Source organism: Streptomyces cucumeris (genome assembly GCF_024295805.1).
GTDB classification, from domain to species: domain Bacteria; phylum Actinomycetota; class Actinomycetes; order Streptomycetales; family Streptomycetaceae; genus Streptomyces; species Streptomyces cucumeris.
This window is the reverse complement of sequence record NZ_JANCLX010000003.1, coordinates 171,738-402,423: the sequence shown is the minus strand read 5'-3', so window position 1 is coordinate 402,423 and position 230,686 is coordinate 171,738. Positions and strand designations below refer to the sequence as shown.

Sequence of the window (230,686 nt, the reverse complement as noted above, 5' to 3'; positions counted from 1 at the left end):
TCCCGCCGGTGCCGTCGCCCTCTCCTCCTCGGTGGTCATCCGCGTCATGCCTTGATCAGACCGGCGCCGTGCAGGGCGTCGGCCGCGGCGGCGACGGTGTCGAACGGCAGCCCGGACCGCTCGGCCACGTCCAGCAGACCGTGCTCGCCGTCGGAGAGGCTGAGCACCCAGAGCATGGCCATCTGGGCCTGCTTCGCGTCGCTGCGGCCACCAAGGGAGTCGTACAACCCGCGCCGCCCCAACTGCGGTTCGCCGTACGGGCTGAGATTGACGTACCGCCGGTTGCGGTCGAGTACCGCGAACGCCTCGCGGCAGACGGCGAGCGTGTCCGCCATCGCCTCCGGGGAGACGAAGTCCGGGTTGTCCGCCGAGGTGTGGTACTCGGGGTACCCGGCGTACGGGGTCCGGCTGAGCGACCCCACACCGAGGTCGAACCCGGGGGAGCAGTACTGCCGCTCGTCGTAGCCGTACGGGGTGAACTCGTCCACGCGGTGCGGGCGTTCGGACGCGGCGAGCACATACTGCAGCACCCGGTCGATCTCCGCGTCGCCGCGTCTGCTCCGCTTGTACGTCAGATGGCCCGTATCGCCGGCGCAGGCCAGCACCAGCCCGTGCTTGACCTGCTCGATCCGCTCGGCGTTGCGGGCCAGCCAGGTGATCGCCCCGATGGTGCCGGGCGCGTAGATGAACCGGTAGGTGTAGTACGGCGTCTCCCGCGCCAGCGCACGGGCCAGGAACGTGGCCACCGCGATACCGGCCAGGTTGTCGTTGGCCAGCGACGGGTGGCAGACATGGCAGGAGACGATCACCTCGTCGGGGACCTGACCGGGGATCACATGCTCGGCATAGGTGAGGTGGCCGTCGGCGAGCGTGGAGTCGATCCGCACCTCGTAGTCCCCGTCCGGCAGCGCGTCCAGGGTCTCCTGGGCCAGACAGAACCCCCACTGGGGTGTGTAGTAGCTGGTGCGGTACGGCACCAGCGACGGCTGGTCCGGAAGGGTGTGCAGATGGGCGCGCAGCTCGGTGAGCGGCATGGTCCGCGCCACCGGCACGCTGTAGCCGAGCACATGCAGACTGGACGCCCGGAAGTCGACGACCCGGTGGCCCGTGGAGTCGGCGATGTACGCGTCCCGGATGTTCCACTCCTGCGGGACCGTCCAGTCCAGCACCTGGGTCCCGGTCGGCACCTCGTGCATCCGCAGCGGGACATACTCGCCGACGATCTCCAGGGTGGCGCGCACCCCGTCGCCGGTGATGCTCCGGCACAGCGGGTACAGCCGCTCCACCAGTGCGTGCATCTCCTCGCCGACCGCCGTCACCGGCGCCACCGCAGGGTGTCGTCGACGGCGCCGGACCCGGACGCCGCGCGCAGCACGGCCAGCCGGGTGAAGCGTTGCTCGAAGTCCTCCCGGGTCAGACCGAACTTCCGGTAGGCGTCGGCGAGTTCGAGTGCGCCCCGTTTCACCGTCCACTCGCATTCGAACCCGGGTATCGCGGCGCGGAACCGGGAGAAGTCCACCCGGTACGAGCGCGGATCGGCACCGGTCTCCCCGGTGATCACCACCTTCGCCCCGGACACCGCCTCGGCGACCTGTTCGGCGATCTCGGCGACCGTGACGTTGTTGGTCTCGCTGCCGATGTTGAACGCCCGGTCGTGCACGGCTTCCCGCGGCGCGGTCAGCGCGGCCGTGAAGGCCCGGGCGATATCGGCGGCGTGCACCAGCGGGCGCCAGGGGGTGCCGTCGGAGAGCACCAGCACCTCGCCGGACAGCAGCGCGTGGCCCACCAGGTTGTTCAGCACGATGTCGGCGCGCAGCCTGGGGGAGTGGCCGAAGGCGGTGGCGTTGCGCATGTACACCGGGGTGAAGTCACCGTCGGCCAGGGCGTGCAGATCGTCCTCCACCCGCACCTTGGACTCCGCGTACGGCGTCACCGGGCGCAGCGGGGCGTCCTCGGCCACCAGGTCGTCCCCGCCGGCGGCGCCGTACACCGAGCAGGTCGACGCGTACAGGAAGCGCCGCACCCCGGCGTCGCGGGCGAGCCGGGCCAGCCGTACGGACGCCCGGTGGTTGATGTCGTAGGTGAGCTCCGGCGCCAGCGATCCCAGCGGGTCGTTGGAGAGCGCGGCCAGATGGATCACGGCGTCCACCCCGGCCACGTGGTCGGCCGTGACATCACGCAGGTCCACCCGGTGCCCGGAGGGGTCCGCGGGTGACGGGCCGAGGACGCAGTCGGCGAACAGTCCGGCGTCGAGACCGACGACCTCGTGTTCGGCGGCCATGAGGACCGGGGCCATCACGGTGCCCAGATAGCCCTGGTGTCCGGTGAGCAGTACGCGCAAGGTTCAATCCCCCAGGTCGAGAGCGAGGTCGAGAGTGAGTTTGGTGACGGCGAACGCCTCGGCGTAGCGCTCCTGGCATTCGATACCGCGGATCCGTGCGAGACCGAGGAAGGCTTCCCGGTCGTACCAGGGCCGGTGCCGCTGCGAGGGGTAGTGCTCCTGCAGCAGCCGCACCTTCTCCTCCGCGGTCCGAGGTGACAGCGGCTGGTAGGCCACCGGACGGCCGAGATCGCCGTCCCATTTGACGATCTCGTAGCCGAGCACCAGGTGGTCGCGGAACGCGGTGGGCAGCAGCCGCGCCAGGCCGCGGTGGTCCTGGTGGGCGTCATCGGTGCGCGGGGCGAGGATCAGATCCGGTTCGGTCCGCCCGCGCAGTTCCTCGACCGCGGCCTTGGCCTCCTCCCAGTGCGCGGGGATCCGGCCGTCCGGCAGCTTGAGGACGGTCAGCCGCAGGTCGGCACCCGGGCAGAAGGCGGTGAGCGCTGCCCGCTCCTCCTGCTCCCGGTCGGTGCCACCGCCGGAGAGCACCAGCGCGTCGACGCGGATGCCCGGCCGTGCGCGGCACATCGCGAGCAGGGTGCCGCCCGCGCCGATGGCGATGTCGTCGCAGTGCGCGCCCACCGCGACGATCCGGTCCGGGCGCCCGGCGCCGAGCCGGATCACGCCCGCGCCCCGGCGGTGTCCCGCTCCCACACGGCCCACGGGCGGTCGCCCCGGGCGTAGGCGTGGTCGAGCGCGGCCCGTTCCTTCACGGTGTCGGTCGGCTTCCAGAAGCCGCGGTGCTGATGTGCCACCAGCCGCCCCTGCTTGGCCAGTCCGCCACATCCGTCGGCGACCAGGTCCCCGTTCTCCGGTATGTGGTCGAAGACCTCCTGGCGGAGCACGAAGTAGCCGCCGTTCTCCCACAGCGGCAGTTCGCTCACCGCGGTGATGCCCCCCACCAGGCCGTCCTCGCCCAGCTCCACGCAGTGGAACGAGGACTGCGGCGGCACCACCATCATCGACGCCCCGGCGTCGCGCCAGGCGAACCGGTCGATCATCTCCGGCAGCGGGGCGTCGGTGAGCACATCGGCGTAGTTGGCGAGGAACATCTCGTCGCCGTCCAGATGGTGCCGCACCCGGCGCAGCCGCTCGCCGATCGGTGACTCGATACCGGTCTGCGCGAACGTGATCGTCCAGTCCGAGATATCGGTGGACAGCAGCTCGGTCCGGCCGCCGCGCAGCACGAAGTCGTTGGACGTCGTCTCCTCGTAGTGGAGGAAGAAGTCCTTGATGTGATGGGCCCCGTACCCCAGGCACAGGATGAACTCGGTGTGCCCGAAGTGCGCGTAGTAGCGCATGACATGCCAGATCAGCGGCCGCGGGCCGACCATGGCCATCGGCTTGGGCACATCGTCCGCGGCACCGCTGCGCATCCGCATCCCGTAACCGCCGCAGAACAGTACGACCTTCATCGCTCGACCTCGACAATGCTCAGTTCCGGGATGGGGAAGACCAGCCGGCCGCCCCACTCGTGCACGAAGGACAGCTGCTCGACCAGCTCGTCCCGCAGGTTCCACGGGAGGACGAGGACGTAGTCCGGCCGGTCGGCGGCTATCCGCTCGGGCGGCAGGATCGGGATACGGGTGCCCGGGGTGAACCTGCCGTGCTTGTAGGGGTTGCGGTCGACGGTGTACCGGAGCAGATCGGGCCGGATACCGCAGTGGTTGAGCAGGGTGTTGCCTTTGCCGGGGGCGCCGTAGCCGACGACCGTCTCGCCGCGCTCGGCCGCGGTGATGAGGAACTTCAGCAGGTTCCGGCGCACCGTGGCCACCCGGGCGGAGAACTCGGTGTACCCGGACAGCTCCTGGAGCCCGGCGGCCTTCTCCCGGCCCAGCACATCGGCCACCGCCTGCGTCGGCTCACCGGCCACCTCGGCCGGCCGGGCCCACAGCCGGATGGAACCGCCGTGCGTGGGCAACAGCTCGACGTCCACGAGCGTGAGCCCGCCGCTGGCCAGCGCCCGGATCGCGGACGCGACCGTGTAGTACTGGAAGTGCTCGTGGTAGATGGTGTCGTACTGGTTCTCCTCGATCAGGGTCAGCAGATGCTGCACCTCGATGGAGACCCAGCCGTCGTCGGCGACCAGGGCGCGCAGCCCCTGGGTGAACCCGACCACGTCGGGGATGTGCGCGTACACGTTGTTGGCCACGACCAGGTCCGCCGGGCCGTGCTCGGCGCGTACGGCCGAGCCGGTGTCGGGGCTCAGGAACTCCGTGAGCGTGGGCACACCCGCGTCCCGCGCCGCGGCGCCGACGTTCACCGACGGCTCGATGCCCAGACAGCGGATCCCCCGGTCCACCACATGCCTCAGCAGATACCCGTCGTTGCTCGCGACCTCGACCACGAAGGCGTCGTCGCCCAGGCCCACCCGCTGTACGGCGTCGGCCACGAACGTGCGCGCGTGCTCCACCCAGGAGGTCGAGTACGAGGAGAAGTACGCGTACTCCTTGAACGTCTCCTCCGGCGTGATCAGCGGCGGGATCTGCGCCAGCCAGCAGTCGGTGCAGACCCGCAGGTGCAGCGGGTACGCGGGCTCCGGCTGGTCGAGTCGGTCCGCGGCGAGAAAGCTCTCACACGGCGGCGTCGCCCCCAGATCGACGACGCTGGTCATCGCTTCCGAGCCGCAGAGTCGGCATCGTGTCATCTACGTGTCCCCATCCCCCCGCCCGCGCGGGTGTCCCCGCCGCGAGCCAGTGTGTGTCGTCCCCTACCGGCGGCGGGCTGTCCCCGCCTCGCCGGACCGCCCCGCGATCGCGGTGCGGTACCCCTCCACCAGGCGTTCCAGCCCGACGGCCGGGCTGAAGCCCTGCTCGTACCGGCTCCGGGCCGCCCGGCCCATCTCCCGGTTGCGGTCCTGATCGGCCGCGATCCGGCGTATGCAGGACGCGAGCGAGGCGGCCTCGCCCGGCCGGTGCAGCAGCCCGGTCCTCCCGTCCTCGACAAGTTCGGTGAAGGCGCCGTGACCGGCGGCGACGGCCGGGACCCCCGCCGCCATCGCCTCCACGACCACCAGGCCGAACGCCTCCAGCCACGTCGAGGGAGCCACCACGGCCACCGACCTGGCGAGGGCCTTCCGGGTCTCCGCCGTGTCGTACAGGCCGGCGTAGCGCACATCGTCCCGGCCCGCCGCCCAGGCGGTCACCTCCCGCTCCAGCGGCCCCGCCCCGGCGATCACGAGCGGCACCCCCACACCGCCGCCCGCCGCGATCTCGTCCCACGCGGCCATGAGCAGCCGCACCCCCTTGGCCTCCGCGAGCCGGCCCAGATAGAGCAGATGCTCACCGGCGCCCGTGCGGCGGTCCTCCGGGTCCGGCACGAAGTTGTGCTTCACCGCCAGCCGCTCGGCCGGCATACCGGACCGCACCAGGACGTCGCGCTGCGCCGCGGAGATGCAGAAGAACCGGTCCACACCGGACCACCACCGCCGCCGGTTGACCGACAGGCTGACCGCGAGCGGCACCGTCGCGAGGCGGGAGCTCCGGTAGCAGCCGTGCCGGACGGCGGGCAGCGGCGCCCGCCCGACGCACTCGGTGCACGGCCGGCCATCGCGCTGCAGTGTGCCGGGCGGACAGACCTGGGTGTAGTTGTGCAGGGTGGCGACGGTGGGCACACCGGCGTCGGCGCAGGCGGCCAGCACCGCGGGCGACAGCAGCGGGAAGACGTTGTGCACATGGACCACATCCGGCCGCTCGGTGCGCAGCCGGGCGGCGAGTTCCGCGCGGACCGCCGGGTTCCATGGCACCAGCAGCGGTACCGCGACCTTGCCCGGCAGGGACCGGGCGCCGATGTCGTCGCTGCGCCGCTCGAACACCTCCACCCGGTGGCCGGCTCCGCGCAGCAGCGCCACCTCCTGGTCGACGACCTTGTTCTCACCGCTCGGCTGCGCCGAGCCGTACCGGTTGTGCACCACGAGGACGTGCATGTCAGATCACCTCCGATCTGCGAGCCCACTTGGGGACGCGTGGCCGGGGAACGTCGGGCGTCGAGGAGGGAGTTGCCGCGGCGGGTGCCGCGAGCAGCGAGGCGGCCACGGCCAGATGCAGCAGATACGGCGAGGCGTCGCCCAGACCGGCCTCGGTGTACGACGCGATCGCGCAGTAGCTGATCAGGAAGATCGCGCAGGCCCTCGACAGTGACGGCGGCCGCAGCAGCGCGACCCCGCCCAGCACGATGATGATCGCCGCCACCAGGACGACACCGGTCATGCCCTGCTCGTTGTAGACGGCCAGCCAGCTGTTGTCGATCGGCAGCCCGCCGAACGACTTGTCGCCCAGGCCCATGCCGAACAGATACTCCGAGGTCGTCCGGGGGGCCGCCAGCAGGGCGTCCCAGACCTTGGCCCGGCCGGTGAGGCTGGTGAAGTTCTCCTGGCTCTGTCCGCGCAGGAACCACGCCCGCAGCGCGGAGGCGAACCCCACCGCGACCACGGCGGCGCACACCACCGCCCAGACGAAGAACCGGCGGGCGGCCGCGCTGGTCAGGACGAGCGAGCCGATCGCCAGCGTCAGCCCGATGAACAGTCCGAGCGTGGCCGTCCGGGTGTGGGTCAGCGCGAGCAGGACGAGTGACGGCACGATGACCACCACCGCGCTGGTCCGGTCGGTCCGGCGGCCCAGGACGAGCAGTACGGTGAGCCCGATGATCACCGCGGCGTACTGTCCGATCTGCGGCGGGGTGAGTGGCCACAGCGCGCCGACCAGCCGCCCGCCGTAGAGCTCCGGCATCGCGGCGCCCGGTGAGATGAGCGCGCCCGCGGCCACCGACCCGAGGACCACGAAGTACATCCGGATGTGGTGCCGGACGAACGTCAGGCTCCCGTCCCACCAGCGGCTGAGCAGCCACAGTGTGGCGATGAAGAGGGCCAGCCGGCCGCAGCGGAACAGCGCGCCGAACCCGGATGCCATGTTCGCGCTGGCGATCAGGCTCGGCACCAGCAGCAGGGTGAGCAGGAGCACATAGGCGCTGGCCCGGATGCGCAGCCGGAGATTGACCGCGAGTGCCAGCGCGAACGCGGCGGCCAGCGCGCCCATGGTGGCCATCTGGATGAGGGAGCGGGGGAGGGGGATGATGGTCTCCGCCCCGGCGGAGCCGAGCGTATTGAGGATCAACAGCCCCCAGGCCGTTCCGACGATCTTCGACGGGTGGCCGGTGGTGCCCGTGCTCATCTCAACCACCGCCCTGTGCGCGGAAGGTGCTGCCCGTGTCCTGCTGGTACGGGGTGCCCTGCCACTGTCCGGAGTCGAGGATCCGGCTCGGGTCGTGGGCCACGAAGTTCCACGGTCCGAGGTAGACGTTGTCGTGCCACTGGTTGTGCTGCTTGCGGGTGATGGCCTCGGCCACCCGCTCGCCCTGGTACGGCGACCAGTCCGGATAGGTGCCGTAGTTGGCCAGCAGCGCCATGCGGTCGCACTTCACCGTGCAGTCGACGACGGACTTGTCCAGGACGAAGCGGTTGCCGTGGATGTCCACCCGCTGGGTCTTCCACCGGCAGTCGGCGTAGAGCGGTGCGGTGGCGATCGCCCGCCCCGCGCAGCGGTCGGTGTCCTTCACCAGCAGGGTGCAGTCACCGGAGGAGGTGTTGGCCGGGCTGTTGCAGAACCGGTCGGCGTTCTCCCACAGGGTGATCCCGGACCAGTTGTTCTCCAGTACGTTCCGATAGATCTCGATCTTGTCCGTGCGGGCCCGGATCCGTGGTTCGCCACCGGATTCGGACAGATAGATGGTCCCGAACGGGAAGCTGTCGCCGCGGTCGGCCGCCTTGCGGCCCTCGACCCAGTTGTTCCGCCGGATCGTGTTCTTCCGGATGACCGCGTTGTAGCTGGTCTCGTAGATCAGCGCGGCACCGTCGTTGGCCTCGAGCACATTGCTCTCGATGCGGAAGTCGTTGTTGTTGGTGTCCGCCCACAACCCGGCTCCACGGTTGTCGTGCACCCAGTTGCCGCGTACGTCGGCGCCGTCGACGGCCCAGAACTTGATGCCCCCGGTGCAGCCGCAGCCCTTCCGCCGCCGCTCCCAGTCGCCGGTGTTGTTGCCCGTGATCTCGTTGCCCTCGACCACCAGACCGCTGATCCGGCCGGTGGCCTTGTACGCGTTCATGCCGTACTGGCCGTTGTCGCGCAGACAGTTGGCGCGGACCCGCTGGCGGGCACCGGCCATCAGCCCGGCACCGGAGTTGTTCCGGATCGTCGTGTGCTCGATCACCCATCCGTCGGCCGAGTCATGGTTGACCACGCCCTCGTCATGCGGCGCCACGAAACCCCGCACGGTGAGGTAGCGGATGGTGACGTCGCGGGCGGTGCCGCCGAATGCGTACTGGTTGGTCTTCCGGCCGTCGAGCACCGCGCCCGGCGCGCCGAGGTAGCGGTTCCCCTTCTTGGGGATGACCTGGGCATAGCGGTCGGGGTCCAGCCTGTGCCTGCCCGGCCGGAGCCAGAACGTGGTCTTCGGCGGGCTGCTCTTGGTCTTCGCGGCCAGGTCACCGGCGACCGCGGGGTCGACCGTCACCGCGCCCGCCGGGGCCTTGGCCGGTCCGGCCGCGGGCTTGGCGCACACCCGGGCCACCGACGTGGGGGGCGCGGCAGCAGGCTTCGGCCGCGCGTCCGGCGTGCTCTCACAGCCGGTCGCCGCCAGCAGGGCCAGCGCCAGCGGTGCGGCCGGCAGAGCCCAGTGCCGCCACTTGATCCCCACACGTCCTCCTAACCGTGGAACCTGAGTACGGTGGTGAATTCCCCCGACAGCGCGGTGCCGTCGGCGAAGCCGGTGCCGACCAGCGTGGTGGCGGGTTCCTTGCGCCCGAAGCCCGCGGAGTACCAGCCCAGCGGCGGGTCGGTCTCGCCGCGGTGCGCCCGCCAGGACAGTTCCCCGGGCAGGTCGAGCACCGCGGAGCGGTCCTCGCCGTCCCGGGTCCAGGTGAGCACCGCCCGGCTCCCCACCAGGTCCGCGCTGATCGCCGGGCCGAGGTGGAACGCCAGCCGCACCTCCCGGCGGTCGCCGCGCACCTCGTCGATCACGAGCAACTCCCGCTCTTCGGCGCACAGTTCCACCCGGCGGCGGTGCACGGAGCCCGGGTAGCCGTCGTGTTCCGCGCACCAGCGGGCCGTCCCCCCGTCGGAGGCGCCGGGTGTGTCCACGGCCAGGACACGGCTGCGGGCATGCCGGGTCCACAGGAACGGGCCGCCGGAGACGGACTGGTCGACACCGTCGATCTGCAGGGTGTTGTGGCCGAGGGTGGACCGGAAGTACTGCCGCCACGCGGGCTGCCCGTGGTAGCAGTACGTCCCCGGGTCGGCGAGCACATCGACCCCGTCGTGCCGGACCTCCACGGACAGCGCGTCCGCGTGGGCATGCGCGGCGATGGACAGGAACCCGTGCGGACCACCGTCGCAGCGGCACCAGATCTCGCCCGGACCCCGCAGGATGGTGAGCCCCGCGTCGGCGAAATGGGCCGGGCGGTCCGCCGGACGGGTCACGGCCGGTGCGCTTCCCGGTGCCGGGTACGGCCGGATGAGCGCGGCGAGCAGCGGGGTGCGGACATCGGTGCCGGTCACCGCCGGCCACCAGGCGAGCCGGCCGAACACGGCGTCCCCGGTGGCCAGCAGCGAGCCCCAGCGGTCCGTGCCCGCCCCGTCCACGACCAGACCGTGCCCGTCGTCGGCGTCCCCCTGGCGCGGCGGCCGCAGCCGGCTGTCCACGACGGCCGCGAGCGCGTCGGTCATCCGCAGCAGCACCTGCCGGATCGACGCGGGGACCGGTACGCCCGCGGTATCCGCCTCGGCCACCGCGGCCAGGCCCAGCTCCAGCACCAGTCCGTGGTACTCGGTGGCCAGCTCACGGTTGAGACCGGAGCCGAAGGTGTTGTTCCGTAACTGCCGCTCCAGCGACCGCAGCGCGCCGGTCCGCCAGCGCGCCGAGGCGGGGAACCAGTCGAACGCGCAGGCCGCGGCGAACTGCCCGGCGGCCTCGGCGATGATGTGGTTGTTCGCCGAGGACCCCCGGCTGGGGAAGGCGGCCAGCCAGCGCTGGTGGTGCCAGATCTGGTTCAGTGCCACCGGGTTGTCCTCGAACAGCCCGGCCGCGCCCGGCCAGCCGTCGAGCAGTCGGCGGATCCACACCCAGGACAGCAGCCGGATCCCCAGCTCGATCCCGCTGGTCCAGTGCACCCCGCGCAGTGGCGCGTTGGCCGACCACCACCGCCGCAGGTGTTCGGCCACGCGCTCGGCGTACCGCTCGTCCCCGGTGACCGCGTAGGCGGCGGCCAGCACGGTGAGGTACTGGTGCCGGGACAGCTCCCAGATCTGCTTGATGTCCCCGACCGCGTCCTCGTTCCGGTACGGCACATCGAAGGCATAGCCCCACGGAGCCCGCCGCCCGGTCTTCGGGTCGTACCACCAGTCCGGGGCGGCAAGGTCGTCGCGGACCACCCCGAAGTACTCGATGTGTCCGGCCATGAGCCGGTCCGCCTCGGCGATGAGGCGCTTCGCGGCGTCCGGTGGCACCGCGGCGGTCGTCCCGGCGGGCAGGACCGCGGTGAACCGGGCGCCGGTCACCTCCGGGCAGTCCGGCGGCGACGACCTCCACTGCCGTCTGCGCACCGCGTCGCCCACCCGGCCGCCGACCTCCCGCGGTCCCATCCGGGACAACCGCCGCAGGTACCAGCCCGCGCTCATGCTCACAGGGCCCTCGCCAACGTCACCGGCGCGCCGCCCGCCAGGCCGGTCCGTACGGCGAGGGTGGCCGACGTGGTGGCGACCAGCGACTCCAGCGGCACCGGCATCGGCCCGCCGGTCCGCACGGCCTTGACGAACGCGGCCAGTTCGGCCGACTGGCCCTTGTCCCGGGCCTTGGGCAGCCGTGAACTGACCCATCGCCTGCGGCGGCCGTCGTACACCGAGGCACGGACGAAGTCGTCGAGCTGCAGCACCTTGCCGTCCGCGAGCAGGTCCAGCGTCTCCTTGGGGAAGGCGGCCGCGCCGGTGGTGACGTAGGCGATGGTGGCGGTGGAGCCGTCCGGGTAGCGCAGCACGATCTGGAGGTCCTCGTTGCCGGCCGCGGCGACCGCGTACACCGAGACCGGGTCGGCATCGAGCAGCCAGCTCGCCGTGTCGATGAAGTGTCCGCCCTCGCCGGTGAACCGCGATCCCTCACTGCCCTGCTGGAGGTACCAGCTACCGTGGTCCAGGCGGCCCGCGTTCACCAGGTAGCGCAGATTCGCCGGACCGGTCCGGGCGCCGAACCGCTTCCTGGCCTCCTGCAGCAGCGGTGAGAACCGGCGGTTGAAGCCCACCTGCAGCCGGTCGTTGCCGGACTCCTCCACCGCCGCCAGCACATCGGCGAGTTCGTCCTCGGTGAGGGCCAGGGGCTTCTCGACGAACACCGCCTTGCCGGCGAGCAGCGCCTTGCGGGTCAGTGCGGCGTGCGAGCTGTGCCGGGTGACCACGAACACCGCGTCGATGGACGGGTCGCCGAGCACCGCGTCGAGGTCGGTGGTCGCCGCGGCGAAGCCGAAGGTGCGCTGGGCGTTGGCCGCGGACAGCGCCGTCGTGGTGACGACCGCCGAGAGCTGCACCCCGTCCCGCTGGGCCAGGTGCGGCAGCAGCATCGACGACGCGTAGTTGCCCGCGCCGACGAACGCCAGCCGCACCGGGCCCGTGGGCTTACGGACCGGGGTGGCCACCGCGCCACTCCGCCGCACCTGCGGCACGGCCACCTCGGGGGCCGGTACCTCCTCGGCGTGGCCGGAGCCGTCGGGGTAACGGAACAGCACCGCAACGGCCTTGAGGTCGCCGTCCTTCAGGCTCCGGTAGGTCTCGACGGCATCGTCGAAGTCCGCGATATGGGAGATCAGGGGCTCCACATCGACCCGGCCACGGGCCATGAGATCGAGGAAGCACGCCAGGTTGCGGCGCTCGGTCCAGCGCACATAGCCGATCGGGTAGTCGCGCCCCTGGAGTTCGTACTCCGGGTCGTAGCGCCCGGGGCCGTAACTGCGGGAGAACCGGACGTCGAGCTCCTTCTCGTAGTACGCGTTCCACGGCAGGTCCAGGCTGCACTTGCCGATGTCGACGACCCGGCCGCGGTCCCGGCTCAGCCGGGCGGCCAGCTCGACGGGCTGGTTGCTGCTGCCGCCGGCGGCCAGGTACACCTGGTCCACGCCGTGGCCGCCGGTGAGCTCGGCGACGGACGCCTCCACGGCCGCGGACTCGGGATCACCGCAGGCCACGGCGCCCAGCCGCTCGGCGAGTTCACAGCGCGCCGGGTCGGGGTCGACGCCGACGACACGGACTCCCGAGGCGGTGAGGAGCTGCACCACGAGCTGACCGATCAGCCCGAGGCCGATGACCAGGGCCACCTCGCCGAGCTGCGGCTCGCCCTGGCGGACGCCCTGCATCGCGATCGACCCGACGGTGCCGAAGGCCGCGTGGCGCTGCGCCAGACCGTCCGGCACCGGGGTGTAGAGGTTCTTCGGCACCCAGTTCAGCTCGGCGTGCAGCGCATGCTCATTGCCGGCGCAGGCCACGAGGTCGCCGGCCTTCACATCGTCGATCCCGGCGCCGACCTGCTCGACCACTCCGCACAGGGAGTAGCCCAGCGGTGTGTAGGAGTCCAGCTTGCCCATCACCTTGCGGTAGGTGGCGGGCACCCCGTTGGTGGCCACGCTCTGCATGACCTTGGCCACCTGGTCCGGCCGGGAGCGGGCCTTGCCCAGCATCGACATGCCGGCCTCGGAGACCTTCATCAGCTCGGTCCCGGTGGATATCAGCGAGAAGGCGGTCCTGACCCGCACACCGTCCGGCTTGCATCCCGGTACCGGGACGTCGAGCAGCGCCAGCTCGCCGCTCTTGTAATTCTGTACAACCTGTTTCACCCGAACTCCTGTTGTTCTACGCCGTCAACTGAGTGCTCCGGCCGGAGCCGGAGGTCGCGCCGCGGTACCAGTACTCGAGGGTCAGCACATGCCACAGATGCTTGGAGAAGTCCCGCTGCCCGGCGGCGTCCTCGGCGACCATGCGCGCCAGCGCGTCGCGGCGCAGGAAGCCGGAGTTGACGAGCACACCGTCGTGCACCACCTCGCGCACCAGCGGTGCCAGGTCCCGGCTCATCCAGGCGCGCAGCGGGGCGCTGAACAGGCCCTTGGGCCGGTACACGATCTCCCGGGGCAGGATCGAGGTGGCCGCCTCCTTGAGGACGGCCTTGCCCTGCCGTCCCACGATCTTGCGGTCGCCGGGGACGGCGAACGCCGCCCTGACCACCTCGACGTCCACGTACGGCACCCGCACCTCGGTCGACGCCGCCATGCTCGACCGGTCCGTGTATGTGAGGTTCAGGCCCGGCAGGAACATCCGGGCGTCGCCCAGGCACATACGGTTGACGAAGTCGTCCAGGTCGTTGTCCTGGTAGACATCCGCGTGCTCGGTCAGCACGTCGTCGACCGTCCCTGCCAGGTCCGGATCGACCAGGGCGAGCAGCTCGTCCTGGTCGTACATGGTGTAGCTGCGCCGGAACGCGGTCTCCTCCGGCAGATCGGCGAAGGAGAGGAACCGCTTCGCGAACCGCACCGACCGGTACCCCCGGCGGGCCGTCGCGACCGGCAGCCGGTCCACGGCCCGGGACAGACCGCGCCGCAGGGGCCGCGGGACGCGCTGGTAGCGCAGCGCGAGCAGATTGGCCAGGTGCTTGCGGTAACCGGCGAACAGCTCATCGGCACCCATCCCCGAGAGCATCACCTTGACCCCGGCCTCCCGGGCGGCCTGGCAGATCAGGAAGGTGTTGATCGCGGCGGGGTCGCCGATCGGCTCGTCCAGGTGGTACGTCATCCGCGGCAGCAGATCGAGCACATCCGGAGCGATCTCGATCTCCCGCAGATCGACGCCGAACCGCCCGGCCACCTGCCGGGCGTAGCGCAGGTCGTCCGGCATCGCCTCGAACTTGGCGTCCTCGGCGCGGAATCCGATCGTGTAGGCGGCGATCCCGGGCTGGTGGCGGGCCGCGAGCGCGGTCAGCCAGCTCGAGTCGAGACCGCCGGAGAGGAAGGTCGCCACCGGTACGTCGGAGAGCAGGTGCCGTCGGGTCGACTCCTCGACGATGGCGGCCAGATCGGGCCGCTCACCGCCACGGGCCCGCTCCCGGCCCTCGGCGGCGACGTCCTTGAGGTTCCAGTACCGGCCGCGCCGCACACTGCCGTCCGGCCGGATCCGCAGCCAGCTCCCCGGCGGCAGCTTCTCCGCCTCACGGAACGCGCAGCGCGAGTCCGGCACCCAGTAGTACAGCAGCGAGGCGACCAGCGTCGCATGGTCCACCTCCAGCGATCCGCCGGTGGCGGCGGCGAGCGCCTTGAGCTCGGAGGCGAACACCAGCCCCTCGCCGCGCCGGAGCAGGAACAGCGGCTTGATGCCGAGCTGGTCACGGGCGAGCACCAGCTCACCGGTGCGCTCGTCGAAGATCCCGAACGCGAACATACCGCGCAGCCGGGGCAGACAGTCCGTGCCCCAGCGCCGCCACGCCTCCAGCAGCACCTCGGTGTCGGAGGTACCGCGGAAGCGCACCCCGGCGGCCGTCAGCTCGGCACGCAGCTCGGGCGCGTTGTACAGCTCGCCGTTGTAGGTCAGGGCGAGGCCGCCCGAGACCATCGGCTGGGCGCCGGTCCCCGACAGGTCGATGATGGCCAGCCGACGGTGTCCGAGCTGCACTTCGCCGTCACCGGCGGGGTGGCCGTACCGGCCCGCCCCGTCCGGACCGCGGTGGGCGAGGGTATCGGTGAGCCGGTCGGCCACGGCCTTCCCGTCCGGCCACCGGTATGTCCCTGCGATGCCACACATGTCCTACCGCGCCTCCTGGTCGTTGGCCGGGACCCGTGCGGCCCATATCGGCCGCTCGGTCCGCAGCTGGCCCATCCCGTTCTGCCGGGCCAGCCGCTCGCTCTGGCCCCGCAGCGCGATATGCAGCCCGTCCCACAGCGTGCCGTCGGTCCGGTCCCGCGGATCGGGATCGATCAGCACCACACCGATCACCGGAATGCGCTGGTCGGCGAGTTGCCGCGCCACGGTGTGCAGCCATGCGGCGCTGCCGTGCCCGGCCCGCACGACCAGCACGGTCTGGCCGCCGAGGTACTGCAGATCGGTCCACGCCGTACCGGGCGCCACCGAGCCGACGCCGAGCTTGCGCGCCTGGCGCGGTACGGTCGCGGCACGCTCGCCGCCGATCACCTCCGGATCTCCCGGCTTCCGGCGGCAGTTGGCGAGCTGCGGACCCGGCAGACCGTCGACGATGACCACCGGCCCGTCCGCCGCCAGTGCCCCGGCGAGGTCCACGGCGATCAGACTCGCAGTGCGCGCACAGCCCAGTTCCAGCAGCGACACCGTCTCCGTGGAGCCGCGTACGGTCCGGGCCAGGGTCGTGATGAGCCGCTCGTGTGTCGCCCGGGTCCGCCGGCGCTGCCACGGTCTGCCCGGCCTGCGGGACACCCGGCGCAGCTCCGCGATGACCGAGGCGCCCAGGTTCGCCGCGATCTCCCGGCGCAGCACGGGGCGGTCCGCCACCACCGCGCCGACCGCGGCCACCGCGAGCCCGAGGACCAGCCCGAGGACCAGCCCGATCACGGCGTTGGTGACCGCGGCCTTGGGCAGGGAGTGCCGCACCGCGTGCGGGGCGTCCACGATCTGTGTGCCGGCGACCAGCTTGGGCGTACCGATGCGCGCCTCCTCGGCGCGCTGGTCGAAGTCGGCGATCCGCGAGTTGAGTTCCGCCCGGCGGGCGTAGAGCGACTCGATGCTCGCCGACGCTTCCGGGCCGCTCTCCGGCGACCGGTCCCCGATCGCCTTGTTGACCTTGTCGAGCTCGTTCCGCATCCGGTCACGCTGGTCGAGCAGGGCCTTGGACTCGGCCTTCGCGGTCTCCCGCATCCGCTTCACATGGTCCGCGACGAACGTGTCGGCCAGTGCCTTGGCACGGGCCACCGCTTCCGCGTCGCTGTCACCCGTCACATCGATCTGCAGCAGGTTGTTGGTCAGACCGGTGCCCCGGTAGTCCTGCATGAAGTCTTCGGGGTTCCCGGGGGAGCCGAGGGCCTGCAGGGCCTTCCCGGCGATCCGTGTGGTCCCCAGCAGCTCGACATCGGTGCGGATCAGCGTTCCGGTGTCATTCGGCTGGTCCTCCTGATGCGCGACCAGCACCTTGGTCACCGCGGTCGGCGCCGGCGGCATCAGGACCGCCATCGCCGCGCCGACGAGCAGCCCCAGCAGCGCCATGGAGCACCACAGACGGCGGCGTCTGCGCACCGCCACCACCAGTGCCTGCAGATCCAGCAGCGGAGCGGCGGCCGGCGACTCCGGAGTCGTATGCGTGGTCACCCTGAACCTCCCGTCGCGCCGTCGCCCACCGCGAGTGCCGGAGCGGCGGTTCCCCGGCGGTGTCCGGCGGACCGCTTGGGACGGGCCCGGACCGTACCGGCGAGGACGATGCCGACGACCTCGTGCTTGGCGTCCGCACACGCCTCGGCGACACCGGAGAGCTCCCCCGCGGTCCAGCTCCCCGCGCTGACCACGACCAGGGCACCGGACTCCTCGCCACGGTCCGGCACCATCGGCTGGGACACCGAGACCCCCACCATCCGCAGCACGGGGAATCCCCCGCCCGAAGCGGCCGGGGAAGTGTCGCTCCCGGCCTCGGCGACGAGCTGCCCGGCGGCCCGGCGGGCGATCTCGTCGCCGTCCGGGACGACGACCAGCAGCCTTCGGGAGGTGGGCAGTTGGTCCCGGAGGCGGGTGCACACCCGCCGGTAGCGGATCTGCCGGCCGGCCTCGTCGCCGGAGGTCCGCGGGACCGGCAGATCCCACCGGACGTCGGTGCCCAGCAGCCGGCGGATCCGGTCCCGTGCGCCACGGCCTTCCGGCCGGTACGCGCGCCGATCACCGGGTACGTCGACGGTACCCAGCAGCGTCGAGCCCAGGGCCGCGGCGATCTCCGGTTCGGTGCGCAGCCGGCGGCCGGCCCGTGCGGCGGCGAGATGGCCGATGACCGCGAACACGAAGAACAACAGCGCTCCGCCGACGATGAGTTGGATCCTGGTCGGCGGCGCTTCGCCGTCCGGCGGGGCCGCCGGACCCATGACGACCAGGCTCGCCCTGTCGGCCGCCGGGTCGGCGTCGTCCAGCTTCTTCATGGCTTCCTGGAGCGTGGTGCGCAGCTTCTCGAGCTCGGTGCGGGCCTGCACACCCTCCACGGTCCGCCCCGGATCGGCGGCGTCGGCCAGCTCGGTGATGCGGCGGCTGGTCTTCACCACCATCTGCCGCAGTGCCTCGGGCCCGGTCGCCGCGTCGGCGTCGGTGTCATCGCCCACCAGCCGCGCGGCGAAGCTGACGAACTGCTGGACCACCTGGTCGGAGAGGCGCTGTGCGCGTTCCGGGGTCTCGGCCGTGCCCGAGATCTTGATGATGTTCCCCTCGGCGGCCCGGGCGCTCACCCGGTCCCGCAGCTCGCCGCCGCCGACCCCGCTCCAGCCGAGCGAGGCCGCCGCGCGGTCGAGCACCACCGAACTGGTCGCGATCTCCGCCTGGGTCAGCAGCTCGCGCTCCTCCCACGCCCCTGGCAGCAGTACCGACGCCGACGTGGTGTAGCGCGGCGGGAACAGCAAGGAGGTGCCGTAGCCGACGAGCGCGCCCAGCAGGGCGAGGATGGTGAGCAGCCGCCACCGCCGACGGATGATCCGCCCGATCGTGACCAGGCGTATTGCGTCCTCACTCAACTGCGCTGCCTCTTCCCTGAACGGTAGGGGCCGCAGGCGGCGGCGTAGGCGGCGAGCAGCGACGCCTGCGAGTTCCGCCAGGAGAGCTGACCGCCGATCCGCTCCTGGCCGATCTTGCCCATCCGGGCCCGCTTCTCCGGATCGTCGAGCAGCCCGGCGATGAGCCCGGCGAACTCGGCCTCGTCGTCGGCGGCCGCGTAAACGGCGGCCTCACCGGCCGAGACACGCGCCTCCTTCAGGTCGAACGAGACGATCGGCCGGCCCATCGCCATGTACTCCAGGACCTTGTTCATGGTCGACACGTCGTTGAGCGGATTGCGCGGGTCGGGGGAGAGACAGACATCCGCGGTCGACAGGTAGCGCACCAGGTCGGCGTCCGGAACACGCCCGGTGAACTGCACCTGCTCCGAGAGCCCGAGCCGCCGCGACAGCGCCACCATCGCGTCGAAGGCGTCGCCGGAGCCGACGAACACCGCGTGCCAGTCGGTCCGTCCGAGCTCGTCGCGCAGCTTCGCCAGGGCCCGCAAGGCGTAGTCGACTCCGTCCTGAGGGCCCATGACGCCGAGGTAGCACAGCAGATGGGGCTTGCCGCGCTTCAACTCCTCCTCAGGCGGCACCGGTTGGAACCGTTCGATCGCGGGTGCGCTGCGCACCACGAACACATCCTCCGGGCGCTTTCCGCCACGGCGCACCGCGACGTCCCGGTAGCTCTCGTTCGTGGCCAGCACGATGTCCGCGGCCCGGTAGGTCCGCCGCTCCAGCGCGCACACGGCGCGGTAGAGCAGGTCCTTGCCGCGGTCGAACCGGGACAGGTACAGCTCCGGCACCAGGTCGTGCTGGTCGAAGACGAACCGCGCGCCGCGCTGCCTGAGCCACCGTGCCGCCAGGAACAGCAGGTCGGGCGGGTTGCAGGCATGGACCACATGGACCGGGCCGACCTTGCGGGCCAGCCGGGCCGTATGCCACAGCGCCGATCCGTACTCCCGCAGGTAGCCGGCCGGTCCTCCGGTGGCCGCGCGCAGCGGGTAGCGGTGGATCCGCACCCCCTCGATCAACGCCTCCGGCTCCGTGTCCCGCTTCTCGCCCCGGGGACAGATGACGTGGACCTCCCAGCCCGCGTCGCGCAGCGTCGTGCACTCCTGCCACACCCGCCGGTCGAAGGGCACCGACAGGTTCTCCACCAGGATCAGCGCACGCCGGCCCGACCCGTCACCGCTGACTGCGTTACCAAGCAAGGCCCATGTACCCCGGTTCGGCCCGGCGCGCCTCGGCGTCGGGAAGGCGGATGAGATCGACGATGACCGGGCTCCCACCATGGGGCAGCGCCGACAGCACGGCCTGGTCCCTGGTCCCCACCAGGCACACCTCGGCGTGTTCGAGCACCTCGTCGACGGAGTCCGCGAGCAGGTGCCCGAGGTGCGGCAGCCGGGTCTCGATGTACTCGCGGTTCGCGCCGAGCAGCCGGGAGAGGCTCACATTGGCGTCGTAGATCCGCAGGTCGTACCCCTTGCCGAAGAGTCTCTCGGCCAGCTCGACGAGCGGGCTCTCACGGAGGTCATCGGTCCCGGGTTTGAACGACAGCCCGAACAGCCCCACCCGGCGCTTCCCGGTGCGCTCGACCAGCTCCACCGCGCGCTGCAGATGGTCGGCGTTGGAGGGCAGCACATGGGCGAGGATGGGCACCGAGACATCGGCCCGCCGCGCCGCGTGGACCAGGCTGCGTAAGTCCTTGGGCAGACAGGAGCCACCGAAGGCGAAACCGGGCCGCAGATAGGCGGGGCTGATGTTCAGCTTGCGGTCGGCCAGGAACACATCCATGACCTGGTGCGAGTCCACCCCGAGCGCCTGGCACACCGCGCCCAGTTCATTCGCGAAGCCGATCTTGAGGCCATGGAACGCGTTGTCCGCGTACTTGATGGCCTCGGCCGTCGGGATCGGCACCCGGAACACCTCGCCGGGCAGCTCCTCGTACAGCGCCGCCACCACATCGCCGCTGGCCGGGTCGAGCTCGCCGATGACGGTCTTGGGCGGGTCGAAGAAGTCCAGCACGCTCGTGCCCTCGCGCAGGAACTCCGGGTTGACCGCGACCCCGACGTCCACCCCGGCCGTACCACCGATGTGCTTCTCCAGGATCGGCACCAGCAGGTCCAGACAGGTGCCCGGGAGCATGGTGCTGCGGAAGACGAGGGTGTGCCGGCCCCCTTGTCCGGCCCGCTCGGCCAGCGCGGCGCCGATCTCCTCGGTGACCCGCTCCAAGTACGTGGTGCACAAGCTGCCGTTGGGCTCCGACGGTGTGCCCACGCACACCAGCGACACCTCGCTGCCCATGATGGCCTCGCGGACGTCGACGGTGGCGCGCAACGTCCCGGCCCGTACGACCTCGGCGGTGAGCTCGCCGATCCGCTCCTCGACCACCGGGGCCTTGCCGTCGTTGACCAGGTCGACCTTCACCTGGTTGACGTCCACCCCGATGACCTCGTGACCCATACTGGCCAGGCACGCGGCCGATACACAGCCCACGTAGCCGAGCCCGAAAACGCTGATCCTCATGACGCGTTCCTCCCCCACGGCAGACCCTTGTGGCCTGCGGTCCCCGCGTCGGCCGGACGACGGCCTCCGCGCATCAGTACGCCCCCTGTCCGTGGAGCACCGCACGAAGCGTCTTCCACAAGATCACTGTGTCCAGGGCGAGCGACCAGTCCTCCACGTACCGCAGGTCGAGGCGGACCGCCTCCTCCCACGGCAGGTCGCTGCGCCCGCTGATCTGCCACAGGCCGGTGAGCCCGGGTTTGACCAGCAGCCGCCGCCGGATGTCCGGGCCGTAGGCGGCGGATTCCTCCGGCAGCGGCGGCCGCGGGCCGACGAGCGACATCGATCCGGTGAGCACGTTGAAGAGCTGCGGGAGCTCGTCGAGCGAGTACCGGCGCAGCACCGCTCCCACCCGGGTCACCCGTGGATCCCGGCGGACCTTGAACAGCAGCCCCGCGCCCTCGTTGAGGTCGGCCAGTTCGCCACGTGCGTCGTGGGCCCCGGTGACCATGGTGCGGAACTTGAGAATGGTGAACTCGCGGCCGTCCTTGCCGACCCTGCGCTGGCGGTAGAACGCCCCGCCCCGGCTGTCCATCAGTACGAGCAGCCCGACGAGCACCATCAGCGGCGCGAACAGCATCAGCAGGACCGCCGCGCCGACCCGGTCGACGACCCCTTTGACCGCCCGGCGGCCCCCGGTGAAGGTGGGCATGCTGACCCGCAGCAGCGGGATCCCGAGCACCGCGTCGATATGCAGCCGCGGGCCGGCCACTTCCATCAGCACGGGGGCCACGACCATCTCGGCCTCGCTGCCCTCGAGATTCCAGGCGAGCCGTTGCAGCCGGTCCGGTGACCAGTGCGGATCCGGGGTGACCGCGACGACCCGGTAGCCGTTGCGGCGGACATGGCCCGCGACATCCGCCAGTCGGCCGACGACCGGCACACCGTCCAGCCGGTCACCGTCGGGCCCGAGACCGTCCGTCGTGCACACCGCGTCCACGCGCCAGCCGAGGTGCGGGAACTTACGGGTCCGGGTGATCAGGTCGTGCACGGTGGCCACGCTCCCGGCGGCGAGCACCGGTCGCAGACACTGGCCTTCCTTCCGCTGTTTATGCAGCCACAGGCGCAGCAGATACCGCGCGGTCATGGTGACGAGCGCGATCGCGGGGATCGCGACGAAGATCCAGAGCTTGATGTTGCGCGAGGTCAGGGCGATACCGCCGAGTGCCAGTACGACGGTCGCCGTGAACAGTGAGCGTCCGAGCCGGCGGAACTCCTCCGCGCCCTGGCCGAGTACGGCCGGAGCCCAGGACCGGCTCACCGCAAGCGCCCCCAGCACCAGCAGTTCGGTGCCGAACGCGAGGATTCCCCACTTCTCATGCCAGTTGGCCGCGTCCCGGGCCCCGAAGAAGTTGCCGATCGCCGCCACCACGATGGCGGTGGCCACGGTGTCGCTGGTGATCACGGTACGGCGGTACCGATGCTCCCAGTCGATCGCGGGCTGGCTGATTGCCCCGTCCGCCGGACGCCCGCGCGCCGGCGGAAACGGGCTGACTAATCCCCCTCGCCGCACAGAACCCCCCAGGTCCCCAGTGGTTCGACGTGTTCGCCTAACACTGTTCCTCCCCCCGGGAGGCCCCCGCCTCCCGACCGTTCCTCCCCTCGGGAGGCCCCCGCCCCCCGCGCACTGTTCCTCTCGCCGGGAGGCCCCCGCCTCCCGCGCACGACGTACCGGCTGATGCAGTGCTGATGTGAACAACCCACCCTGGCGGCAGCGGTGCGCATGCCCTGCCAGGCTCTCGAGGTACGCGGGAACCCGTCTCTGCCCCGGGTGCTCCCCACACCCGGGGCCCCCTCTCGGGCCCCAAGAACTGATCACCCCCACGCCGGGCGCGGAGGGTGCGATTGCTGTCTTGCCGTGGTGCCGGACGTACAGATCATTACTGGTCGCCTCGTGCCCGAACAGCTGAAGCACGGTCAATCTAGACCATCAGGGCCAGTATGAAGAGAGGATGTGTGTAATTTGTGGTCAAACATTGAAACTGCATTTTTTGATCGACGACCGCATGGCTTGAGTCCGGCTCGAGCGCCCGCCGCGCCCGGCCCCTCCCGGGCGCGACCAGGTCATGCTTCCTGGCCGGTGGCGGCGAGGACGATCTCGCGGATGGTGACGTTCCGCGGCTGCCGATAGGCGTAGCCGATCGCCTCCGCCACGGCCCGCGGGTCCAGGGCGCCGCCCGCGGACTCCTTCCACGCCTCGTAATCCGTCCGGATCTGCTCGTCGCTGGTGTGCGAGAGCAGCTCGGTCTCCACGGCGCCGGGGGCGATGGTCACCACACGGACACCCCGGGAGGCGACCTCCTCGCGCAGGTTCTCCGACATGCCATGGACGGCGAACTTGGTGCCCACGTAGGCGGTGTGGTTCGGGAAGGTCTTGCGGCCGGCGATGGAGCTGACGTTGATGATCGTGCCGTTGCCACGGGCGAGCATGCCGGGCAGGACCGCGCGGACGCCGTACAGCACGCCCTTGACGTTCAGGTCGATCATCCGGTCCCACTCCTCGGCGGGCTGGTCGGCGAGCCGGCCCAGGAGCATGGCCCCGGCGTTGTTGACGATGGCGTCGGCCGGTCCGAACCGTTCCTCGGCCTCCTGTACCGCCGCTTCGAGCGCGGTCCGGTCGGTGATGTCGACCTTGCGGCACAGGGTGTCGGGCAGGCCGAGTTCCCGCAGCTTCTCCAGCCGCCGGGCGAGGAGGAGCAGCGGGTGTCCCTCGGCGGAGAGGAGACGGGCGGTGGCCGCGCCGATACCGGAGCTGGCACCGGTGATGACGATCAGGGGCTTGGACATGGTGATCCCTCATAAGACGGGTGGAAGGGTGGGCCGTCTCCAGAACACCACCCGGCGAAGGGCGCCGGGTACCGGCAGCGGAGGGAGGGCCCACCGGGGGTCCGGCAGACCCCCCTTCGCCACCCGGTGGCGGCCGCACCCCGTCCTATCCTGGAACGATGAGCACGTCAGCGGGGCGCGAGCCCAACGGTGAGCTGCGCGACTTCCTGCGGTCGCGCAGGTCCCGGATCAGCCCGGCCGAGGCCGGTCTTGGCCCGGGCGAAACCGGGCGGCGCCGGGTGCCGGGGCTGCGCCGCGAAGAGGTGGCGCGAATGGCCGGAATCAGCGTCGACTACTACATACGCCTGGAGCGCGGACGCAATCCGAACGTCTCGGCGTCGGTGCTGGACGCCGTGGCGCGTGCGCTTCGCCTGGACCGGGCCGAGCGGGCCCATCTCTTCGATCTGGCCCGCCCGAAGCCGGGTCCGGCCCGCCGCCGCCCCGTGCCGCCGCAGCGGGTGCGCCCCGGGCTTCTGCGGCTCCTCGACTCCCTGACCGACACCCCTGCGATGATCATGGGGCACCGGCTGGACGTGCTCGCCGCCAACCCCCTCGCCAAGGCGCTGTACACCGACTTCGACGCACTGCCGCACCGTGACCGCAACCTCGCCCGGTTCCTCTTCCTCGACCCCGCCGCCCACGGTCTGATCGCCGACTGGCAGACCGCAGCCCGTGGCACGGTGGCGGCCCTGCGCCTGTACGCCGGGCGCCATCCGCACGACTCCCGGCTGACCGAGCTGGTGGGCGAGTTGTCCGTGCACGACGAGGACTTCCGCCGGTGGTGGGCCGACCACGATGTGTTCGCGTACACCCACGGCACCAAGCGCTACCGCCACCCCCTCGTCGGTGAACTGGCCCTGGAATACGAATCACTCACGCTGCCGGACGACCCGGACCAGGCCCTCTACCTCTACACCGCCGAACCCGGCAGTCCCTCCGCGCAGGCGTTGCGGCTGCTGGGGAGCTGGTCGGCGACGGACCTCAGCGCCGGGCGGATGCCATGACTTGTATCGTGGTGGTGTGGACTTCATGAGCACCCCGCACCGCTGCTTCCACTGATCGGGAGGCTATGAGGGCGTTGCCGGACGGCATCGCCCTCCTTGGCGTGCCTGCCGCATGATCCATCTTCCGGCGCTGCCCGTATCGAGCGGCCGACGCCGATCCGTTCCTCCGGGGACGGCCACCTTCTGAGCGCGCGCAGGCACGGTCCCTTCCTTTCACCGTTGCCAGGAGTGTCTTGTGCCCGTTCCGCTTCCCCCTGCCCTCGCATCGTTCCTCGATCTCCTGCGCTGTCCCATGTGCGGCGCCCCTCTCCACCCCGACCGCGGCGCCCTGCGCTGCCCGGCGGGCCACACCTTCGACATCTCCCGGCACGGCTATGTCAGCCTCCTGACGGGCACCCGCGCCACCAGCGGCGACGACGCGGCCATGGCCCGGGCCCGGGACCGGTTCCTGGCCACCGGCAGCTACGCGCCGATCCGCCGGACCGTGGCGGAACTGGCGGCCGGCACCGCGCCGGAGCGGAACGCCGTAGTGGATGTGGGATGCGGTACGGGCTACTACCTGGCCGGTGTCCTCGACCGGCTGCCCGACGCCCGCGGTCTGGGCCTGGACACCTCGGTGCGCGCCCTGCGCGCCACGGCCCGCGCCCATCCGCGGGCGGCTGCCGCGGCCTGGGACGTCTTCCGCCCCCTCCCGCTGGCCGACGGGATGGCCGATGTCGTGCTGGACGTGTTCGCCCCGCGCAACCCGTCCGGGTTCCACCGGGTGCTGCGCCCGGGCGGCCGGCTGGTCGTCGTACGCCCGACCGCGCGGCACCTGCGCGAACTGCGCGGCCGGGTGCCCGGGATGGTGGCGATCGACCCGACCAAGGAAGACCGTCTGCACACGGCGCTGGCCCCCTTCTTCGAGGCCGCGGATACCGAACGGGTCGAGTACGTCGCGCCGTTGACCGAGCTCGAGGCCCTCGACCTGGTGGGGATGACGCCGAGCGCACGCCATCTGAACGGTGCGGACCTGGCCGGGCGCGGTCTCCTGCCCGACCAGGTCACCGTCTCCGTTCTGGCCACCGCCTACCGGCCCCGCTGACGGCAAGGGGATGGGCCGGTGCCGGCCCATCCCCTCCCGCTCGTCGTTACTGGCGGGTGGTCAGCAGTGACCCGGGACCCACCCACTGGGAGCCCCTGGCCGGGCGCGAACCGATGACGTCGATGGTCCGGCCCGAGACCGAGATGTCGCTCACCGTGTACGGCGTGGTGCCGTCGGCGGGCAGTTTCATCGACACCCAGCGTCCGCCGGAGTAGCGGAGCGCGGTACTGGTGTCCCTCGTCTTCCGCTCCACGACGACCGGGCCGTCCTGACTCATCGCGGCGCTGACCAGCTCCCTGACCCCTGTCGGCAGGGGGACGTTGGTCCACTTCTTGCTCGTGCCGTCGTAGCGCAGCGCCAGCGCCTGCCGTGTGCCATCGGACGTCTGGGTCGTACCCACGGCCCACATCTGCCCGCCCGGCCCGCGGACGATGTCATTCAGCCTCGCGGACGTGCCACCGAGGCCAGGAACGGCGACCTTGTTCCAGCGCACGCCGTCGTAGTGCAACACCACCGGCTTCACGGGCGCTGCGAAGCCCGTGCCGCCCACGGCCCACACATCGTCAGCGGCGACCGCGGTGACGGTCTGCAGATACCACGGTGAGCCCGCGCCTCCCGCACCGACGTTCGGCAGCTTCTGTGCCTTCCAGCGGGTGCCGTCCCAGTGCTGGAGCGTTCCGGCGTAGATGCGGCGGCCTCCGGTGTGTACCTCGGTCCATCCCGCCGCCCAGGCATCGTCGGCGGCGCGAGTGTCGACGGAGGTGAACCCGGCACCCACGGTCTTGCGGGGCACCGGAGCGACGACGGACTTCCACGCCGTGCCGTTCCAGCGCTGTGTCACGATGCCGCCGACTCGTTCGGTGAAGTCACCGACCAGCATGCCGTTGCGCGCCGACGTGGCATCGACGTCATTGAACCGGAGGTCATCGCCCCGGGGTACGGGTGCCGTCTTCACCTGCTTCCAGCCGGGGCCCTTGCGTTCGTCGCGCTCCCACAGGGTGGGCACCATTTCGGCGTCGTCATTCCCCGGGGGGACGAACCGCGCCCCCGCCACCCATGTGGTCCGCGCGTCGGGCCGCGTGGAGGCCAGGAGCGTGGCGTCGCTCGGCGTCACCCTCGACTCGCTCCACCCGGCGGGCTGCGGTGAGGCCGCGAACGCCGGCATCGTGCTCGCCGCCAGCGTCAGCGCGGCACACGCCACCATCGCCCCGCGGATACCGCGGGTACTGATCAACTCTTTCACGTTGCTGTCTCTCCTCATCGACGTCAGCGGACGGCCCGTGGGGCGCTCCCTGCGAGGGGCCCGGAGCCGACCGCTCCGCCATTCCAGCGGCTGTACGGTTGTTCGGCAGCCCCCGTCCGAAGGACCGAACAATCGTGAATGCGCCGGTAGTCGGGCCGGCCCGGGGAGCGGGACAGCACGGTGGGGGACCGGGGGAGGGGGAACGGGTGGGGCGTCGTGAGAGGCCGGTGGACCCGAGCGCGGGTCCGGTTGAGCGCTTCGCCTACGAGCTGCGCAAGCTCCGTCAGGAGGCCGGTGGGCCGACCTACCGGGCGATGGCGCAGCGGGCGCGGTACTCGGTCACGACCCTGTCGCAGGCGGCGGCGGGCGAGCAGTTGCCCTCGCTGCCGGTGGCGCTGGCGTACGCCGAGGTCTGTGGCGGGGACCGGGCGGAGTGGGAGGAGCGCTGGCGGGAGGCGGCCGCGGAGGCGGCGGAGTCGGCGGCCGTGGAGCGGGCCGGGGACGACGGCGCCGACCCGCCTTATCGCGGCCTGGCCCGCTTCGAACCGGGCGACCACGAGCGCTTCTTCGGCCGCGACCGGCTGGCCGCCGATGTCGTGGAGCTGGTGCGGAGCCATCGGTTCACCGCCGTCTTCGGCCCCTCCGGAAGCGGCAAGTCCTCACTCCTGCGCGCGGGCCTGATCCCCGCCCTCCGGGACCCCGGGGCCGGCGGCGGTGCCCGGTCGGCGGCACCGCCGCCCGCCGTCATCCGGCTGCTGACCCCGGGCGAGCACCCGGCCCGCACCCACCGCGCGGCGCTGACGGCGAAAGCGGGAGACGGTGACACCTGGCTGATCGTCGATCAGTTCGAGGAAGTGTTCACGCTCTGTCAGGAAGCGGTGGAGCGCAGAGAGTTCATCAACGCGCTGCTCGCCGCATGCGATCCGGGGAGCCGGCTGCGCGTCGTCATCGCCGTACGGGCCGACTTCTTCGGCCACTGCGCCGCACACCGCGGGCTGACGGCCGCACTGCGCGATGCCACGCTGCTCGTCGGCCCGATGGGACCGGCCGAGCTGCGCGAGGCGATCGTGAAACCGGCCGCCGCGGCGGGCCTGATCGTGGAGCGGTCGCTGACCGCCCGGATCGTGGCCGAGGTCGCCGATGAACCGGGCGGTCTGCCGCTGATGTCCCACGCCCTGCTGGAGACCTGGCGGCGGCGGCGCGGACGGACGCTGACGGAGGAGGCGTACGAGTCCGTCGGCGGTGTCCACGGTGCGATCGCCGCTACGGCGGAGCGGGTCCACGGTGAACTGTCCACACCCCAGGCGGAGCTGGCCCGTCGGATCCTGCTGCGGCTGATCACCCCGGGCGAGGGGGCACAGGACACCAGGCGCCCGGTGGACCGGGCCGAGTTGGAGGGGGACGGCACACCGGAGGATGCGCCGGACGACACCTCGGTGGTGCTGGAACGTCTGGTCCGGGCCCGCCTGGTGACCGTCGACGACGGGGTGGTGGACCTCGCACACGAGGCGCTGATCACCGCCTGGCCGCGGCTGCGGGGCTGGATCGAGGAGGACCGCGGACGGCTGCGCGTCCACCGGAAGCTGACGGAGGCGGCGCGGGCGTGGCAGGGGCTGCGCCGGGATCCCGGCGCGCTGTACCGCGGGGCACGGTTGGCGGAGGCGGAGGAGGCGTTCGGCCCGGCCCGCGAACGAGCCGCCCTCACCTCCCTGGAGGGGGCGTTCCTCACCGCGAGCAGCGACGGGCGGCGGCGCGAGCGCCGCCGGGTCCGCGCCGTGGTCGGCACGCTGTCCCTGCTGCTCGTCCTGGCGATGGTGGCGGGAGTGGCGGCCTGGCAGCAGAACCGTGAGGGCGACCGGCGCCGTGCGGAGGCCACCTCCCGCCGCATCGCGTCGATCGCGGAGACCATGCGCTCCGCCGACCCGGTGACGGCACTGCGGCTGAGCGCCGCCGCGTGGCGGATCAGCCGTACCGACGAGGCGCGGGCGGCGCTGCTGGGGGCGGTGACGCAGCAGGAGCAGGACTCCTTCACCGTTCCCGGCGCGGTAGCCGAAGGGGAGCAGTACGTCAGCGAGGACGGGCGGACGCTGGTGCGGGTCGTGGCCGGCCGGGCACAGCGCTGGGATGTGGCCGGTCACCGCCGGACCGGCGAACTCCGGCTGCCCGGCGGGGAGCAGGCGGTGGACCTGTCCCCGGACGGGCGGCGGTTGCTGGTGGCGGCGGGTGACCGGTTGACCGTCCGTGACCTCGCCACCGGGAAGCCGGTCGGCCCGCGCCCCGCTCCCTCCACCGAGGATACGAACGCCCAGTACGCCCCGAGCGGGCGCACGGTGCTCCTGTCCGACCGCCACTCGGCCGGGATGTGGGATGTACGGCGCGGACGCTGGGTGTTCCGGCACGAGGGCAAGGACGTCTACGGGCCGTTGGCAAGCCCGGACGACCGGCTTATGACGCTGTGCGCGGGGCGTTCCCTGGAGCTCTGGGACACCGTCGCGCGGCGTCGGGTGCGCCCGCCCCGCGCGGCGGCGCTGTCGAGCGCCGTCTGCGGCACCACCAAGAGCCCGGGCAGCGGCACCGCGTGGGAGTTCGATCCGCGGGGCAGGAGGCTGGCGGTCGGTCGCGAAAAGCCGGTCATCTGGGACCTGAGGTCCGGGAAGACGGTGCGGATCCCGTACGAGGGCGACAAGCCGGAAGGCGTTCGCTTCAGCCGCGACGGGCGGTTCGTCTCCACGGTGGGCGACCAGAGGATCACACTGTGGCGGATCTCCGCGGACTCCGCCGAGGCGGTCTACTCGCACCGGCTGGTCGACCCGTACATCAGGGGCCACTGGCTCGATGCCGACCGGGGCGTGATCCGGTACCAGGAGGGGGCCGGCGACAGCACCGGTGCCGTGCGGACCCTGTTCCTGGGCGATGCCGTCACCTCCCCCCGGCGCGGGGAACCAGCCCAGAAGGCCGCGTTCAGTCCCGACGGCCGGATGGTCGTCACCGCCCGCCGCCACGGGGAGCGGATGCGGTTCGAGATACGGCCCACGGGCGGCGGCCGGGCGACCCCGCTGCCGTCGGTCGACTGCGGCACGGTCGACCGGACGCGGCGGAAGAGCGAACAGTGCTGGGCGTATCTGACGTTCAGTGGCGACGGGCGGACTCTGGCCTACGGGGTCGGCGCCCCGAAGGTGCGCGCCGGCTCGGACGGCACCAGGGGGCGCCCGGAGCGGATCACGGTGTGGGATCTGCGGAACCACCGCAAGCGCGCGGAGCTGGTGCTCGCGACGGGCGGCAAGGAGAAGGAGAGCGCCGACGCCATCGCGCTGAGCCCGGACGGCTCCTCCCTCTTCGTCCTTCGGCAGGACTCCGTGCTGGAGAAGTGGGACGCACGGCGCCGCACCGAGGTGGCGGAGCATACCGAGAAGGCCCGTGGCAGACTGTCCTGGTCGGTTCCTCCGGCCGGCGCCATGGCGGTGCGCCCCGACGGACGACGCCTGGCCACCACGCACGGGGTCGGCTTCACCCTGCCCTCGGCCCGCCAGGTCTCGGGTGTGGTCGAGCAGCACGACGCCCAAGCGCTCGCCTACAGTCCCGACGGTGAACGGCTCGCCCTGGGTGGCGACTCCGGCCGGGTGAACGTGTATGACGACGACGGGATGCGCGCCCTGGGCTCCCTCTCCGGAACGTACGCGGACCGGGCCCGGACGGGGGAGCCGGTGACCGCCCTCGCCTACGCGCACGACGGCGCGACCCTGGCCGTGGCGGGTGCGAACGGCACGGTACGGCTGTGGGACACCGCCTCGGGGCGCCCGCTGGGGACCACGTTCACCGGCGGCACCGACCCCGTTCTTGCAGTCGCGTTCGGCCCCGACGACCGGACCCTGTTCGTGACCGGGGCCCGAATCCCCCTCCGGGAGTATCCCGTCGACCCCGCCCGCGCCACCGAAGCAATCTGCGAACGCGCGGGCGGCGGTCTGTCCCGCGCCGACTGGTCCACGTACATCCCGGACGTCCCGTACCGCGACACCTGCTGAACCCGGCCGCGGGGCGGTACCGACATCCCGGGGACGCGTGCTGTCACATCACATGGATCACCGCGTATGTCTCGCCGTCCTTGGGCGGCCGTGTCCAGGAGCGGGTGGTGAATGTGTGCAGCCGCCCGTTCTCGATGGCGTGACGGGGCAGACAGGCGCCGAACTCCCCGGTCAACGCCTCCAGCAGCGACCGTTCCACCGCGGTGATGTCCTCCGGATCGCCGAAGAACCGGCCCGGGTCGAGCGCCCGCGGAATCTCCCCGTGCGAGCGGACCTCTCCGTCCGCGTAGGTGAACGCGTACTGCTCGGCCCCGTCCTGCGCCACCGAGAGGTGGAAGAACGGTTCCCCGCGCCATTCCCTCAGACCGCTCCACACCACCACCGCGCGGGTGCCCCCGCTTGCCGCCGCGGCCGGGGAGACGAACCGCCGCCGGTCGAACGGGGCAGGGTCGTCGTCGAAGGCGAAGCTCCAACCGGTGCCGGCCCGGCCGACCGCCATGAGCGCCCTGTCGTCATAGGAGGAGAACTCCTGGCGGCCGTCCCGCGGCCGCCGGCGGGCCTCCCAGAGGGACATGGGCTCGTCCAGCACGGCGCCGTCCCCGTCCGCCAGACGTCCGGGCACCTCCTGCGGCTCCGCACCCTCCACCAGGACGAACCGGTAGGACGCGCGGCTGTTGCTCGGATCCGGCTCCGCGAGCCACGCCAGGCCACCCGGGTCGAGCCCCGCCGCGGGCCCCTGCGCCTCACCCGGCTGCCCGCCCCGGGGAACGGACAGCAGCTCACGGCCCCGCTCCGGGGTCAGCAGCGGACCGAGCAGAGGATCGGCCACCCACCCCAGCGGTACGAGGTGGTCCGGTCCCAGCGGCTCCCACCGGGGCAGTGCGTCGATGAGCGTCCGCCACGCCCCGTCGGTGTCCCCCCAGCGCGCCAGCTCGCGCGCCCGCTCGACCGCCTCTCCGAACGGTCCGGCCGCGGTGTACCGGTACGTGCCGTTCCGCACCTGGTCCAGTGTCGCGTGGGCCAGCGCCACCACGTCCTTGTCCGCGCCGCGCAGATCGAACATCAGCGTGGCGTCGTCGCGGTACGAGTGCTCCGCGTGTTCGGCGACCAGCGGGGGCAACAGCTCGGATGCGTACCGCCGGTCCGTCACCAGGCCCTCGAAGCGGACCGCGGCGGTCTGCCCGAGCAGGTGGCGTATCTGGTCGTCCAGTGCGGCGGCCCGCGGCCTGCCGTAGTCCTTGGGCTCCTCCAGCGTTTTCAGCGCCCCTTCCCAGCCCCCGCGCAGCGCCTCCAGCCGGGCCTCCGCCACCAGGGCGTCCAGGTCCCGTGTCGTGTCGTTGACGAATTCCGGCTCCTTCTCGCTCCCGTTCGCCCGCAGGCTGTGGAACTCCCGGTACATCTCCCGCATGAACTCCCGGAAGTCCGCATGCCGTTCGGGCGGTTCGGCCCGCCAGCTCGCCCAGGTGTACACGGCCCATTCGCCGGCCTCGTCCACGTCCTCGGGATCCATCAGGACGTGGGTGACGTCGGACTCGACGTCGAGCTGCAGTCCGCGGCGCCAGATGTCCGCCTCCACCCGCTCCTCCGGCCCGGATTCCTCGTCCAGGTACTCCTCGAAGAGGTCCGCGAGTTCCGACTCGTTGTTGTGCCAGCGCGCCCCCTCGGTCCCCGCCAGCAGCCACACGAACCCGCCCGCGTGCCGCCACCCGTCACTGACCTTGAGGAACTCCCGGTACGACGGGGGCATCCGCCGGCCGATCCGCTCCTCCATGGCCGCGATGCGCTCCTCCGACGCGGGCGGGAATCCGAGCCACCGCGCGCGTCGCGCGGCCTCGTCGTCCTCGTCCCGCGTCTCGTCCTCCGGCTGCGCATCCGCCCACTCCCCGGACCACTTGAGGAGGAAGGATCGCCAGTCGAATGCCGTGGTCTTCGTCATGCGCCCGATGCTGCCACCCGCCACCGACAACGCGGCGGGCCCGCTGGTCACTTGCCGCGCCTGACCGGCCGGTCGCAGGTTTTCAGGCCGGGCTTGTCGGGACAGGCCACGGCGACGAATCCGCCCTTGGCCGGAACCGCAACGGTGAGGGTGTCCCCGCTGTCCACCCGGCGCGTCTCCCGGATCAGTCCGTCCCTGCCGTCCCGCACCGTCTCCACCAGCCAGCGACCGCTGCCGAGGAAGCGCAGTGGCGTCCGTTCGGTGTGTGCGCCACCGGTCAGATAGGACCCCAGGAACCAGCGGTCCTGGCTGCGGCGGGCGAACGTCGCACCGCCTCCGGGCCGGCCGGACAGCAGCCGTGTGTCGTCCCAGACCGTGGGAACCTGCTCCAGGAAGCGTTCCATCTGCGGATGCCTGCCGTAGGTCTCGAGCGATCCGGCGAAGTTCTGGAAACCGGATTCGTAGACGACCGACAGCGCCAACTCGGCCGCGGTGGAGTGCGGATGACTGCCTCGCTGGAGTGCCATGGGGGTGTAGTCCATGGAGCCCACGACGTTCCGGGTGAAGGGGTACGTCGCCAGATCGCCGGCCACCCCGTTGCGGTACTCGGCACCGCGCACCGCCTCCAGCGTCATCACATGCGGCCAGGTGCGCTGCATACCGTTGGGGACCGTCGAGCCGTGGAAGTTGACGAGCAGCTTGTGGTCGGCGGTCGCCTTGAGGACGTCGTCGTACCACCGGAAGCGCTGCTGGGACTCGGAGCCGATGAAGTCCAGCTTCAGCCCGGCGACGCCCCAGTCGTTCATCCGCGAGAGCGTCGTGTTCCGTTCGGCGGCGGTGTCCAGATCGGTCCACCGCATCCACACCAGGATCCTGACCCCGCGCGAGGAGGCGTAGTCGACGAGTTCGGGCATCCACTTCTCGTCGGCCCATCCGTCGTCGACCAGCGTGTAGGGCCAGCCGTGTGCGGCGCTGTAGTCCACGAACTTCTTCTGGCTCTCCAGGCTGCGCTGCACCGGCCTGCCGCCCGCCAGCCAGGACCAGGCCACCTTGCCCGGACGGATCCATGAGGTGTCCCCGATCCGGGAGGCCGGGGCGATGTCGTCGGTGAACGTCGACTGGGTGACGCCCTGGAGGTCACCGATGACGGCGGCGCGCCAGGGGGTGGTCAGCGCGCCGTCGATGGAGACCCGGCTGTCGGCCAGGGCGAGCGAGTAGCGTCCGCTGCCGGAGGTGTGGGTCAGCCGGCTGCCGGAGTAGCCACCGCCCACACCGGACTCCGACAGCAGGACGTAGGAGCTGCCGGTGCGGAACAGGGCGGGGTACCCGTAGGAGCCGTCGGCGGCCCCGGAGGCGGTGCTCTTCGTGTGGTGCTGTTCATGGGAGGCCTCGTAGGGGGTCAGCCACGCCGAGGCGTTCCCGGGGAGCTGGAACGCCGACGCCTCGCGGCGGACGCTGCCGTCCTTGGTGTCCGGCAGCGCATAGCGGTAGGCGACGCCCTGGTCGGAGACCCTGACCACCACATCGATCCGGGTTCCGCGGGCCCCGGTGAAGGACAGCCTGGTCTCATGCATCCGGGCGACACGATCGAGGCGTTTTCCCGTGGTGGCGGTGTACTTCTCGGTGACGGTGCGATCGCTGCGGCCCTCGGGCCGCAGTCCGGTGGTCAGATCGGCCTTGTCGGTGACCAGGCCGACCGGCGCCGGTTGCAGAACGGTCGTCCCGCCGCGGCGGACCGCGAGGGTGAGTGCTCCGGAGCCGTCCAGCGCGACGGTGGCGCTGAGGGCCCGTGAGGAGGACTGCGGCTGCCTCACCTCCCAGGACACACCGCTTCCTTCGGCACCGGCCCGGGGCGCGGTCAGGGCCGCACCGCCCAGCACGGCTGCCAGCGCGGCCGCGAGTGCCGGCTTGGATCTGAACAGGGGGTATCGCTGACGCATGGTCATGGCACGCCTCATATGTAGGACGTTGGTCCTGCCATATCGCACAGGAATCAACAGAGGGGGATGTTGGTGCATATTGACTATCTCGGCCTCAACCTGGCTGTAAAGACGCGTGCACCAGATTTCGTATCCGATCCACCTGCTGAGTCTTGTCCGATTGTGTTGCTTCGACTCTAGGTTCAGGGGAGTGATGGCCCAGAAGGGACCTGGTGCGGTGCTTGCGTGACACAGCGTTATATGCCCTGCTCCAGGGGCCGTTACGGTCATTTTTCATGGAGTGGAGTTATGAGACGGCCGAAGGACTCACCGCTGCCCTGCGCACCGGTGACGTGACATCGGCGGAGCTGACCGAAGAGGCCATCGCCCGTATCGAGCGGGACGACAAGGCGATCAACGCGATCTGTGTACCGGACTACGACCGTGCCCGAGCCGCCGCGCGCGCCGCCGACCAGGCGCGCGCCCGTGGTGAGGACCGGCCGCTGCTCGGCATTCCGGTGACGGTCAAGGAGTCCTACGACATCGCCGGGCTGCCCACGACCTGGGGCATGCCGCAATACCGGGACCATATGCCCGCCGAGGACGCGGTGCAGGTGTCACGGCTCAAGGCCGCGGGAGCGGTGGTACTCGGCAAGACCAATGTGCCGTTGGGGCTGCACGACATCCAGAGCTTCAACGAGATCCACGGCACCACCAACAACCCCTGGGATCACAGCCGTACGGCCGGTGGATCCTCCGGCGGATCGGCCGCGGCCCTGGCGTCCGGATTCGGCGCGCTGTCCATCGGCTCCGACATCGGCGGTTCGCTGCGCACCCCCGCACACTTCTGCGGTGTCTACGCGCACAAACCGACACTCGGACTGGCGGCGCCCCGCGGTATGACTCCTCCGGCAACACCGGTACTGCCGATCGACCTTGACCTCGCCGTCGTGGGGCCGATGGCGCGCACGGCCCGCGATCTCACGCTTCTGCTCGACGTCATGGCCGGACCCGACCCGCTGACGCACGGTGTGGCGTATGACCTGTCGCTGCCGCCCGCGCGCCATGAGCGGCTGTGCGACTTCCGGGTCCTGGTCCTCGACGAGCATCCGCTCCTGCCGGTCGGGTCCGCTGTGCGGGCGGGTGTGAACCGGGTGGCGGAGGCGCTTGCCGACAGCGGAGCCCGCGTCGAACGGCACAGTGCGCTGCTGCCCGATCTCACCGAGGCCGCGGTGGTCTATATGCAGTTGTTCTTCTCCGGGGCCGTCGCGCGCTTTCCCGTCGAGGCATACGAGGAGCTTCGTACCCATGCCGCCGGACTGAGCGCGGACGACCGGAGTCTTGAGGCGATGCGGCTGCGCGGTATGGCGTTCAGCCACCGCGAATGGGTCGAGGCGAACGGCCGCCGCGAGCTCCACCGGCACGGCTGGCGACGGTTCTTCGCCGAGTTCGACGCCGTGGTGTGTCCCATCACGCCCACTCCGGCGTTCCCGCACGACCACATCCCCGACATCAGGGAGCGCCGGATCGCTGTCGACGGCGTCGCATACCCGTATCTCGACCAGCTCGTCTGGGCCGGTCTGGCCACCATGCCCGGTCTGCCCGCCACCGCCGTACCCGCGGGCCGGTCGCCGGAGGGGCTGCCGGTGGGAGTGCAGCTCATCGGTCCGATGTCCGAGGACCGCACCCCGCTGCGGCTGGCAGAACTGCTGGAGCGGAAGATCGGCGGCTTCCGGATGCCGCGGTAGGGCGCGGCCCGGGCGGAACCGACCCGGACCGGATGCCTCGCCGCTCCGGTCGTTCAGCCCGGGAAGCGCAGGAACGCGGCCGGGACGGTGGCGGTGAGCCAGACACCGTTGGCGCTGACCTGGAAGACATGACCGGCCCGGTGCATCGCCCCCGCGTCCACGCTCAGGACCACCGGCGTGCCGCGGCGGGCGCCCACCCGGGTGGCGGTGGCGCGGTCCGCCGAGAGATGGACGGCGTGCCGTGTCATGGGGCGCAGCCCTTCCCCTCGGATGGCGGCGAGGCTGCGGGCCACCGTTCCATGGAAGAGATACGCGGGCGGCACGGCTGGTGGCAGCGCGAGGTCCACCGGGACCGAGTGGCCCTGATTGGCACGGATCCGGTCGCCCTCGATGGTGAAGCGCTGTTTGTCATTGGCGGCCACCACGGCATCCAACTCCGCACGGGAGAAGGGGAATCCGTGGTGCGCCGCCGCGGCCATCAACTCGGCCACGGGGACCCAGCCCTGGGCGTCCAGGGTGATCCCGATGCGTTCCGGAGCGTGCCGCAGATGCCTGGAGAGGTACTTCGAGAGGCGTACGGATCGCTGGTGGTTCATGGCCCCAGAGTGCCGTACGGGTGTGAGGGGTGACACCTGAATTCCGGGCCGGGCGAGCGGTGCGGCGATACCGGAGCGGGCGCATGCGGAGGTATGAGGAGGTGCCGGACGCGGCCCTCGCATCGGTCACACGATCTTGACTCTTGGGACAGGACGCCTCCTCCCGTCCTCTTGTAGATTCGTGGGCCATGGATTGATGTGGACTGGCAACACGGGGGAGGAACTTGTGTCTTTCGAGCATGAATGGGCGGGCCTGATCAGCGAGGCGCGCTCCCAGCAGAGCACCTCCATGCAGCTCAACGGAGCGGGTGACGGCGGGTCAAAGGGCGACGGAGCGGGTGACGGGAAGGTCCTCAAGGTGTCTCCGCAGGGCCTGCGCGCCTACGCGGGCCGGGCCGACAAGGTGAGCGACGACTTCGCGAAGACGGACAACGAGACGATGCGGGAGACCGAGCAGGTGCCCGGCTCGATGAAGGGCTTCGCGAGCGATGAGGCGTTCGCGGACTTCCAGAAGACCTGGCGTGCGCAGATGAAGTACCTGGACGGCCTCTACAGCGGGGTCGCCCATGCGCTCCGCTCCGCCGCCACGAGCTTCAAGGAGACGGACGTCCGGCGCAAGGTGGACTTGGGCAAGGTGTACGGGCCGTACCTGCCCCAGGACGGCAGCTCGCAGGGCATGTACGGGCCGTACCTGCCCCAGGGCGGCACCTCTCAGAGCACCGACAAGCCTCTGTACGGCCCTTATGTGCCGACGCTCCCGTCCACCAATGACCCGAAGTCCTGGGGAGGGCACCGATGACCACCCCTGAACTCACCTACACGGCGGTGCGCGAGGTCGACCTCGAACCCCTCCGGCAGGCGGTGAAGACATGGAAGGCGTTGCCGGGCAGGATCGACACCGTCACCAAGACCTTCACCAGCACTGTTTCGTCCCAGTTGGAGACGTCCGGCTGGTACGGCGAGACGGCGCAGTCGGCGTTCACGAAGTTCCGTGGCATCCGGCACCAGATGTCGGAGGCATCCGGCCAGGCCGAGAAGATCGGCGCCGTGATGTCCGAGGCGCTCAAGGCGTTCGAGGCCGCGAAGAAGGTCCTCGTGAGCGTCGAGACCGCGGTGAGCACTCCGCCGGAGGGCGGCGACGGCAAGGTCTATCTGAAACTCAACAAGAAGGACGGCGTCGTCTATCTCGACCCGCCGCCCGACGTGGAGAACACCGCGGGACTTCAGAAGGCGTACCACGAGTCGATCGTCTACTACAACAACAAGATCAATGAGGCCATCCGCAGCGCGACCGACGCGGACCACGACCTGAAGACGGCTCTCCAGATCGACCCGCCGGGCAAGGGTTTCAACGACGACATCGCGGCACATCTCAAGGACGTCGACGCCGACACCAAGAAGGACGTCGACCGCCTGATGGAACTGGCGGGCAAGGACGACTTCAAGAAGGACCCCAAGGCCCTGGCCGAGTTCAACGGCCTCCTCGCCAAGAACGCCCGGAACGACGACTTCGCCGAGCAGTTCGCCACCCGCAAGGGGGCGAAGGGGATCATGGAGCTCTGGTACAACGCGGCCAAGCCGGAGTACGAGGACGGCCCGCTGGGCAAAGCCAAGGACCGCTCGGACTCGGTGACGAAGCAGCTCGCGGCGCTCCAGGACAACCTGGGCATCACCCTGGGCCTCGCCAGCCACTCCGACTCGCCGGAGATGACGAAGTGGAAGAAGGACGTCATCGACCTCGGCTACCAGCGCATGCCCGGTGCGCACCAGACCTACTACGCCGATCCCCCGTACGGCTTCCAGGTGATGAGCAATCTGATGCGCACCGGGAAGTGGGACAGGGAGTTCCTGAACGCATACGGCGACAAGCTCGTCGAGGTGGACAAGAAGCCCTTCGACGCGCCCGGCGGACGCGAGGACGAGCAGACGCACCGGAAGTGGCTCGCCTACGGCCAGCACCCGCCGGACTTCCTCAACTTCGGCGGGAAGAACGACAAGGGCGAGGACCCCTTCACCGGATACTTCGAGGCGCTGGGCCACAACGGGGACGCGTCCACGGACTTCTTCAAGGACAAGGAGCACTTCGACTACGTGCTCCGGGAGCGCACATGGCTGCCGGACAGCGGCGGAGCCGACCTCGGTGACAAGGTGCCCACCGGCCCCCGGGTGGCTCTCGGCCACGCGCTGGGCTCGGCGACCACCGGTCATGACTGGGACGCGCCGGCGAATGTCCCGGCGGAGCACACCAAGGACCAGGCGGACCTCATGTCCAAGCTCATCAAGGGCATGGGGACGGTCGACGAGGGCGGGAAGGCGGATATCTCGCTGGCCCTGGGCATGCAGCAGGGCCTGGGGAACGCCGCGTCCGAGTACGTACCGGACTTCTTCCGCTCCATGACGGACGGTGCGGGCGACGACAAGCTGTTCCCCGTGTCCGGGGCGCAGGCCGATCTGGAACATCGCGATGTGACGAGGTTCCTCGTGCAGATGGGGCAGGATCCCGACGCGAACGCGGCCATCACCGCCGGGCAGAAGCTCTACGCCGCCCAGGTGCTCGACCACCACCTCGGCGGGGACGTCCCGGCGGACCAGAAGTACGGCGCACCCCCGCAGGACATCGTCCACGAGGTCCTCAAGGCGTCCGGAGAGACCGCGGGCACGCTGGCCACCGGCGCCCAGGAAGGCATCATCGGTCCGGCGGTGCGCGAGGAGAAGGAGTACGACGGCGCCACCCTCAGCAACCGCCTGTGGGGCAACACCGCGTTCGGCAGCGTGGCGACGGGTGTCAGCGTGCTGAAGCCCTTCGCCGCGCATCCCATCGGGGCCGCGGTCACCGCGAGCCTGATCATCGGGGCCGAGGGCGCCGCCCTCAGCGACCACGACGCGAGCAGCTGGGAAGTCAACAAGTCCGCCCCGGCGGCGGACAAGGCCGGCGCGATCTATGACGAGATGGCCGGCCGTGACGTACAGCAGAACCAGGCGATGCTGAGGGCCATCGGGAAGGAACACGGCATCGACGTCTCGGAGAGCTGGGCGAAGCTGTACTCGGCCGAGGGCTTCAGCCAGGGATACTCCCGGGTCGGGTCCACGGCGCCCTACCTCACCTCCATCGAGCAGGTGAAGCAGATGGCCATAGACCACTGATGGAACGTGTACTGATGAACCGCCCCCTCCGCATCACCCTGCTCACCGTCCTCGCCGTGGCCCTGGCCGCGGCGGGGGCGCTGGGCGGCGTCCTCTTCGGCCGAGAGGACGGCAAGGACCCGAAGAAGTTCTCCGACGTGCTGGGGGACACCTGCCCCACGGTCCTGCGGGGGGTGCCCTCGTCGCTGCTCGACCGGGTCGTCCCCGCCTCCCGTCACGCGGGCGGCGAGCAGCGGATGACCTACCGGAAACTCGCGGTCAACTCCCATTGCCGGGTCACCGTGGACGGTAAGGAGGCGCTCCGGGTCGACGTCGCACAGCACAACTCGGTGCACGACCCCGGCCGGGTGGGCACGGGCCCGGGGCACGGCAGGACCATGAGCGTCCCCGGCTATGAGAAGAGCTGGTCCTCCCAGGACGCTGTCAGCCTCACCGTTCCCTGCACCAAGGACACGGGCAATGACAACGCCACCAACGTGTACGTCAAGGTGCAGGCGTGGCGGGGGCCGTACCGGGGCCTGCGCGAGGATCTGGTGCGCATCGCCGAACAGGCGGCCAGGACCGGTCGCGCCCTGGCCTGTTCGGCCACCCCGCCGGTGGCCGACTGACCAGTTCGGACGGCTTGCACCTGCCTGCGCGCCCTTGTTAGCGTCTGGCTGCGACATCTCACCGTAGGGTTCCGCCCTCGCCATTCAGCCTCCTCGTGTCCGGTGACACCAGGAAGGTGGGAGTCACACCAGACAGTGACAAGGGTGTGCGGCGATGGTTGCGGTTCGGCGAGCGCAGACGGCTCTGGAAGCCGTCGATCTGGTCAAGACCTATTCGGCAGGCAGGAACAACCCACCGGTCCGCGCGCTGCGGGGACTGAGCTTCTCCGCCGCCAAGGGGACCGTCTTCGGGCTGCTCGGCCCGAACGGGGCGGGCAAGTCCACCACGGTGAAGATTCTCTCCACGCTGTCGGTGGCCGACTCGGGGTCGGCGCACGTCGCCGGTGTCGACGTGACGGCGAAACCGCATCGGGTGCGCCGGGCGATCGGGTTCGTGGCCCAGAAGCCCGGTACGGACCCGATGGCGACGGCGACCGAGAATCTGCTGCTCGCGGGGCGCCTCCACGGGATGTCCCGCCATGACGCCACGGCGCGGGCCCGTGAGCTCATCGACCGGTTCGGTCTGGCCGAGGCCGCGAACCGGCTGGTGAGCACGTACTCCGGCGGTATGGCACGCAAGCTGGACGTCGCGCTGGGGCTGATGCACCGCCCGCAGGTGCTCTTCCTCGATGAGCCCACCACCGGTCTCGATCCCCAGGCGCGGAGCGAGATGTGGCACGAGATCGCCAGGATGGCCGCTGACGAGCAGATGACGGTGCTGCTCACCACCCACTACCTCGACGAGGCCGACCACTTGGCCGACCGGCTCGCGATCGTCGACCACGGCACGGTGGTCGCCACGGGCACCCCCGAGGAACTCAAGAGCGAGCTGCGCGGCGACGCGGTGCAGATCGAGCTGGCCGAAGCCGACGACAGGGCAGCCGCGGTGCTGCGACGGGTGCACGGACTGCGCGAGATCACCATGGACGGGTGCACGGTCCGTGGCCGTACCGACGACGGCGCCCGGGCGCTGCCACCCGCGCTGGCCGCACTCGACGAGGCGGGAATCGCCGTGGCCTCGGCGACGCTTGCCCGCCCCTCGCTCGACGACGTCTACCTCCGGCACACCGGCCACGCCCTTCAGGCCCCCGGTGGCGAGGACCTGAAGGCCCTGGAGGCGGCGAAGTGACCACAGCACACACGGAGTCCACCGGTGCGCGGCCGCTGACCCTGATCGCGCACACCGCGTTCCTCACCGGCCGTCTGATGCGCACCCTGTGGCGGACACCCACCTTCCTCATCGTCGGGCTGGTCCAGCCGGTGATCTGGCTGCTGTTGTTCAGCCGGCTCTTCCGGTCGGTCGTGGACCTGCCCGGCTTCACCCACGGCGACGGCGGGTTCCTGCGGTTCCTCACACCCGGTGTGGTGATGATGACCGCGCTGTTCGCCAGCGCATGGGCGGGGACGACCTATCTGCAGGACATCGACCGCGGCGTGATGGACCGGCTGCTGACCTCTCCCGCCAGCCGGGCCGCCATGATGTGCGCGACCATGGCCCACCAGGCGATCCAGACCGTCATCCAGAGCCTGGTCATCGTGGTCATCGCGCTGATCGCCGGTGCCACCTTCCCCGGTGGCCCCGCCGGTGTCGCCCTCACCGTGCTGGCCGCGGCGCTGCTGACACTGATCTTCTCGGCACTGTCCAACGCCGTTGCCCTGCTGACCCGTCAGCAGGCCACACTGATCGCGATCTCCCAGTTCACCACCTTGCCGCTGATGTTCCTGAGCTCTGCCGTGATGGACCTTCAGCTCGCCCCGGGCTGGGTGCGGAGCGTCGCCGCGTACAACCCCGTGGAGTGGGCGGTCGTGGCGGCGCGGGAGGCGATGGCCGCGCACACCGACTGGAGCGTGGTCGGGACACGTCTGGGCGTCCTCGCGGCGGCCGTCGCCGTGATGGGCTTCCTGGCCACACGGGCCTTCCGGGCCTACCGGAAGTCGACGTAGGAGAGCCGCCCCTCCGGTCACGGCCGCAGCCGCGGCCGTGACCGGATCGGTCCGCCTCCCGACCCGATGCGGCCTGTCGCCACCCCGGCCGCGCCGGACAGTCTGGGGACATGACCCGAGCACTGATCGTCATCGACGTCCAGGAATCCTTCCGCGCACGGCCGCTGTGGGAGACCATCTCCGACCCGAAGATCGCCGACAGGGTGGACCGGCTGGTCCGGCTCGCCCGGCAGGCCGGGGACCTGGTGGTGTGGGTCCTGCACACCGAGCCCGGCAGCGGCGATGTCTTCGACCCGGCCCTCGGCCATGTCCGGCTGCTGGAGGAGCTGCGGCGCCAGGACGGGGAGCCGCTGCTCCACAAGACCTCGCACAACGCCTTCACCACCACCCATCTGCAGCAACTCCTCACCGAGCGCGGTATCCGCGAGCTCACGGTCTGCGGTATCCGCACCGAGCAGTGCGTGGAGACCACCACCCGGCTGGCGAGCGACCTCGGCTACGCGGTCACCTTCGTCGTCGACGCCACCGCGACCAACCCCATCCCGCACCGTGACGCTCCCGCCGGCCAGAGCGTCGACGAGCTTGTCGCCGACCCCCGCACCCTGAGCGCCGAGGAGGTCATCAGGCGTACCGAGTACGCCCTCGCCGGACGCTTCGCCACCATCGCCACCGTCGCGGAACTGGAAGCCGCGGCCGGCTCTCGGGCATGATGACCGGATCGTGAGCCACGTCGTCTTCCTCCTGGTGCCCGGTGTCCATCTGCTGGACCTGGCGGGTCCCGCGCAGGCCTTCTCCACGGCCGCGGACCTCGGGCACCCCTACACGCTCTCCTACGTCGCCGAGCGGCCGCTGGTCGAGACTGCTCAGGGCCTGCCCCTGGTGGCCCGGCTCGACTGGCCCGCACTCGGCCCCGAGGACCTGATCGTGGTGCCCGGCTGGCGAGGGCGCACCCTGGCCGACAGTCCGGCCATCGGCCCGGGCCCCCTGCGGGCCCTCCGGGACCACCACGCCGGGGGCGGGACCGTCGCCAGCGTCTGTGCCGGAGCCGAGGCGCTCGGCCGGGCGGGCATGCTCGACGGCCGCCGCTGTACGACACACCACGATGTGCAGGACGAGCTCGCCCGCCGCTACCCCGGGGCGACGGTCATCCGCGATGTGCTGTACACCGCCGATGACCGGGTGGTCACCTCGGCCGGTATCGCCAGTGGCATCGACCTGGCCCTGCACCTCGTCGCCACCCGGCACGGCCCCGCCGTCGCCGCCCAGGTGGCCCGGGACATGGTCGTCTACGCGCGGCGCAACGGCCATGAACCGCAGGCCAGCGCCATGCTCCGGTACCGGTCCCACCTCGATGACACCGTGCACCGCGTCCAGGACCTGCTCGACGCCCGCTTCGACCGGCCCTTGCCGCTGTCCGCCCTGGCCACCGCCGTGGGCGTGAGCGAGCGTACCCTCACCCGCCTCTTCACCCGTGCCACCGGCGGCCTCACCCCGCTGCGCTATCAGCAGGCGCTCCGCCTCGAACGCGCCGAACACCTCATGAGCCACGGCGCCACGGTCGATGCCGCCGCCCGCGCGGTCGGCTTCGAGGACCCGCGTATGCTGCGCCGGCTGCGGGCCCGTGAGGTGGTCTGACCGGTGGCCGCGTTCCGGCCGCGGCCGGAACGTACACGCCACGCCGACGTCCGCACCCCCGGGGCCGGTTCATCGCGCAGCACTCTGGTCGCGATGAGCCTCCTGGGCTACCGTCGGTAACACCCTGCCGTCGCAGGGGCTCCACGCGCCTCCCCGTCCCTCCGCATGCCCCCATGTCCCGGAAGGCGAGCCCCCATGCAGAACACGTCAGTCCCGGCCGGTATGACCCGCCGCCACGCCCTGACCGTGACCGGCGGAGCCCTCGCCGCCGCGACCCTCGCCCAGGCCGCGCCCGCCTTCGCCGCCGGGTCGCAGGACGCGGACGCGATCGTCGTCGGCCACGGGCTCGCCGGGCTGGTGGCCGCGTCCGAACTGGCGGCGGCCGGACGCAAAGTGCTGCTGCTGGACCAGGAACCGGAGAGCAACCTGGGAGGGCAGGCGTTCTGGTCCTTCGGCGGTCTGTTCCTCGTGGACTCCGATGAACAGCGGCTGATGGGCATCAAGGACTCCCGTGAGCTGGCCTGGCAGGACTGGCTGGGCACGGCCGGGTTCGACCGGGGTGTCGGAGACCCCTCGGGCCAGGACCACTGGGCGTACAAATGGGCCGAGGCATATGTGGACTTCGCCTCCGGTGAGAAGCGGTCCTGGCTCGCCGGGCTCGATGTGAAGTGGTTTCCGATCGTCGGCTGGGCCGAGCGCGGCGGCGGGCTGGCGGACGGACACGGCAACTCGGTGCCGCGCTTCCACGTCACCTGGGGCACCGGCCCCGCCGTCGTCGAACCGTTCGAGAAGAAGGTGCGCGCCGCCCAGGCGGAGGGCAGGATCACCTTCAAGTTCCGGCACCGGGTCGATGACCTCGTGACCACGGACGGCCGTGTCACCGGTGTACGCGGCGCGGTCCTGGAGCCGAGCAACGCGCAGCGCGGCAAGCCCAGTTCCCGCAAGGTGGTCGGGGAGTTCGAACTCCGCGCCCCGGTCACGATCGTCACCTCCGGCGGTATCGGAGCCGACCACGACCTCGTCCGGCGCAACTGGCCTGCCCGGCTGGGCACCCCGCCGAAGTTCATGGTCACCGGGGTCCCGGCCTACGTGGACGGGCGGATGCTCGCTATCACGGAGAAGGCGGGCGGGCGGATCGTCAACCCCGACCGGATGTGGCACTACACCGAGGGCCTGCGCAACTACGACCCGATCTGGCCCGGCCACGGCATCCGCATCCTGCCCGGCCCGTCGTCCCTGTGGTTCGACGCCACCGGTAAACGCTTCGACTCGCCCGACATCCCCGGTTACGACACCCTGCACACCCTGAAGTCGATCACCGACACCGGGTACGACTACTCGTGGTTCGTCACCACCCACAAGATCCTCGCGAAGGAGTTCGCGCTCTCCGGGTCCGAGCAGAACCCCGACCTCACGGAGAAGAACATCTGGAAGCTGCTGTCCCGTATCTGGCAGACCCCGGAACCGATCGAGAAGTTCACCAAGCAGGGTGTGGACTTCATCGTGGCGACGACCCTGTCGGAGCTCGTCCGGGGGATGAACAAGCTCACCGGCGACAACCTCATCAAGCTGGATGACCTCACCCGCCGGATCGAGGCCCGGGACCGGGAGATCGCCAACCCCTACACCAAGGACGTGCAGGTCATGGGTATCCGTAATGCCCTGGCCTACCCCGGGGACGCGATCAGCCGTACGGCCTCGGCCCACCGGATCCTGGACTCCGGCGCCGGACCGCTGGTCGCCGTCCGCCTCAACATCCTCACCCGCAAGACCCTCGGCGGCCTCCAGACCGATCTCTCCGGCCGTGTCCTGAACGCCTCCGGCCAGCCGGTCCCCGGACTGTACGCGGCCGGTGAGGTCGCGGGCTTCGGCGGGGGCGGTGTCCACGGCTACCGCTCCCTGGAGGGCACCTTCCTCGGCGGCTGTCTGTTCTCCGGCCGCCAGGCGGGCCGGGCGGCGGCGGCCGCCACCGCCACCTGAGCTCCCGGTCCAACGCCGATGAGCCACAGCGGCTGACCGTCACCGTTGGCAAGGAAAACTGTACAAACGCCCAGAGTTGGACGGTTGGCGCGGGCTAGGGACGATGTTGTGCGGCCGGTGCCTTACATACTTCGGTGCGGCCCTTTCCCCAGCAGACCCGTGCAGACCTGAGCAGGTCTGCTCAGGTCTGCTCAGAAGGGCCACGCGATACGAAGAACGTGAGTGCACGCAAGGAGAATCTGTCGTGAGGATCACCGCCCTACGGAAGCGCGCCGTAACCGCCCTTTCCGCCACGGCCCTGGTGTACGCCGCGCTGTTCAGCGCCGCCGGTCCCGCCGTGGCGGTGCAGGGCGGACAGCCGGCGCGCGCGGCGGATCACCCGTGGGCCGTCGCGCTCAAGCCCGCGGTGGTCCCCTTCTCCTTCTGCGGGGGCACACTGATCGCCCCGACCAAGGTCCTCACCGCGGGGCACTGCGTGGACGCCTTCCTGAAGGTCCCGGGCCTGCTGCGGGCGGTCTCCGGCCGGAACACCATGGTCTCCCCGGGCGGCACTTCGGTGAGCGTCGCCCGTATCTGGCGCCACCCGGACTACGCCACCTTCACCCACCAGGGCGAGACCGGCTACCGCAACGACGTTGCCGTGCTCACCCTCAAGTCCCCGATCGACGCCCCGACCCTGCCCATCGCCGCCCCGGATGCGCGCGACCTCTACCAGCCGGGACGGAGCGCCCGGATCCTCGGCTGGGGCACCACCTCCTCCGGCGGCCTCGACGGCGGTGTCCTGCGCACCGCGACCGTCCCGGTGACCGCCGACTCCTCCTGCGCGAGCGCCGCTTCCTACGGCGACGCGTACGACTCCCGCCAGTACACCTGCGCGGGCGACTTCGCCCGTGGCGGTGTGGACACCTGCGACTACGACAGCGGCACCCCGCTGGTGGTCGACGGAGTCGTCGCCGGGATCACCTCCTGGGGCGTCGGCTGCGGCAAGGCGGGCCATCCCGGCCTCTACACCCGGGTCAGCACCTTCTCCTCGGAGATCACCGCTCAGCTCGGCACCACGTGATGCGCGGACGCCCGCTCGACGCGGTCCTGGCCCTTCCCCGCCGCTCGCCGGTCACCTTCGGATACGTCTGTCTGTTGCTGCTGACCCATGTGTGGATCACCCGGGGACTGACGGAGGACCGCGCCCAGTCCGTGCTGCGTGACATCAGCACCAACCTCGACAACCTGACGGACCGTCCGCTGGCCGCGCTGCTCGGCAGTGCGCTGGTCTTCGACGGCACGCTGACCGACGTCACCTCGCTGCTGTTCCCGGCCACCGTCATCACGCTGGGACTCGGCGTCTGCTGGTGTCTGGCCCGTGCCGAGCGGCGGTGGGGCCCGCTCCGGGCGTTCGCGGTGTTCCTCACCGGGCACATCGGCGCCACACTGCTCACCGCCGGCCTCATCGCCGTGGCCCTGCGGCAGGGCTGGTATCCCGACGAGGTCCGCGGCACGCTCGACTTCGGCATCAGCTACGGCGCCCAGGCCGTCATGGCCGCCACCACGGCGATGATGCCGCGCCGCGCCCGGCTTCCGTGGGCGGCCTTCGTGATCGGCTGGCCCATCGCGGGCGTGGAGTGGGTCGGGTCGCTGCCCGACTTCACGAGTGTGGGTCATGTGCTGGCGGCCGCCATCGGCTTCCTCTTCCTGCTGCCGCCCGTCGCGCACCGGCTCAGCCGGGGTACCCCGCCGTCGCCGGACCACCGGGGGAAGCGGTCGGCGACCGGCGCGTGGGAGAACGGCAGATGACCACCGTGACGGGTGCCCGGCCGGCGGACCGCCGGCCGGGCACCCGTCGTTCAGCGGGTCACCGGGTGTCGAGCCAGCCCTTCGCGAGGACGGCCTGGTAGTAGAGGCGGGCCGTCCGGTGGCACTGAGCACGCTCGGCGGCGGTGTAGTCGACCGGCCAGCCCCGGCTCTCGCAGATGTTGTCGAGGTCCTGCAGGAGGATCCGGTCGACACGGTCCTTGTCGGAGCGTCCGTCGAGGCTCTGGCGGAAGGAACCCTCGCCGAGCAGATCCTGGTAGCTGCCGTACGCGAAGTCGTGCCGGTAGCAGGCGATCCGGAAGTCGAAGCGCCCGACGGAGTCCGGGGACGCGTTGCACCCGTTGGTGGACCAGTCGAACTCATAGCGGTCGGGTGTGCCCTTCTGGTGCTCGTACAGGGCCATGATCCAGGCGGTGCGGGACCCCTCGCCCTCCTGGGTCAGGCTGTCGAGCCGGGCGAGCTTCTCCTCCGCCGAGGCGGGGGCGGCCGGTGCGTGGAGATCGGTCCACTTGTCGTCCGCTCCGGAGCCGCTGTACTTCTAGACGGAGCGGCGGTCGGAGGCGAGCCGGTAGAGGTGGTCACCGCTGGTGGTGAACGCCGCGCCGGGGCCCCCGACGCGGTTCCACCGCTCGGGCTGACCGTTGTACTTGTAGAGGTCGCCGGAGTCAGGGTTGGTGGCGTAGAGCGTGTTGCCGCCGAAGATCTCGCCCGAGCGCCCGCCGACCTTGGTCCAGCGGCTGTGATCCGGTTCGTACACCCACACGCAGCAGCGGTCGGAGGTGAGTTTGAAGATGTTGTTGTCCGTGACGGCGAACGTGGCGCCGGCGCTGCCGATCTGCTCCCACCGGCCGTCCTCGTACGTGCTGATGTCGCCGGTGGCCGGGTCCGTCGCGTAGAGCGGCGCGGAGGGGCCGGTGTAGAGGTCCTTGGCGGGCCCGCCGACCTTGGTCCACACATCGCCCTTGCCGGTGTACTCCCATACGCCGCTGCCGTCGGGGCTGATGCCGTACAGGTGCTCGCCCGAGGAGGCGAAGGTGGCGCCGGGGCCGCCGATACGGGTCCACTGGTGGGGTTCGCCGCCGTACTCGCTGATGTCCCCGGTGACGAGGTCGGTGGCGTAGAGGGTGTCGGCACTCGCGTAGAGGTCCTTCGTACGACCACCCACTTTGCGCCAGTTGACCGTGTCGGAGGACCACTCGTAGACGGCGGAGTGGTCGGCGGCCAGGGCGAAGACGCTGTCCTCGGCCGCCACGATCCGGCCTATGGAGAGGGGCTCGGGTGAGGGGGCCGGAGACGGATCGGCCTGCGCGGGGACACCGATGGCCAGTGCCGCCGCGCCGAGCAGGAAAAGGACCTTCTTGGCCGTGGACAGGCGGTGCACCGCGGAGCGCCGCGGCTGTCCGGCCGGCTCACCGGCACCGCGGCGGCGCCGGACGGGGAGAGGAAGACGTTTCATCGGAGTGCCTCCTGGCTGAGGTGTGACCGATCGGCGCCGGGCCGCGCCGGACGAGGTGGTGCCACGACCGTGGCAAGCGACCCGATTGACCAACAACGCCTTTGTGCGTTAAGCCAGTTCGTCAGTGGACAAGAGGGGATGTCCGCGGACACCGAGGGGGATCTGCATGGGCAGGGCAGGACGTCCGCACGCGGGCTTGAGAGGCGAGACCGAGCACATCAACGCCCTGGCCCGGCTGCTGGGAGAGGTGACCCGGGACCTGACCGTGCGCGAGCTCGCCGAGCGGTACGCCGGTGGCGGCAAGACCATGTGGGGTCTCTACCGCAGTGGGGAACGGCTGGTCCCGGCCCATCTGCTGGAGAAGGTGATCAATGACCGGGTGCGCGATGAGCCGACCCGGCTGCGGCTCCACGCCGAGGCCGGCCGTCTCTACGCCCTGACAGAGGCCAGGCAGCCGCGGCAACCCGCACCGACCAAGGCCGCGCAGGCGCTCGCGGACGCCGTGCGGGCGCAGCGGCAGGCGGAGGCCGACCTCGCGGAGTCCGAACGCCTCATCCAGACGCTGCTGCGGATCATCGCCGACCTCGATCACGCCGACGCGCCCGGCCGGTCGGCCGACGCGGCGGCCCACGAGCGGCTGCGGCAGGCCAGGGAACGGCTCAAGGAGGCCGAAGGCACCAAGTCGGAGGCGCTCAAGGCGCACAAGGAGGCCCTCAGCACGCTCCGGGACGCCCGCGCCGCGGCCCCCGAGGCCTCCGGTGCTCCCGGCGCTCCCTCGGTGTCCGCGTCGGCCACGCCCTTGACCAGCGCGGACATGGCGGACTCCGCGGACAACACCCGCCCGTCGCCCACCCGGACGGACTCCTTACCCGGCGACCTCCCGCCACCGCGGCGTGGGCGGCCGGAGGCGGCCGACCGGTGGAACCGCTGGCGCACCCCCGCGCAGTGGGCGGCTCTCGCGGCGCTGGTGGGTCTCATCTACCTCGCCACCCACAGTCAAGGCAGCGGACGGCAGAGGGAAACGGCCAGCCCACCGCTCGCCACGGCCATGCCAGGCGACATCCCCAGCCCTCGGACTCCGGTTACGCCTCCGCGCTCCCCGTCCACGGCAGAGCCTTCCACCACCGCACCCACCTCGGCGTCCCCTCCGCCGAGTCCCTCATCGAGCAAAGCGCCGAAACGCGCGGACTCCCCGGGACCGGCGCGCACCACGCCCTCCGCTTCCCGCGCCGTGGTCCCGCCCGCCGGGCGTACGATGATCACGAACGCCAACAGTGACCAGTGCCTCGCCGTCCCCGCCGCGAGCACCACGTCGGGCACCCAGGTCAATCAGTTCCCCTGCGGTGCCCATCCCGACCACTACTGGACATTCCAGGCCGCCTCCGCGGGCGGTACGGGGAGTGGTTACTTCCTGATCCTGAACTCCCACAGCAAGCAGTGCCTTTCCATCGCCGATGCCAGCCTCGACGCCGCGGCCGCGGCCATTCAGCGCCCTTGCGGCAGCTCTTCGGACCAGCGATGGCGGCTGGAGAAATGGCCGGACGGAGTGCGCATCGTGAACGGAAGGAGCAAGCAGTGTCTGGCCGTTCCCGCGGCGAGCAAGGAGATCGCCATGCCGGTCAACCAATTCCCCTGCGATGACTATCCGGACCACTACTGGATGTTCGACGTCCGGACATAGCGGGAACGGACGGCCCCGGAGTGGCTCCCGCCGGGGCGGGAGCCACTGGGGGCGTCAGAGGTTTCTCCGGCGCCGGTGTGCGGCTTCATGGTCGCGGACGGCCGGGTGCATCAGGGCGAGGACCGAGTCGAGGTCATCGCCGTGGTGCGGGTCGTCCGCCATGCGGTTGCGGCCATAGGTGCCGCAGCCGGTGCACTGGTGGACGATCATGTACCCCTTGGCGGAGTGGTGCTCGACGGCGACCGGGCGCATCAGCGCGCGGCAATCGTTGGCACGGTCTCCGGCGGAGATGTCCACGTGCAGCGAGTGCAGACAGTACGGACAGTGGTTGCGGTAGCCGCCGTTGGCCAGTGCCACCACCGCCCTGCCGCAGTACGCGCAGGTGAAGCCGGTGTTCTCGGTTGTTCTTCTGCTGATGGTGCTGCTCCTCGGCGAGTCGAAGGGGGTCTTCAACTCGGAGGCGCAGGGTTCCGTTCGCTCTCCCCCCGCCGGGGCGGGGTGCGCAGGCTCGACCGGGGAGTGACGCGGTTCACCGCCCCTGTGTGCGGGCGATTACTCCCGGCTCCAGCTTCACCGGAGTGGGCGGGCCACTCCGGATCCGGACCACGACCGGGTTTGTGGGTTTGTCCCGGTCACTGTCACGCGGGTGTGCCACGTGCCGCCGGTAGGTGTCCGTCCGGTCTCACTGCCGTCGGCGTCGTCCCCCGTCAGACAGCATCAGCAGCGGCATGGGTCATCGTGATCACGCCACCTCCCTCTCCTCGGTCCGGTGTCCCTCCGCGTCGGCGGCGATCGCGGAGACGCTTCCAGTCTAGGCGGGGGAGGAGGGGCGGCCGGGAGTGCGGGGACGGGAAATAGTGTGCCAAGCGACCGTCGTCCGTCCCTGGATCTACTCGCGCGTAACCCTCTCTCAACCTCCTGTACGCGATCAGGCGTCTGTATCTGGCAGGGGCTATCGCACGCGTCCACGGGCCGTCCCGGCCCGCGCGCGTGCGGAGAAGGAGGGGGACGTGGGAATAGATGCGGATCTGCTGGCGGTGGTTCCACTGGACACCGAACGCGCGAAGGACTCCGCCGTCACCGGTGCCAAGGCCGCTCATCTGGCCCGCGCCGCCGTGGAGGGGCTGCCGGTGCTCCCCGGCTTCGCCCTCGTACCGGCCGGGCGGGCGAAGGGCGCCCCCACCGGGGTGGAGGCGCTGCGCCGGGCCTGGTCCGAGCTGACCGGTGAGGGCGGGCGGCCGTTGGTCGTGCGGTCCTCCTCGGCGCACGAGGACACCGAGGACTCCTCGATGGCGGGCCGCTTCGCGTCCGTGCTCGACGTGGGGGGCTGGGAGGAGTTCACCGACGCGGTGCGGACGGTCCTGGAATCGGCCCGCCGTGTGCAGGTGCTCCACCCTCCGGAGGGGCGGAACACGGACCCGCTGGACGGTATGGCGGTCCTGGTGCAGCCGATGCTGCGGGCGGTCACCGGCGGGGTGATGTTCGGCGCGGACCCGGTGGAGGGCCGGGAGGACCGCATCCTGGTCAGCGCCGTCAGCGGCGGCCCCGACCGGCTGGTGGACGGCAGCACCCAGGGGGTGCGCTACCAACTGTCCCGCTCGGGCAGACGGTTAGGGTCCGAACCGGCGGAACCCCGCTCCGCGCGGCTGCTCGGCCGGCGCGAGACCACCTCGCTGGCCCGGCTGGCCAGGAGGACCCAGCGGGTGTTCGGCCGCCCCCAGGACATGGAGTTCGGCTTCGACGCGGAGGGCCGTCTGTGGCTGTTCCAGGCCCGGCCGATCACCGCGATGGCCGTCCGGCCGCCGCGCGGCGCACGGCTGCTGGGGCCCGGCCCGGTCGCCGAGACCTTCCCCGGGGTGCTCCAGCCGCTGGAGGAGGACCTGTGGGTGGCCCCCATGTCCCACGGGCTCACCCTCGCCCTCGACATCGCGGGGGCCGCGCCGCGGCGCAAGCTGCGCACCCTGCCGGTGGTCAGCACCGTCGGCGGGCGGGCCGCCGCCGATCTGCGCCTTCTCGGTGCGGTGCGATCCGCCCATCCTCTGCGGGACTTCATCAATCCGGCCCCCGGCGCCCGCCGTGTCATGGCCGCCTGGCGGGTGGGACGGCTGCGCTCCGCGCTGCCGCTGCTCGCACTGGACCTCATGGCGGACGTCGACCGCCACCTCGCCGACTTCCCCGCCCCGCGGCAGATGCTCGGCGGTCAGCTCCTGGACGCGGTCGCCTGGGGGCGCACCGTACTGTCCTCCCTGCATGCGCAGGAGTCCCTGGCCGGGGCGCTGCTCCCGTCGGGTGCCGGGGCCACCGGTGCCGGTGAGGCGCTGGCCGTGCTGGCCGAGGGCCGGGCGCAGGGCCTGGGTGACGGTCAACTGCTGGTGCGCCACCCGGTTCTGCTGTCCCTGCTGCCTCCCACGCTCGGTGACCGCGGTGCCCTGCCGGAGACCACGGTGGCGGCGGGGGTTCCGCATGGTGTGGGAGCGCTCCCGGTCCGTGAGGGCCTGCGGCTGCGTATCCGCTGGGTGCAGGAGATGCAGGTGGGGATGGTGCGTGAACTCGGTGCCAGGCTGCGGGTCGATGACGGTGCGGTGGGCATGTCCCGTCTCCTGCTGCTGCGGTGGAGCGAGCTGACCGGGGCCGCGGACGGCGGCGGGCTGCCGCCCGATCTGGCCGAGCGGCTGCCGCGGCCGGACGCCCCGGCCCTACCCGCCGCCTTCCAACTGGCCGACGGCCACCCGGTGGCGCGGATCGTGGACGGGCGTGGCCGTACCGGTGCGGGTCAGGGCGCCGGGGGAGGCATCGGTACTGGGGTCGCCTGGGACGGACACGGTGACCGGCCCGAGCGCGCGGTGCTGGTCGTCTCCGCGCTCGACCCGGCGCTGGCCCCGTTGCTCCCCGGGCTCGCGGGCCTGGTCGCCGAGACCGGCAGCGTCCTGTCCCATCTCGCCGTCCTGGCCCGTGAGTACCGGGTGCCGACCGCCGTCGGCGTACCCGATGCCCCGGACCGTTTTCCGCCCGGCACCGATCTGTGGGTGGACGGCGGCACCGGAGCGGTGGAGAAGTCCGGTGAACACTCCGAGCCGGAGACTCCGGCGAGCCGGAAGGGAGCGGCGGCATGAAGTACGTGGGCTTTCTCTTCGGCGGTCTTTCGGCCACCTACGCGGGCTACTACCTGGTGCTGTACCTGTACCGGTGGGAGTGGCAGCGCGCGCTGATCTCCGGGGTCCTGCTGCTGGTGATCGAGGGGTTCCTGGCCTGTCTGGTCCTGCTGTCCCGGCTGTCGCGGCTGGAGCGGCGTCTGGTGGAGTACGACGCCCGGGTCGAGGAGGTGCGGCGGCGGCTGGAGCAGTCCCGGGAGGCAGCGCCGGACCGCCGGTTCCGCTGGATCGGCTCGGAGGAGCTGGACGGCACCCAGCGGACGTTCGTCTTCGTACCCGTCCTCATGGTGGCCGGAGCCGCTCTGTCCGGTGTCGCGTTCCTCATCCAGAAGGTCGCCGGGGTGACCACCCGCCACGGTGCCGAACGCCGGCTGGCCGGACGGCTGGCGGGCCTTACCGCCCCTCCCGGCGCGGGCGCGCGCTCACCGCGGCTGGAGGACCGGCCCGCCGTACCGCCGTCCCGCGCCGGGCGGAAGGCGGCGGCCCTGGTCGCCGCCGTGGCCGCGGTGGCGCTCCTGGTGGTGATGCGGGGCAGTCTGGCGGACGCCACCCAGACCCGGCCGGAAGCCGCCCCGGACGCGGCGGCCACCACCGTGGTGTTCCAGGTCGACATGCGGGGTGAGGTGGCGGCGGAGGCCCGGCAACTCGCCGCGCACGACCTGTGGCAGACCTGCCGCCGCTCCACCGCCGCCCTGAACGACCGGACTTCGCTGCACCGTCTGGAGGAGAAGGTGTACGCCGGGGTGATCCGGCCCGCCCTTCCCCCGCACGATGTGATGCGGCTGCGGGGCTGTATTGAGGACGCCTCGACCAACCGTGCCACGGCGCGTGTCCTCGGCGAGGGTCAGGCCGCGTCCCGGCACTGAGGGGGCCGGCGCGGCGGAGCCGTTGCCCCGGTCATACGAGGGGCGCGGTTTCCGGCGGTGCGGGGCGGTCCAGGCGCCAGATCACCTCGACACCGCTGCCCGAGGGTGCCGCGGGTGGCACGGGTGGCGCCGCCTGGTCACGCCGGACTTCGGTGAATCCCAGTCGGCGCGGGATGCCACTGCTGGAGATGTTGGCCAGGTCGTGTGTGATCTCCAGGTAGGCCACGTCCGGCCGGGCGAACATCTCGGCCGTCATGGCGGCCGTCGCGCGGGTGGCGATGCCCTGGCCGACGGCGGAGGGATGCAGCCAGTAGCCCAGCCGCCATCCCCGGGGTTCGGTCCCGGGGTAGACCTGGCACATGCCGATGAGCGTGCCGTCCCTGGCGATGGCGTAGTTGTAGGACTCGCCGCTGTCCCACTTGGCCACGTACTTCGACAGCAGCTCCCGGGTGTGCTGTTCGCTGTGCTCGGCGACCCAGGGCATCCACGGGCGCAGGTGGTCCAGGGATTCCTCGATCAGTGTGCACGCGGGAGCGACATCGCGCTCTCCCCGCCAGCGTCGCAGGACGACGTCCCCGCACTCGATGCTCTCACTCGGCCGCTCCATGACAGTCATGATCGATCCGTTGGACGGGGCGCCGCAACGGGTGGGGGGTTCACCGGGCGGGTGTGTGGTCCGGGCCGAGGCGCGCGAAGGCGACCGGCAGCCGTTCCGGGCCGCGCAGGATGGCGTTCTCCCGGTACGGCGGCGGGTCGTCGACCAGGCGCGGTTCCTGGAGCCTGCGGGCGATGGCGGTGAGGGCGATCTGCGCTTCGGCGCGGGCGAGGGTGGCGCCGACGCAGTAGTGGATACCGCCGCCGAAGCCGAGGTGGGCGTTGTCGCGGCGGTCGGGGACGAACCGGCCGGGGTCGTCGAAGCGGATGGCGTCCCGGTTGCCCGCGGCGAGCATGAGGCGGATACGGGAGCCCTGGGGGATGGTGGTGCTCGCGATGTCGATATCGGCCAGGGCGCTGCGGCCGGACATCTGCACGGGCGGGTCGTGCCGCAGCACCTCTTCCACCAGCGGTGTGGCCAGGTCAGGGTCGGTGCGCAGCCGGGCCAGGACGTCGGGGTGGCGGAGCAGGGCGAGGGTGCCGTTGGCGATGAGGTTGACGGTGGTCTCGTGTCCGGCGATCAGCAGCAGGCCGAGTGTGACGCGCAGTTGGACCGGGTCCAGCACATCGTCGGGGTCCTGGTGGAACATCAGCCCGGACAGCAGGTCGTCGCCGGGGTCGCTGCGGCGCCGGGCGATGAGTCCTTCGAGGTATTGGACCAACTCGCCGCGCGCACGGTCGAGTTCACGGAGTTCTTCCTCGGTCTGGGTGTCGACGGGGTCCAGGCCCCGGGTGAGCCGTCGGGCGAGGCTGCCGAAGAGGGGTTCGTCCTCGGCCGGCACACCGAGCAGTTCGCAGATCACCGTGACGGGCAGGGGGTAGGCCAGATCGGCGACGATGTCGAGCTCGCCGGGTCCGGCGCTGATGTGGGCGTCGAGCAGCCGGGCCACCAGTTCGCCGAGATGGTCGCGCATGCCCATGATCCGGGGGATGAACTCCTGGGTGACCACGCGGCGGAGCTGGTCGTGGAAGGGCGGGTCCTGGAGCAGCAGACTCCTGGCGGCCTTGGGCGTGGTGTTCTGCGGGTCGAGCCGGTCGGCGCTGCTGCGCGGGTCGTGCAGCAGTTGCCTGATCTCCTGGTAGCCGCTGACCAGCCAGGAGCCGTCGTCCAGGCGGCTGACGGGGTGGTCGAGCATCCGGGTGTAGTGGGGGTACGGGTCGGCGCGGTGCTCGTGGCGCAGGACACGGGCGAACAGCTCGGTGGCCGAGGGCGCGGTGGATGTGGTCATGGGAGCTCTCCGTTCACCGGTTCGGGGCGGGCGCGATGGCTGAGGGGGTGTGGCCGGGGTGGTCCCGGGTGCCGCCGGTGTCGCGGCCGGGGAATGCGGCGTCGATGATGTCGGGGTGGGCCGGGCCGTCGGTGGCGCCCAGTGCGGGTGGGAACGGCGCACGGGCTTCGATGAGCGCGGCGTAGCCGTCCAGCACACGGGGTGAGTCGACCGCCACGGCGCCGATCAGCCGGCCCTCGAGGCCGTAGGCGGCGACGAACCGCCGCTGGTGGAGTGAGCCTTGGGTGATGGCGACCTGGTCGGCGAGGGCCGGTACGCCGATGGATTTGAGGTAGTGGCCGAACTGCTGGGACCAGAAGGCGGGCAGCGGTTGGCGGAGGTGCTGGGCTCCGGGGCCGTGGACGATGTGGTGGGCGGCGGTGCGGGCCTGGGCGACGGCACCGTCCCAGTGGTTCAGCCGCAGCAGTCGGCCGGGGTGGAGGGGGTGCGGCCGGCGGGCGATGTCACCGGTGGCGAAGATGTCCTCGGCGGGGTTTCCGTCGGTGGTCATGGCCCGGCAGCGGTCGTCGGTCACCACTCCGCGGTGGTCGGCGGCGAGCCCGGATCCGGACAGCCACTCGGTGTTGGCCAGGGCTCCGGTGGCGACCACGGCCACCTCGGTGTCCAGTACCGTGCCGTCGGAGAGCACGGCCCGGCGCAGCCGGCCGGACGGATCGCCTTCCAGGGCCCGGACCGTGGTGTTCAGCCGCAGGTCCACCCCGGCCGCGTGGTACCAGTCCGCGGCGGCCCGGCCGACCGTCCCGCCCAGCGCACCGGCCAGTGGTGCGGCGCCGCGCTGGGTCACCGTCACCGCGAGCCCGGACTCGGCGCAGGAGGAGGCGACTTCGCCGCCGGTGAACCCCGCGCCGATGACCAGCACCCGGGAGGGGCCGTTCAGCAGCGCGCCGCGCAGCCGTTCGGCGTCCTCACGGGTGCGCAGCACATGAACGCCGTCCAGGCCGCCTCCGGCCCGGGCGGGCCAGGTGCGCGCCCGGGTGCCGGTGGCGATCAGCAACCGGTCGTAGGCCATCGACCGGCCGTCGGCCAGTGCCACCCGGTGGCCCGGGACGTCCAGTCCGGTGGCGGGGGTGCCCAGCAGCCAGCGGGCGTCGATGTCGCGGACCCGGGGCAGCTCGATGTGATCGCAGTCGAGCCGTCCGGAGAGCACCGCCTTGGACAGGGGCGGCCGGTCATACGGTGCGTGGGGCTCGTCCCCGATCATGGTGAGTTCTCCGGTGAACCCTTCGTCGCGCAGGGCTTCGGCCGCGCGCAGTCCGGCCAGTGAGGCGCCGACCACGACGATCCGGCCGGTGCGCGGCCCTGCCGCGCCCGGCGCGGTCACCGGTGGTCTCCGTGCGCACCGGGCGCGGGTTCGGTGGCGCCGCCGAGGGTGATCGCCTGGACCGGGCAGGCGGCGGCGGCCCGCTCGACCTCGCGGCGGACCCCGCCCTCGGGTGCGTAGTCGTACTCCAGCGATTCCTCTGCGTGGAACCGGAAGACGGTCGGGGCGGCGTAGACGCACTGTCCGTAGCTCTGGCAGCGGTTCAGGTCCACCACGAGCCGCAGGGGGTGCGATGGGGGCTGTGGTCCCGGTTTCGTGATCATCTCTCTTCCCTTCCTCCGGATCGCGGCTGGTCAGCGGCGGTCTCGGTGATAGCGGTGGGCATTCAGATAGTCATCACTATTCTAACTGTACACGCTATCCGAGCATTGACATAGCGCTCCCTATGCGAATAGCATCGTCAATGTGAACACTGAGAGTGATGAACCTGTCCGGCGGCGGCTGAGCCGGGCGGAGGCCAAGGCCCGCACCCGGGAGCTCCTGCTGGAGGCGGCGGCGCGGGTCTTCGCGCGCAAGGGCTTCACCGGCGCCTCCGTGGAGGAGATCGCCGAGGCGGCGGGGTTCTCCATCGGCGCGCTGTACTCCAACTTCGGCAGCAAGGAGGCGCTCTTCCTCGAACTGCTCTCCCACCGCCAGACCGACCGCATCGCCGAAGCGGCCCAGGCGCTGGAGCGTCATCCAGCGGGTACCGGCGAAGCCGCCGCCGACGTCGGACGGCTCCTGATCGACGTCGCCGACAAGGACATCGACTTCGCCCCGCTGCAGGCCGAGTTCTGGCTCTACGCAGTCCGCAACCCCCATGTCCTGGACACCATGGCGGCCAATCTGCGCGGCCCCCGGCAGGCGCTGGAACAGGTGATCAGCACTTCCCTGGCCCAGCACGGCGCCCCGGCCACCGTCCCCGCCGAAGCCGTGGCCACCGTGGTGGCGGCCCTGTTCGACGGCCTTGTGCGCCAGCGGCGCATCGACCCCGGCAGCGTGCCCGAAGACCTCTTCAGCGACGCCCTGAAGTGGCTGTTCGCGGGCATCACCGGCGGTACGGCGCCCGGCGCCACCGAGGCCGGCTGAGCCCGGCGCGCCATCCGCGGGGCACCGTCACACCGACCCGGTGCCCCGCACCGTCCGGTGAACGCCCACCTGCTGCCCCCGGAGGAAACACTTTTCATGAACGCTCACCGCGAGACCGGCCACCCCCGTGACACAGCGGCCCCCGGCGCCCGCAGACTGCGTGTGCGCTACGCGGGCATCGGCATCTTCATGGCGTTCACCTGGGTCGGCGAGGGCAACGCACCGGCATGGGAGCATGCGCTGCGTACCCTCGCCATCCTGCTGATCCTCCCGCCCGTGTTCCTGCGGGCCGACCGCCACCTCACCCACAAGCTCTACGAGGCGACCCGCCCCGCACCGGTCATCGCCCAGCTGATCACCGCCAGGGTCGTCATCATCACGGCCGCCTTCGGCGCCAGCAATCTCCTCGGCCACCTGCTGGACCCGGACACCAGCCGGTCACCGGTCATGCCCGCCGCCGGTCTGCTGCTGCTCCTCCTCAGCATCCCCGCACAGATCCGCCGGGCCCACCGCACCCGGGCCCGCGCCGTCCATCCCTCGGCCCGCCCCGCCCTCTCCGCACCGCGCCTGATGCTCGCCAAGCTGACCCTGGTCATCGGTGCGCTCCTGGTCCAACTGCTCCTGGGCGCCTCCATGGACAACGCCACCTACGTCGCCGCGGCCGCCATCGCGGTCACCACAGCCCTCCTCGGCCCTGTGGTCCACCGCCGGCTGATGGTGGCCCGGACCACCGGCGCGGTGAGGGAACCGGTCAGGGGCGCGGCCTGAGCGTTTCCGACGGCGGTGCGCGGGCGCGGACATGGCGCGGGGCCGGGACACCCGGTCGGGCGTCCCGGCCCCGGCCGTCGGTTGCCGTCAGGAGGCGGACAGCTCACCGCGGACCGTGCGGGCCGCGGTGACCAGGTTCTCCAGGGAGTCGCGCGTCTCCGGCCAGCCGCGGGTCTTCAGACCGCAGTCGGGGTTGACCCACAGCCGCTCGGCCGGGATGGCCCGCAGACCGGTCCGCAGGAGTCCGGCCGCTTCCTCCGCGCTCGGTACGCGCGGAGAGTGGATGTCGTACACACCGGGGCCGGCCTCACGCGGATAGCCGTGGGCGGCCAGTTCGCGGGCGACCTGCATATGGGAGCGGGCCGCCTCCAGGCTGATGACATCGGCGTCGAGGTCGTCGATCGCCTGGACGATGTCGCCGAACTCGGCGTAGCACATATGGGTGTGGATCTGGGTGTCCGGACGCGCCCCGGAGGTGGTGAGCCGGAACGCCTCGGTGGCCCAGGCCAGATAGCCCGGGCGGTGGGCGGCGCGCAGCGGCAGCGTCTCGCGCAGCGCGGGTTCATCGACCTGGATGACGGAGGATCCGGCGGCCTCCAGATCGTTCACCTCGTCCCGCAGGGCGAGTGCCACCTGGCGGGCGGTCTCCGCGACCGGTTGGTCGTCGCGGACGAAGGACCACGCCAGCATGGTCACCGGTCCGGTGAGCATGCCCTTGACCGGGCGGTCGGTGAGGGACTGGGCGTAGGCCGTCCAGCGCACCGTCATCGGTTCGGGGCGGGAGATGTCCCCGGTCAGCAGCGGTGGGCGGACGTAGCGGGTCCCGTAGGACTGGACCCAGCCGTGCTGGGTGGCGAGGTAGCCGGTGAGCCGCTCGGCGAAGTACTGCACCATGTCGTTGCGCTCGGCCTCGCCGTGCACCAGGACGTCCAGTCCGGCCTTCTCCTGGAAGGAGATCACCGCCTGGATCTCGGCCGCGATCCGCTCCTCGTACCCGGCGGTGTCGATCCGGCCCGCGCGGAGGTCGGCCCGCGCGGTGCGCAGCTCATCGGTCTGCGGGAACGAGCCGATGGTCGTGGTGGGCAGCAGCGGCAGGCCCAGACGGTCGCGCTGGGCGGCGGACCGCTCGGCGTACGGCTGGGACCGGCGGGCGTCGGCCCCGGTGGTGGCGGCAGCGCGCGCCCGGACGGCGGGGTCATGGGTGATCGGCGAACCGGCTCGGGAGGCCAGATCGGCGCGGTTCGCGGAGAGTTCGGCGGCGATCGTGTCGGTTCCCCGGGCGAGGCCCTTGGCGAGGGTGACGATCTCCTGTGTCTTCTGCCGTGCGAAGGCGAGCCAGCGCAGGATCTGCGGCGCGATATCGCGCTCCATGGCGGCGTCCAGCGGGACGTGCAGCAGCGAGCAGGACGCGGACACATCGACCTGGCCCGCCAGCCCCAGCAGGGTGCCCAGCGTCGAGAGTGAGGCCGAGAGGTCGTTCACCCAGATGTTGCGGCCGTTGACCACCCCGGCGACCAGGCGCTTGCCGGGCAGACCGCCGACAGCCGCGAGATCCTCGAGGTTGGCGGCGGCGGCCTCGGTGAAGTCCAGGGCCAGACCCTCCACCGGGGCCTTGGCCAGGACGGGCAGGGCCTCGCCAAGACGGTCGAAGTAGGAGGCGATGAGCAGCTTGGGCCGGTCGGGAAGGGCGCCGAGGTCGCGGTAGGCGCGGGCCGCGGCGTTGAGTTCGGCCGGGGTGCGGTCCTGGACGAGCGCGGGTTCGTCGAGCTGCGCCCACTGCGCCCCCGCGGCCCGCAGATCGGCCAGGACCTCGGCGTACACCGGCAGCAGCCGGTCCAGGAGGGTGAGCGGGTCGAAGTCCGCGGCCACCCCGGGCGCGGGCTTGGCCAGCAGCAGATAGGTGACGGGGCCGACCAGGACCGGACGGGCCGTCAGCCCCTGGGCCAGCGCCTCCGTCAGCTCGGCGACCTGCTTGGCGGAGTCGGCCGTGAAGACCGTGTCCGGCCCCAGCTCGGGGACCAGATAGTGGTAGTTGGTGTCGAACCACTTGGTCATCTCCAGCGGGGCCACGTCCTGGGTGCCGCGCGCCATCGCGAAGTAGCCGTCGAGCGGATCGGCCGCGACGGCGTCCCGGTGGCGGTCGGGGATCGCGCCCACCATGACGGTGGTGTCCAGGACATGGTCGTAGTACGAGAAGTCACCGGTGGGCACCTCGTGGACACCCGCTCCGGCGAGCTGCCGCCAGTTCGTCCGGCGCAGTTGAGCGGCGGTGTCACGGAGGGCGTCGGCGGTGATCCGGCCCTTCCAGTAGCCCTCGATCGCCTTCTTCAGTTCCCGGCTCCGGCCCTGACGGGGGTAGCCGTACACGGTGGCCCGTGCTGCCGCGGCTGCGGACTCGGTGGTCACGGAGATCTCCTTCGCGAGATGGATCCCTGAGATCCCGGGGACGGGACGAGAGCGCGAAGGGGTGACGTACCGGGCCGGCCGACCTCGCGTGGTACGGCGCGATCGTCCACCTGGTATGTACGCCGACCCGCCCTCGAGGTCACCGGGATGTCCGGGTACGCGTCGTACGCACCCGGGCAGTTGGCAGGTCTTCGGACTCACGGGCACGTCCTCAAGGGGAGGACACCTACTGGCCGTCGCTTCCCAGGCCCTTCTCGGGCCCAGTGCGTATGACGGCGGTCGTTCCCGCTCACCGCTGCGGGGCAGTCCCGGATTCCCACCGGGTTCCCTCTTGCGACGCCTCCCGTCTGGCGGACGGGGCGAACCAGCTGCACCGGCCACCCTAAGGGGCCGCCCGCCGATGTGGTGGGATCCGTCCAGCATGCGGAGGGTGAAGTGGGACACCCCATCGGTACGCGGGGGCCCGGCGGGCCGGGCCCCCGCACCCGGCGGCCGGGCCCCTCAACCCGGTCCGCCGGGTCGCTCACCCCTGGCCGTACCCATGGAACCCGCGGCCGGTCTTGCGGCCCAGCAGCCGCGCCTCCACCATCCGCTGGAGCAGCGGGGGCGGCGCGTAGAGGGGTTCCTTGAACTCGTCGTAGAGCGAGCCGGCGATCGAGGCGAGCGTGTCGAGCCCGATCAGGTCCGCCAGCTTGAGCGGGCCCATGGGGTGGGCGCAGCCCAGCTCCATGCCCGCGTCGATGTCGGCGGCGGTGGCGAAGCCGGACTCCGCCATCCGGACGGCCGAGAGCAGATAGGGAATCAGCAGGGCGTTGACGACGAAGCCGGCGCGGTCCCGGGAGTGGATGACCGTCTTGCCGAGGGTGCGGGCCGCGAACTCCTCGACGGCGGTGACCGTCGCCGGGGCGGTGTGCAGCGAGGTCACCACCTCCACCAGGGGCAGCACCGGGACCGGGTTGAAGAAGTGCAGTCCGACGACCCGGTCGGCGCGGCTGGTGGCCATGCCCAGGCGCATCACGGGGATCGAGGAGGTGTTGGTGGCCAGCACGGCCGCCGGATCCTCGACGATCTTGTCGAGCGCGGTGAACACCTCGGCTTTGGCACCGGCGTTCTCGATCACCGCCTCGATGACGAGCTGCCGGTCGGAGAGGTCCTCCAGACTGCCGGTGAAGACCAGGCGGGACAGGGCGTCCCGGGCCGCGGTCCGCTCCAGCCTGCCCCGCTCCACGGCCCGGTCCAGCGAGGCGGTGACGCGCTCCCGGGCGGCGTGGGCAGCGGTGGCGTCGGCCTCGCAGACCACCGTGTCCAGCCCGGCCCGTGCGCACACCTCGGCGATACCCGCGCCCATCTGACCGCCGCCGACCACTCCCACGCGCCGGATGTCCCCGCTCATGCCCGTGCCTCCGCACGGCGCACGAGGTGGGCGGCGTAGGCGTCCGGGGTGAAGAACAGCGGCAACTCACCGCACAGCGCAGTGCGTTCGAAGAGAGCCCGCACCTCATCGCACGGTGCCCATGGATACGCGGCGCCGAGCGCGGCCACTTCGTCGTCCAGCAGGCGCAGCACCGTCGCCCGGTCGATCACCCGGTGCCGCAGCCACTGCCAGATCTGCACCCGGGCGATCTCGGCGGTGGCCGCGTCCTCCATCAGGCCGTCGAGGGCGACGGCGCCCTGGCCACGCAGCCAGGCGGCGTAGTAGCGCACCGCCACCGAGACGTTGGTGCGCACGCCCTCCGGTGTGGGCGGTCCGCTGATCCGGCGCACCGACAGCAGGTCCACCGCCGTCACCTCCACATCGTCGCGCGTCCGGTCGAGCTGATGGGGCCGGTCGCCCAGCACCCCGTCGAACACCTCGCGGCACACCGGCACCAGTCCGGGATGGGCGACCCAGGAGCCGTCGAATCCGTCCTCGGCCTCGCGCTCCTTGTCCAGCCGCACCGTGGCGAGCGCCGCCTCGTGCGCGGCCGGGTCCTTGCCCGGCACCTGCGCGGCCATCCCGCCGATGGCGTGGGCGCCCCGCTTGTGGCAGGTGTGCACCAGCAGTTCGGTGTAGGCGCGCAGGAAGGGTGCCGCCATCGTCACCTTCGCGCGGTCCGGCAGCAGGAAGTCGGTGCGGTGGCCGAAGGTCTTGATCAGGCTGAACAGATAGTCCCAGCGGCCCGCGTTGAGACCGGAGCTGTGCTCGCGCAGCTCGTAGAGGATCTCCTCCATCTCGAACGCGGCGGTGATCGTCTCGATGAGGACGGTGGCGCGGACGGTGCCCCGGGGGATGCCCAGCAGATCCTGCGCGGCACGGAAGATGTCGTTCCAGAGCCGAGCCTCGTAGCGGTTCTCCAGCTTCGGCAGATAGAAGTACGGTCCGTGCCCGGCGTCGATCTGCCGCTGGGCGCAGTGGAAGAAGTACAGGCCGAAGTCGACGAGCGCGGCGGGCACCGGACGGCCGTCGATCTCCAGATGTGCCTCGTCGAGGTGCCAGCCGCGCGGCCGGACGACGATCGTGGCGAGCCGGTCGCGGTCGGCGAGCCGGTACTCCTTGCCGTCCGCGCTGGTGAAGTCGATACGCCGCTCGATGGCATCGAGCAGGGTCAGCTGGCCGCGGATGGCATTGTCCCAGGTGGGCGCGGTGGCGTCCTCGAAGTCGGCCATCCACACCCGGGCACCGGAGTTGAGGGCGTTGACCGCCATCCGCCGGTCCGGCGGGCCGGTGATCTCCACGCGGCGGTCGGTCAGTCCGGGGGCTGGCGGTGCCACGCGCCAGGACGGATCCTCGCGGACGGCGGAGGTGACCAGGGGGAAGTCCAGCGGGGAGCCGCTGGCCAGGCGCAGCACCTGGCGGCGGCGTTCTCTCAGGAGCTCCTGGCGGCGCGCGCCGAACAGCGCGGCCAGCCGGCCGACGAAGTCGAGTGCGGCGGGGGTGAGGATCTCGTCGTGGCGGTCGCCCGGAGCCGCGAGGACGTGGACACGACGGGTCGGTGCGCTGAGGGACATCGGGTTCTCCTGGAGGAGGGAGGGAGCGGGGGTCGGACGGGGAAAGCCGTACGACCCCCGCTCGGCCAGGCGGATCGGCCAGGCGGATCGGACGGGCGGATCGGACGGGCGCCCGGAGACGGACCTAGTGGAACTGCTCTTCCTCGGTGGAGCCGGTGAGCGCGGTGGTGGAGGAGGCGGGGTTGACCGCGGTGGAGACCAGGTCGAAGTAGCCCGTGCCGACCTCCCGCTGGTGCTTCACCGCCGTGAACCCGTGCTCCTGCGCGGCGAACTCGCGCTCCTGGAGGTCGACGTACGCGGTCATGCCGTGCTCGGCATAGCCCCGGGCCAGGTCGAACATGCCGTGGTTGAGGGAGTGGAAACCGGCGAGGGTGATGAACTGGAAGCGGTAGCCCATCGCCCCCAGCTCCCGCTGGAACTTGGCGATCTGGTCGTCGTCCAGGGCCGCCTTCCAGTTGAACGACGGCGAGCAGTTGTACGCCAGCATCCGGTCCGGGTACCGCGCGTGGATGGCCTCGGCGAACTCGCGTGCCTGGGCCAGGTCCGGGGTGCCGGTCTCGACCCAGATGAGGTCGGCGTACGGGGCGTAGGCCAGACCACGGGCGATGACCGGGGCCATACCGCCTCGCACCCGGTAGAAGCCCTCCGCGGTGCGCTCCCCGGTGACGAACTCGGCGTCCCGCTCATCGACGTCGCTGGTGAGCAGGCTGGCCGCGAGCGCGTCGGTGCGGGCGACGATGACGGTGGGGACATCGGCGATGTCCGCGGCCAGCCGGGCCGCGTTCAGGGTGCGGATGTGCTGCGAGGTCGGCACGAGCACCTTGCCGCCGAGGTGGCCGCACTTCTTCTCCGAGGCGAGCTGGTCCTCGTAGTGGATACCGGCCGCACCGGCCGCGATCATCGCCTTGGTCAGCTCGAACGCGTTGAGCGGACCGCCGAACCCGGCCTCGGCGTCGGCCACGATCGGGGCCAGCCAGTCGGTGGTGTCACCGGCCCCCTCGGCGGTGGCGATCTGGTCGGCGCGCAGCAGCGCGTTGTTGATCCGGCGCACCACCTGCGGCACCGAGTTGGCCGGGTACAGGCTCTGGTCGGGGTAGGTGTGCCCGGCCTGGTTGGCGTCGGCCGCCACCTGCCACCCGGACAGATAGATCGCCTGGAGGCCGGCCTTCACCTGCTGCACGGCCTGTCCGCCGGTGAGCGCGCCCAGCGCGTGCACATAGTCCCGCTCGTGCAGTTGGCGCCACAGGCGTTCGGCGCCGCGCCGGGCCAGGGTGTGCTCCTCGCGGACACTGCCGGACAGCCGGACCACGTCCTCGGCGGTGTGGGTGCGCTCCACGCCCTGCCACCGGGGGTCGGTGGCCCAGCGCCGCGCCAGTTCCTCGGCCGCCCGCGTCCTCGCCTCTGCCATGACTGTCACCGTCTCCTCGGTCTGTGCTGACTGCCAACTCCTCGCCTCACAGGAGAAGAGGGCTGGCACTGTGTGTCGTGTGGCTGCTCCACGGCCCGCCGTCACACCGGGAGGAGCTGAGCAATGGTGCCGGTATCGCCGGGATCCGGCGGGCCGTGCTGAAGACTCTGACACTGGCACTGAGTGCCATCAATGAGGGACGTCTGCCAACTTCTGCAAATCTTCCACTCGCCGTTTGCCAACATTGCGAAGGTCGCTGGACCGGCTGGATGGCCTAGGCTGGGCGGACCCGGACCCGGAGGATCACACGGTGAGCAAGACGTACGCGGGGGCGCGCCTGCGACGGCTGCGTGAGGAGCGCCGGATGAGCCAGGCGGAGATGGCCCGTGTCCTGGCCATCTCACCCAGCTATCTGAACCAGATGGAGCATGACTCCCGCCCGCTCACCGTGCCGGTCCTGCTGCGTCTGACCGAAGCCTTCGGTATCGACCCGGGTTTCTTCTCCGAACGTGACACGACCCGGCTGGTGGCGGACCTCCGCGAGGCGCTGGCCGGTGAGCTGGCCGACTCCCGGGTGTCCGCCACGGACCTCACCGACCTCGCCACCCGGATGCCCGGGGTCGCCCAAGTACTGCTGGGCCTCGGCCGCCGCAACCAGCGCCTGGCCGAACGGCTCGCCGGGGCCACCGAAGGCCGCGGTGCGGACCAGGAGGAACCCCGCTCACCCCATGAGGAGATCCGGGACTTCTTCTACCGCCGCCGGAACTACCTCCATGACACCGACCTCGCGGCCGAGCGGCTCTCCCAGGAGACCGGGATCCGGCCGGGCGAGGTGCTCCCCGCCCTGACGGCCCGCCTCGCCGACCGCCACGGAGTCCGGCTGGCCACCGAGACCGGGGACCGTCTGCACCACTACGACGAACCGGCCCGCACCCTGCGGCTGTCCACCCGGATGCGCCCCGGACAGCGCGCCTTCCGGATGGCGACCCAGCTCGCCCTGCTCGAATACGGCGATGAGATCGACCGGCAGGCGGTCGAGGACTTCCCGTCCGGTTCCCCCGCGCACGCCCTGGCCCGTATCGGCATCGCCAACTACTTCGCGGCCGCGCTGATCCTGCCCTACCGCGCCTTCCACACCGCGGCCGAGGAGGTGCGCTACGACATCGAACGGCTCAGCGACCGCTACGGCCTCGGCTACGAGACCGTCTGCCACCGGCTGAGCACCCTCCAGCGCCCCCGGTTGCGCGGAGTGCCCTTCTCCTTCGTCCGCGTCGACCGGGCGGGCAACATGTCCAAGCGGCAGTCCGCCACCGGCTTCCACTTCTCCCGGGCGGGCGGCACCTGCCCGCTGTGGAACGTCTACGAGGCGTTCGCCGCCCCCGGCCGCATCCATGTCCAGATCGCCGAAATGCCCGACGGCCAGCGCTACTTGTGGACGGCCCGCGCGGTCACCCGGCACCGGGGCGGCTGGGGCGAACCCGGCAAGACCTTCGCCATCGGGCTGGGCTGCGAGATCCGGCACGCCCACCGCGTCGTCTACTCCGACGGCCTCGACCTCGACAACGCCTCCGCCGCCACGCCCATCGGCATGGGCTGCCGCGTCTGCGAACGCCTCGACTGCCCCCAGCGCGCCGCTCCGCCCCTCGGCCACTCGCTCCGGATCGACCAGCACAGCAGCACCTTCGTGCCGTATCCGGTGGCGCGGCCCGTGAAGTGAGGATCCGCACCCCCTACCGTCGCCCGTCGCCCGGAAGGCCACAGCACCCATGACCACGGACCCACGCCACCTCCTCGTCATCGGCATCGGAGCCGGTGACCCGGACCATCTGACCCTCGCGGCGGTGAAGGCCATCCGCCGCGCCGATGTCTTCTTCCTCCTCGGCAAGGGACAGGACAAGTCCGCCCTCACCGATCTGCGGCGCGGCATGCTCGACGAGCACGCCCGGGAGTCCTACCGCCTCGTGGAGGCGGAGGACCCGTGGCGCGACCGGACGAGGGAGGGGAGCGGTGAGTACACCGCCGCGGTCCACGACTGGCGGGCTCGGCGCGCCGATGTCTATGAACGGTTCATCCGGGACGAGCTGGCACCGGGGGAGACCGGCGCGTTCCTCGTATGGGGTGACCCGGCCCTGTACGACAGCACCCTGGGGATCCTGTCCGAGATCGAGGCGCGGGGCACGGTCGCCTTCGACACCGAGGTGTTCCCCGGTATCAGCAGTGTCTCCGCGCTGGCCGCGCGGCACGGCATCACCCTGAACCAGGTCGGACGCCCCCTGCACATCACCCCCGCGCGCCGGCTCCCTGAGGTGTGCGCCAACGACGACGGCGACATCGTGGTGATGCTCGACGCCCATGAGTCGTTCACCCGGTTCGAGGGCGATGATGTGTGGATCTACTGGGGCGCCTATATCGGCACACCCGATGAACTCCTCGTCTCCGGACGGCTGTCGGAGGTCGCGGAGCGCATCAGCCGGATCCGTGCCGAAGCACGTGCCCGGCACGGCTGGATCATGGACACCTACCTCCTGCGCGTCGTCCACGAGAGGGAGGACGACGGCGGCACACCGACGGCCTGCTGAAAGGGCCCGGCCCTTTCAGCAGGCGTGCGGTCGGCGGGTGTGCGATCAGACGCGGTCGGCCGCGATCAGCATGTACTGGAACGAGCCGTCCTTGTAGGAGTTGATGAACGCCTCCTCGATACCGGTGACCAGCGAGGACGTGGCGCGCAACTCCCAGTAGGGCAGGGTCGCGGGGGTGAGGTCGATGATGGTCTGCGGTACGAGGCGGTTGTCGGCCATGGCGCGCAGATACTCCCGGCGGGAGTGGATGTTGCACTCGAAGTGCGCGTTGATCTGCGAGACGTACTTCGAGGGCTGCCCGTAACGCGGGTTCCAGCAGCCGGTGATGGTCACATAGCGGCCGCCGACCTCGAGGATGCGGGAGTGTTCGGCGAAGAGGTCGTCCAGGTCGACGTACATGCTCGACTCGTTGTTCCACGAGGCCGCGGCCTGCCCGGTCTTGAAGGGCGTACCGAGCATGTTGCAGACGCGGGCGCGGACGCGGTCGTCGATACCGAGTTCGCGGGCGCGCTGGTTGGCGAAGTCGGCCTGCTTGGTCGAGAGCGTGACGCCCTCGACCCCGCACCCGAACCGCTGGTGGGCCATGACCATCGAGCCGCCGCGGCCGCAGCCCGCGTCCACGAGCGTGTCATCGCGCCCGATGGGACCGAGGTGGTCCAGGAGGAGTTCGGCCTGTGCCGACTCCAGGCGGTGCAACTCGGCGATCAGCTTCTTCTCGTAGGTGCTGTCCTCGGGGTCGCCGAGGGCGGTGTGGTCGACGTCGCCGATGCCGTAGTGGTGGTGGTAGAGGCCGTCGACATCGCCGAGGCGGAGGTTCACGGGCCTGGCCTCGCGGTCCCAATAGCGGGCGATGTCGCCCTGGTAGGGCGTCGCCGGGGACGGGATGAACACGGAGCTGCCGTTGGCGGCGGCGACGTCGGTGGTGAGCTCGGTGCTGGTCACAGATGAGTCCATTCTTCTTACCAGAAATCGGGCAGGCTGTAGCGGAAGGTGTTGGTCTGGTGCCAGTAGTGGTTGCCGTCGACCCACACGGCCACGCCCCGCAGGAAGCGCTGCACGCTCGGGACGGGACAGGCGGCGGCCACGGCCGCGGCCTCGGCCTCGAAGGTGTGCATGAGGTCGTTGTGGACCTCGACCGCCTTCAGATAGGCGTCGCGTTCACCGAGGCCCTCACGTTCGGCGATCACCACGGGCAGGTTCAGATGGCGGCCGGGGCTTGCGAGTTCCTTGGTGTACGAGTACAGGTCGTTCACGATGGTGGTGGCGTTTCCCGCGAGCGCGATGACCCGCTGCATGGCGGGCTGGGCGTGCAGATCGGCCGGGAGTTCATAGCCGCCGACGGCGTCGGTGATGGTGGGGCACGGGCGGAAGTTGTTGAACTGGCGCATCGCCAGGTACTCCCACACCTCGGGGACGTGGTCCGCCTGCGCCCAGGCGGCCTCGGCGAGGTACCCCAGGTGCAGACGGGCCATGTCGTGCCGGAACCGGTCGGCCTGGGAGGGGGTGGCCAGATGGGAGAAGTACTCCATGGCGGAGCGGTAGGCGCGGCGGGGCGCGTCCGAGTGGAGCGACTCCGCCCACGGCGGCTGGTACTCCTCGGTGGTGTGCAGGGGATCGAGCGCGGTGTGCGCCAGCAGCAGGCGTTCACCGAGTCCGACCGGTGAGCCTCCGTGGTCCTCGCAGTAGCAGTCGTCCACCGCGTTCTCGGCCACCATCAGACGTGTGGCGAGCATCAGGTGGTCGACGGTGGGGGCGTCCGGATGACAGGCGACCATGTAACGCCCGACGGAGAAGCCGTCGAACTGGTCCTCCCAGTCATCGGGGTAGAGTTCGACCTCGTCCAGCGCCCAGGACTTGATCCGCCGGCTGACCTCCTCCACCCGCACGGGGTCGGGCTCCGGTACCGGGTGGTGGTACAGGCCCGGGATCGGGTGGCCTTCCGCCGGAGTGGCGGGAACCGCCAGCGGTGTCGTCGGTGCGATCGGTGGCGTCGGCGGCTCGGCGGGCCGGGCCAGATGCAGACCCGCGGTGCCCAGGCCACTGGGCCCGCGCAGCAGCCGTCGCAGATCGGCGTCGGGCTTCCGCACCTCCGCGGCGGGGGAAACCGCCGGAGGGCGCGCGCCGGTGGTGGCCTTGATGTCGCGGGCACGGGCCGCGGCCCTGGTGAGGATGTGCGCCCCGGAGGGCGGAGGGGAAGGCTCAGGGGAGGGCATCCATGGCTCCTCGATGAGGTGGGTGGCTGTCCCGGGAATCGGGCGTGCTCGGCGGGACCGGAGCGGGCCCGGAGCGGGGTCGCGGAGGTCGGCTAGTCCTGGCTGCGGGCGATCTGCACGTTCTCCAGCACCCCGAGTGCGTCCGGCACCAGGATCGCGGCGGAGTAGTAGGTGGAGACGAGGTAGGAGATGATCGACCTCTCGTCGATGCCCATGAAGCGCACCGAAAGGCCCGGTTCGTACTCCTCCGGCAGACCGGTCCGGTGCAGACCGATGACGCCCTGGTTGTCCTCGCCGGTGCGCATGACGAGGATGGAGCTGGTGTTCTCCTTGCTGACCGGGATCTTGTTGCACGGCAGGATCGGGACCCCGCGCCAGGCCGGGACCTGCTGTCCGCCGAGATCGACGTGGTTCGGGTACAGACCGCGGGAGTTGAACTCACGTCCGATCGCCGCGATCGTCCTCGGATGGGCGAGGAAGAACTTGGAGCCGCGGCGGCGGCAGAGCAGTTCGTCGAGGTCGTCCGGGGTGGGCGGACCGGAGTGGGTCTGGATGCGCTGCTTGAAGTCGGCGTTGTGGAGCAGACCGAACTCCCGGTTGTTGACCAGCTCGTGCTCCTGGCGCTCGCGCAGCGCCTCGATGATGAGCCTGAGCTGCTCCTCGGTCTGGTTCATCGGTTCGTTGTAGAGGTCGGCGACCCTGGTGTGGATCCGCAGAACGGTCTGCGCGACGGAGAGTTCGTACTCCCGCGGCTTCAGCTCGTAGTCCACGAACGTGCCGGGCAGCGCGGGTTCGCCGGTGTGTCCGGCGGACAGGGCGATCTCGGCCTCGCCCCGGTGGTTCTGTCGCTGACCGCGCGATGAGGTGAACCGCTCGACATGGGCCCGCAGGCCAGGTGCCCCGGACAGTACGGATGCGAAGTCGGCGCGGGACAGGGTGAGCAGGGTGCCGGAGGTCTCGGCGGTGGCGGTGCAGTCCCACCGGGCGTCATCGTCCAGCAGGACGTTCTCCCCGAACCGGTCGCCGTCCGCCAGTACGGCCACGGACGTCGTGTCCCCGTACTTGCCGACGGAGGTCTGACTCACGCGGCCGTGGGCGATCAGGTGGAAGTGCTCGGCGGGCGCGCCGCGTTCGACCAGCGTCTCACCGGCGCGGAAGTCGCGCTGGACGCACCGGTCGGCGATCGCGGTCAGCACCGCCACGTCCTCGAAGCCGCGCAGCAGGGCCAGTTCACCGAGTTCGCGGGGGATCACCCGGACGCTCGCGCCGTCCTGGACGAACTCGATCCGGCCGTCGCCGACGGTGTAGCTCAGCCGACGGTTCACCCGGTAGGTGCCGCCCTTGACCTCCACCCAGGGGAGTGTCCGCAGCAGCCAGCGCGAGGTGATCCCCTGCATCTGCGGGGCGGACTTGGTCGTGGTGGCGAGGTTGCGGGCAGCCGCGGTGCTCAGGCTGGACTGCCGGTGCGGCTCCGGCGCTGCTTCCGGGCTGGTATCAACGGTCATCGGGCGAGCTCTCCTTCGTAAGGGCGGTGGCAGGTGGGCATGCCGGTCACCGGGCAAGAGAAGAGGAGGGGGCAAACATCCAGGAATCCATCCAGATCCTCCGGAACCCTAGCGGCCGGTGCACCCGGTCGGCCCTGAGAAGCCAGGGGTATTAACTCGATAAGATGATCTTGCGCGGCGCGATGTTTGTCCGAGGAGCCGCGGTGCGGGGAGCCACCGGCGATCACGTCGCGTAGCGTTCCACCATGTTGAGCGGCGCGACGACCCTTCGCTATCTCGAGCGTCTGCGGGTACCTCGCCCCGGGCGCCCGACCACCACGGCGTTGTTCGCCCTGCACCGGGCGCACGTGGAGAGAGTCCCGTACGAGACGCTGGAAATCCAGCTGGGCCGGCCGACGTCCATCGATCCGGGGGAGTCGGTCGAGCGCATACTCGGCGGCAGGGGTGGCTACTGCTACCACCTCAACGGGGCGTTCGCCGCACTGCTGTCCAGCCTGGGGTACCGGGTCACCTGGCATCTGGCCGGTGTCCAGGCCGGTGCGGACTCACCAGCGGGCGCGAATGGCAACCACCTCGCGCTGACCGTCGCATGTGAGGGCCGCACATGGTTCGCGGACGTCGGCCTCGCCGACGCGCTGTACACCCCCATGCCACTCCGCGAAGGAACGTACTCCCAGGCAGGCATGACGTTCGGCCTCCGTGCCTCGGAGGCCGCACCCGGAGGATGGCGCTTCGACCACGACCCCCAAGGGTCGTTTCCCGGTATGGACTTCCGGGCCGGGCCAGCATCGCCGGCCGACTTCATGGCGCAGCATGAGTACCTGTCCACTTCTGCGGAATCCCCCTTCGCCACCACGGCCTGTGTTTTCCGGCGCGATGCCCACGGAGTCGACGTACTGCGCGGCTGCGTACTGACGCGGATCGACGGCGAGGGCCGGCGCAAGCATGAGCTGACCACCGACGAGGCATGGTTCGCGGTGCTTCGCGCCCGTTTCGGTCTGGCCCTCGACGACCTGAGCGAGAGGGAACGCCACGGTCTGTGGAACCGGGTCCGTGAGGTTCACCTGGCCCGGGAAGCCATGAGCCAGGTGTCCTAGACCCGGAACCTCCGGCCCGCGGGCGGCGGCTACTCTGCGTGTTCCCACGGTATCCCGTGCCCGTCGGCGGAGTGCCTCCACGGCGTGAGGTGATTCACGATCCAGGATGAGCGGTGGCGGGCTGGGTACGCGCGAGATGATCAACCCATCAGAGGGCGATGTGATCGTGCGGATCCGGCGAACACATCCCTGGAAAGGAGACGACATGTCGTCGAAGCGACGTCGCAAGAAGAAGGCCAGGCGCAAGAACGGCGCCAACCACGGAAGCCGCCCCCAGTCCTGATCTGAGGGTGACCGCGAGGAGAGGGCCCGATCCCCGGTGTCCGGGGAGGGCCCTCTCTCCGGTTGTCGGTTCGCTAGGCTCCGCGGAATGATCAACTCATATGCGGGCCTTGACGATTCCGAGGTTGCGATAGCCGCGGCACGTACCGGGGCGGATGTGGTGCGCGGGATGTACGGCCGGCCGCTCTCCCGTATCGACAAGGGCGCGGGGGACTTCGCCACCGCCGCCGATGTGGCGGCCGAGAAGGCCATCCTCGATGTCATCCGCGCGGCCCGGCCCGATGACGCGGTGCTCGGCGAGGAGGGCGGGCGGCAGGGTGCCGCCGCTGCCGGGCGCGAGTGGCTGGTGGATCCTCTGTGCGGCACCCTGAACTACGCCGTCGGCAACATGCTGGTGGCCGTGAACGTGGCGCTGCGCGACGGGGCGGCGGCGGTGGCCGACCCGTTCAGCGGAGAGATCTTCTGCACGGACGGTGAGACCGCCTGGATGCGGCACGAGGGGGCCGATGTACCGCTGGCACCCACGTCCGCCACCCGGCTGGTGGATGTCAACCTGGATCCCCCGTTTCCCGGAGCGCCCGGATTCCGGGCCGTGGAGATGCTGGCGGACCAGCGGTTCATCGAGGGGTTCCGGCCGCGGGTGGTGTCCACGACGCTGGCATTGGCCTGGGTCGCGGCCGGCCGGCGCGCCGCGTACGTCACCGATGGCGGTGACCTCTCCGGAAGTGTGCACTTCGCCGCCGGTATCGCCGTGTGCCGGGCGGCCGGCTGTGTCGTCACGGGGATCGACGGCGGCCCGGTCGGTCAGGAGGGCCGTGGGCTCGTGGTGGCCGCCGACGCCGGGACCCACGATCTGCTGATGTCGATGATCCGGCCCTGAGCGTCCGTCCGGCATACGCGAACGGGGCGGCGCACATCGACGGGGTGTCGGTGTACGCCGCCCTCGGGCGGACGCGTTGCGGGAGATGGCCCGCGCCGTCATGACGGTTACTTCGGGTCGTCGTTGAACTTCGCGGTCGACCAGAGGTAGCCGAGCACCGCGAGGCCCAGGCACCAGCCCACGGCGAGCCATCCGTTGTGGCCGATCCCGGTGCCGAGCAGCAGCCCGCGCAGGGTCTCGATGGCGGGTGTGAACGGCTGGTACTCGGCGACCGGCTGGAACCAGCCCGGCATCGCGTCGATGGGCACGAAGGCGCTGGACAGGAGCGGCAGCAGGATCAGGGGCATCGCGTTGTTGCTGGCGGCCTCGGCGTTCGGGCTGATCAGCCCCATGCCGACCGCGATCCAGGTGAGCGCGGTGGCGAAGAGCACCAGCAGTCCGAACGCCGCGAGCCACTCCAGGACGGTGGCATCGGTGGAGCGGAAGCCTATGGCCACGGCGACGCCGCCGACGAGCACCACGCTGATGACCGACTGCAGCACACTGCCGATGACATGTCCCAGGATCACCGAACCGCGGTGGATCGCCATCGTGCGGAAGCGGGCGATGATGCCTTCGGTCATGTCGTTGGAGACGGAGACCGCGGTGCCGACCACGGTGCTCCCGATCGTCATCAGCAACAGGCCCGGAACGATGTAGGCGATGTACTCCGAGCGGTCCGGACCGTCGCCGCCGATGCCCGCGCTCATGGTGTCGCCGAAGACGTAGACGAAGAGCAGCAACAGCATGATCGGGGTGAGCAGCAGGTTCAGGGTGAGCGACGGATAGCGCCGGGCGTGCAGGAGGTTGCGGCGCAGCATGGTGGCGGAGTCGCGTACGGCGAGGGTGAGCGGGCTCATCGGACAGCCTCCTCGGGCTGGTGGGGGATGCCGGTGCCGCCGGTCAGGGCGAAGAAGACATCGTCGAGGTCGGGGGTGTGCACGGTCAGTTCGTCGGCCTCGACACCGGCCGAGTCCAGCCAGTCGAGGATGGAGCGCAGTTCGCGCTGGCTGCCGTCGCTGGGGATCTGCAGCGCGAGTGATTCGTCGTCGCGGGACGCCTCGCCCAGGGCGGAGGCGGCGTTCTGGTACGCGGCCGGATCGGTGAAGCGGAGCCGGACGTGTCCGCCCGGGACGAGCCGCTTCAGCTCCTCGGCGGTGCCCTGGGCCGCGATCCTGCCGTCGTGGAGCACTGCGATACGGTCGGCGAGTTCGTCGGCCTCCTCCAGGTACTGCGTGGTGAGGAAGACGGTGACCCCGTCGGAGACCAGTTCGCGGATGATCCGCCACATGTTGTGCCGGGAGCGCGGGTCGAGGCCGGTGGTCGGCTCGTCGAGGAAGATGATCCGAGGGTCGCCGACCAGGGTCATGGCGATGTCGAGGCGGCGCTTCATACCGCCGGAGTAGGTGGCGGCGGGCTTCCTCGCCGCCTCGGTGAGGTCGAAGCGCTCCAGCAACTCGGCGGTGACACAAAGCCGTTCGCGCTTGGAGAGATGGTGCAGATCCGCCATGAGGAGCATGTTCTCCTCGCCGGTGATCAGCCCGTCGACGGCGGAGAACTGTCCGGTGACACCGATCGCGGCACGTACGGACTGTGGATCGGTGGCGAGGTCGTGGCCGCCGACCTGGATGGGGCCACTGGCGGGGTCGGGGGAGACGAGGGTGGAGAGGATCTTGACGGCGGTGGTCTTGCCCGCGCCGTTCGGGCCGAGCAGGGAGAAGATCGTGCCTTCCGGTACGACCAGGTCGACACCGTCGAGGACGGTCTTGTCACCGTAGGACTTGCGCAGCCCGTTCGCCGCGATGGCCGGGTTGGTCATGAGAGGGACTCCTTCTTCCTTACAGGCTGCGGGCGGTGATGTCGCCGTAGGCGGTGGTCGCGTGGATGTTCAGGCCGGCGGCGCCGTCGGCGTTCCTGAGGGCGTTGTCGATCCGGCCGTAGGAGGTGCCCGCGTCCAGGGAGGCGGAGACTCCGGGGGCGGCACCGATCGAGACGTCTCCGTATCCGGTGCGCAGGGTCACCGTGCCGCGCACGGCCTCGGTGATGCGCAGATCGCCCTTCTGGGTGCTGATGTCGCCGGGGCCGCCCAGGCGGCCGACCGAGATGTCGCCCGCGTGGAGGGCGAGGCGGGTGCTTCCGGTCTCGTCGAGCTTGACCGAGCCCTGGGCGCCTTCGAAGGTGACGTCGCCGAGCCGTCCGACGCCGCGGAGTTCCGCGGCGGCCGTCTTCGCCTCGATATGCGAGCCGGTGGGCACCTGGACGGTCACCTCGATCGATCCGGTGGCGCCGAGGATCCGGTTCTTCGCCGCGGGGGCCTCGATCCGCAGCACACCGTCGGCGTAGACGACCTCGGTCTGCTCCGCCGCCTTCACATCGCGGCTCTTGGCGGAGTCCTCGGGGAGGATCTCGACGGTGGTGTCGGCACGGTCGGCGGCGATGAACCGGATATGTCCCGCGGGGATGTCGAGGAGGGCCGAGACCGGGGCGGGGGTGTCGAACTTCTGCATCGTCTTCTCCTGCTTCCGCCGCTTCCGCGTGGCGTCGTCCGTTGTTTCTGACATGGGAAAAGCTACGTTGCATTCGCTCGATCGGCAACGAAAGAGTTGCACTCAAGTGGCATTCGTGCAGCTCAGAGGCAAGTTTTCGTTGCAATGGTTTTGAATCTAACGCAACGAACGCCCTCTGTGTCGTTGCAATGAGTTGACGGTGAACGCTATGCTGGAGGCATCACCGACCATGAAGGGGGCCCGGATGCCCGGCGGCAGGCTCACCCAGCAGGAGCGTCAGCGGATCGCGCTGGGGCTGGCCGACGGCCTCGCCTACGCGGAGATCGCCAGAAGTCTCGACCGGCCGACCTCGACCATCACGCGTGAGGTGATGCGCAACGGCGGCCCCACCGGCTACCGCGCCGACCTCGCGCACCGGGCCACCGAACAGCGCGCCCACCGCCGCAGGCAGGCCGCGCCCCGGGACCGGAAGACATCCCAACGGGCCCACGGACGCGATACCGAGGCGGTGCGCGCGTACGAGGAGATGTTCACCACCGTCCTCATGCAATCGGGCCTGTCCAAGATGATGTCCCGGGTGCTGGTCTGCCTCTACACCACCGACGCGGGCAGCCTCACCGCGTCCGAACTCGTCCAGCACCTCGAGGTCAGCCCGGCGACCATCTCCAAGTCGATCGCGTTCCTGGAGAGTCAGGGCCTGGTCCGCCGTGAGCGCGCCGAAGGCCGCCGTGAGCGCTATTTCGTCGACGACGACATGTGGTACCAGTCGATGATCGCCAGTGCCCGGTCCATCATCGAACTCGGCGATGTCGCACGGCAGGGCGTCGGCATCCTCGGCCACGGCTCCCCGGCCGCCAACCGCCTCGAGAACATCGCCCGCTTCGTCGACTTCGTCTCCGAGAGCATCACCCGCGCCGCGGAGCAGGCCCGCGAGGTCCTCTACACCAAAGCCGAAACGCCTCAGGACGGCGCTGCGGAGCCGCCCTCGGACCGCTGACGGACCGCCGCCCGCCGCCGCGCACGTGTTGGCGGCGACGAGCGGCGTCACACCGCGTGGCCCGATCCGGGTGCCGGTCCGTTACGGGGTGGCGAACCGCCACTCGAGGTCGGGGCTCCCGTCCTGGGCGCGCTGGGTGACGTAGGAGCCCGACGCCACCGAGCCACCGCCGTCCAGGGCCAGGCCACTTGCCCGGTTCACGACGGCGTAGTGGCCGTCTCCGCGGTCCTCCAGCCGCCACTGCTGCTGGGGACTCTCCGACCACGGGTTCTGCACCACGTCCGAACCGGGGCCCGCCCCGGCGCCGTCCAGGACCATGTGGTGGGTGCGGTTCACCAGACGGTGGTGGCCGTTGCCGAGGTCGACCGCCTGCCAGTGCAGATTCGGACTGCTGCCCGAGGTCCATACCTTGGCCCGGGATCCGGCGGGGACCCCGCCGCCGCCGTCCAGGACCAGCCGGTTGGTGCGGTTGGTCACCGTGAGGAACGCCGTGGGATCGAAGCGGACGCGCAGTGACAGCACGGGGTGCGGGAGCTGTGCGACGGGCTTGGTGAGGAGGTGTGCCTCACCGGTGAAGCGGTCCCCGGGGTAGGTGGTCACCCGGTGTCCGGGGGCCATGGTGACCGAGACGATGTGGCTGCTCCCGGCGGCCCGTAACTGGGCGTGGGTGTAGTCGCCCACCGCCAGCCGGGCGGCGGGGCCGGTGTAATCGGGCTCGTCGAAGACCGAGGCGGCCACCGGCTCCCGCAGGGCCGGGATCCTGCCCGAGAAACTGAGCTTGACCGCATAGGCGATGGCGGGGAAAGGCGGCCGTTCGGGGACCGCGACACACAGGGCGGTGCCGTCCTGCACCGGATGCGGACGCAGCCTCGTCGAGGAGCCGTTCGCCGGGCCGAGCAGCCGGATGCCCGCCAGCCGCTTGAGGTTGATCCGGCCCGGGGCCAGGGTGGTGATCCGCAGGACACCGTCCTCCGGCCACCCCATCACGGTGGCGTAGAGGACCGTGTCGGCCTTGTTCCGGGTGAAGCGGATGTCCTTGTTGGTTCCGGCCTTGGGCTGGGTGAAGGAGCCGCCGCCCATCTTGGTGGGCCCCTCGCCGTAGCAGGACCAGGCGCGGGTGCGGTAGACGGACTCGCCCGCCTGCTTCAGATAGGCGCCGATGCTGAGCAGCACATCGCGTTGGGCCTGGGGGATCGTACCGTCGGGCCGTGGGGCGATGTTGAGGAGCATATTGCCGTTCTTGCTGACCCGGTCGATCAGTGCGTGGATCATCTGCTGGGCGGAGTAGTAGCCGAGGGTCTGGGTGTAGCACCAGCTTGAGCTGCTGACGCTGTCGTCGGTCAGCCAGTAGGGGCTGCGGAGGTCGCCGGGGCCGCCGCGTTCGTAGTCGTAGACCTCGCCCTTGCCGTGGTAGCCGTCCTTGTAGGTGGTGACGACCGCCTTTCCGTGGGCCTCGGCCCAGTTGTAGTACGTGGCCAGGAAGTTCAGCCGGTGGTGCTCGTCGATCCGGTCGAGGGAGAAGTCCTGGTAGATGATGTCCGGGCCGTAGCCCTCGATGACCTCCTGGAGTTTGTCGGACCAGAGCCGGGTGGCCTCCGCGCGGGGCAGTTGGCCGTACAGCTTCCGCAGGCCGGGGTCGCTCTGGGCGGGGACGTATTCGTAGTAGCCGTTGATGTTGTAGGCGTGGTGGAGGGCGGCGAGCACCTTCAGACCGCGGCGGCGGAAGGCGGTGGTGAAGATGCGCAGCAGGTCCAGCTTGGGTCCCTGCCGGACCGAGTTCCATTCGTTGGCCTTGCTGTCCCACATGGAGTAGCCGTCGTGGTGTTCGGCGACCGGCCCGGCGAACTCCGCGCCCGCGTCGATGAAGAGCTGGGCCCATTCATCGGGGTCGAAACGGCCGCCCTCGGAGACGAGCCGGGGAGCGAACTGGACGAAGTTGCCGCGTCTGTCCTTGGCTCCGGTGATGAAGTGGTGGTACGGCCAGATACGGGGGTCGCCGTAGGTCTCCACATGGTGGGTGTGGGCGCCTGACCCTTGCCGGTACATGTTGCGGGGGTACCACTCGCTGCCGTACGCGGGGGTGGCGAACGCCCCCCAGTGGAAGTAGATGCCGAACTTGGCGTCCTGGAACCACTCGGGCGCCGCCAGGTGCCGGTCGACCGACTCCCAGGTGGGTTCGTAGGTCCGGGCGCGGGCCGGGGAGTCCCCGGCCGGGCGGCCACCGGCGGGGGCCGCCGTGGCGGACGGGCCGAGGACGGACGCACCGGCGGTCGCGAGACCCGCGGCCGTGGTGGACCTCAGCATGACTCTGCGCGATACGGTCGGTCTTCCACTGTCCTGATCAGCGTGCTGACCGGTCATGGTCACTGCCTTTCGATCGACGAGGAAGGCATGTGCGGGAAGTGCCGGGATGGACGGGTACGGGTACGGCAGTTGTGTAACCACTGCTCGATATCGCTGACGTGCACCAGCGCCGCCGCCTCGGCCAGAGGTGCGTCGCGGGCGGCGAGGGCGCTGTAGATGGCCTGGTGTTCGGCCAGGGTGCGGTCGGCGGCGCCGTCGTCGACCAGACCGCGCCAGACGCGGGCGCCGAGGGTGCGGCCGGAGATGCCCTCGAGCAGGACGGTGAGGGTCTGGTTGCCGGTGGCGGCGGTGACGGCCCGGTGGAACGCCACGTCATGGCGGCTGAGCTCCTCGGCGTGGTCGCGGGCTTCGCGCATGGCGTCCAGATGCCGTCCGACCTCATCGAGCTGTGCCTCGGAGATCCGGGTGGCGGCGAGAGCCGTGACGGAGGGCTCCAACAGACGGCGCACCTCGCAGAGTTCGAGCAGGGTGTCATCGCGCAGCAGGTCGTTGGCGACCCCCAGACCGGCCAGCAGCAGCCGCGGTTCACGGCGGGACACATAGGTGCCGCCCGGCCGGACCTCCAGGACCCGGGTGACCGCGAGGGCCTCGACCGCCTCCCGCGTGGCATCGGACGCCAGGCCCCATTCGGTGGCGAGCCGCTGTTCGGGTGGCAGTCTGGCCCCGGGCGGGAGCTCCCCGGACCGGATGAGCTCCCGGATGTGTGCGATGGCTGTGTCAGCCAACGACATTGCGCACCCCTTCGGACGCGGGCCACCGTTGAGGCGGCGGCAGATGCGGACGTGTCCGTCACGCCGACGTGTCCCCGTGCGCCGGAGTGGCGGGCGGCCACCATCGTGCGGTCTCCAGAGGTTAGGCCAGGTGGCCGCCGATGGATGCGCCGGAATGCCGACCGTGACGGGAAGCCGACAGCGCGGCCGGGGGCCGCCGGGCGCTCCGCCGGGTCCCGCGGACATCAGGGGTGCCGTTCCCGTTCCTCCCGGCCGAGCGCGTGCGCGGCCGAGGTGGCGGCCCGCAGCGCGGGCCGGCGGCCGGGGCCTGCCAACCCCAGGTGGTACAGATGGAGTTCATCGGCGCCCGCCGCGCCGAGAGCACGTACATACGATCCGATGTCAGGGGCCACCCGGGCCCCGACCACACTGACGTAGCCACCGATCGCGAGGTGTCCGGGCAGTGCGGCACGGGCGGCCGCGACGGTGGCGGCGCCGGATTCGGGCACCCAGCCGGAGAGCACGACGGCGTCGGCGTCCGCCGCGGCGCCCGGGGTGAGGCCGGGCAGGGCGCCCGTGGCCCAGGGGTCGAGGTCCCCGTGCAGTACGATCCGGGTTCCCGGGGTGACGGCGGACAGCACCTCGGCGCGCAGCGCGTCGGTGGCATCCTGCCGGGTGGCCAGGAGCGCCGCGCGCAGTGCCGACGGCAACCGGTCCTCGGTGAGGCCGAGTTCACCGGTGGCGACCATCCGGCGTACCTCGGTGCGGAGCCGGTCACGGACCTCCTCGGGTACCAGGCCGGCGCCGGCCCAGCCCGAAGCGCAGGCGGAACAGCAGCAGACGGAGAGCAGACGCACCACCGAAGGCGCCCAGACCGCCTCGGTCTTCTCGTGCTGGTGCTGGTGCACGGCCCCGAGCGGACCACATGCCTCCAGGATCACCGAGGAGAGGTCCAGTCCGTCCACCGCCTCGGCGGTCAGGGTGGCGGCGTACTCCCGCACCGCGGGCCGTGCGGGGCACAGCGCCCATGGGTAAGTCTCACCGAAGCAGTTCCGTACGGCGTATTCCGGGTGTGCCAGCCCCAGCGCGGAGTTGTGGGTGAGGACGATCCAGGCCGCGGCCGGGATCCCCGCCGCGCCGAGCGCCCGGACGGCGTCGCCCGCACTGTCCTCCCGCGCCACCCAGTCCGGTGGGGAGGGGCGCAGTGTCCGGCCCCGCCAGACGCCCTCGCGCACCGGCCGGTACAGCGCCGCGTGGCGGGCGAGTACCGCCGAGTGCCGCGCCGACCACGGAGTGGCCGCGCGGGTGCTGTGGTAAGCCACCGCCACCGCGACCTCGTCGAGCCCCGACTCGCCTGCGCTGTCGATGAGTTCATTGCCGTCGAGCAGATCCCATGGATAGGCGTAGCCGGTCGTCCTCACCGGGTCACCACCGCGCCGTATGGGGGGTGAAGTCCTCGACGTACTGCCGCATGTACGTCGTGTCGTCCCGCTTCGTCAGGCCGCAGCGCCGGTAGTTCTCGTGCAGCCGTGCCAGCGCGTCCTCGTCGATCTCCACGCCCAGTCCGGGCCCGTCCGGTACGGCGACGGCCCCCTCGCGGAATTCCAGCGCGCCCGGCACGATGACATCCTCGGTCTTCCACGGCCAGTGGGTGTCACAGGCGTAGGTCAGATGCGGGGTGGCCGCGGCCACGTGCACCATGGCGGCCAGGCTGATGCCGAGATGGCTGTTGGAGTGCATGGACAGTCCGACGCCGAAACTCTCACAGGTGACCGACAGCGCCTGGGTGGCGCGCAGTCCGCCCCAGAAGTGGTGGTCCGAGAGCAGTACGCCGATCGCACGGGCCCGGAAGGCCGGTTCGACGTTCCCGAGGTCGACCACGCACATGTTCGTCGCCAGCGGGACCGGTGTCCGTGCGGCGACCTGGGCCATGCCCCCGATACCGGGTGTCGGGTCCTCCAGGTACTCCAGCACCTCCTGGAGCTCGCCCGCGACGCGGACGGCGGTCTCCGGGGTCCACGCGGCGTTGGGGTCGATACGCAGGGGATGCCCGGGGAACGCCCCGGCCAGGGCGTGGATCGCCTCGATCTCCTGGTCGGGCTCGAACACCCCGCCTTTCAGCTTCAGCGAGCGGAAGCCGTACTCGCCGACCATCTGCCGCGCCGAGTCGACCAGTGCCTCCGGGGTGAGGATCGCCCCCCAGGAGTCCTCCGGGGCGCCCCGGTGGGCCCCGTACTTGTAGAACAGGTACGCGGAGAACTCCACGGCGTCCCGTGCCCTGCCGCCGAGCAGATCGGACACGGGGCGGCCGACGGCATGGCCCTGCGCGTCCAGACAGGCCACCTCGAACAGCGCGTAGACACTCGCCACCGTCTTGCGCATCGAGTACCCGCCGATCAGCCCGTGTTCATCGGTGAGCACGGATCCGCCCAGCTCCTCCACGACCAGCCGCCGGAGCCCGGGCAGGTCGAACACATCGTGGCCCACCAGCCGGGGCAGGACCCTGCGCACCTGGTCGAGGAAGGCCCGGTCACCGTAGGACTCGCCGAGGCCGACCACACCGTCCTCGCACCGCATCCGGAGGATCCCGCGCAGTGCGAACGGTTCATGCACACCCATGACGTTGAGCAGCGGCGGATCGGCGAACGCGACGGGCGTGAGCGTGATGTCCGTGATCCTCATCGGTCCAGTGCCCCCAGTACGGTGTAGCCCCCGGCCACGATCTCCTCGAGCCGTCCGATCTGCTCGGGGGTGGGTTCGGCCAGTGGCGGCCGGACCGGCCCGACCTTGTCGCCGCGCAGCCGGGCGGCGGCTTTCACCAGGGAGACGGCGAAGCCGGGTGTCTCGTCGCGCAGCGCGACCAGCGGCAGGTAGAACCCGCCCAGCAGCGCGTCCATCACCCCGGTGTCGCCCTCCGTGAGCGCGCGGTGGAAGCGGTGCGCGATCTCGGGGGCGAAACAGTGCACCGCCGAGGAGTAGCGCGGTACACCGATCGCGGCATAGGCCCGCGCCGAGACCTCCGCGGTCGGCAGCCCGTTGAAGAAGAGGAAGTCCTCGGCCCGGCGGGTGGCCGCCGACCGGATGCCGGTCACGATCCGGGACATCAGCTCGATGTCCCCGCAGCCGTCCTTGAGTCCGGCCACGGAGGGGATCCCGAGGAGCGAGGCGGCGGCGGCCGGAGTGAACACACCGGTGGCGCGGTGGTAGACGACCACCGGCACCCGGGTGTCGCCGACGGCGTGGCGGACGAAGTCGACCAGGCCCCGGGGCGGCCCCGACACCAGATAGGGCGGCATCAGGAGCACACCGTCGGCGCCGCCCTCCTCGGCCAGGGCCACACCGGCCCGTGCCGTGGCGGCGCCGCCACCGGCCCCCACCCAGACGGGGACCCGGCCAGCAGTCACATCACGGGCCCTGGCGAGCACCGCCGCATGCTCATGAGGTGAGAGCGAGCCGAACTCGCCCGTGCCGCAGGCGACGAACAGCGCTCCGGCGCCCGCTTCGAGGTGTCGTTCCACGGTGTCCGCCAGCACGTCGAGGTCCAGGTCGAGGTGCTCGGTGAACGGGGTCAGAGGGAAGGCGAGGAGACCGTCGAGGGTGCTCTTCGTCGGGTGTTCCATGGAGCCTTCTTTCCTGTGCGGGCTTTCCGGTGCCGGGTGGGGCGGGGCGCTGGCTGTGGTGGGGGAGGCGTGGGCGGTCATACCCGCGCCGTGGTTCCCCTGACGTCCTGAGAGGGCGTCCTCTCCTCCTTGTCGTCCGCTTCGCCGATGGCCGTGAGCAGGTCGTCGACGGCGTCCGTCCGTTCGGAGGCGAGGAGCCCCAGGCCCGTGTAGAGCGTGAGGGAGACCAGGACCGGGGTGGCGATCAGCCATGTCTGGCTGACGTCCCACACGTAGTAGACGAGCGCGTACGCGATCAGCCCGCCCGCCCAGGAGGTCAGTGCCGCGCGGGCCCCGCAGCGGCGGAACCAGGGCAGCATGCCGAGCAGCAGCGGGATGGAGATCGGGCCCATCAGTGCCCCGACCCAGTTGACGACGATCTTCAGAACACCACCGAGGTTCTCGGCCTGTGTCGCCACCGCCATGGTGAGCAGCACGAAGAGCACGGTGGTGACGCGTGCCGCCGTGAGGCCCTGGGCATCGGTCCACGCCCGCGCCTTGCGGCTCATCACCGGAATCATGTCGCGGGTGATGACGGCGGAGATGGCGTTGGCGTCGGAGGACACCATGGCCATGGTGTGCGAGAAGATCCCGGCGAGGACGAGACCGATCAGACCGGGCGGCAGGAACTCGGTCGTCATCACGGCGTAGACGTTCTCGGGCTTGTCGAGGTCGGGCAGCAGCAGCGGAGCGGCGAACATCGGGAACATCAGGACCATCGGCCAGAACAGGTAGAGCAGCGAGGAGAGCACGGCGCCACGTCTCGCCTCGTGGGTGCTGGGGGCGGCCATGTAGCGCTGCGCCAGGTTCCACATGCCGCCGTTGTACTCCAGTGTCTTGACCAGGACGTACACCAGCAGGAAGACCGTGGTGTAGGTGGGTGTCGTCGGATGGCGGTGGCCGGCGGGCAGATCGCCCCACATGGTCCACAGCCCTTCGACACCACCGAGTTTGCCGAGGACCACGACGATCATCACGATCGCGGCGACGGCCTGGATGATGAACTGGCCGAGTTCGGTGAGGGCATCGGCCCATAGCCCGCCGACCGTGCAGTAGAAGAGGGTCACCAGTCCGGTGACGAGGATGCCGACGTTGTAGTCGACCCCGGCGAACACATGCAGCAGGGTGGCCACGGCGAACCACTTCGCGGCGATGTCGAAGACCTTCAGCGTACTGCCGCTCCAGGCCAGGGCCTGCTGTGTGGACACGCCGTAGCGCTTGGCCAGGTACTCCAGCGGGGAGGCGACACCGATCCGGGACCGCAGCCGGTTCCAGCGGGGCGCGAACACCAGACTGCCGACCCCCACCCCGATGCCGATGGTGGCGAACGCCCAGAAGTAGACGGTGATTCCGGCCGTGTACGCGACGGAGGCGTACGCCACGAAGAGCACCGCGCTGTAGCCGGACATGTGGTGGGAGATCCCCGTCAGCCACCAGGGCATCCGGCCCCCCGCGGTGAAGAAGTCCTTCACATCCCCGACGCGCCGGTGCGACCACCAGCCGATCAGGACCATCACCCCGAAGTACGCGCCCATCACTGCCCAGTCCAGTCCGTGCACCACTGACCCCTTTGTCTTGCCGAAGCCGTCTGCCACCGGTGGTTCTTTGATATGCGTGTTCACATATGGAGAAGCGATCTGTAAGGTGAATTCATTCGCCCATGGAAACCGCGTTCACGGACGCTAGCCTTACCCGTCAGGGACGTCAATGTCCGGGAACGAACCGAGAGCTGAAGGGTTGATATGCCGAGGAAGGCAGAGGGGGCCGTGGGGTCGTCCGTGGCACGGACGGCTGACCAGGGGGAGACGCGCGCCGAGGGCGCCACGGTGGCGGCAGCGGGGGGAGGTTCGGGCGGGGTCAAATCGGCCCGGCGGACGGTGGAGCTCATCGAGGCGTTCGCCCGCACCCATGGCTGGCTGTCGCCGTCCGATCTGCATGGGCACATGGGCTTTCCACGGTCCAGCCTGCACGCGCTGCTGCACACGCTGCTCGAGGCGGGCTGGCTCGAACTGGACGCGGCCTCGGGCCGGTACCGGCTCGGGGTCCGGGCGCTGATCTGCGGTACGGCGTATCTGGACCGCGACCCGGTGGTCCCGTACGCCACCGAGGAGTTGGAGAAGATCCGCGGTGAGACCGGCTGGACCACCCACTTCGCGCGCCGCAACGGCGGGGAGGTGGTCTATCTGGAGACCCGCGAGGCCAAGCGCTCCACCCATCTGATCTCGCGCGTCGGCCGCACTCTCCCGGCACACGCCACCGCCCTGGGCAAGGCACTGCTCGCGGAGCTGACCCAGGAGGAGATCGCGGGGCTGCTGCCGCCCGAGCTGCCCGCGCTCACCGCGCACACCATCACCGACCCCGAGGAGCTGTACGCGGCCTGCGCGCTCACCCGGGAACGGGGCTACGCCTCCGAGGTGGAAGAAGGCACCGAGGGGGTCCGGTGCGTCGCCGCCGTGATCCCGTACCGGATCCCCGCCACCGATGCGATCAGCTGCTCCATGCCCACCGGGCAGGCCACCGACACCGACGCCGCCGAGGTCGGCGCACTCCTCGCCGAAACCGCCGACGCCCTCGGCCGGAAGCTGCGCAGAGCCGGTATCCGCTGAACCTCGGACCACCCGCGGCCCGTTCGGACCGCCTCATCCTCTTGGGGATCACCATGACGTGTGAACGTGTGCTCATCACCGGTTCGGCGGGGGGCGTCGGCACCCTGATGCGCCCCCGGCTGCGACGCCCCGGACGGGTGCTGCGCCTGCTCGACATCGGTGCGCAGCAGCCACCCGCGGCGGACGAGGACGTCGAGCTGGTGACGGCCTCCATCACGGACCGCGCGGCGATGGAACGGGCCTGCGCCGGGGTCGACGCCCTCATCCACCTGGGCGGGCACAGCCGGGAGACCTCCTGGGAGGCCACCGTCGAGGTGAACATCAACGGCACCCACACGGTGCTCGAAGCGGCCCGCGCGGCCGGAGTCGGCCGGGTGGTCCTGGCCTCCAGCAACCACGCCGTCGGCTTCCGCCGGACCGACGAGGGAGGGGAAACCGGTCTGCCCGCCGACTCCAGCCCCCGTCCGGACACGTACTACGGGGTGAGCAAGGCGGCCATCGAGGCACTGGGCAGCCTGTACCACTCGCGGTTCGGGATGGACGTCATCGTGATCCGGATCGGCTCCTGCTTCCCGACACCGGAACCGCTGGGGCCACGCGGTCTGGCCACCTGGCTGTCGCCCGACGACTGCGCCCGGCTGCTCGAGGCCGGTCTGAGCGCACCGTCCCCCGGCTACCGGCTGATCTGGGGCGTCTCCGACAACACACGGCGGACCTGCTCCCTCACCGAGGCCGAGGCGCTCGGCTACCGGTCCGCCGACAACGCCGAGACCTATGCCGACCGGATGGCAGCCGCACCGGCCCCGGCCGGCCCGGCGGCCGAGTTCGTCGGCGGCCCCTTCTGCACCGCTCCGCTCGGGGTCCCCAACCCGCTCTGACCTGGTCGGAGAGGCCCGCCGTCCCGTCCCCGCCGAGGGGATGTGTTCCAGCTTCTTGCGCACGAGGGGTTACGGGACGGGACGGAGCCCGCTAATTTCCTTTTATTGAACCGGCCGAGCCGCTCGTGGCCGGTTCCCGGCGATACGGCTGCGCCGCGCCGGTGAACACCTTTGCGCACCCGTGCTCCTGTCGTGCCACGGCGGCCCGTGATGGGTACCGCCCTCGTGAACGACGGGCCCGACCGGTGACCACCCTGCCCCGCGCTCGTGGATCCGCCGCGTCAGGCCCCCCGATCACCCTCGAACCCCGCGCGCTCGCCGTTGCCCGCCCACCGCGCTCCGGCGTTCCATCAGCTCCTCACCACCCATCGTCTCCGCAGAAGTGAGTCCCGAGATGCCACACCCCCCTTCCCGCCGTCGTGTCCTGGGCACCATGGCGGGCGGCTCGCTGATCCCCTTCACCGGCGTTGCCACGGCCGACGCCCGTCCGGCACCCCCGTCCGCCGTCGGCGCCACCTACACGGCACCGCGGCCCCGTACCCGTATCGATCTGAACACCGGCTGGCGATTCACCAAGAGCGACCCCAGAGGCGCTCAAGCACCTGGGTTCGACGACTCCGGCTGGGCGCCGGTCAGCACACCGCACACCTGGAACGCCGCGGACGGCGCGGACGGCGGCGGCAACTACCACCGCGGCACCGGCTGGTACCGGCGGCATGACAGGCTCCCGGCCGGGACGGCGGGGAAGATGCTGTTCCTGCAGTTCGCCGGCGCCAACCAGGTCGCCGAGGTCTGGGTCAACGGCACCTACCTGGGCCGCCACCAGGGCGGCTACTCCCGCTTCCGGTTCGACGCCACCCGGGCCCTACGCCCCGGTGAGGACAATGTCATCGCGGTGCGGGTGAGCAACGCCCATGACCCCGATATCGCGCCGCTGAGCGGGGACTTCAGCTTCTCCGGCGGTATCTACCGCAACGTCAGCCTCTGGACCGTCGACAGGCTCCAGGTGCGGATGCTCGATCACGCGGGGCCCGGTGTCTATCTGCGCCCGTACGAGGTGACCGAGGCGTCGGCGAAGGTCGCGGTGACGACCAAGCTGTGGAACAACAACAGCACCGCCAGATCGGTGGTCGTACGCACCGTCATCACCGACGCGGACGGGACCGTCGTCGTCGACGAGCGCAGCGACGCGCGCACCGTCGCGGCGCGCACCGGATCCGAGGTCACCCGGCACATCACCATCGACGAGCCGCGGCTGTGGAACGGCAGGCCGGACCCCCACCTCTACCGTGCGAACGTCGAGATCCATGACACCACCGGGGCCGACGACGTGGTCACGGACGTGGTGACCGAGCGGTTCGGTCTGCGCGGTGTCAGCGTCGACGCCGACACCGGGTTCTTCCTCAACGGGAAACACCTCGGCCTGCACGGCGTCAACCTGCACCAGGACCGGTCCCGTAAGGGCTGGGCGGTCGACGACGCCGATCACGTCAAGGACTTCGACCTCATCGAAGAGGTCGGTGCCAACGCCGTGCGCATGGCGCATTACCAGCACGACCAGAAGGACTACGACCTCGCCGATGAGCGCGGTCTGGTCGTCTGGGCGGAGATTCCGCTCGTGGACTCCATCACCGAATCGGCCGCCTTCACCGCCACCACGCGGAACCAGCTCATGGAGCTGATCCGGCAGAACTACAATCACCCCTCGATCGCCTTCTGGGGCATCGGCAACGAGCAGCGCAGGGACAACGGCACCACCAACGCACTGCTCGACACCCTCGCCAGGATCGTCGAGACCGAGGACCCGGAGCGGATCTCCACCTACGCGGTGGCGGGCGGGCGCGATCGCGAGCTGGGGAAGCACACGCGGACGACCGGGTACAACGTGTACTTCGGCTGGTACGGCGGCTCCAAGGACGGGGAGATGGGCCGCTGGGCCGACGATCTGCACACCAGCGCACCCGACCGCAGGATCGCCGTCTCCGAGTACGGCGCCGGCGCCAACACCGCCCAGCACGCCCTGAACCCGGCCAGGCCCGAATCCGGTGGCCCCTTCCACCCGGAGGAGTACCAGGCCCTGTACCACGAAGCGGCGTGGAAGCAGCTCGTCTCGCGGCCCTACATCTGGGGGACGTTCGTATGGAACATGTTCGACTTCGCCTCGGACCGGCGCAATGAGGGCGGTCAGCCGGGGATCAACGACAAGGGGCTGGTGACGCGGGACCGCAGGATCCGCAAGGACGCCTTCTACTGGTACAAGGCGAACTGGGCGGCCTCCCCGACCCTCCACATCACCAGCCGTCGCTGGACCCGACGCCATGACGCGTCAACGGAGTTGAAGGTCTACTCCAACTCCCGCCAGGTGGCCGCCACGCTGAACGGCCGGTCGCTCGGCACCAGGAGCAGCGCCGATCACATCTTCACCTGGTCCGGTGTGACACTCGCGCCGGGTGAGAACGAGGTGGCGGTCACCGCCACCATCGGCGGCAAGGTGCACACCGACACCGTCATCTGGACCCTCGTCGAGGACACCCCGGGCGGGGCGTCACAGCGGTAGGCCGGGCACGCTCGTGGCCCGGGCCTCCTGGGCCACGAGCGTGCGTCCGTCCCCTCAGGAACTGAGCTTCCAGATCGCGTTGGCCATGGCGTCGGCGTTCAGGTCCAGGGCCTTCTTGTTGATGTTCGAGGTCTTGTCGCAGGCTTGGTGGTAACACGGGTCGAACGACTCGCCCGCCTTACCGCCCCATGCCTTCGCCTGCTCCGGGCTCATCTCGTTGCTGGCGCCGGTGAACAGACCGCCGACCCGTACGCCCGCGTCCTTGAACGGCGCGTGGTCCGAGCGGCCGTCGCCCTCGGTCTCCGGTGCGGTCTTGATCTTCTTGGTCCGGAACCAGTCGGTGAAGACCTTCTCCAGCTTCGTGTCGTCGTCGTAGACGAAGTACCCCGGGTTGGGGGAGCCGATCATGTCGAAGTTCAGATATGAGTCGATCTTCGACGTACCCGACCCCAGCTTCTGGACGTAGTGCTTGGAGCCGACGATGCCGAGCTCCTCGGCACCCCACCAGGCGAACCGCAGGTTCTTGGCGGGCTTGAGGTCGGCCTTGGCCACGGAGAGCGCGACCTCCAGGAGCGCGGCGGAACCCGATCCGTTGTCGTTGATGCCCGGGCCGTCCTCGACCGAGTCCAGGTGCGAGCCCGCCATCACCACCTTGTCCCCGCCGCCCTTGCGCCAGTCGGCGATGAGGTTGTAGCCCGTGGAGCCGTTGTGGTCGAACCTCTGGAGGGAGGTCTTGAAACCGGCGTCGTCCAGCTTCTTCTTGACGTAGTCCACGGACGCCTTGTAACCGGGCTGGCCGTGGGCACGGTTGCCGCCGTTGCTGTCGGCTATCCCCTGGAACTTGCCGAGGTGGCCCATGACGGCGCTGACGTTCACGTTCGGGGGGTTGGCGGACGAGGTGGAGACGCTCGCCTGGGCGCCTCCGGCAACACCGCTCAGCAGTGCGGCGCCGAGGGCCACGGTGGCACACGTGGCGATGATTCCATGACGGGCAGTCAGTGACCGCTTCATGATGGGTCCTTGCTGAAGTGAGGGGGAGTGGTGGTGGCATCCGGCCGGGGGCGGATCGCTCCGGGTGCGGGCGGCCCCGCCCCCGGCCGGATGGTGCGTCCTGAGGTCAGCGACGGTTGTCAGCCGCGAGCTGCCGGTTCACGGCTTCCAGGCCCTGGGCCCACTGCTGGTCGACCTCCCGGGCCTCTTCCGAGCTGGGCTTCGCGTTCTTGCACGAGGCGGGGGCGGAGCCACCGGACATCAGGTCCGAGCACTGGCCCGTGCGGTTGTCCGGCAGACCGAGGATGTGGCCGGTCTCGTGCGCGGCGACCCGGGTGGAGTCGAACTCCCTGTTCTGCTTGAAGTCCAGGAAGACGAGGCCCTTGCCGTTGCCTTCGGGCCGCGCCCACGAGCCCCGGTCGTCATTGCCCTCGCGGTAGGTGAAGTCGGGGTTCCCGCCCTCCCTCAGCTTCACGTTGTCCACGGCGGCGTTCCATATGGAGGCGCTGCGCTTGATCTGGGCGCGGAAGTGGGGGGCGTTCTTGGCGCTGTAGGTGACGGTGACCGCGCCCGCGCTCTTCGTGTCCTTGGCGTTCTCCTTCTTCTCCAGGGCCGACTTCAGCACGGTCTTGATGAACGCGTCGGTGTCGAACCGGTCGTCCTTGCCCGCGGTGTAGAGGTCGCTGGCGGCCGACCGGTCGGCTCGATCGCTCGACGTGTCGGGCGACGCCGACGCGATGGACAGGCCCGTCGCGGCGAGACCGAGACCCAGGATCGTGGTGAGCGCCGTCTTGGTGTATTTCATCTGAGGGGGGCTCCTTGCTGGCCGCGCGCAGCAAGAAGGCAGAGGCCGGCGGAGTGCCCGGGGCCCGCCCTCCCGCCTGCGCGTGCTCGGCGGGTTGTTGTACAAGGGGGGACAGGGCGAACGGAGGGGGAGCCCGGGGCTTTACCGACGCTTTACCATCGGTGCCCGCTCGTCGAACTCGCCCACGGCGGGGCGGAGATGGTCGATCACGGTGCGTGCGGGCACGGTTGATGGCGCCGGGGACGGCGCCGCCCCCTCATGTCCGCGCGTCAGCGGGTGGCTTCACGGACCAGGGCGGTACATGCCACACCGCACGGTGGCGAGTGCCACTTCGTGCGGTGTGATGAGGGGTGCGGCGGCGCGGTCAGTCGTTCGCGGTCATCTCATGACCGGCCTGCGACGTGGTGTGCGCGCGGGCGGCCGCCGCGGCGGCCTCGGCGTCACGTGCGCGCAGCGCCTCGACGATGGCGTCGTGCTCGGCCACCACCGAGCGCCAGTTCTTGTCGTCGCGGGGCGCGGTGATGCGGTAGCGGCGGATGGTCATCAGGAGCTGTTCGGTGAGCTCGGCGAGGATCCGGTAGCCGCTGGCCGAGGACAGGATGTGGTGGAACTCGGAATTCAGCTCGGGCAGCCGGTCCGTCGCCCCCCGGTCCAGTTCGGTGCGCATCGCGGTCTGCACCCGCTCCAGTTCGGCCAGCAGCGCGTCGTCCACGCGCTCGGTGGCCAGTTGGGCGGCCAGGGCTTCGATCGCCTCACGCGCCAGGAAGACCCCGCGCATCTCCGTCTTGTCCACTTCGGAGACGATCACCCCCGCGTGTAGCTGGGAGGTGACCAGCCCTTCGGATTCCAGCCGCTTGACGGCTTCCCGCACCGGGATCTTGCTGACGCCCAGATTGCGCGAGAGCTCGTCCATGTTGATGCGCTGACCGGGTCGCAGATCGCCGTCCGCGATGGCCTGGCGCAGAGTGTCATGGACCAGCTCCGCCTTGCTCTTCACCTTGGGGAGCCGTGTGGCCCAGCTGTTGTCCGCCATGCGTTCATCGTATGCGATATCTCGCCATCGGATACGGGTGGGCGGTGGTCCGGGGGCGGCGGACTCATGCGCCACCGAGCGGGGGCAGGCCCATACGCCGCCGGTGGCCGTCCCGGAGCAGACTCGCGGGGCTGACGGCGGACGCGCCCGCATCCAGCACCAGTTCCTCGCCGTTGAGCAGCACCGCTTCGGGTGAGGCGGCGAACGCGACCGCCGCGGCGACCTGGTCGGGGGCGATCAGCAGCCTCGAGGGGTTGCTCTCGCGCAGCCGGCCGAGGTCCGCATCGCCGTCGAGGCGGGATTCGGTGGCCGGGGTGCGCACCCAGCCGGGTGAGACGGTGACGAAGGAGATGCCGTAGCGGCCGTAGTCGACGGCCAGTTGGCGGCCGAGTGCCGCGAGCGCCCCCTTGGCCGCGGCGTAGGCGGGCAGTCCGGGGGCGGCCGTGCGGTGCAGTACGGAACCGATGGTCACGACCGCGCCCGTACCAGCGGTGATCATCCCGGGCAGCACTTCGCGCACACACAGGAACGCCGAGGTGAGATTGGCCCGCAGCACCGCGTCCCAGTCCTCTTCGGTCGTGCGGTGCAACGGGCCGCCGGTGGTCACTCCCGCGCAGGCCACCAGGACGTCGATCGACCCGTGTGCGGCGACGGCGTCCCGGACGGCGCGGGCCACCTCGTCGGCGTGTGTCACATCGGCGCGGTGGTAGGTGGCGTCCGGCAGTTCCGGGTCGGTCAGGTCCACGCCCGCCACCCGTAGTCCGTCGGCGAGGAAGCGGGTGGCCACGGCCCGGCCGATACCGCCCGCGGCTCCGGTGACCAGGGCGGTTCGAGTCATGGCGGCACTTCCTCGGTGGCGGGCGGGGGCCGGAGTCGGCCCCGCGGGGGCGGGTGTGGCGGAAAGGGACTCTCCGGCGCCGTTTACAGAAGGTATACGATCTACTAAATTTCGGCAATCCTCGGAGGCTCCCATGACCCCCGACGACTTCGTCGTCGCCCTGCGCGCCCAGCGTCTGCTCGCCATCGTCCGGGGCGGCGATCCCTGCGCGGCCCTGGACACGGTGCTCACCCTCTTCCGGCACGGCGTCGGTGCCGTCGAGGTGTCGCTCTCCGGGGCCGACGCCCTGGGTGTCATCGCCCGCGCCCGGACCGAACTCGGCCCCCGGTCCCTGCTCGGCGCGGGCACGGTGCTCACGGAGAACGATGCCGACCAGGCCCTCGACGCGGGTGCGGCCTTCGCCGTGACACCCGGTGTGACCAGCGCGGTTGCCGCCTGCCGGGAGCGCGGACTGCCCGTGCTGGCGGGCGCGCTCACCCCGACCGAGGTCGCGGCGGCCGTGCGCGAGGGGGCGGCCGCGGTCAAGCTGTTCCCGGCGAGCCTGGGTGGCGCCGACTATCTCAGGGCGCTGCGCGCTCCCTTTCCCGATGTCCCGTTCGTGCCGGTCGGTGGTGTCGACGCGGCCGCCGCGCGGTCGTACCTGGCCGCCGGGGCGGCGGCCGTGGGCGTGGGGAGCCCGCTGATCGGCGTCGCCGCCGACGGCCCGGGGCACCTCGGTGCCCTCGCCGGCCGTGTGGACCGGTTCCGCAACGAGATCCTCGGGGCGGTGTGATGACCCCCGATGTGCTGGCCTTCGGGGAGACGATGGCGGCACTGCGCGCCGACGACCCGCTCTTCCTCGGCGGACCCCTGAAGCTGTCCGTGGCGGGCGCCGAGTCCAACGTCGCCATCGGCCTGGCCCGGCTCGGACACCGGGTCTGCTGGGCCGGGTTGACCGGGGCGGATGAGTTCGGCCGTCTGGTGCGGCGCACCCTCCGGGCCGAGGGGGTGGACATCTCCTACTCCGGGGTGACCGACAGGGGGCCGACCGGTCTGGTGGTGTTCGAGCCGAGAGTGGCCGACCTGGTACGGGTGAGCTACTACCGTACGGGCTCGGCGGGTTCGCTGCTGACCATCCGTGACCTGGAGGTCGCGCTCGCCACGGGTGCCCGGATCGTCCACCTCACCGGTGTGACCGCCGCGCTCGGCGAGGGCCCCCGGCATGCCGTGGAGTCCGCCGCCCGCCGGGCGTCGGAGGCGGGTGCGCTGGTGTGCCTCGACGTCAACCACCGGTCACGGCTGTGGTCCCGTGGGGCCGCGGCCGAGGTGCTGCGCCCGCTCATGCCCCATGTCGACATCCTCGTGGCGTCCGATGACGAACTCCCTCTCGCGGCCCCGGCATCGGCGGCCACCGAGGGCGAACGCGTCACGGCGCTGCTGGACCAGGGGGTGCGGGAGGTCGTGGTCAAACGTGGCGCCGCGGGCGCCGCCGCGTTCGCCCCCGGACGGGCGGTGTCGCTGCCCGCGGTGGCGGTACCGGTCCGGGACACGGTCGGGGCGGGCGACGGTTTCGTCGCCGGATATCTGTCCGCCGTCCTGGACGGTGAACCACTGGAGGCCCGGCTGGACCGGGCGGTGTACACCGGGGCGTTCGCGGTGGCCTCGCGCGGCGACTGGGAAGGGCTGCCCGCGCGGCATGAGATCGATCTGCTGCGCGCCGATCCGGGAAGCACACTGCGGTGACCGGAGAGGAGGGCATCCACGGGCACCCGCACGGCCCCGCACATGGCCACCGGAGACCGGCCAACGGGGCTCCCGCGGGCTGGCGTCCGGCGGCCCGGGGGCGCCACCATCTCGCCGAGGGCGCGCGCTGGTACGAGGGCCGGCTGCTGTTCGTCGATCTGCTCGCGGGCGATCTGTACCGGTGCGGGGCCGTGGAAACCGAGCTGCCGCCACGGCTGCTCGGCCTCGGGATGCCGCTCGGTGCGGTGGCACCGGTGGCGGCCGCACCGCACGCTCCACCCGTGTGGATCGCTGCTGCCGGTACGGGAGTCGCCCTGGTGGCCCCCGGCCGGCGGCCGAGATGGCTGGCCCGCCCGGAGGCGGGCGCCACGGTGCCGATGCGGATGAACGACGGGGTTTGCGACCCCTCGGGGCGGTTCTGGGCGGGCAGCATGGCGGCCGACGGCGCGCCCGGTGCGGGCTCGCTGTACCGGGTGGACACCGACGGTTCCGTACACCGTGTGCTGAGCGGCCTCGCGGTACCGAACGGCCCGGCGTTCACTCCCTGCGGAACGGCCATGTACCTGGCCGACAGCGCCCACGGGACCGTGGTGCGCCATCCCGTGGATCCCGTCACCGGCGAACTGGGCGCGCCGGAGACGCTGACGGTGTTCCCGCCGGGTACCGGGCGGCCCGACGGTATGGCCGTGGACGACGACGGCCTGCTGTGGGTGGCCGTCTGGGGTGCGGGGCAGGTGCGTTCGTTCGCCCCCGACGGCCGGCCGGTCCAGGTGGTCGACGTGCCGACCCCACAGGTGACGAGTGTGGCCTTCGGTGGCGGGCGGATGTTCGTGACCACGGCCCGCCACCGGCTGGAACGGCCCGACCCGCTGGCCGGAGCGGTCCTGTCCCGGCCCTGCCGTACGACGGCTCGGCCCGCGTATCCCTTCCGGCTCCACGGAGGCGTCACCCGGACCCAGTTGTCGTGACACAGTGCGATATGACCGGCACGTAGAGGGAGTTGGCGACGACTTGGTGCAGAACTCTGGCGGGTTGGATCGTATATCGCATACGTTAACGCCCACCTTTCATCCCCCCGAGCGATCTGGTGAGGTACTTCCATGACCGGTGTGTCCGTGGCCGACGGCGGCGCCGTCGCCACACAACCCGTCCGGACCGACCGGCGGACCATGGTGGCCAGCACCATGGGCACCGCGCTGGAGTGGTACGACTTCAACCTCTACGGCCTGGCGTCCGCGCTGATCTTCGGTCCGCTGTTCTTCGGCTCGTCCTCGGTCGGCGGCACCCTGGCGTCGTTCGCCACTTTCGGTGTCGGTTTCGCCGCCCGGCCCATCGGCGGCGTGATCTTCGGTCATCTGGGCGACCGGATCGGGCGCAAGCAGGTCCTGCTGATCACCATGCTGGGCATGGGCCTGACGACCACGCTGATCGGTGTCCTGCCCACGCACGCCACCGCCGGTGTGTGGGCACCCATTCTGCTGGTCACGCTGAGGATCTTCCAGGGCATCGCGGTGGGAGGTGAGTTCGCCGGCGCCACCCTGCTGACCGTGGAGAACGCGCCACCGGGCCGCCGAGGGCTCTTCGGCGCCGTGCCCGCGATGGGCACCGGCGCCGGGTTCCTGCTGGCCACCGGGGTGTTCGCACTGGTCAGCATGATGCCCGAGAGCGCGTTCAACTCCTGGGGCTGGCGACTGCCGTTCCTGGCCAGCGCCCTGCTGGTGCTGTTCGGTGTGCTGGTCCGGCGCGGCATCAAGGAGACCCCGGTCTTCGCCGAGATGGAGGACCGCGGTGAGACCGTGCGCTTCCCGCTGCTGGTCACGCTGAAGGAGCAGCCCGGCGCGGTGCTGCGCACCATGGGCATCACCGTGTCCGGCTTCATCTGGGGCTATCTCATCCAGGCGTTCGGCATCTCCTACGCCACCGGCACCCTGGACATACCCAAGTCGACGATGCTGTGGGCGGTCACGCTGGCCTCGGCCCTGGAGATCGCCGCGATCCCGTTCTGGGGCTGGCTGTCGGACCGGATCGGCCGGCGCACCATGGTCACCATCGGGCTGGTCTGCACCGTCGCCTATGCCTTCCCCTTCTTCTGGCTGCTGGACAGCGGGAGCACACCGCTGGTCTTCCTCGCCATGGTGCTGGCCATCCCGGTCTGCAAGGACATGGTGTTCGGCCCCCAGGCGGCCCTGGTGGCCGAGCAGTTCGACGCGCGGGTCCGGTTCAGCGGGGTGAGCACGGGCCGTGAATTCGGCGGCGCCCTCTTCGGTGGCACCGCGCCCTTCATCGGCACCGCCCTGGTGGCCGCCAGCGGTTCGTTCGTACCGGTCGCCCTCTACGCCATCGCCGGCTGTCTGGTGACGCTGATCGCCGTCTACGCCGGACGTGAGACCGCCGGTCAGACAACGGATGAGCTCGGAGCCATCCGCACCTGACCGGCCCCATCGCCCGGACCACCCGCCACCCGGTGGGCCGGGCACGCCGTCCGGTCCGCCCGCCACCCGGTGGACCGGACGGCCACCAACCGAGTGGAGAGAACCGTTGAGCACAACGCCCCTGCGCATCACCAAGGTCGAGGCCCTGGCGCTCGCCGCCCGTTTCGAGGACCTCTACGACTCGCCCGACGACGTACCGGACTGGCTGAAGTACCCCGCCTCCAGCCACCTGGTGCTGCCCCGGCGCGGTCAGTACGCGACCCTGGTCAAGGTTCACGCGGAGGACGGCCGGGTCGGTGTCGGGGAGGCGTACGGACTGCCGTCGCCCGAGGTCACCGCGACCGTGGTGGCCGAGGTGCTGGCCCCCCTGCTGGTCGGCCAGGACGGTATGGCCACCACCGCCGTCTGGGAACGTCTCTACCGGGGCCAGGCCGCGGGCGGACACAACCGCGGGTTCTACCTCGAGGCCCTCGCCGGGATCGACCTCGCCCTGTGGGACCTGCGCGGGAAGGTGGCCGGGCAGCCCGTCCACCGCCTGCTCGGCGGACCCGTCCGCGAACGGGTGTCCTGCTACGCGAGCCCCGTCGCCCTGCACGCCGACCCCGCCGACTCCGCCCGGCAGGCGATGGGCTTCGTGGAGTCCGGATTCACCGCCCTCAAGGTCAAGATCGGACGCGGTGTGCGGACCGACCGCGCCCATCTGACCGCGGTCCGGGAAGCGGTCGGCGACGGCATCACCCTGCTCACCGACGCCAACTGCGCCTATGACCTGGATGAGGCGACCCGGGTCGGCGCGGTCCTGCGCGACCTGGACATCTCCTGGTACGAGGAACCGCTCCAGGTCGACGACCTCGCCAACCTGGCCGAGCTGCGACGCCGCACCGGGCTGACCCTCGTCAATGGCGAAACCCACTTCACCCGCTTCGACCTGCGCGACTCCCTCACCCACCGGGCCATCGACGTCTTCATGCCCAACGTCGCCCGCAGTGGCGGGATCACCGAGGCAACCCGTCTGTCGGCACTCGCCTCCGCGTTCCACGTGGACATCGCTCCGCACGGCGTCGGCTCGGGCGTCAGTCTGTGTGCCGCGCTCCAACTGTGCGCGGCCACCCCCAACCTGCGCACCTATGAGTACAACCGGCTGCCCAACCCCATCCGGGAAGCCATCCTGCGCAACCCCCCGGAGTTCCGGGACGGCGCGCTCACCGTGCCCCAGGGCCCCGGGCTCGGCTTCGAACTCGACGAGGCCGCCGTGGACCGCTACACCGTCGCCCGCTTCTGACGCACGTGGACGACACCACATCGGTCACCCCCCGACGGGGGTGACCGGTCAGGCCCAGGGGACGGTCTTCCAGGGGCTCTTCGGATCGGTCATGAGGATGCGGTGCGCCTCGTACATATCGGTGTACCAGTGGCCGAACTCCTCCTCGTCGAAGTGGAGGCAGCGGCCGAGGATGAAGGCGGCGGCGAAGTCCTCCCACGAGCGGTAGGCGATCCGGCTGACCCTGCCGGCGCGGACGAGGGCCCGCTCGGCCTCCTGCTGGTCGCAGTAGCGTGCCGCGACGCCCCAGCGGGCCATGGCCGCGGCCCGGCCGTGGTCCCATGCCTCCACGGAGGTGATGGCCTTCTCGCTCTCCAGCACTCCGTCCGCACGGAACCGTTCCTCGTAGCGGACGATGCGGCCGATGATCCGCCGCACTTCCGCCACCCGGGCCGAGGCCTCGGCATCGTCCTCGGCGTCCTGCCGCACCACGCGCTCGGCCGCCTGCCGCCAGTGGGTCACCTCGACCCGGCCGCCGAAGTCCCGGGCCAGGGTGCGGCGGACACCGAGGACGAAGTCCCCCGCGGTGCCACTGACCATGTCGGCGGTGAGCAGCCGCTCCTCCGACCGCCGCCATTCCGCGCGGCTGGTGATGCCCCACCACTCCTCGAGGCGGTTCTTCTGATCGGAGTAGCCGTCGCCGTGGTACGCCACGGTGTTCCACAGCTCGCCGTTGTTGACCATCATCAGGGCCGCCAGTGCCAGACCGTGGGCCACCGGCCCCGATGTCACTCCGCCCACCTCGAGTGCCCTGAGTCGCAAGCGGTGGTGGGAAGGGCCGCGGTCCTTGTTCACCCGCTCGACGTGCTCGCGCCACAGGGCGCGATGGTGCCGGGTGACGGGGAAGAACACCTCGCAGGGGCTGCCCGGATTGATGACCACCCAGGACGAGTCGCCGCGGTTCTGCCATGTGTCGGCCAGCCAGCCGAGGCTCGCGCGCTCGAAGACGGTGTCCTGGCCGGGAGGGGGCAGCATGCCCTCGGTGAGGAGGGGGACGCAGTTCGCCCGGACCGTGGAGTACCAGTAGGGGGTGCACTGGATGGTCCCGGGGGCGGACCGGAGCCGGTCCGCGGAGTCGGCGACGAAGAGGTCGGCACCGGCCAGTACGTCGAAGAACGCGGACCAGTCGCCCTGTGTACTGGCCTCGTGGAGCTCGCGTTCCACCACGCTCGGAGCGCGCCACGGTGCCGATGACTCCGTCCGGCTCCCGGCCGGACCGTTCGCGATGCTCTCCCCGCTGGCCATGAGCAACGATCCTATCGAGCACGTCGGTTCGTCTCCCGCGGGGCCGGATCCCTCGTGGGCCGCGGGCGTTATGAAGTGCGCACGACGTCGACGGCGAGCAGGACGAGAAAACACAGCACACCCAGCGTGGGCACGAGTCCGAGGAGTGCCATCGGACGGCGCAGCAGGGGCTTGCCGGGGGACAACCTGGTTCCGGACAGGTCGTCCCCGGGCTTGGACAGGCTGTTGAGAGTGGCGCGGACCCGCAGGTTCAGCAGGAGCGTGAGGGGGTTGAAGAGGAGCGCGGACAGCGGGTTCCACCAGCCCTGCCACAGGGTCCTGGTCATTCCCTGGCGGAACACCGCGGTGCCGCAGACCCGGCAGAAGCGGCCTGCCCGTTTCCGGAACAGCACGAAGACGATGAGCCCCTGGTGGTGCCGGACCGCCATCCTGGCGGCGGGCGCTCCCGCGCACACCTGGCAGACGGGTTGCTCGGGCGCCGCATACGGGAAGGCCCCGCCGGGCTTGTCCGTCGACACGGGGGAGGGACGCGGCCGGAGGGGGTAGCCGGGCAACGGCTGGACGGACGCGGGATGCGCCGATCCGCTCCCCGTACCGGGTATCGCGCCATAAGGGTTGCCGGTCGACATCTGCCACGACATGGCCTCACCCTATGCCGCTCCGTCCGGTGGGAAGAACGTGGCCGCCGGGGGCGGCGGAAAGACTCTGAGGATGCCGGGACGGGTGGACGGTGCGGGAGGGCCGGGAGCCGGGCCGACGGCGGTGTCCCCGGGAAGCGGTGTGGCACTCAGGGCCCGGGCCTCTCTCAGATACGCGGCCGTGCCGAGGATCCGGATGGCCGGTGCGGGGACGCGGGGGTCGTCGCTCGCGTCGACGGCATCCGGAACGCGGGACTGAGCGGGTTCCTCGTCCATCGGCCGATGAACAACGGGTCTCTGCTGGGACATCGGTGACCTCCGGTCGTATCCACCCCCTGGCCGTATAGGGCATGCCGACACGGCAGAGTCCCGTTACGCGGGCAGGGATGAATCAGCGCTCCGGCTCGCGTCGGCCGGTTCGGATGAGGATGAGCGGAAAGGCGGGCGTGGTGCTGTCGCGTGCCTTTGTGACGACGCCGCGTATCGCGTAACGGCACACCGGGATCGTGAGATGTGCCGGGGTCCGGGAAATCGCCTTCCGAAGGGAACCGTCAGGGAAGGTCGAGGGGCATGTGGCTTCCTCTTCGCAGGTGGGGGCGGTGTGGATACGGTGCGTCGGGCCGTGCTCAGTGGTCCTGATGGTCAGACCGTTCCCCGGGCACCCATGTCCCGGCACTTTGCCCATGCTTTACCTGCTGCCGGTCGCGTGCCCTTGTTTGAGCCCTGTGGAGCAATTCCAGGAACGCCCCCGAAGGAGAGGTCCCCCCGCGCTACTCTGCGGCAGCGGAGCCCGAGTCGGGCTTCCTCAGTACGCGAAATCAGGTACCGCCATGTCAGTTGTGCACCACCGCCCCTTCCAGCACGTGCCGGATGACGAACTGGCCACCTGCCTGCGCCGCGGCGATATGGCCGATGAGGAACTCGCGGAGCTGTACGCGCGTCACCGCCCGGCCATACGGGCCTACGCCGCCACCTGCTGCCGGGATCCGCACACCGCGGAGGACATCACCTCCGAGGCGTTCGCCCGCACCATCGACGCCACGAGGCGCGGTGGTGGTCCCAGCGGAGTGTGGCGTCCCTACCTGCTGACCGCCGCCCGGCGCATCGCCATCGACTGGGCGGCCCGGGACCGCCGTATCGAGCCGAGTGACGAGATCGAGGACCAGGTCGACCAGACGCTCAACGGAGAGGAGCTGACCCTCAGCAAGGAGGAGGACGATCTCGTCGTGCGCAGTTTCCAGCGCCTCCCCGAGCGCTGGCAGCAAGTGCTGTGGCACACCGTGGTGCAGGGCGAACCGGCGGCGGCGGTGGGAGCCAGGCTCGGGCTGAGCGCGAGCGGTGTGGCCTCCCTGGCCGAGCGCGCCCGCGAGGGGCTGCGTGAGGCGTACCTCAGCGTGCATGCCGACCGGGGCGGTGACGACGAGGAGTGCGGTCGGTACGGCGCACTGCTGGCGGCCGCCGTACGGCGCAAGGGCCGCCGCCCGGGCAGGCCCCTCCAGCGGCATCTGAGCGAATGCGCCGCCTGCCGTCGGGTCATGGCGGACCTCACCGACCTCAACTCCCGGCTGCGTACCGTACTGCCCGGAGCGATCCTGCTGGGGGGAGCCGGATATCTGGCCGCACAGGCGGGCACCACCAAGACGGCGCTGGCCGGGGCGACCGCCTCCACCTCCCTCGCCGCCGGGTTGCACCTCCCCGCGGCGGCGTCGGTGACACTGGCGGCGGGATGCTGTTTCGCGCTGCTCCCCGGCGACTCCCCGACGTCCCCGCAGACGGTTCCGCCGCCCGCCTCGTCGGCACCGGCAGCGCCGGGGAGCGACCCGTCGTCGCCGTCGCGGCCGGGTGGCCCGGCCGCGGACCGCCGGTTGCCGGAGGCGGGCCGGACCGTGCTGCGCACGGCGGCCGGAGGCCGGTGTCTGGAAGGAGGGCGGGGGAGCCGGCTGCGGGCCGCGGTCTGTGACGGCTCCGCCGGGCAGTCCTGGGTCCGGCTGCAGTTCCGGGGGCGCACCGTCCTCCTGCGCAATATGGTGTCGGGCCTGTGTCTGCGCGACTCCGGCTCCTCGGCCACGTCCGGGGAGCAGCGCGCGTGCGACAGCGGGGACGGCGGGCAGTTGTGGCGGTTCGCGTACCGGGTGGAGCAGCGGTCGCTCGTGTTCATCGGCAGCGAGGGCGGGACGTACCGGGCCTGAGGGCCCGGCCACGCCATCGTGCCACCGCCCGGGATGAGCCACCGGACGGCCGCGCGGTCCACGCTGCCCGGTGCACGCCGCGCGGTCTATGGATGGGCCGGGGGCAGCAGCCGGACCGGCGCGGTACCGGCGTCGTTGTGGCGCCGGGCCCAGTTCTCCAGCGCCACGCAACTGGCGAGGTCCGCATGGCGCACCCCGGACAGATCGAGCTCCACGGGCCGGTCGGTGGGCAGCCCTTCCAGCTGCTCCAGTGTGCCGGGCAGCCGGAGGAAGGTGGCATTGCCGGTGAGGGCCACCACCACCCGGCCGTCGTCGTACTCCCGCGTCTCGACCTGGAGTCGTGAGGAATCCCAGGCGGCCTTGCACACCGAGAGGAGCAGCCCGAGCAGAACGCCTTCGAGGAGATCGGTCATCACGACGGCGACGGCGGTCGCGCCCAGGATCACGGCCTCCCCGCGGTGCTGCCGCCACATCGGGATGAACTCCTTCACCGGCACCAGTTTGCAGCCCGCGTGGACCAGGACACCCGCCAGCGCGGGAAGCGGGATGACACCGATGGCCGCGGGCAGCAGCGCGGCGAACAGCAGCAGCCACAGTCCGTGGAGGATCCGGGACAGCGAGGTCCGCGCCCCGGCCTGCACATTGGCGGCGCTGCGCACGATGACGGCCGTCATCGGCAGGGCGCCCAGGGCTCCGCAGAGGGTGTTGCCCACTCCCTGCGCCATGAGCTCCTTGTCGTAGTCGGTGCGCGGACCGTTGTGCATACGGTCCACCGCGGCCGCGCTGAACAGGCTCTCGGCCGAAGCGATCAGGGTGAAGGCCACGATGGTGCCCAGGGCCTGCGCGCTGAGGAGGTCGTCGAGGGCGCCGCCACCGGGGGGCTGGACCGCGTCCAGCAGACCCCGCACCTCGACGGTGGCGACGGGCAGGTCGAGCAGTGAGGTGGCCGCGATGGCGAGCGTCACCGCGACCAGGGGGCCCGGAACGATCCGGGCCCGGCCGGACACCTTCGGCCACAGGACGAGGACGGCCAGGGTCCCCAGACCCACCAGGAAGGCGGTACGCGCCGTGCTGTCGAGGGCGATCGTGCCCAGGAGTTCGGCCGTCCCGGCCAGTTTGCCGGGGCCACCGGAGGGCTGGTCGGCCCCGGCCATCACATAGATCTGGCCCAGGACGAGGATCAGACCGATACCGGTGAGCATGCCGTGGACGACGGCCACCGAGATCGCACGGAACCAGCGCCCGAACCGCAGGGCGCCCAGGAGTACTTGGAGCAGTCCGGCGATCAGTACGAGCGCGCCGAGCGTGCCGAGGCCGAACCGTTCCACGGCGTTGTACACCAGCACGGTCAGACCGGCGGCGGGACCACTGACCTGGAGGGTGCTGCCGGGCAGGGCGCCCACGACCAGGCCGCCGACGATCCCGGTGACCAGTCCGAGTTCACCGGGAACACCGGAGGCGACGGCCACTCCCACGCACAGGGGGAGCGCGACCAGAAAGACGACCAGTGACGCCAGTGCGTCACGCCAGAGGACGGCGGAGCGCTGATCCAGGTTTTTCCGGGCGGATAACGCGGATAACGCGGAGAACATGGAGGGACTCCTCGGTGTGCTGTCGAAAAGGGTGTGCTGGGGAAACAGAGGTGGGAGACGCGGCGCCTACAGCGGTGTGAACTCCCCGCCTGCCCTGGGGTCATGAGCACTGACCACACCGGTGTCCACCTCGTAGTACCAGGCGTGCAGGGACAGCAGGTCCCGCGCGAGCCGGTCCCGCACGGCGGGGTGATCGACGAGGGCGTCCCGCTGCCGCACCACATGATGGCGTACCGCGTGGGCGACGCCGTGGGCCACCGGCAGTTCCCGCGCCGTCGGCCGCAGCCAGGTGCGGACCGCGGGCAGGGGGGTGAGATCGTCACCGTGGACCAGGGCTCCGACGGCACCGCAGTGGGAGTGGCCGCACACGATGATGTGACGCACCCCCAGGACACACAGGGCGTACTCGATCGTGGCCGCCTCCCCGCCCGGCCGCTCGGGGTCGTAGGGCGGAACGATGTTGCCCGCGGTGCGCAGTTCGAAGAGTTCTCCGGGACGGGCACCGGTGATGAGGGACGGGATCACCCGTGCGTCCGAACAGGTGATGAACAGCGCCATCGGCGTCTGTCCGGCCGCGAGGTCCCGGAACATCTCGGGGCGCCGGGCGACCCAGTCGGGGAAGGAACGGGCGTTGTCGACGAGGAGTTGCACAGTGGCCTGCCTTCTGCGCCGGCCGTCGGGCGGGCGCGGGATAGCCTCTGAACGGTATGAGGGTGTCGGGGCGCGCTCGGCACGATGAGTCGGTCAGGCGCGCGGACGTTCTCCTGAAGGGCAGCGCAAGAATGCAACCGTGAGCATGGGGATACCAGTCCCAACCATGCCGGGATGTGTGAAGTTTTGTTAAAGTGATGTTGCTTTTTGAGTAGTTGAGTAGTTCATGCTCCAAGCGCCGGGTGGTGCGGCGCAGGCGGAGCGGGTGGCGCGGGTAGCGCTCAGATCACATATCGTCCCCCTGCCGCGCCCACGACCATCAGCGATCCCTCCGTCTCGCTGAACTCCGTCCGCCACACCTGGCCCTCGTCCGTTCCCTCACAGGGCCGCTGCTCGTCCGCCCCCTCGGCGCCGCCCCTGTCGCGTAGACACCGGCCGGAGGTGGCACTGCGGAGCAGTACGTCCCGCCCCCGGAAGATGACGTGCTGCCACTCCTGGTCGGCTCCGCCGTCACACGCCGCGGGCGCGGTGGCGGACCCGGTGGTCGCCGCCCGCAGACACTGCCCGGAGCCGATGACCTCCAGTGACGTCCGGCGGCCGGTGGGGAGTTCACGCACCGGTTCCGCGGGGGGCCGGGTGACGGGCGCGCCACCGGACGGACGGCCCGGTGACGGCCGTTCAGGGGCGGTCGGTTCCCGCTCGCCGCCCGGGGGTTGCGACGGGGCCGCCGTCCCGGGTGGCGGTGTGGTGGACGGCCCGCCCTCCGGACCCGTGGCGTGGCGCTGGAGGAGGTGTGCGCCGAAGGAGACCATCGACAGCACCGCCGCGAGAACCAGCCCTTTCCGTACCGCGCCCGCCATGAGTGAGGCGGCTCCGGACCAGGGGCGGGCGCGGGGTGCGGGCGTCCGGTCGGCCTCGGGCCCCGCCATGTCCGGTGGACCGGCGGGCCGGCCGTCAGGCGCCGTCGGCCCGGTCGGGGGGAGCGCGGTGGCGGGGAGCAGGGAGCGCAGCCGGGAGTCGAGGTCGGTGAGGCTGTGGAACGCCTTCCGGCAGCGTGCGCAGCCGTCCAGATGCCATGAGAGGAGTCTGCCGGGTGGCTTGCCGGGTTGTCTGACGGCCGCCGCGAGGAGGCCGCTGTGGTTGCGGCACTTCCGGTTGCTCCGGTCACTGCGGGCGAAGAAGGAGAGATACGCCTCGCGGAGGCCCCTGCGGGCGTGCCGGCGCAGCGCCGTCGCACCGCTCTGAGTCAGCCCGAGCCGCTTCCCCGTCTGCGCGGCCGACTCCCCGTCCACCACCGCGTGCCACAAGACCGACCGCGAGCGCTCCGGAAGCAGTCGGAAACCCCGGAGCAGGAGCTCGCGCTCCTCGGCGGACGGATCGGGGTCCGGATGGCCGCGCTCGCCCTCATCGCCCGGACTCAGGTCGGTGCGGACGGTGGCGCCGAGTGCGGGCTCGTCGCCGCCACCGTGCGTCATGCCCCCGTCGGCCGCGAGCTCCTCCACGGTCGCCAGCAGATGGGGCCGCCATGAACCGGTGGGCCCGCCGCCGCGCCGTACGCTCTCGACGGTCCGGATGAACGCCTCGAACGTCAGGTGTTCGGCGGTGTGGGTATCCGGACAGCAGGCGTCGGCATGGGCGCGGACCACCGGCCGGTGCCTCCGGTACAGCTCCGCGATCTCCTCTTCGGCCCCTCCCTCGCCGCGTACGACGGCGGTCAGCCGGGTGTCGGGAAGGGCTGCGAGGAAACGATACTTCTGGCCGAACGACATAAGGAGTCAGCCCCCGGGGCGGTCGTCGCTCAGGCGGCTGCCGTTGTCATTGCCGTTGCTGTTCCCGTTGTCCTGACCGTCGCCGTTCCCGTTGCCATTGCCGTTTCCGTTGCCGTTCCTGCTGAACGAACCGTCCCCTCTCCCCGGGACGCCGTTCCCGTTCCCATTGCCGTTCCCGTTGTCCTGGCCGTCCCCGTTGCCGTTCTCGTTGCCGTTCTCGTTCCCGTTGTTGTCGTCGCCGCCCGCGGGGCTGTCACCATCCACGGGATCGTCACCGCCCACGGGGTCGTCGGTGGCTTCGGCGGCGGCGCTGTCGGGGTCCGTCGTGCCGCCGGTGCCCGAGGGGCGGCTCTCCGCTCCTCCCGCCGCCCGCAGGGTGCACCGCACCCGTGACGCCAGCTCCGCGGGCTGCCCGGACCCGGACTCGGAGTCCAGCGATGGCAGATGGCGACGGATGAGAGCCAGCCGCTCATCCCGCAACGGGGTCAGCAGCCGGTCCTGGGCCCAGGACGCGTCCTGACGGATGCGTTCCGTGTTGTCGTCCGCCAGCGTCCGGTATTTCGCGACGACGCGGGAGTCCGCCTCGATCAATGCCGGTGGGGGCGATGTCCGCTCCTGATCCGGGGATCCGAGGATGACACGGCCGACGTCGGGGCATTCGAGGGCGGACACCGATCCGCTGCTGACTCCGGCGCCGGGGTCGGCGGGGCGGGACACTCCACCTCTGTCCGCCGCCCCTCCGGATGTCTGGAGGGCGAATGCCGCCAGGCCGCTCCCACCGAGAACCACGGCGGCCACCGTCATGGCGGTCCGGCTCAGCCGGGCCGACTGTCGTTTCGCTCTGTGTTCCATGGGGGCTCCAATCCGGAAATGTGCCGCGCAGGTGGATACGGGTTGGGCGGCCGCGGTGTTCAGTCCTGCCGGGACGCTTTCCGTACGCGTCAGCGCGCCTGGGAGGCGGTCCATCCGGGCGGCCGACGAGGTCGTCGGCGCCGCGACGGCGGAACCGCGATGGGGAACATCAATCCTCGTTGACCGTAAAGCAATAGTAAAGAGCCGGGATGTCCGAGGTGGCGGCGCGGTCTTGAGGGTGAAGGGGGAAAACGGCGGGGCCGAAGTGCAGAGGTCGGCCCGGTGGCCGTGGAGTCCGTGTGGGCAACCCCCACGCGCACCACGCCGAAGAGAATGCTCGTGGAGGAGATCCTTTTGAGTGCGGCACACCCGGCTGACGGAGCCGAACGCGGTGGACGACATACCGACCACGACCCCGGAGGGCGTGGTCCTCCGGGCGGGCGGTGACGCCGAATTCAGCCGGTTCCCCGGAATGCCGCACTGCCGGACGCGTGATGGCTCCACGTTTCTCGCGAGTGGGCGAAGGGGTTGCTCCGCCATGCCATGAATGCGGCGCGGCCGGTTCTTTCGGCCCGGGAAGTGGCGAACAGCCGAACTTCCCGCCAGACATTGCCACTCGATCCGCCGCACGATAGAAAATGACCCATTCCTCCGCCCCGGATGCGGCGGACGGGTTTATGTGATTCCCCTGGTCATTGCCCTGATCGGGCACGCGTGCCGGGAATCCCAACTGGTTTTTCTGTGAACCTCCTTGGTCTGTCGTCCCCTCCGGCAGAGCCGAGGACGGGTGAATCCATGACCTCTCTCTGATTCACCTGGTCCGTCATCGATTTCACCCCTCACGGAGGAAGTGTGAAACGCATAGGGATACTTGTCGGTCTGTCGGCGGTGGCCGCGGGCATCAGTGTGGCGCCCGGTATGGGCGCCACCCAGCAGCCCGCGCAGCGCCCCGGTGACTACATCGTCGTCCTCAAGGACTCCGCCGCCAAGGGCTCGGCAGTCGACCCCACGTCGGTGGTCGAGGGGATGAACGGTGTGACCGTGGAGTCGGTCTATCGCTCGACCGTGCGGGGGTTCTCGGCGAAGCTCACACCTGAAGCCGTGCACACGCTGCGCACCGACCCCGAGGTCGCGTATGTCGAACGTGACGGCACGGTCCGGACGCCCGTCGAGGAAGCTGGTCACCGCGGGTCGGAGGGTGTTGCGGGTCAGCAGTTGCCCAATGGTGTGAAGCGTGTCGGGGCGACGCAGAACAAGGCGTTGAAGGTCGGTGATGGTGTCGATCAGCGGGTGGACGTGGACGTGGCGGTCCTGGACACCGGGGTCGACAAGAGCCACCCGGACCTCAACGTCGTGCGTTCGGTGAACTGCAGTGGCGTCCAGAAGTGTGTGGACAACTCCGGTGCGGACGGTGACGGCCATGGCAGCAATGTCGCCGGTGTGATCGGTGGGCTGGACAACAAGACCGGCTACATCGGTGTCGCACCGGGTGCCCGGCTGTGGTCCCTGAAGATCCTCAACGATGAGGGCTCCGGCAACTCCTCGGAGCTCGTCGCAGGGCTGGACTGGGTGACGGCCCACGCCGACAAGATCGAAGTGGCCAACATCAGCGCGGGCTACGACGACAGCTCCAACGCGGTCAAGGACGCCGTCGACCGGGCCGTCGCCAAGGGTGTCGTGGTGGTGGTGTCCGCCGGAAACGAGCGCAAGGACGTCAAGGACGCCAAGTACCACACCCCGGCCGATGTCCCGGACGCCATCACGGTCTCCGCGCTCAGCGACGGTGACGGAAAGCCGGGCGGCAAGGGCTCGTTCGGCTGGTGCAACAAGAAGAACCGCAACAAGGACGACTCGCTGTGGATCGACCACGTCAACGGTGGCGGCAGCGACTTCGGCCCCGGCGTGGACATCGCCGCTCCCGGTGACTGCATCCAGTCCACCTTCAAGAACGGCGAGTACTCCAACTACAGCGGTACCTCCCAGGCCGCCCCGCATGTGGCGGGCGCCGCGGCCTGGCTGGCCAGCGGTGACCACAAGCCGAAGAACCGCCAGGACGTGATGGCCATCCGCGCCGCCATCCTCAAGGCGGGCAACTCCGGCTGGACCGACAACTCCGGCGACGGAGTCAAGGAACCCCTCCTCGACCTCCACGACCCCAAGGTCTTCAAGGGCACCTTCGCCCGGTAGCCCTCCTTCCCGCGCCCGCGGACTCGAGCGGCGCTCTCCCCGCGATGCCCATCGCCTTCCTTCCCCCGGCGCGATCGGCTTCGCACACCCCTGACTCGGGGCGGCGGGCCCCATCCCGCCGCCCCGTCCCCCTGGCCGTGATCCGCACGGCCTCCGATGAGGAGTTCATGTGACAGGCACTCACTCCGCCTCCACCGACACCCGCAAGCGTGTCCGGCGTATCGCGATCCTGGCGGCCTCCGCCGCCATGGTCGTGGCCGGAGTCGAAGGATTCGCCAACGCAAGCCCCGACCACACGTCCAAGGGCGCGTCACCCGCGCCGTCCGCGTCCCCGGCGCAGCAGCGCGTCATGGAACTGAAGGCCGCACAGAAGGACGCCTCCGGCGACGCCAGGGCTCTCGGCCTCGGCGCCAAGGAGAAGCTGATCGTCCGCGATGTCATCAAGGCCGCGGACGGCACCGTCCACACCCGCTACGAGCGCACCTACGGCGGACTGCCGGTGCTCGGCGGCGACCTCGTGACCCACGAGCAGAAGGGTGAGGCCACCGACGTCACCAAGGCCGTCTCGGCGCGCATATCCGTGCCGTCGCTCACGGCCGAGAGATCCGCCTCCAGTGCGGAGAAGACCGCGTTGGCCGCCTCCCGGGAGAAGAAGAACGACGGCACCCGCGCCGAGTCGCACCGCAAGGTCGTCTGGGCCGCCGAGGGCAAGCCGGCGCTCGCCTGGGAGACCACGGTCACCGGCACCCAGCCGGACGGTACGCCCAGCATGCTGCGCGTGGTCACCGACGCGACCACCGGTAAGCAGTTGTCCACCGAGGAGACCATCGAGACCGGCAGCGGGACCGGCCACTACAGCGGCAAGGTCGATCTGGGCACCACCAAGAAGGGCAGCTCCTACGAGCTCGTCGACCGCGCCCACGGCGGACACCGGACCACCGACGCGCAGAACGTCGACTGGCGGGACCTCTCGCCCGGCAAGCTGTTCACCGACAAGGACGACAAGTGGGGCGGCGGTCGCCAGACCGCGGCGGTCGACGTGGCCTATGGACACGCCAAGACCTGGGACTTCTACAAGAACACCCTGAAGCGCAACGGCATCAGGAACGACGGCAAGGCCGCGTTCAGCCGGGTCCACGTCGACAACAACTTCGCCAACGCCTACTGGCACGACGACTGCTTCTGCATGTCCTACGGTGACGGGGAGAGGGGCAAACCGATCACCGAGCTCGACGTGGTCGGCCATGAGCTCAGCCACGGTGTCACCTCCGCCACCGCCAACCTGCGCTACGAGAACGAGTCCGGCGGTCTCAACGAAGCCACCTCCGACATCTTCGGCACCGCGGTGGAGTTCTCCGCCAAGAACTCCAAGGACCGCGCCGACTACCTCATCGGCGAGCTGGTCGACCTGCGCGGCGACGGTAAGCCGCTGCGCTACATGGACCAGCCGAGCAAGGACGGCCATTCCCAGGACTACTGGGACGAGCAGACCGGCGGACTGAACCCGCACCTCTCCTCCGGGGTCGGCAACCACTTCTTCTTCCTGCTCAGCGAGGGCAGCGGCGCCAAGACCATCAACGGCGTCAAGTACAACAGCCCCACCAAGAACGGCTCCAAGGTCACCGGTATCGGCCGGGACAAGGCCGTGCGGATCTGGTACAAGGCGCTGACCGAGCAGTTCACCACGACCACCACCTACGCCGAAGCCCGCAAGGGCACCATCAAGGCGGCCGGCGAGCTGTACGGCTCCGGCAGCAAGGAGGCCAAGGCGGTCGCGGCCGCGTGGACCGCCGTCAATGTCCGCTGACATCGACGGCATGGGGGCCATGAGGGCCTGACCACGTCCTCACCCCCTATGACGGGGCCGTACCGGCTGCCACCGGTGCGGCCCCGCTCTGCCGCGCCCGGTCACCTCCGTGCCCCCCTCCGCCCCCGCTCCGGAGCGATGCCGCCCCTTCACCGGAGCCGGGGCCGGAGCCGGGGCCTGGTGGCCGAGCCGTAGCCCGGCCAGACCGGAGCGGTGCATACGGTGCCATGGGAGCCGGACGCCGCTGAGCGCCGTGACCACCGAATGCAGAACGACCAGATACAGCAACTGCCGATAGAACACGGACTGGAGCGGAACCACCCACAGACCTCCCAGCCGTTCCCCGTCCAGCCGCAGCGCGTATCCGGTGACCGCAAGCTGGAGGGCGAGGAACCCCAGCAGGGCGGCGATCACCTCAGGTGTGTCATAGCGGAACAGCCCGTAGACCGCGAAGATGTCGACCAGCGGGGCGAGCAGCGGCAACATCACCTGGAAGAGCGCGATGTAGGTCAGCGCGCGGCGGGCGAAGCGCCCGGTCGAGCCGACTTCGGTGACAGCTCGGCGATGCTTCCACATGGCCTGGAGGGTGCCGTAGCACCAGCGGTAGCGCTGCCGCCAGAGCTGGCCGACGGACCGCGGCACCTCGGTCCAGGCGACGGCGCGCTCCTCGTAGACTACCTTCCACCCCGCCCGCCACAGCGCCATGGTCAGATCGGTGTCCTCGGCGAGGGTGTCCTCACTGATGCCACCCACGCCCATCAGCGCTTCCCGCCGGAAGGCACCGATGGCGCCGGGCACGGTCGGCATGCACTCCAGCACCTCGAACATCCGCACATCGAGATTGCAGCCGGCCACGTATTCCAGGTGTTGCCATCTGCCCAGCAGACCACTGCGGTTGGCCACTTTGATGTTGCCGCTGACCGCGCCGATCGCGGGATGGGCCAGCGGCTGGACCAGCCACCGGATGGCGTCCGGTTCGAAGACGGTGTCCCCGTCGACCATCACCACGATGTCATGACGGGCGTGCGCCAGCCCGGTGTTCAGGGCGGCGGCCTTGCCCGCGTTGGCCTGGCGGACGAGCGTGACCCGGGGGTCGGGGATCGACGCCACGATCTCCGCGGTGCGGTCCCCCGACCCGTCGTCGATCACGATGATCTGCAAGGCGGTATGGGTGGAGGCGAGCAGTGAGCGCACCGTGGTGGCGATACCCGCTTCCTCGTTGTATGCGGGGACGAGGACGGTGACCGGTTCCGCGACATGGCGCAGCCAGGGCGCCCCGGGACGCGGCCGCCTGAGTCTGCGGAGGTGTGTCCGGGAGAAGAGGAGGAGCAGCGCCGCGCGCAGCAGCCCGAGCACACCCGCGACCCCGAGCACCCAGGCCAGCGCGGTGGCGAGGGCATGCCCCGAGGCGGCGAACCACAGCAGCCGGGTGCCGCGCCAGCGTTCGGTGACCGACGCCGGTTCATTGGCGGGGAGTCGGCCGAGCCCGGCCGTGACGGTGGTGAACTCGTCGGCCTCCGGGTTCCTGAGCAGCCTCTCGGTCCGCCGGTATCCCGGCGCGTCCTGCTCCAGTTGCCGGACCACGCCGAGGGCCGGACCGCGCCGCGGCCGGTCGGCGGCGACCAGCACATAGCCGTCGCCGGCGGCCCGGCGCGCGGCCCGCCACTCGGCGCCGCAGAGGGTGTCCACCGAGGTGGTGCGCGGCATGCGCAGCAGATGGGTGGAGACGCCCGTGGCGCCCTCCAGGGCGGCCCGGGTGAACGCCAGCTCGAGGTCGGCGCGCAGGGGCGAGACGGAGCCCAGGATGGCCCCGGTGTAGCCGGACGAGCCGATCTCATGCCCCTCGGCGAGGATGCGCCGCACCAGTGCCGGATGCCGGGTGACCTGGGCCCCGTTGAGGAAGAAGGTGGCGTGTGCGTGGTGTTCGCGCAGCAGGTCCAGCAGGCGTGGGGTCCATACCGGATGCGGGCCGCCGTCGTAGGTGAGCGCCACCGTATGAGGGGGCATGGAGGCGGACTTCACCGTGTCGCCCTCGATGCGCACGACCGGCCCGCCGCCGGTGACGGAGGGCGGGGCGGGCTGGGCACAGGGGCGGCGCGCGTCGGGAGCGGCGAACACCTGATGGGTGCTCCAGCCCTCGAAGAACAGGGTGGTGGAGACCAGCGAGAGGACCACGGCCAGCAGGAACCAGTGCGCGCGCGGCTGCCGCGCCTGCGCGTGGTGCCCGGCCATCAGACAGCACTTCCACGGCGCCGGGCCGAAAGGTGGGTCATGCCCTTCTGACGTGTGGGAGCGGCGATCTGTTCACGGTTTCACCGCATTGGCCAGATTTGTCACTTACATGAGGAGTTTGCTCCATTGGTCAGGGTGGTGTGCGGGACATGACGGGGAGTGCGACCTCCAGGACCGCGTTGCTCGGGCGCCTCCTCCGGCTCCCTCACTGGTTGCGGTTGTCACAGGGGAAGACCGTCGACCCCACGGGGCATCCTGCCTCTTTGCCCGTCCTTTACCCGGCGGTGTGCGATGTGCTCCGGACCGCCGACTGCGGTAGCGTTCGCGCAGCGACCTCCAGGATTCCCGTGCAGTGGATCCTCCTCAGGCCGGTTCTCTCCCCGTTCTGGAGAACACGTGCCAAAAAACCGACACAAGATGCCCCGCAAGGTGGCCATCCCTGTCGCGCTCGCCGGTGTTGCCGCGCTGGGCTGGACCTCGATCGGTCTGCCGGGCTGGGCCGACGAAGGAGCCAAGCAGCCTTCCGCGGGCACTCAGGTGTCCTCCACCACCGCACCGCCGGTGGCCTGTGACCAGAAGGACAGCGGCGGCAAGGGCTGGTACCAGCCCGTCTATGTCCACGCCGCCGGTCGTGACAACTCCGCGAAGGCCATCCCGAAGATCCAGCACATCATGTGGAGTTCGGACCAGGTCTTCGAAGCGAGCGCCCAGCGCTTCGGCAACGGTGACAGCCGACGCCTCCGCTTCGTCCAGGACGAGGCATGCCGCATCAAGGTGATGTCCGTCGCCGTGGACGGCCTCTCCGGCAGGCCGTCCTTCAGGGACACCCGCAAGAAGGCCCAGTCGGCTCTCGCGGCCGCGATCGCGAAGTCGGACCGGGCCACCCGGGAGCGCTTCAAGCGCACCCGGCCGGTCTACTTCTACGACAACGGAGCACGGGGCTGTGGCGTGGGCGCCGGTCCCGGCCCCAGGGCACGGGCCAATCTGCACAAGGGCTGGGCCGCCGTCTCATGGGGCTGCGGCACCGTGGCCGCGGTGACCCATGAGCTGATCCACAACTTCGGCGTCAGCCACTGCAACAACAACCACAGCCAGGGCGGTGACCCCATCTGCCGCGGCTACGACAGGACACCGCGCTGCAACGACCTCATGGCCAATGTGGTCCTGGACTGCGCCAAGGACGAGTTCCACTACTTCGACCCGCGTCCGGCCAAGGGCAGCTACCTGGCCACGCACCCGAAGGAGAACGTCGCCAACAGCCCCTATCTCATCAAGGACCAGCCCGCCGAGCCGGTGGAGATCCGGCTCGTCGCGCAGAACACCGGGAAGTGCCTCGACTCCGGTGCTCAGTCCAGTGTCGGCCAGGACTCCTGTGAGGGTGGCGAAGCCCAGACCTGGCGCCGCGCCATCGGTGCCGACGGCTATCTGACATTCACGTTCAACGGCAAGTGCCTCACCGCCCCCTCGGGCACCGGGGCGCCGACGCTGGCCGCGTGCAAGAAGGGCGACCTCCGCCAGGAGTGGTGGACGCCCTCCGGCCGTAAGTTCTCCGCCGACCGGTACCGGCTGGTGAACCGCGCCAGTAAGAAGGACCTGCGCGTCAAGGGCCTCAACCAGAACGGCCCCGGCAAGGGCAAGACATCCACGCCCACCGCCTCGGAGTTCCGGATGGAACTGCCCAAGTCTTCTGGGTGATGTGCGCTGCCCTGGGGTCCGTGCCGGTGCACGGGCCCCAGGGCCTCACCTCACGGCCCGGCCGGCCGTGTCACCCGCCCGCTAGTGAAGGACTCCTGATGAACAACACCGGCACCCTCGCCGTCCACGCACTGCCCGACGGCGGCGCCGAACTCCAGCTGGTTCTCCATCTGAGCTGGGATGATGTCGCCGCACTGGGCCGAGAGGCCGGACGGCTCGCCGCTCAGCTCAATCGAACCGTGGGCCTCGACGAGGCCGCCAGCCACCGGCTCTCCACCCGTTCCACCCGGGTGTCCCCGACCGACACCTCCGCCGCGGAGTCACGTGCCACCTCGCTCGCCCCTCCGGGGCCCGGCATGCTGCAGGCCCGGTCGGCCACCGACCAGAGCCGTCACGTCCTGGAGAACACCACGGGCGCCTCCGCGACGAACCACATGGCCGGCGGTGGCGGTGTCCACGCCGCGGGCCCGATGCCCGCCACCACCCAGGGCAGGGGCGACGCGTCCGGGGGCCCGCGCGCATAGCCGGGCCCGCACCCCGGAACCCACCGGATGCCATGCCCCGGGTGTACCGGTGTACCGGAGCCCCCGGACCGACCCCGTGCGGGGCCGGTCCGGGGGCTCCGGCGGAGTGGGGTGGCCGCCCCCCTCCAGCGGCCTCCCCACCCGGTCAGCGGTGGAGGAACGCCGGTGGGCTCATCGGAAGGGGAGTGGCGCGGGCCTCCCGGTAGAGGGGGTCGTGCCACCAGCCCAGCAGGGCCGCGGGCAACTGCGCGCACAACTGGTAGCCGACGTCGGACAGGTCCAACTCGACCTCCCCGCACCGCACACAGCGGATGGCGTGAGCGCGGGTCCACTCCGCGGACACGATCGCCGGGCGGCGGCTGTAGGACTGGACGAAGGCCGTACAGGACGGCCGGCGCACGACCGCCCTGCGGTAGACGTCCAGGTAGAACTCGCGGAGCGCCTGGCGCGCCCGTCCCGTCACCGCCGTGTACTGACCGCGGGGCAGCCCCAGCACATCGGTGGTCAGCGCGGGGCCGTCCTGTTCCACGGCCGTGTGCCACAGCACCGTCTGCCAGCGCAACGGCAGGCTCCGATAGGCCTCGAACAACGCCGAGCGGGCCATCAGGGGCCACACCCCGCCACGCGCGGCCCAGTGGCGGAACCCGTCCGCCACATCCACGCTGTAGGGGTCCCGGGCCCAGACGGACACCGCCAGCCCCCGGGCGGTGGCCAGGAGTTGGACCCGCCAGTGGGTGTACGGCTCGGTGCCGCGCAGCGCGACCGCGTAAGCCCTGCGGAACGTCTCCTCCGTCAGTGAATCCACCTCGCCGCGATCGGTGAGACAGGTGCGCAGATAGGCGTGAACGGCCGCGCCGTGCCGGTCCACCAGCAGGAGGAAGGCGTCCCGGCGCCCCTCACGCACCCGCTGCGCCGCCACCGCGTCGCCCATCACCGTCCGCCCGATCGTTCTCCTCCGTATCCGCCGGACGAGGTACGCCGCTCTGGCGGCCGTGGCCCAGAAGTGCACCGCGAATGAAGGCTGTTGACGCCTCAGAGGCTTCGTCGGCCTGCCGGGGTTCAGCCGCCTCAGCCGTGTGACCACCGCGCGGAGTGCCGGAAACGGCAAGGAGCGCTGTGCGTGCGGGCGACGCTCTCGCGCAAGGTGGAACGGACGCAGTGGCGTGGGGGTCATCGAGGAACTGTCCTTCAGCGCGCGGAATGATGGCTCTCACACGGAAGACCCCTGGCCACGAAGATCATCCCCATACTTTGCGTACCCTTTGCCCATGCGGTGTCACCTCCCGTCCGTGGTCCGGTCGTGACGGAAGCGCAGCGCCGGCGATCCGGAAGCACGGTGCGATGTGCCGATGACGGCGCCGTACGCCGGCCCCTGGGTGGCCTGCTCATGGTTGTTGAGACCCAGCGCCATCAGACCGCTGCTGTCGACGAAGGCGACCGTGTCCTTTCCCGCCGTGTCCTTCCCCGCGGTGTTCTGCTCACGGGTGTGCACGACCCGCCAGAGCTGGCGCCCGTCGCGCGCGTCGCAGATCTGCTGCTGCACCGGGGCCCGGTCCTCCCGCGTCCCGGAGTTGCGCAGACACTTGCGCGTCGAGGCGTTGCGCAACAGTACGAACCGCCCCGTGGGCGCCGGGACCACGACCCAGCTCTGCTTCGCGCTGCCGTCGCAGTCGGTTGCTATCGGCTCGACTCCGGTCACGCTCGTATCGCCCGGGATCTCCATGCAGTCTCCGTTCGCCACCACGCGCAGTCGTGTAGGACCGGTGAGGACGGGGACCGGTGACGTCGTGGCGGAGTCTCTGCGGGAAGCGGCGGACCGAGCCGGGTGCGGCGTCGAGGGGGCGCGGGGGACGAACGTCGGACGAGCCCCGGAGCCCCGGTTCCGCTTTCCGGGGCCCTCGGTGGCGGTCGGTGGGGGGAGGGCACGGGTGGTGTCCTGCTGTGTGGGCAGCGCGGCCGTGGGGCGGGTGGCCCGGGGCGGCTCCGCCTGCTCTCCGGGCGGTGTGAGGAGATACGCGCCGATGGCCACCACCACCGCCGCGGTGGTGGCGGCGCCCAGGCACAGGGAGACCTTGCCCCCACCCGCGTGCGGTGCGCCGACACCCGCGCTCGAGCCGTCCTGGGGGGTCGGCACGGACAGCGCGGGGGACGCCGCGTCGGCGGTCGCCGACTGGCCCGCGGACAGGTACCCCGGTCCAGCCCACAGGAGTATGGCCCCCGGCAGCACCGCCCGGAGCCGGCTGTTGAGGTCGGTGAGGGCGCCCAGCGCCCTGCGGCAGTGCTCACACCCGGCCACATGGCGCTCGATGTGCTTGTTCTGCAGTCGGCCGGTACGCCGTACCGCCGCCGCCAGCAGCTTGCTGTAGCTGCGGCACTCGTCCGTCGTCCGGTCGCTGTGCGCGTGCTCCGCGAGATACGCCTCGCGGAGCGCCTCCCGCGCGCGTTCGGCCAGGGACCCCACACCACTGGCGCTGATGCCGAGCCTCGCCCCCACACGGGTGGCGGGCTCACGCTCCACCACCGTGTGCCACAACACCATCTGCCAGCGCGTCGACAGCGAGCGGAAGCTCTCGATCACCAAGTCGTCGTCCTCGCGGCGCAGCGCGACCTGTTCGCCACTGTCGGCGGGGGCGAGGTGGTCGGCCCACTCCTCGATGTCGTGGGTGAGATCCGCGCGCCGGGCGGACTTCGCCCAGTCGATGGCGGTGCGGCGCACCACCGACAGCAGATACGGGCGCCATGTGGCGTCTGGACCTCTGCCCCGGCGCACCGCGTCGATGGTCCGGGCGAAGGCCTCCGAGGTCAGATCGTCGGCGGTGTGCGCGTCGCGGCAGCAGGTGCGGGCGAAGGCGCGCACCGCGGGGCGGTGCCGGTGGTACAGCTCGGTGAGGGCGGCCTCATCGCCCTCACCCGTGCGCACGGACTCCGTGAGTTCCGTGTCCGGCAGGTCGTGGAGCGGGATCCGGTCGGGTTTGGCAGACATGCGTCGTCCTGGTCTCGGGTGTCGATGTCCCCCGGATCCACCGCTGCACGGACGGGGATGCCGGGGAGGGACCCGCCCTGGGGTGGGGGCCGGTCCGGTCGGGCCGGAAGGGCGGCCTGCCCGGCGAGTGGGGAACGCCGGGCAGGCCGGTTCAGGGGCGCGGGAGGTGTGGTGTGCGCCCCGAGGGTGCCATGCGCGCCACATGGCGTTGGCCGGTGGTGTGAGTGGCCGGACGATGGGTGTCCGCCGGTGTGAGACGCGGACGGGGCGTCACACTGACGTCTGTGGCGACCGCCGCGGGGGCGGCGGGGGAACATGGACGTTTCACACTTCCTCCATGTGGGGGCTGAAGGTTGTGCAGAGATTAAGCGCTGATCGCGTGAAGAGACCCGCCGGATTACCGCCCTTGCGGGAAGCCGACAGACGCAGAAGGGTGGACCCCATGCTGGGTGCGCTGGGTGTGACCGCGGCCGAAGAGGCGTTGTACAGAGTGGTGTTGGCGACCCGCCCCGAACCGACGGTCGGTGATCTGGCCGGGGCGACCGGTCGGCCGCCCGCGCAGGTGCGGCGCTGTCTGGCCGCGCTGCGGGAGAAGGGGCTGATCACGCGGACGGACGGCCGTCCGGCCCGATTCCGTGCCGCGCCGCCCGAGCTGGCCATCGAAGTGCTCGTACTGCACGGCCGCCAGCGGATCGAGGAGGCGCGTCTCGCCGCCACGGAGCTGACCGGGCTGTGGGCCCTGGCCCATCAGGAGAACGAGGTACCCGTCGAGATCATCAAGGGGGCCCAGGCGAATGTGCAGCATTTCCTGCTGGCCCAACTGACCTGCAAGGAAGAGGTGTTGACGCTCGACAAGCCTCCCTATGTGACGGTGGGCGTCCCGCGCCAGACCGAGGTCCAGCTCGAGCAGATGGCGCGCGGGGTGAGCTACCGCACCATCTACGACCGGGAGTCCCTGGCCGGGGCCGATCAGCTCGCCCTGGCCCGCGAACTGACCCGCCGCGGCGAGCAGGCGCGGGTGCTCGACGGGGTCCCGCTCAAGCTCCTGATCACCGACCGCGCCAACGCGCTGGTGCCGTTCGTGCTCTGCGAGGAACGGCAGACCATCGCGCTGCGACCGTCGCCTCTCGTCGACGGACTGCTCGCGCTGTTCGAGTTCCTCTGGGAGCGCGGTACCCCCCTGTGGTCGACCGAACCGGCCCCCGGGGTGGACCTCGGCGAGGAGGACATCAGGCTGCTGGGCTTCGCCGCGGCCGGATTCACCGATGAGGTGATCGCGCGCAAGGTCGGGGTGAACAAGCGGACCATCGAGCGGCGAATGCGCCGGATCATGGACACGCTGGGAGCACGGACCCGCTTTCAGGCGGGGTTGCAGGCCAGCCGCAAAGGACTGCTGCGTTAGCCACCGCGCGGCCCGTGCACAGGAGCCGGGTACGGCGCGTGGTCCCCGCGCCGTACCCGGCCCTCGTCTCCTTCCCCGCTCCGTTCCTACTCCGTGTCCGTGCCCATCGCCCTCAGCATCGGGACCGCCATCGCCTGCCGTCCCGGCCACAGCGAGGCGAGGACGCCGATCGCGGCCGTCGCGGCGAAGCACAGGGCCGCCCGGTCCCAGGGGATGACCAGCGGGACGCTGGGCTGGGTGAGGACGGCGGCCGCTCCGATCGCACCGCCCGCCATGAGCCCGAGCGCTGACCCGAGCAGGGAGATGGTCACCGACTCGATGCGCAGGATGGAGGCGAGCCGCTTGCGGTCGAGTCCGAGGGCGCGCAACATGCCGATCTCCCGGACGCGTTCGGAGACGGCCATGCCCATGGTGTTGACCACGCCCAGGGCACCGATCAGGACCGTGACGCTGAGCATGGCGTACATGATGTTCAGGAACTCGGCCGTGTCATTGCTCGCCGCCTTCCGCACTTCCGCACGGTCCTGCACCAGCAGCGCGGGATTGTCGAGCGTGTGCCGGATGTCGCTCTGGAGGGCCGCCGTACGGCCGGGGTCGGCGTCGGCGATGACCTCGGCGATACGTGCCTGGTCGCCGTGGGCGGTGCGCGGCAGCCTCGTACCCGAGACGAGCGTGGTGGCGAAGTCCTCCCCCTCGTAGATGGCGACGACCGGGAGGGAGGATTTCCGGTCGGTACCGGCGAGGGTGCCCGTGACACGGCTGCCGAGCGTCAAGTGGCGTGCCGCCGCGGTCTGTTCCTCGACCGCGATACCGCGGTCGAGCCGCTTCAGTGAACCCTTGCGGAGGGTGATGGGGGCCAGGCGCTCCACCGTGCCGGGGGAGACGGCCGTCACGGGGAGTATGTCCTCCTCGGAGATACGCAGATCGGTGTTGACGACGGCGGTGACGGCCGCGGCGTCCGGGAGGTGTGCGACACGGTCGGCGACATCGGCCCCGACCTGCCCGAAGGCGACGGCCGTGATCCGCAGATCCGAGGCCATGGCCGCGTCGGCCTCCTCCTCGTCCATCCGGCTGATCGACGCCACGGCGACCGTGACCGCGGTGACCATCGCGAGACCGACCATGAGGGTCGCTGCGGTGGCCGCCGTACGCCGCGGATTGCGGCGGGCGTTCTCCACCGCCAGCTTGCCGCGGATCCCCGCCAGCCGCCGCAGCGGTGTGCGGAGCAGACCGGTGACACCGAGGGCGATGAGCGGGGTGAGGACGATCAGGCCGACGAGGAGCACCGGTGCGGCGGTGTAGAGCAGATTCTCGTCCCCGCCGGCCGCCCAGAGCAGAGCCACACCGAGTGCGGTGACGGTCGCGCCGATGATGCCGCGGCGGCGCAGTGACGCGGGTGTGGGCGGGCGGCTCGTGCGCAGCGCCGCCACGGGGGCGACGGCGGCCGCGCGACGGGCCGGCACATAGGCCGCGAGCAGGGTGATGGCGATGCCGACGCCGAACGCCGCCAGTACGGGGGTGAGTTGGACGATCCGCAAAGGGGCGGTGATGCCGCTCGCCGCCCCGAACAGGGTGTTGAGCAGTGCCGCGACACCGATGCCCAGGGCGTAGCCCACGACCGAGGCGACCGCCCCGACGATCGCCGCCTCGGTCAGCACCTGGCGCATCACATACCGGCGGGTGGCACCGACGGCACGGAGCAGGGCGTGTTCACGGGCGCGCGCGGCGCTCAGCATGGTGAAGGTGTTGGCGACGAGGAAGGTGGAGACGAACAGGGCGATACCGGCGAAGCTCAGCAGCACATTGGTGAGCTTGTCGTCGGATCCGGCCGTGGCCTCCTCGCGTAGCTGCGCGGCCGTGACGGCCTCGAGTCCGTCCGGCAGCATCTTCTGTGTCTGCTGGGCGAGTTGGGCTTCGGAGGTGCCCTCGGCGGCGGTCAGTGTGATCGATGTGTAGCCGCCCTGGTCCGGGGCGAACTGCCGCAGCGCGGTGGCGCCGTCGAACGCGGTGAGCGTACCGCCGGAGGCGAGACGGCTGTCCTCGGCGGTGAGGACACCGACGACCCGGGCGTTGCGGGCCGTACCGTCGACGACGATCCGGACCCTGTCGCCGACCCCTTTTCCGGCACGCTCGGCCGCCGCCTCGTCGATGGCGATCTCCCCGGTGGCGCGCGGACCGCGTCCGGCGGTGAGGGGGTAGCGCGGATCCTCGCCCCCCGGGCCGGGGACGTAGTTGACACCCGCGGACTCGTACAGATCGCCGATGAGTTCGCCGTCCGACCCCGCCAGGAACGACCGGCCCTCGGCCGTGCCGCGTGCCGAGACGGCTCCCGGCACACCACGGAGCCGTTTCAGCAGCGTCGCGTCGAGACGGGGTGGTGCGGCGGAGGGATCCTGCGTGGACTGCAGGGCGGCGTCCGTGGGCCGCACCGCGACGGACACATCCGGCTGGGAGTTGGCCCGGGCCGTGGCGATGGCGGAGGAGACGGAGTCGCCGTAGATCAGGGATCCGGTGACGAAGGCGACGCCGAGCACCACGGCGAGCGCCGGCAGCGCGAACCGGAGGCGGTGCGAGCGCAGGGTGCGCAGGGCGGTACGGAGCATGGCGAACCTCCGGGGCGTGGGATGGGTGCGGCCGCCGCTCATCGGGCTGCCTGCTGCCCGGCGTCGAACGCCTTCATCTGCTCCAGCACCCCGGCCGCGCTGGGGTGTGCCATCTCGTGCACGAGCTGTCCGTCGGCCAGGAAGAGCGCCCGGCCGGCGTAGGCGGCCGCGACCGGGTCATGGGTGACCATCACGACCGTCTGGCCGAACACCGTCGCGGACATCTGCAGGAACGACAGGACCTGCGCGCCCGCCCGGGAGTCGAGATTGCCGGTGGGCTCGTCGGCGAAGACGACCGCGGGGCGCGACGCGAGCGCCCGGGCGCAGGCCACCCGCTGCTGCTGGCCCCCGGAGAGCTGGTCCGGACGGTGTCCGAGCCGGTCGGCCAGGCCCAGGGTACCGACGAGCTCCCGCAGCCACGCCGGGTCGGGAGTGATCCCGGCCAGATCGCAGGGGAGGGTGATGTTCTCCAGCGCCGTGAGCGTGGGCATCAGGTTGAACGACTGGAAGACGAAGCCGATCCGCTCACGCCGCAGCTTGGTGAGCCGGGACTCGTTCAGCGAGCCGAGATCGGTGTCGCCGATCCGCGCACTGCCGGACGTGGGGGTGTCGAGTCCGGCGAGGCAGTGCATGAACGTGGACTTGCCCGAGCCCGAAGGGCCCATGATCGCGGTGAACTCGCCGGAGACGAACCGGGCCGACACACCGGCGAGCGCCGTCACCGCGGTGTCGCCCTCGCCGTAGACCTTGGTCAGGTGGCGGCCCTCGGCGACCACCGTGCCGATCGTGGGGGAGGACGCGGGGGCGTCCCATCGCTGGCTCATCGCACATCGCTCCTGCGTGACATCGGTTTCTCGGGATGGTTCTCGGGACGGTTCGCGGGAGGTTTCGCGGCCGTCCCACCGGACCGGTTCCGATGCTGCCGGGCCCCGGCCCTCCCCCGGATCCACCGGAAAGCCGAAGGCCGAGCCGCCCGCCTCGGCCGAACGGCCGAGGTGCGACAGGAGCCGACTGCCGTAGCGTGACCTGCATGATTGCCGCGTTCCGGGCACGCTCCCTCATTCAGCGAGCCCTTATCTGCCTGGTCGGTGCGGGACTGTTCGCCCTCGTGGTGATGGAGGGCCGCAACGCGCCGTACCCCGCCGTGGTGGTGGCGACGGTCGTCACCGGGGTCCTGTCACTGCTGGCGCTCTTCGCGCCCAAACGCTGGTTCCGGCAGTACGCCCTGGCCGCCGCCGTGGCGTCCTGCGCCCTGTCGATCACCCAGACCCAGCTCGCGCAACGCCCCGAGAACACACCCGGGATGGTGGAGCTGGGTGTGCTGCTGCTGGTGATCACTCGTGCGGTGCGCCGCAGCCGTCCCCTGGAGGCGATCGGGCTGTCGATGGCGGCGTCCTGCGCGGCGGTGATCCTTCCCCTGCGGATCGAGGCCTGGGACGACCACCTCTACCTGTTCATCTCCCTCATCGCCGTCTGCGTCGTGCCGTTCATGGTGGTTCTCGGACTGGCGCTGCGTCTGCGCGACACCGTGCGGGCGCGTGAGATCGACACGGTCCGCCAGGCCCAACGCCTGGAGTACGCACGGGAACTGCACGACTTCGTCGCCCACCACGTCACGGCGATCGTCGCCCAGACCAAGGCCGCGCGCTTCACGGCGGACGCCGGCCACACCCAGAGCCCGGAGGACCTGGACCGGATGCTGGCCCAGATCGAGCAGGCCGGGGCCCAGGCGCTGGGATCGATGCGCGCGATGGTCTCCGTCCTGCGGGATCCCGTGGCTCCCACGGCCCCCGCGGCGACCCGCCCGGCGGGACACCTGGGCGGTCTGCGCACACTCACGGAGAAGTTCTCCGTGGCGGGGCCGCCCGCGACGCTGACCGTCGACCCCTCCCTGACCGACCGGCCCGTACCACCCGAGGTCGCCGCCACGGTCTACAGCGTCGTACAGGAGTCGTTGACCAACGCGCGCAAGCACGCGGAGGGGATGTCATGCGTCGAGGTGCGGGTCGTACCGCACCCCGAGCGGCCGGACCGTCTGGAGGTGTCCGTGACGGATGACGGCCGCCCCGGGGGCCAGGGCACGCCCCCGGGGCAGTCGGCGGCGCGTGCCGAGGGTGCGGTCGGTGGCGGATACGGTCTCGTCGGTCTCGCCGAGCGGGTCGAGGGGATCGGCGGGCGGATCAGCGCGGGGGAGCGGCCGGGGGGTGGCTGGTGCGTCCAGGCGGTCCTTCCGCTGGATGCCCTGCCCTCGTACTGACCGCGGACTCGTCCGGACGGTGACCCCGTACGGACGGCGACCCCGTACGGGTCGCGCCCCCTGTACTGACCGCGGGGCGTCCCCTTGGGATCATGTCCTCCATGACGATTCGTGTCCTCATCGCCGACGACCAGCCCATGCTCCGCGCCGCCTTCCGCATGATCCTGGGCTCCCAGCCGGATATCGAGGTCGTGGCGGAGACCGCGGACGGGGCGGCGGCCGTCGAGGAGGCGCGGCGTCTGCGACCCGATGTCTGCCTGGTCGACATCAGGATGCCGAAGCTGGACGGCCTCGAGGTCACCCGTCAGCTCGCGGGCCCCGGAGTGCCGGATCCGATGAACGTGCTGATCGCCACCACCTTCGACCTCGACGAGTACGTCTACACCGCGCTGCGCAACGGCGCCTGCGGATTCCTCCTCAAGGACGGGGCACCCGGGCTGCTGACGGAGGCCGTACGGGCCGCGGCCACCGGCAACTCCTTGATCTCACCGTCGATCACCGTCCGGCTGCTCTCGCATATGGCCCCGTCCCGTGAGCGGCCCGCCGAACCCCCGGCGCGCGGTGCGGCCGGTGCGAGTGCCGGCGCCGGCGGCGGTCCGGTCCGGCCCGCGGAGCCGCTGACCCAGCGCGAACGGGATGTCGTCCGTCTCGTCGCCCGCGGCCGTACCAATGAGGAGGCGGCCGCGGAGCTCTATGTGACGCTGTCCACGGTCAAGACCCACCTCGCCAACGTCCAGCGGAAGCTGGCGGCGCGCAACCGCGTCGAGATCGCCGCCTGGGCGTGGGAGACGGGGCTCTGCGGAGGCGGGGGACCGGCCTAGGACACGGCGGTGGGGGGCTCGGGGAGCAGGCGGAAGCGTCCGTCGTGGGCGTGGACGCGTCCCGCGGTGGGGTGCGGGAAGTGGGTGCCGAGCAGCAGGCCGTCCGTACCGGCGAGGCCGTTCAGCAGATCGTGGCGGGTGCGTACCGCCTGGCGGGGATCGATGTCCACGCAACTGGTCACCTGGGGGTGGGCAAGCTGAACGGGGTGGTGGACGCTGTCACCGGTGATCACGGCTGAGCGGTCGGTACCGCGCAGTTCCACGGTGATCTGCCCGGGGGTGTGGCCGGGAGCGGGACGCAGCCGGATGCCATCGGCCACCTCGTGCCCCCGGCCGGTGACGTCGACCAGGTCGTACTGCCCGTTGTCGCGGACGGGGTGGACGGAGTCGCGGAACATCTGGGCGCGCGCCTCGTCCATCTCGACGGAGGCCCAGTAATCCCATTCGGTACGGCTGACGAGGTAGCGGGCGCGCGGGAAGGCGGGCTCCCAACTGCCGTCGCTCAGCCGGGTGTTCCAGCCGACGTGGTCGGTGTGCAGATGGGTGGTGATCACCAGGTCGACGGAGTCCGGCGCGAACCCGATGGCGGAGAGGCGCTCCAGGAAGTCGGTGTCCAGGCCGTTCCAGGCGGGGTTGGCGCGGACCTTGTCGTTGCCGATCCCGGTGTCGACGATGATGCGTGTCCCACCGGCCTCGACGGCGAAGGCGTGGCTGGCCAGCCGTGGTACGTCGGCGTCGGCGAACGCGGGCCGCAGCCAGGGCACCTCGTCCATGAGCTCTCCGGTGGCCTCGGGAAGCAGCCACGGACCGGTCTGCCGCGGCAGCTCGATCTCGTCGACGCGGTGCACCTCGATGCCACCGAGGCTCCACGACGGGGCGGTGGCGGTATGGGTGGCGGCGGTCGCGTTCATGGACGGGGCCTTTCTCGTTCGGTGAGCGGTCGGGTGAGGAATGGGGGATGGGATGGGGCCCGGTGGGTGTCAGCGGGCGGCGGGGCTCCGGGTGCCGGCGGTGAGGAGGGTGGCGACGGCGGTCAGGGCCAGAAGGACAGCCGTGCCGGTGTAGAGGGATACGGCCGTTCGCAGGCCGTAGTGGTTGGTCAGCAGCCCGGCGATGACCGCGGGCACGCTCATGGCCAGGTAGCTGAGGACGTAGTACGCGGTGAGGGTTCCGGCCCGCTCGCCGGGGGCGGCCGGTGGCAGCAGCAGCCGCAGGGCGCCCTGGGCGACGGCACCGAACGCGGCGCCCGCCAGCACGGTGCCGGTGAACAGCGCGGACAGACTGTGCAGATACGGGGCGCTCAGCGTCAGCAGGGCCGCGGGGACCAGGGCCGCCGCGCCCGCGACGCTCACCGCCCGGGCGGGCAGCGCCCGTACGGCGACGATGGCGACGGCGGCGCCCGCGGTCAGGGCGAAGAAGACCAGACCGGCGGTGGAACGCGAGAGCTGCGGGGAGACCAGGCGCGCCAGGGAGGGGCCGAGCGAGGAGTAGAAACCACCGAGCGCCCAGGCGGCGATGACACCGGGTGCGGTGACCAGAAAGGCTCGGCGGGAGGCAGCCGCGACGACGACGCGGGGGCGCAGTGAGCGCCATGCGCCCGGGCGCGGCCCGGCGGTCTCGGCGGTGCGGGCGACGGCGGCGGCCTGCACGACGAACAGCAGGAGCAGCAGGACATAGACGGTGTGTGTGGGAGCGGGGAACCACCGCACGAGCGCGGTCGCGGCCAGCACCCCGGCCGCCATACCGGAGACGGGGGTGAGGCTGTTGGCGAGCGCGGCCCGGCCGGGGTGGCCGGGGTCCTCGAAGTCGAGCAGGGCGGCGCCCGCGGCGCCGGTGGCCACTCCGGTGGCCAGCCCCTGGAGGACACGGGCGGCTATGAGCGCCGCCGATCCCTGTGCGGTGGCGAGCGCGGCCATGGAGGCGGCCTCGGTGAGCAGCGCCCCGGCGAGCACCGGGCGACGGCCGAGGTGGTCCGAGAGCCGCCCGGCCGTCAGCAGCGCCATGAGCAGGGCGAGCGCGTAGGCGCTGAAGACGACGGTGACGGTGAGGGCGGACAGTTGCCATTCGGCCTGGTAGAGGGCGTACAGCGGGGTCGGTGCGCTGGAGGCGGCCAGCAGGCCGACGAGAACGGACGCGTGGAGGGCGAAGGCGGCACCCCGGCCGAGGGGCCGGCGGGCGCGGGGGTGCGGGCGGGAGTGGGGGTGGGGACAGGACGGCCGGGCTGCGGCGAGAGACATGGCACTTCCGAGGGCTTAAGGCTAAGTGTTTGCCATAAGCACCATAGCCGGGTCGCGACCACTAAAGCAAACGATTCGCTTTTAGGGTGCGGGAGTGAGTCAGGGCCGGTCGAGCGCCGCCCGCACCAGACGGTCGGTGTAGGCGGTCGACAGGTCCGAGGGGCGGAACAGGATGCGGTACATCAGCGGCGCCACCACGACGTCCAGCAGCGTCTCCACCTCGGGAACCGCCTCGCCCCGTCCGGCCGCGCGGACGCCGATGGCTTTGAGCTGCTCCGCCGCGTAGTCCGAACAGCGGGCGGCGTTGCCCTGCTCCGGGTCGCCCAACAGCGCGTCGCGGATGTAGACGCGCCCCACCGGCGAGGACATCTCCTCCGCGAACTGCTCGGTCCACGCCTCGAGATCCGCCCGCAGACTGCCGTGATCGGCCGGTGGCGCGTCGGGGCGCAGTCGTTCCACGGCCACGTCGGACAGCAGCTCCCGCAGATCGCCCCAGCGCCGGTAGATCGTGGACGGGGTGACTCCCGCGCGGGCGGCGATCAGCGGCACGGTGAGCGCCTCACGGCCCTGCTCGGCCTCCAGGTCGCGCACGGCCTGGTGCACGGACTGCTGGACACGGGCGCTGCGCCCACCGGGGCGCGCGGTGGCTCGAGGACTCATCTCTCCAGCCTAACGCAAAGGAATTGCGAACGGAGATCTGAGCGTGAGCCCGGGTCCCGGCGTTCCCTCCGGACCCCGGGCCCGGCGCCCCGAGGCAGCCGCAACCGGTCTCGGCCGAAGTGGGCTGCCGGGGCGCGGAGTCGTGCGCCTCGTGGTCGCTATTCGACCCGAACAGCGCCGCAGCACCGTGGCTTTATCGCCAAACCAGCAGGTCGCATAGGGTGACCACGTCCTGGATCACACAGGGTCCGGGATCCCGGAAACGGTCTGTGCGTTGGACCGTTGGGCCTACGAACGAGGAGCGCGACCCCATGGCTGCCACACTGGACGAGACCACCCGAGCCTGGCTCGACGAACCGAGGTTCTGGCAGGTGGCCACCCTGAATCCGGACGGGTCACCGCAGTTGACACCGATGTGGGCCGAACTGGACGACGGTCTGATAGTGATCAACACCTCGGCCGGCCGGGTCAAGGAGGAGAATCTGCGGCGTGACCCCCGGGTGTCCCTGTGCTGTATGGACACCGAGAACCCGTATCACCGGGTGGAGATCCGGGGCCATGCCGTCCGCTTCGTCGAGGGAGAACCGGCCGTGCGTGTCATGGACCGGCTCGCGCAGAAGTACCTCGGCACGGAGACGTTCCCCTGGCTGATCCCCGGTGAGGTGCGGGTGGCGGTCTATATCGAGCCGCGCCACGTCCACCGTGTCGTCGGCGTCGAGAAGTTCCGCCCCGGAGTGCTGCCGGAGGAGTGAGGGTGCCGGACCCGGAACCGCGGAAACCGCGTGCCGGGCAGCACACGCACCGGCGTACGCCCCCCGGTTCCGGGTCCGTGGGGCTCAACTCGTGGCGTAGCGCGGTTCTTACGGCGGGCGGGTAGTAGCTTGCCGGGGAAGCCGGGCGGAAGGTCCACGGACGTCCTCGACCGAGGTCCGCTCGCCCCCGTGCAGTGTCCCGTGTTCGCGTTACGCAGCCATCGAGCAGGAGAGCGCATTGGCCACCACAGCCCCGCAAGGCGTCCCCGTCCCGTCATCCGGGCCCGGTGCCGCGCCACTGCCCCCGGAGCTCGATCCGGCGGCCCTCGCCCGGTGGCGCGCGTCCTCGGGGGCCGTGGTCGACCTGCTCGCCCTGGCGCGTGAACTCGGCGGGGTCAGTGCGGTACGACTCGGGCCGCGCCCCACGGTGCTGGTCACCGACCCGGGGGCGGTCCAGCACGTCCTGGCCCTTCACCCCGACCGTTATGTCAAGCGTTCCCACCGGGCCCGCGTACTCGTCGGTGACGGGGTGCTCGCGGCCACCGGGGAACCGTGGAAGCGCCAGCGGCGCCTGCTCCAGGCCGAGTTCACCGGGGCCGGGATCCGCCGCTACGAGCAGCGGATCACCGACGCGGCGCGCCGCACCGCCGACCGCTGGGCGGAGTGCGCCCGCACCGGCACCCCGACCGACGTCGGTGAGGACATGCGCTTCTTCGCCCTGGACACCATCTGGCGCTCCCTCACCGGCCATCCCCTCGACGAGGCCACGAACCGTGAACTCGGCGCCATCCACACGGTGGGAGCCACCCTTCCGGCCACCCCTTCGGCATCGGCCGATGTGGCGGAACTGCGCGCCACCGTGGCCGCGGACCTCGCCAGGATCGACGCCGTCGCCGCACACGCCATCGCCGCCGCCCGCCGGGGAGAGGCGGGCCCGGAGGGCCCCGGTCTGCTGCGCGTCCTGGTGGAGGCGGGGGAGACCCGGCCCGAATACACCGATCAGCTCATCCGCGATGAGCTGGTCACCCTGCTCGCCGCCGGTCATGAGACCACGGCCAACACCCTGTCGTGGCTCTATCTGCTGCTCGACCGCCACCCCGAGGCCCGCCGCTGGGCGCTGGACGCGGGGGCCGCGGGCTCGCCCGAGCGCGAGACGGCGCTGCGGGCTCTGGCCTCGGAGACCCTGCGGCTGTATCCGCCCGCATGGCTGATCCCCCGTCATGCCACGGAGGACGACACCCTCGCCGGCTACCGGGTCGAGGCCGGTACCGACATCTTCGTCTGCCCGTACCTCACCCACCGCGACCCGGAGCTGTGGCCCGAGCCCGAGCACTTCGACCCCGAGCGGTTCACCGCCCCCGACGAAGGCCGCCGCTCGTCGCGGCACGGTGCGTACTACCCGTACGGCATCGGTGCGCGGGCCTGCCTGGGTACGCAGTTCGCCGTGCGTGAGATGGCCGTGCTCCTGGAACACCTGCTGCCCGCCTTCGTCCCCTCCTTCGACGCCGCGCCGACCTCCCCCGTCTTCGGATTCACCGTCCGCCCCGACGGTCCGATGCGCGCCACCATCACTGCCGTGTAGCGGCACGGTGGCGTGGGTGGGGGGTCAGCGGAGGATCAGGGCAGCGGTGAGGAACCGCTCGGCCTCGTCAGCGGTCCACTTCCCGTAGGAGCCTCTCGACTGCGTCAGGGAGTGGCGGAGGCACTGGGCTGCCGCGTCAAGAGAGGGGCCGTCCCCGTCGGCGGCGTCGGCATCCTGACATATGGTCAGGAGACAGCACGCCCCGAGGATGTGACAGCGACGTGGGCGGGGGCGGCGGCCGCTCCTTCCGGCCACCGGACCGCCGCCCATCCCGCCCACCTTCCGCCGCGCCGTCAGGCCCCCGTGGCCCCGCCCGGCGGGATGGGCCAGACCGGGGCCAGGGCCCCGAGCAGTGACTTGTGGTGGAAGCGTACGAGGCCGGGTATCGCGTCGAGGACGGCGATCAGCCGCTCGCCACCGACGGTGGCCGCGTGGGACTCCAGCTCCTCGAAGACCATGACGCCGTCGCGGAGCGCCCCGCGCAACTCCTCGAGGAACGCCAGGTCCTGGGTCCGCACCTCCTCGCAGACCGTTCGCAGTGCCGACCAGGTGGACTCGTCCACGGCTGCGGGGTCGCCGTCGACGGACCGGTAGGCGGTCCGGAAGTCCTCCGCGAAACGAGCCGCCGCGACGGCGTCGGGCTCGGACATGGTCCGGGTGAGCACATCGCCGAGGTCGCGGTCGAGACCCCGCGGCGCGGCGAGAGCGGTGGTCAGCGCCCACAGCATGGGCAGTTCCTCCGTCAGCACGGCCTGGTAGTAGCTGCCCAGGAAGCGCTGGTGCGCGTTGGAGGCGTACTGCACCTTCAGGGCGTTGAGCCCCTCCGGGTCCTCCCCGCGGGTCATCGCCCGCGTCAGGAAACCCCAGTCGTTGGCGAGGGCGTTGGACATCGCGGTGAGCAGGTGCAGCAGCCGGACCCAGCAGCGGTAGAGCTCGTCCAGCGACACCTCGACGGGGCCGTGGCCCGGGGGTACGGCGGTGCCGCGCTGGTCGCCGAGGCGCGGGCGGCGGACGGCGCCGATGCGGTACATCGCGAGCATCGCCTCGATCTCGCTGTTCTCGTGGTGCAGTACGGCCCGGTACTCGGTGGTGGCGTCCAGGCCGATATTCTCGGTGAGGATGCGCGGACCGCCGGGGTGGAGGTGGAGGAACTCCGTGAGGTCGTAGACCGCATCGTCGATGATCATCCACTGCCCGGTCCCGGGGGTGGTGTGCCGCGCCACCTCCGAGACGTCGTACACCGCGTCCTCGGCCGCGGACGGGGTCCATGAGCTGAACACGTCCTGGAGGTAGCGGCCTTCGGCCACCAGGCGGCGCAGTACGTTCTCCGACTGCTCACCGGGGCCGGAGAAGCGGGCGGCGACCTGGTTGAGCGCCGTCATGACGCTCCCGGCGAACTCGGCGCGCCCGCACACGTAGAAGTGTGCCCCCTGCCCGCCGTCCTCCTCGCCGCGCATCAGGCCCCACAGGGTCCGCTGGGCCTCCGGGTCGCCGGCGAGGACTTCGTGCAGGCGTCCGGCGGGTGTGTCGACGTTACGGACCGGCTCACCGAATCCCGCGCGCACACCGCCGTCCTCGGCGGAGAAGGCGGCGTAGAGGGCGAGTGTGCCCTCCGCCACCGCCGAGCGGATCTCGGGCTCACCATAGATATGGCGATGCGTACGGGTGCCGAGGAACAGCCAGTTGGGCCCGGCCGCGGGGTCGGTCCGGCGGTGTGCGAGGAAGCTCAGGAAGGGGGAGACGCCCACCCCGGCGGCAAACATCACGACGGGGCGGGAGGCGTCCCGCGGCAGGCCGAACCGGCTGGGCCGCACCAGTCGCAGCGGGACCTCCTCGGTTTCCGGCCCCGCCGCCGGGGACCCCGAGGTGAGGTAGCCGGACGCGGTCCCCAGGAGTTCGGCCTCCGGTCCGCGCGGGCTGTCGTCGTCGGCCCGGTGGCTCAGCCGCGCGACGGTCAGCCGGACCTCGTCGGACATCTCGCCGGTGCCATCGGTGCCATGTGCCGGGGCCGAGGAGACCGAGTACATACGGAAGTCCTCCGGTGGCATGATCCGGGCCAGCGCCCACTCCTCCCGGACGTCCGCGGTCAGCAGCCGGTGGAGGGGGTGGCCTTCCTCGCGCAGTACGGCCAGCGCGTCGGACAGCTCCCACCGGTCCAGCCCGCGGCTCCCGATGACGGCCCGCAGGGCCTGGGATCCGGTGATCTCCAGCAGTGCCCCGGCCAGATCGGCGGTCAGCGGACGAAGCCTGGCGTACGACAGGAAGGTCCGCAGCGGCAGGGTGTCCGTGGCCAGCGGATGCCGGGCGCGGTAACGGACCGCCTCCCGCCATGTGGTGGTCAGCGGTACCTCCTCCTCGCCGGTGGCGCCCAGTGCCTCCAGGGTGGCCCGGACGGTCTCCGGCCGGTTGGTGGGCAGTACGCCGCACCGGTCACCGGGACGGTAGAGGGCGCCGGTCCCGGAGGCGTCCAGCACCACGTGGGTGACGTCGCCTTCCTCGGCGGCCGGTGTCCGGCTGCTGATGCGCGCGTGCTGAACGTGCGGCGGCAGCTCCCGGTAGCGTTCCAGCCGGGTCTCCTCCAGGATCTCGTCGAGGGTCTTCCATTGCTGCTCCTTGAAGCCGCCGACGATGCCCGTGATGGTCTTGGCCCTGCCGACCTTGAACGCCAGCTCCAGGAAGCCGTAGACCTTCATCCGGTGGGTGCCGAGATAGCCCTTCTTACCGGCGTAGGCGTCGAACAGCGTGGAGAAGAGGTTCTGCAGACGCCGGTCACCGCTCGCGGCGACGTAGTCGCGCACCGAGACCTCCTCCACCGCCTCGATGAAGGCGATGTGGTGGGGCGGGAACCACGTCCGCAGCTCCGCCACCTCCTTGCCGAGGCGGGACTCCTTGTGCTTCCGGCCGAGGAACGCGTCCATGAGGTGGAAGACCGGGGAGGCCTCGCCGCCCGGTCCCGCGGTGCCGTCCTTGATCGGCACGGCCAGCGGGGCGACGGTGTACGCCCACACCACCTGGTCGACATGGGTCGCCGACAGCGGGTTGGGGTCGACCTTCCGGAACGACAGCTCGGTGATGTCGCGCCAGATCCGCAGCATCAGCGTCAGCTCGGCGGTGAGGGCGTCACGGTCGTCTCGCGCCACGGCCTCCTGGGCGCGCACCACCGAGGCGATGAGGGGTGCCGACCGGGCGAGGATCTCGACCTGTGCCAGGTAGAAACGTTTCTCCTCGCGGTTGTCCACACTCGGTACGAGCAAGTCCATGTTCTCGACCCGATGGGGGTCCGGCAGACTGTCGTCGCGCAGCGCGTGGTTGTAGATGATGAGGTCGCCGTACGACATATGTGGTTCGCGACGGCCGAGACGTTCGCTGATCTGCGCCCAGGGCACGGCGATCGAGGGCGGCAGCCCGCCGTCCGGCAGCACCTCCACACGCACGAACGCGTGGGCGAAGACGCTCATGGCCACCGATGCCCGCCATACGAACGCGTCGGGCAGGTCGTCCGGACCGGCGCCGAGCACCGGCATGTCGCGCAGTGTCTGACGAAGCGTCACCGTACGCCAGAGCTCCGGCATACGCGCGATCACCTCGTCCCACGCCCGGTGGCTCGCCGGGAAGGACCGCACGGTGGGGAGCTTGGGCACGAAACCGGCCGAGACGGAGAGGAAGCCCTTCAACTCGTGGCCGTGCGCCGCGTTGTACTCCTCGGCGGACTCCAGCACACGCCTGCTCGGCACCACGGGGTCGCCGGTGGCGCGGATGCTCTCGGGCGGCGTCGGGTGGATACGGGAATCGGTCATCGTGCGACTACTCTCCGGTGGCGTGCCGAGGGGCGGTACGGAGCGGGACATCGGGCCACCCACGCACCTTGGGGGGCGAGAAGGTGGCCGGACCGGTCCGTCCGGCGGCTTCGAGGGCCTTCATGGAGGAGAGAGCGGCGCTCACTCAGGGCGGTTGTCCGCGGGGTGGAGAACCAGGATTCGCCCCGAATCGGCGGTGCGAGGGCAACCGGCACGACGCGGTTGCCCTCGCCCCCGGCCGGGCCGTCAGCGGGTCTGCGTGTGCGCTGGCAGCGTGACGGGTGGTGTGCTCCTGGTGGAACTCCGCCCTCTGGCCACGTTCAGCTCCATGCGACAACCGGCCCATGGCCGGGCGGGGTTGGGGCTCGGAAACCAGGTGCGGACGGTCGGCGGGGTGGTGTGTGATCGGGGGTATGGCGATGGGGTTGGGCACGCCGGGAGTCGACGGGCTGAGCGAGGCCGTGGGTGTGCTGCGGGGGTGGCAGGACGACGGAGCGCCGACGCAGTTGCATCAGGGGGACCTGGGCTGGTTCTGGCGGTCGGGCGCGGAGGCCACCGCCGCGGCGGTCAGGACGTGGAGCCGGGGTGGACGGACGCTCGCCGTGGGGCTGCTGGACGGCCCCGGGCTGTTGCGGCTGGCGATCGCGCCCGACGCGCAGCGGGACGAGGAGCTGGCACATCAGGTGGTCCAGGACGTGATCGAGCCGGAGCGCGGTGTACTGCCCCCGGGGAAGGTGAACGTCGAGGCGCCGATGGGCTCGCTGGTCCACGATCTGCTGTGCGAGGCCGGCTGGGGCGCCGACGAGCCGTGGACGCCGCTGCGCCGCGACCTCACGGAGCCGGTGCGCGACCCGGGTGTGCGGATCGAGGTGGCCGGGCCGGAACGGGCGCACGCGTTCGTGGCCGTCCACCGGGCGGCGTTCGACGGATCGAGGTTCACCGACGAGGGCTGGCACGCGATGGCGGCCGGAGCGCCGTTCGCCGACGCCCGGTGTCTGGTCGCGTACGACGACCAGGACACCGCGGTGGCGACGGTGGCGGTGTGGTCGGCCGGTCCGGGCAGGCCCGGGTTGCTCGAACCGATGGGTGTGCACCGGGACCATCGCCGCCGCGGCCTCGGCGAGGCGATCTCCGTGGCCGCGGCGGCGGCGCTCCGGGAGCTGGGCTCGTCGAGCGCGATCGTCTCCACCCCGAGCGCCAATGTCGGTGCCGTCGCCACCTATGAGGCAGCGGGGTTCCAGCGGTGCCCCGAGACCCGGGACCGGGTCCGGGACACCCGCACGGGCGGCGGCTAGTCGCGCATGACCTCGGGTTCGTGCCGGCGCAGCAGGCGGGTCACGGCGAAGCCGCAGAGCAGGCCGAGTGCCAGGAGTACGCCGAGGTCGACGGCCCACTGGGTGACGCTGTGGGCCCACAGCGGGTCGATGTCATCCGGCTTGTCGAGGTTCCAGGGCGGCATGGTGTGCCCGAGGTCGAGGGTGGTTCCGGCGCCCGCCACCGCCCAGCGGGCGGGCATCAGCCAGCCGATCTGCTCGATACCGGGGGAGTTGAACAGCTTGAAGAGGACACCGGTGAAGACGACCTGGACGACGGCGAACATCACCAGTAGCGGCATGGTCTTCTCGGGGGTCCGCACCAGCGCGGAGATGACCAGACCGAACATCATGCAGGTGAAGCCCAGTGCGCAGACCGTCGCACAGACCTCGACGGCCGTGGGCATGAGCAGCCCCCGGGCGGGGAGCTGGTGGACGGAGAAGCCGATCGCGCAGATGACGACGCCCTGCACGGCGGTGATCAGACCGAGGACGATCACCTTCGACATCAGATAGGCGGACCGGGACAGACCCGTGGCCCGTTCCCGTTCGTAGATCACCCGTTCTTTGATCAATTCACGGACGGAGTTGGCCGCGCCGGAGAAACACATCCCGACGACGAGCACCAGCAGGATGGTCCCGGCCTCCTGGTTGTAGCGGAACCTGCTGTCGGGCGGGGGAGGGGCGAGTCCGTACATGGCCGGGATCAGACAGCTCACCCCGCCCAGTACGGCCGGGACCAGCATCATCAGCGCCATGAAGCCCTTGTCGGAAGCGATCACCGACAGATAGCGGCGGATCAGGGTCCACAACTGACCGCCCCAGCGCTGTGGTTTGGGCTGCCGGACCCGTGCGGCCGGCTGCGGCGTGCGGGCGCCCGGCTGCTGCGCCGGTACGGCCGCGTCGATCTCGGCGACGCACCGGTCGTACTGCCGGGAGGTGCGCCAGCGCCCGCCCCAGTCGTCCTCGCGGTGGTTCTCGAAGGCGGAGAAGACATCCGCCCAGCTGTGGTGGCCGAAGAAGTCCAGCGCGTCGGCCGGCGGGCCGAAGTACGCCACGGAGCCGCCGGGCGCCATGACCAGCACCCGGTCGCAGAGGGACAGTTCGGCGACGGAGTGGGTCACCACCAGGACGGTGCGGCCGTCGTCGGCGAGTCCCCGGAGCAGCTGCATGACATCGCGGTCCAGGCCCGGGTCGAGCCCGGAGGTGGGCTCGTCGAGGAAGAGCAGCGAGGGTTTGGTCAGCAGCTCCAGCGCGACGGACACCCGCTTGCGCTGGCCACCCGAGAGCGAGGCGACCCTCTTGTCCCGGTGGACATCGAGTTTCAGCTCCTGGAGCACCTCGTCGATCCGGGCGCTGCGCTCGGCGGCCTTGGTGTCCCCGGGGAAGCGGAGCCGCGCGGCGTACTTCAGGGCGGTGTCGACGGTCAGTTCCTTGTGCAGGATGTCGTCCTGCGGAACGAGGCCGATCCGGCGGCGCAACTCGGCGAACTGCGTGTAGAGGTCGCGGTGGTCGTAGAGGACGTTGCCGCGGTCGGCGGGCCGGTAGCCGGTGAGCGCGCGCAGGAGCGTGGACTTCCCGGAGCCCGACGGCCCGATCACCGCCACCAGCGACTTCTCCGGGACGCCGAAGGAGACGTCGTCCAGGATGGTCTTGCCGCGTCCGACGGTCACCGTCAGGCTCCGGGCGGCGAAGGAGACCTCACCGGTGTCGACGAACTCCTCCAGCCGGTCCCCGACGAGACGGAAGGTGGAGTGGCCGACACCGACGATGTCGTCCGGGCCGATGACCTGGCGGGACACGGGTTGCCCGTTGACGTAGGTGCCGTTGTGGCTGCCGAGGTCGACGATCTCGTAGCGCCCGCCGGGCAGGGGCTGGAACTCCGCGTGGTGGCGGGAGACGTACGGACCCTCCACCACGAGTTCGTTCTCCGGTGCGCGGCCGATGCGCAGCCGCTGTCCCAGGGAGAGCCGGTGGACGCCGGAGGGGTCCCGGTCGAAGGAGAGGGCCGCGGCGGCGCCACGGGGGCCGTGCGCGTCCCCGTCGGGCCGGTGGGGGGCCTGGTCGCTGGGCGTGCCCGCGAGGGCCCCGACGAACGCGGCACTGGTGAGGTCGGCCGCGTGGGGGTGGCGGACGGGCCGGAACGAGCCGTCGCCGGGGGCCGCCTCGTGTTCGTACTCGTGCTCGTGCTCGGGGCCGGGTCCGGGGCCGGTGGCCACGCCGGGCCATGGATCGCGCGGTGGCCGCGCGCCGGAGGCCGCCGGGGCCGGGGCCCTTCGGGGGGCTGCCGGTCCTGACGCCGAGGGGCCGGAGGAGGCGGAGGGGACGGACGGGTCCGAGGCGCCTGGGCCGGTGGCGGGGGCGGCATCGGCCGCCGTACCGCCCGGGGCCGTCCGCCCCGCTGACGATGACGCTTTCGCCGGGGCCCCTGCCACCGGGGCCGCGCCACCCGACGCCGCGCGCGCCGGGCCGCCGTTCACCGCCGCCGGGCCCCCGGTGAAGTCCAGCCGCGTACCGGTGGTGACGTCTCCCAGCCGGACGATCGAACCGTGGCCGATCTCGATCCGCTGGATACGGCGTCCCTCGGCGAACGTGCCGTTCGCACTGCCGAGGTCCTCGATGACCCATGTCCCGGCGTCGCAGCGGATCGTCACATGCCGCCGGGAGACCCGGCGGTCGATGAACGAGATGTCGGCCTGGTGGTCGCGCCCGATGGTGTAACTCCGGGACGCGTCCAGGGTCCAGGTGCGTCCATTGGCATGCAGTTCGAGTTCCGGCACGTCTGCCCCCAGTCGATCGTGTGCACCGAGGCCGGCCGCGCGAGGAGCGACGCCGGCCCGGACGGGTCCTGCGGTTCCGGCCTGGGCCCGGACGGCCCCGGGGCCGACGGACGTCATGTGGTGTTCCGTGCGCGGTCCACGGCCCGGAGGCGGCCGGTGCGATCGTCGGGCCTGCAATGGACGTGTTCGTCGGGGGTCACGGCGGTGTGTCCTCGTGGGGTCGGTCAGCCGGGGTGCGGCCCTGACCGGGTGCGCCGGTGCGCATGGTCATGGCCGGACTGGAAGAGGGTGTGGGGCGCACGGAGGTTGCGTGTCCTGGCGTCCGGTCGGAGATCGTCCGCCTGCTAACGGGGCGCGTTAGTGAGGCGTTAGCGGTGCGGCAGCGGTACGGCAGCCGAACGCCAGCGGGGCCGGACAGTCTTGAGACGTACCGCAGGACGACCGCACGGCCACCGCAGCACCGCCCACACGACCCGCAGGGGGAACCACCGATGTCGATCTCCACCGTCAACGCCCGCACCGTCCGAACCGCTGTCGCCAGCGTGACGCTGATGGCCGCCGCTCTGACCCTCGCGGCGTGCAACAACGACGACGCGGGTGGCGTGAAGCGCTCCGGCTCCGCCGAGAGTTCGGCCGCCGCCGAGACCGGTTCCGACTCCAAGGGCGGCGACAAGCAGGACACGACGGCCGGGGGCGGCGCCGACGCCGGTGCCCAGGAGGGCGGCAAGAACGGATCCGGTGGCAAGATCGGCACTTGTGATCCCAGCAAGGTGACGATGACGGCCTCCAAGGTCTCCCGGCCGATCAACCACCTGCTGCTGAAGGCGACCAACAACTCCGGCGTCACGTGTGACCTGCCGGGTTTCCCGGCGCTGCGGTTCGATGACGCGCAGGCGGCCACTCCGGTCATCGAGGAGAGCAAGCCGCAGGCCGTGGTCTCCCTGGCGCCGGGCAAGTCGGGCTACGCGGGCATCCTCACCTCCAGCGCCGACGGTTCGGGCAGCGAGGCTACGAAGGTCAGCGAGCTGAGCGTGTACCTCGAGGGCAAGGACTCCGCCACCTCCGTCTCGCTGCCCGGCGGCTCGGTCTACATCGACAGCAGCGCGAAGGTCACCTACTGGCAGAGCGAGAGCGCCAACGCCCTCGACTGATCAGCGACGGGCGGCATCCGCCCGTCCCACGGACCCGGGCAGCCGACTCCCCTGCGGCTGCCCGCTGACCGACGGCCCCCGGCACCCCCGCGGGGGCCGTTCCGTCATGCCACCCCCTGACGGCCGACGACCGTGGCACACCGGGCCGTTACCCCGGTCACCGGTCACGGTCACCGGCCACCGACCGCCCCGCTTCACCGCGCCAGATCGGCAGCCCTGGTGGCGCGGCGCGCGAAGACGTCCTCCCGGCGTTCCTCCATCTGCCGCAGCGCCTCCTTGCGGTCCCGCTTGGAGAGCCGGGAGAGGTACAGATGGCCGTCGAGATGGTCGGCCTCATGCTGCAGACACCGGGCGAAGTACCCCGTCCCCTCGATGACCAGAGGGTTGCCGTCCTTGTCGAACCCCCGGGCCACCGTCCGGTCGGTGCGCGGGACCGACATGGTCGCCCCCGGCACGGACAGACAGCCCTCGGCATCGTCGACGAGCCGTCGGCCGGCCGGATCGGGCAGCTCCAGAACCGGGTTGATGAGGTGGCCGACATGCCGGACCCCCGCGTCGTCCGGGCAGTCGTACACGAACAGCCTCAGATCCACACCGACCTGGTTGGCGGCGAGACCGGCGCCGTCGGCCACGTACATGGTCAGGAACATGTCCTCGATCAGTGTCGACAACTCGGCCGTTCCGAACGAGGTCACCTCCCGGCACGGACGGCTCAGCACCTCCTCGCCCACCACCGTGACCCTGCGTACCGAGCCCCTCTCCGCCTCCGGTGCCCGTCTCGGATAGGTGTCGACCGGACCACCCTGCACGCGGACCCGGCGATCGGCGGGCCGGGGCCGCTCCTGATGAACAGACATGGTCGTCTCCCCTTGTGCGGGCCTCTGGTGGTGAACTCCTGGTTGCGAACTCCTTTGCAAAGTAGCAGACTTTGCAAAGTGACTGACGATGATCTCAAGGCCGCGGACCGCCGGACGGCCGGCGGCGGCGGCGAACTGCGTGAGCACGAAGTCCGTACGGCCCTGCTGGAGCTGCTCGCCGAAGTCGGCACCGTGACGGCCACGGAAGCCGCGGCCCGGCTGGGCCACAGCTCCGGCCTCTGCTCATTCCATCTGCGCCAGCTCGCGCGCCACGGATATATCGAGGAGGCCCCGCACCACGGGGGCCGCGCACGTCCCTGGCGTCTGAGGCGGAACCCCGCTGCGGCCGGAGCGGCCGCCGCCGAGTCCTTCGGCGACTTGGCACGAGGGCTGGAGGACGAGAGCTGGCAGCGATGGCTGACCCAGCGGGACCAGGCACCGGCCGCATGGCGCCATGACGAGGCCTTCAGCGCCGTCGCCTACCTCACGCCGGAGGAGATGAGCCGCGTCGCCGACGGGATCCGGCGGATGCTCGCGCCCTACCGGGACCGCGAGGAACGGCCGCTGTCCCGGCCCGAGGGGGCGCGGCCGGTAGCCCTCATCACACGGCTGTTCCCCCTGCTCCCCGACTCCGCGGACGGCCCGGACCAGGACTGAACGCCGGGCCGCCTGAACGCCGCCGTCAGGCCCCGGCCGTGAGCTGGTCGCCGAGCGCGCTGCGCCGGTAGAGGACCTGCCGTCCGTCGCGTGCCCGGGTGACCAGACCCGCGGCGTGGAGTACGCGCAGATGCTGGGAGACGGCACTCGGGGTCACCCGGAGGCGGCGGGCCATCTCGACCGTGGGCAGCGGCTCTTCGAGGAGACCGAGCAGCCTGGCCCGGGGCGCGCCGATCAGGGACACCAGGGCGGTCGCATGGGCGGTCGGCGCCGGTTCCCACAGGGTGGCGACACCACGGCTCGGATAGACGAGCCGTGGTGGCACCTCCGGGCTGACCGGGGGTGCGGGCTTGTGCGCGAACACCGAGGGCAGGAGCAGCAGTCCCTTGCCGGCCGCCGCGACTCGGTGGCTGCTGATCATCTTGTCGATGGACAGGGTCCCGTCCCGCCAGCGCAGGTTCGGGTGCATATCGGCGAACAGCAGCCGGGCCCCGCCCAGGGCGAGTTGCCGGGCGCGGTAGGTCATGTCGGCTTCCAGGACCAGTCGCATCTGGGGCCACATCGGCTCGAGGGCCGTCTCCCAGTACCGGCGCAGGAGTTCGCAGATCGCGTCGCGGAGTCCGGCGACGGGACCGTCGCCCTCGGTGGCGGTGTGCAGGGCCCCGGGGAGCGGGTCGGGTGCGTGCGCGAGGATCAGATCGTGGCGGACCCGGGCGGGCGGTGTCCGGCGGACGACGGCGAGCTGTTCCTCGAAGTCCGGTGCGAAACCGGCCGGATGGGGCGTGAGGAAGTCGGGGAGGGTGCGCCGCTGCGCCACCAGGGACATCAGCAGTTCCGTGTCGAGCGCGCCGAGCCCGCCCAGAACGGATCTGCGCCAGGGGAGGTGCAGCGCGGACAGCCCGGGATCCTGCAACACCCGCAGACTGAGCAGGGTTTCATGGAGGGGGGAGAGGGCGAACCGGGTGTTCGCGAGATCCTCGACATCGAGCACGAAGCTGATCATTAAGCCGTACGCTACATCGATTGGCGTCACAGCGCCGGTGCCGTGCACTTCGGTCCATGACCCGTCGGCTGCTGCTGCTCCTCTCCCTCACCTGTGCCATGGCGGTGGGCAACATCTACTTCCCCCAGGCCATCACCCCGCTCCTCGCCACCGGACTGGGGGTGTCACCCGACGCCACCGCCCTGGTGGTGACCGCCACCCAGATCGGCTACACGGCCGGGATCGTCCTGCTGGTGCCGCTCGGCGACCGGATACCGCACCGCCGCTTCCTCGTCACCCTCCTCGTCCTCACCGGGCTGGCCCTGCTCGCCGCGGGCTGCGCACCGGCGCTGACACCGCTCGTCGCGGCCGGTGCCGCCGTCGGCCTGACCACGGTGGCCGCGCAGGTGGTCGGCCCGCTCGCGGTCGGTCTGGTGGCCCCCGACCGCCAGGGCGCGGTCATCGGCGCCCTGCTGAGCGGATCCACCGGGGGCATGCTCCTGGCCCGCACCTTCAGCGGAACGCTCGGCGAATGGCTGGGCTGGCGGGCCCCCTACCTGGTGGCCGCGGCCCTGACCCTGCTGCTCTCCGCCGTCCTGGCCCTCACGGTCCCGGCCGCGCCCCCGGCCGCCCCCCGGCAGTCCTACCCCGCGCTCCTGGCCGAACCGCTGCGCCTGCTGCGCACCGAGCCGGAGCTGCGCCGCTCCTGTCTGTACCAGGCCACCGTCTTCGCCGGGTTCTCTGCCGTCTGGACCTGTCTGGCGTTCCTGCTGTCCGGTCCGGCCTACGAGCTGGGCGCCCGGGCCGTCGGAGCGCTGGCCCTGGTCGGTGCGGCGACCATGCTCTGCACCCCGTTCGCCGGGCGTCTGGTGGACCGCCGCGGGCCGGACCCGGTGAACCTCATCTGCCTGCTCGGCGTCCTGGCCGCGGCGGCGGTCCTCGCCGTGGGCGCACGCGGCGGTACGACGGGGCTGGCCGCCCTGACCCTCGGCACACTGCTCCTCGATGTCGCGATGCAGTCCGGGATGGTGGCCAATCAGGCCCGGGTCTACGCCCTGCGTCCCGATGCCCGCAACAGACTCAACACCGCCTATATGACCTGTGCCTATCTGGGCGGCAGCGCCGGGTCATGGCTCGGTGTCCGGGCCTGGGGCCGGACCGGCTGGGCGGGGGTGTGCGCGCTCGTCGCGCTGTTGGCCACGGTCGCGCTGATCCGCCACCTCCTGGCGCCGCGCCGCCGGGCGCGGCGGCCGGGAAGCGACCGCCTTGGCAGCGGCAACAGCGCGGACGTCACAGCTTCAGCGCGATGAGCATGGCGAGGAAGAGGAGGATCTCTGCGAACAGTCCAGCGAGCAGACCCAGACGGAGCATTTTTGGGTAGACCACCGTTCCTGTGAGGGGTCGGCGAGTGTTCGCCGCGGCCTCGGGGGCCCATCAGAAGGGCCTGTGCGTTCAGCGTAGGAAGCGGGGGAGAGGGCGGGCATCAGGGGTTCTCCCTAACCGGCTGCGCGATCATCGATCGGGTGCGGCCGAGGCGATCGCTCCGTGCCTGAAGTGTCACTCCCCGTAGTGCGCGCGGCCCTGCCCGCCGTGGGCCCTCCTGGCCGCGGCTCTTTGCCGGTGCCGCCGCGCGGACCCGGACGAGCCGCTGGTGGAACGCGAGCTCCCGGTCGGCGAGTTGGTGCCGGGCGCTGAAGGACGACGGCGCCGTTCCGGCGCCCGAGGACATGACCGCGCGCCGAGGCGCGCTCGCGAACGCCTATGGTGACGGTCGGGTAACTCCCGCACGGCTAGGGGGGCTCCCCCTTCACGCCAGCCACACAGAGCGTGCAAGATTCCTCCTACCTCGGTATACCTGCGCCGGGGCAAAGAGGAGAATCTTCAGTGAAGTCAAGAAAATTGAGCCGGACGCGGAGCCGGGTCACGATACTCACGGCGGCGGCCGCCTCGGTCGTCGCGGGGGCGGCTCTGCTGCCCAGCTGGAGCGCGGGCGCGTCCACCACGAACGAGCCCGAGGTGGACGCCAAGACCAAGGCCACCTTCCAGCGCCTGGCCGACGCGGTCTTCACCGACCGCACCAACGCGCTGCTCGACAAGCCGGGCCAGAAGAAGGGGCCGCTGACCGACGGCTTCTCGGGCAAGGTCGCGCTCTCCTCCGGGAGCGCCCGCACCGAGGGCAGCGCCCTGGGTCAGCTCGGCGACCGCAAGGACCGTCTCGCGAAGTACGGCGAGAAGTACAGCTCCGGCGGCACCACCGTCACGCTGGACCGCACCCGGGTCAAGGGCAGCAAGGCCGTCGTCACGGTGACGGAGACCACGAAGCTGGAGTACAAGAAGGTCCGCGGCGACGAGCCGAAGACGACCGGCTTCCAGGCGCACCACAAGCTGACCTTCCGGGCCAACGAGGACGGCGAGTGGCGGCTGACCGCCATCCGCGAGACCGACGACAGCTACCTGGCCGTCAACCAGACGGTCAAGCCGAAGGTGGCCACCGTCGCCGCCGACGGCAACATGCCGTCGGCCCCCCGCGCCGCGACCACCCGGCCCGCGCCCGCCAAGCCGAAGAACCTCAGCTCCGGTACCTACAACTACAAGGCGATGGCCACGTACGCGGAGAAGTACTGGAGCAACTACAACCCGGCCTACCCGAACTTCAACGGGCACGGCGCGGGCGGTGACTGCACCAACTTCGTCAGCCAGTCCCTCAAGGCGGGCGGCTGGAAGCACAAGCCCGGCTATGTGTACGACTACACCAAGTGGTTCGGCAACGCCGACATCCAGTCGGACTCGTTCGTCGGTGTCAACGAGTGGTCGTGGTTCGCGCTGAACTCCAAGCGCGTCACCAGCCTCGCCAACGTCTACCAGATGGACGTCGGCGATGTGCTCCAGGTGGACTTCGACAAGGACGGGTCCAAGGACCACACCATGATCGTCACGTACCGCAGCCCGCAGGGCGTTCCGTACCTGACGTACCACTCGACCAACACCTACCGCCGGTCGGTGGCGAGCGTCATCGCGTCGTACCCGAACGCCGCGTACTACGCCTACCGCACCTGATCCGCGTCATCCGCACGACCCACCGCCCGGAACCACTGCTCCGGGCGGCGGGCCCGCGTATCGCCGTCGTCCGCGTCAGGTCCGCGCCTCGCTAGCGGCCGAGCACCGCTCCATAGGCCAGCGGGTCGGCTGAGGCGGGCAGCCCGAGGGAGTTCGGGGTGACGACCGAACCGCCCGCCGCCGCGCCGGGCAGGTCCCAGACACCGCCCGCGGCGGAGTTCTCGCCGGGTGCGGCGACGGACAGGTCCGGTACGCCGTCACCGTTGTGATCGCCCGTGGCGAGCGCCGCGCCGAAGGTGTCGCCCGCCTGTGCGACGCCCAGGACGCCGGGTGAGTTCTGCTGGTACGCGACCGCGTCGGCGGCGCCCCGCGCGTCCAGGATGCCCTTCGTTCCGCCCTTGAGGATGGTGACGCTGCCCGCCCGCGCCGCGGTGCCGATGGCCTCGCCGGGAGCGCCCGCGACGAGGTCGTCCTTTCCGTCCCCGTCGACGTCCGCGGCGGTGAGGGCGCTGCCGAAGTCATCGCCGGTCTCGGCGGCACCGGGGACGCCCGGGGTGTCCTGGTTGAGCGTCTGCCCCTCCCATACGGGCTCGCGGCCGTCCCCGTAGTGGATGTGGATGCCGCCACCCCTGGCGAGCTCCTCCGGGCCGCACGGGTCGTCGATGTTCTCGTCGGCGATCTCGCGGCAGTTGCCGAGGGCGAGGTCGTCGTGGCCGTCCCCGTTGAAGTCCCCCGCGGCGAGGGCGTCGGCGGCGCTGTTGTCACTGCTCCAGCTCAGGCCGAACCTGTGCTCCTCCGTGCGGTAGTGGAAGAGCTGCACATGGGACTGGGTGTAGGGCTGGTTGCGGGTGTAGAAGGCGACGGCGAGCTCGGGGCGGCCGTCGGAGTCGAAGTCGCCGGTCGTCATGACCGGGGCGCGGCCGCCCATGCGGTCGCCCATGAGGGGCTCGGTCCGGTCGGCGAGCGGGTTGTAGTTGGCGACGACCCGGTCCTTGCCGCCGATCGCCAGGTCGATATCGGTGTCACCGGTGAAGTCGGCCGCGGCGAGGGCGTTTCCGTAGGCGGCCCGGGACGTCTCCCCGCGGGCCGCGGTGTTGGCCTCGCCGAAGCCGTCGGGGCCGCCGTACAGGACCGTGACGGACCCGGCGTCCGTCGCGGCGCCGATGTCCTCGCCGGGAGCACCGATCACGAGGTCGGCGTAGGCGTCGTCGTCGATGTGCGCGGAGACCACGGAGCCCCCGAAGCGGTCACCGGCCTCCGGAGTGCCCGGCACCTCGGCCGTGGACTGCGCGATACGCACGGTGCCGTGCGGTCCGGGGCCGTTGGCACCGCCGAACACGACGCTCACATATCCGGCCTTCGCCTTGCCGCCGACGGTGGCGCTGGGCACGCCGACGGCCAGGTCGGCGTAGCCGTCGCCGTTGAAGTCACTGGTGACCGGCGCGTCGGCGGGGGCCGCTGCGGCGGTCACCGCGAACGGAAGGGTGAGGCCGGTGGCGGCCAGGACGGTCGCGGTGGCGGCGACGGCGAGGGTGCGTGCACGGAGGGGCAACGGAGCTCCAACTCGTCAGGTGGGCGGCGGGAGTCCAGGTGTCCGCCGCGCTGATTCACCTGTGTGACATCTGGCCCCGGACAGGGGTTGCCCCGCCTTCCGCCTTCCGGTGTGAGCCGTCGGGGTTGCGGCCGGCCGCATGCACGGCACGGATCGCAACCCCCGGCACCTGAGAGCGCCCTCGCGGCCGGAGCCGCGACGGCCGTCAGGAGGTCTGGGCCTTCTCGTACAGGGCCTTGGCCACGTCACCGAAGTACGGGCCGAACATCTGGTTCGGCCAGAACACATAGCCGAAGCTGTTCACGGAGACCTGCACCCCGGTACCGGTGGACTCGTTGAAGCCGGTGAGCCAGGGGCCGCCGCTGGAGCCGCCCGTCATATTGCAGCCGAGCCCGTGGTCCTGGGTGAACAGGAAGTCCTTGGAGCTGTTGCCGCTGCAGTAGATGAGCTTCGTGCCGTCGTACGGTGCGGCGGCCGGGAAGCCGAAGGAGTACATCTGCTTGTTGTAGCCGCCGTTGAACTGGATCCCCTGGGCGCCGACGACCGAGGTGAGCTTCTGGCCGTTGAGCGGGGCGACGACCGCCGCGCCGATGTCGTTGTTGATGTCCTCCGTCGCTTCCCACTGCGGGGTGGTGAGCGTCTTGGCCGCCGCCCACTGACCGTGCGGCGCGTTGCCGTTGTTGTAGGCGGGCACGAAGACCCAGTTGGTGTGCCAGCTCCCCTGGTACTTCACACAGTGTCCGGCGGTGATGACGGTGCTGGCGTTCTGGCTCGTCACGGCGTTGCCGGTGCAGGAGGCGGTACGCCCCTGGAAGGTGAAGAAGACCCGGCCCGAGGTGGTGACGACGCTTCCGCCACCGGTCCACGGGCCACCGGCCTGCGGGAAGGCGGTGGGTGCGGCGGTGGGGGCGACGGTCGTCGACCGTCCGCCGGTCTCGGGGGCCTTGAGGCGGGTGGTGGCCCGTGAGCTCAGCAGCAGATCGAGCGGGGTGGCCGAGCGCATCCGCTCGGGGGTCCAGAAGGCGCGGGCCTTCTGCTGTTCGGCGGACGAGGCGGTGTGGGCCGCCGCCGAGGGCCCGGAGGCCGGTCCGGAGGATGCCGCGGTGGCCGCGGTCGAACTGAGGAGGCCGCCGGTGAGCAGGGCTCCGACGGCCAGCAGAACTCCCGTGGCGGTGCGATGGCGTCTCACGCATGACTCCTTCTGCCGTGCCGGGACGGATGAGGTCCGGGCAGGGTGGGGGAACGAAGAGCGGTGCGGACAGACCTGCGTGGGCAGGGTGCCACGGGAATCTTGACTTGTCAGGCGCGCGTCAACACCTTTCTTGGTCCGGTCGCCGTCGGTCCGGTGGGCGACAGCCGCCCAGGGGATCCGGTGGGCACCCGCCGCGACGCCGGTGCGAGCCGTGCGCCGGTGCCGGAAATCCGGAAAGGCCGTCGGTTCCCGTCGTTCCGCGGTCGAGCCGTGTCCGGGAAATGAGAAAGCGCGGTGAGATCACGGAAAAAGCACCGGCCGCAAACCGGGGCTTTTTCGGTCCGGCTGGAAGAACGGTCGAGGGTGACTCCGGAATTTCCCTCTCGACCCGGTGCCGATTCCGCCCTTCCTCCTCGCCACCGTCCCCGTAGTGCCTGCGGTGGGCGTGCAACCGCCCCCGCCAAGAGCAGGACTCGTCCGCACCTCAATTCTCACCTGGGGATCCTTCGAGATCGCGGTCCGGTCGCGCGCTGGAGGACCCAGGGGGAACGAGGGTGTGATCACCCGCGCACCCGGCTGCGCGGGGCGTGCTCCCGGCCGACTATACGAGGAATGGCGGGACGGTATTAACTTTCTTTGGCCGCGGGGAAGTTCCGGAATACCGGCGCACTTCCTGCTGATATCCCGTCATATTCAAGAACCCTGTGGGGAGGGATGAGATGCTGTCCGTCTTCGATTTGCTGAGGGATTGTTCCGACGATGCACGAGACGGTTCTCTGGGCACTGTTTCCGTTCTCCGGGACGGGCCCGGATACGCCGCCGCCCGGCGGACGTTCCTCGCGGCCGGTCTGGCGGCGCTGCCGGACGACCGGCCCGGATCGGGGTGGGTGCAGTTCAACATCCCCTGTGGCGCGGACGGCCGGGCCGGCCTCTACCGGAGACTCGCGGACGTGGCGCCCTCGTTGCTCGTCTCGGGCGCGGCCGTCAACTTCTTCTTCATGCACAAACCTCCGGGGCTGCGGGTCCGGTTCGAGGCGCCGGGTCCCGATGGACGTGACGCGCTGCGGCAGGAGTTGACCGCCCGGCTCGGCGGGGCGGGGGCATCGGCGCCGTCGTACGTGGTGTACGAACCCGAGACCTACCTCTTCGGCGGTCCCCGCTCCATGCCCCATGTGCACCGCCTCTTCACCGCCGACTCCCTGGCCTGGCTGGACCATCACCGCCGCACCGGGCACACCGGAGGGTCCGCCCCGGCGGACTGGCGGGTGTCCCTGTCGCTGCTGCGCGGGGTCTTCGAGGGGCTCGGCATCGTCGGCTGGGAACACCGGGGGGTGTGGGAGGCCATTCGCGAGGACACCGGGCGCCGGCTCACCGGCGGTCTGACCGCACCGGGCGCCCGGGCCGCCGCCGAGGGCATCCGCGCCTACTGGCGGGAGAGCGGGAACCCCGGGACGGCGGACGGCGCCGCGGAGGACCCGGCGGGCGGCCGGGGCCACCGGAGGGCACTGCGCCGGGCGGCGGGGGAGTGGCGGGAGGGGTACTTCGAATCGGGTGACGCCGTGCTCGGCCCCCGCCGTGCCGCCGCCTACGCCGTGATCTTCCACTGGAACCGCGCGGCGTTCTCCCCGGCACGGCAGAGCCTGCTCGCCGCGGCGCTCGCCGACGACCCCGGGAGCCGGGATGACTGAGCGGCGGACGTCCGGCGCTCCGGTCCGGCCCGCCGGGGAACACACCGCGCGGCTGGGCGGAACGGCCCTGCTGAGGCTCGCCGGGGTGCCGGTGGCGGCGTGGACCGGAGCGGGCAATCCCGGACTCTTCGCCCGGATCTCCGCCGACGCGCGCGCCCGCGCCGAACTGGCCGGGCGCGCCCGGAAGCTGGCCGGGGACCTCGGCACCCTGGTCGTCCCGGACCCGGAACTCGGCGCCGCGGAACGCCGGTCGGTGCTGGCCCTCAGACGTCGGCTGCACGCGGGCGCCACACCCGGCCCCGCGGACCAGCGGCTGCTGGACGCCTCGGCGGCGGTCCCGGCGGAGCTGGCGGCTGAGGCCGCGGCGCTCAGCCGCTGCCTGCGTGAGCTGGACCTCGGCGAACGCCTGCTGCGGGAGGCGGTGGCGCAGGAGTGGCAGCGTGCGGGAACGTTCATCTGGGAGCGGACCCGGTCCGCCCCCACCCTGCGCGGATTCCTCGACACCACCGCTCCGGAGCTGCTCACGGAGGCGGAACGGTTGCTGATGAAGGGCGAGTTGTGGCGCGACCGCCGACTGCGCAAGACGGGGGCGTACCTGTGGCGGATCCTGGCGCGGTCGGCGGCGAAGTCCACCCCGCGCGGATGGCTGGGCCAGATCGCCCCGCTCCCGGTTCTCGACAGCCCGGCCCCGGTTCTCCGTGGTGGTCCGCTGGGGGCGGACACGTCCGGGACCGCACTGCTGCCGTACGGCGTCACCGTGGCCGATCTGTCGGCGGAGACCGCGGAGAACGTCTTCCTGCTCCGTACCCGCCTCGCCGGTACCGATCTGGTGGGCGCTCCTCCCGGGACCCTGGTGGCCCCCGCGCCCCTGCAGTTCCTCTCCACCGGTCCGGCCGGACCGGCTCCGGATGTCCCCCAGGCCGCCGACGCCGTGGTGTGCTGCCAGGTCGTCGATCCCGCCGCGCCGGACCGGATGCGTGAGATCCGGCTGCGCCGCACCCGGCCGCTGCACGCCGTCCTCACCCTGCTGGCCGAGCGGCCGCGTTCACTCGGCGAACTGGAGTCGGCGCTGCTCGGAGCGGACGGAGCGTCCGGAGCGTCCGGAGCGGACGGGGCCGAACGGCGGCGGGCGGTGCTGCGCGGTTTCCTCGCGCATCTGCACGGCCTCGGTGTGCTCCAGGTCTGCGCGCCCCCGCACCGCCGCTGCGCGCGCTGGACCACCGCGTACCAGGTACGTGACGGTGCCCGGCTGCCCGGCGCGGGCGCGGCCCCGGGATGGTTCACCGACTCCCACCGCTCGGTCCGGGCAGAAGGAGCCGACGGGCCGGGGGTACCGGCCGACGCGGTCGCCACGGTCCGGGAAGGGCTGGCCATCGCGGCGCGGCTGGCCGGGCTGGCGCGGGCGGAGGGCCTCGCCCCGGCCACCCCGCGCTCCGCCGCCGCGCTCACCTCGCTCGGCGCGGATCCCCGCCCGCTCCGCGACGTCCTCGCCGAGGCGCTGGCCGCGCCCCCGGACACCGGGGCGGTGCCGGCGCACCGGCACCCGGGATGGTCCCCGGCGCGGACCGCGGACTCCGGCTACGGGCGGCTGCTCGCGCTGCTGGGCGACCGGGGCACCCGGCCCGGTGACGGCGGCCCGGTGGTCCTGGACCACCGGCTGCTCGACGGTTACGGGGCCCCGCCCGCCGACTCCGTCCTTCCGCACTGGCCCGTCGACTGCCTGCTGCGGCCCGCCGGTTCCGGGCCCGCGGTCCTGCAGAGCGCGTCCCCCGCGGGGGTGGCGGACGCCCGGTTCACCGACGCGCTGCACGCCCTGCACGGCTCCTACGACAACGTCGAGGGCTACCGGACGTTCCTGGAAGCGGTGGAACGCGTCGCCGGGGTGCGGTTCGTGGAGCTGCTGGTGCCACCGCTGGCCGACTTCGCGGCGAACGCGGTGCGCAGACCGCTCACCACCGGCTGGTGGACTGGGGACCCCGACCCCACCGCCTACTTCGGCACCGCCCGGCCCGCCGCCCGCTACCTCCCGCTGGACCGGATCACCCTGCGGTGGGAGGGGACACGGCTGATTGCGGAGGCCGACGGCCGTCGTATCGTGCCGATCCACCACGCCACCCGGGTCGCCCCGCCGCCCTACGGCACCCTGATGCGGCTGCTGCTGACCGCCGGACATCCGGGCACCACCTGGCTGCTGCGGCTGGACGGTCCGCTCGCGGCGCTCGGCCCGGTCCGGCACTGCCCCCGGGTGCGGACGGGTCCGCTGGTGATCGCCCCCGCCCAATGGCGGGTGGACCGGGCGCGGTTGTGGCGCCGGGGAGACGACGACCTCACACGGGCCCGGGGGCTGGCGGACCTGCGTGCGTCGGCCGGTCTGCCCCGCCATGTGTTCGTACGGTCCGGTCCCGGCGCCAAATCGCTCCCGCTGGACCTGGCCGCGCTCCCGGCGCTCGGCGCGATCGAGCGGCTCTGCGCCCGGGAGCCCGGGACCGAGCTGGTCTTCGAGGAGATGCTGCCGCTCCCCGGCGATCTGCCGGTCCGCGATCCGCTGCACGGCCGGTCCGGCACCGACCCCGCCGTCGCGGCACAACTGCTGCTCAGGCTTCCGCAGGACCGCGGTATCGACGAACTCGCCCGCTCCGCCGCCGCCGTGCTGTGCGGCGACACCGACGTCCCCGCGCCTCCCGCCGCCGGCGGGCCGGGCAGCGGGGCGGAACCCGTTCACTGAACAGAAAGGAATCCCCTCATGGAGACCATGGAGCTCCTCGACCTGGACAACCTCATCGACGACCTGGAGGCCAGGATCACCGAGACCCGGCTGCCGGACGCCGCGGCCGCCACCGTGCTCTGCGCGTCCAGCCTCCTCTGCGGCTCGGCCCTCTGCGGCTCGGCCCTGCTCTGTGTGACCGACCGCGGCTGAGTCCGTGCCGGATAGCCAGGACCAGCCGTCCGGCACCGCCAGGGCGGCTGGTTCCCCGAAGACGTCCGGCCACGGTGAGGTCGTCACACTCGCCGTGGCGCTGCTCGACACCTGGGCCCGGACCCGGACTCGGGAGGGCGGCGACCCGCCACCGGTGGCACCCGGATCCGGCGGTCCGGGGATCCCCGCCCTGGGCTGTCTGCTGAGGGACACCACGGGTGAACACGGCGCCGTGGTGCGCGGGGCCGTCGCGGCCTGGACCCGCACCGTCGGCGGCGGAGCGAATCACATGGGCCTGCACGACGGGGGGTTGAGCGGCACACTCGTCGGGCTGCGGCTGGCCGCCCGGATCCACCCGCCGCTGCACCGCGCCGCCGACCGGCTGCGCGACCATCTGCTCCGGGCCACGGCCGCCCGCCCGTGGCGCACCGAGGGCGTCCGGTTCGACGACCACGACCTGATCGTCGGCCCGTCCGGCACCCTCCTGGCGCTGCTCGCGGACGGTGTGACCGAGCTCCCGGCCCTCGCTCCGCTCGCCGGCCATCTGACGGCGCTCTGCGCGGACCGGGAACTGAGCCGTCTGCGGGTCGCCGGATACGCCGGACATCCTCGACTGGGCCGGCTCGAAGGCCGGATCAACACCGGTATGGGACACGGGGTGGCGGGCCTCACCGCCGCGCTCACCGCCCTGGTCCGTACGGTGGGCCCGGACCCCGCGACCGTCCGCGCACTGCGGCACACCACCCGGTGGCTGATCGGGCAGTCCTTCGACGACGCCCGGGCCATCCGCAGTTGGGACGACGCGGAACGGCACGGCCCCCCGCCGCCGGGGGCCCGCCCCCGCCAGGCATGGTGCTACGGCAACCCCGGCGTGTCCTGGGCGGTCTGGGACGCCGCCGACGCGCTCGGCGACCGGCGGTCGGCCGCATGGGCGGCCGACGCGTTCACCACCCTGGCCGACCACTACGACCCGGAGTTCCATCTCCACGGCGAGGACCCGTCCGATCTGCTGGGCCTCTGCCACGGCGCGGGAGGTGTGCTCGCCGTGGCCGACGCCTTCGCCCGGCACGCCGGGCTCCCGGCCGCCGCCACCCTCCGCGACGGGCTCAGCGCCCGGCTGCGGCAGCGATTGCCCCGGCTACGCGCACTCGGCATCCGGCCCGCGGGGCCACTGGCGGACGCCACCGGCCCGCTGTGCGCCCTGCTGAGCGCCGCCCACCCCGAGGCCCCACGGCTCTGGCAGCCCTGCTTCGGACTGCGGTGAACCGAGCCTCCCCGCCCCGCCCGGAGAGGGCAGGGCGGGGAACTGTCGTCATCTGTCTCACCGTCAAATTCCTTTTCCTGGCGCCTCTTTCCTCCTCTCGGGTCAACCTGACCGCCCCCGTGGCCCTCTTGTTCTTCGGTGGCCCTCGCACACCTGATCGGAGGGCCGGGAGCAAGGAGGAGAACTGTGCGCACGCACCGATGGAGAAACATCGCGCTGGCGACCGGCATCGCCGGGGTCCTCGCGTCCACGGGCGCCACCGCCGTCGCCGAAAACGGCACCTCGGCCACGCCACAGGTACCCGACCTGCGCGCCGATGTGAACCGGGACGGCTCCATCGAGGGCGCCACCGACACCGACGGCGAGAACACCTGGACCAGCCGGCGGGGCGCGATCGTGCTGCCGAACGTCGACGACGACGCCAAGCGCTGCCCGGTCAAGGACGCACGGGGAAGGCCGCTTTCGGACGCCAAGCTGGCCCGGTGCAACGACGCGTCGGACGCAAAGGTCAACGGCGCGCGCGACGCCGCCGACCTGGCCCGGCTCACGACCGTACCGCTGCCCCGGACCCCGGCGGGCAGCCACGGCACCGTCAAGACGGTCGGCACCGGCGCCAAGAAGTCCCGCCTGTTCATCAAGCGCGAGGGACGCTGGTCCCTGCTGCGGCCCACCGACCGGCTGTCCACGAAGGAGCTGCGCTCCGGTGTCGAGCTGGGCATCGAGGCGATCGACGTCGTGCGCGACGCGCGGAAGTGGAACGGAGAGGTGAAGGTCCGCTTCACGGTCACCGCCAGCGGCACGTCCCGCTCCGACGACGTCGTGCTGCGCACCGCCCCCGTGCTCACCCACCACCACCTCCAGCGGGCCGAGGAACTCCTCGTCACCAAGGTGTCCGGCGGCGGCGACTACGGCCGCGCCCAGCGAAAGTTCGTCAAGGACCTGGCCGAGCAGGCGAAGAAGGCCGGGATCAGCAAGCCCCTGACCACCTTCACCAAGTACGGCGACGTCTGGGCGCAGGACTTCGTCGAGCCCGCGTACGCGAGCATGCCGGGTCCGGGGGGCAAGCAGCAGGTGATGCGCGTCCTGATCCGCTCCGCGCAGCCCGACCGGGAGGCCGGGCGCGAGCTGTTCGAGAAGTTGCGCGGTCCGGATGTGGGCGTGGTCCAGGTCAGCGGGGTGGAGAACGACGAGGGGTGGACGCTCAACTCCATGGGCAACCTGGAGACCATCCCGCCGTACACCCTGGGCGGCAAGAGCTACCCCGCCGGGCGGATCATCCAGGGCTACCGCGCCGACACCGGCATCAAGCCCGCCAAGGCGATGCGTACGTTCCTGTCCTCCCAGGGCGCGCAGGCGCCGCTGCTGCTCGACACATCCTGGCTCTCGGTCGGGCACGTGGACGAGTTCATCCAGTTCCTGCCTTCGGACACCGAGCGCGGCTGGCGGATCGGCGTCGCCGACCCGGCGGCCGGTATGGAGCTGTTGCGCAAGGCCAAGCGGGACGGTCACGGCGGCGAGAAGATGTTCTCCGTGCCGCGCTCCGCCGACATCCCGGCGCCCAAGGAGACCATCGACAAGGTCCTCGCCAAGGCCACGTTCCGCTCCGACAACAAGCTGGCGGCCGCCCGCATCAAGGCGAACCTGGACATCCTCAAGCGGGAGACCGGCATCACCGACGCGGAGATCGTCAAGGTTCCCGGCCTGTACATGCGCGACGACGAGCGTGGCAGCCTCAGCGGCAGCCGCAAGCTGCGGCGCATGGGCCCCGATACGCTGCGCCGGTTCAGCCAGCTCGGCGGTGACGACAGCCGTGCCGACGGCCGTGCCGAACGCGGTGCCACACGGCAGGCCGCCGTCTCACGGAAGAGCGCCTATATCCCCGGTGCGGTCAACGGCGTCCTGCTCAGCCCGACGCGCTACCTCGCGCCCCGGCAGTGGGGCCCGGTCATCGGCGGCCGGGACATCTTCACCGAGGCCGTGAACTCCGTCTACGCGAAGGCGGGCTTCACCACGTCCTACATCGACGACTGGTACACGTACCACATCGGCATGGGCGAGGTGCACTGCGGCACCAACACACTGCGTGACGCCACCGCGCCGTGGTGGCCCACGGCGTAGGGCCTTGCCCCGGGAAACCGGCGCGCCGCCATGGGCGCCGGTATCCCGGTCGTGCGGGGCCGCATGCCGGTGGTGCCTACCGTTCCGGGTGCCGTCCCAGGGGTCGGTCCTGGATGAAGTGGCTCGGTCTGCCGTCCCGTGAGACCAGCCGCCCCCGCTGCGCCGCTCCGGCACGGGGCATGAGGGTCCAGCTACCGTCGGCGCGGCGCAGGGCGGACGCGTGCCAGGGGGTGGTCCAGGCATCGGGCGCGTCGAGGAGGCGGATGCCGAATTTGGTGGCGCCGACCGGCTGCGGGTGGATGGACAGGCGTACGGAGTGCGGATGGTGGTCGGCGACGAGGTCACCCCATGCGCGGCTGCGCCGGATGACTCCGTAGGCCCGCTGCCGGCAGCGGCGTTGGAGGGCGGAGCGGGTGCCGGGGTAGTCGGGGGTGTCCTCGACGAGGAAACGGGTGATGCCGCGGTAGAGGGCGAGGGTGTCGTCGTCCCTGCGGACGTCGGCGCGCAGCGATTCCAGGGCGGGGGCGTACTCCGCGTCGACGTGGGCGCGTCTGGCGTCGTGCGGGAGGTCGCCGAGGACGTCCCGCAGATCGAAGACGGACAGCCGCTCCAGGCCGAGTCGGCGGATGAGGGCGCGGAGTTCGTCCGCGTAGGCGTCGACGTGGTGGTCGGGTACGTCGATGAGGTCGCTGAAGACATGGCCGTCGGAGCAGATCACCATACGCGCGCCGGGCGGATGGATCCGCGCGATCCGTGTGCACAGGGCGTCGAGGAAGGTGAGGGAGAGGCGTTCGCCCATATCGGGGAGGTGGCCGAGCACCTTGGCGGGGTTGGGGGACTTGCAGGGGAAGCCCGGCAGGGTGAAGCGGACCGGGGCGCCCGCGCGGACGAAGTCGGTGATCTGGCGGAGCTGGTGCGGGAACATCGCGGGGGAGACGGTGTCCCGTCCGGTCGTCCGGTGGTGGGGCAGGAGCAGGCTCAGGATCGCGGCGCCGGTGTCCGTGGCGAGGGTGGTGGGCGCGGTGGTGGACGGCATGGAGTTCCTCCGGGAGGCATACGGGCGGGAGGCATACGGGCATGACGGCGCGCGCCGTGCCGCGGACGCGGCCGGGCGCCGTCGGTCGGACGGAGTGTCCGTCGGATGCGGTGTCGGCCGGACGGGGTGTCAGCCGGACCGACGCGGAGCGGGCGGCGGTGTCACAGGCGTCGGTCGTAGTGGACGGGCAGATGGAGGGCGCCACGGCCGAGGACGGCCGGGATCCACTCGATCCGCGCGTCGTCGACGGCAAGCCGCAGTCCGGGGAGACGGGTGAGCAGGGTGCCGAGAGCGACCCGTAGTTCGGCCCGGGCGAGTGCCGCGCCCGGGCAGAAGTGGATGCCGTGGCCGAAGGCGAGGTGGGGGTTGGGGCTGCGGCGGAAGTCGAGGGTGTCCGGGTGGGGGAAGCGGCGCGGATCGCGGTTGGCCGCGCACAGCGAGACGATCACGGAGTCACCGGCCGGGACCCCGGTTCCCTGGAGGTCGCTGTCCTCGTCGAAGAAGCGCCAGGTGGTGAGTTCGAAGGCGCTGTCGTAGCGGAGGAGTTCCTCGACCGCGCCGGGGAGGAGCGCCGGATCCTCCCGCAGGGAGGCCAGTTGCTCCGGGTGGCGGAGGAGGGCGATCAGCGCCGTGGTGATCTGGTTGGTCACCGGCTCCTGGCCCGCCACCAGCAACTGGAAGATCATGGAGTCCAGCTCCTCCGGGGACAGTTCACCACGGTCCCGGGCCATGACCAGGCGGCTGAGCAGGTCGTCGTCCTCCCGCGCCCGCTTGTGCGCGACGATGTCGGCGATATAGCCCTGGAGGCCGTGCAGCCGCGCCTCGTACCGCGGCCGTCCGGGGTCGGTGGGGCCGACCGGCTGGACGACCTTGCCCCAGTCGCGGTCGAACCGGGCCGCGAGCTCCCGCGGGAGGCCGATCACCTCCGCCAGGACCTGGAAGGGGTAGTCGGCGGCGAAGCCGGTGACCAGGTCGGCGGGGCCGGTCGCGGGCAGGGCGTCGACGAGCGCGTCGGCCATCTCCTGGAAGCGGGGGAGCAGCCGTTCGACGCGGCGCGGGGCGAACGCGTCGGTGACCAGGCGCCGCATATGGGTGTGGCGGGGCGGGTCCTGGTGGAGGAGGTGCACCTGGAGCTGGGAGTGCTGCGGCTCCGGCATGATCGAGGCCCGGGCGCGCCAGCGGTCGTTGCCCCGGTCGTGGTTCTTGCCCAGACGGTCGTCGTTGAGCGCGGAGTGGGCGGCCTCGTAGCCGGTGACGAGCCAGGCCCGCACTCCGCTGGGGAAGAGGACACGGTGCACCGGGCCCGCCTCGCGCATCCGCTCGTAGAGGGGATACGGGTCGGCCTTGTAGGGGCAGCCCATCAGCGGCACGGGTCCGGTCCGGGGGTCGTCCGCGGTCCCGGGCTCCTGGATGGTCATGAACGGGGCTCCTTCACAAGGCGGTTGGATGATGTCCCGGGCTCGGCTGCGGTGCGGCCGGTGGTGCCGGCGCCGGACCACGCGAGCAGCGGTACGGCGAGGAAGGCGGACGCGGCGGCCAGGGCCAGCCCCGCGCGTGCCCCGCCGCTCAGCCCCCAGGCGGCCGTCGCCAGGGCCGGGCCGAGGGTGAAGCCGAGGCTGCGGGCGAGCTGCACGGTGGATCCCACGGTCGCGGCCCGGTCCGGTGGGGCGGTGCCCATCACCAGGGCCTGGGTGGGGCCGCCGTTCAGCCCCATTCCGGCACCGGCCAGCGCCAGCCGCCACGCCACCTCCGGCGGCGTCCAGCCACCGTGCGGCAGGAGCAGCAGCAGGAGCAGTCCGGTCGTGGTGAGCGAGGCACCCGCGACCGCGATCCGCCGGGGGCCGTACCGGTCGGCGAGGCGTCCGCCGAGCGGTCCGGCCAGCCCCATGCCCAGTGGGAAGGCGAGCACGGTCAGTCCGGTCCTCGTGGCACTGAGACCGGTGTCCCGCTGGAGGTGCAGGGCGACGACGTAGTGCATGGCCGCGAATCCGGCTGCGAGGGCCAGTACGGCCCCGTGGGCCCGGAACAGCCCCGCCGTGCGCAGTACTCCGGTGACCGGACGCCCGCCCGTCCCGCGCAGCCACCACCACAGCGGCGGCACGGCGACCGCCGCGAGCAACAGCCACCACGCGCCGCGCGGTGCCCGTGTCAACGCCAGCACCAGTACACCGACACCGGTGGCCACCAGCAGGGCGTCCGCCATGGACCGGCGATCGGGCGGCCGTGGTCCGGCGTCCCGGGGCAGCACCCGCCAGGCCACGGCCAGGGCCAGCGCACAGAACGGAATCTTGACCAGGAAGACGGAGTGCCAGCCCCAGTGGTCGATCAGCAGACCGCCGAGGGCGGGCCCGGTCACCGCGCCCAGCGGGCCCAGGGTCGCCGGTACGCTCATGGCGCGGCCCCGCCGCTCCGGTCGCACCGACCGGAGCGCCAGCACCGGCATCAGCACGAACAGCACCGCGCCGAAGCCCCCTTGCGCGAGCCGGGCGGCGATGAGCCAGCCGGTCCAGGGAGCGGCCGCGGCCAGGAGGCCGCACAGCGCGAAGCCGGTGGTGGCGGTCAGCGTGGCGGAGCGCGCCCCCACACCGTCCAGCCACCGGCCGACCGGCAGCAGCAGGGACACCACGGAGAGCTGATAGGCCAGCATGGCCCACTGGGCGGTCCCCGCGGACACCCCGAAGCTGTCGGCGATGTCCGCCAGCGCCACGTTGACGATGTTCATATCGAGCATTGCCACGAACGACAGCGCGCCCGCCAGCGCCACGAGCACCCAGCGGTCCTCGCTGACGGGCGCGTCGTCCGCGCGCTGTTTCCCACCGGGACTCCGGCGTATCACTCTTCGCTCCCCGAGGTCAGTGAGCAGGGCTGCCGGACGGCACCGCGCTGTTATCGGCCCCGGCCGGGGTCCGGTGGTCGAAGGCGATCAGCGGATCCCCGGTCAGCGGATGGTCGACGACGGCCGCGCGCACCCCGAACGCCTCGGCCATCAGGTCCGGGGTGAGCACCTCCCGCGGTGGTCCGGAGGCGATCACGGATCCGGCGTGCAGCACGTGCAGCCGGTCGCAGACGGCGGCGGCCGCGTTGAGGTCGTGGAGCGAGACCAGTGTCGTACGGCGCTGGGCGCGGAGCAGGGCCAGCAACTCCACCTGGTGCCGGACGTCGAGGTGGTTGGTCGGCTCGTCCAGCACCAGGACGTCGGGGTCCTGGGCGAACGCGCGGGCCAGCAGCACGCGTTGGCGCTCGCCCCCGGACAGCGCGGTGAACCGCCGTCCGGCCTGGTCCGCCATCCCGACGTCGGCGAGGGCCCTGGCGACGATGTCCCGGTCCCCGGCATCCTCCCCGGCGAAGGCCCGCTTGTACGGTGTGCGGCCCATCACCACGACCTCGCGGACGGTGAGTTCGAAGTCGGCGCCCCGCTCCTGGGGCAGGGCCGCCACATGCCTGGCCGATTCGGCCGGAGCCATCCGCCCGATGTCCTGACCGGCGAGCAGCACCCGCCCCGCGCTGGGTTTCACATGCCGGTACACGGTACGCAGCAGGGTGGACTTGCCACTGCCGTTCGGCCCGACCAGACCGGTGATCTCACCCTCGGCCGCGATCAGCCGGGCACCCGCCACCACGGTGCGGCCGGAGTAGGCGACCCGCAGGTCCTCGATGTCGATCCTCAACTGTCGGCCCCCAGCCGTCGGTCCAGCAGATACAGCAGCGCGGGCGCCCCGATGAGCGAGGTGACCACGCCCACCGGCAGCTCCTGGGTGTCCATGGCCGTACGGCAGACGAGGTCCACGACCACCAGCAACAGCGCGCCGAACAGCGCCGAGACCGGCAGCAGCCGACGGTGGTCGCCACCGATCACCAGACGGCAGGCGTGCGGGACCATCAGGGCGACGAACGCGATGGCGCCCGAGACGGCGACCAGCACCCCGGTCAGCAGACTGGTGAGGGTGAACAGTTCCCGGCGGAGCCGGGCGGGGTCCACTCCGAGTCCGGCCGCCGTCTCATCCCCCATGACCAGGGCGTTCAGCCCCCGGGCCCGTGCCTGGAGCCACAGTGCCGTGACCGGGACGGCGACGGCGGGCGCGGCGAGCAGTGGCCAGTTGGCCCCGCTGAGACTGCCCATCAGCCAGAACAGCACACTGTGCGTCTGCTGTTCGTCCCCGGCCTGCAGCACGAGATAGCTGGTGAAGCCGGAGAGGAACTGGCCGATCGCCACCCCCGCCAGCACCAGCCGCAGCGGTGCGAACCCTCCCCGGCGCCGGGCCACCGCCCACACCAGTGCGAAGGTGGCGAGGGCTCCGGCGAAGGCCGCGCCCGACAGACCGAGCCCCAGCGCCCCGCCCGTGCCCAGGCCCAGCACGATCGCGGCGACCGCCCCGAGGGACGCGCCGTTGGAGATGCCCAGGAAGTACGGATCGGCCAGCGGGTTGCGGACCAGGGCCTGCATCGCCGTTCCGATGAGGCCGAGCCCGGCGCCCACCAGCGCGGCCAACAGCGCCCGTGGGAAGCGCAGTTGCCAGACAATCAGGTCGTTCGTCCCCGGCCGTGGCGCCTCACCGGACAGCCGCCGCCACACCACGCCCCACACCTCACCGGGCGGGATGGACGTCGATCCCCAGGCCACCGCCGCGGTCAGCGCGGCCAGCAGCGCCACACCGAGGACGACGGCCAGGGACCCGGCCCGCAGACCGCGCGCCGGTGTGGGTACGGCACGGCGCTCCAGCAACGAGGTCACGAGGTGGCGGCCTGGTCCGGGTGGAGGGCAGCGGCGATCTCCTGGACCGCGTCGGCGTTGCGGACCCCGGCGATGGTGGTGCGCTCGGAGCCGATGCGCAGGAAGTGCCCGCGCTTCACCGCCTTCAGACCCTTGGTGGCGGCATGGGACCGCAGCCACTTCTCGGCCTCGTCGAACGCCTTCTCGTTCGCCGCCTCGCTGCCCCGGTTGCGCACCCCGAGCTGGATCCAGTCGGGATCCTTGGCGATGACGTCCTCCCAGCCGACCTGCTTGAAGTCGCCGTCGCAGCCGGCGAAGGCGTTGCGGGCCCCGGCCAGGGTGATCACCGCGTTGGCGATCTGGCGGTTGCAGACGACCGTGGGCTGCTTGGTCCCGGCGTCGTAGTCGAAGAAGAAGTACGTGGGCCGCTTCTCCTCCGGGACAGCGCCGACCGCCTTCCGGACCGCCGCCACCTTCTTCCGCATCCCGGCCACGAGTTCCTTCGCCTTCGGGCCGGTGCCGGTCACCGCGCCGAGGGAGGTGATGTCGGTCTCTACGGCCGACAGGTCGGTCACCGGGCCCTTGCGCTGGGCGGCGCAGGCGGTGGACTTCAGATAGATGTGTTTGATCCCGGCCGCCTTGAACTCCTCCTCGGTCGGCAGATCACCCATCCCACCGCCCATGTTCATCGACGCGAAGGTGTCGATGTAGAGATCGGCGCCCGATCCGAGCAGCTTCTCCTTCGGGATCACCTGCTTGCCGAGCACCTTCACCCGCTGCGCCCGGGCGTCCAGCGCACCGGGCAGTGTCCCCTTGCCGGGCGGGAAGCCCGTGCCGATGACCTTGTCCCTGACACCGAGGCGCAGCAGCAGTTCCAGACCGGAGGCGTTGCTGGTGACGATCTTCTCCGAAGGGCCGGAGAAGGTGGTCCTGGCACCCGCGCAGTCGGTGACGGTGACCGGGAAGTCACCCGGCCCCGCCTGGTCGGCGCCCTCGTCCGCGGTGTCCTTCTTCCCGCCGCCGCAGCCCGTCGCCAGCAGACCTGCCAGCACGACGGCGGTTGTACCGCCCCACACACGAGAACGCATCGAACTCCCCAGCTTCCACTCGGTACGCGGGTGCGTCTCCGGCACCCGGTCCAGAAGTCGGACCGGACGCACGGTGAGTTCCCGGCCCGGTGGCAGGAGATCGGACGGATCCGCCCGGAGGCCGGGCGGATCACCGAGAGGATGGGGCGGTTCGCCGAGGTGACCGGACGGTCACCTCACCACCGCGACGGCCTTGACCGCCCCGCTGCGCTCGAAGTGCAGGGTGAACGGCACGGTGTCGCCGACGCGCCACCCCGCCGCGGACGTCAGGGTCACATCCAGGCCCTCCGGCGACATGGACAGCACACCACCGGCCGGCACGGTGGCCGATGTGACCTCGGGGGTGGAGGTGGCCCGGCTGCCGGCCGGGGGAGGACGCCGCAGGGTGATCTTCCCGCCGGTGGCCGGGGACGTCACCTTGAGCAGCCGGTCGTCCGCGCCACCGCGGTTGGTGACCACGAAGAGGGCCGCGGTCTCCGCTCCGGGGTCATAGGGCAGGAAGACCCGCCCGCTGGACACGGAGATCCGGGCCGGGCTGCCCGCCTTCCCGGCCGCGACCCAGATCGTCAGCGCGCTCAGGGCCACGGTGCACACGGCCACCAGGACCAGCGCGGGGTACAGGGCGCCGAGCACCCGGCCGCGGGTCGGCCGCCAGGGGGACTGCTCCGTCATCGGGTGGACCTCCGGGCGGGTGAGGGCTGCCAGCCGCGCAGCCGCAGGCTGTTGCCGACCACCACCAGTGAGCTGACCGACATCGCGGCGGCGGCGAGCATCGGGTTGAGCAGGCCGACCATGGCCAGCGGCACGGTGACCACGTTGTAGCCGAACGCCCATACGAGATTGGCGCGGATGGTGCCCAGCGCACGCCGGGCCAGCAGTACCGCGTCCGCCAGCACCTCGATCTCCCCGCGCACCAGCGTCACATCGGCCGCGCCGATGGCCACGTCGGTGCCGCACCCCATGGCGATGCCGAGATCGGCACCGGCGAGCGCCGCGGCATCGTTCACCCCGTCGCCGATGACGGCCACCCGGTGGCCCCGTTCGCGCAGGTCCCGTACCAGGTCGGCCTTGTCCTCGGGGGAACAGCGGGCGTGCACCTCGTCGATGCCCAGCTCCCGGGCGACGGCCCGGGCGGGGGCCTCCCGGTCGCCCGTGGCCAGCACCGGCCGGACACCCAGGCGCCGCAGCCGGTCGAGGGCCCGGTAGCTGCCGGACCGTACGACGTCCCCGACCTCGATCACCGCCGCGGCCACCCCGTCCACCCGGACCAGGACCGAGGTGTGCGCGGCCTCCTCCGCCGCGTCCACGGCCGCCGTGAGGACCGCGGGCAACTCGCCCTCCGGGGACGCGATCTCCACCGAGCATCCCTCGACACGACCACGCACCCCCTGCCCCGGTACCGCCCGGAAGTCATGCACCTCCGGCAACGACGCCTCGGGCAGGGTCCGCCGGGCGTACGCGGCGATGGCCCGGCCCAGCGGATGTTCCGAGCCCTGCTCGACGGCACCGGCCAGCCGCAGCACCGCCTCCTCGCCCGGTTCCCCGGGGACGGCCGTGACCCGGGTGACGCTCATATGGCCGGAGGTGAGCGTGCCGGTCTTGTCGACCACGATCACATCCAGGTGCCGCAGCCCCTCCAGCGCCCGCGGACCGCTGACGAGGACGCCCAGTTGCGCCCCGCGGCCGGTGGCGGCCATCAGCGCGGTCGGTGTCGCCAGACCCAGGGCGCACGGACAGGCCACGACCAGGACCGCGACGCACGCGGTGATCGCGGCCTGCGGATCGGCCCCGGCGCCGAGCCAGAAGCCGAGCACCGTGACCGCCAGCGTCAGCACGACCGGCACGAAGACACCGGCGACCGCGTCGGCCAGCCGCTGCGCCTTCGCCTTCCCCGCCTGCGCCTCGGTGACCAGCCGGGTGATCCGGGCGAGCCGGGTGTCCGCCCCGACCGCCGTGGCGCGGACGAGCAGCAGCCCGCCGGCGTTCACGGCACCGCCGACCACCGCCGACTCCGGCCCCACCTCGACCGGTTCGCTCTCCCCGGTGACCAGGGACAGATCGACGGCCGAACTGCCCCGCACCACCTGTCCGTCGGTGGCCACCCGCTCCCCGGGACGGACCACGAAGACCTGACCGGCCCGCAACTCCTCGATGGGGAGCAGCCGTTCGGAGCCGTCGTCCTCGCGGACCGAGACCTCCTTGGCGGCGAGTTCGGCCAGCGACCGCAGCGCCGCCCCCGTACCCCGCCGGGCCCTGGCCTCCAGATACCGCCCGGCCAGCACGAACAGCGGTACGCCCACCGCCGCTTCGAGATAGATATGCGGTACGCCGTCCGACACCGAGGGCACCAGGCTGAACGGCATCCGCATCCCGGGGTCGCCCGCACCGCCGAGGAAGAGCGCGTACGCCGACCAGGAGAACGACGCCAGCACACCCAGCGACACCAGGGTGTCCATGGTGGCCGCGGAGTGCCGCAGCCCGCGTGCCGCCCGCAGGTGGAACGGCCACGCCCCCCATACGGCAACCGGCGCGGCCAGTACGAAGCACAGCCACTGCCAGTTGCGGAACTGCCATCCGGGCACCATCGACAGGACGAGGACGGGCACCGAGAGCAGTGCCGTGATCAGCAGCCGCTCACGTTCCCTGCGTGCCTCCCCGGCCTCCGGCGCACCGCCGCCCTGGTCGTGGCGCCGCCCCTCCGGCGGTTCGGGGAGTGCGGCCGTGTACCCGGCCTTCTCGACCTCCGCGACGAGTTCCGCGGCGCGGATCCCCGGCGGATGACTCACCCGGGCCCGGCCGGTGGCCAGGTTGACGCTCGCCGTCACCCCGTCCAGCCGGCCGAGTTTCTTCTCCACGCGCTTCACACAGGCCGCGCAGGTCATCCCGCCGACGGTCAGATCGGTCGTCACCGATTCGGTCACCGCGTCGGCGCTCATCGGCCGTCCCCTCCGTGCATACCGCCCATGCCGCCCCCGCCGCCGTCGTCGTCCCCGCCACCGCTCGTGCTGCTGTGCATCCCGGGCGCGACGGGACCCGCGGAGGCCCCGACGGCGTAGGACCCCACGAACACCAGGGCCAGCAGCAGGAGGAAGCCGCAGAGCGCGGGCGGCGGAACCAGCTTCCGCGGCGGCGCGCCCGCGCCGGAGGGGGATTCTCGGGAGTCGTCCATCACCGGTCTCCAGATCGCGTCGTACGGCATCGGTCGGATCATGCCGTACCGCAACAGGAGTCGTATCGGACATCGAATGAGTTCCCGGGCCGTCCTGTGGCGCGGATCACAGCGCGTCCGGTGCCTTCCCGGAAAAGTCCCCGGAAAGGCCGACGGCCGGCACCCCAGGGGAGTAGGTGCCGACCGCCGGGTCTCGGGGGCGCCGAGTCAGACGCCGGCCTCGGCGGCGTCGGGGCCGGCGTCGGCGATCCACGAGCCGTGGATCCCGGACGGGACCCTGCGGGGCAGTTCCACGGTGGCGACGGGGGTGTCCGACAGGGCCGACGCGTCGAGGATCAGAAGCTGTGAGGCGTCCTGTTCCAGGTCGCTGACGACCGTGAGCAGATAGCCGTCGTCCTCCCGGGTCGCGCCCGCGGCCGGGACGAAGACGGCCTCGCCGGGCATCCGGCCCGGGCCCATCGGCACCAGCTCCCGCGCTCCGGTGGTGTGGTCGTACTTGACGATCGCGTACTCGCCGAGTCCCGAGCCGGGGAAGGCCACCGCGTAGTCGAAGCGGTGGGGCGCCCCGGTCATGTCCTCGTTGATGGACGGGAACTCGGTGACGAAGTCGTCGACCGTCTCCTCCACCGCCCGGCCGGTCGCCGGGTCGAGGATCCAGCGGTGCGCCGTGGCGCCGACCATCGGCTCGGTGGCATAACCGGGCGCGCCGGTCCACCACTTCCATGTCTGCTCCCAGGCGCCGCGGTCGTAGCGCGGACCGGTCAGCACGATCCGGCCGCGCTCGTCCTCGTAGGCGTTCGCCACGTGCAGGAGGGCACCGGGCTCCACCTCGAACCACCGGACCGTGGCGGGACCGGAGCGGGGCATCACACCGATGCGCGGGGTGTAGGTGTCGCTCCAGCGGTAGGGGATGCCGGACTGTTCCGCCGGGTTGAAGACGATCGGCAGATCGAGCCAGACGACGTGCTGCCGGGTGAGCCCGAAGTCGTGCATCAGGGACGGTCCCGCCCCGTCCACGGTCTCGGCGCGGACGATCGCGCCCGCCGCGTCGGCCACGTAGTAGGTCAGGTGCGGCGGGAAGGGGCCATAGGCGAAGAAGTGCAGTTCACCGGTGGCCGGATCGGTCTTGGGATGGGCCGTCATCGCGGTCTTCAGCGTGCCGCCGAAGTCGAACGCGCCGACGGTGTCGAGCTCCGGGGTCATCTCGTACGGCAGGCTCGCCTCCTGGAGCGCCAGGATCCGGCCCGCGTGTTCGATGACATGGGTGGCGGCCTCGCTGACCTTGAGGTCGGGGACACCGCTGGCACTCAGGTAGGGGACCCCGTCGAGGGCGAGTGTGCGGACCCAGCGGTTGCGGTACCACTCGGCGCGACCGTCCCGCAGCCGCACACCGTGGATCATGCCGCTGCCCTTGAACCAGTGGGTGGGGGTGTAACCGGGCTTCGGGTTGTGTCCGTTGCGGAAGTAGCGGCCGTTCAGCTCCGGGGGAAGGGTGCCGTGGACGGTCAGCCCGTGCGCGGTGACCTCGTCGACGACGGGGGTGTAGTGCCCGGAGACGTACGGCTTCGCGGCCGGCCCCGTGGTGGGGCGCTCGGCGGTGGTCGTGGTGGGGTGCTCGGTGCTCATGACTGCTTCTTTCCGGTGAGGGCGAACAGTGCGGTGAGGGCGGCGAACGCGGCGACGAGCGCCGCGGTCAGGAAGGCGGTGCCGAAGTCGGTGGCCGCCGGTGCCACGGCGGTCATCAGGGCCAGGCCGAGTGCTCCGCCGAGCTGCCGGGTGGTGTTGACCAGCCCTCCGGCCAGGCCCGAGTCGGCGGCCGGTACCCCGTCGGTGGACAGCGCGGTCAGGCGGACGAAGGCGATGCCGAGGCCGGCGCCGATCAGCAGTGAGGGTCCGAGCAACTGCCCGGTGAAGGAGGGGATCGTGAACGGGCCGTGGTCGGGGCCCAGCGAGAGCCAGACCAGTCCGCCGGTGAGGACGGTCAGTGCTCCGGCGGTGCTCGCCCGGACGGGCAGCCGGGGCGCGGCCATCGAACCGGTGACGACGGCGAGTGCCAGGGGGAGTTGGGTCAGTCCCGCGGCCAGCGGGCTGTAGTGGAGGACCCGCTGCTGGTAGAGGGGGAGGAAGGAGAAGAGGCCGACGAAGACCGCGCCCAGCAGCGTCATGGTGAGGTTGGCCGCGGCGACCTTGCCGGTCCGCAGCAGCCGTGGTGGGACGAGCGGGGTACGGGCCCTGGTCTGCTGCCGGGCGAAGACGGCGAGGAGCAGCAGCCCGGCGGCCCCGGCGAGGACGTTCCGCGTGGTCAGGGCGTAGACGACGGCGGTGAGGGAGACCGTGGAGATGAGCGCGCCCAGGATGTCGACCGCACCGCCGGTGGCCCGGCCCGGCGGGACGACGATGAGCGTGGCGACCAGGGAGAGGGCGGCGATCGGCACCTGGACCAGGAACACCGCGGGCCAGCCGTAGAGTTCGGTGAGCAGTCCGCTCAGCAGGACGCCCACGGCTCCGCCCGCCCCTGAGACCGCACCCCAGATCCCCAGTGCCCGGCCCCGGCCGGGCCCCGGCGGGAAGGTGCCCAGCAGCAGGGAGAGCGCGGCGGGAGCGAGGAGGGCCGCGCCCACCCCCTGGACGGCGCGGGCCGCGATGAGCAGCGGTGCCGAGCTGGTGAGGCCCGCGACCAGCGAGGCGAGCGCGAAGACGGTCATCCCGGCGGTGAACATCCGCCTGCTGCCGACCAGATCGGCGAGACGGCCGCCGACGAGCAGCAGGGCGCCGAAGGCGAGGACATAGGCGTTGACCACCCAGGACAGCGCGGTGGGCGACAGCCCGAGACCGGCGCTGATCGAGGGCAGGGCCACATTGACGATCGAGGTGCTCAGCACCACGAGGAACTGCGCGGTGGCGAGTGCCACGAGGGCCGGGCCCTGTCGGGTGGTCGTGGCGTCCGCCCCGCGCCGCGGCGTCGCCGGGCGCGCGGCCCGTGGTGTGTGCGATGGCTGCCGCGTCATCGTCGCCATATCCCCTCCCCGAGAAAGAGTGATTGATCACTCACTAAGTGACTCAAAGAAACGGCCGCGCCTTTCGCGGCCGTTCGCGCCGTGTCAGAAGTGCCGGATACCGGCCAGCAGCGTCCTCGTCCAGGGGGCGTCCACCTCGGTCGCCCCGATGGACACCGTCACATTGCACAGGAAGCCCCGCGCGAAGAACTCCTGGACCGGCTGGTCCGCGGCGCCCGAGGCGGATCTGACGTACTCCACCAGGCGGGCGTACAGCGTCTGTACGGCCTGTCTGATCGCCGGTTCGCTGGCCGCGCAGTTCGCGTGCATCAGGACCCGCAGCAGATCGTCCCGGTCGGCGATGAGGTGTGCGTAGGCCAGCCCCATCGCGTCCAGCACCGCTTCGGGCTCGGCGCTGCCGACCTCCGCGGCCGCCTCGGCCAGCCGCTCCCGGATGAGGCGCGAGCAGTCCTCGACGACCGCGACGAACAGCGACTCCTTGTCGGGGAACAGCCGGTAGAGATACGACTGCGAGATCCCCGCCCCCTTGGCGACCTCCGTGGTGGAGGTGCCGTAGTACCCGCGGGCCGCGAAGGCGCCGGCCGCCGTGGCCAGCACCTCGCCGCGTCGTGTGTCCGCGGTGGAGAGTCGGCGACTTGGTGTCGTTCCCATGTGAGTAATAGACCACTCACACCTATGGAGAGTCAACCCCCGCCCGCGTAATCCCTCCAACTCTCCGGGATCAGCGCACGGTTCCGTTCCACTGACAGACCGTGCGCCGGGGCAGCCCGGGAAGCGCGGTGCGCCCGGTGCACCACAGCAGGGTGGCGAAGGGCTCATGGCCTGACGGCGCGTCGGGGAAGATGCGCCGCACGGCCGCCGCGCAGAGTTCGCCGGGCGGGGACCAGGGGATGCCGAGGGCCCGGGTGATGTCGTCGGTGTGGAGGACGAGTTCGGTGATCCCCATGGCGGCGAAGCCACCGGCGTCGGAGTGACCCCAGGGGTGCCAGGCGCGTACGTCGGGCGGTGTGTCCCGGACGGTGGAAGTGAGGAGGGTGGCGGCGATGCGCAGCCCCTCCACGCAGTCCGCGACGGGCGCCTGGGGGTCGAGCGAGGCGAAGAGGGTGATGTAGCGGTCGTCGGGGCGGGAGACGAGCAGACCGGTGTAGCCGGTCAGACCGAGGGCGAGGTGGTCCAGGGTCTGGCGGCAGCTCCAGTCGAGGCCGTGCGCGGGATGTGACCAGTCCCGGTCCGCACCCTCGAGGAGCGCGGCCAGACAGGTGTCGGTGGCGGCCTTCAGCAGGTCCGTCCACCGCGCCGGGGGAGGCGCGGCCACCGGGGCCGCGGCGGCCGGGGAGGGGTCCGGAGCCGTGGTGGCGGTCACTTCTCGCCCGCCCGGCTCTTCAGGACCTCGATGACACTGGCGAAGCTGTCCTGGCCGTGGCCCGCGGCCTTGGCCTTCACCATGGCCGCCTTCAGCAGCTCGGGCAGGGCGTTGTCGACGCCCCGGGACGCCCCGGCGTGGATGAGGTGGTCGATGGCCGCGATCTGCACATCGACCGTGGCGTCGTCGCCCGGGTAGTGACCGGCGTCCACCTGGGGCGCGTACGTGGTCAGGAACCCCTGGACCGCGGCCAGCCAGCGGAGCGCGACGGGGGTGAAGTCCGTCGCGGGCGTCTTGTCCGTGCCCACCAGCGCGGTGCCGTGCAGCCACCCGGTCATGGTGGCCCACATCAGACCGAGCAGCGCCGCGTCGTAGAGGGAGGCGGTGCCCGGCTCGGTGCCCAGGTGCAGCGGATCGGCCAGGGCCGCCAGGGTGTCCCGATGCTCCTCGAAGACGGTGTGCGAGCCGCTGTACAGGATCATCATCTCGGGGCTGCCGATCCCCGGCGGCGTGGTCATGATGGCGCCGTCCAGATAGTCGGCGCCGTGCGAACGGGCCCACTCGGCCGCCTGGTCGGCGTGGTCCGGGGTGCCGGAGGTGAAGTTCACCAGCGACCGGCCCGCGAGGGCATCGGCCACGGGGTCGAACGCGGTGCGCACGGCTTCGTGGTCCAGCAGGCAGACGACGGTGAGCGGGCTGGCCTCGATCGCCTCCCGGAGCGTCCCGGCCAGTCGGGCGCCCTCGTCGACCAGCGGCTGTGCCTTGTGTGCGGACCGGTTCCACACGGTGGTCGGATGTCCCCGCTCCAGCAGCGCGGCGGCCAGCGCCGAGCCCATCGAGCCCAGTCCGACGACGGTGACGGCCTGGCGTCCTGCCTTCATGCCCATAACTCCTCGTATGCGTGGGTCCGTACGTGATGTGTTCTCACGTACGGCCCCACGTTCGCAGCGCATGGCGGGCGGAAGAAGTGACACCGGTGACAGCCGTCACCAAATTCCTGCCATACGCTTCGGGGCATGGGTGCCGGTTCTGTCGCAGTGGTCGTCGTGGGAGATGTCGAGGTTCCCTCGTGGGACCTGTACGAACTGAGCATCCCCTGCACCGTCTTCGGGAAGCAGCAGTCCGATCTGGCCGACCCCTGGTACGACCTGCGGCTGTGCGGAACCGGAGGACCGGAGCGGGAGGACACGGCGGCCAGTGGCCTCGCGTGGCGGACGCCGTATGGACTCGACGATCTCGCCGGCGCCGACACGGTCATCGTGCCCTCGGTGCCCGACCCCTGCGTCGAGCAGGGCAGACCACTTCCGCCGGAGCTCATCACGGCCCTGCGGCGCGCCTACGACGCGGGAGCCCGCATGGTCTCCCTGTGCACCGGGGCCTTCGCGCTCGCCGAGGTGGGGCTGCTCGACGGGCGCCGCGCTACGGCCCACTGGATGCACACCGGTCAACTGGCCGAGCGCTACCCCAAGGTGGACGTGGACCCCTCGGTGCTGTACGTCGACGACGGCGATGTGCTCACCAGCGCCGGGCTGACCGCGGGTCTGGACCTGTGTCTGCACCTGGTGCGCCGTGACCTCGGTGCGCAGGTGGCCAATCAGCTCGCCCGCCGGATGGTGGTGCCCGCCCACCGGCCCGGCGGCCAGGCACAGTTCATCGATATGTCCGTGCCCACCAGCGACGACGAGGGGCTGACCCCGGTCCTGGACTGGGCCCGTGCCCATCTCGACCGGCCGCTGACCGTCACGGAGCTGGCCGGCCGCGCGGCGATGAGTCCGCGCACCTTCTACCGGCGGCTCCAGGCGGCCACCGGGGCCACCCCGCTCCAATGGCTTCTCCACCAGCGTCTGGGCCGCGCCCGGACCCTGCTGGAGGCGACGGACTTCTCCGTGGAGAAGGTCGGGGAACTGAGCGGACTCGGCACCGCCAACAACCTGCGCCACCACTTCCTGAAGCAGCTCGGCACCACGCCGAGCGACTACCGCAGGGCCTTCCCCGGGACGGTCCAGGATGGCGGGGTGACGCGCCGCCCGCACGGGGGACGGGCGGCGCGCGGAACTACGCCCAGCAGCCGTTGACGGTCGCCGCGAGGCCGTCCAAGGCGTCCTTGGTGTCGTTCTGCTCGGCGGTGGCGCCGTTCTCGATGAACGAGAACACCTTCCACCGTCCGTCCTCGGCCTTGGTGAAGCCGCTCAGGGCGATGGCGCCGCTGAGGGTGCCGGTCTTGGCCATGACCTTGCCGACCGCACACTTGGAGTCCGGGGTGTCGAACCGGCCGAACTGGGGCCCCAGGCTGGCGCCCTCCTCGCCCGCCACGGGCAGGCCGTCCTTGATGGACTTCAGGGTGTGGTGGTAGCGCGGGTCCACGGTGAGATCGAGGATGTCCGCCAGGGTCTGTGCCGGGATGCGGGTGGCGCGGGAGAGTCCGCTGCCGTCGTGCATCTGGAAGTTGTCCAGCGACACACCGTAGTTCTGGCTGAGTACGTCACGGACGACCGCCGCCCCGTCCTCGAACGTGGCCGGCCGGCCCGCACCGAGCGCGGTCATCCGCAGCAGCGTCTCGGCGATGTTGTTGTCGCTCACCTTGAGCATGTGCTTGACGATCTCGGACAGCTTCGCGGAGGAGTGCTGGGCCACCGGGACGTCACCCTTGCCGGAGACGCCGCGCGTGACCTCACCGTCGACCGTGATACCCCGGTCGGCGATGCGTTTGGCGAAGACCTTGCCGGCGTCCAGCGAGGTGTCCGTGAGAGTGCGCCCGTCCACCACCAGGGGCCGCACCGGGGCGACGGTGTCCGGGAAGTAATCCTTGTTCCAGCCGGTGGCGAGGGTGGGTTCGGGGAAGAGGCTGTCGTCGACGCGGATCTTCACCTTGGTGAGGCCCGCGCTCTTCAGCCCGTCGACGGCCGTCTTCGCGAGGGCCTCGACATCGGGGATGGTGAGGGTGCGGTCACCGCCGCCGACGAGGGTGAGCGTGCCGTCGCCGTAGACGACCTTGGTGGTGAACGTGTGGTCGGGGCCCAGCACCGTCAGCGCGGCGGTGGCGGTGGCGAGTTTGGTGTTGGAGGCGGGCATCAGCGCGTTCTCCGCGCCATGGCTCCAGACAACGTTGTCCGACCCGGAGTCGATCACCACACCGCTGAAGGTGTCGCCCAGCCGGGGGTCCTGGACACGGGCGTTGAGCTTCTCCGCGATCTGCTGCTCGGCCGGGTCCAGTACCGGGGTGCCGTAGGTCTTCGCGGAGTCCTTCCCGGCGGCGAAGGCGGAGGGGGCGGTCAGGAACGTTCCGGCGATGGGTGCGGCTGCCGCGATCACGATCGCGCGGCGGGCCGCCGGACTCAGCGGTCGCGGCTTGCGGTGGCGTCCGCGGGCACGGGCGGTGGAGGCGGTGGGGGGCATGGTGGTCCTTGTTCGTGGATCGTGGGTGTCGGACTCGACAGGAAATTAACCACTGAACGGGTCCGGTCCTTTCAAGCCAGGAGTCGGAACACCAAGGATCTCCCCAGTTTGTGGCGGGAAAAGTGACGATCGGCCGATTGAGCGGCCATCGCGCGCGCGGCCGGGACCTCATTCCGGCCGGTGAACCGCCCGGCGAAAGGGGGAAGACGGTTCCCGGGTGGTACGCGTTGCCATGTCTCCCGAAGTCCACGGGTTACTTCTAGAGGTCCACCGGCGAGCGCCGGTCGTTCTCCCCCTGCCTCGTAGGGTGCGACTCCCGTATGAGGGCTGTGGTGCCCTCGTTCGTCCGCGGGAAGCGTGAGGAGAGCACCAGTGCCACCGACTGACGGGGAGAGGGTCCACGTCTTCCGCACCGAACGGCGCCGGGACGGCGCCGAGACGTGGGAGCCGGGCCCGCGGCTGCGGGTCGCCGTCGACGCGGGCGAACCGTCACCGCTCGCGCCCGGACTCGGACTGGGACCGGGGTTCGAACTGGAGCCCGCGCTCGAACTGGAGCGGCTCGGCTGGCGCACCTGCGACGGGGCGGAGGCGGCGATCGGCTTCCGGGCGGCCATGGACGGCTTCCACGGCTACTACCGCTGTGCCGGGGGCGCCTCGGCGGAGTACCGCGGCACTCGGGAGCGCTGCGAGACCGCCGAGGAGAGCACGGCCCACCGCTTCCGCACCGAGGAGAGCCACGGCACCGGATGGCACACCGCGGGGGATCTGTCGCTGCTGCTCGAGGACGGCGACGCCCATGTGGTGCACCTGGACTGGCACGGCGAGGCGATCGGATCCGGTGCGGTGGCGCTGCGGACCGCCACCACCGGGCCCGACCCCGGCAGTGAGGTCACCGGCCTGGTGGGTGCCGTGCGGGCGCACGACGAGTACGAGGCGGCGGGCGAGGTCGCGAAGAACCTGATGGACGGCTCCGCCGGGAAGTGGCTGGGCGACGGAACGGGCAGCGCATGGCTGGAGTTCGACTGCGTCCGGCCGGTCGTCGTCCGGCACTACGCGCTGGTCTCGGCGAACGACTGTCCCGACCGCGACCCGGTGGACTGGACCCTCCAGGGGTCGTCCGACGGACGGCACTGGGCCGTGCTCGACTCCCGTAGCCGGCAGGTCTTCGCCCGGAGGCACCAGTCGCGTGGCTTCACCGTGTCGGCCGGGACGGGTGTGGCCTACCGCCACTACCGCCTGGAGATCTCAGCCAACGCCGGATCGGACTCCGTACAGCTCCGCCAGGTCCGGTTCTTCGAGACCGCTCCCGTCGCCGCCTACGAGGGCTTCTTCGGCTACCGCCAGCAGACGGGCGGTGAGCCGACGGGGTTCCGGGGGACGGTGCGGACACCCGCCCGGGAAGAACCCGGCCCCCGCACCGTCGAGGAGTGGCGCGACTATCTGGCCGACTACGGCGCCGACATCCTCCGCCTGTCCGAGGAAGGCGAGCTGTCGGAGGTGAGCGAAGCCCAGCGGGCCGCGGGCTGGCTGGGCTTCGACGGTGCGGACGAAGCACGGCTCACGGCCCTGGAGAAGCGGCTCGGCACCCGGCTCCCGCCCAGCTACCGCTCGTTCCTCGGCGCCTCCGACGGCTGGCTGTACCTCAGCGACTTCATGTGGGAGATGCGCACCACCGCCACCGTGGACTGGCTCACCGAGGCGGATCTGGCCCTCGCCGACGCCTTCATGCTCGGCGACGATCCCGAACAGGACGCCGTCTTCCAGCGCTCACTGCTCATCTCCCAGGAGAGCGACGCGCAGTACTGGCTGCTCGACCCCGGCGATGTGTCCGAGGACGGGGAGTGGGCCGCGTACATCTGGGCGAGCTGGTACCCGGGACTGGGCGAGCGACACGGGTCGTTCGCCGAGCTGGTCCGCGCGGAGCGTGCCGGTTTCGAGCAGCTCAGGGGCCATGAGGGGCGCGGTGTGGACCCCCGGAAGGCCGGTGAACTGCTCGCCCGGGGCCGGGAGCAGGCACTGCGCGGAGAAGCGGAACAGGCGCTCGCGACCTTCGAGCGCGCCGCGGACAAGGGATCGAGCACCGGTCTGTACCTGATGACCATCCTGGGTGCCTTCCTCGACCCCCGCTCCGTCCACCACGAGATCCGTGCCAACGTCCTCGGCCGGGACCGCGTCATCGCGGCGGTCGGCGAGGAGCGGGTACGGGCCGAGGCGGTCCCCCTCTACCTGCGCCGTACGGTGGAGGACCACCGGCCGGACGGCGGGCTGCCACGGCCGGAGGCGCTCGGCCGGCTGGTCCCCGGACTGGCCTTCCAGGCCGAGCTGTCCGACGACGCCTGGATCGCCCGCGCCGCCGCCCATGAACCGCCCCGTCTGCCCGAGGCCCCGGCCTTCGAACAGGCCCTGGACCTCGCCCGTACGCTGGCCGCGCAGGGCGATGACGAGGGGGCGTGGACCGTCGTGGTGGCCGCGCTGCGGCACTGGCACTCCGACGATCCGGACCGCATCGCCCCCGTCGTCCTGCTCACCGACCCCGTGCTCCGCGATGTGATCACCCCGCACCGGGCCCGGATGGTGGTGACACTTCCCCGCGGGCGGTAGCCCGCGGCCTGGCTCAGCCCGTCGTCCGCCGGTCCACGAACGCGCGGAGTTTCCCGCTGGTCGCCGCCCGTTCGAAGGACGCCACATCGGTGATCTCGACGGAGAGGGTCAGCATGCCCTCCTCCTCGACCGAGGAGCGCAGCTCCGGGATCGCCGTCAGGAAGGCGGCGCGGGCCTCCTCGGCCGACGGGGCGTACGCCGCATCGAGGCGCACCGTGAGCCGTTCGCGGTCGGTCCCGCCGGTCAGGACCACCTGGAGTTCACCGCGGTACCCCAGGTGCGTCCGGGCGGCGTCCACGAAGCGCCGGTAGTGGTAGGAGTACGTGCCCACACGGACCACATCGCCGTGACGGCCCAGGAGTTCGACCCGCGGGGTGCGGCTGCCGCAGGGGCAGTCACCCGCCGGCACACGGCCGAGATCGCCGATCTGGTAGCGGTCCAGCCGCTGTCCGGCCCTGGCCCGGCTGGTGAAGACCAGACGGCCCGGTTCCCCGGCCGGCACCGGCCGGTCGCTCTCGGTGTCGAGGACCTCCAGGGTGTGCAGATCGGTGAGGATGTGGTGGACCGAGCCCTCGGCGCGCTCGCACTGGTAGCCCAGCGGGCCCAGATCGGTGCTGCCGTAGGCGGCGGAACGGATCACCTCGACACCGAAGTCCTCCTGAAGGACGCGGCGTTGCTCACCGGTGAAGTGCTCACCCCCGTAGTACACCTTCCGCACACCACCCCAGGCGCGCAGGGTCTCGCGCTGGGTGTGGAAGAGCTGCCACAGATAGGACGGCATACCGAAGAGGGTGTCGGCCCGGTAGGCCACCAGCGCCTCGGCGACGGCGGCGAGGTCGTCACCGGCGGCCAGCGGGATCTGGGTGGCGTTGAGCCGCTCCAGGATGGAGAAGAAGCTGATGAAGCTCCCGTACATACCGCCGCAGTAGAACAGGTTGGCCGCGCGGTCACGGGCCGGGTCGAAGCCCGAGTCGAGCAGTCCGTGCGCGGCGGCGCGCATCTGGGTGTCGTAGTCGGCATTGGTGAACACCGACAGGGCGGGTGCGCCGGTGGTGCCACCGCTGCGGAAGTACAGATGCGCGTGTTCGGGTGCCAGATGGCGCAACTGCTCCTGCACACCCGCCTTGTCCAGCAGCGGCCCGGTGGGCGGGGCGGGCAGCAGCGGCGCGGCGACGAGGTCGTCCAGACAGGAGGTGGCCGTGAACCGCTCGTCCGCGCGTACGGCGACCCGCCTGCTGTAGCACTGCAACGCGTAGACGCCGTCGTGGGGTTCACCGTCGTAAGCGTCCAGCATGGCTCCCACCGGGGTGACCCGGGTGACACCCGCACAGAGCAGGGCGCGGGAGAGCGCGGCGACATCACGGCGCTCACCGCCGACCGCCGCGGTCTGGAGGTAGCGGCGCATCGGACGCAGCGTGGCGGTGACATCGCGGCGCGGCAGTGGCTTGACCCATACGCTGCGGTGGAGCGGCGAGGCGGTGAGGGCCGGGCGGGTGTCGGCGAGGACCCGCCAGGAGCCGTCGTCGGCGGCGATGACACGGGTGAGACCGAGGTGCTGTTCCAGCCGTGCGACCAGCTCGGTGTTGGTGATCTCCGCGTGTTCGGCCAGGTCCAGCTCCGGACGGGGCAGCTTGTCGGAGACCAGTGCCAGCTCTGCGGCCAGGTCACCGGCGACGGCGAACACCTCGTCCGCGTCGTCGGTGTCGAGGTAGACGACCTGCGGGCTGGAACACGCCTGCTGCTCCAGGCGGCAGACATCGGCGGCGAGCGCGGCGAGGACGGCCGGATCGGACCAGGAGCCGCGGCACAGATAGGCGAAGGAGATCTTGTGTCCCCACTCGACGACCCGGCAGCCGGGCGGCGCCAGTTCGGTGATGCCCGCTACGGCGTCCTCACCGCCCCAGACGGCGATGGCGTCGGCCGCCGCGCACAGGGGCTCCAGCCACTCCCGCCGTCCGGAGGAGAAGCTCAGCACCACGATCCGGCGGGCGAGGGTGCCGGTCGGATCGGCGGCGGCCAGTTCGGCGAGCAGCAGCCGGGCGAGCGGGGTGTCGGAGCTGCTGGTCTTGAGGACGTTGAGATTGCCGGACAGCAGGCCCTCGACGACGCTCAGCGGGGCCACCCCGGCGGCGTTGCCGGGCGCGATGTGCACCAGCAGACCCACCGGCGCCCACGCCTCGTAGACGGTCTCGCGCGCGTCGGGCCGGATGAGCCGCTCGGGGTGCGGGCCGCCCAGTTCCCGGCGGAGTTTGCGCTCCAGCGCGGGACGGCTGAGGGCGGCGGCGAGGTCGGCGAGCAGCGCCACCGCCTCCTCGGCCTCGGTGCCCTCGTCGGTCAGGCACCGGGTGAGCCGGGTGTGCACGGGTCCGCCGGGGGTGCCCAGCGCGCCGGAGAGCCGGTCGCAGGCGGCGAGGACGATCTCGGTGGGCAACTGCTCGCCCAGGGCCCGGTCGGTGAGGGCGGGGAGGTCCGCGAGGCGGGCGGTGACCTCCTCGTCGCCGATGAACGCGCCCTGCCACCAGTGGTGTTCGCCGCCGGGTGTGCCGGGGGCCGGTGCCGTGTCCGCCGTGGCGGCCGTCCCGGACATCGGTGCGCTGGTCATGACGTTCCCTTCAGGAGTTCGGCGGCGGCCACCGCGCAGCTGCGGTTGCGGCTGATCCCGGCCCGGCCGTGCACGGTGAACCACTCGGTCGGCTGGGCGCAGCCGCATTCCTCACCCGGGTGCAGGGAGGCGAGGTCGCCCATGAGCACGCTCTGGGCGGGGACGGAGGTGATGTACGGCGAGACGAGGTGCAGATAGCCGCGCTCGCCGTAGGGGAGCGGCTCCAGGGTGGCGGTGTCGCGCACGGCGGCGCGCGACCACACGGGGATGTGCAGCCGGTGCCGTTCGCACTCGACGTAGGGCACGCAGTGCTCGACGGATCCGAAGGTGTCGCGGATCCTCTCGGAGGGGATGCCCAGTTGCTCCTCCACCTCGGCGTAGAAGGTGTCCTTGGCGATGGCCCGGTCGGCGTGTCCCTTCCAGCCCCCGCCGAGGACCACGAGCGATCCGGCGGGCAGCCGCACCGGGGGGACGCCGAGCGAGCGCATGCGCTCCAGGGTGAAGTGGAGGAAGGCCGGGAAGCCCAGGATGCGCACGGGCAGGCCCTCGTCGGCATAGCGCTGGAGGGCTTCGATACAGCCGCGCGCGTCGAACTCGTGGCCGTCCCCGGTGTGCCGCAGGGCATGGGTGGTGTCCCGGGCCGGGGCGAAGTCGCAGAGGTAGTTGTCGGTGAAGGAGGTGCCGAGCTTGAGCGAGGGCGCCGGTTCGTAGCTGTAGAGCAGGTAGTTCACCGGCTGGTCCGGGGTGATCCAGCCGTAGTGGTCGAAGATCCGGGCCACCATGCGCTGGGCGGCACGGATGGTCCACTCGTCGAAGAACATCTGTGACTTCTGGCCGGTGGTCCCGGAGGAGGTGAGGTGGAGGTGGACCTCCTCGCGGGGGATGGAGAGCACTTCGTGCCGTTTGAAGAAGTTGGCGTGCACCAGCGGGGCGCGGACGTCCCGGCCGACACCGGGCGCGGGCGTGGCGGGCTCGTCATCCAGCAACGAGCGGAAGAACGGGGAGCGTTCGGCGTGCCAGGCGTTGGTCTCGGCCATGGCGGCCGCGAAGAGGGCGTCGGCCTCGGGACCCCGCTCATACGGTGCGGTCAGGTCGCACAGCCGCTGCACGTGTGACAGGGCGCCGGGGTCGGGAACCTCGACGGGGAGCAGATGCGGGTTCATGAGACAACCTCGTGAAGGGGAAGGTAGGTCGCGGTCCAGGCCCGTACGTAGGCGCTCAGATACGGCCGCACCAGCGGGCTGACGGCGGCGGTGCGGAAGTCGATCTGGCGGTTGGTCCGGGACAGCACCACGTAGTCGTGGAAGCGGTCGCCGACGCGGCGCATGGCCGGGTAGAGCGCGCTGGGCACGAAGCCCGCGGCGAGGAACGCGCCGAGCCCGGTGGTGTCGGACAGCGGCAGCAGCGTCTCGACGTAGTCCGCGCCGGTGCGCCTCACCACGGCCATCAGCGGTTCCAGCGCGTGCGCCATGGCCGCCGGATGCGGGTGCACGGCGATCAGCGAGCAGCTCCGGGCGGCCGGGTCGAGATCCGCGTACACCTCGAACGCACCGTCCTCCGGGGTGAGGATCGCGTTGGGGGAGTGCAGCGGGAAGAAGCGGTCGGCGGGGTCGGGGAACCGTTCGAGGAAGCGGCGCCGGACGAAGGAGCGGGCGGCGACGATCTCCATGGCGGTGGTGGCCGTCGTGGCCGGGGTGGCCGGGGTGGCCGGTCCGGGGACCGGGACGGCGTCCGCGGTCCCGACGGGCCGCGCCCCGGCGGAGCCGACCTGCGGGTAGCCCACCTCCGCCACCGCCTCGGCGGCGGCGAGGAGCGGGGCGAGCGGTTCGGGCACCCGGGTCACGGTCTCGCGCCGCTCCAGCACCCCGTCGGCGTAGCGCACGAACAGGGCCAGGCTCTCGCAGCCGGCGACCTCGACGGCGTTGGGCATGAGGCCGAGCGGCCGGAATCCGTTGCGCACCACGACGTGCTGGGGGCCCTCGGTGACCACGCGGACCGTGGCGTAGACCGAGTCGACCGTGCCGGTGGCCAGCGCATCGGCGCATCCCGCGGCGGTGAGCCGGCCCGCGAGCCCGCCGTGGCGGTGGCCGGGGTGGACGGCGAGGCCGACCAGCTTGCCGATACGGGTTCCGGGGTCGGTCTGCACCACCACCGAACCGGTCGGCTCGTCACTGCCCGCGCGGCGGGCCACCAGCCAGTGGGTGTGCGGATCGGTGATGAGGCGTCGCATCTCGGCCGGGTCGCTGCCCAGCGGCACCGGATAGCCGTGGCCGTAGACGTCGAAGTACAATTGCCGCAGGTCCGCGATGTCCTGGAGGACGGCGGGGGTGATGGTGACGCTCATCGTGCTCCTCCTCCGGTGGTGGCGGTGATGGTGTCCTCGGCGGCCGTGCCGGTGTCGCCCGGGGCGTCGCCCCGTGTGCCCGTCCACCACAGGGCGACGGCCACCGGCACCAGGCCCGCGGCCTGGACCAGACACAGCGTGCGCGGCGAGATCTGGTCCCCGAGCGCCCCGAACAGCAGGGAGGCGACGGGGAACGTGGCCCCGAGGAGCGACTGCATCACGGCGAAGAAGCCGGGCTTGTCCGCCGTGGGCACCATCCGCTGGAACAGGGCGACGAACCGTACGCCGATGGTGCCCACGCACCAGCCCGCGACGGCCATGGCGGCGGCGTAGGCGGCGCGGTCCGTGACGAAGCCCGGTACGGCGAGCGCGGCCGCCATCAGGCCCAGGCAGACGGTGCCGGTGGTGACCGGACGGCCCGGCAGCCGCCCGCCGGTGAACGATCCGGCCAGTGTCCCCGCGCCCAGCGCCGCTTCCAGCAGCGCGACGGTCGAACCGTCCTGGTGCAGTACCAGGGCGGTGTACATCGGCATGACGACGAAGACCGCGGTGGTGACCACGTTCGCCGCGGCGAAGCACAGCAGCACCCGGCGGATGAACGGCAGGTCCGCGAGGATACGGCGCAGTGTGCGGCGCGGGGCGGTGGGCGGTCCGTCGGCCGGGTCCGGCGCCGCGGGGGCGCCGGTGTCACCGGTGGCAGGGGCAGCCGGGAACCGCGTCACCGCGATGAGCGCGGCCGCGAGGAGGTACGCCCCTGCACATCCGGCGACGACCCCCGGCAGTTGCCAGGCATCGATCACCAGCGGCCCGAGGAGCCCACCGGCCAGTCCGGCGAGGGACTGCGTGGCCAGTTCGAAGCCGGTGGCCGCCTCGATGTCGGCGTCGTCGACGAGGACGGGCAGCGAGGTGGTCAGACACGGGTCGAACAGCGCCTGACAGCCCGCCAGCAGGAGTGCGGCGCCGTAGGCGAGGCCCATCGGCAGCGGGGTCGCATACGCCCACGTGGCCGTCGCGGCGGCCACCAGCCCGGCCCCGGCGGCGGCCGCGGCCATGACGGTCCGGTACGGGTGACGGGCGATGACACCGGCGACCACGGGGGCGAGCGCCACCGCGGGCAGGGTGCTCACGGCCAGGAACGCACCGGAGGCCAGGCCCCGTTCGGAACCCGCGGACCACTGGATGAGCCACCACACGATGCCGACCTGGAACATCCGCGCGGACGCCTGGGTGAGCACCTGGGCGACCCAGACGGCACCGAATGCCGGGTTGCGCAGGATGACCGGCAGCCGGGAGGCGGATCGTTTCGGCAGCGGTGTGGACGCGGGCGCTCCGGGAAGGATCGGCGCGGTCACGCGTGCGGCCTTTCGTCGAGCACGCGGATCAGCTTCCCGGAGCGGGCGTTGACGGCCAGATCGGCGTGACGCGACCAGACGAGGGCGACGGGGTGCACATGCCCGGCCGCGGCCGACTGCGCATACATCGGACGGGCGGTGTGGAACGCCTTCTCGACGGCCGCGGTGAGTTCCGACAGATCCTCGGACGGGTCGTCGCACGCCAGGCGCAGCAGCAGACCGTCCCGGTCCTCCCAGCGGCGCACCACGAGCTGCACACCGCTGATCCGGCCCGCCACGTCGGCGGCCCGCACCACGTCGTGCACGTCCTGCGTGTGCAGCGCCACCGGGCCCACACGCACGCCTTCCTCGGCGCGGCCGAGAATGCGGAACAGTCCGGCGGCGGGGTCGGTCCACTCGGCGCGGTCGCCCACCGGGTAGCGCAGCACGGGCATCAGCCGGCGCCGCAGATCGGTGACGACGACCCGGCCGGGGACGCCCGCACGGGTGATCGGTTCCCCGGTGTGCTCGTCGAGGATCTCCACGACGGTGTACGGGGCGGGGACCCGGTGCAGCCGCGGATCGTCACCGGGCACCGGAAGGCCCACCAGCCCGGCGTCCACGGCGGCGTAGCCGATGGAGGCCACGCGGGCGGCGGGGAACGCGCCGGACAGCAGCCGCCGCTGATCGCTGAAGATGCTCTCGCCACCGAAGAACAGGGTGGTGACACCGGGCAGGACGCGCCCTTCGGCTCTCAGATGTTCGGCCAGGGAGCACAGGGTGGTCGGCGTCCCCGCGATGACGTCCACGCCGAACTGCTCCAGCGTGGCGACGGTCGACGCCGGGGGCGTGGCACCGCCGATCGGGAGACGGACGTTGGCCACCGGGGAGTGCGCCAGACTGTCCAGGATGAAGGTGTAACTGGCGTACAGGTCACCCGCGTAGAACAGATCGGCGACCCGCTGCCCCGGCCGGAGCCCGGCCGCGGCCAGTCCGGCCCCGAAAGCCGTGGTGAATTCCCGCCACTCCTCCCGGGTGTAGAAGGAGAACTTCGGCGCCCCGGTCGTTCCGCCGCTTTTGAATACCACGGCTTCCTGAAGCGGGCCGGTCAGGAGGGTGTTGTTGTGGGGAGTGTTGGTCTGCCAGAACTCGGATTGGGGAATGACCGGCAGTGCGGTCAGGTCCGAGACGTCCTCGGGTAACCCGGAGTAGAGCGCCGAGTAGAACCCCGAGTTACGGCGGGCGAAGTGAATGAGTTCCGCTGGTGATTGAACGGGCATCAATTCCTGCTTTTGGGCATGCGAAGGAGGACGGCGTCCCGGAAAGCGCGAACACCGCGATGAGGTGGTCTGGTTCAACTGCTGGTCAGGCAGATACGGCGGTGCGTGTACGGCTGGTCCGGAGGTCTCACGGGTAGCCGAGATACAGCCCCGGGCACAGGGATGGAAATACCTGCTCCGACATGGCCGATCTGGTGTGTTGCTTACCGTATGGTGCTTGCTCGACCACAACGATATCAGCCGTTGAGGGGTCCTGATCAACCGCTGTGCGACAGAGCGGAGATATGGGACCCGACGGTGGCGGAAACACCATGGGAAGAGGCGTGGGGACCGGCCCTGGGTGTGCGTCAGAAGCAGCCCGGAGCGGTTCTCGGGGGGGCATACGCCCCGGGTCTAGTCGACGATCGGTGTCCCCTGGAACTACCCCCATTCCGGGCCGCTTCCGAGGCCGGAGAGGAATCCCCCGACCGCGGTGCGGCGACAGGTTTCCCCCTGGCTCGGAGGGCCGTGTGCCGTCGCCGGCGGCCGCGTGGCTGGCCGGATTCCCCGGGGGTGATCCGCACTTTCACGCCGTCCTCGCGCTCGGCCGTCCGGCCCGTGTGACAGGGTGCTCGGGAAAGTCGAGGACACGGGTTACGGGGGCGTACGGGTATGAAAGAGCTCGGCAAGGGCGCGAACACGGCGATGGCTGAGGGGCGTGTCACCGTCGCGTTGCGCGCGGTGGGTGAACCGGTCGATCTGAGCGCGCTCCTGGTGGCGGCGGACGGCAAGGTCAGGTCCGACGACGACATGGTGTTCTACAACCAGCCGTCGGCCGAGTCCGGTGCGGTCCGTCACCTCGCCGCCGACGCGGACGGCCCCGAGCGGATCGAGGTGGACCCGGAGTCCCTGCCCGCCGACGTGGACCGCGTGGTGCTCGTCGGCAGTTGCGACCCCGATGACGCGACGAGCACCTTCCACAAGGTGCGGCAGGTGGTGATCGGGGTGGGCCAAGTCGGTGCCGAGCCGGTCGAGTTCCGCCCGCCGGAGCTCGTCGACGGCGAACGCGCGGTTCTCCTGGCCGAGCTGTACCGCCGGGGGACCATATGGAAGCTGCGGGCCATCGGCCAAGGCTATGCCGATGGACTCGCCGGTCTCGCCACCGACTTCGGGGTGCGGGTCGAAGAGCCCGCGGAACCGGAAGAGCCCGAGGAGTCCGTAGAGCCGGAGGAGCCCTCCGCGGATGGGCGGCCCGAGCCGGTGCCCGCCGCGCCCGTGCCAGCGGACCCCCCTCCCGCGCCCCGTACCAGCCTGGTCAAACCGCCGCTCGGCACGATCAGTCTGGACAAGGGCGGCCAGGTCTCGATGGGCCTGGACAAGGGGGACCGCGGATTGGTGGTCGCCGCGTCGCTGGAGTGGGACGGCGGCAGTGAACGGCGGCGCCGGATGGGAGCCGACCTCGATCTGTACGCCCTGTTCGTGCCCGCCGCCAAGGCGCTGCGGGGGACGGACGCACCCGGCACCCTCGTCAAGTCCGGCCATGTTCCGCAGGGTGATCCGCTGATGCCGCCGGGATCGTCCGGCGCGGGGGACACCGGGCGGGCGGCCGATCCCGCGACGAAGGGGTCCACGAAGAAGGAGAAGCAGAAAAAGGGGAAGGAGCAGCAGGCCGATGTCGTCTATTACCGGCGCCGCGGTTCGCTGAACAACCGGCCGTTCATCAAGCTCGACGGTGATTCACAGGTGCCCGGACGTGAATCCATCAGAATCGTCCGCCCTGCCGAGCAGGGATACGTACTGCTCTGCGCATACTCCGCGCTCAGCAACGGTTTCGGATCCTTCCGCAGTTTCGGCGCGAAGGTCGTCGTCTCCGACGGCCGCGGTTCCACCGTCACCGTCCCGCTCTTCGAGAACACCCGGACCCGCTACTGGGTCGCCATCGCCCTCGTGGACTTCACCGCTCCCGACGGAGCGGCCATCCACCATGTCGAGGCGTACAGCGCCCGGATGACCGAACGGCGCCCGGTCCTCCACACGGACGGCACCATCGAGATGAACGGGGGTCCGGTGGAGTTCAAGAGGCGGTGACACGGCAGCGGCCCTGGGACCGGGGGTCCCAGGGCCGCCATCCCACAAGGGGACGTTCCGCGTATTGCTCAGTGGCGGAACGTATCAGTCCTCAACGGCGATGTTGGCGCACTTGGAGCCGATGTTGACGTCGCCGGTCGGAGCGGCGGCACCGATCGGGGCGATCACACCGGTCGAGGTCTCGCACTCGTTGCTCTGCAGGGCGGCACCGCGGTTGGTGAAGTTGATGCAGTCGGAACCGACGTTCACATCACCGGTGGGGGCGAGCCCGCCGACCGTGGCGACATCACCGACGTTGGTGTCGCAGTGGTTGGACTGGGCGACCCAGCCGCTGTTGGTGTTGCCCAGAGCCATGGCGCCGGCCGCACCGCTGACGACCAGAGAGCCAGCCGCGGCGGTCAGGAAAAAGGCCTTCTTGCCGATGTTCACTCGAAAATCCTCCGTCTGAGACTGTCCGTGAATTCATGGACGCCTGACACAACGAAGCTCATCGGGGAAGGACTCGGGTTCGGCGCAGCTTCACTCGTCCAGCACAACGGAGCCCTTTAATCGTCAGATATCAAAGCGCTCACGGCAGTTGCCGGTCTGTGTAGAGTGCGCTCCGGGTGGGCCGCTGCCGGGCCATCCTCCGTCCCGGCGGCGGCCTTGACCCGGGCACGTCAGGGGGTGGGGATCCCGCCGGGCCGTGCGGGACGGCCGAAGCGCACGGGCACTCCCGGGGAGTACAGCACGCTCACCGGTGGCCCGGTGGGCGCGGACAGGCCCGCCGCCCGTATCAAGTCCTCGTCGCACTGGAGCAGTTCGGCACGGTGCAGGGGCCAGCGCGGGTGGGTGTTCGGCAGGAACACCGAACGCGCGAAGAAGGCGTTGTGCATGCCCCAGCGCGCCGTCAGGAAGTGCTCCAGTTCGCTCGGTTCGGCCACGCGCTCACCCACGCGTATCGCGATCCGGCTGCCCGCACCGCGGGGGCCCGGCCAGCGCCGCGCGCTGGTGTAGGTGAGAGTGTCGCCGTCGCGTTCGACGGCCATCCGGGACCACAGGTAGGGCAGCCGGAAGGCCGCGCGGGCCACCGCCACCGGGATCAGCCGGGAGGCGTCGAGCGAGCGGAAGACCACACCGCGGCGGCCGTGTCGGTCGACCGAGTACAGCCGGACGTTGGTCTCGGGGAAGCTGCCCAGGTAGGGGATGCCGGGGAGCCGGAACCAGCCCACCCGGTGCATCCGGAAGGCGACGAGCCCGACGTAGGTGACCCCGTCCAGGGTGTCGGGAACCGTCCCGGCCGGGAGGAGCGCCGCCACCTCGTCCGGATCGGCGGCCCAGTGGAGGAACGCGAGATCGAGCCAGGACTGGGTGAGGAAGGGGCGGGGGGTCTCGCCGGGCGGGTCCGGGGTGATGACTTCCGGCGCACGAGGGGTGAGCGTCACGGCGGCAGTGTCTCAGGGCTCCCGGACGGCCCCGACAGCCGGTCCCCGGCGCGGGAGGGAACCGGTCCGCACGGTGCCCTCCCGCGCCGGTGTGCGTTCGCCGGGACTCAGCGCTCGGGACTCAGCGCTCGGGGCGCAGGACGGGCCGCAGCGCGTCCAGCACCGCCGGGTCCTCGATCGTCGACGGCACCGGCTCGTCGCGTCCGTCGGCGATCCCGCGCATCGTCTTGCGGAGGATCTTCCCCGACCGGGTCTTGGGCAGCGCGTCCACCACCGAGACGGCCCGGAACGCGGCGACCGGACCGATCTCCCGGCGCACCGCCGCGACCAGTTCCTGGTGGAGGTCCTCAGGCTTGATCTCGACGCCCGCCTTGAGGACCACGAAGCCCCGGGGGAGCTGGCCCTTGAGCTCGTCGTGCACCCCGATGACCGCGCATTCGGCCACGGCGGGATGCGCCGCGAGCACCGCTTCCATCGCACCGGTCGACAGCCGGTGCCCGGCGACGTTGATCACGTCGTCCGTGCGGCCCATGACGAACAGATAGCCGTCCGCGTCGCGGTACCCGGAGTCACCGGTCAGGTAGTAGCCGTCGTACCGGGACAGATACGCCTCGACGAAGCGCCGGTCGTCACCCCAGAGGGTGGGAAGCGCGCCGGGGGGCAGCGGGAGCCGGATGGCGATCACGCCTTCCCGGCCCGCGGGCAGTTCGGTGCCGTCCTGGTCGAGGATGCGCACATCCCAGCCGGGCACCGGAACCGTGGCCGATCCGGGCTTGACCGGCATCGGCTCCAGCCCGTGCGGGTTGGCGGCGATCGGCCAGCCGGTCTCGGTCTGCCACCAGTGGTCGATCACCGGTGTGCCGAGGCTCCGATGGGCCCAGTGGTAGGTCTCGGGGTCCAGCCGCTCCCCGGCCAGGAAGAGCGTGCGGAACGACGACAGGTCGTACTTCTCCAGCTCGGTGGCCTCCGCGTCGACCCTCTTGATCGCGCGCAGCGCCGTGGGAGCGGTGAACAGCGCCTTCACACCGTGGTCGCCGATCACCCGCCAGAAAGCCCCGGCGTCCGGGGTGCCGACCGGCTTGCCCTCGTACAGCACGGTGGTGGCACCGATCAGCAGCGGCGCGTACACGATGTAGGAGTGGCCGACCACCCAGCCGACATCGGACGCAGTCCACCACACATCGCCCGGTCCGATGTCGTAGACGGCGGACATCGACCACGCCAGCGCGACCGCGTGGCCGCCGTTGTCGCGGACGACACCCTTGGGCCTGCCGGTGGTACCCGAGGTGTACAGCACGTACAGCGGGTCGGTCGCCGCCACCGGAACCGGATCGGCGGGCCGGGCCCCGGCGACGAGCTCCGTCCAGTCCAGATAGCGTCCGCCGAGCTCGGCCCGCGCCCTGTCGCGCTGGAGGACGACGACGTGGTCGGGCTGGTGCGCAGTCAGGCCGAGCGCCGCATCGAGGATGGGCTGGTACTCCACGACCCGTGTCGGCTCGATCCCGCAGGACGCGGCGACGATCACCTTCGGTGCGGCGTCCTCGACACGGGCGGCCAACTCCTTGGGCGCGAAACCGCCGAAGACCACCGAGTGCACCGCGCCGATCCTGGCGCAGGCCAGCATGGCCACGACCGCCTCGGGTACCATCGGCATGTAGACGATGACCCGGTCGCCCTTGGTGACACCCAGCGAGCGCAGGGCCCCGGCGAAGACCGCGACCTCGTCACGGAGCTCGGCGTAGCTGAACCGCCGGACGGTACCGGTCACCGGGGAGTCGTGGATCAGCGCGGTCTGCTCGCCCCGGCCGCTCTCGACGTGCCGGTCCAGCGCGTTGTACGAGGTGTTGAGCTCACCGTCGGGGAACCACCGCCAGAGCGGGGCACGGGAGTCGTCCAGGGCCCGGGTCGGTGACCGGGTCCAGTCGATCGCCCCCGCCGCGTCCAGCCAGAACCCTTCGACATCCTCGAGGCTTCGGTGGTAAGTCTCCTCATACGCGCCCATCAGGGACCTTTCACATCGTTCGGCCTGGAAACTGTGAGCAGTCTGGCCCATCGTCCGGACGGCTACCAGCCCCGTCGGTGTGATGGGTGTCGTCTGGTACGCGCGCGCGATGAGTATCGACTACTCACCTTCTGCCCGCGCTGACCTGGCAGGATCACAACGGCAGGCACAACTCCCGTGCCGCCGTGCCCTCACCGCCTCGCTGATCCCAGCTCGCCACCGGGGGAGGCGGTCCCCACACGAGAAAGTGTGCGTCGACTGGTGTCCAGGACCCTGCTGTTTGATGAAGCCGCGCGCCGTTCGCTCCAGCGGGGAGTGAACTCCGTCGCGGACGTCGCCAAGGTGACGATCGGACCCCTGGGCCGCAATGTGGTCATCGGAAACGTCGAGGTCGGGCCGGACGGCGGTGCGTTCAAGAAGGTGCAGGGCGGCGGGCTGACCGTCACCAATGACGGCCTCCTCATCGCCCGGCAGACCGCGCCGGCCGACCCCGTCGAGAACCTCGGTGTCCGGCTCGTCACCGAGGCCGCCGAACGGACCAAGCGGGCGGCGGGCAAGGGAGCGACCACGACCATCGTGCTCGCGCAGGCGATGCTCCGCGAGGGCCTGCGCAATGTCGCGGCCGGTGCCGACCCGGTGGCGATGCGGAAGGGCATCGAGGCGGCCGTACGGACCGTTTCCGAGTACCTCGCGTCCGTCACCCGCGGCCTCGACGGCCCGGGGGAGATGGCCGCCGTGGCCGCGCTGGCGGCGAAGGACCGCGAAGTCGGCGACCTGATGGTCGAGACGATGGCGAAGGGCGGCATCGTCACGGTGGAGAAGGGCCATGCTCTAGGTCTTCACCTGGAGTTCGACGAAGGCGTGAAGCTGGCCGGGGGATATCTGTCGCCGGAGATGGCCACCGACCGGGTCAGTGGGCGATCCGTTCTGCACCGCCCCCTCGTGCTGGTCCACCGGGGCGCGATCACGTCCCTCGACGCGCTGCGGCCCTTGCTGGAGAGGGTGCTCGAGAAGGGCTCCGGACGACCGCTGTTGATCATCGCCGAGGATGTCCGGGGCACCGCCCTGTCGGCGCTGCTCGCCAACAACGAGCAGGGCGTCGTCACGACGGTGGCCGTGAAGGCTCCGGGCACGGGTGCACACCGCGATGCGCTCCTCGAGGACATCGCCACGGTGACCGGTGCCACCGTGGTGGCCGATGAAGCCGGACCCACCCTCGAGAGGGCCGGCCTGAGCGTGCTGGGCGGTGCCCACCAGGTGAGGGTCACCCGCCGGGGCACCACGATCGTCGGTGGCGATGGCCCGGCACCGGAGATCGCGCTCCGCAGCGACCACATCAAGGCCGAGGCGGCGCGCCGGACCCTGCCCCATGAGCGCGTCGACCAGGAGAAGTTGCTCGCGCGGGCGGCCAATCTGGCCGGTGGGTCCTGTGTCATCAAGGTCGGTGCCGCCACCCGGGCGGAGCTCGACGAGCGCCTGGCGAGGGTCGAGAACGCGGTGTGGGCCACCCGTGCCGCCTTCGACGGGGGAGTCGTGCCCGGTGGCGGCGCATGCCTCGCCCAGGCGGCCACGGTGCTCGACGGCACCCCGGGCACACCGGACGACCTGTCCGTGGGTATCGGGGTCGTCCGGCGCGCCCTCGCCGAACCGCTGCGGTGGATCGCGGAGAACGCGGGCCACGACGGGGCCGTGGTGGCCTCCGAAGTGGCCGGGCTCACGACGGGGATGGGTTTCGACGTGCTCGCGGGGCGCCGTGCGAACCTGCTGGAAGCCGGTGTCATCGATCCCGCTCAGGCCGTGCGCGCCGCGCTCACCCATGCCGCGTCCGTCGTGTCCCTGCTGCTCACCACCGAGGTCGTGGTCGTGGACAGCCAACCAGGGTAGCCGGTGGGCACGACGGCGCGGGGGGGGGGGGGGGGGGGCCGGCGGGGGGGGGGGGGGGGGGGCCCCGGGGGGCCCCCCCCCCCCCCCCGGGCCGGCCCCCCCCCCGGGGGGGGGGGCGCCCCCCCCCCCCGCCGCGGTGGCCGGGACGGGCGCCCGGCTCGGTGCCGGGCGCCACTGTTCCGGATCAGGGTGCCTGGTGGGCCGGCATGTCGTAGTGCTTGACCCAGGCGTTGTCCTGCCGTCCGGTGAAGCCGTTCTGGTCGAGCACCACCACGCTGACCTTGGAACGGTGTCCTTCGCCGTCGTTCCATTCGACCGGGGCGTAGCACAGCCCCTCGATCTCCGTCGCGCCATCGACCACGTCGTCGGTCTCGGTGAGGGTGTACGTGCCCTCGATCACCATGGGATCGAGGTCGTGGATGCTCGTACCGGGATTCTCGCGACCGAACTTGAAGCAGATGATCTGGCCGGGGTCTCCTTCGCGGGAGACATAGAGCCGTCCGCCCTTGACGAATCCACCCGCGATATTGACCAGTCCGTGCGGCATCCTGGACGCGCGCATCGTCTGAAGCTGCCCGAACTTCGGCGGCGCGCCACCGGGGTACGCGGAGTTGTACTTGTACCCGTACACGATGTCGGTGTCATCGTTGGAGCTGTACAGGTATCCGCCGTGGGGAACCAGCATCGAGCCCGACGGTACGACGTGACGGGGGTCGTCCAGGTCGGTGGAGCACCACGGGGCGCTCGTCTGGTAGCGGCCGGAGCCCGCGATGCCCAGGTAGTACATCTGCCCCGGGGTCTTGTCCGCGGCGCCGAACGGCTTCGTGATCCAGACGCGCGGTGTTCCGTGCTCGACCGGAACGTACAGCCGTCCCGTGTAATTGCCCGAGACGATGTGATTGTTCGCGTGGATGGCGCCGACGTGGTCCTTGTTGTCCCCCTCGGGCCACCAGTTCTCGTCATAGGCGAGGAAGTCCACGCGCTCCCAGCGGAAGTTGAGCTTGTGGATGCCCCGCCACTCCGGCAGTTCCTCCGTCGAGCAGCAGACGACCCACCACCAGTCCTCGGCGCCGTACCTCGCCCGGGAAAGCCCCTGGCACTCATCGGTCCAGGCGAAACGGTCCTCGCTCTCCAGGTAGTCCTCCCGGGAGCGGTACCACTGGGAAAGGCGGCCGTCGCTCGCGGCCGCCGCCGGCTGGGCGCCGCCGACCGCGGCGGCCCCGCCGAGGGCCAGCACACCGGCCGCTCCAGCGGTACCTCGCAGAAAGTTCCTTCTGTCCATTGAGCCTGCTCCCGTAGGTGAGGGAAATGCCAACTATCTGGAATGGAGCCCGTGCGCGAGAACATGTCCGAGGGAATGACGCCGACGAATGACGTTTCCTCAATGTGCCGATAAATGCGGCGAGTTCAGCGCGCGCTCACGGTATCCCCGGCAGGAATGGGCACCAGAGAGTAGTTCTTACTCAGGCATGGATACTGGTGAAATTCGGGATATGACGCCATGGCTGTCCGCACCCGCAGCCGTCATCGGGCGGCGGCCGCGGGGCGGAACGGCAGCGTGTGATCAGCCGCGCTGCGCCTGGTCGTACACCTTCTTGGCGGTGCCGCCCAGCACCGCGCCGAACATCTTCTCGGTGTCCTGCAGCCCCTCACCATGGCTGTTGACCGAGACCAGAACGCCCTTGCCCGTGGTGGTGTCGAAGTCCGCCAGCCAAGGACCGCCGCTCGAACCGCCCGTCATACCGCAGGGGATGACCTGCTCACCGGCCTGCGGGGCCTTCTTCGCCGTGCCCGTGCAGTGCAGGAGGTCCTCTCCGAGCGACGGGCGTGACGCGGGGTAGCCGAAGGCGCGGATCGTGCCGCCGACCGGGCGGTCGAAGGCGATGGCCTGGCCGCCGACGACGTCCGTGAGCTTGCGGCCCTGCTGGTCGGCGTCCACGACGAGCGCGGCCACGTCGTTGTCGGACTCCTCCGCCCAGGTGCGCGGGGTGAGGGTGGCGCGGACCGGGAAGGCGCCGTACGGCTGCTTGCCCTGGTGGTACCCGGGGACGAAGACCATCTCGGTGTAGGTGAAGTCGGGTGCGGAGCCCCGGCGCACACAGTGGCCCGCGGCCATGACCACCGAGCGGTTGGCGCTGGTGACGGCGGTGGCCGTGCACCAGGAGTCCTCGCCGTCGCCGTTCATGAAGAAGAGCCGTCCGACGGTCTTCATCTCGGTGCCCTTCCAGGGCTTGACGTTCGGGGGCGTCGGCCCGAGATCGGTGGACTCCCCGACGGCCTTGATCCGCGCGGGCGTCCAGTAGGCGAGGGCGTCACGGCGCTGCTTCACCGTGTACGACGCGGTGGAGACGACCGGGGCGGCGGCCTTCTCCGCGGCAGGGGCCGGGGAACCGCCGCCCGGGGCGGCGACGGCTGACACGGGGACGGTGAGGGCGAGGGCGGCGCCCGCGCCGACGAGGGCGGCGAGTGCGGTGTTCCGGCGGCGGGGGGAGTGAGCGGTCATCTGCGGAGTTCTCCTCGGCAAGGTGGTCGGCAATGCCTCGTGGGTACGGGCCTCGTGGGTACGGGACCGTTGGTCCGCACGCGAAGATGACGAGTCGCCGGTCCGGGTTTCACCGAATGAGTGCTCTCCTCCGCAATTCCGCCGTGCGTAGCGGTGTCGGGAGGGAATGTCTTCCGCGGATCCGTCGTCGCGTCCGGCGGAGCAGGAGCCGGTACGCGCCCCGGGGGTCACGGACAGCCGGTGCCGGCCCCCGCGGCCCCCGGCTCATCCGCGGAAGACCGCCCGCGCGTGGTCGTCCGGAGCCGTGCCCGCCTCGGCGATCAGCTCTCCACCGGCGGACCAGACCCCCGAACGGCCGGACGTACGGGCGAAGCCACCGCCGGTCGGACCGGCGAAGGCCGCCGCGGCGACCCAGACACCGTGGTCCGCCGCGACCCGGCGGGCGCGCTCCCCGTGCACCCCGGCCTCGTCCTCGCCGTGGACGACACCGGACACATAGCCGTCGATCCCCAACGCCGCCGTCCGCGCGGCGTGTTCGGGGATCCCGGTGTCGCGGCAGATGGCGAGCCCCAGCCGCCATCCGTCCACATCGATCACGGCATGCTCACCGGGCACGAAGTGGACACCCTCGTCGCCGTGCAGATGGACCTTCCGGTAGGCCACCCGCGCACCGTCCCCCGTCACCGCCAGGATGCCGATATGCGGACCCGGTACCGGCGCCCCGACCAGGGCGAGCGCCCCGGTCCCGGCACACGCGGCGACGATCGGAGCGAGCCGCTCGTCCTCCGGGGAGACCGGCGCGGCGTCCAGCTCGTACCCCGTCAGCGACATCTCGGGGAACACCACCACCCGCGCGTCCGCCGCCCGCACGGCATCCGCGTGGGCCACCGCGTTCGCCGCCACCTCATGGGCCGCACACCTCGGCTGTGCCACGGCGATGCTCAGCGGCTGCCGCACCAGGAACTCCCCTCGTCGACCGGTACGAGCACCCTAACCGCGGGCCGCGTCTCAGGGGGCGGATCCCCGTGCCCGGCAGCCGGTCCGGGTCAGCGGGGGAGCGGGCGCAGGCGTACGGGGAGGGTCTGGTGGCCGTTGCTGATCAGGGAGGGGAGTGGTGTCAACTCCTCCAGCGGGACAGCGAGTTCCATCTCCGGGAACCGTTCGAAGAGCAGTCGCAGGGCGATGGCGACCTCGAAGCGGGCGAGCGGGGCGCCGAGACAGAAGTGCACACCGTGGCCGAAGGCCATGTGGTCCTTGGCGGGCCGGGTGAGGTCGAAGACATCGGCCGACGCGCCGTGCCAGTCGGGGTGGCGGTTGGCGGCGGCGTAGGAGGCGAGGATCGCCTCGCCCTTGCGGATCGTCTGTCCTCCGGGCAGCGGGATGTCCGCGCGGGCGAAGCGCAGGGGCAGGTGCTTCACCGCGGGTTCATGCCGAAGGGTCTCCTCCACGACGTCGTCCCAGCTACCGCGGCCCGCACGGACGTGGGCGAGCTGCTCGGGATCGGTCAGCAGGGTCGTGATGGCCTGGTCGATCACATTGCCCGTGGTCTCGTACCCGGCGTTGATCATCAGCGCCAGGGTGTCGCGCAGTTCGTCGTGGGTGAAGCCCTTGCCGTCGCCCTCGTCGTCGTGGGCGGCGATGAGCAACGACGTCATGTCGTCGCCGGGCTCCGTGCGCTTGGCCGCGATCACTTGGTCGAGCGCCTCGTAGAGGGCGACCGTGTTCGCCGCGGCCTGCTCGGCGGTCAGTGTGGTGGCGAACACCCCGTCGACCAGGGCCCGGAACCCGTCGCGCTGGTCCTCGGGGACCCCCATGAGCTGTCCGATGACCGCGATCGGCAGCGGGTAGGCGAGCCGGTCGCGCAGATCGACGACCTCCCCGGCCGGGAGGGTGCCGAGGTCGTCGACGAGCGCGGTGGCGATCGCCTCGACGGCTGGCCGCAGGGCCTGGATACGACGGGCGCTGAAGGCCGGTGCGACCATGCGGCGGAGCCTGCGGTGGTCGCTCCCGTAGGCGGTGAACATGTTCGCCACCGAGACCCAGAGGGCGAGGGGCCAGTCGGCGACGGCGGTGTCGAACTCGGGCCAGTGGGCGCGGGCGTCCTTGGAGACGTGCGAGCCGGTGAGGAGCTGCTTGAGGAGGGCGGGGTCGCTGACGGACCAGGCGGTCACACCCAGGATGTCCACCCGGGTGGCCGGGCCGCGGGCGCGCAGGGCCCGGTGCTCGGCGTGGTGGTCGGAGCCGGTGGGGTCGAGGATGAGCTTCGGCTGCTCGGGCACGGGACTCCTTCGGAAGGGCTTCGGTGACCGCGGTGTGGGTCACTGGGCCGTGGGGCGCGCGGTGGCACCGGCGGTACGGCGTCCCCGGCCTCGCGGCGGCGCTGTACGGGGTGGGCTCCCTCGCCGTCACGCATCTGCTCCGCCTCCTCGCCGGGAAGGGCCGACCCCGCTGGTTCCGGGGGTAATTGTCAGGGCCATGAGTGAGGTGCCACAAGACGGTGCGGGCATCACGCCGGTGCGCGCGGGGGACGGCCCGGGGCGGACATGCCCAGGCCGTCCGCCCCTCCGTGCCCCGGGTCCCTCAGACTGTGACCTCCACCCGGCCGGGACGGCGGGCCGCGACCACCGCCGACGTGGTCGGTGTGGTGAGGACCTCCGTCGCGTCCAGGTCCGGATGGGTGAGGTAGAACAGGCGCAGCTCGTCCACCTCGCCCTCGAACCGTGGCGGCCAGTGGGGCGACGGGGTGAAGTCGTCCAGGACGAGAACGCCGCCGGGAGCGAGGAGTTCGACGACCTGCCCGGGGGCGTCACGCTTTCCTCCGCCGTCGCAGAAGAAGACGTCGAACGGAGCGTGGCGCTCCAACAGCCGCCAGTCCCCGGTGAGCACGCTGACGCGGTCGTCGTCCGCGAAGATGCCGGACGCCCGGCGGGCCAGCTCCTCCTCGCGCTCGACGGTGACCAGACGGGCACCGGCGCCGAGGCCACTGTGCAGCCATGCGGTGCCCACCCCCGAGCCGGTGCCGCTCTCGGCGATGACACCGCCGGGCTTCGCCGTGGCGGTCAGCCGGAGCAGTCTGCCCACGTCGGGGAGACAGCTCTTGGTGAACCCCATCTCGGTGGCGGCCCGTTCCGCGAGCGCCACCCGGGGCGGTACCGCACGTTCTGCCATCAATATGAACCCCCTTCGGAATGACCATGACGCTATCCGGCGGCGGGCGTGTCCGCAGGCGGTCGCGCGCCTCAGCCGCCGGTGCCGGTCTCGAGGTCGGTGGCGAGCGCGCGCAGCCAGACCTCCACGTCGACCAGGAGGGGCAGGGCCCGCGCGGGGGTCCGTGACGCGATGTCCGCCGGAAGCTGGGCCAGCCGGACCCGGATGCCGTCCGCCGGGAGGTCCGCCGCCCGGAGCGTCACCGCCTCCAGCTCCCCGGCGGTGTCGCGGGCCCAGCGCAGGGCGGCGGGCGGGAAGGTCCGCGGGCCCTCCGACCGCGGCAGCCAATAGGCCCCGACCAGTACCCGGCTGCCGAAGTTGAGGGCGGCGAGCCAGTCGGAACCGGTCTCGTCGCCATGCCGCGGGGCGGGTTCCGCGCGGTACTGCGCATACGCGGCCTGCGCCATGCGGAGCCGGTGATGGGTCGCCCACAGCGCCCCGTCGGCGATCTCCCGCACCCGTCCGGGGCCGTCAGGGCCGGTCGTGGCCACGACGGTGGCGGGCACCAGTGGCGCGGTGGCCCGGAGGAGGGCGGTGACACCCCGCCGGATCTCGGCGCGCGCCCCGGAGGGCCAGGCGAGGAGACCACACACCAGACCGACCGCGCTCCCGGTCAGCACATCCAGGAAACGGGCCTCCGCGAGCCGCCAGGTGACGGCCGCGATCTGGGCGAACGCGGTGGAGACGACCAGGGTGAACAGCCCCTGCGCCCACGCCGGTCCGCCGACCGGCCCCACCGTGAAGGCCAGCAGCATCATCGGCACCAGGAGGTAGGCGTACACCTCGGTCACGTCCCCCGCGCCGATGATGAGCGCACCGGCCGCGAGCGCGCCCAGCAGGGTCCCGGCGGCGGCCGAGCGGGCGGCGGACCAGGCCTCGCCCGCCGTGGTGCGGCCCAGGGTGAGGACGGCCAGCAGGACCCAGAAGCCGTGCGAGAGGTCCAGCGAGCCGGCCACCAGGCGGGCGAGGGCGAGACCCAGAGCCATACGGACGGCGTTCTGGAAGACCACGGAACGCCGGGTGAGATTACCCCTGATCCGGAAGTACCACAGCCGGACCGTGCCGGTGTCGGCGTACCAGAACTGCTCGTGGGGCAGCCCGTACACCGGGCGGCGGCCACCGGTCGTCAGGGCGGCGGCCGTGCACACGGTCACCGCCGACACCGCGGCCGTCAGGGCCGTCGACTGCCGCAGCAACAGCGCGTGCGAGGGGGCGGTGCGCGGCTCCGGGGCGGTGCCGCGTGCGGCCATGAACTCCTCGATCATCTCCTCGAGCAGTTCGGGTCCGGGGGCGGGGCGCGACCGGCGCAGGGCGCCGGCCGTCCGGGCACACATCACCGCGGTGCCGTGCAGGAGGGTCTCGGAGGCCACATCCGCGGGCGTGGCGGGGAGCCCGGCCAGCGCGGCGAGCTGGTCCAGCAATCGGCGGGTCGCGGATCCCGCCTGGGCCAGCGCATGGTCCTTCCGGCCCGCCCCGGTGGGGCGGGTCCCGGCCGGTTGCCGGGAGAAGCGCAGCCCCCGGCCGGCCGCCCGGAGCCGCGCGGCCAGACCGGGATCGGGGGCCCCGGCCCGTACCGCGCGGCCCGCGAGGTCCAGCGCGTCGGCGACCCGGTCGCGGTAGGACGGCTGCCGGGGCTCGGGGAGGAGCACCAGCTCACACAGGCTCAGCAGCACCGTGCCGGTGACCAGTCCGGCCAGCCGGAGGGTCAGGGTGTCGGGGGCGTACGGGGGGAAGCAGGCGAGGATGTAGAAGAGTTGGAGACCAGGGGCGGTGCCTGCGAGCCGCGGACCGCACACCGCGCCGAAGGGCAGGACGAACCCCACCAGCAGCATGCCCGCCACGGCGGGCCACGTCCCCACGGCGAGGACCGTACCGAGGACGACCAGCGCCGCGGCGATGGGCAGGGCGCGCAGCACGGTGCCCGCCCGCTGCCGCCCGGACCCCGGCAGCGGGGAGAGGATGCCGAACGCGATGGGGGCGAACAGGGTGTAGATCGCGGCGGCCGGCTGGTCCAGCAGATGCACCGCCGGGTAGAACCCGGCCGCCGCGGCCACCGTGACGCGCAGCGCCCGCCGTCCGGCGTCGACGGACGCGGAGAGCGACGGCCGCTGCGGCATGCGCGCTCCTCTCCCGGCGTCCGCGCCGGTCCCGTCCCGCCACCTTCGTCCCAGTGTGGCGTGGCGGTGGTGAGGCCGCGTGGCGGCGCCCCGTGGCCCCGTACCGGACGGCCGCCGTATGAGGGGACGCGTCAGCGGCGGACGGGCACCGGGCCGGGCGGGGTTCCGGCGGCGCGCGCTGCCGCGGCGGCGGCCAGTTCGACGCGGCTGCTCAGGCCCAGCTTGGCCAGCACATGGGAGACATGCGTCTGTACCGTGCGGGGGGAGATATGCATACGGCGGGCGATATCGGGGCCGGAGAGGCCCGCCCGCACCTGCTCCGCCACCTGTGCCTCCGTCGGAGTGAGCGCTTCCCAGCCGGTGGCCGGACGCACCCGTCCGGCCGTCGAGCCCAGCCGCACCCCCGCGGTGCGCAGCCGGCTCGCCAGCCGGGCGGCGGCATGGACCGCCCCGGTCCGGTCGGCACACCGCAACGCGCTCCGGGCGTGGTGCCGCGCGTCGTCCTTGTGCCCCTGGTGCGCGGCCGCCACCGCGGCCTCCTCCCAGGCGGCCATCTCGACCAGCGCCTCCCCGATGTCCGAGGCCGCCTCCGCCGCCTCGGCCGCCAGGGCCGCCGTCTCGTCGTGGGCGACCGCGGTCAGTGCCCGGGCGAGGAGAACGGAGGGGACGAGGGCCGGGCTGAGCGGGGCGGGCAGCCGCTCGATGTCCTGGGCGATGGCCGTCCGGAGCCGGTCGTCGGCGGCCCGCAGGGCCACTCGGCCCAGCTCCGGGGCGATGGTGGCCAGCCAGACGGTGTGATGCCCCTCGGCGGCCCGTGACCGGACCTGATGGGCCAGCCGGGCGGCGTCGGCGTAGCGGCGGCGGGCCTCCAGCAGGGCCACCTCGGCCCGGGCGGGCTGGGGGATGCCGAACTGGAGGACCCGGGGCCCGGCCTTCCAGCGGTCCAGCCGCGCCCCGGCGGCATCCGGTTCGCCGCGCAGCACGTCGATCAGCGCACGTGCCCCCACCGCCATGGAGGTCCAGGCGAGTTCGCCGGTCTCCGCGAGGTCGAGGCCCGCGTCGAACGTGGCGGCCGCTTCGTCCAGCCGTCCCGCGCTCATCGCGATCGCGGCGCTCAGCAGTTGGTGCGGCGCGGCCTGCCACTGCGCGGCACGCTCCTCCCGCAGCCGTTCCACCTCCCGCAGTGCCGCTTCCGCCGTGCGCGGGCCGTTGAGGAACGCCTCGACGAACGGGGGCCAGACATCGCTCGCCGAGCCCTCGTACGGATCGACCTCCGCGGACCGGTGCCGGCGGGACGCCTCCCAGGCCAGCTCGACGGCCGACCGGGGCGAGCCGGTCAGACAGAGCCGCAGGGCCTCCGTCACCAGTCCGGTCAGGGTGAGCTCCAGCGGATCATCCACCGGGGGTCGCAGGGGCAACGGCCGGAGGCCGCCCAGCAGGGAGAGCTGGCGGCGGTGGTCCTCCATGATGGCGTGGACACGGGGGGAGGCGGTGTCGAAGGGGGTACGGTCGATCAGCGCCAGTGCCTCGGACGTCTTGCCCTGGACGGTCAGGGCGAAGATCAGCGCCCGGCTCAGCTCCACCGTCTGCGCGGGATCGATGGCGGTGGTGAGGGCCGACCGGGCCACCTCCTCCGCGCGGCGCATCTGACCGGAGCGGGCCAGGGCCCGGGACCGCCGCACCGCCAGCTCGACCGTGGCCGTCGAGGTCCGCCACGTCTCGGGCGGATCGGCGAGCAGATCGGCCTCGACGGCGGGAGCGTCGGCCAGCTCGGCCCCGGCCTCCTCCAGTGCGGACAGCACCCGCTCCGGCGGCGCCCCCGAGGCGACGATATGGCGCACCCGGTGGGCGGATGCCTCGTGGTCGGCCGCGGCGGTGTGCAGCACCCGGCGCAGCGCGGGCGGAATGGCGCGGGCGACGGCGTCGCGGTAGCTGTCATGCGTGAACGCGACGCGCCCGGCCGGGTCGAACGCCACCAGCCCGCGGTCGAGCAGCGTCTGCACCGGTTCGACGACGGCGACCGGTGACACACCGCCCACCGAGGCCAACTCCTCGGGGGTGACGGGCCGTTCCATGACCGCGAGGACCCTGATGATCTGGCGGACCGGCCCCCGCAGCGACCGGATCCCGGCCGCCACCGCCTCGTCGAGGCCGGGCCGCAGCGCTGCGGCGGTGTCCGGTCCGCTGTGGAGGCCGATGTGGTCGTCATGGGTGCCGGTCAGCAGAGCGCCGCCACGGCTCAGATCGTCCAGCAGCGTGGTCACGCGCAGCGCGTTCTCCCGGTGCGCCAGCAGCGCCGCGCGCAGCCCCGGGGTCGGCCATCGCCCGGTCTGCTCGTGGACCAGCGCGTCCAGGTCGATCTCGTCCAGGGGCGGCAGCGGGACCTCCTGGGTGGACGGCCTCCGCAACAGCCGTTCCAGGTGCTCCCGTCGGGGCCGTGGCCGCCTGGTCACGACGAGGGCCAGGGGCAGATCCTCGGCGGCCGAGGCGATGAGGTTCAGCACGGCCAGCGACGCGGCGTCTGCCTCGTGGACATCGTCGACCGCGAGCACCAGCGGACCGGCCGCGCAGAGTGCGTCCAGCCGGGCCAGCAGACGTTCCTCCGCGTCGCGTGGCGCGGTCGGCCCGTGGTCTGCCCCGAGCAGCTCGCACACCACGGCGTACGGGCCGCGGGCCGTGAGCGTGCCGACCCGGACGAGCCGCCGCGGTGCGGTGACCCGCGCCAGGACCTCCCGCAGCGAGTGGCTCTTCCCCGCGCCGACGTCACCGGTGAGGACGAACGCCGATGCCCCGCGGTGCGCCACGGTGAGCGCGGCGCTCACACCGGAGGTCAGAGCGGCGGCCACATCCCGACGACTACGGGCCCATGGCTGGTCGTTCACCCGAAAAGTGTAAGGCCGGGCCGCGGGGTACCGCTCAGGAGCGCCGCATCCCGACTTCGCCGTGAGTGGCGAACTCATCACAAGGCGTCGTTGGCGCGGATTCCTCTGTCATTCGGCGGATGATCGCGCTTCGCGACCGATCCAGCATGGTGCCGTCCCGATCCCCCGATGCCGGAGAAGACACCGTGAAACCCTTGACCCTGCTGTTCGGGATGGCCCCCTGGGTCCTGTTCTCGATGATCGCCGACCGTCTCGGCACCGGAGCCGTGGGCTGGGCCGCACTGGCTGCCTGTCTCGGCTCCCTGGTCCTGGCCGTCCGCGGTGCCGTCACCGACGGTCTCAAGGTGATCGACGCGGCGGGCGTGGTGACGTTCGGCGCGCTGGCCGCGATCGGCCTGGCGAGCGGCCCCGATGTGCAGCGGTCACTGGTCGACTACGGACGGGGCGGCGCGGCGCTGGTCCTCGGGACCGTGATGCTGGTGTCGGCCTTCACCGTGCCGTTCACCGAGCAGTACGCGCGTGCGTCGATCGACCGCCGCTACTGGGGCAGCCCCGCCTTCCGGGCCGTGAACCGGCGGATCTCGCTGCTGTGGGCCGGGATCATCCTCGTGATGGCGGTCTGCCATCTGCTGGCGGGCGCCCTCGGTACCGGTGACATCCTGCTCAACTGGGTCATCCCCGTCCTGCTGGTCCTCGGCGGCCTCAAGTGCACCGAAGCCGTGGCGAGCGCGGCCGGGGTCGGCGGTGGCACCGCGGGAGCCCGGACATGAGCGTGGCCACCGGACCGAGCGCCGTCGCGGAGCGGCCCACGCGCGCGGCCTGGACGGTCCTGGCGGCCATGACGGGCGGCCTGGCCATGATCATGCTGGACCAGACCGTGGTCACGGTGGCGCTGCCGACGATGACCCGCGATCTGGGGCTGTCCGCGAGTGGTCAGCAGTGGGTCGTCAACGCCTATGTACTGGCGATGGCGGCGAGTGTCGCCCTGGGCGGGCGGATCGGCACCAGGTTCGGGCCCGTCACCACTTTCCGCGTCGGCATCTGGGTCTTCTTCCTCTCATCCGCCCTGTGCGGAGCGGCTCCTGAGGGGCCGGCGGGGCCGGGCTGGCTCATCGCCGCCCGGGTGGCACAGGGCTGCGGTGCGGCCCTGATGATGCCGGTCAGTGCGAGCATCGTGATGGCGGCCTTCCCGTCCGCCGTGCGCGGCCGCGCGATGGGCGTGTACGTCGGTATCAGTCAACTCTTCCTGGCGCTGGGCCCGTTGCTGGGCGGAGCACTGACCGAATGGGTCACCTGGCGCGCGGTGTTCTGGCTCAACCTCCCGGTCGGCCTCACCGCGCTGTGGCTGATCCGCAGGGCCAGGCCCGCCGACCCCGCACAGCCCGCCCTCACCGTCTCCGTCGTCCACAGCCTCCTGCTGATGACGGGGATCGCCACCACCGTCTACGCGCTGCAGCAGTCGTCCGCGTGGACGTGGACCTCGGCCCGCACCGGCTGCGTACTGACCCTGGGCCTCCTGCTGACGGCCGCCTTCGTCATCACGCAACTGCGCACGCACGACCCCCTGGTCAAACTCGGCCTGCTGCGGCACCACGGGTTCACCGGCAATGTCGTGGTCCTGCTGGTCACCCAGTTCAGCATGCTCGGCATCGTGCTGTTCTCGTCGCTGTACGCCCAGAACCTGCTGGGGTACGGCCCGGTGCGGGCGGGCTGCGCCGCGCTGTCGTTCATCGTTCCCCTGATGGCCGGGGCGCAGCTCGCCGGACGGTGGTACGACCGCTCCGGTGCCCGCCCGCCCCTGCTGACCGGTCTGGCCGTGGCCACGGCCGGGACCCTGCTCTGGGCCCTGACGCTCACCCGCGTCGAGTACCTGGCCAACGTGCCGGGGATGGCGATGGTCGGCCTCGGCCTGGGCCTGGTCTTCTCACCGGTCAACACCGACGCCCTCAGCCGGGTCCCGGCCGTGGACCGGCCGCAGGCGTCGGGCATCGTCCAGACCGTCCGGCAACTCGGCGGCACCCTGGGCGTCGCCGTGATCGGCACGGTCATCCTCAGCCGGCAGCGGGTCGTACCCGCCGCCGAACGCGCGCACGCCGCCGCCGAGGCCATGCGCGGCGGTTTCCTCGTCGCCGCCGGAACCTTCGCCATCGGTCTGGTGGCGGGTGCGCTGCTCCTGGCGGGAAGGCCGGACCCGGAGGACTGACCCGTACCCGGCGGACAGCGTCGTCGCCCCGCTCCGGCCACCCGCCGCATCGCGGTGGCCGGAGCGTCTCCAGAGGCGTCCCGGGGCGGCTCAGCCCTGGATGGCCGCCGGGTCCATCCACGCCACTTCCCAGGTGTGACCGTCGGGGTCCTGGAAGGACCGGCCGTACATGAAGCCGTGGTCCTGGGGCTCGCCCGCGGGCGACCCGCCCACGGCCAGCGCCTTGTCCACCAGCTCGTCGACCTTGGCGCGGCTCTCGGCGCTCAGACAGAGCAGCACCTCCGAGGTCGTGGTGGAGTCCGCGATCTCCTTGCTGGTGAAGTCCTGGTAGCGCTGTCTGGTGAGCAGCATGGCGACGATCGAGTCGCTGATGACCACACAGGCGCACTCATCCGTGGTGAACTGCGGGTTGATCGCGTAGCCGAGCTCGGTGAAGAACTTCTTCGAGGTCTCCAGGTCGTTCGTCGCGAGGTTTACGAAGATCATCTGCTGGTACACGGGCTGTCTCCTTCGTGTGTGGCCTTCCACAGGGGTGGACTGCGCGGCCCCGCGGAACTCATCGCCCGGCGGACGGAAACTTCTGGACCGTTCCACCCGCGCGCCGGTCGTGGCCCCGGGGCCACGGCCGGGCCACGGCTCCGGCCGTGGCCCGGCGGGCTCGTGGTTTTCGGCCATCTGTGACGTCATCAGGGCTCAAAAATGCGTAACGAATTCATGAGCGGTCCTCTCAAGTGGGCTTTGGTAAGGCGTTCCGAGCCATTGAAAATCGTCTCCATTGCAGCCTTTGAAATTTGGGAGGCGATGCGCTTCACTCTTCCCTGTCCAGGTCGCGGAGCGATGGGAAGGTCATGAAACGGCGCGGGCAGCAGCACGACAAGCATGCCCATGGGCATCACGGGCACGGACACGGGCACGGGCACCATCACGGACACGGCGGGCACAGCCATCATGTGGACAAGGACGCCGACTGGCGCTGGTTATCGATATCGCTGGGACTCATAGTCGCCTATATGGCGGTGGAAGTCGTTGTCGCTTTTGCCGCCGAATCGATGGCGCTGCTTTCCGACGCGGCCCACATGCTTTCCGACGCCGCCGCCATCGCGCTGGCCCTCGTGGCCATGAGGCTGGCGGCCCGGCCGGTCCACGGGCGGTACACCTACGGGTTGAAGCGGGCGGAAATCCTCTCGGCGCAGGCCAATGGCCTCACCCTGCTCCTGCTGTCGGTCTGGCTCACCTACGAGAGCGTGGAACGGCTGGTGGACCCGCCGGAGGTCGGCGGGACGATGGTGCTGGTGACCGCCCTCGCGGGTGTGGTGGTGAACGTCATCGCCGCCTGGTGCATGTCCAAGGCCAACCGCTCCTCGCTGAACGTGGAGGGCGCCTTCCAGCACATCCTCACCGACCTGTACGGCTTCATCGCCACGGCGGTGGCCGGCGCCGTCGTCATGCTGACCGGGTACGCCCGGGCGGACGCCATCGCCTCGCTCGTGGTGGTGGTGCTGATGGTCAGGTCCGGGGTGTCGCTGGTCCGCGACTCCGGACGGATCTTCCTGGAGGGAGCGCCCCCCGGTGTGGAGCCGGACGACGTGAGCGGACGGATGGTGCGGTACGACACCGTGGTCGAGGTGCACGATCTGCACATCTGGGAGATCACCTCGGGTGAGGTCGTTCTGTCCGCCCACGTCCTGGTCGAGCCCGGCGGGGACTGTCACGCCGTGCGCAAGGGGCTCCAGGCGGGACTGCGCGAGGAGTACGGCATCCGGCACGCGACCCTGGAAGTGGACCACGCCCCGGAGCACCTGGTGGGCGTCGGTCCGGGCGAGGCGGCCGGGGCGCACTGCGAGGACCCGCACGGGACGGCCCGCCGCAAGGAGACCCCCGTCCACTGAGACCACCTGACCGGGACTGAGCCGGCCCCCGTACGGCAGTCCTGCCCTGAGCCCTGTGAGCCGGTCCACCCGGCTCACAGGGCTCAGGGGGCCACGCGGTCCCCGTCGGCGCGGCGGGCGGTGGTCCGTTGCGTCCCGCCGCTCCGCGGCGGACGGCCCGATCCCAGGCGGCGGGTGACCGGGCGCTCGATGAGGGCGTAGGTCGCCCACGCCGTCAGGAGCGCGGCGGCGAAGAGGAGCACGACCGCCCCCGCACGCACGGTCCGGGACGCGTCATGATTCTCGTCGATCAGCCGGTAGCCGTACTGGAGCACCAGCATGTGCACCATGTAGAAGGCGAACGAGACGTCCCCCAGCCACACCATCGGCCGGGTGCGCACCCAGGAGCGGGACCCCCGGATGTCGGCACCCGCGCCCGCGAGAACCAGCAGGGCCATGGGGACGACCAGCACGGCGCTGATCGCGTAGAGGAACGGCACCTGGACCGCCAGCGGGTATCCGAGGGCCAGCGCGGGCAGCGCGTGGCGGAACCGGACTCCTACCCGCACCCCTTCGAGTACGGCCCTGGCCAGCAGCATGCCGAGTACGAACTCCAGCAGCCGGGTGAGCGGGAAGGTGTAGACGAACCAGTACTGGTGGAGGCTGACCGGGAAGGCGAAGAACCGCGGTTCCGAGGCGAACGCGGCCGTGGCCGCCAGGGGGAGCAGGATCACCGTGGCAGCGGTTCCGGCCGCCCAGAGCCATAGCTGCCGGGCGGGGATGCGGCGGACGAGGTGGATCAGCAGCGGGAAGCACAGATAGAAGAACGCCTCGCAGGACAGCGACCAGGAGACCCCGTTGACGCTGTCGTACACGTCAAAGACCGGCCACCACGCCTGTATCAGCGCGAGATTGGGGAGGGCCTGGCGGGCGGCGACCTGGCCGCCCGTCCAGTTGATCAGCACCAGGGCGCCGAACCAGGTGACCAGGTGCGTGGGGTAGATCTTCGCGGCCCGGCGGCGCCAGAACGCGGGGGCGGTATCGCCCGGCCGGGCCGACCAGGCGAGGACGAAACCGCTCAGCAGGAAGAAGAATCCGACGCCCGAGCGGGCGGTGATCAATGCGACGGTGGCCGGGGTGTTGTTCTCCCAGGTGCCGTCGAACCAGAGGGCGAAATAGGCATGTGAGGCGAACACCGCGAAGGCGGCGACAAAGCGAAGACCGGTCAGCGAGGGAAGTCTCGCTGCGGAGGGGAGCGGGGGCAGAACCTGGGCCACGGCGTCTCCTGGCGGACAGATCGTCAAAAACGCGCCGAACGTATCAATGGGAATGGCCGGATGTATGCCACCCGTGGATGGCATCGTTCCCTGCAACCCCGGTTGCACATACGGGATATGAGCTGGTCAGTGCCCCAGTGACCGCAGCAGGGCGGCCTCCTGGACCGGGGTCAGCCCGGCCACGGGCCGCTTCCCGGCGCCCCGTCCGAGCCGGTCCCGCAGCACCGCCGCGGCCGTCTCGCCGACCGGCCGGATCCGCAGCCCGGCCTCGAAGGAGGCGGTGACATCGCGGGAGAGCGCGCCGTGCAGGGCGCGCGGTGGCCACAGCGGCAGCGAGGCCGGTCCGGTCCACGGACCGATCCCGGCGGTCAGCAGCGCCTCCTCGGGGACCGGTACCAGGTGGAGTGAGTCATGGCCCACGGCGTCGGCGATGTCCCGGAGCAGCGCCCGCAGCGGCACCGGGGGACCGGCCGCGTCGTACACCCCGGCCGCCCGGTCACCGGCCTGGTCCAGGATCCAGGCCGCGAGGTCGCGGACATCGACGACCTGCGCGGGCAACGGCGCCCCGTCGGCGGCCGATTCGGGGGGCACGGCGGTGGTCCCGCCCCGGGCCATCCGCAGCGGCCAGTAGCCGAAGGGGCCGACGTCATCGCCCGGGCCGACCACAAGACCCGGCCGGACCACGAACGCCCGGTCCCCGGTCGCCTCCCGGACCGCCTGTTCGCAGGCGAGCTTCACACCGCCGTAGACGGCCTGTGAGGGCTCGGGGTCCCGCGCCGGGTCGTAGCGCGTGGTGTCGTCCGGGAGGGCGGGCCGCAGCCGGGCGGTGCGGGCCGTCTGTCCGGGGGTGTAGGTGTCGGCGTAGACGCTGATGGAGGAGAGGAACGTCCAGTGGTCCGCGCGGACGGCCCGCAGTGCCTCCCGGACCCGGGGCAGTGCGAGGGTCGCGGTCTCCACCACCGCGTCGAAGCGGGTGCCGCCGAGGGCGGCGAGGGCGTCCGGCCGGTCGCGGTCCGCGCGCAGCAGCCGCGCCCCCTCCGGGAGACGGCCGCCGGTGCCCCGGGCCACGCAGGTGACGTCATGGCCCCGGGCCACCGCCTCGGCCGCCACGGCGCCGGAGATGAAGCCGGTGCCGCCCAGGACGAGCAGGCGCAAGGGGGCGCGGTGACCGGACACGGGCATACGGACTCCTGACGGTGCGGTGGGACATGGTCGGTGGAGTGCGGGGTCGGCGTGGTGTGGTGGGGGGGGGCGGGGGGGGGGCGGGCCCCCCGTGGGGGGGAGGGCGGGGGGGGGGGCCCCGCCGCCGGCGTGAGGGTGGGGTGGGACTGGGTGGGGGGTGGGGGGGGTGGGGGTGGGGGGGCCCGGGGGCGGGGGCGGCCGCCGCACCACAGGTGGCGGTCAGGCCGGTTCGGGTTCCGCGTCCGCGTCCTTCGCCGGTTCGGGCGCACCGGTGAGCAGGTCCTTCTTACGGACCAGGGTCAGCGAGATGACCGCGGTGCCCACACAGATCACGGCGGCCCACAGCATCACGTTCGCGGCGCCGTCGGCTATGGCGGACTCCAGCATGCGCCGCACCTGCCCGGTGGTGTGGTCGGGTACCTGGTCCAGGGCGCGGGAGATATCGCCCTGGGCGACCGCGGAGACCACCTTGTCGTGCTCACCGGAGCTCAACTCCAGCCCGTCGCGGGCCTCGTCCGAGATCCGGGTCCGGAACAGCACGCCGAAGATCGCCGCGCCGATACCGGCCCCGAACATGAAGAGGCTGTTGATCGCGCCGGAGGCCATGCCCGAGCGCGCCTTGGGCACCACGTTCACCGCCAGGGACATGGACGGGCTGCCCGCCAGGCCGCCGCCCACTCCCCACAGCAGCAGACCGGGCAGCGCCAGCCAGACGCTCTGCCCCCGGTCGAAGGACCAGGACATGGCGAGTCCGCCGAGCGCCAGGATGCCGAACCCGGCCCCGATGATGTGCGACGGCGAGTACTTGGCCTGGAGCTTGCCGGCGACCAGCCCCATCCCGAGCTGCGGGGCGAAGATGGCCATCATGATCAGCCCGGTCAGCAGGGGGCTCAGCCCCCGGGCGCTCTGGAAGTACAGGATGTAGTACACCGAGCCGCCGACCGTGGCGAAGCGGGAGAAGAACGCGATCAGGGACGCCGCGACGAACGTCGGCACGGTGAACAGCGACAGGTCCAGCGTGGGCGCCGCCACCCGCCGCTCCAGGAACAGGAAGGCGATGAGGAGTACGGCCGCCAGGCCGAGTTGGACGAGGGTGGCGGCGCTGTCCCAGCCCTGGTCCTCGCCCCGGGTGAGGGCGAAGTTGACCAGGCCGAGGGTGAGGACGAGCAGTCCGGCGCCGGTCCAGTCGATCCCCGCCAGGGAACTGCGGGGCGGGTCGGCGGGCAGCCGGGTGCGGCACAGGAACAGTGCGACGAGCCCGATGGGCACATTGATGAGGAAGAGGTAGCGCCACTGGGTGAGGTCCACCAGCAGACCGCCGATGACCGGGGCCACCGCACCGCAGGCGCCCAGCGTGGTGCCCCAGACGGCGATGGCCATGTTCCGGCTCTGGCCGTCGTAGACCTGGGCGATCAGCGGCATCGCGTTGGCGAGGACGAAGGCCGCGCCGATCCCCTGTACACAGCGGGCGATGTCGAGGGTCAGGGCGTCGGGCGCGACACCGCAGCCGAGCGAGGACAGGGTGAACAGCGCGATGCCGCCCATGAACATGGACCGCCGGCCCAGCCGGTCCGACAGCGATCCGGCGGCCTGCTGGAAGGCCCCGAAGGTGACGGTGTAGCCAATGATGATCCACTGCAGGGCGGCCAGGGAGCCGCCGAGATCGGACTGGATCGAGGGTAACGCTACGGAAACGATAGTGATATCGATGACCAATAGCGCCGACGCAATGACGGTGATGATCAGGACGATGCGAGCCTCACGGCTCGCCTTGGTATCCGTGGCGCTCACGAATTCCTCTTCCGGTGACGGGACACGGCGAGTTCCCCTTGTTGTGCGCGGTGCATTGAAAATCGTTTCCGTAGTTATTTCCGGGGTGCGCCGTCATCGTCGAGTAAGGGTTGCCTTACCGCGCATGGTGCGCGCGAGTGTAGCACCGGATTTCCGTCTTTTCGAAGGAGGGGCGAGCTGAATTGGCCGCCGCCGCCCGGTGATTGGGGGCGGCGGCGTACGGGTTTATGCGTGCGGTGCGGGCAGTGCGTTGACATCGACTTTCCCGGTCACGGTGAGCGGGATGGAGTCCACCGGCACGAATATTCCCGGCACCATATAAGAAGGGAGTCGCTCCCGTAGATAGCGCCGTATCACGGACACATCCGGCTTTTCTTCGCACGCCACGTAGGCGACCAGCCCGGCGGAGTCGGCGGCGCCCCCGTGGGCCAGCACCGCGGCACGGCGGATCGCCGGGTGCTCCATCAGCACCCCCTCGATCTCGCCCGGTTCGATCCGCAGACCGCGCACCTTCACCTGCTGATCGGCCCGGCCGAGGTAGTCCAGCGCACCGTCGGGCAGCCGCCGTGCGAGATCGCCGGTCCGGTACAGCCGCGCCCCGGGGCCTCCGGAGAACGGGTCCGGTACGAAACGCTCGGCGGTGAGCGCCGGCCGTCCCAGATAACCCCGGGCCAACCCCTCCCCGCCCAGGTACAGTTCCCCGGCCGTACCGTCCGGGACCGGCCGGCCGTCGGCGTCCAGCACATGGGCGCTGCTCCCGGTGACGGGGCGGCCGATCAGCGGTTTGCCCCCCTCACGGCCGACCAGGCTCCAGGTGGAGTAGGTGGTGTCCTCGGACGGGCCGTAGAGGTTGTAGACCCGCTCGACCGTGCCGGTCCCGTACAACGCCTGGGCCAGGGCGGCCGGCAGGGCCTCCCCGGCCAGGTTGACGGTGACCACCGACGCGGGCAGCGGCTCCGAGGCCAGCAGGTCCAGCAGCAGACTGGGCACGCTGTTGACCAGGGAGACCGGCCGGTCGGCCGCGACCACCGGCAGATGGAACAGCGTCTCCGCCAGAACCACCGTGCCGCCACTGGCCAGCGGGCCGAACAGCTCGAAGACGGACAGGTCGAAACACATCGACGTCGAGGCCAGGGTGTACCGCAACTCCTCGGCGCTGAACCGGTCCAGCACCCAGTCGATGAACGCCGCCGCGCTGCGGTGTTCCACCGCGACACCCTTCGGGCGGCCGGTGGAGCCGGAGGTGTACAGCACATACGCCAGCCGGGAGCCCGGGTCGGCCGTCCCGCCCGCGGACCGGTCGGCCGTCCCCTCCGGCGCCGGGGCATCCGCCGCGGCGGCGATCCCGGCCCAGTCGCCGTCCAGCGACACCACCGCGCCGGGCCGGTCCGCGAACCGGCCGCGCCGCGCCTCGTCGGTGACGACCAGTTCCGTGCCGCTGTCCCGCAGCATGAACTCCATGCGCTCGGCCGGGAACGCGGGATCCAGCGGTACGTAGGCCGCGTCCGCCTTGAGCACCGCGAGCATGGCCACCACCATCCACGGCGACCGTCCCAGACAGATGCCGACCAGGGTCTCCGGACCCGCCCCGAGCCCCCGCAGATGGCGGGCCAGCGCCTCGGCGGCCTCGTCCAGTTCCCCGTAGGTGAGCCGGTCCCGGCCCCCGACGACCGCTTCGGCGTCGGGGGTGAGCACCGCCTGCCGGGCCACCCGCTCATGCAGGGGCGGGCGCCGACCGGGTGTCCCGTCGACCGATGTGCTCAACTTCCCACCCCGCTCTTCGCCGCGGTCCGGCGGACCGCCAGTTCGCGCGCGACCTCGTCCGGGGACATCCGCGCGATCCGCAGATGGATCGCGGCCGTCGCCTCCGCCCGTCCCGGGGCCTCCTCCGCCGCGGTCACCGCCTCGGCCAGCCCGGACACCGTCGGCGACAGGAACACCATCCGCAGGGTGATCCGCTCCGACTCGAAGACCTGGCGCAGCCGTGTCACGATCCGCGTGGCCAGTACCGAATCCCCGCCCAGCGCGAAGAAGTTGTCCTCCTGGCCGACCGCATCCAGCCCCAGCACCTCCGCCCAGACCGCGGCGCAGACCTCGGCGACCGCCGAATCCGGCGCGGACGGCACGGCGGCACCGGCCTCCGGGCGGGCCGTCGGCAGAGCCCGCCGGTCCACCTTGCCGTTGGCATTCAGCGGCAGCGCGTCGAGGACGACGAAGACCGACGGCACCATGTACTCCGGGAGCGTCTCCCGCAGATGGTCCCGCAGCCGTGCGCCCAGCGCGGGGTCGTGCGGGCCACGGCCCGCACCGGCCGGGACCACATAGCCGGTCAGGCCCCGGTGTCCGCCCCCGTCCGGACGCGGCACTCCGGCCACCACGGCCGAGCCCACCGCCGGATGGGCCAGCAGCGCCGCCTCCACCTCACCCGGTTCGATCCGGTGTCCGCCCACCTGCACCTGGAGGTCGGCGCGTCCCACGAACTCGATGGTGCCGTCCGGCAGGAACCGGCCCAGATCACCGGTGCGGTACAGCCGTTCGCCGGTCCGCGGATGGGTGGTGAACGAGGCCGCGGTGCGCTCCGGGTCCGCCCAGTAACCGCGTGCAAGACCCACCCCCGAGCAGTACATCTCGCCGGTCGCCCACACGGGACGGTCCCGCATCCGCTCGTCCAGGATGTGGTAGCGGGTGTTGGCGATCGGGGTGCCGTACGGGACGCTGCGGCGCTCCGGGCCGAGTTCGCCCACCCGGTGCCAGATGTTCCACAGCGTGGTCTCGGTGGGGCCTCCCACGCTCACCACCTCCACCCCGGCCCGTTCGGTGAGCCGGCGGACGGCGGCGACGGGGAGCCAGTCACCGCCGAGGAAGGCCAGCCGCAGCCCGGGGAGCGGACCGTCCTCGGAGCCCAGATGCGCCAGGAGCATCTCCATCATCGCGGGCACCGAATTCCACACGGTGACCCGGTGCGTGGTCATCAGCCGTGCCCAGTCCGCGGCCTCCCGCCGTGCGGCGGCGTCGGGGACCACCAGCGTCCCGCCCGCGCCCAGCACCCCGAACACATCGAACACGGACATGTCGTGGTGCAGCGCGGTCAGTGCCAGGGCCCGGTCCTGCGGTCCGAGGGCGAACGTCTCGAGAGTCTCGCGCAGCGCATTGACGACCCCGCGGTGCTCGATCATCACACCCTTCGGCCGCCCGGAGGAGCCGGAGGTGAACAGCACATAGGCCAGATCGGACGGGGTCGCCGACCGTTCGGGCAGCGTCGCGTGTTCCGCGCCCGGGTCCGGCTCCTGCGCGTCCAGACACAGGGTCTGCCGGTCACCGGCCAGCTCCCGCAGCCCCGACTGGGTGAGGACCAGCTCCACCTCGCACCGCTCCAGCAGCTCCCGCACCCGCCGGGCGCTCACGTCGGGGGCCACCGGCAGATAGGGGGCGCCCGCGTACAGCACACCGTAGGCCGCGGCGATCTGCTCCCAGCCCTTCTCCATCACGATGCCGACGGGCCTGCCGGGCCCCGCGCCCCGCTCCCGCAGCCAGTGCGCCACCCGGCACGCCTCGCGGTGGAGTTCGGCGTAGCTGAGCGTCCGGTCGCCGCTGATCACGGCGGTCCGGTCCGGCTGCCGGGCCAACTGCTCCAGGAAGAAGTCCTGCACCAGCAGATCCGGCAGCTCCCGGGACGCGCCCTCGCCCGCGACGGCCGGGCCCGCGCCGTCCCGGGCCGGGAGCGCGGCGGGTTCCAGCGGCTCCTCCGCCGACCAGGCACGGTCGTCATCGGCCAGCCGGGTCAGCAGGTCGCGCATCCCGGCGAAGATCCCGTCCAGCAGTTCCGGGGCGAACAGCGCCTCGGCGACGTCCCAGTTGACCACCAGCTCCTCGTCCTGGACCTCGGTCAGCAGATCCATCCAGACCTGTGGGGTCTGGGTGATGCCGTACGTCTGGCGCAGCACCCCGTCCAGCAGGGTGCTGGTACCGCCGGTCAGCGGCACGGCGCTGGTGAAGACCACCGGCATCAGCGCACCGTCGAACCCGCCGCGCAACCGCATCAGTTCACGCAGTAGCTGGACACCGCTCACCTGCGAATGGCCCAGGTCGCTCCAGAGCTGCTCCTGCACCCGGCGGGCCCGGGACGCGAAGTCCCCCGCCACGGTGGCGTCCACCTCGACCAGGGCGAACGACGCGAACTCACCGACCGTGCCGTCCACGTCCGGGTGCACCGGCAGCCGGTTCAGATTGGTCACGTTGAGGGTGAAGCGGGGCTGATGCGTCCACGGCGCCAGCGCCTCCGCGTAGACGGCCAGCAGCAGCCCGGCGGGGGTGAGGCCGCCCGCGCCCGCCCGGGTGACCAGCCGCCGCCAGCGGTCCGCATCCAGCCGCAGCGACCGGCGGACGAACCGCGGGTCGGTCACCGCCTCCGGATTGCGCACCAGCGGCAGTTGCGGGGCCGGGGGCAGCGCGGGGAGCCGCCGCTCCCAGTACTCCAGCGAGCGCCGGTACCGCTCGGTGCCGTCCAGCCCGGCGACGGACAGCACGTAGTCCCGGTAGGCCAGCGGCGGCGGGGAGAGCTCCGCCCCGGGCTCGGCGTAGGCGCGGGTGAGGTCGGCGAACATCACCCGGGCGCTGGCGAAGTCGGCGCACAGCGCGTCGATGCTGATGTGCACCCGGGAGCGGCCGCCGTCCAGCCGGGCCACCACCACGTCGAACAGCGGCCAGGTATCGACCGGTCGCACCTCGTGCGAGTACCGCTCCCGGATCTCCGCCAGTCCGGCGGCCACCCGCTCCTCCGCGGCCCCGCGCAGATCCACGACGGGCATCTCGTACGGGGGCACGGACTCCAGGACGCGCTGCGACATCGTCTCGGGCACCACCACGGCACGCAGCATCGGATGGCGGTCCACCACCCGCCGCCAGGCCCGCTGGAACCGGTCGAGGTCCAGGTTCTCGCCCTCGAACTCCAGGTACATATGGGCCGAGACGTTGCCCGAGGACAGCGAGCCGGTCCGGCCGACGCAGTACGCCTGCTGCTGATCGGTGAGCGGGAACGGCTCATATGCCGCCGACGGGTCGGGCCGCACGGCCGGCAGGGGTGCGCCGTCCTGACCGTCGCCCGCCCTCACCCGGTCGATGGCCCGGCTCAGTTCGGACACCGTCCGGTGCCGGAACAGACTGTGCGCGTCGAGGTCGAGTTCGAGCCGCTGCCGCAGCCGGTTCATGACCCGGATACCGAGCAGTGAGTTGCCGCCGAGTTCGAAGAAGCTGTCGTGGGTGCCCACCCGTTCGACGCCCAGTACCTCCGACCACAGCTCCGCGACCAGTGTCTCCAGCGGGGTGCGCGGTCCACCGTCGGCGCCGTCCAGGGCTTCCGCACCGGGGCGGGGGAGGGCCCGCCGGTCCACCTTCCCGTGCGCGGTCAGCGGCAGCGACTCCAGTACGACCAGATGCGCGGGCACCATGTACGCCGGGAGCCGCTCCCGGAGGTGGCCACGGACCTCCGCCACATCCGGCCACGTCCCCGCGACCGGTGCGAGGTACCCGGCGAGCGCCTGGTTGCCCAGTTCGCCGTCCTGCCGCGGCAGCGCCGTCACCACGGCCGTCTCGATCCCGGGGTGCGACCGCAGCACCGTCTCGATCTCGCCCAGTTCGATCCGGTGGCCGTCCACCTTCACCTGGAAGTCCTCCCGGCCGAGGAACTCCACGTTCCCGTCCGGCAGGAAGCGGCCCAGGTCGCCGGTGCGGTACAGCCGTTCCCCGGTCACCGGATGGCTGAGGAAGGCCGCGGCCGTACGGTCCGGATCGCGCCAGTAGCCGAGCGCCACACCCGTGCCGCCGATGTACAGATCGCCGGGTACGCCGACCGGCCGGGGGCGCAGGGCCGCGTCGAGGACGTGCAGCGTCTGGTTGGTCAGCGGCCTGCCGTACGGAATGCTCGGCCACGCCGGATCCACCGTCTCCACGTCGTAGGTGCTGGAGAGGATCGACGCCTCGGTGTTGCCGCCGAGGCTCACGAACCGCACACCCGGCGCGATGTCCTGGGCTCGGGACGGCAGGGAGAGCGGGATCCAGTCACCGCCGAGGATGAGCAGCCGCAGCGAGCCGACCCAGGGTTCCGGATCCTGCTCGACCTGTTCGCAGAAGAGCTCGAAGAGGGCCGGGGCGCCCATCCAGGTGGTGATCGACTCACGGCGCACCAGCTCCACCCAGTGGGCCGGGTCGCGTTCGGTGCCCGGATCGGGCAGCACCAGGGCCGCGCCCGCGCACAGGGCGCCGAACATGTCCCACAGCGAGAGGTCGAAGCTCATCGCCGACAGCCCGATGAACCGGTCCTCGCAGGTCACGCCGTAGCGGGCGTTGACGTCCAGGACGGTGTTCAGGGCCCCGCGGTGAGGGACCATCACCCCCTTGGGACGACCCGTGGACCCCGAGGTGAACAGGACGTAGGCCACATCACCGGGATCCTGCGCCGGGGTGAGCGGTCCGTCGGCGGTCCCGGCCCACTCCTCGTCGTCGTCCACGGCCAGCACCGTCACCCCGGCGGGCCACTCACCGGTGTCGGCCACCGCCCGCTGGGTGAGCACCACCTCGGCGCCGGTCGTCTCGAAGAGATAGTCCCGCCGGTCCGCGGGCAGTTCCGGGTCCACCGGGACCCATGCAGCACCCGACTCCAGTACGCCCAGCATGCCGACGGGCTGCTCCCAGCCCTTGCGCATACAGACCGCGACCAGGGCGCCCGGCCGGGCGCCCAGCTCCCGCAGCCGCCGTCCGATACGGCGGGCCCGGCTCATCAGCTCGGTGTAGGGCAGCACACGCCGCCCCGAGACGACCGCGACCCGCTCGGGGTGGCGGTCGGCGGCCCGTCCGACGGCCTCGTGCAGCAGCCCCTCGGGCACGGGCGCCGAGGTCGCGTTGACCTCGGCCCGCTGCCGCTCCTGCGCGGGGGGCAGCGTCACGGGGGAGCCCGGCGCCGTCCAGGCCGCCGGGTCCTCGGCCAGGACGGTGAGCAGTGCGGACCAGACGGCCGCCATGTCCGCCGCCATGCCCTCCGGAAGGGCGGACCGCGGACACTCCCACACGGCGGTGACCCCCGCCCCGGACGGCCGCAGCCGCAGCACGAGCACGGGGTCGGCGCCCAGCGGGGCGTCCACGGCCGGGCCGGTGACCGCGTCCTCGACCTCGACCAGCGGCGCGGGCCACCCGGACGCGTCGCCCGGGCGGGCCGAGCCGGCAAGCCCCCTCGCCCGGTTCAGGAAACCGCCGTTGGCGAGGGCGTCCGCGTCCACCAGCACACTGCCGCGCGCCGAGCGCATGCGCACCGTGTATCCGGGCTCCCGTGACCACAGCCCCAGCACCTCGGTGAAGGCGGCGCACAGGACCATCGCCGGTTCGAGCCCCGCCTCGGCCGCCCGCGCCGAGATCCTGTGCCACCGCCGCGCGTCCAGCGTCACCGGGTGGCACAGCGGCGGAGCGTCGGCCGTCGTCGGCAGCAGGGGCAGACGCGGACCGGCGGGCGCCGTGGCCGCGCCGTGGTCGGCACTCATATGACGATCTCCGATCGGGAAGCGCGCGGTCCGGACGGGGGTGTGAGCAGGCCCGTGCCGAGGAGGTGGTGCAGATAGCGGTCCAGCAGCTCCGCGTCGACCGCCGGGCAGCGCACGCCGGTAGCGGCGAGGGCGGTCAGGGTGCCGGAGACATCGAGACGGAGGCTGCCGAAGCCGGGCATGCCGCGCGATGAACTCGTCAGGGCGGCCACCGACGCCGACGTCCCGTCAGGGCCGTCGTCGGGACCGGCGTCCAGGGCGTCCGCCTCCACCAGCCGTGACCACCGCTCCGGTTCGGTCTCCTCCAGCGCGTATCCGGCCCGCCGCAGCCGCTCGACGACGGTGGCGAACCGGGTGCGCACCGGATGGGCCAGGTGGTACGTACCGCCCAGTGCGCCGGGCAGCAGGGACAGTCCGGCCAGCGCCCCGGTCACGTAGTCCACCGGCACCAGGTCGAAGTCGGCGTCCGGGCCGAAGCGGGGTACCGCGCCCAGCGCCGTACAGGCTCCGATGAACCGCCAGAAGGCGGAGTCCGGGTCCCCTGCGCCGGTGCCGGAGTCACCGCCGAGGCGGCCCGGCCGGTAGACGGAGACCGGGATACCCCGGGCCCGTGCGGCCTCGGCCAGCTCCTCGGCGACCCACCGGCTGCGGACATAGCCCGACGGCAGGACCGAAGCGGCCGGGACCCGTCCGTCCGTCGGCAGCGGGCCCGCCGCGGTGTCACGGCCGAACAGCACACCGGGGGAGGAGACGTAGTGCACCGGTTTGATCCGGCCACGGGTGGCGAGCCGCAGCACCTCCGTGGTGCCTCCCACGTTGGCCGCCCGCAACTCCCGGTAGGACTGGGCCAGGTTGGCCTCGCAGCCCGCGTGGTGGATCACGTCGATCGTGCCCGCGAGCCGGGCGAAGGTCATCGTCGACAGACCGAGCAGGGGTTCGCGCAGACTGCCGGGGACCACGGTGACCCGGTCCATCGCCACCGGGACCCGGTACCGGTCCACCGCACGGGCCAGCTCCTTCTCGGCCTCCCCGGGACCGCCCGCCTCCACCAGGCAGTGCACCCGGGCGCCGGTCACCGCCAGCAGACGGGCCAGCAGATGGATGCCGAGGAAGCTGGTGGCGCCGGTGAGCAGGATGTGTGCGGGCGCCGCCACGAGCGCGGGGTCATGGGCGGCGCCGTCCGGGCAGGAGATCTCCGGGTCCAGTACGGCGTCGGCGAGCAGGACGGCCGCGTCGTCCCGGCCGTCCTGGTCACCGGCGGGTGCGGTCTCCGCCGCGGCGGACCCCTGGGCCCGGTCGAACACGGCGGCCAGCGCGCTCACCGTCGGCGCCTCGAAGAACGCCTGCACCGGCAGGTCCACGCCCAGCCGCTCCCGGAGGCGCAGCAGGACCCGGACGGCACGCAGGGAGTGTCCGCCGGCCTCGAAGAAGTCCTCGTCGGGGTCGATGTCCCGGACGCCGAGCACCTCGCGCCACACCGCCGCGACCTCCCGCTCGGTCGGGCTCAGCGCGGAGTCGTCCCCGGCCGGGCCGGGCACCGGGCCGTCCACCGGGGGCGGGGCCGCGGACGCGTGGGTCTCCGCGGTGGCGGGCCGTGCCTCGGGCGCCGTCGGGGGCGCGGTGGAGAGGGACAGCGTGGCCACCGGCCGCTCCGGGTCCGCCACCACCGCGGCGAACAACTGCTCCAGCTCCGTGGTGAACCGGTCGACGGACGCGGGGTGGAAGAGGTCCGCGCTGCCGCGCACCCCGCCCTCCACCCGTCCGTCGGTCTCCCAGTAGTGCAGCACCAGGTCGAACTCGGAGGTGTCGAGCCCGAAGTCGAAGGCCCCGACCTCCAGATCGCCCATCCGCGCGGCCCCGGCCGGATTCTCACCGACCACGGCGGCCTGGAAGAGCGGGTTGTCCCCGCCGTTGCGCCCCGGCCGCAGCTCGGCCGCCAGGATCTCGATGGGCGTGTCCCGGTGGGCGTACGCCTCCAGACAGGTCCGCCGCACCCGCTCCAGCACCTCGGTGAAGGACGGTGTGCCGGAGAGGTCGGTGCGCAGCGCCAGGGTGTTGGCGAAGAAGCCGATGAGGTGTTCCACCTCGGGCTGGTCGCGGCCGTGGACGACCGAACCGGTCACGATGTCGTCGCCGCCGGTGCGCCGGTGCACCAGCACGTTGAAACCGGCCAGCAGAGCCATGAACAGGGTCGCCTGGTGGTCGCGGGCGAGGGCGCGCAGCCGCGCCGAGAGGGAGGCGGAGAGGGTGAAGGAGCGGCTGACCGCCCGCAGACTGGGGTTGCCCCGCCGGGGCCGGTCGGTCATCCCGTCCAGATCGGGCAGCGGCTCGTGCAGGACGGCACGCCAGTGGTCGAGCCGCCGTTCGAGCTCCGGGCCGCGCAGCAGGTGCCGCTGCCAGTGGGAGAAGTCGGCGTAGCGCACCGGGAGTTCCGGCAGACCCGTCGGCTCCCGTCCGGCCGTGCGGGCCTCGTAGCAGGCGAAGAGCTCGCGGAACAGGATGCCCACCGACATCCCGTCACCCACCAGATGGTGCAGCGTCACCATCAGGACGTGCTCCTGCGGGCCCAGCGGGGTCAGATGGAACCGGATCAACGGCCCCCGGATGAGGTCGAAGGGGGCTTGCGACGCCTCGCGCAGCACCTCCACCGCCCGCTCGGCGGAGACCGGCCCGGCGTCGACGACGAGGGCGAGCGGCTGGTCCTCCAGGATGAACTGGTGCGGTTCCCCCTGGTGGACGTCGAAGACGGTGCGCAGCGCGTCATGGCGCCGCACCACCTGCTCCAGGGCGTGGCGCAGGGCGTCCCGGTCCAGCGGCCCGCGGATCCGGATCGCCTCGACCATGTTGTGGTACGGGCTGCCGGGGTGGAGCTGGGCGAGGAACCAGAGCCGCTCCTGGGCGAAGGAGAGCGCGACCGGACCGGGGCGGTCATGGCGGGGAATGGTGGTCCCCCGCGGCGCTCCGCCACCGGCCAGCCATTTCGCCATCAACCGCTGCTTCGTCACCGACAGTTCCGTGCCGTCGGCCGGGGGGCCGGGTGGGACCATGAGAGCGTCAACCTCCGCAAGTACCGCGATGACCGTTGTCCGGGTGTGCCGGGTGTGCCGGGTGTGCCGGGTGTCCGGCGGTGCCGGACGGTTACTCGGCGAGGAGCCGGGCGGCGTCCTCGTCCGACATTCCGGCGAGCTTCTCGTGCAGCCGCCGCTCGACCGCCTGGGCCATCCCGGCGACGGTCTGGGTCTCCGAGAGCAGGTCGGTCACCGTCAGGGTGACCGGCAGCACGCTCTGCAGCCGGGCGACGACCTGGGCCGCGAGCAGCGAATGCCCGCCCAGGTCGAAGAAGTTGTCATGGGCGCCGACCGGATGGACCCCCATCACCTCCTGCCACACACCGGCGAGCGTCTCCTCCAGGGGAGTGCGCGGCGCGGTGTAGGCGGTCGGCAGCTCGGGCCGGCCGTAGCGCGCCAGGCGCGGACCGTCCGCCACCGGCTCCGGCTCCGGTGCCTCCGGGGCGTCGGCCACCTGCCGTACCGTCTTCCGGGCGGGTACGGACGCCGTCGCCGGGAGGTCGACGAAGAACCGCTGCCGGTCGAAGGGGTACGTCGGCAGCGGCACCCGGCGGCGGGGCTCCTCTCCGCCGAGCGCGGCCAGGTCCACGTCCACCCCGCGGGTCCACAGATGTGCCACGGCCTCCAGCACGGGCACCGCGTCCCGGGTCTCCTGGTGCGGACCGAGGGTGGCGATCACCGGGGGAACGGTACGGTCGGCGTCCTGCGCGGCCAGCGACCGCAGGGCGTTGCCCGGTCCCACCTCCAGCAGCAATCGGCCGGACACCTGGCGCAGGGTGCGCAACGCGTCCCCGAACAGCACCGGTTCCCGGAGCTGACGTCCCCAGTACGAAGGGTCGGCACACTGCTCCGGAGTGATCCAGGTGCCCGTCACGTTCGACAGATAGGGGACCGTGGGCTCATGCAGCGGGACCCCCGCCACGGCCGCGGTGAACTCCTCGACGGCCGGATCCATCATGGCGGAGTGGAAGGCGTGCGAGGTGTGCAGCCGGGTGGTGCGGATCCCCTCCGCGTCGAGCCGGTGGATCAGCTCCCCGACGGCCTCCTCCGGTCCGGACACCACCGTGCGCTCCGCGGCGTTGACCGCCGCGACCGACAGCTCGGGGGTGTCCTGGAGCAGCTTCTCCACCCGGGTGCGCGACAGCGGCACGGAGACCATCGCCCCGGGCGCGCAGCGCTGCGCCAGCTCGCCCCTGAGCGCGACCAGACGCAGGGCGTCGGGGAGTTCCAGCACACCGGACAGACAGGCCGCCGTGAACTCGCCGACGCTGTGCCCGAGAAGGGCCGCCGGACGTACGCCCCAGCCGTCCAGCAGCCGGGCCAGCGCGTACTGGGTGACGAACAGGGCGGGCTGGGCCAGCCGTGTCGTGGTCAGCCGCCCGGTGGCGCGCGCGGCGTCGGCCGGATCGGGGAAGAGCACCTCGCGCAGATCCTCGCCCAGGGCGGGGAGGAGGGCTTCGGCGCAGGTGTCGACGACCGCCCGGTAGGCGGGGTGCGCGGTGTAGAGGCCCTGTCCCATCCCGGTGTACTGACTGCCCTGGCCGGGGAGGAGGAACGCCACGTCGGGGGCGGGACCGGTCGTGTCCGCGTGGCCCACGGACACCGGGGTGACACCGGTGCCGTCCAGGGCCGCCACCGCCTGCGCGCGGTCCCGGCAGACCAGGGCCATCCGGTGGGCGAAGGGCCGCCGGCCGACGCGCAGTGTGTGGGCGGCGTCCGCCAGGTGCGGTGCGTCATCGCCGCGCAGCGCGTCGGCCAGCGCGGTACCGGCCCGTTGCAGTGCCGTGTCCGTCCGCGCGGACAGCACCAGCAGCTCGGCGCCGTCGGAAGGGACGGCGGGCGCGGGCAGCGGCGGCTCCTCGAGGACGATATGCGCGTTGGTGCCGCCGACGCTGAACGAGCTGACGCCCGCCCGGCGCGGTGCGGTGGTCCGCGGCCACGGCGTCGGCTCACCGCTGATGCGGAAGGGGGTGTTGGGGAAGTCGATGTCCGGATGCGGTACGGCCACATTGACGGCCGGGGGGATCTCCTGGTGGCGGAGTGACAGCAGGACCTTGATCATGCCCAGTACACCGGCCGCGGTGTCGGTGTGCCCGATGTTCGGCTTGAGCGAGCCGATGGTGCAGTAGCCGCGCTTCTCGGTGGCGAACGCCTCGGTCAGCGCCACGATCTCGATCTCGTCGCCCAGCGGCGTTCCGGTGCCGTGCGCCTCGACGTAGGAGATCGACTCCGCCTGGGCACCCGCGACGGCCAGCGCCTCGGCGATCACCGCGGCCTGGCCGCGTACGCTCGGCGCGGTGAAACCGGCCTTGTGCGCACCGTCGTTGTTGACCGCGGTGCCCAGCAGCACCCCGTGCACCGGGTCGCCGTCGGCGAGGGCGTCCTCCAGCCGCTTGAGGACCACCACACCGACACCGTCGCCCGGCACCGTACCGCTCGCGTCGGAGGCGAACGCCCGGCAGTGTCCGTCGGGCGAGTTGACGCCCCCCTCGTGGTGCACATAGCCCGCGTCCTGCGGGAAGTACACGGTGGCGCCACCGGCCAGGGCGAGGTCGGACTCACCGCTGAGCAGGCTCTGCACCGCCAGGTGCACCGCCACCAGCGAGGAGGAACAGCCGCTCTGCACGGTGACGCTGGGCCCCCGCAGATCCAGCTTGTACGAGACACGGGGGGCCAGGAAGTCCTTCTCGTTGCCCAGCAGCGCCTGGAACTCGCCCACTTCCCGCAGATAGTCCGGGTCGGCCGAGAGGTGGCGCTGCCAGTACGAGGTGGGGCCACCGCCGCCGAAGACGCCGACGAAGCCCTCGAACCGCGCGGAGTCGTAGCCCGCGGACTCCAGCGCCTCCCAGGAACACTCCAGGAACAGCCGCTGCTGGGGGTCCATCAGCTCCGCCTCACGGGGCGTGTAGCCGAAGAACGCGGCGTCGAACAGCTCCACGCCCTCCAGGAGCGGCCGGGTCCGCACCAGATGAGGATCGTCCAGCAGATCCTCCGGCACCCCCGCGGCCCGGAGCCGCTCCGGGGTGAGCTCGGTGTGGGCCTCCCGGCCGGAGCGCAGCAGACGCCAGAACTCCCCGGCCGAGGAGGCCCCCGGAAAGCGGCCGGAGAAGCCGACGACCGCGATCCGGTTCCCCTCGGCCGCCGGTGTCTCGGTCCCGGTCATCGGCCGCCCGCCTCCTCCCGCGCCGGTCCGTCCATCCGCTCGCGCAGCGAGGCCGGGCGCATGTCCGTCCAGATGTCCTCGATGCGGCGCAGACAGGTGGCCCGGTCGCCGGTCGTGCCCTCGTCGTGCCAGCCGGGGGCGTTCTCGCGGTCGGCCGGCCACAGGGAGTACTGGTCGTCGTGGTTGACGACCACGCGGTACGGGCCGTCGCCTTGCTCGTTTCTCACCGGAGGTCCTTCGCGAAGTGGCGGGCGGGTCAGACCTGGCTGAGCAACTCCTCGGTGATCACCGGCTGGTGATAGGTGCAGGTGCCGGAGCGCACCATCGAACCGTGCAGCCGCTCGGCGGGGATGAGGAGTTTGTCGCCCTCGTTCATCGGGATCATCTCGCCCACGTTGTTCCAGAAGTGCATCTGGCCGATCTCCACCACCACCAGCCGGTGGTCGTCGTGGACATGGGTGGTGGAGGTCTCCTCGTGGGACTCCACGAACGTCTCCAGGTCGACCTCGATACCGCTGGAGCTGATCAGGGCGTCCAGCTTCTCGGCCTTGACCTTGTACTCGTCGAGCCGGTCGGCCCAGTCGAGCTGGACGGCCAGGTCCTCATCGGCCACCGCGGCCAGCCGCCGCGCGTCCTCGAACCCGCGGTGGAAGGAGGCCACGGCCTCCGCGCCGAAGCGCTCGTGCAGCGGGGCCACCAGGGCCTCGGTCAGCGTGGCCGCGCCCTCGGCGGTCAGCTCCGGCGTCCCGGTGAAGTAGGACGCGTCCTCGGTGCCGTACGCGGTGCGGAACACCTCGGCGTAGCCCTCCGCCGTGACCGACTCGTCGAGCCGGTGGTGGACCCAGGCGCCCAGGAACTCCGCCAGGCGGTCATGGTCATGGGCCACCGTGTGCAGATGGTTGGCGCCCGCCAGCGATGACGACAGCAGGAACTGCCAGTAGGCGTAGGGCTCGGCGGAGAGCCCCGCGTCCGCCAGGTGCCGCCGGTAGTGCGTGGACCGGTCGGCCCGGCCCTGGAAGTCCGTCAGCAGGAGGCCGCGCAGCGCGGGGTGGGCGGTGTCGTAGTCGCCCAGCTGTGTCCGGCCCACGGCACTGAGCACCGCCGGCCGCGCCGCCGTGAGCTGGACGAGGGTGAACGTCGCCGCCTGCTTGCGGTGGCGGCAGCCACGGGCCACCTCCAGCGCACGGCCGGGACGGGCCCGCCGCTCCTCCAGGACGCCCTGGACATGTGCGGTGAGCGCGGCCACGTCGCCGCCGGCGAGCGGCGCATGCGCCTCCGCCAGCCAGTGGAAGAGGTGGTGTTCCAGGACCCCGGCCGCCTGGCGCCCCAGGATCCGGTTCTCCGCGGAACGGAACGCCGCGGCGTCGTCCTGGCTCGGATGCCCGTCGCCACCGGCCGGGAGGAACAGCAGATCGGCATCGTGCACGGTGCGCAGCATCCGATGGCCGAGCAGCGAACTGAGCCGGAGCGCCCGGTCGGCCGGAAGCGGCGTCCCGTAATCCAGGAATCCGAGGTCGTGCGGACGCACGGGACGCCGGAACGGGTTGTCCTCGTTGACCAGCTCTTCCGCCGTGGCACTGCGGAAGGGCGAGTTCGCTGCGTATCGCCGGACTATTCCGTTGGGGTCGTCCGGTGTGCTCCTGATACGCGAGACAGGGGACATGGGTAATTTCCCTTTCTTCGGCACCGGCGGCTGCTCTTCATGTCCGAAACTCCGCGTCCGAACTCGAGCGGTTGAGAAGCTAGCAAGTCGGCCGTGAATGCGTCGTCCAACCTGGGTTGGAAACCCCGATCACAACCGGGAGTTGAGCCTCCGTGGCCTGGGCAAGCAGTCACCGGATGGTTATGGTTGCTGCGTCGGCCGGACACCCCGGCGGCGATCGCAAAGGAGCGGGAGTAATGACCGAGACCGTGACCGGGCCTCCGTCGAACACAGCGGACGGCGGCCGGGCATTACGGAAATGGCTGGCCGGAAACCGACGGGACAACCCCGTGCTGTGGGATGAGACAAGTCGCTCCTGCCAGGTCTTCGGATTCGCCGAGACCCAGCGGATGCTGAAGGACGCCGAGACCTTCTCCTCCGATTTCAGCAGGCTGATTCCGGCGCCGGGTCCCGCGGAGACCGCTCCCGGTGAACGGCCGGTGCCGAATCTGCTGAAGGGGCATCTGAGCGTCACCGACCCGCCGCGCCACCACAAGCTGCGCAAGCTGGTCGGTCAGGCCCTCACCCCGCGGGCGGTGCTCGGACTCGAGAAGAAGATCACCGAGCTCACGGCGGGCCTGCTGGAGGCCATGGAGGGCCGTGACGAGGTCGAGATGGTGTCCGGGTTCTTCAACCCGCTGCCCGTCTTCGTCATCGCCGAACTGCTCGGTGTCCCGGCCGCCGACCACGCCATGTTCCGGGGCTGGGCGGACGCCCTGGTCTCCGCCAACCACGACGCGGGGGCGGTCGACGCCTCCCGGCTCCAGGTGCCGGAGACCATGGCCGCGCTGCTGCTGGAGATGGAGTCCTACATCCTGGACCACGCCGCCCACCGGCGGCGCAACCCCTCGGACGATGTGCTCAGCCGGCTGGTGGCGGCCGAGGTCGAGGGTGAACGGCTCAGCGAGAACGAAGTGTTCACCATCACCCTGATGATGCTGCTCGCCGGGCACATCAGCACCACCCTGCTGCTCGGCAACAGCCTGGTGTGCCTGGACGCCAACCCCGGGGCCCTGGCGGCGCTGCGCGCGGATCCCGCCGCCGTGCCCGGAGCCCTGGAGGAGGTGCTGCGGTACAGCCCGCCCGCACCGCTGGCGTACCGGCTGACCAACCGGGACACCACGCTCGGCGGGGTGGACATCCCGGCGGACGTGATGGTGGCGAGCTGGGTGCTGTCGGCCAACCACGACGAGCGCCAGTTCACCGATCCGGAGACGTTCGACATCACCCGCAGCCCCAACCCCCATCTGTCCTTCGGGCACGGCATCCACTTCTGCATCGGTGCCCCGCTGGGCCGGATGGAGGCGAGGATCGCGCTGTCGATGCTGCTGGAGCGGTGCGGACGGCTGCGGTTCGCCGAGGCCCCGGTCTACTACGACTCGCCGACCATCTTCGGGGTCAAGCGGATGGTGCTGTCGTCCCCGGTCGGCTGAGCTCCGGCCGTGCCCGCGGTCCCGCGGTGCCGGAAGGGGCAGCGCACCTCCCCGGCACCCGGCTCGTCCTGGGCGTCGGGGAGGAAGTACTGCCGCCACTCACGATTGTGGGGGTCCCCGTAGG

Annotated in this window: 171 protein-coding genes and 1 riboswitch (2 of these 172 only partly in view); of the genes, 61 read left to right on the top strand and 110 right to left on the bottom strand. The window is 71.5% G+C overall.

Going from position 1 to position 230,686, the window contains the following annotated elements:
- From NMK44_RS06860 to NMK44_RS06775, 18 genes are all read right to left on the bottom strand, one after another.
- Nucleotides 1-48: the 5' portion of an MATE family efflux transporter gene (locus NMK44_RS06860; protein WP_374215243.1), read on the bottom strand. Its footprint begins 1,251 nt before the window's first position; 48 of the gene's 1,299 nt are visible here — the first part of the coding sequence; its start codon is at nucleotides 46-48; its stop codon lies beyond the left edge, outside the window.
- Nucleotides 45-1,328 carry a DUF4910 domain-containing protein gene (locus NMK44_RS06855; RefSeq protein WP_254739382.1) on the bottom strand — a complete coding sequence of 428 codons (1,284 nt, stop codon included), beginning with the start codon at nucleotides 1,326-1,328 and terminating at the stop codon, nucleotides 45-47. The genes NMK44_RS06860 and NMK44_RS06855 overlap by 4 nt, the downstream gene beginning before the upstream one ends.
- Nucleotides 1,316-2,341 (bottom strand): NAD-dependent epimerase/dehydratase family protein, encoded by a 1,026-nt coding sequence (locus tag NMK44_RS06850; protein WP_254739380.1) that lies wholly within the window; start codon nucleotides 2,339-2,341, stop codon nucleotides 1,316-1,318. Before NMK44_RS06850 ends, NMK44_RS06855 begins: the two co-directional genes overlap by 13 nt.
- A gap of 3 nt (nucleotides 2,342-2,344) precedes the next feature.
- Nucleotides 2,345-3,004 (bottom strand): PIG-L deacetylase family protein, encoded by a 660-nt coding sequence (locus NMK44_RS06845; protein ID WP_254739378.1) that lies wholly within the window; start codon nucleotides 3,002-3,004, stop codon nucleotides 2,345-2,347.
- Nucleotides 3,001-3,795 carry a glycosyltransferase family protein gene (locus NMK44_RS06840; protein ID WP_254739376.1) on the bottom strand — a complete coding sequence of 265 codons (795 nt, stop codon included), beginning with the start codon at nucleotides 3,793-3,795 and terminating at the stop codon, nucleotides 3,001-3,003. Before NMK44_RS06840 ends, NMK44_RS06845 begins: the two co-directional genes overlap by 4 nt.
- Nucleotides 3,792-5,027 (bottom strand): class I SAM-dependent methyltransferase, encoded by a 1,236-nt coding sequence (locus NMK44_RS06835; RefSeq protein WP_254739374.1) that lies wholly within the window; start codon nucleotides 5,025-5,027, stop codon nucleotides 3,792-3,794. The genes NMK44_RS06840 and NMK44_RS06835 overlap by 4 nt, the downstream gene beginning before the upstream one ends.
- A gap of 63 nt (nucleotides 5,028-5,090) precedes the next feature.
- Nucleotides 5,091-6,305: a glycosyltransferase gene (locus NMK44_RS06830; protein ID WP_254739372.1), complete on the bottom strand. Its 1,215-nt coding sequence runs from the start codon at nucleotides 6,303-6,305 to the stop codon at nucleotides 5,091-5,093.
- A gap of 1 nt (nucleotide 6,306) precedes the next feature.
- Nucleotides 6,307-7,548: an O-antigen ligase domain-containing protein gene (locus NMK44_RS06825; protein ID WP_254739370.1), complete on the bottom strand. Its 1,242-nt coding sequence runs from the start codon at nucleotides 7,546-7,548 to the stop codon at nucleotides 6,307-6,309.
- Nucleotide 7,549: 1 nt separating this feature from the next.
- On the bottom strand, nucleotides 7,550-9,070 hold the full coding sequence (locus tag NMK44_RS06820) for a right-handed parallel beta-helix repeat-containing protein (RefSeq protein WP_254739368.1): 1,521 nt from the start codon (nucleotides 9,068-9,070) through the stop codon (nucleotides 7,550-7,552).
- Nucleotides 9,071-9,078: 8 nt separating this feature from the next.
- Nucleotides 9,079-11,049, bottom strand: a complete 1,971-nt coding sequence (locus tag NMK44_RS06815; protein WP_254739366.1) for a heparinase II/III family protein — start codon at nucleotides 11,047-11,049, stop codon at nucleotides 9,079-9,081.
- A 2-nt stretch (nucleotides 11,050-11,051) separates the two neighbouring features.
- The gene (locus NMK44_RS06810) at nucleotides 11,052-13,247 is read right to left on the bottom strand and encodes a bi-domain-containing oxidoreductase (RefSeq protein WP_254739364.1); all 2,196 of its coding nucleotides are present in this window, start codon (nucleotides 13,245-13,247) and stop codon (nucleotides 11,052-11,054) included.
- Between the two features lie 16 nt (nucleotides 13,248-13,263).
- Nucleotides 13,264-15,198, bottom strand: a complete 1,935-nt coding sequence (gene asnB, locus NMK44_RS06805) for an asparagine synthase (glutamine-hydrolyzing) (protein ID WP_254739362.1) — start codon at nucleotides 15,196-15,198, stop codon at nucleotides 13,264-13,266.
- Between the two features lie 3 nt (nucleotides 15,199-15,201).
- Nucleotides 15,202-16,728: a Wzz/FepE/Etk N-terminal domain-containing protein gene (locus NMK44_RS06800; RefSeq protein ID WP_254739360.1), complete on the bottom strand. Its 1,527-nt coding sequence runs from the start codon at nucleotides 16,726-16,728 to the stop codon at nucleotides 15,202-15,204.
- Nucleotides 16,725-18,122 (bottom strand): Wzz/FepE/Etk N-terminal domain-containing protein, encoded by a 1,398-nt coding sequence (locus NMK44_RS06795; RefSeq protein ID WP_254739358.1) that lies wholly within the window; start codon nucleotides 18,120-18,122, stop codon nucleotides 16,725-16,727. The genes NMK44_RS06800 and NMK44_RS06795 overlap by 4 nt, the downstream gene beginning before the upstream one ends.
- Complete coding sequence (locus NMK44_RS06790) at nucleotides 18,119-19,357, bottom strand: glycosyltransferase family 4 protein (RefSeq protein WP_254739356.1); 1,239 nt, start codon at nucleotides 19,355-19,357, stop codon at nucleotides 18,119-18,121. Before NMK44_RS06790 ends, NMK44_RS06795 begins: the two co-directional genes overlap by 4 nt.
- A complete protein-coding gene (locus NMK44_RS06785; protein WP_254739354.1) occupies nucleotides 19,347-20,672 on the bottom strand; it encodes a nucleotide sugar dehydrogenase in 1,326 nt (441 codons plus the stop codon). The genes NMK44_RS06790 and NMK44_RS06785 overlap by 11 nt, the downstream gene beginning before the upstream one ends.
- A gap of 73 nt (nucleotides 20,673-20,745) precedes the next feature.
- The gene (locus NMK44_RS06780) at nucleotides 20,746-22,224 is read right to left on the bottom strand and encodes a sugar transferase (RefSeq protein WP_254739352.1); all 1,479 of its coding nucleotides are present in this window, start codon (nucleotides 22,222-22,224) and stop codon (nucleotides 20,746-20,748) included.
- 551 nt (nucleotides 22,225-22,775) lie between these two features.
- Nucleotides 22,776-23,498 (bottom strand): SDR family oxidoreductase, encoded by a 723-nt coding sequence (locus NMK44_RS06775; protein ID WP_254739350.1) that lies wholly within the window; start codon nucleotides 23,496-23,498, stop codon nucleotides 22,776-22,778.
- A 158-nt stretch (nucleotides 23,499-23,656) separates the two neighbouring features.
- Here NMK44_RS06775 and NMK44_RS06770 point away from each other — a divergent pair, with 158 nt between their 5' ends.
- Nucleotides 23,657-24,541 carry a helix-turn-helix transcriptional regulator gene (locus NMK44_RS06770; protein ID WP_254739348.1) on the top strand — a complete coding sequence of 295 codons (885 nt, stop codon included), beginning with the start codon at nucleotides 23,657-23,659 and terminating at the stop codon, nucleotides 24,539-24,541.
- Between the two features lie 235 nt (nucleotides 24,542-24,776).
- The gene (locus NMK44_RS06765; RefSeq protein WP_254739346.1) at nucleotides 24,777-25,625 is read left to right on the top strand and encodes a putative RNA methyltransferase; all 849 of its coding nucleotides are present in this window, start codon (nucleotides 24,777-24,779) and stop codon (nucleotides 25,623-25,625) included.
- 46 nt (nucleotides 25,626-25,671) lie between these two features.
- Here the strand turns inward: NMK44_RS06765 and NMK44_RS06760 are convergent, their stop codons facing one another.
- Nucleotides 25,672-26,868 carry a hypothetical protein gene (locus NMK44_RS06760; RefSeq protein WP_254739345.1) on the bottom strand — a complete coding sequence of 399 codons (1,197 nt, stop codon included), beginning with the start codon at nucleotides 26,866-26,868 and terminating at the stop codon, nucleotides 25,672-25,674.
- A 206-nt stretch (nucleotides 26,869-27,074) separates the two neighbouring features.
- On the opposite strand from NMK44_RS06760, the gene NMK44_RS06755 reads away from it, so the two are divergent.
- A complete protein-coding gene (locus NMK44_RS06755) occupies nucleotides 27,075-30,890 on the top strand; it encodes an nSTAND1 domain-containing NTPase (RefSeq protein WP_254739343.1) in 3,816 nt (1,271 codons plus the stop codon).
- A 43-nt stretch (nucleotides 30,891-30,933) separates the two neighbouring features.
- Here the strand turns inward: NMK44_RS06755 and NMK44_RS06750 are convergent, their stop codons facing one another.
- Both NMK44_RS06750 and NMK44_RS06745 read right to left on the bottom strand, forming a co-directional pair.
- Nucleotides 30,934-32,826: an SMI1/KNR4 family protein gene (locus tag NMK44_RS06750; protein WP_254739341.1), complete on the bottom strand. Its 1,893-nt coding sequence runs from the start codon at nucleotides 32,824-32,826 to the stop codon at nucleotides 30,934-30,936.
- Nucleotides 32,827-32,873: 47 nt separating this feature from the next.
- Nucleotides 32,874-34,772, bottom strand: coding sequence for a glycoside hydrolase family 97 protein (locus NMK44_RS06745; RefSeq protein WP_254739340.1), 1,899 nt, complete (start codon nucleotides 34,770-34,772; stop codon nucleotides 32,874-32,876).
- A gap of 269 nt (nucleotides 34,773-35,041) precedes the next feature.
- Between NMK44_RS06745 and NMK44_RS06740 the strand changes: the two genes are divergently transcribed.
- Entirely contained in the window at nucleotides 35,042-36,493 is a 1,452-nt protein-coding gene (locus NMK44_RS06740; protein WP_254739339.1) for an amidase, read from the top strand.
- A 53-nt stretch (nucleotides 36,494-36,546) separates the two neighbouring features.
- On the opposite strand, the gene NMK44_RS06735 is transcribed toward NMK44_RS06740, so the two are convergent.
- The gene (locus tag NMK44_RS06735; RefSeq protein WP_254739337.1) at nucleotides 36,547-37,089 is read right to left on the bottom strand and encodes an RNA 2'-phosphotransferase; all 543 of its coding nucleotides are present in this window, start codon (nucleotides 37,087-37,089) and stop codon (nucleotides 36,547-36,549) included.
- Nucleotides 37,090-37,315: 226 nt separating this feature from the next.
- Here NMK44_RS06735 and NMK44_RS06730 point away from each other — a divergent pair, with 226 nt between their 5' ends.
- The 10 genes from NMK44_RS06730 to NMK44_RS06685 all read left to right on the top strand — a co-directional run bounded on the left by NMK44_RS06730 (nucleotide 37,316) and on the right by NMK44_RS06685 (nucleotide 48,230).
- Nucleotides 37,316-37,888: a WXG100 family type VII secretion target gene (locus tag NMK44_RS06730; protein WP_254739297.1), complete on the top strand. Its 573-nt coding sequence runs from the start codon at nucleotides 37,316-37,318 to the stop codon at nucleotides 37,886-37,888.
- Complete coding sequence (locus tag NMK44_RS06725) at nucleotides 37,885-40,233, top strand: PPE domain-containing protein (RefSeq protein WP_254739295.1); 2,349 nt, start codon at nucleotides 37,885-37,887, stop codon at nucleotides 40,231-40,233. The genes NMK44_RS06730 and NMK44_RS06725 overlap by 4 nt, the downstream gene beginning before the upstream one ends.
- Nucleotides 40,234-40,247: 14 nt before the next feature.
- Entirely contained in the window at nucleotides 40,248-40,841 is a 594-nt protein-coding gene (locus NMK44_RS06720) for a hypothetical protein (protein WP_254739293.1), read from the top strand.
- Nucleotides 40,842-40,995: 154 nt separating this feature from the next.
- Nucleotides 40,996-42,009 carry an ATP-binding cassette domain-containing protein gene (locus NMK44_RS06715; protein WP_254739291.1) on the top strand — a complete coding sequence of 338 codons (1,014 nt, stop codon included), beginning with the start codon at nucleotides 40,996-40,998 and terminating at the stop codon, nucleotides 42,007-42,009.
- Nucleotides 42,006-42,824 carry an ABC transporter permease gene (locus tag NMK44_RS06710; RefSeq protein ID WP_254739290.1) on the top strand — a complete coding sequence of 273 codons (819 nt, stop codon included), beginning with the start codon at nucleotides 42,006-42,008 and terminating at the stop codon, nucleotides 42,822-42,824. Before NMK44_RS06715 ends, NMK44_RS06710 begins: the two co-directional genes overlap by 4 nt.
- A gap of 110 nt (nucleotides 42,825-42,934) precedes the next feature.
- Nucleotides 42,935-43,534: an isochorismatase family protein gene (locus NMK44_RS06705; RefSeq protein WP_254739288.1), complete on the top strand. Its 600-nt coding sequence runs from the start codon at nucleotides 42,935-42,937 to the stop codon at nucleotides 43,532-43,534.
- A 10-nt stretch (nucleotides 43,535-43,544) separates the two neighbouring features.
- Complete coding sequence (locus tag NMK44_RS06700; protein ID WP_254739286.1) at nucleotides 43,545-44,459, top strand: GlxA family transcriptional regulator; 915 nt, start codon at nucleotides 43,545-43,547, stop codon at nucleotides 44,457-44,459.
- Nucleotides 44,460-44,654: 195 nt separating this feature from the next.
- The gene (locus tag NMK44_RS06695) at nucleotides 44,655-46,439 is read left to right on the top strand and encodes an FAD-binding dehydrogenase (RefSeq protein WP_254739284.1); all 1,785 of its coding nucleotides are present in this window, start codon (nucleotides 44,655-44,657) and stop codon (nucleotides 46,437-46,439) included.
- Nucleotides 46,440-46,683: 244 nt separating this feature from the next.
- A complete protein-coding gene (locus NMK44_RS06690) occupies nucleotides 46,684-47,502 on the top strand; it encodes a S1 family peptidase (RefSeq protein WP_254739282.1) in 819 nt (272 codons plus the stop codon).
- Nucleotides 47,502-48,230: a rhomboid-like protein gene (locus tag NMK44_RS06685; protein WP_254739280.1), complete on the top strand. Its 729-nt coding sequence runs from the start codon at nucleotides 47,502-47,504 to the stop codon at nucleotides 48,228-48,230. The genes NMK44_RS06690 and NMK44_RS06685 overlap by 1 nt, the downstream gene beginning before the upstream one ends.
- A 58-nt stretch (nucleotides 48,231-48,288) precedes the next feature.
- Here the strand turns inward: NMK44_RS06685 and NMK44_RS06680 are convergent, their stop codons facing one another.
- A complete protein-coding gene (locus tag NMK44_RS06680) occupies nucleotides 48,289-48,651 on the bottom strand; it encodes a phospholipase A2 (RefSeq protein ID WP_254739278.1) in 363 nt (120 codons plus the stop codon).
- Nucleotides 48,652-48,786: 135 nt separating this feature from the next.
- Nucleotides 48,787-49,704 carry a hypothetical protein gene (locus NMK44_RS06675; protein WP_254739276.1) on the bottom strand — a complete coding sequence of 306 codons (918 nt, stop codon included), beginning with the start codon at nucleotides 49,702-49,704 and terminating at the stop codon, nucleotides 48,787-48,789.
- 166 nt (nucleotides 49,705-49,870) lie between these two features.
- On the opposite strand from NMK44_RS06675, the gene NMK44_RS06670 reads away from it, so the two are divergent.
- Nucleotides 49,871-51,385, top strand: coding sequence for an RICIN domain-containing protein (locus NMK44_RS06670; RefSeq protein WP_254739274.1), 1,515 nt, complete (start codon nucleotides 49,871-49,873; stop codon nucleotides 51,383-51,385).
- Nucleotides 51,386-51,439: 54 nt separating this feature from the next.
- Here NMK44_RS06670 and NMK44_RS06665 read toward each other — a convergent pair whose 3' ends face one another.
- A complete protein-coding gene (locus NMK44_RS06665) occupies nucleotides 51,440-51,838 on the bottom strand; it encodes an RNHCP domain-containing protein (RefSeq protein ID WP_254739272.1) in 399 nt (132 codons plus the stop codon).
- 557 nt (nucleotides 51,839-52,395) lie between these two features.
- On the opposite strand from NMK44_RS06665, the gene NMK44_RS06660 reads away from it, so the two are divergent.
- Nucleotides 52,396-54,498 (top strand): PEP/pyruvate-binding domain-containing protein, encoded by a 2,103-nt coding sequence (locus NMK44_RS06660; RefSeq protein ID WP_254739270.1) that lies wholly within the window; start codon nucleotides 52,396-52,398, stop codon nucleotides 54,496-54,498.
- Complete coding sequence (locus NMK44_RS06655) at nucleotides 54,495-55,403, top strand: hypothetical protein (protein WP_254739268.1); 909 nt, start codon at nucleotides 54,495-54,497, stop codon at nucleotides 55,401-55,403. Before NMK44_RS06660 ends, NMK44_RS06655 begins: the two co-directional genes overlap by 4 nt.
- 31 nt (nucleotides 55,404-55,434) lie before the next feature.
- On the opposite strand, the gene NMK44_RS06650 is transcribed toward NMK44_RS06655, so the two are convergent.
- The 4 genes from NMK44_RS06650 to NMK44_RS06635 are packed head-to-tail and all read right to left on the bottom strand — an operon-like array spanning nucleotide 55,435 to nucleotide 58,930.
- The gene (locus NMK44_RS06650; protein ID WP_254739266.1) at nucleotides 55,435-56,010 is read right to left on the bottom strand and encodes a GNAT family N-acetyltransferase; all 576 of its coding nucleotides are present in this window, start codon (nucleotides 56,008-56,010) and stop codon (nucleotides 55,435-55,437) included.
- A gap of 49 nt (nucleotides 56,011-56,059) precedes the next feature.
- Complete coding sequence (locus NMK44_RS06645) at nucleotides 56,060-57,286, bottom strand: cytochrome P450 (protein ID WP_254739264.1); 1,227 nt, start codon at nucleotides 57,284-57,286, stop codon at nucleotides 56,060-56,062.
- A gap of 13 nt (nucleotides 57,287-57,299) precedes the next feature.
- Nucleotides 57,300-58,667, bottom strand: a complete 1,368-nt coding sequence (locus NMK44_RS06640) for an NAD(P)/FAD-dependent oxidoreductase (RefSeq protein ID WP_254739262.1) — start codon at nucleotides 58,665-58,667, stop codon at nucleotides 57,300-57,302.
- On the bottom strand, nucleotides 58,664-58,930 hold the full coding sequence (locus tag NMK44_RS06635) for a ferredoxin (protein WP_374215242.1): 267 nt from the start codon (nucleotides 58,928-58,930) through the stop codon (nucleotides 58,664-58,666). Before NMK44_RS06635 ends, NMK44_RS06640 begins: the two co-directional genes overlap by 4 nt.
- 142 nt (nucleotides 58,931-59,072) lie before the next feature.
- On the opposite strand from NMK44_RS06635, the gene NMK44_RS06630 reads away from it, so the two are divergent.
- Both NMK44_RS06630 and NMK44_RS06625 read left to right on the top strand, forming a co-directional pair.
- Nucleotides 59,073-59,735: a TetR/AcrR family transcriptional regulator gene (locus NMK44_RS06630; RefSeq protein WP_254739261.1), complete on the top strand. Its 663-nt coding sequence runs from the start codon at nucleotides 59,073-59,075 to the stop codon at nucleotides 59,733-59,735.
- Nucleotides 59,736-59,831: 96 nt separating this feature from the next.
- A complete protein-coding gene (locus tag NMK44_RS06625; RefSeq protein ID WP_254739259.1) occupies nucleotides 59,832-60,503 on the top strand; it encodes a hypothetical protein in 672 nt (223 codons plus the stop codon).
- Between the two features lie 87 nt (nucleotides 60,504-60,590).
- Here NMK44_RS06625 and metE read toward each other — a convergent pair whose 3' ends face one another.
- The 4 genes from metE to aceA all read right to left on the bottom strand — a co-directional run bounded on the left by metE (nucleotide 60,591) and on the right by aceA (nucleotide 67,305).
- Entirely contained in the window at nucleotides 60,591-62,909 is a 2,319-nt protein-coding gene (gene metE / locus NMK44_RS06620) for a 5-methyltetrahydropteroyltriglutamate--homocysteine S-methyltransferase (protein ID WP_254739257.1), read from the bottom strand.
- Between the two features lie 165 nt (nucleotides 62,910-63,074).
- Nucleotides 63,075-63,293, bottom strand: a riboswitch (cobalamin riboswitch).
- A 139-nt stretch (nucleotides 63,294-63,432) separates the two neighbouring features.
- Complete coding sequence (locus tag NMK44_RS06615; protein ID WP_254739255.1) at nucleotides 63,433-64,302, bottom strand: 3-hydroxybutyryl-CoA dehydrogenase; 870 nt, start codon at nucleotides 64,300-64,302, stop codon at nucleotides 63,433-63,435.
- Nucleotides 64,299-65,897, bottom strand: a complete 1,599-nt coding sequence (aceB, locus tag NMK44_RS06610; RefSeq protein ID WP_254739253.1) for a malate synthase A — start codon at nucleotides 65,895-65,897, stop codon at nucleotides 64,299-64,301. The genes NMK44_RS06615 and aceB overlap by 4 nt, the downstream gene beginning before the upstream one ends.
- A gap of 124 nt (nucleotides 65,898-66,021) precedes the next feature.
- Entirely contained in the window at nucleotides 66,022-67,305 is a 1,284-nt protein-coding gene (gene aceA, locus NMK44_RS06605; protein WP_254739251.1) for an isocitrate lyase, read from the bottom strand.
- Between the two features lie 310 nt (nucleotides 67,306-67,615).
- Here aceA and NMK44_RS06600 point away from each other — a divergent pair, with 310 nt between their 5' ends.
- Both NMK44_RS06600 and cobF read left to right on the top strand, forming a co-directional pair.
- On the top strand, nucleotides 67,616-69,022 hold the full coding sequence (locus NMK44_RS06600) for a short-chain fatty acyl-CoA regulator family protein (RefSeq protein ID WP_254739249.1): 1,407 nt from the start codon (nucleotides 67,616-67,618) through the stop codon (nucleotides 69,020-69,022).
- A 49-nt stretch (nucleotides 69,023-69,071) separates the two neighbouring features.
- Nucleotides 69,072-69,884: a precorrin-6A synthase (deacetylating) gene (gene cobF / locus NMK44_RS06595; RefSeq protein ID WP_254739247.1), complete on the top strand. Its 813-nt coding sequence runs from the start codon at nucleotides 69,072-69,074 to the stop codon at nucleotides 69,882-69,884.
- Nucleotides 69,885-69,929: 45 nt separating this feature from the next.
- Here the strand turns inward: cobF and NMK44_RS06590 are convergent, their stop codons facing one another.
- From NMK44_RS06590 to NMK44_RS06580, 3 genes are all read right to left on the bottom strand, one after another.
- Nucleotides 69,930-70,826, bottom strand: coding sequence for a geranyl diphosphate 2-C-methyltransferase (locus NMK44_RS06590; protein WP_374215241.1), 897 nt, complete (start codon nucleotides 70,824-70,826; stop codon nucleotides 69,930-69,932).
- 17 nt (nucleotides 70,827-70,843) lie between these two features.
- The gene (locus NMK44_RS06585; RefSeq protein ID WP_254739243.1) at nucleotides 70,844-72,097 is read right to left on the bottom strand and encodes a family 2 encapsulin nanocompartment cargo protein terpene cyclase; all 1,254 of its coding nucleotides are present in this window, start codon (nucleotides 72,095-72,097) and stop codon (nucleotides 70,844-70,846) included.
- A gap of 92 nt (nucleotides 72,098-72,189) precedes the next feature.
- Nucleotides 72,190-73,602: a family 2B encapsulin nanocompartment shell protein gene (locus tag NMK44_RS06580; protein WP_254739241.1), complete on the bottom strand. Its 1,413-nt coding sequence runs from the start codon at nucleotides 73,600-73,602 to the stop codon at nucleotides 72,190-72,192.
- A 245-nt stretch (nucleotides 73,603-73,847) separates the two neighbouring features.
- Between NMK44_RS06580 and NMK44_RS06575 the strand changes: the two genes are divergently transcribed.
- The 3 genes from NMK44_RS06575 to NMK44_RS06570 all read left to right on the top strand — a co-directional run bounded on the left by NMK44_RS06575 (nucleotide 73,848) and on the right by NMK44_RS06570 (nucleotide 75,861).
- A complete protein-coding gene (locus NMK44_RS06575; RefSeq protein ID WP_254739239.1) occupies nucleotides 73,848-74,699 on the top strand; it encodes an arylamine N-acetyltransferase family protein in 852 nt (283 codons plus the stop codon).
- Between the two features lie 205 nt (nucleotides 74,700-74,904).
- Entirely contained in the window at nucleotides 74,905-74,982 is a 78-nt protein-coding gene (locus tag NMK44_RS42650) for a 50S ribosomal protein bL37 (RefSeq protein WP_370443954.1), read from the top strand.
- A gap of 87 nt (nucleotides 74,983-75,069) precedes the next feature.
- Nucleotides 75,070-75,861, top strand: a complete 792-nt coding sequence (locus NMK44_RS06570) for an inositol monophosphatase family protein (protein ID WP_254739237.1) — start codon at nucleotides 75,070-75,072, stop codon at nucleotides 75,859-75,861.
- A 107-nt stretch (nucleotides 75,862-75,968) separates the two neighbouring features.
- Here NMK44_RS06570 and NMK44_RS06565 read toward each other — a convergent pair whose 3' ends face one another.
- The 3 genes from NMK44_RS06565 to NMK44_RS06555 are packed head-to-tail and all read right to left on the bottom strand — an operon-like array spanning nucleotide 75,969 to nucleotide 78,407.
- Nucleotides 75,969-76,760 carry an ABC transporter permease gene (locus NMK44_RS06565; protein WP_254739235.1) on the bottom strand — a complete coding sequence of 264 codons (792 nt, stop codon included), beginning with the start codon at nucleotides 76,758-76,760 and terminating at the stop codon, nucleotides 75,969-75,971.
- On the bottom strand, nucleotides 76,757-77,719 hold the full coding sequence (locus NMK44_RS06560; protein WP_254739233.1) for an ATP-binding cassette domain-containing protein: 963 nt from the start codon (nucleotides 77,717-77,719) through the stop codon (nucleotides 76,757-76,759). Before NMK44_RS06560 ends, NMK44_RS06565 begins: the two co-directional genes overlap by 4 nt.
- Nucleotides 77,720-77,738: 19 nt before the next feature.
- On the bottom strand, nucleotides 77,739-78,407 hold the full coding sequence (locus NMK44_RS06555) for a DUF4097 family beta strand repeat-containing protein (RefSeq protein ID WP_254739481.1): 669 nt from the start codon (nucleotides 78,405-78,407) through the stop codon (nucleotides 77,739-77,741).
- 244 nt (nucleotides 78,408-78,651) lie between these two features.
- On the opposite strand from NMK44_RS06555, the gene NMK44_RS42645 reads away from it, so the two are divergent.
- Nucleotides 78,652-79,404: a helix-turn-helix domain-containing protein gene (locus tag NMK44_RS42645; RefSeq protein WP_374215244.1), complete on the top strand. Its 753-nt coding sequence runs from the start codon at nucleotides 78,652-78,654 to the stop codon at nucleotides 79,402-79,404.
- An 81-nt stretch (nucleotides 79,405-79,485) separates the two neighbouring features.
- Here the strand turns inward: NMK44_RS42645 and NMK44_RS06540 are convergent, their stop codons facing one another.
- The 6 genes from NMK44_RS06540 to NMK44_RS06515 form a co-directional block, all read right to left on the bottom strand.
- Entirely contained in the window at nucleotides 79,486-81,708 is a 2,223-nt protein-coding gene (locus NMK44_RS06540) for an alpha-L-fucosidase (RefSeq protein WP_254739231.1), read from the bottom strand.
- Nucleotides 81,709-81,767: 59 nt separating this feature from the next.
- On the bottom strand, nucleotides 81,768-82,499 hold the full coding sequence (locus NMK44_RS06535; RefSeq protein ID WP_254739229.1) for a FadR/GntR family transcriptional regulator: 732 nt from the start codon (nucleotides 82,497-82,499) through the stop codon (nucleotides 81,768-81,770).
- A 224-nt stretch (nucleotides 82,500-82,723) separates the two neighbouring features.
- Nucleotides 82,724-83,899 (bottom strand): hypothetical protein, encoded by a 1,176-nt coding sequence (locus NMK44_RS06530; protein WP_254739227.1) that lies wholly within the window; start codon nucleotides 83,897-83,899, stop codon nucleotides 82,724-82,726.
- Between the two features lie 4 nt (nucleotides 83,900-83,903).
- Complete coding sequence (locus tag NMK44_RS06525; RefSeq protein WP_254739226.1) at nucleotides 83,904-85,160, bottom strand: glucarate dehydratase family protein; 1,257 nt, start codon at nucleotides 85,158-85,160, stop codon at nucleotides 83,904-83,906.
- Entirely contained in the window at nucleotides 85,157-86,098 is a 942-nt protein-coding gene (locus tag NMK44_RS06520; RefSeq protein WP_254739224.1) for a 5-dehydro-4-deoxyglucarate dehydratase, read from the bottom strand. The genes NMK44_RS06525 and NMK44_RS06520 overlap by 4 nt, the downstream gene beginning before the upstream one ends.
- Nucleotides 86,099-86,175: 77 nt before the next feature.
- Nucleotides 86,176-87,672: a sodium:solute symporter family protein gene (locus NMK44_RS06515; protein WP_302887889.1), complete on the bottom strand. Its 1,497-nt coding sequence runs from the start codon at nucleotides 87,670-87,672 to the stop codon at nucleotides 86,176-86,178.
- A gap of 243 nt (nucleotides 87,673-87,915) precedes the next feature.
- Between NMK44_RS06515 and NMK44_RS06510 the strand changes: the two genes are divergently transcribed.
- From NMK44_RS06510 to NMK44_RS06500, 3 genes are all read left to right on the top strand, one after another.
- Nucleotides 87,916-88,743, top strand: coding sequence for an IclR family transcriptional regulator (locus NMK44_RS06510; protein WP_254739222.1), 828 nt, complete (start codon nucleotides 87,916-87,918; stop codon nucleotides 88,741-88,743).
- A 53-nt stretch (nucleotides 88,744-88,796) separates the two neighbouring features.
- A complete protein-coding gene (locus tag NMK44_RS06505; RefSeq protein ID WP_254739220.1) occupies nucleotides 88,797-89,621 on the top strand; it encodes an NAD-dependent epimerase/dehydratase family protein in 825 nt (274 codons plus the stop codon).
- Between the two features lie 394 nt (nucleotides 89,622-90,015).
- On the top strand, nucleotides 90,016-92,178 hold the full coding sequence (locus NMK44_RS06500; protein WP_254739218.1) for a glycoside hydrolase family 2 protein: 2,163 nt from the start codon (nucleotides 90,016-90,018) through the stop codon (nucleotides 92,176-92,178).
- A 54-nt stretch (nucleotides 92,179-92,232) separates the two neighbouring features.
- On the opposite strand, the gene NMK44_RS06495 is transcribed toward NMK44_RS06500, so the two are convergent.
- From NMK44_RS06495 to NMK44_RS06480, 4 genes are all read right to left on the bottom strand, one after another.
- Nucleotides 92,233-93,189 carry a M28 family metallopeptidase gene (locus NMK44_RS06495; protein ID WP_254739216.1) on the bottom strand — a complete coding sequence of 319 codons (957 nt, stop codon included), beginning with the start codon at nucleotides 93,187-93,189 and terminating at the stop codon, nucleotides 92,233-92,235.
- 106 nt (nucleotides 93,190-93,295) lie between these two features.
- Nucleotides 93,296-93,973 (bottom strand): snapalysin family zinc-dependent metalloprotease, encoded by a 678-nt coding sequence (locus tag NMK44_RS06490; protein WP_254739214.1) that lies wholly within the window; start codon nucleotides 93,971-93,973, stop codon nucleotides 93,296-93,298.
- A gap of 364 nt (nucleotides 93,974-94,337) precedes the next feature.
- A complete protein-coding gene (locus tag NMK44_RS06485; RefSeq protein WP_254739212.1) occupies nucleotides 94,338-95,006 on the bottom strand; it encodes a GntR family transcriptional regulator in 669 nt (222 codons plus the stop codon).
- A gap of 64 nt (nucleotides 95,007-95,070) precedes the next feature.
- The gene (locus tag NMK44_RS06480; RefSeq protein WP_254739210.1) at nucleotides 95,071-95,844 is read right to left on the bottom strand and encodes an SDR family NAD(P)-dependent oxidoreductase; all 774 of its coding nucleotides are present in this window, start codon (nucleotides 95,842-95,844) and stop codon (nucleotides 95,071-95,073) included.
- 133 nt (nucleotides 95,845-95,977) lie between these two features.
- Here NMK44_RS06480 and NMK44_RS06475 point away from each other — a divergent pair, with 133 nt between their 5' ends.
- The 5 genes from NMK44_RS06475 (at nucleotide 95,978) to NMK44_RS06455 (ending at nucleotide 101,280) form a co-directional block, all read left to right on the top strand.
- Entirely contained in the window at nucleotides 95,978-96,616 is a 639-nt protein-coding gene (locus NMK44_RS06475) for a bifunctional 4-hydroxy-2-oxoglutarate aldolase/2-dehydro-3-deoxy-phosphogluconate aldolase (RefSeq protein WP_254739208.1), read from the top strand.
- Nucleotides 96,616-97,566 (top strand): sugar kinase, encoded by a 951-nt coding sequence (locus NMK44_RS06470; RefSeq protein WP_254739206.1) that lies wholly within the window; start codon nucleotides 96,616-96,618, stop codon nucleotides 97,564-97,566. The genes NMK44_RS06475 and NMK44_RS06470 overlap by 1 nt, the downstream gene beginning before the upstream one ends.
- Nucleotides 97,563-98,534, top strand: a complete 972-nt coding sequence (locus NMK44_RS06465) for an SMP-30/gluconolactonase/LRE family protein (RefSeq protein WP_254739204.1) — start codon at nucleotides 97,563-97,565, stop codon at nucleotides 98,532-98,534. Before NMK44_RS06470 ends, NMK44_RS06465 begins: the two co-directional genes overlap by 4 nt.
- 132 nt (nucleotides 98,535-98,666) lie before the next feature.
- Complete coding sequence (locus NMK44_RS06460) at nucleotides 98,667-99,998, top strand: MFS transporter (protein ID WP_254739202.1); 1,332 nt, start codon at nucleotides 98,667-98,669, stop codon at nucleotides 99,996-99,998.
- A gap of 106 nt (nucleotides 99,999-100,104) precedes the next feature.
- Nucleotides 100,105-101,280 (top strand): mandelate racemase/muconate lactonizing enzyme family protein, encoded by a 1,176-nt coding sequence (locus NMK44_RS06455; protein ID WP_254739200.1) that lies wholly within the window; start codon nucleotides 100,105-100,107, stop codon nucleotides 101,278-101,280.
- Between the two features lie 48 nt (nucleotides 101,281-101,328).
- Here the strand turns inward: NMK44_RS06455 and NMK44_RS06450 are convergent, their stop codons facing one another.
- Complete coding sequence (locus tag NMK44_RS06450; protein WP_254739198.1) at nucleotides 101,329-102,564, bottom strand: DUF1266 domain-containing protein; 1,236 nt, start codon at nucleotides 102,562-102,564, stop codon at nucleotides 101,329-101,331.
- Between the two features lie 68 nt (nucleotides 102,565-102,632).
- A complete protein-coding gene (locus NMK44_RS06445) occupies nucleotides 102,633-103,205 on the bottom strand; it encodes a hypothetical protein (protein WP_254739196.1) in 573 nt (190 codons plus the stop codon).
- Between the two features lie 827 nt (nucleotides 103,206-104,032).
- Between NMK44_RS06445 and NMK44_RS06440 the strand changes: the two genes are divergently transcribed.
- Nucleotides 104,033-105,391: a sigma-70 family RNA polymerase sigma factor gene (locus tag NMK44_RS06440; RefSeq protein WP_254739194.1), complete on the top strand. Its 1,359-nt coding sequence runs from the start codon at nucleotides 104,033-104,035 to the stop codon at nucleotides 105,389-105,391.
- A gap of 86 nt (nucleotides 105,392-105,477) precedes the next feature.
- On the opposite strand, the gene NMK44_RS06435 is transcribed toward NMK44_RS06440, so the two are convergent.
- The 4 genes from NMK44_RS06435 to NMK44_RS06420 all read right to left on the bottom strand — a co-directional run bounded on the left by NMK44_RS06435 (nucleotide 105,478) and on the right by NMK44_RS06420 (nucleotide 110,255).
- Nucleotides 105,478-106,983: a SulP family inorganic anion transporter gene (locus tag NMK44_RS06435; RefSeq protein WP_254739192.1), complete on the bottom strand. Its 1,506-nt coding sequence runs from the start codon at nucleotides 106,981-106,983 to the stop codon at nucleotides 105,478-105,480.
- 66 nt (nucleotides 106,984-107,049) lie between these two features.
- The gene (locus NMK44_RS06430; RefSeq protein ID WP_254739190.1) at nucleotides 107,050-107,634 is read right to left on the bottom strand and encodes a carbonic anhydrase; all 585 of its coding nucleotides are present in this window, start codon (nucleotides 107,632-107,634) and stop codon (nucleotides 107,050-107,052) included.
- A 281-nt stretch (nucleotides 107,635-107,915) separates the two neighbouring features.
- Entirely contained in the window at nucleotides 107,916-109,403 is a 1,488-nt protein-coding gene (locus NMK44_RS06425) for a hypothetical protein (RefSeq protein WP_254739188.1), read from the bottom strand.
- A gap of 6 nt (nucleotides 109,404-109,409) precedes the next feature.
- On the bottom strand, nucleotides 109,410-110,255 hold the full coding sequence (locus NMK44_RS06420; protein WP_254739186.1) for a hypothetical protein: 846 nt from the start codon (nucleotides 110,253-110,255) through the stop codon (nucleotides 109,410-109,412).
- A gap of 852 nt (nucleotides 110,256-111,107) precedes the next feature.
- On the opposite strand from NMK44_RS06420, the gene NMK44_RS06415 reads away from it, so the two are divergent.
- Both NMK44_RS06415 and NMK44_RS06410 read left to right on the top strand, forming a co-directional pair.
- Nucleotides 111,108-112,442 carry a S8 family serine peptidase gene (locus tag NMK44_RS06415; protein WP_254739184.1) on the top strand — a complete coding sequence of 445 codons (1,335 nt, stop codon included), beginning with the start codon at nucleotides 111,108-111,110 and terminating at the stop codon, nucleotides 112,440-112,442.
- A gap of 247 nt (nucleotides 112,443-112,689) precedes the next feature.
- Nucleotides 112,690-114,249 (top strand): M4 family metallopeptidase, encoded by a 1,560-nt coding sequence (locus NMK44_RS06410; protein WP_254739473.1) that lies wholly within the window; start codon nucleotides 112,690-112,692, stop codon nucleotides 114,247-114,249.
- A gap of 39 nt (nucleotides 114,250-114,288) precedes the next feature.
- Here the strand turns inward: NMK44_RS06410 and NMK44_RS06405 are convergent, their stop codons facing one another.
- A complete protein-coding gene (locus NMK44_RS06405) occupies nucleotides 114,289-116,481 on the bottom strand; it encodes a bifunctional polysaccharide deacetylase/glycosyltransferase family 2 protein (protein ID WP_254739182.1) in 2,193 nt (730 codons plus the stop codon).
- Nucleotides 116,482-116,898: 417 nt separating this feature from the next.
- On the opposite strand from NMK44_RS06405, the gene NMK44_RS06400 reads away from it, so the two are divergent.
- A complete protein-coding gene (locus NMK44_RS06400) occupies nucleotides 116,899-118,176 on the top strand; it encodes a ricin-type beta-trefoil lectin domain protein (RefSeq protein WP_254739180.1) in 1,278 nt (425 codons plus the stop codon).
- A gap of 98 nt (nucleotides 118,177-118,274) precedes the next feature.
- Nucleotides 118,275-118,700, top strand: a complete 426-nt coding sequence (locus tag NMK44_RS06395) for a hypothetical protein (RefSeq protein WP_254739169.1) — start codon at nucleotides 118,275-118,277, stop codon at nucleotides 118,698-118,700.
- A 145-nt stretch (nucleotides 118,701-118,845) separates the two neighbouring features.
- On the opposite strand, the gene NMK44_RS06390 is transcribed toward NMK44_RS06395, so the two are convergent.
- The gene (locus NMK44_RS06390) at nucleotides 118,846-119,631 is read right to left on the bottom strand and encodes an RNA polymerase sigma factor (RefSeq protein WP_254739167.1); all 786 of its coding nucleotides are present in this window, start codon (nucleotides 119,629-119,631) and stop codon (nucleotides 118,846-118,848) included.
- A gap of 345 nt (nucleotides 119,632-119,976) precedes the next feature.
- Nucleotides 119,977-121,683 (bottom strand): sigma-70 family RNA polymerase sigma factor, encoded by a 1,707-nt coding sequence (locus tag NMK44_RS06385; protein ID WP_254739165.1) that lies wholly within the window; start codon nucleotides 121,681-121,683, stop codon nucleotides 119,977-119,979.
- A gap of 442 nt (nucleotides 121,684-122,125) precedes the next feature.
- Between NMK44_RS06385 and NMK44_RS06380 the strand changes: the two genes are divergently transcribed.
- Nucleotides 122,126-123,085, top strand: a complete 960-nt coding sequence (locus tag NMK44_RS06380; protein ID WP_254739163.1) for a helix-turn-helix domain-containing protein — start codon at nucleotides 122,126-122,128, stop codon at nucleotides 123,083-123,085.
- 86 nt (nucleotides 123,086-123,171) lie between these two features.
- On the opposite strand, the gene NMK44_RS06375 is transcribed toward NMK44_RS06380, so the two are convergent.
- Both NMK44_RS06375 and NMK44_RS06370 read right to left on the bottom strand, forming a co-directional pair.
- Nucleotides 123,172-125,688 carry an ABC transporter permease gene (locus tag NMK44_RS06375; protein WP_254739161.1) on the bottom strand — a complete coding sequence of 839 codons (2,517 nt, stop codon included), beginning with the start codon at nucleotides 125,686-125,688 and terminating at the stop codon, nucleotides 123,172-123,174.
- A gap of 38 nt (nucleotides 125,689-125,726) precedes the next feature.
- Complete coding sequence (locus NMK44_RS06370) at nucleotides 125,727-126,512, bottom strand: ABC transporter ATP-binding protein (RefSeq protein WP_254739159.1); 786 nt, start codon at nucleotides 126,510-126,512, stop codon at nucleotides 125,727-125,729.
- A gap of 206 nt (nucleotides 126,513-126,718) precedes the next feature.
- Here NMK44_RS06370 and NMK44_RS06365 point away from each other — a divergent pair, with 206 nt between their 5' ends.
- Together NMK44_RS06365 and NMK44_RS06360 are read left to right on the top strand one after the other, a co-directional pair.
- Nucleotides 126,719-127,945 carry a sensor histidine kinase gene (locus NMK44_RS06365; protein WP_254739157.1) on the top strand — a complete coding sequence of 409 codons (1,227 nt, stop codon included), beginning with the start codon at nucleotides 126,719-126,721 and terminating at the stop codon, nucleotides 127,943-127,945.
- A gap of 92 nt (nucleotides 127,946-128,037) precedes the next feature.
- On the top strand, nucleotides 128,038-128,766 hold the full coding sequence (locus NMK44_RS06360; protein ID WP_374215240.1) for a response regulator: 729 nt from the start codon (nucleotides 128,038-128,040) through the stop codon (nucleotides 128,764-128,766).
- Here NMK44_RS06360 and NMK44_RS06355 read toward each other — a convergent pair.
- From NMK44_RS06355 to NMK44_RS06345, 3 genes are all read right to left on the bottom strand, one after another.
- Nucleotides 128,763-129,677, bottom strand: coding sequence for an MBL fold metallo-hydrolase (locus NMK44_RS06355; RefSeq protein ID WP_254739153.1), 915 nt, complete (start codon nucleotides 129,675-129,677; stop codon nucleotides 128,763-128,765). The two genes, NMK44_RS06360 and NMK44_RS06355, sit on opposite strands and share 4 nt — an antisense overlap.
- A gap of 69 nt (nucleotides 129,678-129,746) precedes the next feature.
- Nucleotides 129,747-131,003, bottom strand: a complete 1,257-nt coding sequence (locus NMK44_RS06350) for an MFS transporter (protein WP_254739151.1) — start codon at nucleotides 131,001-131,003, stop codon at nucleotides 129,747-129,749.
- A gap of 99 nt (nucleotides 131,004-131,102) precedes the next feature.
- Nucleotides 131,103-131,663, bottom strand: a complete 561-nt coding sequence (locus NMK44_RS06345) for a TetR/AcrR family transcriptional regulator (protein ID WP_254739149.1) — start codon at nucleotides 131,661-131,663, stop codon at nucleotides 131,103-131,105.
- 311 nt (nucleotides 131,664-131,974) lie between these two features.
- On the opposite strand from NMK44_RS06345, the gene NMK44_RS06340 reads away from it, so the two are divergent.
- Nucleotides 131,975-132,415: a PPOX class F420-dependent oxidoreductase gene (locus NMK44_RS06340; protein WP_254739147.1), complete on the top strand. Its 441-nt coding sequence runs from the start codon at nucleotides 131,975-131,977 to the stop codon at nucleotides 132,413-132,415.
- Between the two features lie 238 nt (nucleotides 132,416-132,653).
- The gene (locus NMK44_RS06335; protein WP_374215239.1) at nucleotides 132,654-133,997 is read left to right on the top strand and encodes a cytochrome P450; all 1,344 of its coding nucleotides are present in this window, start codon (nucleotides 132,654-132,656) and stop codon (nucleotides 133,995-133,997) included.
- Between the two features lie 293 nt (nucleotides 133,998-134,290).
- Here the strand turns inward: NMK44_RS06335 and NMK44_RS06330 are convergent, their stop codons facing one another.
- On the bottom strand, nucleotides 134,291-137,794 hold the full coding sequence (locus NMK44_RS06330) for a cytochrome b5 domain-containing protein (RefSeq protein ID WP_254739145.1): 3,504 nt from the start codon (nucleotides 137,792-137,794) through the stop codon (nucleotides 134,291-134,293).
- Between the two features lie 413 nt (nucleotides 137,795-138,207).
- Here NMK44_RS06330 and NMK44_RS06325 point away from each other — a divergent pair, with 413 nt between their 5' ends.
- Nucleotides 138,208-139,089: a GNAT family N-acetyltransferase gene (locus NMK44_RS06325; RefSeq protein ID WP_254739143.1), complete on the top strand. Its 882-nt coding sequence runs from the start codon at nucleotides 138,208-138,210 to the stop codon at nucleotides 139,087-139,089.
- On the opposite strand, the gene NMK44_RS06320 is transcribed toward NMK44_RS06325, so the two are convergent.
- Entirely contained in the window at nucleotides 139,086-141,887 is a 2,802-nt protein-coding gene (locus NMK44_RS06320; RefSeq protein ID WP_254739141.1) for an FHA domain-containing protein, read from the bottom strand. The genes NMK44_RS06325 and NMK44_RS06320 overlap by 4 nt on opposite strands.
- Nucleotides 141,888-142,378: 491 nt before the next feature.
- On the opposite strand from NMK44_RS06320, the gene NMK44_RS06315 reads away from it, so the two are divergent.
- A complete protein-coding gene (locus NMK44_RS06315) occupies nucleotides 142,379-143,038 on the top strand; it encodes a DUF4232 domain-containing protein (protein ID WP_254739139.1) in 660 nt (219 codons plus the stop codon).
- 194 nt (nucleotides 143,039-143,232) lie between these two features.
- On the opposite strand, the gene def is transcribed toward NMK44_RS06315, so the two are convergent.
- Nucleotides 143,233-143,895, bottom strand: coding sequence for a peptide deformylase (def, locus tag NMK44_RS06310; protein ID WP_254739137.1), 663 nt, complete (start codon nucleotides 143,893-143,895; stop codon nucleotides 143,233-143,235).
- A 78-nt stretch (nucleotides 143,896-143,973) separates the two neighbouring features.
- On the opposite strand from def, the gene NMK44_RS06305 reads away from it, so the two are divergent.
- Nucleotides 143,974-144,552: a winged helix-turn-helix transcriptional regulator gene (locus tag NMK44_RS06305; RefSeq protein WP_254739135.1), complete on the top strand. Its 579-nt coding sequence runs from the start codon at nucleotides 143,974-143,976 to the stop codon at nucleotides 144,550-144,552.
- Between the two features lie 25 nt (nucleotides 144,553-144,577).
- Here NMK44_RS06305 and NMK44_RS06300 read toward each other — a convergent pair whose 3' ends face one another.
- On the bottom strand, nucleotides 144,578-145,555 hold the full coding sequence (locus tag NMK44_RS06300; protein WP_254739133.1) for an ArsR/SmtB family transcription factor: 978 nt from the start codon (nucleotides 145,553-145,555) through the stop codon (nucleotides 144,578-144,580).
- Between the two features lie 56 nt (nucleotides 145,556-145,611).
- Between NMK44_RS06300 and NMK44_RS06295 the strand changes: the two genes are divergently transcribed.
- Both NMK44_RS06295 and NMK44_RS06290 read left to right on the top strand, forming a co-directional pair.
- The gene (locus NMK44_RS06295; RefSeq protein ID WP_254739131.1) at nucleotides 145,612-146,844 is read left to right on the top strand and encodes an MFS transporter; all 1,233 of its coding nucleotides are present in this window, start codon (nucleotides 145,612-145,614) and stop codon (nucleotides 146,842-146,844) included.
- Between the two features lie 589 nt (nucleotides 146,845-147,433).
- Nucleotides 147,434-148,591, top strand: a complete 1,158-nt coding sequence (locus NMK44_RS06290) for an amidase domain-containing protein (protein WP_254739129.1) — start codon at nucleotides 147,434-147,436, stop codon at nucleotides 148,589-148,591.
- Between the two features lie 91 nt (nucleotides 148,592-148,682).
- Here NMK44_RS06290 and NMK44_RS06285 read toward each other — a convergent pair whose 3' ends face one another.
- Together NMK44_RS06285 and NMK44_RS06280 are read right to left on the bottom strand one after the other, a co-directional pair.
- Nucleotides 148,683-150,143, bottom strand: coding sequence for an FG-GAP-like repeat-containing protein (locus NMK44_RS06285; protein ID WP_254739127.1), 1,461 nt, complete (start codon nucleotides 150,141-150,143; stop codon nucleotides 148,683-148,685).
- 205 nt (nucleotides 150,144-150,348) lie between these two features.
- On the bottom strand, nucleotides 150,349-151,332 hold the full coding sequence (locus tag NMK44_RS06280; protein ID WP_254739125.1) for a trypsin-like serine peptidase: 984 nt from the start codon (nucleotides 151,330-151,332) through the stop codon (nucleotides 150,349-150,351).
- A gap of 722 nt (nucleotides 151,333-152,054) precedes the next feature.
- Here NMK44_RS06280 and NMK44_RS06275 point away from each other — a divergent pair.
- From NMK44_RS06275 to NMK44_RS06255, 5 genes are all read left to right on the top strand, one after another.
- The gene (locus NMK44_RS06275; protein WP_254739123.1) at nucleotides 152,055-153,023 is read left to right on the top strand and encodes a thiopeptide-type bacteriocin biosynthesis protein; all 969 of its coding nucleotides are present in this window, start codon (nucleotides 152,055-152,057) and stop codon (nucleotides 153,021-153,023) included.
- Nucleotides 153,016-155,748, top strand: coding sequence for a lantibiotic dehydratase (locus NMK44_RS06270; protein WP_254739121.1), 2,733 nt, complete (start codon nucleotides 153,016-153,018; stop codon nucleotides 155,746-155,748). The genes NMK44_RS06275 and NMK44_RS06270 overlap by 8 nt, the downstream gene beginning before the upstream one ends.
- Nucleotides 155,749-155,766: 18 nt before the next feature.
- The gene (locus NMK44_RS06265; RefSeq protein ID WP_254739119.1) at nucleotides 155,767-155,940 is read left to right on the top strand and encodes a hypothetical protein; all 174 of its coding nucleotides are present in this window, start codon (nucleotides 155,767-155,769) and stop codon (nucleotides 155,938-155,940) included.
- Nucleotides 155,941-155,944: 4 nt separating this feature from the next.
- On the top strand, nucleotides 155,945-157,204 hold the full coding sequence (locus NMK44_RS06260) for a lanthionine synthetase LanC family protein (protein ID WP_254739117.1): 1,260 nt from the start codon (nucleotides 155,945-155,947) through the stop codon (nucleotides 157,202-157,204).
- Nucleotides 157,205-157,390: 186 nt separating this feature from the next.
- Nucleotides 157,391-159,322, top strand: a complete 1,932-nt coding sequence (locus NMK44_RS06255; RefSeq protein WP_254739115.1) for a protein-arginine deiminase domain-containing protein — start codon at nucleotides 157,391-157,393, stop codon at nucleotides 159,320-159,322.
- A gap of 76 nt (nucleotides 159,323-159,398) precedes the next feature.
- Here the strand turns inward: NMK44_RS06255 and NMK44_RS06250 are convergent, their stop codons facing one another.
- The 14 genes from NMK44_RS06250 to NMK44_RS06185 all read right to left on the bottom strand — a co-directional run bounded on the left by NMK44_RS06250 (nucleotide 159,399) and on the right by NMK44_RS06185 (nucleotide 174,587).
- Entirely contained in the window at nucleotides 159,399-160,358 is a 960-nt protein-coding gene (locus NMK44_RS06250; protein ID WP_254739113.1) for an L-tyrosine/L-tryptophan isonitrile synthase family protein, read from the bottom strand.
- A 161-nt stretch (nucleotides 160,359-160,519) separates the two neighbouring features.
- Entirely contained in the window at nucleotides 160,520-161,776 is a 1,257-nt protein-coding gene (locus tag NMK44_RS06245) for a cytochrome P450 family protein (RefSeq protein ID WP_254739111.1), read from the bottom strand.
- On the bottom strand, nucleotides 161,773-163,194 hold the full coding sequence (locus NMK44_RS06240) for an MFS transporter (protein WP_254739109.1): 1,422 nt from the start codon (nucleotides 163,192-163,194) through the stop codon (nucleotides 161,773-161,775). The genes NMK44_RS06245 and NMK44_RS06240 overlap by 4 nt, the downstream gene beginning before the upstream one ends.
- A gap of 16 nt (nucleotides 163,195-163,210) precedes the next feature.
- Nucleotides 163,211-164,026 (bottom strand): ABC transporter ATP-binding protein, encoded by an 816-nt coding sequence (locus NMK44_RS06235; RefSeq protein WP_254739107.1) that lies wholly within the window; start codon nucleotides 164,024-164,026, stop codon nucleotides 163,211-163,213.
- Nucleotides 164,023-165,090 carry a FecCD family ABC transporter permease gene (locus NMK44_RS06230; RefSeq protein WP_254739105.1) on the bottom strand — a complete coding sequence of 356 codons (1,068 nt, stop codon included), beginning with the start codon at nucleotides 165,088-165,090 and terminating at the stop codon, nucleotides 164,023-164,025. Before NMK44_RS06230 ends, NMK44_RS06235 begins: the two co-directional genes overlap by 4 nt.
- Nucleotides 165,087-166,157, bottom strand: a complete 1,071-nt coding sequence (locus NMK44_RS06225; RefSeq protein WP_254739103.1) for an ABC transporter substrate-binding protein — start codon at nucleotides 166,155-166,157, stop codon at nucleotides 165,087-165,089. The genes NMK44_RS06230 and NMK44_RS06225 overlap by 4 nt, the downstream gene beginning before the upstream one ends.
- A 171-nt stretch (nucleotides 166,158-166,328) precedes the next feature.
- Nucleotides 166,329-166,829, bottom strand: a complete 501-nt coding sequence (locus NMK44_RS06220; RefSeq protein WP_254739101.1) for a copper chaperone PCu(A)C — start codon at nucleotides 166,827-166,829, stop codon at nucleotides 166,329-166,331.
- A complete protein-coding gene (locus tag NMK44_RS06215) occupies nucleotides 166,826-169,093 on the bottom strand; it encodes a heavy metal translocating P-type ATPase (protein ID WP_254739099.1) in 2,268 nt (755 codons plus the stop codon). Before NMK44_RS06215 ends, NMK44_RS06220 begins: the two co-directional genes overlap by 4 nt.
- The gene (locus NMK44_RS06210) at nucleotides 169,090-169,326 is read right to left on the bottom strand and encodes a hypothetical protein (RefSeq protein WP_254739469.1); all 237 of its coding nucleotides are present in this window, start codon (nucleotides 169,324-169,326) and stop codon (nucleotides 169,090-169,092) included. Before NMK44_RS06210 ends, NMK44_RS06215 begins: the two co-directional genes overlap by 4 nt.
- A 207-nt stretch (nucleotides 169,327-169,533) precedes the next feature.
- Nucleotides 169,534-170,952, bottom strand: a complete 1,419-nt coding sequence (locus NMK44_RS06205) for a carotenoid oxygenase family protein (protein WP_254739097.1) — start codon at nucleotides 170,950-170,952, stop codon at nucleotides 169,534-169,536.
- Complete coding sequence (locus NMK44_RS06200) at nucleotides 170,949-172,343, bottom strand: MFS transporter (protein ID WP_254739095.1); 1,395 nt, start codon at nucleotides 172,341-172,343, stop codon at nucleotides 170,949-170,951. The genes NMK44_RS06205 and NMK44_RS06200 overlap by 4 nt, the downstream gene beginning before the upstream one ends.
- 84 nt (nucleotides 172,344-172,427) lie before the next feature.
- Nucleotides 172,428-172,994 (bottom strand): TetR/AcrR family transcriptional regulator, encoded by a 567-nt coding sequence (locus tag NMK44_RS06195; RefSeq protein ID WP_254739093.1) that lies wholly within the window; start codon nucleotides 172,992-172,994, stop codon nucleotides 172,428-172,430.
- 70 nt (nucleotides 172,995-173,064) lie between these two features.
- Nucleotides 173,065-173,706, bottom strand: a complete 642-nt coding sequence (locus NMK44_RS06190) for a maleylpyruvate isomerase N-terminal domain-containing protein (protein WP_374215238.1) — start codon at nucleotides 173,704-173,706, stop codon at nucleotides 173,065-173,067.
- Nucleotides 173,703-174,587, bottom strand: a complete 885-nt coding sequence (locus NMK44_RS06185; protein WP_254739091.1) for an NAD(P)-dependent oxidoreductase — start codon at nucleotides 174,585-174,587, stop codon at nucleotides 173,703-173,705. The genes NMK44_RS06190 and NMK44_RS06185 overlap by 4 nt, the downstream gene beginning before the upstream one ends.
- Before the next feature lie 135 nt (nucleotides 174,588-174,722).
- On the opposite strand from NMK44_RS06185, the gene NMK44_RS06180 reads away from it, so the two are divergent.
- Nucleotides 174,723-175,781, top strand: a complete 1,059-nt coding sequence (locus tag NMK44_RS06180; RefSeq protein ID WP_254739089.1) for a GlxA family transcriptional regulator — start codon at nucleotides 174,723-174,725, stop codon at nucleotides 175,779-175,781.
- Here NMK44_RS06180 and dacB read toward each other — a convergent pair.
- Complete coding sequence (gene dacB, locus NMK44_RS06175; RefSeq protein ID WP_254739087.1) at nucleotides 175,762-177,102, bottom strand: D-alanyl-D-alanine carboxypeptidase/D-alanyl-D-alanine endopeptidase; 1,341 nt, start codon at nucleotides 177,100-177,102, stop codon at nucleotides 175,762-175,764. The two genes, NMK44_RS06180 and dacB, sit on opposite strands and share 20 nt — an antisense overlap.
- A gap of 372 nt (nucleotides 177,103-177,474) precedes the next feature.
- On the opposite strand from dacB, the gene NMK44_RS06170 reads away from it, so the two are divergent.
- Nucleotides 177,475-179,703, top strand: coding sequence for an SMI1/KNR4 family protein (locus NMK44_RS06170; protein WP_254739085.1), 2,229 nt, complete (start codon nucleotides 177,475-177,477; stop codon nucleotides 179,701-179,703).
- Between the two features lie 13 nt (nucleotides 179,704-179,716).
- On the opposite strand, the gene NMK44_RS06165 is transcribed toward NMK44_RS06170, so the two are convergent.
- Genes NMK44_RS06165 through NMK44_RS06145 form a run of 5 tightly spaced genes read right to left on the bottom strand, consistent with a single transcriptional unit; the run spans nucleotide 179,717 to nucleotide 187,260 of the window.
- Complete coding sequence (locus tag NMK44_RS06165) at nucleotides 179,717-182,305, bottom strand: acyl-CoA reductase (RefSeq protein WP_254739083.1); 2,589 nt, start codon at nucleotides 182,303-182,305, stop codon at nucleotides 179,717-179,719.
- Nucleotides 182,302-183,468, bottom strand: a complete 1,167-nt coding sequence (locus tag NMK44_RS06160) for a LuxE/PaaK family acyltransferase (RefSeq protein ID WP_254739081.1) — start codon at nucleotides 183,466-183,468, stop codon at nucleotides 182,302-182,304. Before NMK44_RS06160 ends, NMK44_RS06165 begins: the two co-directional genes overlap by 4 nt.
- Nucleotides 183,465-184,649, bottom strand: a complete 1,185-nt coding sequence (locus NMK44_RS06155; protein WP_254739079.1) for a GNAT family N-acetyltransferase — start codon at nucleotides 184,647-184,649, stop codon at nucleotides 183,465-183,467. The genes NMK44_RS06160 and NMK44_RS06155 overlap by 4 nt, the downstream gene beginning before the upstream one ends.
- Nucleotides 184,646-186,001: an MFS transporter gene (locus NMK44_RS06150; protein WP_254739077.1), complete on the bottom strand. Its 1,356-nt coding sequence runs from the start codon at nucleotides 185,999-186,001 to the stop codon at nucleotides 184,646-184,648. Before NMK44_RS06150 ends, NMK44_RS06155 begins: the two co-directional genes overlap by 4 nt.
- Nucleotides 185,998-187,260: a phenylacetate--CoA ligase family protein gene (locus tag NMK44_RS06145; RefSeq protein ID WP_254739075.1), complete on the bottom strand. Its 1,263-nt coding sequence runs from the start codon at nucleotides 187,258-187,260 to the stop codon at nucleotides 185,998-186,000. Before NMK44_RS06145 ends, NMK44_RS06150 begins: the two co-directional genes overlap by 4 nt.
- Before the next feature lie 651 nt (nucleotides 187,261-187,911).
- Between NMK44_RS06145 and NMK44_RS06140 the strand changes: the two genes are divergently transcribed.
- A complete protein-coding gene (locus NMK44_RS06140) occupies nucleotides 187,912-189,327 on the top strand; it encodes a TerD family protein (RefSeq protein WP_254739072.1) in 1,416 nt (471 codons plus the stop codon).
- A gap of 84 nt (nucleotides 189,328-189,411) precedes the next feature.
- On the opposite strand, the gene NMK44_RS06135 is transcribed toward NMK44_RS06140, so the two are convergent.
- The 3 genes from NMK44_RS06135 to NMK44_RS06125 all read right to left on the bottom strand — a co-directional run bounded on the left by NMK44_RS06135 (nucleotide 189,412) and on the right by NMK44_RS06125 (nucleotide 192,753).
- Nucleotides 189,412-189,756, bottom strand: a complete 345-nt coding sequence (locus NMK44_RS06135) for a hypothetical protein (RefSeq protein WP_254739070.1) — start codon at nucleotides 189,754-189,756, stop codon at nucleotides 189,412-189,414.
- Between the two features lie 230 nt (nucleotides 189,757-189,986).
- Complete coding sequence (locus tag NMK44_RS06130; RefSeq protein WP_254739068.1) at nucleotides 189,987-190,751, bottom strand: YqjF family protein; 765 nt, start codon at nucleotides 190,749-190,751, stop codon at nucleotides 189,987-189,989.
- Between the two features lie 121 nt (nucleotides 190,752-190,872).
- Complete coding sequence (locus tag NMK44_RS06125; protein WP_254739066.1) at nucleotides 190,873-192,753, bottom strand: propionyl-CoA synthetase; 1,881 nt, start codon at nucleotides 192,751-192,753, stop codon at nucleotides 190,873-190,875.
- 261 nt (nucleotides 192,754-193,014) lie between these two features.
- Between NMK44_RS06125 and groEL the strand changes: the two genes are divergently transcribed.
- Entirely contained in the window at nucleotides 193,015-194,637 is a 1,623-nt protein-coding gene (gene groEL / locus NMK44_RS06120) for a chaperonin GroEL (RefSeq protein WP_254739064.1), read from the top strand.
- A 184-nt stretch (nucleotides 194,638-194,821) separates the two neighbouring features.
- On the opposite strand, the gene NMK44_RS06115 is transcribed toward groEL, so the two are convergent.
- The 7 genes from NMK44_RS06115 to NMK44_RS41980 form a co-directional block, all read right to left on the bottom strand.
- On the bottom strand, nucleotides 194,822-195,919 hold the full coding sequence (locus NMK44_RS06115) for a hypothetical protein (RefSeq protein ID WP_254739062.1): 1,098 nt from the start codon (nucleotides 195,917-195,919) through the stop codon (nucleotides 194,822-194,824).
- Nucleotides 195,920-196,201: 282 nt separating this feature from the next.
- Nucleotides 196,202-197,140, bottom strand: coding sequence for a trypsin-like serine peptidase (locus NMK44_RS06110; protein WP_254739060.1), 939 nt, complete (start codon nucleotides 197,138-197,140; stop codon nucleotides 196,202-196,204).
- A 264-nt stretch (nucleotides 197,141-197,404) separates the two neighbouring features.
- Entirely contained in the window at nucleotides 197,405-198,097 is a 693-nt protein-coding gene (locus NMK44_RS06105; RefSeq protein WP_254739058.1) for a carbon-nitrogen hydrolase family protein, read from the bottom strand.
- A gap of 89 nt (nucleotides 198,098-198,186) precedes the next feature.
- Entirely contained in the window at nucleotides 198,187-199,419 is a 1,233-nt protein-coding gene (locus NMK44_RS06100) for a cytochrome P450 family protein (protein ID WP_254739056.1), read from the bottom strand.
- Between the two features lie 301 nt (nucleotides 199,420-199,720).
- Complete coding sequence (locus NMK44_RS06095) at nucleotides 199,721-200,314, bottom strand: O-methyltransferase (protein ID WP_254739465.1); 594 nt, start codon at nucleotides 200,312-200,314, stop codon at nucleotides 199,721-199,723.
- Between the two features lie 65 nt (nucleotides 200,315-200,379).
- Entirely contained in the window at nucleotides 200,380-202,464 is a 2,085-nt protein-coding gene (locus NMK44_RS06090) for an FUSC family protein (protein WP_254739463.1), read from the bottom strand.
- Nucleotides 202,465-202,595: 131 nt separating this feature from the next.
- Nucleotides 202,596-205,346: a LuxR C-terminal-related transcriptional regulator gene (locus tag NMK44_RS41980; RefSeq protein ID WP_308358366.1), complete on the bottom strand. Its 2,751-nt coding sequence runs from the start codon at nucleotides 205,344-205,346 to the stop codon at nucleotides 202,596-202,598.
- 185 nt (nucleotides 205,347-205,531) lie between these two features.
- Here NMK44_RS41980 and NMK44_RS06075 point away from each other — a divergent pair, with 185 nt between their 5' ends.
- Both NMK44_RS06075 and NMK44_RS06070 read left to right on the top strand, forming a co-directional pair.
- Nucleotides 205,532-206,116 carry a hypothetical protein gene (locus NMK44_RS06075; protein ID WP_254739054.1) on the top strand — a complete coding sequence of 195 codons (585 nt, stop codon included), beginning with the start codon at nucleotides 205,532-205,534 and terminating at the stop codon, nucleotides 206,114-206,116.
- A complete protein-coding gene (locus NMK44_RS06070) occupies nucleotides 206,113-207,549 on the top strand; it encodes an MFS transporter (RefSeq protein ID WP_254739052.1) in 1,437 nt (478 codons plus the stop codon). Before NMK44_RS06075 ends, NMK44_RS06070 begins: the two co-directional genes overlap by 4 nt.
- A gap of 90 nt (nucleotides 207,550-207,639) precedes the next feature.
- Here NMK44_RS06070 and NMK44_RS06065 read toward each other — a convergent pair whose 3' ends face one another.
- Complete coding sequence (locus NMK44_RS06065; protein ID WP_254739051.1) at nucleotides 207,640-208,047, bottom strand: VOC family protein; 408 nt, start codon at nucleotides 208,045-208,047, stop codon at nucleotides 207,640-207,642.
- Between the two features lie 350 nt (nucleotides 208,048-208,397).
- Between NMK44_RS06065 and NMK44_RS06060 the strand changes: the two genes are divergently transcribed.
- A complete protein-coding gene (locus tag NMK44_RS06060; RefSeq protein WP_254739049.1) occupies nucleotides 208,398-209,438 on the top strand; it encodes a cation diffusion facilitator family transporter in 1,041 nt (346 codons plus the stop codon).
- Nucleotides 209,439-209,521: 83 nt separating this feature from the next.
- Here NMK44_RS06060 and NMK44_RS06055 read toward each other — a convergent pair whose 3' ends face one another.
- From NMK44_RS06055 to NMK44_RS06015, 9 genes are all read right to left on the bottom strand, one after another.
- A complete protein-coding gene (locus tag NMK44_RS06055) occupies nucleotides 209,522-210,694 on the bottom strand; it encodes an acyltransferase family protein (RefSeq protein ID WP_254739048.1) in 1,173 nt (390 codons plus the stop codon).
- 126 nt (nucleotides 210,695-210,820) lie between these two features.
- A complete protein-coding gene (locus tag NMK44_RS06050; protein WP_254739047.1) occupies nucleotides 210,821-211,876 on the bottom strand; it encodes an NAD-dependent epimerase/dehydratase family protein in 1,056 nt (351 codons plus the stop codon).
- A 219-nt stretch (nucleotides 211,877-212,095) separates the two neighbouring features.
- Entirely contained in the window at nucleotides 212,096-213,667 is a 1,572-nt protein-coding gene (locus NMK44_RS06045; protein WP_254739045.1) for an MFS transporter, read from the bottom strand.
- A 225-nt stretch (nucleotides 213,668-213,892) separates the two neighbouring features.
- Nucleotides 213,893-215,431, bottom strand: a complete 1,539-nt coding sequence (locus tag NMK44_RS06040; RefSeq protein ID WP_254739043.1) for an amino acid adenylation domain-containing protein — start codon at nucleotides 215,429-215,431, stop codon at nucleotides 213,893-213,895.
- Nucleotides 215,428-221,196: a non-ribosomal peptide synthetase gene (locus NMK44_RS06035; protein WP_254739042.1), complete on the bottom strand. Its 5,769-nt coding sequence runs from the start codon at nucleotides 221,194-221,196 to the stop codon at nucleotides 215,428-215,430. The genes NMK44_RS06040 and NMK44_RS06035 overlap by 4 nt, the downstream gene beginning before the upstream one ends.
- The gene (locus tag NMK44_RS06030; protein WP_254739041.1) at nucleotides 221,193-224,243 is read right to left on the bottom strand and encodes a thioester reductase domain-containing protein; all 3,051 of its coding nucleotides are present in this window, start codon (nucleotides 224,241-224,243) and stop codon (nucleotides 221,193-221,195) included. The genes NMK44_RS06035 and NMK44_RS06030 overlap by 4 nt, the downstream gene beginning before the upstream one ends.
- A gap of 91 nt (nucleotides 224,244-224,334) precedes the next feature.
- Nucleotides 224,335-227,427 carry a type I polyketide synthase gene (locus NMK44_RS06025; protein ID WP_254739039.1) on the bottom strand — a complete coding sequence of 1,031 codons (3,093 nt, stop codon included), beginning with the start codon at nucleotides 227,425-227,427 and terminating at the stop codon, nucleotides 224,335-224,337.
- A complete protein-coding gene (locus tag NMK44_RS06020) occupies nucleotides 227,424-227,654 on the bottom strand; it encodes an MbtH family protein (protein WP_254739038.1) in 231 nt (76 codons plus the stop codon). The genes NMK44_RS06025 and NMK44_RS06020 overlap by 4 nt, the downstream gene beginning before the upstream one ends.
- Nucleotides 227,655-227,683: 29 nt before the next feature.
- Complete coding sequence (locus NMK44_RS06015) at nucleotides 227,684-229,090, bottom strand: cupin domain-containing protein (protein WP_254739037.1); 1,407 nt, start codon at nucleotides 229,088-229,090, stop codon at nucleotides 227,684-227,686.
- 236 nt (nucleotides 229,091-229,326) lie between these two features.
- On the opposite strand from NMK44_RS06015, the gene NMK44_RS06010 reads away from it, so the two are divergent.
- Entirely contained in the window at nucleotides 229,327-230,562 is a 1,236-nt protein-coding gene (locus NMK44_RS06010) for a cytochrome P450 (protein ID WP_254739035.1), read from the top strand.
- Here NMK44_RS06010 and NMK44_RS06005 read toward each other — a convergent pair.
- Nucleotides 230,502-230,686, bottom strand: partial view of a YqcI/YcgG family protein gene (locus NMK44_RS06005; protein WP_302887838.1) — the final stretch only. Its footprint extends 610 nt past the window's final position; 185 of the gene's 795 nt are visible here — the last part of the coding sequence; its start codon lies off the right edge, out of view — the gene reads right to left on this strand; the stop codon is at nucleotides 230,502-230,504. The genes NMK44_RS06010 and NMK44_RS06005 overlap by 61 nt on opposite strands.

Excerpts from the sequence above, each read along its gene's own strand:
- NMK44_RS06840 (WP_254739376.1), bottom strand. The coding sequence starts at position 3,795 with ATGAAGGTCGTACTGTTCTGCGGCGGTTACGGGATGCGGATGCGCAGC.
- NMK44_RS06835 (WP_254739374.1), bottom strand. The coding sequence starts at position 5,027 with ATGACACGATGCCGACTCTGCGGCTCGGAAGCGATGACCAGCGTCGTC.
- NMK44_RS06830 (WP_254739372.1), bottom strand. The coding sequence starts at position 6,305 with ATGCACGTCCTCGTGGTGCACAACCGGTACGGCTCGGCGCAGCCGAGC.
- NMK44_RS06825 (WP_254739370.1), bottom strand. The coding sequence starts at position 7,548 with ATGAGCACGGGCACCACCGGCCACCCGTCGAAGATCGTCGGAACGGCC.
- NMK44_RS06815 (WP_254739366.1), bottom strand. The coding sequence starts at position 11,049 with ATGAGCGCGGGCTGGTACCTGCGGCGGTTGTCCCGGATGGGACCGCGG.
- asnB (WP_254739362.1), bottom strand. The coding sequence starts at position 15,198 with ATGTGTGGCATCGCAGGGACATACCGGTGGCCGGACGGGAAGGCCGTG.
- NMK44_RS06785 (WP_254739354.1), bottom strand. The coding sequence starts at position 20,672 with ATGAGGATCAGCGTTTTCGGGCTCGGCTACGTGGGCTGTGTATCGGCC.
- NMK44_RS06775 (WP_254739350.1), bottom strand. The coding sequence starts at position 23,498 with ATGTCCAAGCCCCTGATCGTCATCACCGGTGCCAGCTCCGGTATCGGC.
- NMK44_RS06770 (WP_254739348.1), top strand. The coding sequence starts at position 23,657 with ATGAGCACGTCAGCGGGGCGCGAGCCCAACGGTGAGCTGCGCGACTTC.
- NMK44_RS06750 (WP_254739341.1), bottom strand. The coding sequence starts at position 32,826 with ATGACGAAGACCACGGCATTCGACTGGCGATCCTTCCTCCTCAAGTGG.
- NMK44_RS06745 (WP_254739340.1), bottom strand. The coding sequence starts at position 34,772 with ATGACCATGCGTCAGCGATACCCCCTGTTCAGATCCAAGCCGGCACTC.
- NMK44_RS06740 (WP_254739339.1), top strand. The coding sequence starts at position 35,042 with ATGGAGTGGAGTTATGAGACGGCCGAAGGACTCACCGCTGCCCTGCGC.
- NMK44_RS06735 (WP_254739337.1), bottom strand. The coding sequence starts at position 37,089 with ATGAACCACCAGCGATCCGTACGCCTCTCGAAGTACCTCTCCAGGCAT.
- NMK44_RS06725 (WP_254739295.1), top strand. The coding sequence starts at position 37,885 with ATGACCACCCCTGAACTCACCTACACGGCGGTGCGCGAGGTCGACCTC.
- NMK44_RS06720 (WP_254739293.1), top strand. The coding sequence starts at position 40,248 with ATGAACCGCCCCCTCCGCATCACCCTGCTCACCGTCCTCGCCGTGGCC.
- NMK44_RS06715 (WP_254739291.1), top strand. The coding sequence starts at position 40,996 with ATGGTTGCGGTTCGGCGAGCGCAGACGGCTCTGGAAGCCGTCGATCTG.
- NMK44_RS06705 (WP_254739288.1), top strand. The coding sequence starts at position 42,935 with ATGACCCGAGCACTGATCGTCATCGACGTCCAGGAATCCTTCCGCGCA.
- NMK44_RS06695 (WP_254739284.1), top strand. The coding sequence starts at position 44,655 with ATGCAGAACACGTCAGTCCCGGCCGGTATGACCCGCCGCCACGCCCTG.
- NMK44_RS06685 (WP_254739280.1), top strand. The coding sequence starts at position 47,502 with ATGCGCGGACGCCCGCTCGACGCGGTCCTGGCCCTTCCCCGCCGCTCG.
- NMK44_RS06680 (WP_254739278.1), bottom strand. The coding sequence starts at position 48,651 with ATGGCCCTGTACGAGCACCAGAAGGGCACACCCGACCGCTATGAGTTC.
- NMK44_RS06675 (WP_254739276.1), bottom strand. The coding sequence starts at position 49,704 with ATGAAACGTCTTCCTCTCCCCGTCCGGCGCCGCCGCGGTGCCGGTGAG.
- NMK44_RS06670 (WP_254739274.1), top strand. The coding sequence starts at position 49,871 with ATGGGCAGGGCAGGACGTCCGCACGCGGGCTTGAGAGGCGAGACCGAG.
- NMK44_RS06655 (WP_254739268.1), top strand. The coding sequence starts at position 54,495 with ATGAAGTACGTGGGCTTTCTCTTCGGCGGTCTTTCGGCCACCTACGCG.
- NMK44_RS06650 (WP_254739266.1), bottom strand. The coding sequence starts at position 56,010 with ATGGAGCGGCCGAGTGAGAGCATCGAGTGCGGGGACGTCGTCCTGCGA.
- NMK44_RS06645 (WP_254739264.1), bottom strand. The coding sequence starts at position 57,286 with ATGACCACATCCACCGCGCCCTCGGCCACCGAGCTGTTCGCCCGTGTC.
- NMK44_RS06635 (WP_374215242.1), bottom strand. The coding sequence starts at position 58,930 with ATGATCACGAAACCGGGACCACAGCCCCCATCGCACCCCCTGCGGCTC.
- NMK44_RS06625 (WP_254739259.1), top strand. The coding sequence starts at position 59,832 with ATGAACGCTCACCGCGAGACCGGCCACCCCCGTGACACAGCGGCCCCC.
- NMK44_RS06615 (WP_254739255.1), bottom strand. The coding sequence starts at position 64,302 with ATGAGCGGGGACATCCGGCGCGTGGGAGTGGTCGGCGGCGGTCAGATG.
- aceB (WP_254739253.1), bottom strand. The coding sequence starts at position 65,897 with ATGTCCCTCAGCGCACCGACCCGTCGTGTCCACGTCCTCGCGGCTCCG.
- aceA (WP_254739251.1), bottom strand. The coding sequence starts at position 67,305 with ATGGCAGAGGCGAGGACGCGGGCGGCCGAGGAACTGGCGCGGCGCTGG.
- cobF (WP_254739247.1), top strand. The coding sequence starts at position 69,072 with ATGACCACGGACCCACGCCACCTCCTCGTCATCGGCATCGGAGCCGGT.
- NMK44_RS06585 (WP_254739243.1), bottom strand. The coding sequence starts at position 72,097 with ATGCCCTCCCCTGAGCCTTCCCCTCCGCCCTCCGGGGCGCACATCCTC.
- NMK44_RS06580 (WP_254739241.1), bottom strand. The coding sequence starts at position 73,602 with ATGACCGTTGATACCAGCCCGGAAGCAGCGCCGGAGCCGCACCGGCAG.
- NMK44_RS06575 (WP_254739239.1), top strand. The coding sequence starts at position 73,848 with ATGTTGAGCGGCGCGACGACCCTTCGCTATCTCGAGCGTCTGCGGGTA.
- NMK44_RS42650 (WP_370443954.1), top strand. The coding sequence starts at position 74,905 with ATGTCGTCGAAGCGACGTCGCAAGAAGAAGGCCAGGCGCAAGAACGGC.
- NMK44_RS06570 (WP_254739237.1), top strand. The coding sequence starts at position 75,070 with ATGATCAACTCATATGCGGGCCTTGACGATTCCGAGGTTGCGATAGCC.
- NMK44_RS06565 (WP_254739235.1), bottom strand. The coding sequence starts at position 76,760 with ATGAGCCCGCTCACCCTCGCCGTACGCGACTCCGCCACCATGCTGCGC.
- NMK44_RS06560 (WP_254739233.1), bottom strand. The coding sequence starts at position 77,719 with ATGACCAACCCGGCCATCGCGGCGAACGGGCTGCGCAAGTCCTACGGT.
- NMK44_RS06555 (WP_254739481.1), bottom strand. The coding sequence starts at position 78,407 with ATGCAGAAGTTCGACACCCCCGCCCCGGTCTCGGCCCTCCTCGACATC.
- NMK44_RS42645 (WP_374215244.1), top strand. The coding sequence starts at position 78,652 with ATGCCCGGCGGCAGGCTCACCCAGCAGGAGCGTCAGCGGATCGCGCTG.
- NMK44_RS06540 (WP_254739231.1), bottom strand. The coding sequence starts at position 81,708 with ATGCTGAGGTCCACCACGGCCGCGGGTCTCGCGACCGCCGGTGCGTCC.
- NMK44_RS06535 (WP_254739229.1), bottom strand. The coding sequence starts at position 82,499 with ATGTCGTTGGCTGACACAGCCATCGCACACATCCGGGAGCTCATCCGG.
- NMK44_RS06525 (WP_254739226.1), bottom strand. The coding sequence starts at position 85,160 with ATGAGGATCACGGACATCACGCTCACGCCCGTCGCGTTCGCCGATCCG.
- NMK44_RS06520 (WP_254739224.1), bottom strand. The coding sequence starts at position 86,098 with ATGGAACACCCGACGAAGAGCACCCTCGACGGTCTCCTCGCCTTCCCT.
- NMK44_RS06515 (WP_302887889.1), bottom strand. The coding sequence starts at position 87,672 with ATGGGCGCGTACTTCGGGGTGATGGTCCTGATCGGCTGGTGGTCGCAC.
- NMK44_RS06505 (WP_254739220.1), top strand. The coding sequence starts at position 88,797 with ATGACGTGTGAACGTGTGCTCATCACCGGTTCGGCGGGGGGCGTCGGC.
- NMK44_RS06500 (WP_254739218.1), top strand. The coding sequence starts at position 90,016 with ATGCCACACCCCCCTTCCCGCCGTCGTGTCCTGGGCACCATGGCGGGC.
- NMK44_RS06495 (WP_254739216.1), bottom strand. The coding sequence starts at position 93,189 with ATGAAGCGGTCACTGACTGCCCGTCATGGAATCATCGCCACGTGTGCC.
- NMK44_RS06490 (WP_254739214.1), bottom strand. The coding sequence starts at position 93,973 with ATGAAATACACCAAGACGGCGCTCACCACGATCCTGGGTCTCGGTCTC.
- NMK44_RS06485 (WP_254739212.1), bottom strand. The coding sequence starts at position 95,006 with ATGGCGGACAACAGCTGGGCCACACGGCTCCCCAAGGTGAAGAGCAAG.
- NMK44_RS06480 (WP_254739210.1), bottom strand. The coding sequence starts at position 95,844 with ATGACTCGAACCGCCCTGGTCACCGGAGCCGCGGGCGGTATCGGCCGG.
- NMK44_RS06475 (WP_254739208.1), top strand. The coding sequence starts at position 95,978 with ATGACCCCCGACGACTTCGTCGTCGCCCTGCGCGCCCAGCGTCTGCTC.
- NMK44_RS06470 (WP_254739206.1), top strand. The coding sequence starts at position 96,616 with ATGACCCCCGATGTGCTGGCCTTCGGGGAGACGATGGCGGCACTGCGC.
- NMK44_RS06460 (WP_254739202.1), top strand. The coding sequence starts at position 98,667 with ATGACCGGTGTGTCCGTGGCCGACGGCGGCGCCGTCGCCACACAACCC.
- NMK44_RS06450 (WP_254739198.1), bottom strand. The coding sequence starts at position 102,564 with ATGGCCAGCGGGGAGAGCATCGCGAACGGTCCGGCCGGGAGCCGGACG.
- NMK44_RS06445 (WP_254739196.1), bottom strand. The coding sequence starts at position 103,205 with ATGTCGTGGCAGATGTCGACCGGCAACCCTTATGGCGCGATACCCGGT.
- NMK44_RS06440 (WP_254739194.1), top strand. The coding sequence starts at position 104,033 with ATGTCAGTTGTGCACCACCGCCCCTTCCAGCACGTGCCGGATGACGAA.
- NMK44_RS06435 (WP_254739192.1), bottom strand. The coding sequence starts at position 106,983 with ATGTTCTCCGCGTTATCCGCGTTATCCGCCCGGAAAAACCTGGATCAG.
- NMK44_RS06425 (WP_254739188.1), bottom strand. The coding sequence starts at position 109,403 with ATGTCGTTCGGCCAGAAGTATCGTTTCCTCGCAGCCCTTCCCGACACC.
- NMK44_RS06420 (WP_254739186.1), bottom strand. The coding sequence starts at position 110,255 with ATGGAACACAGAGCGAAACGACAGTCGGCCCGGCTGAGCCGGACCGCC.
- NMK44_RS06410 (WP_254739473.1), top strand. The coding sequence starts at position 112,690 with ATGGTCGTGGCCGGAGTCGAAGGATTCGCCAACGCAAGCCCCGACCAC.
- NMK44_RS06405 (WP_254739182.1), bottom strand. The coding sequence starts at position 116,481 with ATGGCCGGGCACCACGCGCAGGCGCGGCAGCCGCGCGCGCACTGGTTC.
- NMK44_RS06400 (WP_254739180.1), top strand. The coding sequence starts at position 116,899 with ATGCCCCGCAAGGTGGCCATCCCTGTCGCGCTCGCCGGTGTTGCCGCG.
- NMK44_RS06395 (WP_254739169.1), top strand. The coding sequence starts at position 118,275 with ATGAACAACACCGGCACCCTCGCCGTCCACGCACTGCCCGACGGCGGC.
- NMK44_RS06390 (WP_254739167.1), bottom strand. The coding sequence starts at position 119,631 with ATGGGCGACGCGGTGGCGGCGCAGCGGGTGCGTGAGGGGCGCCGGGAC.
- NMK44_RS06385 (WP_254739165.1), bottom strand. The coding sequence starts at position 121,683 with ATGTCTGCCAAACCCGACCGGATCCCGCTCCACGACCTGCCGGACACG.
- NMK44_RS06380 (WP_254739163.1), top strand. The coding sequence starts at position 122,126 with ATGCTGGGTGCGCTGGGTGTGACCGCGGCCGAAGAGGCGTTGTACAGA.
- NMK44_RS06375 (WP_254739161.1), bottom strand. The coding sequence starts at position 125,688 with ATGCTCCGTACCGCCCTGCGCACCCTGCGCTCGCACCGCCTCCGGTTC.
- NMK44_RS06370 (WP_254739159.1), bottom strand. The coding sequence starts at position 126,512 with ATGAGCCAGCGATGGGACGCCCCCGCGTCCTCCCCCACGATCGGCACG.
- NMK44_RS06365 (WP_254739157.1), top strand. The coding sequence starts at position 126,719 with ATGATTGCCGCGTTCCGGGCACGCTCCCTCATTCAGCGAGCCCTTATC.
- NMK44_RS06360 (WP_374215240.1), top strand. The coding sequence starts at position 128,038 with ATGTCCTCCATGACGATTCGTGTCCTCATCGCCGACGACCAGCCCATG.
- NMK44_RS06355 (WP_254739153.1), bottom strand. The coding sequence starts at position 129,677 with ATGAACGCGACCGCCGCCACCCATACCGCCACCGCCCCGTCGTGGAGC.
- NMK44_RS06350 (WP_254739151.1), bottom strand. The coding sequence starts at position 131,003 with ATGTCTCTCGCCGCAGCCCGGCCGTCCTGTCCCCACCCCCACTCCCGC.
- NMK44_RS06345 (WP_254739149.1), bottom strand. The coding sequence starts at position 131,663 with ATGAGTCCTCGAGCCACCGCGCGCCCCGGTGGGCGCAGCGCCCGTGTC.
- NMK44_RS06340 (WP_254739147.1), top strand. The coding sequence starts at position 131,975 with ATGGCTGCCACACTGGACGAGACCACCCGAGCCTGGCTCGACGAACCG.
- NMK44_RS06330 (WP_254739145.1), bottom strand. The coding sequence starts at position 137,794 with ATGACCGATTCCCGTATCCACCCGACGCCGCCCGAGAGCATCCGCGCC.
- NMK44_RS06325 (WP_254739143.1), top strand. The coding sequence starts at position 138,208 with ATGGCGATGGGGTTGGGCACGCCGGGAGTCGACGGGCTGAGCGAGGCC.
- NMK44_RS06315 (WP_254739139.1), top strand. The coding sequence starts at position 142,379 with ATGTCGATCTCCACCGTCAACGCCCGCACCGTCCGAACCGCTGTCGCC.
- def (WP_254739137.1), bottom strand. The coding sequence starts at position 143,895 with ATGTCTGTTCATCAGGAGCGGCCCCGGCCCGCCGATCGCCGGGTCCGC.
- NMK44_RS06300 (WP_254739133.1), bottom strand. The coding sequence starts at position 145,555 with ATGATCAGCTTCGTGCTCGATGTCGAGGATCTCGCGAACACCCGGTTC.
- NMK44_RS06295 (WP_254739131.1), top strand. The coding sequence starts at position 145,612 with ATGACCCGTCGGCTGCTGCTGCTCCTCTCCCTCACCTGTGCCATGGCG.
- NMK44_RS06275 (WP_254739123.1), top strand. The coding sequence starts at position 152,055 with ATGCTGTCCGTCTTCGATTTGCTGAGGGATTGTTCCGACGATGCACGA.
- NMK44_RS06270 (WP_254739121.1), top strand. The coding sequence starts at position 153,016 with ATGACTGAGCGGCGGACGTCCGGCGCTCCGGTCCGGCCCGCCGGGGAA.
- NMK44_RS06265 (WP_254739119.1), top strand. The coding sequence starts at position 155,767 with ATGGAGACCATGGAGCTCCTCGACCTGGACAACCTCATCGACGACCTG.
- NMK44_RS06250 (WP_254739113.1), bottom strand. The coding sequence starts at position 160,358 with ATGCCGTCCACCACCGCGCCCACCACCCTCGCCACGGACACCGGCGCC.
- NMK44_RS06245 (WP_254739111.1), bottom strand. The coding sequence starts at position 161,776 with ATGACCATCCAGGAGCCCGGGACCGCGGACGACCCCCGGACCGGACCC.
- NMK44_RS06225 (WP_254739103.1), bottom strand. The coding sequence starts at position 166,157 with ATGCGTTCTCGTGTGTGGGGCGGTACAACCGCCGTCGTGCTGGCAGGT.
- NMK44_RS06220 (WP_254739101.1), bottom strand. The coding sequence starts at position 166,829 with ATGACGGAGCAGTCCCCCTGGCGGCCGACCCGCGGCCGGGTGCTCGGC.
- NMK44_RS06215 (WP_254739099.1), bottom strand. The coding sequence starts at position 169,093 with ATGAGCGCCGACGCGGTGACCGAATCGGTGACGACCGATCTGACCGTC.
- NMK44_RS06210 (WP_254739469.1), bottom strand. The coding sequence starts at position 169,326 with ATGGACGACTCCCGAGAATCCCCCTCCGGCGCGGGCGCGCCGCCGCGG.
- NMK44_RS06205 (WP_254739097.1), bottom strand. The coding sequence starts at position 170,952 with ATGAGCACCGAGCACCCCACCACGACCACCGCCGAGCGCCCCACCACG.
- NMK44_RS06200 (WP_254739095.1), bottom strand. The coding sequence starts at position 172,343 with ATGGCGACGATGACGCGGCAGCCATCGCACACACCACGGGCCGCGCGC.
- NMK44_RS06195 (WP_254739093.1), bottom strand. The coding sequence starts at position 172,994 with ATGGGAACGACACCAAGTCGCCGACTCTCCACCGCGGACACACGACGC.
- NMK44_RS06185 (WP_254739091.1), bottom strand. The coding sequence starts at position 174,587 with ATGAAGGCAGGACGCCAGGCCGTCACCGTCGTCGGACTGGGCTCGATG.
- NMK44_RS06180 (WP_254739089.1), top strand. The coding sequence starts at position 174,723 with ATGGGTGCCGGTTCTGTCGCAGTGGTCGTCGTGGGAGATGTCGAGGTT.
- dacB (WP_254739087.1), bottom strand. The coding sequence starts at position 177,102 with ATGCCCCCCACCGCCTCCACCGCCCGTGCCCGCGGACGCCACCGCAAG.
- NMK44_RS06165 (WP_254739083.1), bottom strand. The coding sequence starts at position 182,305 with ATGACCAGCGCACCGATGTCCGGGACGGCCGCCACGGCGGACACGGCA.
- NMK44_RS06160 (WP_254739081.1), bottom strand. The coding sequence starts at position 183,468 with ATGAACCCGCATCTGCTCCCCGTCGAGGTTCCCGACCCCGGCGCCCTG.
- NMK44_RS06155 (WP_254739079.1), bottom strand. The coding sequence starts at position 184,649 with ATGAGCGTCACCATCACCCCCGCCGTCCTCCAGGACATCGCGGACCTG.
- NMK44_RS06145 (WP_254739075.1), bottom strand. The coding sequence starts at position 187,260 with ATGCCCGTTCAATCACCAGCGGAACTCATTCACTTCGCCCGCCGTAAC.
- NMK44_RS06140 (WP_254739072.1), top strand. The coding sequence starts at position 187,912 with ATGAAAGAGCTCGGCAAGGGCGCGAACACGGCGATGGCTGAGGGGCGT.
- NMK44_RS06125 (WP_254739066.1), bottom strand. The coding sequence starts at position 192,753 with ATGGGCGCGTATGAGGAGACTTACCACCGAAGCCTCGAGGATGTCGAA.
- NMK44_RS06115 (WP_254739062.1), bottom strand. The coding sequence starts at position 195,919 with ATGGACAGAAGGAACTTTCTGCGAGGTACCGCTGGAGCGGCCGGTGTG.
- NMK44_RS06110 (WP_254739060.1), bottom strand. The coding sequence starts at position 197,140 with ATGACCGCTCACTCCCCCCGCCGCCGGAACACCGCACTCGCCGCCCTC.
- NMK44_RS06090 (WP_254739463.1), bottom strand. The coding sequence starts at position 202,464 with ATGCCGCAGCGGCCGTCGCTCTCCGCGTCCGTCGACGCCGGACGGCGG.
- NMK44_RS06070 (WP_254739052.1), top strand. The coding sequence starts at position 206,113 with ATGAGCGTGGCCACCGGACCGAGCGCCGTCGCGGAGCGGCCCACGCGC.
- NMK44_RS06060 (WP_254739049.1), top strand. The coding sequence starts at position 208,398 with ATGAAACGGCGCGGGCAGCAGCACGACAAGCATGCCCATGGGCATCAC.
- NMK44_RS06050 (WP_254739047.1), bottom strand. The coding sequence starts at position 211,876 with ATGCCCGTGTCCGGTCACCGCGCCCCCTTGCGCCTGCTCGTCCTGGGC.
- NMK44_RS06035 (WP_254739042.1), bottom strand. The coding sequence starts at position 221,196 with ATGAGTGCCGACCACGGCGCGGCCACGGCGCCCGCCGGTCCGCGTCTG.
- NMK44_RS06030 (WP_254739041.1), bottom strand. The coding sequence starts at position 224,243 with ATGGTCCCACCCGGCCCCCCGGCCGACGGCACGGAACTGTCGGTGACG.
- NMK44_RS06025 (WP_254739039.1), bottom strand. The coding sequence starts at position 227,427 with ATGACCGGGACCGAGACACCGGCGGCCGAGGGGAACCGGATCGCGGTC.
- NMK44_RS06015 (WP_254739037.1), bottom strand. The coding sequence starts at position 229,090 with ATGTCCCCTGTCTCGCGTATCAGGAGCACACCGGACGACCCCAACGGA.
- NMK44_RS06010 (WP_254739035.1), top strand. The coding sequence starts at position 229,327 with ATGACCGAGACCGTGACCGGGCCTCCGTCGAACACAGCGGACGGCGGC.